Genomic DNA, 229,370 nt, shown 5'->3' on the forward strand with positions numbered 1-229,370 from the left:
GGCCGTGACGGGCTCGGCCAGTGCCGCCGTATCCGCGGCTCACCTGGTCGCCACGCCCGCCGAGGGGTCGCCCGCCTCAGGACGCGCACGAGGTCGGGCTTCCGGCGGGGCCGAATTGAGCCCGCCCGGTCCATGCAGGGCACCGGGCGGGCTCGTCTTCCTCATGCGTGGTGCGGTACGTGTCAGTCCACGATCAGCTCAGCATCCGCCGCCGGGGCCCGCCCGACGAGCACACCGCCGAAGTTCCCCTCGACCTCCGCCTTCTCCGCCGCGTCCGGGTACGGGTTCGTGCATGCGGTGCCGGCGCTGGACCCGGACATCAGGCTCGAGCACGGTCCGGGCTTGCGGTCGGGCAGGCCCAGGATGTGCCCGAGTTCGTGGGCGGAGATGCGGATCGTGTCGTAGCCCTGGTCGACGGCCTGGCGCCCGATGTAGACGGTTCCGTTGCCCAGGCCGGTGGGCAGGGCGCGCGGCCAGCCGTTGTCCGCGAGGACCCGGATGTTCGCGCGCTGCCCGGCGCCGGCCGGCCGCAGCTCGACGGCGTCGACACTCTCGTTCCAGATCGCCGCGCCCCGGTCGACGGCGCTCCTGAACTCCGCGGAGCCGCCGGCGTCGTAGGTGAGGACACGGGCGGCCAGGGAGGTGCCCGCCTCGTCGAGCGGACCGGCCACCGCCTGGCCGCCCATCAGGGACAGCGACACCACACAGGCGGCGGCCAGGCCGCCGGTCAGCCTACGTACGTGCATGATCGACCTCCTTGTGGGGGAAGGTAGTCGTGCTCATGACAGTGAATGAGTCGTGCTCATGACATTCACTCCCTCACTGCCCGGCGGGAGTGGACGTGAATCCGTCAATCCGTGGTCCGGTCCGGCCCGTGGCGCCGATCGACACGTACGCCCGGACCGCCTGGCTCGACGGCGCTCGTACTGCCGACAAGTCAGGGAATTCCGGCCGCGCGGGTGCCGCGGCGGGGGCCGGAGCCGATGGTGTCGCTGAGGAAGACGTGAACCGCGGGCCTCGCCGTACTGCAGGTCACCGCCGTATCGTGCGGCCGGTCATGCGATGAGTCTCGCCGCGGTTGCCGGTCTGTACTTCCAGCAGGCGATCAACCGCACTCGAGGAGGGCACCATGACCGCTACCTACACCTTCGATGTCTTTTCCAGCCTCGACGGCTACGGCGCCGCCGGCGGCGACTGGACCGGCTACTGGGGCAAGCAAGGCCCCGAGCTCCTCGACCACCGCCTCGCCCTGTACGGCGACGAGCATCGGATGGTCTTCGGGGCCAACACGTATCGGTTGTTCGCGCAGATGCTGGCGTCGAGCACCGAGGAGTCCGAGGTGCGTGACCCCTGGGTCACACGAATGCGGAACATGCCGGCAACGGTCGTGTCGACCACTCTGGAAGAACCCCTCGACTGGCCGGATGCGACCGTCGCGAGCGGCGACGCCGTCGACATCGTCGCCCGGCTCAAGGAGGAGTCGGACGTACCGTTGCGCTCGCACGGCAGCCTGTCGATGAACCGGGCTCTCATGGCCGCCGGCCTGGTCGACCGCGTCCAGGTGACGCTCTTCCCTGTGATCACCGGCCGGACCGGGCTGGATCCGATCTTCCACGGTGCAGCCGACTTCGACCTCGAGCTGATAGAGAACCGGACGCTCGACGGCCACATCCAGGAGCTCATCTACCGCCCCACCCTGCATGCCTGAGCCCCGGTTCAGGGTGGGGCAGGCTCGTTCAGCCAAGGGTGAGCAGTTCCTCGTGGAAGCCGCCGAACTTCCGCTCCCGGTCCACGAGATGGATCTCCAGGATCCAATGGCAGCTGCGGCCGGCCTCGTCCGTCCGTCGCAGCGGGGTGTCGTTGGCCGGGGCGATGTACGACTCCACGTCCGCGCCGTCGATCCACTCGTGCGGGAACTCCCCGACCATGTGCCCGGCATGCCGGCCGCCCAGCTCCCACCCGGCCTCGGCGGCCAGTCGCTCCACCTCGGCGTACAGCTGTGTCCCGGAGATGTCGGCGCGTTCGGCGAAGGACCGCTTCCCGGCCGCGAAGATCTTCGGCAGGTCATCGCGCAGCCGGTGCTTCACCGGGTCGTCGCCGAGCACGAAGGTCCGCCCGAAGTCGGCCTCGTACTCCTCGAAGATGGGACCTAAGTCGGCGAACACGATGTCATCGCCGCCGATCACACGGTCCGGCGGATTCTCCCGGTACGGCATCAGCGTGTTCGGCCCCGACCTCACGATCCGCTTGTGCCAGTGCCGAGTCGTACCGAACAACTCGTTCGCCAGATCCCGCACCCGGTCACTGACCGCCCGCTCCCCCTCGCCGGGTGCCACCAGACCGCGCTCCTCGATCTCCGCGAAGAGCCGCTCGGCCTTCGCCTGGGCATCCAGCAGTCGTGCGGCACGCGTGAGTTCGTCATCCGCCATGAAACCGAAGCCAACCAGCTAGATCGTCTCCGGCAACGGGATTCCCTGCGTCTGCACGTCCGAAGGGCGATGCCGGGAGGGTGTGGAGTGCGTCGCTCTCCCGTTGATCAGCGCTTGATCACCGCCGATCGCAGGGCCTCCGCGAGCCTCCACGGGCTTGCTACACCCGCGTCTCCTCGCGTCGATCACCGTAGGGCGGATGCGATCACGGCGTCCCGCCGCCGCCCTCAGGCCGGACTTCTTCCGCAAGCGTCAGCACAGCGCATGCCGTCTATCGGCCCCCTGCCGGGTAGACCTCGGCTTCCACGCGACATGTGTCACACCTCGGGCAGAGTCCCTGTCATATGGGTTAAAGCGGGCAAAAAGCCCGCCAGTCACCCAAGGAGTGCAGCAATGACTGAGCCGATTCTTGAGCCTGAAGCGCAGGAGCTCGCGGATGCGACGGCCAACCCGCCGTACCTGTACGAACTCGGCCCGGAGGGCGCCAGGAAGGTCCTGGACGACCTCCAGGCGGCGCCCGTCGAGAAGCCGGACGTGGAGGAGAAGTGGATCACGGTGCAGGCCGAGGTCGGCGACGTGCGGGTACGTATCGTCAAGCCGGTCGGCAGCCGGGGCACGCTGCCGGTCGTTCTCTACATGCACGGCGGCGGCTGGGTCCTCGGCAATGCCGGCACCCACGACCGTCTGGTGCGCGAGCTGGCCGTCGGTGCGGACGCCGCCGTCGCTTTCGTCGAGTACGACCGTTCACCGGAGGCCAAGTACCCGACCGCCATCGAGCAGGCGTACGCGACCGCTCAGTGGATCACCGCGAAAGGTGCCGAGGCGGGCTTGGACGGCTCCCGGCTGGTCGTGGCCGGTGACTCCGTCGGCGGCAACATGACGGCCGCACTGGCCCTCATGGCCAAGCGTCGCGGCGACGTGACCTTCCTGCACCAGTCGCTGTACTACCCCGTCACGGACGCGGCCCAGGACACCGACAGCTACCGGGAGTTCGCGGACGGGCCCTTCCTCACGGCGAAGGGCATGGCCTGGTTCTGGGACTGCTACACCACCGATCCCGCCCAGCGGGCGGAGATCACCGCCTCGCCGCTGCGGGCGGACCTGGAGGAGCTGCGCGGACTGCCGCCGGCGCTCGTCATGGTCGACGAGAACGACGTGCTGCGGGACGAGGGCGAGGCGTACGCCCGCAAGCTGTCCCAGGCCGGCGTTCCCACCACGAGCATCCGCTACAACGGCACCCTGCACGACTTCATGATGCTCAACCCTCTCCGGCCCACTCAGGCCACAACTGCTGCGGTGGAGCAGGCCATTCGCACCCTGCGCGCCGCCCTCCGCAACGCCTGAAGCACTGCGCCGCTCAGCCGCAGCAGATACACCGAGCCGAGACTCGGCCCATACGTCCGGACATAGTTGAAATCTCTGCCTCGAAAGGGCTCCTCATGTACCGCCATTCGCATCTTCGCCGTGCCCACATGCCTCTCACCCTCATGGCCACCGCTGCGGTCGCCACCGCCCTCGTTGCTACGTCGGTCGGTCCGGCGAGCGCCGCCAGCCCTTCAAAGGGCGCCAAGCCGACCGTCGTGCTCGTGCACGGCGCATTCGCCGACTCCTCCAGCTGGAACGGCGTCATCAAACAGCTGAAGGAGGACGGCTACCCGGTGATCGCCGCGGCCAACCCGTTGCGCAGTCTCAGCGGCGACGCCGCCTCCGTCAAGAACCTGCTGGCCGGCATCGACGGGCCGGTGGTGCTTGTCGGGCACTCCTACGGCGGAGCGGTGATCAGCAACGCTGCTTACGGCTCCGACAACGTCAAGGCGCTGGTGTACGCCGACGCCTTCCTCCCCGACAAGGGCGAGAGCGCCAACGAGCTGGTGAGCAAGTTCGAGGGCAGCGTCATCGGCGACGTTCTGCGTCCCGTCCCGATCACCAACCCCGACGGCTCCAAGGACTTCGACTTCTCCATCGACCAGTCCAGGTTCCGCCAGGCGTTCGGTGCCGATGTCCCCGCGGATACCGCTGCCCTCATGGCGGCCACCCAGCGTCCCGGGACCGGCACTGCCCTCAACGAACCGTCCGGCGAGCCGGCCTGGAAGACCATCCCTTCCTGGGCTCTGGTGGGCTCCAATGACCGGATCATCCCGCGGGATGCCCAGGTCTTCATGGCCGAGCGCGCCAATGCCCAGATCAAGGAAATCGAGTCCTCCCACGCTGTGAGCGTGTCCCACCCCGACGCCGTCACCCACGTCATCGAGAAGGCGGCGCGGACGGTCCGCTGACCGGCACACTCAGCAGGGCGGGGCGGCGAAGAGGCCGCCCCGCCCGTTTGTTCTTCCCCAGCGCCACGCCGACGGTCGCGCTCCTCGCCGGCCTTGCCGCCTGCGCAGTCGGATACCCGTGCCGACCACGACGGCGCGCTCCATCCCGCGTTAGAGTGCCGTGGCGCCACGCCCAGTTGCAGGCAATAGGAAGGCAGCGCGTTCCGTGAACCACACCCACGAGTCCACCGGCTCCATCGGCGAGCGCCGCCTGCAGCACCTTCTCGGCACGGCCGACCAGGCCGCCACCTTCTACGACCGCCAGGTGCAGGCCCGTCTGACACCACAGATGGCGGACTTCATAGGGCGCCAGACCATGGCGTTCCTGTCCACCTCGGACGCCGACGGAGCCTGCGACGTCACCTTCCGTGCCGGTCCCCCGGGTTTCGTCACCGTGCTCGACGACGGCACTCTCACCTACCCCGAGTACCGTGGGAACGGGGTCCTCGCCAGTGCGGGAAACATCACCGAGAACCCGCATATCGGCCTGCTCTTCGTCGACTTCGCACACGACCACATCGGCCTGCACGTCAATGGCGGAGCTCGGCTCCACCAGGACGACGAGCAGCGGCGGGCCTACCCCCACCTTCCTGTGGACACCGCTCCCGGACGCAGGCCCGAATTCTGGGTGCACATCACGGTGGAGGAGGCCTATGTGCACTGCTCCAAGCACATCCCCCATCTTGTGCCGGCGCCCCGTCCACGCCCGGGGGCCCAGCGGCCGAAGGATGCCGACTACTTCGTCCTCGGCGCCGAGCACCAGGCCCCGCCGCATGAGGGCGAGCAGACTGCGGGATCTCGCACCGGATCTCTGCCGGGCAGGGGCTGACCGGTGGCGGAGCCGATGCGCGCGTAGGGCGGGTCGGGGCCACCGGGTCCGCTGAGGGGTTCGGCGTTGAACTGGGCAAGGGGTCGCTGTCAGGTGGGTGTCACATTTCCGGGACAGCGACACCGGTCTGCGACTTGTCGGCCTCCGGCTCCTGCGGCGGGTCGGTGAGCTGCTCCCGCAGGTAGTTCCAGATCACCGCGATCAGTGCAGTGACCGGCACGGCAAGAAGGCTGCCCACGATGCCGGCCAGGCTGCCACCCAACGTCACCGCGAGCAGAATCACCGCGCCGTGCAGGCCGAGCCCACGGCTCTGGATCATGGGCTGGAACACATTGCCCTCAAGTTGCTGCACCACGAGGATGATCGCCAGCACGATCAGGGCGTCCGTCGGACCGTTCGACACCAGCGCGATGAGACATGCGACGAAACCGGCGAACACCGCGCCGACGATGGGCACGAACGCCGAGACGAAGGTCAGCACCGTCAGCGGGAGCACCAGCGGTACGTCCAGGATCCACAGGCCGAGGCCGATGAAGACGGCGTCGAGCAGGCCGACGAGTGCCTGAGACCGCATGAACGCGCCCAAGGTGTCCCAGGCCCGCTCGGCCAGGACCGGAACGTCCTTGGCGAGCCGTCCGGGCAACTGGCGGGCGAGCCACGGCAGGAATCGCGGGCCGTCCTTGAGGAAGAAGAACATCAGGAAGACCGCCAGGATGGCCGTGACCAAGCCGCTGAGCGTGGTGGCCACGCCCGTTGCGACGGTGTTGACCAAGCTGCCGACGCTGCCTTGGACCCGGGCGGCCGCGGTGTCCAGGGCAGTCGTGATCTGGTCGTCGCCGATGTTCAGCGGTGGCCCCGCGGCCCAGTCGCGCATCCTCTTGATGCCCTCGACCACACCGTCGCTCAACTCGCCCGACTGGGACGCCACCGGAACCGCGATCAGCGCCACGATGCCGAGGATGGCCAGGAGGAACAGCAGAGTCACCAGCAACGCGGCCAGCGCCGAGGGCCACCCGCGCCGCCGCAGCGCCCGAGTCATCGGCCAGGTCAGTGTGGTGAGGAACAGGGCAATGATCACCGGCCACACGACCGACCACATGCGGGCGAGACCCCACAGGGCCACCGCAACCGTCGCGAACACCAACAGCAACTCGACCGATACGCGCGCGGAAGTGGCAAGCGCTGCGCGGGTTCTCCCGGAACTCAACATGTCAGGCATGCGGTCACACTATTGGCACTCCGGTCACTGGCATCGCCCCTGTCCCGTGGGCTACGTTGTGCGGCGATGACTACCGGGACGGCATTGCGCCACACACGGATCGGTGACCCGGCGCTCCCCTGAGCGCCGTAAGGGCCGGTGCCGGCCCGCTGTTGGACCGGGGATCCGGCACTGCCGCGCGGGCTCCGCCTCCTGTCGTGTTGATCACCACTCGACACGTCGACCACGACAGGAGAACTCATGCTCACCAAGATGTTGCACATCCCCACCGCGGACGGCCGGGCCGACGCTTTCGCCGCCTGCCCCGACCGTGGCGAGCGGCACCCAGGGGTGCTGATGTACGCGGACGGCTTCGGCATCCGGCCCGTGCTGCGGGAAATGGCCTGCGAACTGGCCGGGCACGGGTACTACGTGCTGGTCCCCAACTTCTTCTACCGGCACGGGCCGGCGCCGGTGATCGAGCTTCCCGAGTTCATCGGAGAAGAGGCCCGGCCTGCGGTCTTCGCCCAGCTGATGCCTCTGATCGAGGCGCACACCGCCGAACGTGTCCTGAGCGACGCGGATGCCTTTCTCAGGTTCCTCACCGCCCAGCCCGAGGTGGCCGCCGGACCGGTCGCGGTGACCGGCTACTGCATAGGCGGCCTCCTGGCGATGCGCACCGCCGCTGCCCACCCTGATCAGGTGGCCGCCGTCGCCGGATTCCACGGCCCCGTGGGCGTCGACGGGCCCGACAGCCTGCGTCGCCTCCTCTCGACGCTCACCGCCCGGGTCCACCTCGGCCACGCCGAGACCGACTTGACTCCCGGGGCGCTCGGCGAGCTCAACCGGGCCCTGGACGCCGCGGGCGTCGGCTACACCTCCGAGATCTACCCCGGCACTGTCCACGGCTTCACCATGTCCGACACCGACGCCTTCAACCCCGGTGCTCTGCAGCGCCATTGGGACCGCCTGCTACCCCTCCTCGATCGCACCCTCACCGCCCGGGGAGCCACTGCCTTGGACTGACGGGCAAGGCACTCAGGGCGTGAGATACGCCTGCACCGCCGGCGCGTACCGGTCGACCAAGGCGTCGACTGTGCTCGCGCGCACCTCCGTGCCGCGGGCGATGCCGTACATCACGCCCAGGCCCAGCAGGGTGGCAACGGCCAGTTCGGCGCGCAGGCCCGCGTCGGGGCCGGTGAGGCGGGCGGTGATGCGGTCGGTGACCTGGGTGCGGAAGTTGGCGCGCAGGATGTCGCCCTGCTCACCGTGCAGGGGCGCGAACACGATCCGCAGCAGCGGGTCGGCGCCCTGCTCGGACTGGCTGACCAGCACGTGCCGGACCATGTGCGGGCCGAGTTCCGGCAGTGGTGCGGCCAGCAGAGCGTCGGCGTCGGCCTCGAAGGACATGACCTGGGCGAACAGCGTGTCCTTGTTGCCGAAGTACTTCAGGATCAGCGGCGGGCTCACCCCGGCGCGGTCGGCGACAGCCTTGAGGGTGATGTCGGCGTGTGCGTGCCGGGCCAGCAGATAGCGGGCCGCCCGGAGGATGGCCGCCCTGGTCGACTCGGCGTCCCTGCGGGCCGGTCCGGGCGTGACGGGTGGAGTGCTCACGGCACTCATGCTCCCTCCATCGCCTCGTCGCGCGCGCCCCGGGGGCTGTCGCCGGTTCGCTCCGGCCCTTCCGTGACCGCCTGTGCGGGGTCGCCGGGGATGCACAGCGCCGCCGCCGCGGCTCCGAGGGCGACCACGCCCGCTATCGCGAACGCCAGCTGGTACCCGTGCAGGGTGGGCACCGGCGCTCCACCGACCACGCCGGTGTGGTGCACGAGGACGGCGGCCACGGCCGCGCTGGAGCCGGCCTGGCCGATCGTCCGCATCAGGACGTTGACGCCGTTGGCGGATGCGGTGTGCTCGGCAGGCACGGCTCGCAGGATGAGCGTGGGCAGCGCCGAGTAGGCGAGGGTGGTCCCGGTGGCAACGATCGCGGCTCCCGTGATGATCATCCACAGGTCGCGGCTGTCGGCGATACGGACCGCGTAGCCGGCGGCGATCACTGCGGCCCCGAGCGCGAGCGTGACACGCGGCCCGCGTGCGGCGGAGATCCGGGCGGATACGGGCGACAGCAGGAGCATGACGACACCGCTGGGCAGCAAGCACAGGCCGGTGGCGACGATGGACAGCCCCAGTCCGTACCCGGTGGCCTTGGGGGCCTGCACCAGCTGGGCTGTGACCAGGGTGTTGGCGTAGAACGCGAAGCCGGCGAGCAGGGCGGCCCCATGAGACAGGCCGACCCTGGGCTCGGCCACCAGCCGCAGGTCCACCAGCGGCTCCTTCGTTCGCAGCTGCTGCCTGCACCACAGGGCGAGCACGACGACGGCTCCGGCGAACAGGCCTACGACCCGTGCGCTGCCCCAGCCCCACTGCCCGCCCTGGGACACCCCCAGGAGCAGGCACACCAGCCCGACGGCCAGACCCAGCGTGCCGGAAATGTCGAACCGGCCCGGCTGACGCACCGGCGATTCCCGTACCGCCCACCAGACCAGCGTCACGCCCGCCACGCCGAGGGCGCTGGTCACCCAGAACATGGTGTGCCAGTTCGCGTACTGCACGATCACGGCTGCCAGCGGCAGGCCCAGCGCGGCGCCGGTGCCGACGGTGGCACTCATCAGCGCCACGGCCGAACCCCGGCGCTCCGGCGGCAGCTCGTCGCGCAGGATGCTGATGGACAGCGGGACGACCGCGGCGGCCGCTCCGGACAGCGTCCGGGCGGCGATCAACACGCCGATGTCGGAGGTCAGGGCACACACGACCGAGCCCAGGGTCATCAGCCCGAGAGCCGACATCAGGACCCGCCGCTTGCCGTACATGTCGCCGGCCCGACCCAGCACCGGGGTGAGGACCGCGCCGGACAGCAGCGTGGCCGTGACCATCCACGCGACCGTGCCCGCCGAGGCGCCGGTCAGCCGGGGCAGGTCGGGCAGCAGGGGCACGACCACGGTCTGCATGACGGCCATGAGGATGCCGCCGAACGCGAGCACCGGCACGGTGAGCCGGTCTCGGAGGGTGCTCACGCAGGGCGGCTTGTGTATCGCGGCGGTCCGGTCCATCGGCACTCCAGGGGCAGCGCCTGGCGAGGCAGCGAGTGAATGGCTATTCACCATAGCCGGTGAATAGCCATTCACCCAAGCCGGTAATTTCTGACCGGCTCCCCGCTTCGCCGTCCCGGAGGGTGCTCAGTCGAGACAGAACTCGTTGCCCTCGACGTCCTGCATCACGATGCAGGACTCGTTTTCGTCGTCGGCGGGCAGTAGCTGCACGCGTACCGCGCCGAGCGGGATCAGGCGTGCGCACTCTGCCTCGAGCGCGGCGAGGCGCCCTGCACCCACGAGTCCGGTGCCGACCCGCACGTCGAGATGAACCCGATTCTTCACGACCTTGCCTTCGGGAACGCGCTGAAAGAACAGTCGAGGGCCGACACCTGAGGGATCAATGCAGGCAGCCCATGCACCCTGATCCTCCGGAGGCAGGGAGCGGTTGTAATCGTCCCAAGTGGCGTACCCCTCCGGCGGCTTCGGTAGGACGTACCCCAGAACCTCGCACCAAAAGTGAGCGACACGCGAAGGTTCTGCGCAGTCAAAAGTGACCTGGAACTGCTTGATCGATGACATCGGCGCACCCTAACAGGGAGATTCTTGGCTCAGATCGAGAACCGCTCCTTGCGCAGCAAGGGCGCACCCGGCCGGTGAAGCCGCCCGTGCGGAAGGGGGCTTGGAGCAGGCCGGGCCGCAGGTGCTGGGCCGGGAAGCGGACCGTCGGGGCCATCTGGACCTCACGGGACGGACGTACCTGGTCCGAACTGGCCGCCGACAATGATTTGGCCTCCTCCACCGCGACGATCGAGCTGCGCCATGTACTGCGGCACGACGACACCGTGATCGCGGTCGGCAAGGAGGAGGCATACGGGGACACCGAGCCGTACCACGAGGAGTACACCAGGATTTGGATCCCCAAGCCCTAGCCTGAGCGCCGCCCGCCGTTCGGTCGGGCGGCGCGCCGGCCCAGGATCGGGCTCTCTTCTTCGGGGTACGGCGGCGGCGGTGCGACGGCTTCAGCCAGTCACGCTGCGCTGCCTTCGTGGCGTCCCGTCTTCGCCCGAGTACGGGCGGGCCTGATCCGGTAGGTGACCTTGGCCGGATCGGTGACCGGATCGCCCAGTTCGATGCGTCCGCCGGAGCGCAGCTCTTCGCACACATCGGTGGGCAGAGCGACGTAGCAGCCGCCTCTGCCTGTGGCGGAGTCGACCGGGCGCCAGTAGCCGTAGCGGGTTCGTCCGCCCTCGTGGACGGTCACGAAGGCGGGTGTGCGGGAGTCGGCCACGATGCGCAGCACCTCGGACGCGAGGGCGTCGAGCGCCACCGCGGCTCTGGGCGGGGGCAGCTGGAACGGTGCGCTCAGGCGGGCCAGGTCCGTTCGGGCCGCCCGCACGGCACCGTCGCGTTCGCCGCGGCGCGCAGGGTGAACCGTGTCGGCCGCGGAGTCGGCGTCCGCGACGGCATAAGAGGCGCGGGAGGTCGCGAGGGGCATCTGTACGGCCTTTCCAGGGTGGAGGACGGACAGCGCGCGCCTCGTTTTTCGGACCCAATGTTGATCTTGCTGGACGCATTGTTGCGCCTGCCACTGACAATGCGCCCCCATGGCTTGCGCGGCCCTCGTGCGGACCACTCGACGCGCCGAAGGCGCCGACACGACCCGCGCCCTTCAGCGAACAGCCGTCGGAGCTGCGCCCGGTCGCCGACAGAAGCACACCGGGCGCTTCAGTGGCGCCGCCCCCGCAGCTTGCCGAGCAGCCGCTGGGCCTGGGCCCGGCGCCGCGGGTCGCGAGAGGCCCGGCGTACCTCCTCCACGGCGCGTCGCCCCTGCGGGCTCCTGCTGAACTGCTTGATCTTGTCCAACATGCCTGGCACGGCTGTCCTCCTGAGACATCGACTACAACGCCCTTGCGATAAGGCCTTCGTACGAACGCGGTTACCCCGGCCTCGTGGTCTCACCCCTGCCGTCGAGCGATGAGCCCGAATCCTCTCCATGGGCTGGGGCTTGGCCCAGCGGATGGTCCGGGTCAGGCCTGGCCGATGGGGCGTACGGCACGAGGAGCAGCGCCGCCTGCCGGGAGTCGGAGTGGGGCAGGAACGTCTGCGTCGGTCATCCGCTCACTTCTTGCGCAGTGCGGACGGCTTGTGCACCGCCGACCTGCCGGAGCGGGCGCTGCGCACCTCGTACTGCGGATCCTCGGGCGACGCGTCCACGGTGCGGCCGGCGGCCTCGGTGCGTCGGGTGACCCTCCGCTCGACCGTGCCTTCCGTGGTGCTGCCGTGGCTGTTCCAGGTGACCTCGTCGCCCTGGGTGAGCTGCTTGCCCTTGCCCCCGCAGCTCGTCCCCTTTGCGTTCTTCGCCTTCTTCGCCATTGTGTTCTCTCGCTTCTTCGGTGCCGGTCGCGGCGTCACGTACGGCGCCGGGACGCCGCCTGGTCGGCCAGGCCACCTGCGCCGAGCGGCCCGGTGTACTCGACGGGATGCGCGGCCTCCATGCGGGGCAGCCGGCGGCGCGACACACGCAGCACGACGGGTGGCAGCGCCGCTCGCACCGGCTGGATCAGACGCAGCCATGCGGGGGCGTACACGGCCGTACGGCGGCGTTCCAGGCCCCTCACCAGGCGGGCGGCGACCGTTTCCACGTCGTGCACCCGGCGAACCGGCGGGGGCATGTGGGCGCGCAGTTCACGCAGGGCGGCGTACTGGTCGGCGTCGCGGATCATGTCGGTGTCCGTCCAGTTGAGATACCCGATGCCCACGGCGACCCCTCGGTGCGCCACCTCCGCCCGCAGGGCGTGCGCGAAGGCCTCGGCCCCCGCCTTGGAAGCGCAGTAGGAACTCATCAGGGGGACGGCGCCCATCGACGCCAGCGAGGCGATCTGGAGGAAGTAACCCGCGGTGTCGAAGAGGTCCGGCAGGAACGCGCGGGCCGTGTGGGCACTACCGGTGAGGTTGACGTCGATGACGCGCCGCCAGGCTGCCGGATCCGAGGCGAGGAACGGGCCGCCCTCGGAGATACCCGCGTTCGCCACCACGACGGAGGGGCGCCCCAGTCCGGCCCGCACCGTGTGGGCCGCGGCAACCAGGGCGGCGCTGTCGGTGACGTCGACCTCGACGGCCAGCGCGGGGCCCGGCACGGACTCCGCCACCGCCTCCAGGGCGGCCTTCTCGTGGCCGAGCAGCGCCACCCGGGCGCCGCGCCGGGCGATCTCGTGGGACAGCGCCGCGCCCAGACCGCGGGCGGCGCCGGTGACGGCGACGGTACGGCCGGCGAGCGGGCTGCTGCTGCGCACGGGCTGCCCCTTTCTTCCGACTCGGGTGGAGGTCCTGTCAGCCCACTTCCTGGCGGGGGCGGTGTTCGGATGCGGTCAGTTCTGCTGTGTGTCGGCCGATGCGGGGGGCCGGACACCTGCGGTCCTGCCTCCTCTCCGCCGCGTTCGGCGCCTGGCTCCGGTGCGGTCGCGGCGGGGCACAGGAACTTGTTGGGCGCGGGCGAGCGCGGGTGGCCGGCGGCGATGCAGCACGGCCCGGGCGGGTTGTCCGTCGGCCAGGCCCCGAGTGCCCGCGCGTCACGGGTCCAACCAGTCCCGCTGATCCCCGATCGGGTCGACGACGGCCAAGCGGCGCCGCAGCGCGGGTGCACTCCGACGGGCGGCTTCGGCCCTGAGCTCCTGCAGAGGCCGCCAGCACCGCTTCTGTCCCGGGCCTTGACCCGCCGGGTGGGTAGGTGCGACCTCGTTAATGCGCATTACGTAATACGCATTAATTGGCGGCCACCGTGGAACCCAGGAAGCGCCCCGGACGTACCCCCGCTCCGGCCGGACGTACGTCACGACCCCGGCAGGCCGAGGTGGCTCGGCTCGCAGGGGTCTCGCAGGCGACCGTGTCCCTGGTGCTCTCCCCGAAGCCGGACAGGAAGGGACGCCTCATCTCCGAGGAGACCCGCCAACGGGTCCTGGAGGCGGCCCGCAGTCTCGGCTACGTGCCCGATCCGGCCGCCCGGCGGCTGGCCGCCGCCCGCAACAACCTCCTCGGTGTCTTCAGCTTCACCGCGACGTTCCCCACCGATGTGCAGCACTCGTACTACCCCTTCCTGGTCGGCGTGGAGCGCGAGGCGGCGGCGATCGGTTACGACCTGGTGCTGTTCACCGGGTCGAGCACGGGTGGCACGGGGGCCACGGGTCCCGAAGCCCTGAGCCGGGTCCGGCTCGCGGACGGCTGCCTGTTCATCGGTCGGCATACACCCCGGGCGGAGCTCAAGCGGCAGGTCGAGGACGGTTTCCCGGTCGTACACCTGGGCCGGCGCGAGGAGTTGAAGGGCGTGGCCTGGGTGGGCGCGGACTATGTCCGAGCGACCCGTGACGTCGTGGGCCATCTGGCCGAGTTGGGGCATCGACGGATCGTCCTCGTCCGCGAGGACGACGACGCGCCCGCTTCGACGGACCGTCAGCTCGGCTTCCTGGAAGGGCTGGAAGCGGCAGGCCTGCCCGCCGGCCCCACGGCCGTCTTCCGGTCCGCCGATCCGCAGCGGGAGCTCACGCCCGAACGGCTGCGTGCCTGGGCCGACGACGGGGTGACGGCCTTCATCGCGGACGAGACCGACACCAGGGCCGCCTGGCGAGGCCTGCTCTCCGCCGTGCGTGAGGCGGGCCTCCACTGCCCGGCCGAGGTGTCCCTCGCCCTGCTCGGCAGCCCGCCCTCCGATCTGGCGAGCGAGCCCGTACCGACCGGATTCGACATCCCCCGGCCGCAGTTGGGCGCCGCGGCCGTACGTCTGCTGGCCGCGCTCGTCGCGGGCGAGGAGGCGCGCGAGCCGCTCGTCGGCTGTGCCTTCCACCCCGGTCCGACGACCGGACCGCCGCCTGCCCGTCCCTGAGCACGGTCCGAACCAGCCCCACCCCTCTGTGACCTCGATCCGGCAGCAAGGAGAAGCGTGATACCCCACGCGATGAAGTACTCCAGTTGACGTCCTTCCATCGGATCTCCGTCGATCTCCGCACGCACAAGGGCCACCGCAGGCCCCGGCCGGCGAACGGCAGCCCCAGTCTGCATCGGCCGGCCGGTGCAGGACCGGTTCACCGATCGGACTTTGAACTGACTGATGACAAAGTATGGACGCGCTCAGCAAAAGTCCCCTACGGTATCGGCGCAACCGCACGAGTACCGCCTCTGCGCTCCCCCGCGCAGCGGGTATCTCGACCGGAGTGCAATCCGGCGGCCTCCGGTCCGTTCTGGAGGACCGATGCATCCACGGTTGTTCCGCCGCGCACGAAGACGGCTCACCCCGCTGCTTCTCGGAACGTTCTTCATCGGGGGCGTGTGGACAGCGCCCCCGTCCGCCGCTGCCCCTGATGACATCCCACCCCAGGAACCGGGAGTGACCTTGCGGGTGTTCGACACCCAGGTCCCGCTCAGCAAGCTGTGCACGCTCAAGCCGGGTCAGACCCCCAACCACGACAAGCTGATGCCGACCGTGGACTGGTCCGCGACCGAGGACTTCGGCGGCTTCGCCGACAACTTCTCGGCCGAGGTGTCCGGCTACCTCGTCGTCCCCGGCGACGGGTCCTACACATTCCGCCTGACCAGCGACGACGGCTCACGGCTGACCATCGACGACCGGACGGTCATCGACCACGACGGACTGCACGGGGCCGAGCCGAAGGACGAATCCGTCCAACTCACCGCCGGATCCCATCCGTTCCGCATCGACTACTTCGAACGGGGCGGCGAGCAGCGCCTCGCGCTGGCGTGGAAGCCACCGTCCGCGAACGACTTCACCACCGTGCCGAGCGAGGCACTGAGCACCGACGCCGGAGTGGTACGGGTCACCGCCCCGGGACGCAAGGAGTGCGAATCCGGAGCGGACAGCCCGGGCGACGGTCTGCCGCTGACCGACATACGCCCCGACCTCACCCTCACCGACCTGCGCCCGGACGGCTTCGAGCCCCAGGTAACCGGCATGGACTGGCTGCCCGACGGACGCCTGGCCATCACCACCTGGGGCGGCTCACAGACCACGACGGGCGAGGCGTACCTCATCGACAACGTCACCGGCAACACGAGTCGCGACAAGGTGACCGTGAAGAAGGTGGCGAGCGGGCTGCGCGAGCCCATGGGCGTCAAGTACGTCGACGGCTCGCTGTATGTGTCGCAGAAACACGAGCTGACTCAACTGGTCGACACCGACCGGGACTTCGTCGCCGACGAGTACCGCACCGTCGCAACCTGGCCCTACGGCGGCAACTTCCACGAGTTCGCCTTCGGGCTGCTCTACCGCGACGGCTACTTCTACGTGAACCTGTCCGTCGCCATCAACTACGGCGGCGCGACCACGACTCCGCAGCCGGCACCCGGCCGTGGGACCACGTACAAGATCAGTAGGAAGACCGGGAAGATCCAGCCGATCGCGGGCGGCCTGCGCACCCCCAACGGCATCGGCTGGGGCCCCGGCGGCGACATCTTCACCACCGACAACCAAGGTGGCTGGCTGCCCGCGTCCAAGCTCGTCCACATCAAGCAGGACCGCTTCTTCAACCACTACACCGAGCCCTCGGGCCCCTTCGACGACCGGTCGGCGACCGAACCGGTGCTGTGGCTGCCGCAGAACGAGATCGCCAACTCCCCCAGCACACCGCTGTACTTGACCAAGGGCCGGTTCGCCGGGCAGATGCTCCTCGGTGACGTGACCTACGGCGGGCTCCAGCGTGCCTATCTGGAGAAGGTGAAGGGCCAGTACCAGGGCGCCGTGTTCCGCTATACGCAAGGACTCGAAGCCGGCGTCAACCGCATCACCATGGGCCCCGACGGTGCCGTCTACGCGGGCGGGCTCGGCGCCGACGGCAACTGGGGCCAGGAGGGCAAACTGAAGTTCGGCCTCCAGAAGCTGACGCCAAACGGCGGCAACACCTTCGACATCAAGGAGATGCGCGCCGTCCCCGGTGGCTTCGACCTGGAGTACACGCAGCCGCTGTCCCAGGCCACGGCGGAGAAGCTGGCCTCCCGCTACCAGGCCGAACAGTGGCGCTACACCCCCACATCGGACTACGGCGGTCCGAAGATCGCCGAGGAGCGGCTGAACGTCCGCTCGGCGACCCTCGCCGACGAGGGGCGCACGGTCTCGCTACGCCTCGACGGGCTCAAGCCGGGCCGCGTCGTGCACGTCCGTTCACCACGCCCCTTCGCGTCCACGTCCGGTGAGACGCTGTGGAGCACCGAGGCCTGGTACACGCTCAACTCCCTGCCTGGCAAGCAGCCGCCACCCGCGACGCTGTACGAGGCCGAGGAGGCGCGGCTGACCGGGACGGCCGGGGTCAACACCGACCACACCGGCTACTCGGGCAGCGGCTTCGTCGACAGCTACGGCACCGAGGGCAAGGCCGCCACGACGTTCGACGTCACCGTCCCGAAGGCGGGTGACTACGACGTGAACCTTCGCTACTCCAACGGGCCCAACCCCTTTCAGGGCACCAAGTCCCTCTCCCTGTACGCCAACGGGCAGAAGCTGAGACAGACCGAGCTCGCCTCGACGGGCAACTGGGACACCTGGTCGACCCAGACCGAACGGGTCACGCTGCGCGCGGGGCAGAACACCATCGCGTACCGCTTCGACTCCGGCGACACAGGCCACGTCAACCTGGACCTGATCACCGTCCGCCCGCACGGCGCCCGGGTCACCCTCTTCGACGGGTCCGCCGCGTCACAGGGGCAGTGGCAGCACACGGACGGACGTTCGGTGGAATGGCCGCTGACCGACGAGCAGTCGATGGAGGTATGCTGCGGCGACCTGCGCACCAAGGACGCCTACCAGGACTTCAAGCTGCATGTGGAGTTCCGCGTCCCGCTCCTGCCGGACGACGTGACCGGTCAGGACCGCGGCAACAGCGGCGTCTACTTCCAGAACCGATACGAGCTTCAGATCCTCGACTCCTTCGGTGACACGACGCTCGACACGAACGAAGCCGGAGCGATCTATCTGAAGAAGGCTCCGGACGTCAACGCGGCCACAGCGCCGGAGACCTGGCAGACCTACGACGTCACCTTCCGAGCGGCCCGCTTCGACGCCGACGGCACCAAGACGGCCGACGCGCGGGTCACCGTCGTCTGGAACGGCAAGAAGATCCACGACGACATCGCGATCGACGGCCCGACCGGCGGCGGCGCTCCGGAGGGACCGTCAACCGGCGCCATCCGCCTCCAGGACCACGGCAACAAGGTGCGCTACCGCAACATCTGGGTGGACCCGCTGAACTGAAGCAACCAGAACCGCGAGGTACTGGGGCGCGCCTACGGAGCTCGTGGGCGCGCCTTCACATCGAGGGCTTCGCGGTGCCTGGCTTGCGGGACCTCAAGCGGGCCCTTCTTCACGTAGCTGGTCTATACCAAGCGGCACTGTCTCAGTATCCTCATACGTAGCCAGCCAGTAGCACACCGCTCCTCTCTCCCCACCCCCCCACCAGGTTGCGTGCTGGCGCGAGCGGTACCCCACGACCAGCGCCAGCAGCCGCGCGACCTGCCGATTCACCGCCTCCAGGAGGATCTCGGTGAGAGCTCGCATCAGAAGCACGGCGATCATCGGCACCATCTGTCTCGTCGCTTCCCTCGCCCTGACCGCGGCGTCGGCCGACGAGCCCGCCGCCCCACGGCAGGCGGCGAAGGTCATCCTCAAGAACGTGGCCACGGCGCAGAATCCGACGGCCGGCGCCGCCGGTCCCGGCGGGAAGCTCTGGATCGCCGAACGCCCGGGCACCGTAAGGGTCCTGGACAGCAAGGGGCTCAGCCAGCCCGTCCTCGACATATCCGCGGAGACCACCACCGACGGCGAACGCGGGCTGCTGGGCATCGCGTTCGACAAGACGTTCGCGCACTTCTACATCTCGTTCACGAACCTCGAAGGCACCAGCACCGTGGACGAGTTCGCCGTACGGAACGGCAAGATCCAGCCGCAGACCCGGCGTACGGTCATCACCCAGACCCAGCCCTACGCCAACCACAACGGCGGCGACATCAAGATCGGCCCCGACGGCCACCTCTACATCGCACTCGGCGACGGCGGCTCGGGCGGCGACCCGCACGGCAACGGACAGAACCTCGGCACCCTGCTCGGCAAGCTCCTGCGGATCGACCCGAGGGGCGGCAGGCCGTACGCGATCCCGCCGGACAACCCGTTCGTGAACGACCCGAACGCGAAGGACGAGATCTGGGCGTACGGGCTGCGCAACCCGTGGCGGTTCTCCTTCGACTCGGGCACGGGCGACCTCTTCATCGGTGACGTCGGCCAGAACGACTGGGAGGAGATCGACTGGGCCCAGGCGAGCAGCAAGGGCGGCGAGAACTACGGCTGGTCCCAGATGGAGGGCACCCATCCCTTCCGTGGCGGCACGGAACCCGCGAACCATGTGCCGCCGGTCCATGAGTACGACCGCACCAACTTCGGCTGCTCGGTCACCGGCGGCTACGTCTACCGGGGCAAGGCGATCCCGGCACTCAAGGGTCAGTACGTGTACAGCGACTACTGCGACGGCACCGTCCGCTCCCTGCAGTTGAAGAACGGCAAAGTGACAGCCGTGAACGACCTCGGAGTCAACGGCGGCGAAGTCATCTCCTTCGCGCAGGGCGCCAAGGGCGAACTGTACGTACTCGCCATTGGCGGCAGCGTCTTCCGTATCGACCCGGCGTAACGACCACCAGAAACCGGTGCCAAGGTTCGGGGGCGCCGGCGCAGGTTCCCCCGCGGTTTGCGGCGTCCGTCGACTACGCCTGCCGCTCAAGCCTGCGCCTCGCGCCTGTGCCTCACACCAGTGACTTTCACCGACGCCTCCGTCGACTCGGGGCCGCCCGCTCCGCTGTCGACGGTGGCGGAACCGGAGGCTGGTCCCGAGTTCAGGGCGTCACGGACAGCGGTCAGGATGTCCTCGGTGTCGGCTCCGAGCGCTCGGGCGGCGGAGGTGAAATCCCGTGCCAGAGTGCCGAGTTGAGCGGCGTCGTGGGCGTGCGGGCCGGACGGGAGCGCCGCCACCCGGGTGCCCGCGCCGCGGCGGGTGCGGATCAGCTCCGCGGCCTCCAGCTCGCGATAGGCGCGGGCCACGGTGCCCGGCGCCAGACCGAGGTCGGCAGCGAGCTGGCGCACGGTCGGCAGGCGCTCCCCCTCGGTCAGCCGACCGGTGCGAATGAGCGCGGCCAACTGGGCGCGGATCTGCTCGTACGGCGGTACCTGGCTGGTCGTGTCGACGCGGACGGTGCGGTCGCTCATCGCGGAAATTCCCATCGTGCTGCCTCGTCGTCAACCGCCCGCGGCGCCACCACGGTCACCAGGGACCAGCCGAACGTGAACAGACTCAGCAGACCCAGGGGACAGATCACCACAACGGTGGCGGCACCGAGCGGGCCTGCGCAGGCCGTTTCCGTGAGCGCGATGAGCAGCATCAGAACGACGAGCAGGACCTGGCTCGACACCAGCAGCCCCCAGGCTCCCGTGATCGCCCACGCCCGGTCGCGGCGCTGCTGGTAGTCGCCCGGCCCGTGGGCGATACGGCGCAGGGCCCAGACGCAGGCGGGGGTTCCGACCGCGAGGGCGGCGAACATCGGGCCGCTGTAGTAGAGCCCGGGCCAGGGTCCGAGGGATGCGGTCAGCCCTTCACAGGCGACGACCATGACACGCCCCGCTCCGCCTATCCGGTCGGGGCCGGCGGAAGCGGTGACGGCGCCCATGACCAGCAGACCGAGGAGGGAGACCGCCTGCAGAAGAAGCAGGGGCGCCATACGGGGCGGCACGTGGTTTCTGACCAGACGCGGGGTGAGACTCGCGGTGCGTACCGCTTCCTGAGGACCGAGCGTCAGGGCGTCGCCGAGTAGGACACCGCCCACCGCGCACAGGCCGAAAGCCGTGATGGCGAACACCAGGGGGATCGTGATGTCGCCGCTCTCCATCGTGACCAAGTGCTGCGCGGCCACGACACCGATGGCCAGGCCGGACCAGCGGGCGTAGTGGTCGGCGTGGTCGAGGAGCCGGGACTGGAGCGGGACGGTGTCGAGCACGTGGAGATCCCCCAGGACACTTGTACCAAACGGTGGGTACAAGATGCCCTGGTCGGAATCTTGTGTCAAATGCTCGATACAAGCAGACTCCGACGGCCGACCCGGGACTGCCTCCCGTCCGTGTCAGTCGGCTGATCTCTCGTTGATCAGCGAGCCTTGTCTCAGCCACCGTACGAATGCGAAGACCCAGGTCGCGGAGAGGAGGAGCAACAAGATGAGGGCCAGGAGCCAGGGGACGGGGCGGGACCAGCCGACGAGGAGGGCGACCACCGCTGCCGTGACGAGGACGGCTTGCACCGACTTGTAGACGGAGGGGTAGCGGTCGTAGACCGCCAGGGTGGGCAGAAGCACCACGGTGGTGATCAGCATGACGGCTACGGACCCGCCCATCAGCCAGCTCAGGGCGACCGGCGTCCGATGATCCGTGGCGTGCTCCACGAGCCCGACCATGCCCGCGCCGGCTGCCGCCACAGCCATGGCCATCGGCAGGTGGGTGAAGATCCACGTCGCCAGGGAGTGGCCGGACTCGCGAGGCAGCCGTCGGGACACCAAGTCGGCGTAGTTCCACCAGAAGCCGAAGCCGATGGCGAGCCCGAGCAGGCCCGTCGTCGTGACGAGTGTGCTGCGTTCGGTCTCCGTCAGGCCGTTCACGACACCGATGACGACTTCGCCGAGCACGATGATGATGAACAGCCCGAAGCGTTCGACCATGGGTTCGGTCACGACGGTGTAACTCGGCGTTCTGCGCCACAAGATGAGGATGACGCACTCCACGCTGCACCACGCGACGGCGAACACCGCCCAAACGACGAGACGGGCGTCGGCAGACAGAGGCACCGAAGCCGCGATCGCGATGATGCCCGCGACCATGACGATCAGATAGCGGCGTGGCGTCCTGCGCAGCTCCGGTTCGTCCTGTCGGTACACGGAGTACCACTGGTAGGTCAGCAGGGCCAGCAGCAATGCGTACAGGGCCGCCAGGGTGCGGCCGTCGTCGCCGTCGGCGTGGCCGACGTAGACCGCCATGAGGGACAGCAGCAGCATCTGCACGAAGATCAGCGAGCGGGTGTGACCGTCTTCGCGGCCGTGCAGTTCGTAGAAGAGGGTGCCATTCAGCCAGGCGATCCAGATCAGCCCGAAGACCACTGCGAATGTTGCCGTGCCTCGCCAGGAGAAGTCCTCGGCCAGGGTGTGGGCCGCCTGCCCGACCAGGACGACGTAGACGAGGTCGTAGAAGAGCTCCAGGAAGCTGACGCTGCGCCCGGTGTCGACCTCGCCGTGGCGCCGCGGCGGGCGGAAGAGCCACCGGCGGGTACCGGCGCCCAGGGGAACTGCCTCTGCGTTGACAGGACGGGGCTCGGGGGCACTGTCGGACATGTGAGGCTCCTGTCGGGCGCGGCCGAAGGTGTAGCGCAGCGATGGCGACGGCTGGGGCCGACAAGCCGGTACGGTCCCGCCCCGCCATGCGCTCAGGATATGAACTGATATGAATGCATCGCGTGCAGGAACGGCCCGCGTGTATCACGGACGGTGTCCGTCCCCCGCAGCCACGGTCTACCGTCCCTGCGGCCCGAGCAGCGCCCGGAGAGGTTCATGAGACGTCTGGATCCCACCGATCCGCCGGCCATCGGCGGTTACCCCCTGTTGGCGAGACTCGGCGCCGGCGGCATGGGGCAGGTGTTCCTCTCCCGCACGGCGTCGGGTCGTCCGTTGGCCCTCAAGACCGTACGCACCGAGTTCGGCCTTGACCCCGGGTTCGAGCAGCGGTTCGCCCGCGAGATCGCCAGCAGCGACCAGGCGCGCTCCCCGTGGACCGTGTCGGTCGTGGATTACAGCGCCGCGGGTCACCGGCCGCAATGGCTGGCCACGGAGTACGTGGCAGCGCCTTCCCTCGCGGCCTGGGTGGCGTGCGACGGCCCGCTGCCCGAGTCCGCCGTCCGGGCTCTGGCGGCGGAACTCGCCGAGGGGCTGCGGGCCGTGCACCGGGCGGGGCTCGCGCACCGCGACGTGAAGCCGTCCAACGTGCTGCTCGCCCGCCGCCATCCGCTGCTCATCGACTTCGGAATCGCCCGAGCCGCGGACGACACCCGGCACACCCGTACCGGCGGTGTCATCGGGTCCCCTGGTTACATGGCACCCGAGCAGGTCACCGGGGGAATATCGGCCGGGCCCGGCGACATCTTCTCGCTGGGCGCGGTCCTGGTGTATGCCGCCACCGGGAACGGGCCCTTCCTGCACCCGGGCGAGGATCCGTCCGCCGCCCAACTGCTCTACCGCGTCGCACACGAGGAGCCCGCGCTCGACGGCGTGCCGGAGCCGCTCGCACCCTTGCTGGCCGCCTGCCTGGCGAAGTCACCGCAGGCCCGTCCCACCGCGGACGAGTTGTCGGAGAGGCTCGAGGCGAGGCCCGGCGTCTGGGCCTCGGCACGGCCGCCGCGCCTCGAGGCGGACATCGCCGCGCGGGAAACCGAGCTGGCGGCGCTGCTGGAACACTCGGAGCCCGTCGCCCCGGAGTCACAGCCGGCGCCCAACCCGGCACCGCAGACCGGGTTCGGGCCGCCGACCGCGTACGGCCCTCCCCCCGCTCTCCCGTCGGGTCCCGCTCCGGGCCCCGCTCCCCTCGCCCCGTCCGGTGCCGGTTCCACGCCGGGCCGGCCGTCGGCGCGGGCATGGGCGGCCGCCGTGGCAGCGGGCACGGTGGTGACGGCGGCTGTCGTCACGGCGCTGGCCTGGCCCGACGGCAGTGATGAAGCGGCGGGTGGGAACGGTCGTACGACCCCGCCCGCCTCCGTCTCTCCGTCCCCCACCGCTACCGGGACTGCCCTGCCCGCGTCCTGGGTGGGCACTTGGAAGGGCACAGGCCCCGGCAGCCCCGCCGGTGACGGCATCGTCAACGCTCGCACGACCCGGGTGGCCGTGACCGTCACCTTCCACGCTGCGGGCCGGGGCGAGATCGTGGGCAGACAGGTCAGCCACGTGACCGAGGGCAGCACCGGCCGGGACCTCGGGTGCACCGAGACGCTAAGTCTGCGGGAGACGCATGGAACGTCCATGGTCTTCGAGGCGGTCACGAGCGCACCCACGGATCCGTCGGCCGGCGTGCTGTGCACGCGGGGCAACGTCTACACCCTGGAGAAGACCGGCGCCGACACCTTGACCCTGGGGAACGAGGGCAGTCAGACGACGGGGTCACCCTCCCGGCTGACCCGCTCCTCCTGACACCTGACCGGTCGCACACCCAATCAGCTGCAGGTGAGGGCGGAAAGGGACCTCTCCCGTCACCGGTCGGCGTGCACGTCGCCCTGCGCCGTGAGAACGACGGCTTCCTGCTGGGGGAAGACACCGGGCGGGATGCCCGGAATGGATTCCGTCCGGGTAGCTTGATCGTGACCGGCCGACGGCCCCCCGACGTCAGACGGGTGACGATGCGGTCGCGGTCGCCGCGGTAGATGGAGTGGACGTACTCGACGGCCCGGCCGTTGGTGTCGGTGGTGAGGCGCTCGAAGAGGAGCGCCGGTGACAGGTGCGGCACGTCGAGGATCTTGGCCTCGGCCTGGCTGACGACGGTGGGCTCGATCGTCTGTACGCTCCAACATCACCGGCACCTTCGGCACACTGGCCAACCCCACTGCCACGGCCGACCGTTACCTCGGCATCGGCTTCACCGCAAGGGCGGGCACTCTCGCTCCCGGCGCCGACACCGGGGACATGCAGCTGCGCTTCCACCGGGCCGACTGGCAGCCCCTCAACCAGAGCGACGACTACTCCTTCAGCGCCTCCCGGTCGTCGTACGCGGACTGGCCGAAGGTCACCGCCCAGGTGGCCGGCAGCACGGTGTGGGGCACTGCCCCCGAGGGCAACGAGCCGACCGATCCCCCCACTGAGCCGCCCACCGACCCTCCGGCAGGCGGACAGAGCCTGTTCGACGACTTCAACTGCACCGGCTCCGGCGACCCGAGGATCTCGGCGAACGGCTGGAGCGTTCGCTCGAACTCCGGCGGGCCCGGAGTACCCGGTGCCACGTGGTCCCCGGAGAATGTCACCTTCGCCGGTTCCGGCGGCAACTCGGTGATGAACCTACGGACCTCGACCGCGGGGACGGCCGAGAGCACCAAGCACACCGAAGTCCTCACCATGGCCATGAAGTTCAAGAACGGCACTTACGCAGCCCGGGTCAGGTTCTCCGACGCGCCCGTGTCCGGACCGGACGGTGACCGCCTCGTCCAGACCTTCCTACAACCCCGACCCCTGGCAGGCCGTCAACCAGCACACCGAGTCCCGGCAGAGCTGGGCGGGGTGGCACGACCTGGTGCTCACCATCGACAGCTGCACCATCAAGTACTACGTCGACGGGCAGCTCTTCGGCACCCACGACGCCGCGTACCTGCCCGAGCGCCCCATGTCCATCAACTTCAACCGGTGGCTGATCGACCTCGCGGGCCGGACCAGCACCACTCCGCGGTCCTACGACGAACAGGTCGACTACGTCCTCCACGTCAAGGACCAGGTCCTGAGCCCGGCTCAGGTCGCGGCCAGGATCAGCGCTCACCGCACAGCCGGCACCGCGTTCGAGGACACCGTCCCCAACGGCTAGGTCGTCTCTGGGCAGCGGGGCTCAGCCGGTTCGCACCCTGGGGGCGGAGCCCTGCTGCATTCAGCTGCTACAGCTGCGGAAGCACCTCGCCGGCGATGAGTTCCAGGTGGTCGAGGTCGGTGAAGTCGATCAGTCGGAGGTGGAAGCGGCCGGCGCCGATGGCGGAGAACTCGCCGAGCCGGTCGACGAGTTGGGCCGGGGATCCGATGACCGGGTCCTCCGGTGGCAGCGCGCTCTTGACGTGCAGAGGGGCGGCACGCCGTTGCGCCTCTGCGTCGGTGTGGCCGATCGCGACCACGACACCGGTCGAGAGCACAAGCGGTGGCCGACCGGAGTCTGCCCGGCCGGTTCGTTCGCACGCCTCGGCGATTCGTCGGTACGCCCGGGCAGTCTCCGCCACCGACTTGAAGGGCATGTTGAACTCGTCGGCATAGCGAGCGGCCAGCTGCGGGGTGCGCTTGGGCCCGCGGCCTCCGACGATGATCGGCGGCCCCGGCACCTGTACGGGCTTCGGCAGTGCGGGCGCGTCGAGCAGTTGGTAGTGGTGCCCGTGGTGGCTGAAGTGCTCGCCGGCCGGTGTTCGCCACAGGCCGGTGATCACGGCCAGCTGCTCCTCCAGCCGGTCGAAGCGCTCCGGGGCGGGCGGAAACGGGATGCCGTACGAGGTGTGCTCCCGTTCGTACCAACCGGCGCCGAGGCCCAGCTCGACCCGTCCCCCGCTCATCCGGTCCACCTGCGCCACCGTCACTGCCAGCGGGCCCGGTAGCCGGAAGGTGGCCGAGGTGACCAGGGTGCCCAGCCGGATCCGGGAGGTCTCCCGGGCGAGCGCGCCCAGCGTGAGCCAGGCGTCGGTGGGGCCGGGCAACCCAGGATCCGCGCCCATCGCCTGGTAGTGATCGGCCCGGAAGAACCCCTCGAACCCGCAGGCTTCGACGAGTTGCGCGAAGCGCAGCTGATCCTCGTAGTCGGCGCCGCGGTGCGGCTCGGTGAAGACGCAGACCCGGGCGGTCATCGCCCCTCCGTTTCGACGGACCTGGACATGTCCCGTTCCATCAGCAGGTCGTGCAGATCTGCGGTGCACCGGGCCACTTCGTCGAGGTGCGCAGTCCTGCCCAGCGTCCTCGGCCGGGGAATCGCGATGTCGATGGTCTTGCGGATCCGCCCCGGGCGCGGGCTGAGCACGACCACCCGGTCGGCAAGCAGCACGGCCTCGTCTATCGAGTGGGTGACGAAGACGACGGTGGACTCGTTCTCGGTGTGGATGCGTTGCAGCTCCACCGCGAGGTCCGCGCGGGTCAGCGCGTCGAGTGCGGAGAACGGCTCGTCCATGAGCAGCACCCGGGGCTCGCCCATCAGCGACCGGCACAGTGCGACACGCTGCTGCATACCCCCGGAGAGCTCGTGCGGCCGGTGCTTCTCGAAGCCGCTCAGTCCGGCCGTCGCCAGCAGCCGGTACGCCCGGTCGCGGTGCTCGGACCTGCGCCAACCGAAGATCTCCACGGGCAGCAGGACATTGTCGAGGACGGACCGCCAGGGCAGCAGGGCAGGCCGCTGGAACAGCATGGCGACATCCCGCCTGGCTCCGTGGACCGGTTCGCCGCCGATGGTGATCTCGCCCTCGGTGACCGGCAGCAGCCCGGCGATGAGCCGGAGCAGTGTGGACTTGCCGCACCCGGACCGGCCCACCACCGCCACGAACTCGCCCTCGGCGATGTGAAGGCCGATGTCCTGGAGTGCCACTGTCGAACCGGAGCGGCTGGTGAAGCTCCGGGACACACCGGTGAGTCTGATCATCCGGCCGTCTCCCCATCCACTGGCGTTCGCCATGCCGGCCGGTTCGTGACGCCCGGTCAGGCTACCCGGAGCGGGCCGCTCAGCGGTACCTGTCGTTCTGTCTCTGTATACCCACTGCCGCACACCTGGCCCACAACTGCCGTTCCCTCGTAGGCTGTTGCCTGTACTGAGTGTCATGCCCTCGGCACAGTCGGCGGTCGGAGAGGACAACACCGTGCGCATGAACAGGTTCGCCCGTACGGTCGCCGCGGCGGCCCTGGCCACGGCGCTGGCACTGGTCTCGGGGTGTGGCGGCTCGGATGCCGACGCAGGTGCCGGTGGTGACGACAACACACTCAGGAAGGTCACCTATCTGACCTCGTTCGGCAACTTCGGCCGGGACTCGTACGCCTGGGTCGCGAAGGACAAGGGGTACTTCGAAGAGGCCGGCTTCGACGTGGAGATCAAGCCGGGCCAGGGCACCGGCGGCATCATTCCGGCTGTGGCGAGCGGCCAGGCGCAGTTCGGCCCCATCGACCTGACGGGCGGTCTGCTGCACATGGGCAGCGGCCAGACGAAGGGCTTCGTCGCGGTGGCCGCCATCCAGCAGCACACCATGGCCGCGATCGCCACCACCGAGGGCAACGGCATCGCCGCGCCGAAGGACCTCGAGGGCAAGCGGCTCGCCGACACGCCCGGCTCCGTCGTACGCAACCTCTTCCCGACGTACGCCCGACTGGCCGGGGTGGACGCCGCCAAGGTGACCTGGGTCAATGGCGAGGCACAGACACTGATGGGCACGCTTGCCGGCGGTTCGGTGGACGGCATCGGCCAGTTCGTCGTGGGTAAGCCGACCGTCGAGGCGGTGACCAAGAAGAAGGCCGTCCTGCTGCCGTACAGCGACGTGATACCCGATCTCTACGGAAACGTGCTGATCACGTCGACGAAGATCGCCGAGCAGGATCCGGAGATGGTGAAGCGGTTCAGCACTGCGCTGCTCAAGGGATTGGAGTACAGCCTCGCCCACACGAAGGAGGCCTCCGAGATCCTGAAGCGGAACGTGGACGCCACGAACCCGGCCGCCGCGGCCGCCGAGTTGGAGTTGATGGCCGAGTACGTGAAGCCGGACGGTTCCGGCACGGCGATCGGGACGCTGGACTCCGCGCGGGTCGCGAGGAGCATCGCGATCCTGGAGGACGCGGGCGCGCTGCCGAAGGGCATGACCGCTGACCGGATCATCGACTTCGACCTCGTGCCGAAAGGCTGATCGCGCCGCGCTGGGAGAAGGATGGGATGACCGACCTCTCGAAGCCGCCGCAGGCCCCGGTGGCGCGAGTCGGACCGGGACCGCAACGCGGAACCGGCATCGGCGTCGTGCTGCTGCCGTCGGCCGGGCTGCTGGTCGCGCTCGGTGTGTGGTGGCTGCTCACGTCGGCGCTGGAGGTGATCCACCCGGCAGTGCTGCCTCCGCCGGGTGCCGTGCTCTCGGCGTTCACCGCGGCCCCGGGCCGGTTCCTGGAGCACACCGGGGACACCACGGTGGAGACCGTCGTCGGGTTCGTTCTCTCCAGCGCCTGCGGAGTCCTGATCGGACTGTCGCTGGCGGGCTCGCGGGTACTGGAGCGGATGTTCACGCCGCTGCTGGTGGCCGTCAACGCGGTTCCGAAGATCGCGCTCGGGCCGCTGCTGGTCGGGGCGCTCGGCTGGGGGCAGAAACCGGTCCTGACCATGGTCTTCCTGCTCTGCTTCTTCCCGATCGTGCTGTCCACCGCGACCGGCCTCACGTCGACCCCCGCGGACCTGGCCGAGTTGGCACGCTCGCTGGACGCCTCCCGCTGGCAGGCGTTCCGGAAGGTACGGTTGCCCGCCGCACTGCCGCAGATCTTCGTCGGGCTGAAGGTGGCGATGCCGCTCGCCGCGATCGGCGCGGTCATCGGCGAGTTCCAGGCCGGTGAGAGCGGGCTGGGCTTTCTGATCGTGCAGGCAGGCGGGGTCGGTGACACCGCCACCGCCTGGGCGGCGATCATCCTGATCGGGCTGATGAGCATCCTGCTCTACTTCGCTCTGGTGTTGTTGGAGCGGTTCGCGCTGCCCTGGGTGAGGGAAACCACCTCGCGCGGCTGATCCGGGGCCGAGTGCCCCCAGCGACGGCCGGGGCCGATAGCGCGACACCGTTCCCCCCTGACCCAGGACTGGCATGACCTCGACATTCGAGAGGTATTCGTCCCCGCATCCGTCCGCACCCAACGCCGTGGGCGTCGGTGCGGGCGCCGGGGCGCGGCGGGGTGTATCCAGAATGTATGGTTCCGAGACGCCTCAAAGATCATCGTTGGTCACAGGAGCCACGTCAGGCGCTGCTGGCGGTGCCGATCATGATGATCGTGATCGTCACGGTGGTCGACATCCTGGCTCCGCCCAGCGTCCACCTCGGGCCGTTCCTGGTGGCCGCGCCCGCCGTCACGGCGTCGTTCGCCGGTCCCCGGACGACCGCATGCGTCGGCGCCGTCGCCGTATCGGCCCAGGCCGTGGTGGCGGTGGTGCGCACCAGCATCGCCGATCTGAACCACTCCTCCCAGCTGATCATTCTGATCCTGATGTCAGCGTTCGCGACTTCTTTCGCCGCCCGGCGCGAGCGTCATGAAAGGGAGCTGAGTCAGCTGCGGTCGGTCGCGAAGGCCGCGCAAGAGGTGGTGCTCAAGCCGCTTCCCCAGCGTGTCGGCTCGCTGCGCATCGCGTCGGTGTACCTGGCCGCCGAATCCGAGGCGCAGCTGGGCGGCGACCTGTATGCCGCCGCTCGTACGGCACACGGGACCCGGATCGTCATCGGCGATGTCAGAGGCAATGGCCTGGAAGCCGTCGGTGATGCCGCCCTCCTGCTCGGCGCTTTCCGGGGCGCGGCCCACAGGCAGGCCGATCTACCAGCGCTCATGGCCTTCCTCGAGGGAACCGTCTCCTCGGACCTGGACGACCCCGCGGCTCTCGACACCGCGACCGAGGATCGCGGCGAGGCGTTCATCACCGCCGCAGCACTGGACATCCCGGACGACGAGCCGGTCCTTCACCTGATCAACTGCGGACACCCCTCGCCTCTGCTGCTGCGTCGCGGCCACGTCAGTCCCCTCGAGGTACGCGACCCGGCACCACCCCTGGGCCTCACCGAATTCGTGCAGGCCGAACTGTCCGAAGAAGAGTTCGCCTTCGAGTACGGCGACATCGTCCTGCTCTACACGGACGGTGTCATCGAGGCCCGCAACCGCGAGGGCGCCTTCTACCCGCTCGCGGAACGGGTGGCCGACAAAGCCGACAAGGATCCCGACGCCCTCCTGGCCCACCTGTGCAGGGACCTGATGCGGCACGTCGGCGGACATCTGGGAGACGATGCCGCCATGGTGGCGATCGAGCGCATGCCGCGGCGCTCCTGAGGACGCGGTTCGCCGACGGGTACTCGCCGTCTAGGCTCTGTCGGTTGGATGATCGGCTCGGCTGTGCGGATCGGTTCCTCTTGGCGGACCCGAGCGGGGTCTGGCGCGTGCAGTTGCAAGGCGGAGGAGGGAGTCGACGCGATGGGGGTACCCCCGCTCGAGCGATGTCGGGAGTGGGGGACGGCGACCGACGACAACGCGGCAGATGCGCGTGCCAGGGCCCGCGACGCCGAGATGATCCAAACGACAGGGCCTAGCTCCAGTCGATGTCGGACTGACGCTCCAGCGGCGTCCGGTCCTCCAGGGACTCCGGGACCACCAGTGTGTCCGCCGCGGTCAGCTCGTTGGGGAAGCGCAAGTGGGTCCGCGTCCGGATCTCGGACAGCTTGACCTGGAACACCCGGAACTCGTCCAGTTCGAGGGCTTCGGGCACATCAAGGTTCTGCGTCAGCAGGAACGCCTTGCACTTGAGCTTGCCGTCCTCGGAGAAGACGAGCACCTTCCAGAACTCCCGCGGGAGCTTGACGCCCCGGAAGACACGGTCGTCCTCGTGGAAGATCGGGCCGCCGAACACGCTGACCTTGAGCTCGTCGACACGGACGTCTTCGAAGACCGCGTCCTCGAGGTGGCCCCAGATGCCGTTGCGCCCGCTCTGGTTGAAGTCGTCCATCTGTGGAGTGATGTTGGTGTAGAAGAACGAGTCCCTGTTGGCCTTCTTCGCCTCGGGCAACGAACCCCACACGACGTCGGCGCGGCGCGCGATGTGGCCGCGGTCGAGCCGGTTGTTGCGGCCCTTGTACAGCTCGTTGCTGACCTGTGCGGCTGCCGGAAGGCGCGGATCCTTGACGAAGTCGATGCCCGTCCGGTCGAGCTTCTTGAGGGTGCCACCGTCGATGTTCCAGGCCACCCAGATGGCGAAGCGCCGCGACGAGCTGAGGGCCAGCGAGAAGTGCGTGTAGGGGACCACCTCCGACCCGTTGAGCCGGACGGCGTCCTCCTTGATCGACGGGTTGAGCTGCGGGGTGCCGATCGGTACCGCGAGGAAGCCCGGGTCGTACCCGGCCACGGCCTCCAGCGATTCGGGGTCCGGTGGTGCGAGGGTGATCTTCAGTTCGTCGAAGACCGACTGGGGGAAGCAGGCGAGCGCGCGCTCCTCGGGGGCCTCGTCCGACTCACCACCGAAGTGCAGACCGGCCATTACGTCCGTGGACTTGCCGGTGCGGGTCGTGAACATCCAGACCGATCCGGAGTCGCCGGGCAGGCTGATTTCGCCGTCGTCCGCCGGATGCCTGGGGTCGGGGCCTATCTCGAAGCATTCGATCTCGCGCACTCCGACCGGCGCGCCGTAGTTGATGCCGACGAGGGCGAAGGGCCTGCTCACCACGCCGTGCGTGACCCCGGTGGTGCGGCCGCTCTTGACGACCTTGTCGCCGATCTGCGGTTCGCCCAGCTTCGTCGGTGTGACATCAAGATCGAGGATGTCCGTGTCGAAATCACGGTCCGTCACTGTGGACACGGCGCAGTCGCCGCCCCTGCCGAGGTGGGCGCGTTGGAGCGTGCCGAGACGATTCAGCGCGATGCGACTGTCGTCGCCCTTTCCGGGCTGCACGACCACGTCGCCGAGCTCGCCCTTCCGACCGTTCAGCACGTGCCAGTTGCTCAGCAGGCAGGGCGAGCCGTCGTTCCTGTCGAAAACGATGCACCCGAAGGTGCCGGCGCTCACCTTGACGTTGCCGACGCTCACACCGGGACGAATCGGGTTGACGCGCTTCTGCCGCTCGGGCGTCTCGCCCTCGGCCACCACGAGGAAGTGCGGCTTGTAGGAGCGCTGGACAACATCGGTCGGCACCTTGACGCCGCCACCGATGTCGATGGCCGCGGGGATCTCGGCGGTCCTCAGCTCCTCCAGTCCCTCCGGCCGGACCTTCTTGTCGACCGTGAACTGAAGGGCCAGTTCCTTGCCCTGTTTCCCGCTCTGCTCCTTGTACCCGATACCGATCGAGGACACGTTCGGGTCGCTGAGGTAGCCCGGCCCCCGGGTACGGATGAACTGCTTGAGGTCGCCGATCAGCTTGTCCTGGCCATTTGTGGAGGGCCTGGGATTGGCGGACGCACGCTTCTTGGCAGCCATTGGAGGCTCCCTTCACGCTTGGAGTTCAGGCGTGAGAAGCCGTACCGAAATCATGGGGATTCAGCGGTGTTTGAACCCGAAGCAAACGGCCTGGGCTTCCCGCTCCTCGTGCACTTCCAGAATACGGCCGGGGTAACGCACCAGCGCGCCGGGGAGCAGGCGAATATTCAACGAAATTGGTTGCATCGCCTACAACTCTGAATAAGTTTAGCCTGGTTCAGAAGGAGGCTGACTACATGAGATGGGAGTAGTTGCCATGGGCAGGCAGATCAATTACGCCTTTGAAACTCACAGGGCAGTCGCTGACATCGGCCGCGCCGCGGAGCTCGCCGCGACCACGTCTCCCTTCCAGATCGAGGTGCGGTTCCTCGGCGGGCTGACAAGCAGCCAGAAGAGCGTCTTCGCCGAAGCCGCGGACCGTTGGGCGCGCGTCATAGTGGGAGATCTGGAGACCGCGATCATCAACGACCTCACCGGAAGGGTCGTGATCGACGATCTCCTGATCGACGCCGAGGGGGTGCCGATCGACGGTGTCAACAACATCCCCAATATCCTCGGGCAGGCCGGCCCGACGCGGTTCCGGAGCGACAGCGCGGCCAGCGGAGCGGGACTTCCTGTGAAGGGGCGCATGAGGTTCGACAGCGCCGATCTTGCCCAGATGGAAGAGGAGGGCTCACTCCTCGACGTCATAACGCACGAGATGGGGCACGTACTGGGCATCGGAACCGTCTGGAAGGACTTCGGCTTCCTCAAGAACTTCCCCGGCCTCGACCCGACCTTTGTCGGACCCGGGGCCATGAAGGAGTTCGGCAGGCTCACCGGAGAAGGGCCCGAACCGGTGCCGGTCGCCAATGTCGGCGGTCCCGGGAGCGCCGGCGGACACTGGCGTGAGAGCGTCTTCGACAACGAGCTGATGTCGCCGAACATCGATGGCAGCAACAACCCCCTGAGCCGGCTGACGGTCGCAAGCCTGGGGGACCTCGGATACACGGTCGATCTCGACGCCGCACAGGACTACGAGCTTCCGGATCTTCTCGAGATCGCACGCTCCGGCCGTGTCCCGACCTCGGTGCCGGAGCATGTGGTGCTCCCGACCATCCCGACCCGTGTACCGGCCGAGAGGCCCTGACGGACCTGGTGCTGTGGCAGGGACCGCCGCGTCGCTGTCACGTGATCGAGGAAGCGGATGCTGTCGGCGGGTCAGGAGGAGCCAGGTGCCCGGTCCTCGGCACCGGTGAGGCCATGCCGGCGGCGAGTGTCGTGCCGTCGGCAGGGTCGATCAGGAGGAAGGAACCGGTGCTACGGGAGTCGGCATAGGCGTCCAGGGCCAGTGGTTCGGCGGCTCGCAGCCGGATCCGCCCGATGTCGTTGGCGACCAGTTGTCCGGGTTCCGGCCGCTGGGAAAGGTCGTCCGGACCGAGCCGCGAGGGGATCTCCTCGACCCGGGCCCGCACGGTTCGCGTGGTGTGCTTGATCAGGACACGTCGGCCGACGGTGAGCGGGGTGTCGGCCACATGGCAGACCGTCGCCTCGACATCCCTACTGGTGGTCGGCAGGTCAGCGGAGGGAACGATCAGGTCGCCGCGCGCGATGTCGATGTCGTCGGCGAAGAGGAGGGTGACCGACTGCGGGGCCCGCGCCGCGTCGACCGGCCTGCCGAGCAGATCGATGCCGGTGATGGTCGAGGTGCGGCCGGAGGGGAGGACCGTCACCGATTCGCCGACCCGGAAGGCGCCGGCCGCGATCTGCCCCGCGTAGCCGCGGTAGTCGGGGTGTTCGGCGCTGCCGGGGCGGATCACGTACTGCACCGGGAAGCGTCCCTCGGCGTCGGCCGGATCGTGCCCGGCCTCGACGGTCTCCAGATGCTGGAGGACGGTGGGGCCGTCGTACCAGTGCATGGAGGCCGAGGACTCCACGACGTTGTCGCCCGCGAGGGCGGAGATCGGGACGGCGGTGACCTGCGGCACGCCCAACGCGCTTGCGTAGGCGGTGAATTCGTCGGCGAGCGGGGCGAACGCCGACTCCGCGTAGCCGACCAGGTCCATCTTGTTCACGGCCAGCACCACCTGCGGGACGCGCAGCAGAGCGGCGATCGCGGCGTGTCTGCGCGTCTGCTCGACCACTCCCTTGCGGGCGTCGACCAGGATGACGACGAGGTCCGCGGTGGAGGTGCCGGTCACCATGTTGCGGGTGTACTGCACATGGCCGGGGGTGTCGGCGAGGATGAACCGGCGGCGCGGCGTGGCGAAGTAGCGGTACGCCACGTCGATGGTGATGCCCTGTTCCCGCTCCGCCCGCAGCCCGTCGGTCAGCAGCGCCAGATCGGGCGTCCCGGTTCGCGATGCCCTGGTCACGTCCTCGAGTTGGTCGGTCAGGACGGACTTGGAGTCGTACAGCAGGCGGCCGACCAGAGTGGACTTGCCGTCGTCGACCGAGCCCGCGGTCGCGAAGCGCAGTGTGTCCGCGTTCATCAGAAGTACCCCTCGCGCTTGCGGTCCTCCATGGCGGCCTCGGACAGCTTGTCGTCGGCGCGGGTCGCGCCCCGCTCGGTGAGCCTGGACCGGGTGATCTCGGCGATGACGTCCTGCACCGTGCGGGCCTCCGACTCGACGGCGCCCGTGCACGACATGTCACCGACGGTTCGGTATCTGACCTGCCGGGTCGTCACCCGCTCGTCCCTGGTGGGACCGCCCCACGCGCCCGCGGTCAGCCACATTCCGTCCCGCTGGAACACCTCACGCCGGTGCGCGAAGTAGATCTGCGGCAGCTCGATCCGCTCCCGGGCGATGTACTGCCACACGTCCAGTTCGGTCCAGTTGGACAGCGGGAAGACACGGACGTGCTCGCCGGGGGCGTGCCGGCCGTTGTACAGGTTCCACAGCTCCGGACGCTGACGGCGCGGATCCCACTGGGAGAACTCGTCGCGCAGGCTGAACACCCGCTCCTTGGCGCGGGCCTTCTCCTCGTCGCGCCGGGCGCCGCCGAACACCGCGTCGAACCGCTCGGTCCGGATCGTCTCCGTCAGCGGAAGGGTCTGGAGCGGATTGCGGGTGCCGTCGGGGCGTTCACGCAGCATCCCGCGGTCGATGTAGTCCTGGACCGGGACCGCGTGCAGCCGGAGCCCGTGTGCCGCCACCACCCGGTCCCGGAAGTCGAGGACCTCGGGGAAGTTGTGCCCGGTGTCCACATGCAGCAGCGGGAAGGGGACGGGTGCCGGAGTGAAGGCCTTCAACGCGAGGTGCACCACCACCATGGAGTCCTTGCCGCCGGAGAACAGGATCACCGGCCGTTCGAACTCGCCGGCGACCTCGCGCAGGATGTGCACCGCCTCGGACTCCAGCCGGTCCAGGTGGGACAGCGCGAACGGGCGGGCCGTGACCCGGGGCGCGGCCGGGGCCGTCACGCCAGCCCCCGTTCGACGAGCAGCCGGTGGACCGCTGCGGCGGACTCGTGCACGGGCTGAGCATGTGTCCGCACGCGAAGGTCCGGTGACTCCGGCACCTCGTAGGGGTCGTCGACGCCGGTCAGTCCGCTGATCTCGCCCGCGGCCTGCCTGGCGTACAGCCCCTTCACATCGCGTGCCGCGCACACGTCCAGCGGCGCGGCGACATGGATCTCCAAGTAGGGCGTGCCGTTGGACAGATGACGTTTGCGGACGGCTTCGCGGCTGTCGGCGAACGGGGCGATGACCGGTACGAGCGCGAGGACTCCGTTGCGCGCTAGTACCTGGGCCATCGTGCCGATGCGTTGGACGTTGGTGTTCCGGTCCTCGCGGCTGAAGCCCAGGTCGGGCGAGAAGACCTGCCTGAGCCGGTCCCCGTCGAGCACCTCCACCCGCCGATCCCGCGAGCGCAACAACTCGGCCAGTTCCCGGGCGAGCGTGCTCTTGCCGGAGCTCGGCAGGCCCGTCAGCCATACCGTCGCGCCGGGCCGGCATGTGCACACCGGCTGTGTCATGCGGTCCCCCTGGTGACTTCTCTCAGCCGTCATGGCCGGCGTTCTTCTGGCTGTTGGTCTGTTCGGCCTGCTGCCCGGCCTTCCGGGTCAGTTCGTCGCGTACGGCCTCGGCGTCCGCCGTGATGCTGTGGTCGGACACCACCTGCCGACCGGCGAGCCACAGTTCGACGTCGACCGCGCGCGGCGTGGCGAGTGTGGCGAGGAGTACGGAGCGTGCCAGCGCCTGGGACAGATCGCTCGCGGACAGGTCCTGGGCGACGGCCTCCAGAGACAGGCCGTGGAACCGGCTGGGCACCTCGCGCGCGACGTTCAGCATGCCGCGGGTGTCGAGGAGACCGGCGGCCCGCAGCACGCTGCCGTCCGGGAGCAGTGGGATCAGTTCGGCGCAGAGCGCGGCGAGCAGGATCTCCTGCGAGTTGGGGGCACGGTCGATACCCAGCATCTGCTTCGCCTGATCCACGCCCCAGGGGCCCGACCGTGGGCGGGCGCCGGGTGTCCCGACCGTGGTGACATAGCTGCCCTCGGAGCCGTACTCCCAGGTCACGGTTGCTTCGATGGCGGTGCTCCGGGCAGCGCCCGCCGGCTCGGAATCCGCGCCGGGCGCAGGGGCGTCGAGGGCGGTCGTCCGGCCGTCGGCGCCGACGAGGACGACCGTGTCGAGCGGGGCCGCATCCAGGAACACCCGATGGTTCGGGCTGAAGGCGGTCACCAGCCGGTTGATCGAGCGTGCTGTGTCGGGGTCTGTCTCGCAGTCGACGTCGCAGCGCCAGGCGATGTTCTGAAGCGGCCGCCCGGCGACGGCCCGTCCCGTCGAGTCGAGCTCCAGGTCGGCCCGGACCGTGACGGACATCGCGCCGAGAGTGACGCCCCTGGCGGTGTAGCCGTTGACGGAGGTCACCATGACGCAGGCCCCGAGAGCGGCCAGTGCCGACTCGTACGGGGTGGGCTGGGCGCCGTCCGGTTCGTCAGCGGTCACGGTGAGGCGGTGGCCCAGCCGGAAGTCGCGGGCCATCCGTACGGTGCCGTTGCGTGCCGTGAGCGTACGGGAGATGACGCTTCCCGGGGTGGCGGCGCCGCCCGGTGTCTGAACCGCGAAGCGTGCGACCGCCTCCGCGGGGATCTGCCGTATCTCGTGCACCATCTCCGACACTCCGGCGATGTTCAGTCCGTTGCGCATACTGCTCAGTCCTTTCCCTCGCGGGTGGCGCGGGTCTCCGGCCGGGTCACAGGCCACCGAGGGCCTGGTCGAGATCGCCGATGAGGTCGTCGGCGTCCTCGATGCCCACCGAGAAGCGCACCAGGCCCGGGGCGATCCCCACCTCGGCCCGCTGGCGCCTGGTCAGGAAGCTGTGCGAGGTGTTGAACGGCAGGCTGACCAGGGACTCCACTCCGCCGAGGCTGGTGGCGACCACGGGCAGGCGCAGCCGGTCCAGGAGCTTGAGGGCCGCCTCGTCCCCGCCGTCCAGTTCGAAGGAGACCATGCCGCCGAAGCCGTTGGGCGCCATCTCGTGCAGCCAGGGGTAGGGGTAGTCGGGCCGGGAGGGGTGGTGGACCTTGCGGACCGCGGGATGGCCGGCGAGGAACGCGGCGACGGCGACGGATGTCTCGCTGTGGGCGCGCATCCTGAGGGCCAGTGTCTTGAGTCCACGCTCCAGCAGGAAGCACGTCATCGAGTCGAGCGAGCCGCCGAACTTGAGCATCTGGGCCCAGATCCGGTCGACGTACTTGCGTGGCCCGGCGGCGACGCCCGCCGTCACATCGCTGTGCCCGTTGAGGTATTTGGTGGCGCTGTGCAGCACAAGGTGCGCCCCGTGTTCCAGCGCGCGCAGGCAGACCGGCGGCAGGAAGGTGCCGTCGACGACCAGGAGCAGGTCCTTCTCCCGTGCGAGGCGCCCGAGTTCGACCAGGGGCGCGGCCTTCAGCAGCGGGTTGGTCAGGGTCTCGAAGAACAGCACCTGGGTGTTGTCGCGGACGGCGGCGCGGATGGCGTCCATGTCGACCGGATCGGTGAAGGTGACCTCGCGGCCCAGTTGGTGCATGTCCTCGCGCAGCAGGTTGAAGGTGCCGCCGTAGACGTCGCGGGAGGAGACGATGTGACCACCACGGTTGGTGAGGGCCAGCAGGGTCGTCGTGATGGCCGCCATGCCGGACGAGAACACCAGGGCGCTCTCGGCGTTCTCCAGTGCGGCGATCTTCTCCTGCACGGCCCACTGGTTGGGGCTGCCGTACCGCCCGTAGATCGGGACGTCCCTGATGTCGCCCTGTTCGAAGGCCTGGTAGGTGTCATCACTGAAGGTGAACGTGCTGGTCTGGAACACCGGGGTCCCCACCGCACCGGTCACCGGGTCCTGGTAGGTGCCGGCGTGGACGCTGCGGGTGCTCGGTCCGGTTCCGTCCACCACTCGCTGCTGGGGCAGCCGGGGGCCCGGCACGCGCCCGCGGCTGAGGGCGTTCATCCATGGGCGGTCCTGGCCGGCTCCGGAGGGTGTGCCCTGGGATCGGGTCATCGGTGTTCCTGCCTTTCGACGGAATGGCTGCGTACGTCCCGCAGGGCGAGGGGGGCAAGGCTGATGGCCAGTTGTGCCAGACCGGCGGCCAGCAGGGTGGTGCGCATGCCGGCCTGGGCGGCCAGCGGTCCGGCGAGCATCAGCCCGACCGGCTGGGCGGCGTAGGAGCCGAACCATTCGTAGGCGCTGACCCGGGACAGGGCCGAGGCGGGGACGCCTGCCTGGAGGGTCGTCTCCCACAGCGGGTTGAACAGCATCAGGCCGGCACCCCCGACGAACGCTGCCGCCGCCGCGGGCACCGTGGTGGAGGCCTGCGAGAGGACGAGGGGCGGGGCGGCGAAGAGGGCCGTCGCCAGGAGCCCGGTGCGCAGCGGGTGGCGGGTGCGCAACCACAGGGCCCCGGCGCCGCCGAGGACGGCGCCTGCCCCGAAGGCGGTGAGGATGGCGCCCCAGGCGCCGCGTCCGCCCAGCTCCCGTTCGCTCAGCACGGGGCCGAGGACGGTGAAGACCGCGTACAGCATGTTGCTCAGCGAGGCCATGGTGATGATCGACCAGACCCAGATGCGGGAGGCGAACTCCCGCCATCCCTCGCGGAGTTCGGTCAGCATGTGCCCACCCCTGCCGGCGGGCACGGTCGCGTCGCGGGGCAGTCCCAGCCGTGCCAGGCAGTAGGCGCTGACGGCGAAGGTCGCGGCGTCGGCGGCGATCGCCCAGCCGGTCCCGGCGGTGAGGACGAGGAGTGTGGCCAGCAACGGCCCCGCGATCATGGCGGCCGAGTGGGAGATGCTGCGCAGGGCGTTGGCGGACTGCCGTTGGGATGCCGGGACGCACTCCTGCACCAGTCCGGTCACGGCCGGCATGAACAGCGCGGTGGCCGTGCCGTGCACGGCCTGCAAGGCCATGAGCTGCCAGACGGTGGCGTCGCCGCTGAACACCAGTGCCGCGGTGATGCCTTGGGAGCAGAACCGGGCCAGGTCGCTCGCGAGCATCACCCGCTGGCGGGGCAGCCGGTCGGCGAGCACGCCCCCGACCAGCATGAACAGTGTGAGGGGGATGGTACGGGCGGCGAGGACCAGTCCGATGTCGGCGGCGGAGCCGGTGAGATCCAGGATGGCGAAGGCGAGTGCGGGCGCGACCAGGAAGTCGCCCAGCGACGAGCTGGACTGGGCGATGAAGAACAGCCGGAAGGAACGCACCCGCAGGACGCCCAGCGCGTTCCGGCGGCTGGGTGGGGCGGGTTTGCTCAACTCCCCTTTGTCCGGCCTTGGTTCGTCGGCCGTTCCGGAGGTGTGTCCTGGGTGTTGAGTACCTGCCATATGCCAATGCGCCGTTTCTCGTCGTGTTCGTACACCGTGACCGTCCGGACCTGCGGGGTGAGGGCGCAGATGTGCGGCGGGCTCAGCCTGGCTCCCGGTGGTGCCGTGCTGGCCAACCGCTGGTGGTCCAGGGTGGTCTGCCACGGGTAGGGATGCTGGTCGAGCACCCGGTCCGCCGCCTCCTGGTCCGTCGCGACCACTGTCACGGCCACGTCCTCGGGCGCGCAGGCGCCGATCGCGAGCATGCCCCCGTCCTGCAGGGCGTACGCTCCCGAGCAGATCTCGGTGACGCCGGGTTCGGCGAGGGCCCCGTCCGCGGTGGGCGTGCCTCCGACGGCGACACCCGGGCAGGGCAGGCCCGCCTCTCGCATCAGCGCGGCGATCCGCAGGCAGTGCGCGGCCGTTGACCGCCCGATGGCCGCCGCGTCCTTCGCGTCTTCGGCGCTGAGCAGTGCCTGGTAGGCGGTGACGCCGTCGAGCCGCAGCGACGGGCGGGCGGCTGCCGCGCGGGCCAGGGCGAGGAGGCGGCCGTCGGGTGTGGCGGTGGCGTCGAGGCCGGTGCCCAGTTGCACCCGGATGCCGACGGTGACGCCGAGTTCGGCCGCGGCGTCGGCCAGCCCTTGTACGGCGGCCTCGCTGTCGACGTGCGCCGACACCCGGCAGTGCCGGGCCAGTTCGGCCGTTTCGCGCCACCTCCAGGGTTCGGGCCACGGGTGCGCGATCACCACGTCGTCGATGCCGGCGGCCACGTACTGGCGGGCCTGGGCGAGTTGGGTGACCGCTATGCCGACGGCGCCCGCCGCCTGTTGCCGCAGCGCGAGTTCGGCGGTGCGGTGTCCCTTCACATGCGCCCGGACGCGGACGCCGCGGGCGGCCGCGCGGGCGTGCAGTCGGCGCAGGTTGCGGTCGACGCGGGCGAGGTCGATGAGGACCCGTACGGGGCTGTCCGCGGGTTGCTCGTCGGTCACGGGGATTCCCTCTCCGCCCGGGGCCGTGCGGGCGGCCGCGGACATGGACGGTGGGCCGGGGACGCGGCTCACCCCAGGCCGTCCCAGGCGTCGCGCGGATAGGAGAAGCCGGCAGTGCCGCCGTCGAGCATCGCCGCCTGCCGCTCGGCCTCCTCCCCGTCCGGCGCCCCGAAACCGCTGACGCCGAGCGGGATCTCCGTGTTCCAGTGCACGCCCAGGTCGCGCTCCACGGTCTCGTCCCGGAGCGCGGCGGTGAAGAACACGCCCAGTTCCAGTGCCGTACCCGCCAGGTAGGTCGTCTGGCTCACGTGTCCCAGCTCGGCGAAGATCGCGCGGTACGTCCTGCCCATGGGGTACTTCCAGGCCGAGCGCTCCAGGACCGCCGTGTAGAGGAAGAGCACGGGGGCGCGGGCCACGAAGCTCTGGTCGCCGCACCAGTGCAGGACCTCCTCGTCGCTCAGGGGTTCCTCACGCAGCGGTTCCAGGCCGTGCACGTCGGGTGCGTAGTGGTAGAGGCCCGGTCGCACGTTCTCGACCGACCGGATCACCGGATAGATCTCGATGGGGTGGCGCGACCCGCCGGAGGGGCTCGCCTTCAGCAGCGAGACGCCGAAGCCGGGCAGGTCCACGCGGTGTTGGACTCCCCCGGCCCAGTGCAGCATGGTGCTCAGCTGCCGCAGACCGACCGGCTGCCGCGCCGCGAAGCGCCGGGTCGTGCGACGGCGCCGCAGCGCCTGGGTGAGTTCCATGGGCAGCGGGTCCGGAGCCGGGAGCGTCACCGGCTCGGTGCCGTAGCGCTTGAACGGCTCGGGCTGGGGCTCCTGTTCGCCCTTCTCACGGAGCCGGGCGGTGTCCTCGGCCGCCGTGACGAATCGCTCGCTGTCGTGGGTGCGGGTGGCCAGGTGGAAGTAGGTGGCGGCGGTGCCCCAGGTACGCCAGGGTCCGAGCTCGTCCTCGCGCCGATGCTCGGGCGAGCCCTCCTCGATCAGCAGGCCCGACTCCAGGAGTTGCTTGACGACGTGGCTGTCGGCTTCCCGGGGCTGTGCCCACACCGTGTAGTGCGGCAGCAGGTCCCATACCGCGGGGCGCAGGGCGAACTGGCGGTGGTTGACCGGATCGTCGCACACCAGCTGTCCGTTCCTGCTGGTGAAGATCAGCAGCCGCGAGAGACGTACCCGCATCGGCTCAGCCCTCCTCGAAAGAGCGTGGTCCGCCGCCCGGTGCGGAACACCGGGCGGCGGAACCGGGGTCAGGCGCAGGTGGGGATCAGACAGTGCTGCGGAGCCTCGTACTCGTCCTCCACGAGGGTTTCGAACGCGAGGTCCTGCGTCTCATTGCTCTGCATATGCACTCCTCAGATAAGTACCCGAACCAGGGCACGGACCGAATTTCCCAGTCATCCAAACACGACGTTCGGCTGAATTTCAAGAAGAAATTCAAGACCAATATCGAATCCCATTTCCAGGCAGCACGAATTACACCCGCACCTCCAACACAATAGAGGCGTGCAGCAGACGTCACAGGCGCTGAACTGGGGATTTATGGTTACACGCGGCGCGTACGGTCACCTCCGACCGGAACTCTGGAAATTCGCCGTATCGCCTTATCGGCCCGCGCCGCAGGCTTGGCCCGGCGCACCGCGTCGACGAATTCATTCAGGGTCGGGTTGGCAAATATCGCTTCGATCTCCAGGTCGACCGAGAGCTGCTGGCCCACCTTGTCGATCATTCGCAGTGCCAGCAGCGAGTGGCCGCCGAGCAGGAAGAAATTGTCCTGCCAGGCCACCCCCTCGTACTCGAGGAGCTCGCCCCAGATCGACCGGACCGCTGCGACCACCGGGTCCCTCAGCAACTCGGCGCTCATCTCGCCCGGGGAACCGACGGGCCGGTAGTCGAGAGAGCCGTAGTCGATCTTCCCGTTGCTCAGGCGGGGCAGCTCCGTACGGCGCACGAAGACCGTGGGAATCATGTGCCGCGGCAGCCGATCGGCGAGCGTTCGTCTGATGTCCTCGTACTCGCCGGCCATGAGCTGCCGTGGTTCTCCCTCCCCCGCCATCACCAGATGGCCGACCAGTGACATGCCCTGCCGGGTGTGGTGCACCTTGGCCACCGCGTCCACCACCTCCGGGATCTCACGCAGGGCCTCCTCCACCTCGCCGGGCTCGATACGCAGTCCGCGCATCTTCAACTGCCGGTCGACCCGGCCCATGTACTCGAGGTCGCCGTCGGCCGTGAACCGTACGAGATCGCCCGTGCGGTAGAGCCGCGCACCCGGCTCGCCGAAGGGGTCGGGAATGAAGGCCTCTGCCGTGCGGCCCGGATTGCCCAGGTAGCCACGTCCCACGCCCATCCCGCCGACCCACAGGGCACCCACCATGCCCCTGGGCACCAGCCGCAGTTCCGGGTCCAGCACATGGACCGTCATGTTGGCCAGCGGTTTGCCGATCGGAACCGGCCGGGACTGGTCGGAGTCCTCGGTCACCCGGTGGATGCTGACGTCGTCGGCACACTCGGTGGGCCCGTACGCGTTGTACAGCTCGACCCCGGGACACTGCGCGAGCCACTCCCGCGCGGTGTCCCAACTCAGCGCCTCGCCACCGGAGATCATCGCCCGCAGGGCGTGCGGTTCGTGCTGGACACCGGCCTCGAGGAGGGCGGCCACCATGACGGGAACGACCTCCATGAGGGTCATCCCGCTCTCCACGACGGCATCCCGGAGCCTCGACGGGGACATCACACGCCCGTCGTCGACGATCCTCAGCCGACCGCCCACCATGAGCGGGGCGAGGAACTGCCAGAGCGAGATGTCGAAGGTGGCCGGCGCGGTCTGGCCGACACAGTCCTCCGGCCCCACTCCGAAGTGCTCGATCATCTGCCACTGATGGTTGGTCAGACCGCCCATCGTCACGACCGCGGCCTTCGGCACACCGGTGGAACCCGATGTGTGAATGATGTACGCGCTGCCGATCATCGGCGTGGGGCAGTGCGGGTTCCGCTCGACATGGCCGGCGCCCACCTCGTCGATGTCGAACATGTGGGGCCGCGCGATGTCGTCCCGCTCGCCCAGCGCCTGGTCGAACAGTTCCCGGCCCCTCCGGTCCGCGATCACCGCCCGCGCGCCGAGCGTGGCCGCCATCTCCGCGACCCGCCGAGGTGCCTCCGTGGTGCTGATCGGCACATAGCACGCGCCCGCCTTGTGGATGGCGAGCAGAGCCACCAGGAATCCGACGGTGCGCCCGGCGCACACCACGACATGGGTCTCGGGACCGACGCCGGCCGCCCGCAGGCGCTGCGCCACGTGGTTGGCGCGGCCGTTGAGTTCCGCGTACGTCAGCCGCTCGCTGCCGTCGTCGACGGCCTCGGCCGCGGGGGTGCGGGCCACCTGCCGCTCGAACGTGGCCAGGTAGTGCTCCTCGCGTGGGATACGCGGGCCGGTCCCGGTCTCCAGCAGGTCCCGTACGCCGTCGGCGTCCACGAGGGACAGCGCGGTCACGTCCGTGCGCGGGTCCAGCGCGACCGCGTCCAGCAGCGTCCGGTAGGCGTCCGCGATCCGCTCGGCCTGCTCCCGCGGCAGCAGCGCGGTGTCGTACTGCAGCCCGAACTGCAGCCGGTCCGGCAGCTCCACGACGTTCAGCGCGATGTCCGACTGCGTGGTGGGGTCCGCGACGGGGAAGCCGCGCAGGACGACCCCGCCCAGGTCCAGTTCGGCGGAGGGATCGCCGAGGACCGCACCGGCCACGGCACGGCCCCCGGGCAGTGCCGTGGAGTAGTGGCTGAACATGGCCTGGAAGACCGGCGGCGCGCCCGAGGTGCGGTCCGGGTTGAGCTGCTGGGTCAGGACCGGGAAGGGCAGCTCCTGGTGGTCGAGCGCGTCCAGCATCGTGCGGTGTGCCGTCGCGGCGAAATCCGTGAAGGCGGTGCCCCGGCCGAAGCGGGAGCGGATCGGCAGCACATTGACCAGGTACCCCACGTGCGCCGCGAGTTCCTGGCGCGTCCGACCGGCCACCGGGACGCCGGTCACCAGGTCGGGCTGGCCGCTCACGCGGTGCAGCAGCACCTGGAAAGCGGCCAGGAGGACGTTGTGCAGGGTGTGGCCGTTCCGCCGGGCGACGTGTCGCAGCGCCCGCAGCTGTGGTGCGGAACTCTCGAACGTGACCGTGCCGCCGGCGTGGCCCCGCTGTCGGCCGGCGGAGGGTAGCTCCAGGACGGGCAGCTCGCCGGCGAGCTGTTCCTTCCAGAACGCGGTGAGTTCGTCGCCCCGCTCGGTCAGCGTCGTGCGCTCCCACACGGCCGGTACCAGGGCGGGCGGCGGCTCCTGCCGGCCGTTGTCCTGCGCGGGGCCGCCCGAGACGTACGCCCGCTCCAGTTCGGCGACGACGAGGGCGAGCGACGTCAGGTCGCACACGAGGTGGTGCAGGGACAGCACGAGCAGCCGGCAGTCCGCGCGACGCAGAACCGCCGTCCGGAACAACCGGTCCCGCTCCAGGTCGAAAGGCCGGGTCGCCAGTTCCTGGATCCAGTCCCGCACCCGGTCGTCCGACCAGGACCGGGCGTCCACCGTCTCCGGCTGTACGTCGGCGACGGGCTCGATACGGGCACGCGGTTCACCGTCGTGCGTGTGGAGGGCCAACCGCAGGGTGGCGTGCCGGGCCACCACCGCGGTCAGTGCGCCGGTCAGCCGCTCCATGTCGACGTCACCGGTCAGGCTGAAGGCCCGGGTGACGTTGTAGGCGTAGCTCTCGGGCGAGGTCCGTTGCAGGAACCACAGGGCGCGCTGTGTCTCCGACAGTTCGTACTCCTGCGGCCCGTCGCCAGGGGCGGGTGCCGGTTCCGCGGCGGCCTCGGCGTCCGGGCCGCCCGCCGCCTCGGCATGGTCGAGCACGATCTCCGCCAGTTCCGCGAGGGAGCCGGCACGCAGTACGAGGCTCGGCCGGAGCCTCACATCGAGCAGGCTCTCCAACTCGTGCTGCAGTTGGAGTGATGTGAGTGAATCGAGTCCCAGCGACGTGGGCGAGGCCGCGCCGTCCAGCGGCTCGTCCTCGCCGAGAACCCGCTGGAGGTACCGGCACAGGGCGTCGGTGAGCAGGTTCCGGCGCTGCCGGCCGGTCGCCTCCCGCAGGCTTCGGGCGCTGACCAGGTCCGTCAGGCGCGCTGCCCCGGCCTGCCTGTCACGGACCGTCTGCGACCACAGCACGGGCAGCTCACCGGAGAGGAACCGGGCGCGGGTCGCCTGGCGTTGCACCTTCCCGCTGGACGTCTTGGGGATGGCTCCCGGGGGCAGCAGCACGATGGTCCGGGCGGCCACTCCGTACTTGCGGGACAGCGCGTCCTTCATCCCTCGGCCCACCGCCGGGTACTGGTCGTCGGTGAGGCCGGGACGCACCTCCTGACAGACGACGATCGCCTCCTCCCCGTCGGCGTCGACGCTGAAGACGGCACCGCAGCCCGGCCGCAGCGACGGGCTGCTCGCGGCCACGTCGATCTCCAGGTCCTCGGGGTGCAGGTTCCGGCCCCGGTGGATGACCAGGTCCTTCATGCGGCCGGTCACGTGCAACCGGCCGGCGTGGACGAATCCGAGGTCTCCGGTGCGCACATGGGAGGTCGGTGCCCCACCCGACGGTGTGGCGCCGAAGACGTCGCGGGTGTCGTCGCCACCGCCCCAGTAGCCGGCCCCGTTGCTCTCGCTGTGCACCCAGATCTCGCCGACCTGACCGTCGGGCAGCGGCCGCCGATCGGCCGGATCGACGATGCGCACGGCGGCGTGGTCGAGCAGCCGGTACGCGACCAGCTCCCGGCCCGCGTCCCCGGTGCCGGGCGCGTCGTCCGGGGCGGTGGTGCCGCGTTCCACCGCCCGGCCCTCCTCCAGGGAGGTGACGGAGAAGGTGCGGCTCTCGCACTCGGCGGCTGCGTCGGCGCTCGCCACCAGCAGCGTGACCTCGGCGAGGCCGTAGCACGGAGTGTGCGCCGAGGGGCGGAAGCCGGTTCCCGCGAAGGCCTCGCTGAAGGCCCTCAGGCTGCGCGGCGACACCGGCGCCGCACCGTTGAAGGCAAGGCGCCACGAGCTGAGGTCGAGGCGCGCCTTCTCCTCTTCGGTGACCTTGCGCACGCACAGGTCGTAGGCAAAGTTCGGCCCGCCACTGATCTGGGCTCGCTCCCGTGAGATCTCCTCCAGCCAGGAGGCGGGGCGCTGCAGGAAGGACAGCGGATCGAGAATCACGGCGCGGGCGCCCGTGAACAGCGGTTGCAGCAGGCCGCCGATCAGCCCCATGTCGTGGTGGAGAGGCAGCCAGCTGACGCTCGTCGAGCCGGACGTGACCTGGAAGGTCTTCTGGATGGCGACTTCGTTGTGCATCAGACTGCCGTGCGGGACGACTACACCGCGAGGCGCCTTCGTCGAACCCGAGGTGTACTGCAGGAAGGCCGTGTCGTCCGCGGCGATGGGCACCGGATGCCAGTCGGCGGCCTCCGCCTCCTCGACCAGGTCCACGTCGATCCAGTCGACCGAGGCGCCGAGCTGTTGTACGACCGGGGCGTCCCCCAGGAATTGGCGGACCAGGGACGTCGTCAGTACGGCGGCGGGGGCGCAGTCCTTCGCAACGTTCAGCACCCGCTGGGTGGCGGAGTCGTCGACCGGCACGGGCAGCGGTACGGCGACGACTCCGGCGGCGAGACAGCCGAGGAAGGCCGCGGCGAACTCGGGCACGGTCGGCATGACGATCAGTACCCGCTCGCCGGGACGCAGCCGGCGCAGCAGCGTACCCGCAACGGCACGGGTACGCAGGTCCACGTCCGCGTACGTCAGATCGGTCCGCGGCGTGCCAAGGGTTGTCGCGGCGAAGGTCAACGCCTGCAGCTCGCCCTGCTGTTCGGCGTGGCCGCGCACCAGGGCAGGAAGATCAGTGAACACGTACAACCCCGCTCCGTCCGTGGGTGAGGAATGCGATCGTCATGACATGAGCCGGGCAGCGAGCACCGGGCCGATCTCGGCTGCCGCGGCCGGGCCGGTCAGGGCCCCGTGGACGGCGTCCACCGGGTGTACCTCGATGCCCCCGCTCACGTACGGCTGCCACTGCGCGGCGTCGGGCGCACCCGGAAGACGGTCCGCCGTGGCGGCGAAGAAGAGCACGTCGCCGTCGAACACCCCTGGAGCGAAGTGCCGTTGCACGTTCACGTTGTCCGCGAAGACCTGGGCCATGGCGCGCAGGCCGGCCTCCCCGAACTCGGCGAGGAGACGGTCGTCGGCCGAGGCATGACCGAGTGACTCGGCGACGGCCGTCAGGAGCGCCGGGTCGTCGTGGTCGAGGATTCCGGTGTCGTCGGTGAAGGGGAAGCTGTCCAGCAGGGTGAGGGTGGCGACCTGCTGTCCCTCCCTCTGGAGCACGGTGGCGATGTCGTGGGCGACGAGACCGCCGAAGGACCAGCCGAGCAGGTGGTACGGCCCCTGCGGCTGGACCTTGCGGATCTCCGTGAGGTACTCGTTCGCCAGGTCGGCCGTGCTCATCGGCTTGCGGTCCGGATCTGTGAGCCCCCTGGACTGCAACCCGTAGACGGCCTGGTCCGGCGGCAGGTGCGGCAGCAGTCCGCGATAGCCCCAGCTGACGCCGGCCGCCGGGTGGACGCAGAAGAGCGGCGTCCTCGTCCCTGTTTCACGCAGCGGCAGCAGGACGGGAAAGCCCGCGTGCTCGCCGTCGGCCGACCGTTCCAGCAGCCCGGCGGCCGTCGGCGACTCGAACAGGTCGCGGATGGTGATCCGCAGTCCCAGTTCCTGCCGGGCCCGCCCGACCAGGCGCGCCGCCAGCAGGGAATGCCCGCCGAGGGCGAAGAAGTCGTCGTCGATGCCGGCCTCGGCGCGCCCCAGGACGTCCGCGTACAGGGCGCACAGCGCGCGCTCCGCCGGCGTGCCCGGACGGCGGCCGCGCGAGGTGAACGCCGGTGCGGGCAGAGCCTTCCGGTCGATCTTGCGGTTCGGTGTCAGGGGCAGCTGGGGCAGCGGCACCAGGCTCGTCGGCACCATGTAGTCCGGCAGTTCCCGCCGGGCGTGGGTCCACAGCCGGTCCACGTCGATCTCGGCGCCTGGGGCCCCGACCACGTATCCCACCAAGTGGTGCAGGCCGGGCTGGTCCTCGCGCAGGATCACCGCGGCCTCGGCGACGGTCTCGTGGCGGGCGAGGACCGCCTCGATCTCGCCCGGTTCGATCCGGAAACCGCGGAGTTTGATCTGCTGGTCGGCCCGGCCGGCGAAGCGCAGTTCGCCGGACCTGGTCCAGCCGGCCAGGTCGCCGGTGTCGTACATCCGTGAGCCGGCCGGCCCGAAGGGATCGGGCACGAACCGCTCAGCCGTGAGGGCGGGTTGTCCGAGATAGCCCAGAGCCACCCCGTCGCCCGCGATGTGGAGCCGCCCGGTGACGCCCACGGGCACCGGGCGCAGCGCCTCGTCGAGAACGTACATGCGGGTGTTGGCGATCGGCCGGCCGATGGAGGGGGTCCCCTCGATCGGCCGGCCGATGGAGGGGGTCCCCGCTTCGCCGGTCAGCGTCTTGAGGGACGACCACACAGTCGTCTCGGTGGGGCCGTAACAGTTGACGACACGCTCGGCGGTCTCCGCGAGGCGGGTGGCGAGGTCGGCTCCCAGCGCCTCACCGCCGACCAGCAGCGACAGCCCCCGAAGCGCGTCGGGGTCCGCCGACAGCATCGCCCGGTAGAGCGAAGGAGTGGCCTGCATCGTCGTGGCCGCACCGGTCGCGAGGAGTCCGCAGAGTGCTGCCGGGTCCCTGACGGCGTCGGGACCGGCGATGACGACGGTGGCGCCGGTCAGCAGCGGCAGATACATCTCCACGACCGCGATGTCGAAGGCGATGGTCGTCACCGCCAGCAGGACGTCCCGTGGACCGATCCGGGTCGTCTCGCCCATGGCGAGCAGCAGGTTCAGCAGTGCGCCGTGGGAGACCATCACGCCTTTGGGGCGGCCGGTCGACCCCGAGGTGAAGATGACGTACGCGGTGCGATGCGGATGCCGGGGGGCCGGGCGCTCCTCGTCCGTCAGGTCGTACGCCGGGAGCCGGGCAGCGTCTCGCTCCGCCTCGTCGATGCGCAGGACGGGTACGTCCGCCGGCAGCCGACCGGCGTACTCGGCCGTGGTCAGGACGAGTTCCGGCGCGGCGTCCGTCAGCATGCGGTTGATGCGTTCGGCGGGATAGGCGGCGTCCAGCGGGATGTAGGCGGCTCCCGCCTTCAGTACGGCCAGCAGGGCGACCGGCAGGGCGGCGTCGCGCGGCAGGAGCAGGGCGATCATCGGGTCGGGGCCGGTCGTCGCCGCCGACAGCCTGCGCGCGAGCCGATTGGCCCGGCCGTTCAGCTCTTCGTACGTGAGGGAGCCGTCGTCGCTGCGGATGGCCGTCGCCCCTGGGGTCCGCGCGGCCTGCTCCTCGAAGAGGTCGGTGAGCCACCGGGACGCCGGCCGCTCCGTCGCGGTGTCGTTCCAGCGCACCACCTGGGTGTGGCGCTCCTCGGGGTCGAGCAGTTCGACGGAGCCGATGGGCTGTGCGGGGTCGGTGGCCACCGCGTCCAGGAGGCGGATCAGCCGTGCCGCCAGCGCCTCGATGCTCTCCCGGTCGAAGAGGTCGGTCGCGAAATCGACCACGCCGGTGATGCCGCACGGCGCACCGGCGTCATCCCGGCGCTCGGACACCGAGAACGTCAGGTCGAACTTGGTGGTGCGGGTGCCGACCGGTTCGATGTCGGCCCGCAGTCCTGGCAGGACGAACTCCGGCTCCGCGGTGTTGTGCAGCATCAGGCTCACCTGGAACAGCGGGTGGCGGGCCAGCGACCGGGCCGGCCTGAGCAGTTCCACGAGCTGCTCGAAGGGGACGTCCTGATGCGCGTAGGCCTCCAGATCCGTCCGTCGTACGCGGGCCAGCAGGTCGGCGAAGCTCGGGTCGGCCGAGGTGTCGGTGCGCAGCACGAGGGTGTTGAGGAAGAAGCCGACCAGATCGTCCAGCGCCTCGTCGGTCCGTCCCGCGACCGGAGTACCGATGGGGATGTCCTCACCGGCCCCCAGCCGGGTCAGCAACGCCGCCACCGCCGCTTGCAGCACCATGAACAGCGTCACGTTGTTCGAACGGGCCAACTCCAGGAGCCGTCCATGGAGTTGGGCGTCGATGTCCAGGTCCACGAGCATGCCCTGGTAGCCGGTGGACGCGGGTCGGGGCCGGTCGGTCGGCAGGTCCAGCTCATCGGGCAGGTCGGCGAGCTGCCGGGTCCAGTAGGCCAGTTGTCGCACGGCCAGGGTGTCGTCGGCGTCGGATCCTTCGGCGGGTTCTTCCGCGGTAGCGACCGCAGGCTGCCCCGGCGATGTTCCTGACACGGTCTCCTCGGTGCCCACCAGATCGCGCTGCCACAGCGCGTAGTCGGCGTACTGCACGGGAAGCGGCGCCCAGTCCGGAGCCTCTCCGCCGAGGCGGGCCGCGTAGGCGGCGGACAGGTCGCGGGCCAGCGGTACGGCCGACCAGGCGTCCCCGGCGATGTGGTGGAGCACGAGGAACAGGACGTGCTCGTGCTCGCCCATGCGGTAGAGGTGCACGCGCAGCGGCAGGTCCACGGTGAGGTCGAAGCCCTCGGCGGCGGCCTCCTCCAGCAGAGTGGGAAGTTGCCCGGCCGTCGCCTCCCGTGTGCGCAGCACCGGTGCGCCCGTCCGCGCGTCCAGGATCCGCTGGTACGGCTCACCGTCGGCCTGGGGCAGCACCGTGCGCAGCACCTCGTGCCGGGCCACCAGGTCCGCGAGCGCGGCTCGCAGTGCGCGCAGGTCCAGTTCGCCCGACAGCCGCAGTGACATCGGCATGTTGTAGACCGCGCTGCCGGTGTCCAGCTGGTTGAGCACCCACAGACGCCGCTGCCCGTGGGAGAGCGGAACGCGTTCGGGGCGTGCCGTCCGGACCAGCGGGGCCCGGGCACCCGACGCGGCATCGATCCGGGCGATCAGGCCGGATGCCGTCGGGGCTTCGAACAGGCTGCTCACCGGCAGTTCGACGCCGAACACCGAACGGACCTTGCTGACGAGCCGCGTGGCCAGCAGCGAGTGTCCGCCCAACGCGAAGAAGTCGTCGTCCAGGCCCACTGCGGGCAGGTCGAGAAGGTCCGCGAACAGGTCGCAGAGCATGCGTTCGCGCTCGGTCCTGGGACCACGTGAGTGGGGGGCGCGGGCGAAGTCCGGGGCGGGCAGGGCCTTGTGGTCCAGCTTGTCGTTGACCGTCAGGGGAAGGGCGGCCAGTTCGACGAACGCGGCCGGGTGCATGTGGCGGGGGAGGATCCGTGCGACGTGGTCGTTCAGCGCCTCCTGGGACAGGTCCGCGCCCGGTCGCGGCACGACGTAGGCGACCAGCCGCTCACCGTTCGCGCCGGCCGCGGTGTACGTGGTCACCACGGACTGTGCGACGTCCGGGTGGTCGGTCAACGCACTCTCGATCTCGCCGAGTTCGATACGGAATCCACGCAGCTTCACCTGACCGTCGGTGCGTCCCAGGAACTCCAGGTGCCCGTCGGCGTTCCAGCGGGCCCGGTCCCCGGTGCGGTACATCCGTGCGCCGGGACCGCCCCAGGGGTCCGGCAGGAACCGGTCCGCGGTCAGGCCCGGCTGGTGAAGGTAGCCGCGTGCCACTCCGGCCCCGGCCAGGCACAGTTCGCCGGGTACCCCGATGGGCGCCGGGTTCAGGTGCTCGTCGAGCACATACGTGCGTACGTTGTCCACGGGAGCGCCGATCACCGGGTGCTCGGACTCCGAGAAGTCGCCGATGGTGGCGAGCACGGTCGCCTCGGTGGGCCCGTACACATTGCAGGCCCGCAGTCCCGGTGTCGTCCGCAGCCGCTGCCACATCCACTCGCTGATCTGCTCTCCGCCGAACGTCATCACCGAGGGCCGGTACCGCTCGTCGTCGAGCACGCCGCCGCCGATCAGCTGCTCGGCGAAGGACGGCGTACAGGTCATGGCGTCGATGCGCCGGTCGATCATCAGACGGGCCGTCACCGCGGGATCGCGCCTGGTCTCGTCGTCCAGCAGGTGCATCGCATGGCCGGCCAGCAGCCAGAGCAGGCCGTCCCACGATCCGTCGAAGGAGAGCGCGAGCACGTGCGCGAGCCGCAGCGGGCGGCCGAGCGCTGCCGCCGCCGGGTCGATGACCCGACGGCGCTGGCTGTCCAGCAGGTTCACCAGGTTGCGGTGTTCGACGACCACGCCCTTGGGCCTGCCGCTGGAGCCCGAGGTGTACAGGACGTAGGCGGGGTGTGCCGGGTCGAGCGGAGCGGTGCGGTCCGAGTCGGTGGGATCGGTACCGGGCCGCTCGGCCAGGTCCCGGAGCGTGTCCACACTGTCGAGCACGACGGTCGTGATGCCGCTGCCCGCGGGGAGGACGTGCTCGTCGGCGACGGTGGTGAGCACGAGCACCGGGTCGGTGTCGGCCAGCATGAAGCCGATCCGCTCGGCCGGGTAGTCCGGATCCACCGGCATGTAGGCGGCACCGGCCTTGAGCACGGCCAGGATGCTCACCATCTGGTGGTCACTGCGCCGCATGGCGAGCGCGACGCGCCGTTCGGGGCCCGCGCCGCGTGAGATGAGCAGGTGGGCCAGGCGGTTCGCCCTGGCGTTCAGCTCGGTGAAGGACATCTCCAGGTTGCCGAAGCGCAGCGCCGGATCGTCGCGGCGCTCGGTCACCGTGGCCTGGAACGCGTCGCAGACGGTACGTGCGGAGGTCGGGCGCGCCGTGGCGTTCCATCCCGCCACGACCTGCTCGCGTTCTGCGGGTGCCATGACGGCGAGCTCGCTGAGCGGGGTGTCCGGCCGCGCCACGGCGGACTGCAGGATGTGCCGGTAGTGGTCGAGGAGCCGCGTCATCCGGGGCCGGTCGAAGAGTTCGGTGGAGAACTCCATGCTCAGGTGCAGGCCACCGGACGGCGGCTCCGAGAAACCGAGCCCCACGTCGAAGCGGGACGTGCCCAGCTCGATGGGCAGTTCCTCTACGAGTACGTCGCCGAGCCGGGCTCCGCTTCGGTCCGTGTCCGCCTGGTAGAGGGCGAACTGGAAGAGCGGATTGCGGGTCGGGTCCCGCTGCACGTCGAGCTTCTCGACCAGCTGGTCGAAGGGCAGGTCCTGGTGCGAATGCGCGCCGAGCACCATGTCGTTGGCCCGTCCCAGCAGGGTTCGGAAGCCGGGGTCGCCGGAGGTGTCGGTGCGCAGGACCACGGTGTTGGCGAAGTAGCCGATCAGCGGTTCGATCTCGGGCCGGCTGCGTCCCGTGAACACCGAACCGAGCGCGATGTCGTGCTGCCCGGTGTAACGGGACAGCAGTGCGGCGAAGCCCGCCACCATGACCGGGAGCAGCCGCGTCCCGCTGCGGTCGGCGAGTTCGGCGAGACCGCGTTGCAGCTCGGCCGGATAGGTCGCGGTCAGGTTCTCGCCGAGCCAGGTGCGCTCGGCCGGGCGTGGCCGGTCGGTGGGGAACTCCAGCACGGGCAGATCGGCCAGTGTCGTCCGCCAGTAGTCCAGGTCGGCTGCCGGCCCCTCGCCCGCGAGTCGTTCGCGCTGCCACAGGGCATAGTCGGCGCACTGCACCGGCAGCGGCGCCAACGCCGGCGCACGTCCGGCGCGTATCGCCTCGTAGCACTCGGCGAGCTCGCGCATCAGCAACGGAACCGACCACGAGTCGAGCACGATGTGATGCATCGAGAGGACGAAGACGTGGTCGTCGTCGGTGAACCTGGCCAGCAGCCCCCACACCAGCGGGCCGCGGGCGAGGTCGAAGGGGCGGGCGCTGGCGTCGGCGGCCACCCGCAGGGCACGCGCGTGCCGCTCGCTCTCGGCAACGGGGCCCAGCTCGAGAGACTCCAGTGCCAACGGCCCCACCGCGTCGATCACTTGGCGCGGGCCGTCGTCGGTGCCCACGTACCGGGTGCGCAGTACCTCGTGCCGGGCCGCCACCATGTCGAGGGCGCCCGCCAGGGCCCGGCGGTCGAGCGGGCCGCGCAGGCGCATCGCCAGCGGCGTGTTGTAGAGCGGCAGTCCCGGCGCCAGCTGGTCGAGGAACCACATGCGGGACTGGGCGAACGACAGCGGCAGCGCACGGTTCCGGCCCGCCGGGCGAATCGTGTCCTCGGCACGGCGTTGCAGCCGCTCGGTGCGCATGGCCTCGAGCAGGCGTTCCCGCTGTGCGGGACTGAGCCGGGCAAGCCTGTGCCGAAGGTCCTCGCGCATACAGCTCCCTCCCACCGTGGCCGACAGTGCGCCGTTATCAGGGTGCTGATGAGCCACGGAGACCCGGCAGTCGGGCAAATGACGGACAGCCCGCGCTCCGTCACAAGGGGCAGGATGGCCCGGACACCTGGGAGGGACCTTGTCTCGGTTCAAGCGCCTGCCGCCCGCCCGGCTCGGCACGCTGCTGCTGATGCTCGGGCTCGTCGTGTTCGCGGCATTGGCCCTCATCCCGCTGCGAGGTCCGAGCCCGGCCGGTTCCGGGGCGCCGGTGGGACAGTTCTCCGCGGGACGCGCCGAGCCGTACATCGAGCGGATCGCCGCCGAGCCGCGGCCGATGGGTTCGGTCGCCAACGCCGAGGTCCGGGAGTATCTCGTCGAGCGGTTCCGCGCGCTGGGTCTGCGGGCCGAGGTCGAGCGGACGACCGCCGCCGACAGCTATCCGGACCACGCCTCGGTCGCCGGGCGGGCCGCCAACATACGCGCCACTCTCCCCGGTACCGAGGGAAAGGGCCGCGTGCTGATCGTCGCCCACTACGACTCGGTCTTCACCGGGCCCGGCGCGACCGACGACGGGATGGGTGTGGCGACCGTCCTGGAGACGGCCCGGGCGCTGAAGTCCGGTCCGGCGCCCCGCAACACGGTGGAGTTCCTGCTCACCGACGGCGAGGAGCCCGGGTCCATCGGCGCCAAGGCCTTCACGGACTCCCCCTCGGCGGGCGATCCGAAGCACACGGTGATCCTCAACCTCGAGGCTCGCGGCACCACGGGGCCGGTGGTGATGTTCGAGACCGGCAAGGACAACTCGGCGTTCCTCTCGGCGCTGTCCGACCGCACACCGTTCGTCACGTCGATGTCCGACGAGATCTACCGGCTGCTGCCGAACGACACCGACCTGTCGGTGTTCAAGAAGGCCGGCTTCACCGGGATGAACTTCGCGGTGGTCGGCGGTTCCGCCCGCTACGACACCGAACTGGACAACCTGTCCGCCCAACGGCAGGGGACCCTGCAGGACATGGGCTCCACGGTACTGGCCGCGACCAGGCACCTGGCCGGGCGGGACATCGCTCCGCCCGGGGCCGGCTCCAGCACGTACTTCACGGTGTTCGGGCTGCTGGTGAGCTATCCGCAGTGGCTCGGTCCGGTCCTCGCGGCACTGGCCGCCGTCGCGATCGCGGTGGTCCTCTGGCTGGCCCGTCGGCGCGGAGTCCTACGGCTGCGCGGCCTCGCCCTGGTCGCCGGGACCCTGCCGTTGCCGCTGATCGGTTCGGCGGCCCTCGGCTATCTGGGCTGGACGGTGCTGGTGATGATCCGGCCGCACTACGCCGCGTTCGCCTTCGGCGATCCGTACCGCCCCGGCCCCGCGGTCGCCGGTCTGGTGGTGCTGACGCTGGCGGCGTGTCTGTGCTGGCTGCTGTGGATGCGGCGGCGCACCGACGCCTTCGCCGTGAGCGCTGGCGCGCTGTGCTGGTTCGCCGTACTGGCGCTGGTCACGGCCGTCGTGATGCCCGGCGCCTCGTACCTGTTCGTCTGGCCCGCCCTGTTCGGCGCGGCGGGACTCGCCGTGGGCCCGCGCCTGGCGGAGAAGTCTCCCTGGCTCGCGCCGGCACTCTGCGCCGCCGCGCTGCCGGCGATCGTGCTCTTCGTGCCGCTCCTCGCGATCCTGTTTCCCACCATCGGGCTCGCGTTCGTGTCGGCGGCCCTCGTGATCGTCGCGCTGCTGCTCCTGCCCATGCTGCCCGCCCTGTTGCCGCTCCCCCGGCGCCGGGCGGTGCCCGTGACGGTTGCGGTCGTCGCACTGTTGGGGACGGCCCTGGTGGGCGTCGGCGGAGCCCGGGACGGCGTGGACGGACGCCACCCCGCGCAGGTCGCCCTGTTCTACGTCCAGGACGCGGACACCGGGACCGCCTCCTGGTACAGCGGCGCCGACTCCGCCCAGCCCTGGGTGTCCCGCTACACGCATGGCGCCAAGTCCCCCGCCGAGAAGGACGTTCCCGCGCTGATCGGCCCCGGTGGCTACCGCAAGGGGCCGGCCCGAGGCGGCAGCACGTCCCTGCCGGAGGCCAAGGTGACCGGCAAGCGCAGCCTCGGCGGCGATGTCCGCGAGGTGCGGCTGCGGCTCAGCTCGGACGCGACGGCGACCGCGCTGTCGTTCTACGCCGACACCCGCGGGACGAAGCTGGTCGACGTCACCGTGGAAGGCAGGCGCATGCCGGGCGGGCAGAACCGGCCGTCCTCGACCCCGTGGAAGTGGGGCTGCCACCTGGTGGCGCCGGCAGACGGCTACGACGTCGTGCTGCGGCTGCGCGGTGACGCGCCGCTGCCACTGCGGCTGCTGGCGTACAGGGCCGACGTACCGGCCGCGGCGCTCTCCTCGCCCCGCCCCGACACGATCGTCTGGACCGCCTCCGGGTTCGGCCAGAGCATCGGTATCCGCACCATCGACATATGAGGGAACCGCCCGTGAACGACCGTCAGGACAACCCCCGCGTCATCGCTCTGTGGAGCGCCCCGAGGGCCAGGTCGACCGCGTTCTTCCGGTCCATCGTGGAACGCGGCGACCTGGCCGCACTGCACGAGCCGTTCTGCAACATCGTGGACTTCGGTGAGACCACGGTCGACGGACAGGCCGTGCGCACCGAGGTCGAACTCATCGCGGCGATGCGTGCGCTGTCGGCGCGGCGGCGGGTGTTCCTCAAGGACACCACCGACTACCGCTATCCCGCGGTGCTCGCGGACGACGTCTTTCTGCGCGAGGTCCGGCACACGTTCCTGATCCGGCACCCCGACGAGATCGCCGCGTCGTACTACGCCCTGCGGCCTGAGATGTCGGCCAAGGACATCGGGCTGGAGCAGATGCACGAGTTGTACGAGGCGGTGTCCGCCACCGGGCAGCGTCCGGTGGTCCTCGACTCGGAGGACCTGGTGTCCAGGCCGGAGCGGACCATGGCCGCGTTCTGCGCCGCGGTGGGCCTGCCGCCACGGCCCGAGGCACTGCAGTGGAGTCCCGGCACCCGTGAGGAGTGGCAGCGCTCCGACCGTTGGCACACCGACGTCAGCAACAGTTCGGGCTTCACGGCCAAGTCGACCGAGTACGCCGTCACGGTCCACAACAACGAGATGCTGGCCGAGTTCAGCGCCCGGCACGAGCCTTTCTACCGGGCGCTCTTCGACCAGCGGCTGATCGTCGCGTGATGGGAGCTCAGCCCCGGTCGGCGGCGAGGTCGCGCAGTGCGGCGCGGTCGACCTTTCCGTTCGCCGTCAGCGGCACGGCGTCCACGGTGACGATCCGGGCGGGAATCATGTAGGAGGGCAGCAGCGGGCGCAGGTGCGCGCGGACGTCCGCGATCGACGGTGCGCCGGCTGCGTCGGGCGACGGCGCCAGGAAGGCGACGAGTGTGCGGTCCGCGCCGTCACCGGTAAGGTCGACCACTGCGGCGCCGACGCGCGGGTGGCTCTCCAGCGCGGCCTCGATCTCGCCCGGCTCGACCCGGTGGCCGTTCACCTTGAGCTGGGTGTCGATCCGGTCGAGGAACTCGATGTTGCCGTCCTCCCGCCGGCGCACGAGGTCGCCCGTGCGGTAGAGCCGGGCCCCGGGCGGGCCGTACGGGTCGGGCACGAACTTCTCCGCCGTCAGCGCCGGACGCCCGTGATAGCCGCGGGCCACCCCGACCCCGCCCATGAGAAGCTCGCCCGCCACGCCCACGGGGACCTGCCGGCCCGCTTCGTCCACCACGTGGGCCTGGAGGTTGGCGATGGGGCGGCCGATCGGTGGCCTGCTCTCGCGCAGCCCGGGCGGGCACAGATAGTCCGTCGACGTGACGGTGACCTCGGTGGGCCCGTAGGTGTTGTGCACCTGCCGGTGCGGTGCCTGAAAACGGTCGGCCAGCTCGCCCGGGAGCGCCTCGCCCCCGATGTTGGCCATCCGCAGATCGGGGAGTCCGGCGGGGTCGAGGAGACGGGCCACAGCGGGCGGTATGTCCATCACGGTGACCCGTTCGTCGCGGATCAACGCGGTGAGCGCCCGTGGGTCGAGGAGGGTCAGACGCGCCCCCTGGACCAGGGTGATCCCGTTGCAGAGCGCGGCGAAGATGTCGAAGACGCTCACGTCGAAGCAGGGGTTCGCGAACTGCAGGATGCGGTCCGGCGATTCGAGCCGATAGGCCCGCCGGCAGTACTCGGTCATGTTGACCACCGAGCGGTGCTGGACGAGCGTGCCCTTGGGAGCTCCGGTCGATCCGGACGTGTAGAGCAAGTAGGCCAGGTTGTCGGGGAGGGCCGGGTAGTGCGGGTCGTCGCCGGGCAGTGCGGCCAACGACGCCGCGATGGCGGGCTCGTCCAGGCAGACCGGCAGGACGTCCTCGGGCAGCCTGGCGGCCGGCCCGCTCGTGGTGACCACGATCTCGCATCCGGCGTCCCGGACCATGTACGCCAGACGGCTCGCGGGCTGCTGTACGTCGAGCGGCAGATAGGCGGCGCCCGACTTGAGGATGCCGAGGAGCGTCACCGGCAGGTCGAGGCCGCGGTCGAGCAGGACGCCCACCACCGTCTCGGGGCCGATGCCGAGGCGGTGCAGATGCCGGGCCAGCCGGTTGGCACGTCGGTCCAGTTCGAGGTAGCTGAGCTCCTCGCCCTCGAACCGGCAGGCGGCCGTCCCGGGCCGTAGGGCCACCCATCGCTCGAAGGCATGGTGCACACAGAGTCCGGCCGTGTCCGCGTGGTCCTGCGTGGCACCGTACCGGTCGGCTTGGATGACGTGATCCACCGTCTTCGTCCCCCTGGGTTTTCGACACTGCCGGTGGGTCGACCCTGTCAGAACGTGGCGCTGCCACGTCGTAGGGATTCCTCCTGACTGTGTCCGTCCTTGCGGATCGCACATTCTCGGTACGGATGTCGTTGCCCGAGATGAAGCATGACCCGCGGCCAGGGAGGACCAACGTGGGCGGGACCCGTACACAGAACTTCGAGGCCGCACTGAGCCCGCAGGACGGCATGCCCTGCCTCCGGCTGACGTCGGCGGAGGCCGACACGCTGCGCGCGCTCGCCGAGGCCTTCGTCGAGGAGTTCGGCGCGGCCAGGCCCGCCGACCTCGAGCACCAGCTGGCCGAGATCGCCGTCCACGCACATCGCGTGCCGGAGCGGATGCGCTCCGTGCTGAACGGGTTCCGGCTGACGGGCCGCCCGAACGGCGGGCTGGTGCTTTCCGGCCTGCCGCTGGACGAGCAGGCCGTCGGTGCGACACCGCGCGACTACACCACTGCGCCGGACACCGCCGAGGTGACCACGGCGACGGCTCTCCTGCTGATGATCGGCTCCCTGCTCGGCGACCCCTTCTCCTACCTGTCGCAGCAGCGGGGCAAGCTGGTCCTGGACGTGTTTCCCATCGAGGGGCACGAGGGGGAGCAACTCGGCTCGAGCTCCACGACGTTGCTGGAGTGGCACAACGAGGACGCCTTCCATCCCCACCGGGCCGACTGGATCATGCTGCTCTGCCTGCGCAATCCGGACGCGGTGCCGACCATGTTCGCGTCGGCCCACGATCTGGAACTCGACGAGGAGCACCGCAAGGTCCTCTTCGAGGACCGGTTCGTGATCCTGCCCGACGAGTCGCACACGGCCCAGTTCAATGCGGCGACCACCGGGATCGACGACGGTGACGGCCAGGCGGCCGCTTTCGAACGCATACGACGGATGAACCACGAGCCGGAGCGGATCGCCATTCTGGGCGGCGACCCGGACATGCCCTACGTCCGGATCGACCCGGCGTTCATGCAGCGTGACCTGGGCGACGCCCTTGCCGAGCGGGCGCTGCAAGGCATTCTCGACGCCTTCGAGGCGCGCATGCGGGACGTGGCGTTGGCCCCCGGCGAGCTGCTGATCATCGACAACAAGCGGGCCGTGCACGGGCGCCGGCCCTTCAAGGCCCGCTACGACGGCACGGACCGCTGGCTGCGACGCATCAACGTCACCGCGGACCTGCGCAGTTCGGCAGGACGTCGCTTCGGCGCCCACGGGCGTGCCCTGGTCTGACCGCCAACTGCCACCTTCGGGAGACGTCATGACGCAGACCGCGCCCGCGCCGGGCGGCCTCCTGAAGCAACGGGACTTCCGTCTGTTCTGGACCGGCGACCTCGTCTCGCAACTCGGCTCGGAGATGACGCTGTTCGCCCTCCCGCTGGTGATGGTGAGCACATTGGACGCCTCCGGCACCCAGATCGGGCTGCTGGAGGCGTTCTACACGCTGCCGTTCTTCCTGCTGCCGCTGTTCGTCGGCGTGTGGCAGGAGCGCCGGGCCCGCCGGCCCGTGATGATCGCCACGGACCTCGCCCGATTCGTACTGGTCGCCACCATCCCGGTCGGCGCCGTGCTCGATGTGCTGTCCCTCGTGCACGTCTATGTGGTCGCCGTGCTCGTCGGGGCTCTCAGCGTGGTGTACGACATCGCCGCCCGGTCGTACCTGCCGCGCCTCGTCGCGCCGGAGCACCTCGGCTCGGCCAACAGCAAGATCACCGCTGACCAGGCCGTGAGCGCGACGATGGGTCCCGGTGGTGGTGGCTGGCTGGCCGGCGCGTTCGGGGCGGCCAGTGTGCTGTTCCTGGACGCGCTGAGCTATCTCGTCTCCGCGGTGGCGATGATCGCGGTCCGCACCCGGGAGGAGCCCGAGCCGCCGCCCGCCGAGCGAGATCTGCGCCGGGAGCTCGCCGAGGGCCTGCGTGCGGTGTTCGGCAATCCGCCGGTGCGTGCCATCGCCCTCCACGCGGCCATCTACAACGCCGGCGGATCGCTGGTCAACGTGGCCTTTCTGGTCTTCTTCGTGCGTCAGCTCGACATGGGCACGTTCGCCTACGGTCTGGTCACCGTGATCGGTGGGATCGGGGCGATCGGCGGGGCCGTCTGCGTGCCCCTCCTGTTCGAGCGGATCGGCTACGGCCCCAGTCTGCTGGTCGCTCTGGCTTTCTCCACCAACGCCTACTTCCTGCTGCCGCTGTGCACCGGCCCGGACACCGCGGTCTTCTGGGCGTCCGCGGCCGGCCTCTTCCTCGGTTACGCGGGCTCCGCCGCGGGCAGCGTGATCGCCGTGACGGTGCGGCAGAAGGTCACGCCACCCGAGCTGCACGCGCGTATGAACGCCACCTACCGGCTGATGAACTTCGGCACCATCCCGATCGGTGCGGCGCTCGCCGGTGTGCTGGTCGACGGCATCGGAGCGCGTACGACGCTGTGGGTGGCGCCCTTCGTCCTGCTGGCGTCGGTGATCCCGGTCGCCAACCGCACCATCTGGCGGCTGCGGCAGCTGTGAGACCGGGCCGGCGGCTCAGACCGCGGCCGCCAGCTCCCGGATGGTGTGCTCCCCCAGCACCTTCTCCACCGGCAGCTCGACGCCGAGTTCCCGTGCGCGCATCACCACGCGGACGGCCCGCAGGGAGTTGCCGCCGGCGGCGTAGAACTCGTCGTCGACGCCGACCGTTTCGACGTCGAGCACCTCGGCCCACAGCCGGCTGAGCAGCACCTCGGTCCGCGTGGTCGGCCGGCCGCCGAGCGCCTGGCGGTGCAGCGGCTCCCGTTGCGCCGCCTCCTCCGCCTCCGGGGCCGCCGTGACGGCCGGACTGCGGTCGGCCAGCGGGCAGGGCAGCTGCGACACCGCCGCTCCGGGGTTCGCCGACGCACCTCGCAGCACGGTGACGACGGACCGGGCCAACAGGTCCGCGGTCTCCTGGGTGAACAGGTCCGACTGGAGCACCACTGAGCCACTGAGTGCGTCGTCGGCTCCATCGAGATCGACGGTCACCTCGAAGTGGGCGCGCTCCTGGAGCAGTGGCACCGGTTCGATCCTCAGTCCGGCGGCCTCCAACGCCTGCGGCAGCCATGTGTTGTTCACGGCCAGCATGGTCTGCGCCAACGGGGTGCGGCCCGGGCGCCGCTGCGGCTTCAGGGTGTCGACCAGCACCTCGAAGGGCACGTCGGGGCGCTGGTAGGCGCCCAGGCAGCGTTCCCGTACCTGCCGGAGCAGGCTGAGGAAGTCGGGATCACCCGACAGGTCGAGGCGTACGGGAAGGGTGTTCACGAAGAAGCCGACGAGCGACTCCAGTTCGGTCTGGGTGCGGCCGGCGAAGGGCAGTCCGACGACGACGTCGCGCTGCCCGGTCCAGCGGGCGAGCACCGTGGCGTAGGCCGCGAGCACCACCATGAAGGGGGTGACGTCCCCGTCCGACGCCACCGCCCGGAGCTGACGGATCATGAGAGCGGGCGGCGCCAGCGGCGCGTGCACCGTCCCGTAGTCCGGTGTCCCGCCCGGAAGCCTGTCCACGGGCAGCCGGAGCGGTTCACACTCGGTCAACTGCTCTTTCCAGTAGGCCAGTTGGTCATCGAGCTCACCCTCGTCCCAGCGCTGCTTCTGCCAGGCCGCGAAGTCCGCGTACTGCACCTGCAACTCGGGCAGTACATCCAGCCGTTCGCCCCGGACCGCGGGCGGGTAGAGCGCCGTGAGCTCGCTCAGCAGCACGCCCAGCGACCAGCCGTCGGCCACCGCGTGGTGCACCACCACGGCGAACAGGTGCTCCTCGGGAGCCACCCGCATCAGCCGACAGCGGATGAGCGGTCCCCGCCCCAGATCGAAGGGGATCTCGGCGAGGCGGCGCGCCTCCGCGAGCGCCGCCTCGTGGCCGCCGTCCACGTCCTCGACCGTGAGCCGCACCGGCTCCGGCGCGCGCACCACCTGCACGACCTCGGCGCCCTCCAGCTCCAGCACCGTCCGCAGCACCTCGTGCCGCTCCACCACTTCGGTCATCGCCGCGGCCAGGGCGTCCGGGTCGAGGCTGCCGCGCAGCCGCAGTCCCACCGCCTCGTTGTACAGCGGGGTGTCCGGCTGGATCTGTTCCAGCAGCCACAGCCGTTGCTGGCCGAACGAGGCGGGCAGCACGAAAAGGTCTTCGGTCATCTTGGCTCCCGCGGAGTGAAGGAATACCTCGGTGGCCGGCTACGGCTACCGGTAGTCGCGCAGCAGCGCGGTCATGCACTGGGTGCCGAACTCCAGCGCCTCGACGGGGATCCGCTCGTCGGCGCGGTGCAGCAGCGTGCGGTACGGGCTGCCCGCCGGCACCTTCATCGGCAGCCAGCCGTAGCAGCGGATGCCCAACTGGGCGAAGAAACCGGCGTCGGTGGAGGCCGGCGACATCATCGGCAGCGGCGCGGCGTCAGCGTCGGCCTTGCGGGTGATGTCGGCAAGCGTCTCGTAGAAGCCGCCGAACTCGGGCTCCGGGATCCGGCTCTGGTCCACGGCGAAGCCTTCGACCAGCAGCTCCAGGGGCGGTTCGGGGCCGATGAGGGCCCGCAGTTCGGAGACGAACTCATCCCTGGTGTGGTCGCCGGGCAGGATACGGCCGTCCAGGTCGACGGTGATCTCGCCCGGCACCACGTTGATCTTGTCGCCGGCCCGGACGACGGTGGGGTTCACCGTGTTGCGCAGCAACGAGTCGATCTGCAGGGCCTGGTCCTCCGGCAGTCCGACCGGGGGCGCGTCACTGTCGTCGTCCCGGAGCGAGCGCAGCCGGCCGGCGAGGGGGTCGGGCAGGTGCCCGGCCAGCTCGGTCAGCATGCGGTGGGCGGCCGGACCGAGGTGGCGCGGCAGCCGCACGCCGCTCAGGGCGGTCAGCAGGTGTCCGAGCTGCCGCATGGGGGTCTGCGGCGGTGCCAGGCGCGAGGCGTGGCCGCCGGGGCCCCGCAGCGTCACCCGGAACCAGCAGGCGCGCTTCTCCGCGACAACGATCGGATGGAAGCGCTGCCCGCCGAGTTCGATGCCCGCTCCGCCCTCCTCGCCCACCGCGTACCGGATCCCGGAGAACAGCTCGGGGTGCTCGCGGGTCAGCCACCGGGCTCCGGCGATGCTGCCGTGCTCCTCGTCGGCGACCACCGCGAGGACGACATCTCCGGCCGGCCGCTGCCCCGCCTCGTGCAGACGGGCCAGCGACGACACCATCATCGCCAGGCCGCCCTTCATGTCGACGGAACCGCGGCCCCACACCTCACCGTCGACCAGCCTTGCCTCGAAGGGCGGGTGCCGCCAGTCCTGTCCGGTGACCGGCACGACGTCGGAGTGCCCGTGCAGGAGCAGCGGCGGGGCCACGCCACGGCCGGGGAAACGTACGATCAGATTCGCCCGGTCCCGGCTCGGGCCCAGGACTTTGATGTCCAGGTCGTCGCGGTGGGCGAACCGGTCGATCAGGTACTCGACGCAGGCGATCTCGTCGCCGGGCGGGTTGGTGGTGTCGATGCGGATCAGGTCCTGGAGCAGCGGCACCGGGTTCGTGAGCGAGTTCATGGGTCACTCCGAGGTCGGTTCGTACGCCGCGGCCAGCAACCGGGCTGCTTCCAGGCGTAGTTGGGTCGGACTGCCGAGCCGCACGCAGTCCACGGCGGCGCACCGGTAGAACACCGAGACGTCGTACTCCTCGGTGAGTCCGGCGGCGCCGTGCAGGTGTACGGCCTCCGCCGTGGCCTCGCGGGCCAGGTCGGCGGCGAGGAAGAGGGCCTGCGCGCCGGTCAGCCGTATGTCCGCGCCGCTGTCGGCGTCGTGGGCCACCGCGTGCACCAGGCTGCTCACGGCGGTGGCCTCGGCGGCCAGCGCCGCGAGCCGGAAGGCGGGGGCCTGCTGCTTGGCCAGCGGGCGGTCGAAGGCCGAGCGCTGTTGCAGCCTGTCGACCGTGAGTTCCAGCGCAGCGCGTGTCAGGCCGGTGAGATAGGCGGCCTGTTGGAGCCTGCCACGGGCCAGGGCGGCAGAGTAGTGCGGTCCCGCGGTGATCAGACCGTCGGTGACCGCCGCCACCCCGTCGAGGGCGACCCGGTAGAGGTCCCCGCGCCCGATGTCGTCCTGGCGGTGCAGGCGCACGCCGGGTCCGTCGGCCGGGATCAGCGCGTGGCCGTCCTCGCCGATCACCAGCAGGAAGTCGGCCTCGGCGGCGAAGGCGACGAAGCGCCGGGTGCCGCTGACCAGGCCACGTGCCGGGTCCAGCGCGAGGGGCGCGGGCATGCCCGGTTCGTCCGCGGCGTGTTCCCGGACGGCGAGGGCGCAGGTTCGTTCCCCCGACGCCATCGAGGTGAGGAGCTTGTCGTGACGGCCGTCGGCTGCCAGCAGGTCGGCCGCGATCATGGTGTCCAGGTAGGGGCTCTGATAGAGCGCGGGTCCCATCAGCTCGGCCGCCCGCACCCGGCCCGCCATGGCGTCGGCCGGTCCCCCCAGCCGGGGCGGCAGCGCCGGGCGCAGGCCGTCCAGTTCGGCGAGGGTGGACCACACGCCCCGGCGGACCTCGGTCTCCTCCTCGTCCGGCGGTACGGGCCCGGCGCCCTTGGCTCGGGCGCCGAGGCGACGCAGGACCGGATTGAGTTCCTCGTGGAAGAGTTCGGCGACGTTCACAGCAGACCCAGTCCATTGGTCGCGATGAGATAGAGCATGATCTCGGAGGTGCCCGATGCCAGGCGGTGGGCGGGCCCGAGGCGGTAGTTCGCTTCCAGCAGTCCCTGGGCGGGCGCTTCCCCGTCCCAGGCGGAGAGGACACCGCCGGCGCCCTCGAGGTCCATGCCGGCGCGCAGGACGGGCCGGAACTGCTCACTCGCGTACCACTTCGACATCGCCGAGGCGACCGGGTCGGCTCGGCCGGTGGCGAGGTTGTGGACCATCTCCCAGGCCAGGGAACGGGCGGCCCGCAACTTTGCGTCCAGTTCGACCAGTTGCAGGGCGTAGGCCGGATCGGCGAGCCGGCCGGTCTCGGCGGCCCGCCGGATGATCAGGTCGAGCAGTCGTCGCGCCTTGCCGTGGAAGTCGATGCCCGTGCGCTCGAGTTGGAGCAGTTCGTTGAGCTGCCACCAGCCCTCGTCGACGGTGCCGACGACGTCCGCCGCGGTGAGCCGTACTCCGTCGATCACCACCAGGTTGAAGCGGTCGTTCTGGATGCTCGGCACCGGTTCGATGTGCACGCCGGGTGACCGGACCGGCAGCAGGAACAGGGTGATCCCGTGCATGCCGACCGCGCCGTCGGTGGTGCGGGCAGCGCACAGCGAGAAGTCGGCGAACTGGGTCTTCATGTTGAAGACCTTGGTGCCGTACAGCCGCCAGCCCTCTCCGTCGCGCTCCGCCCGGGTGCGCAGCGCGGACAGGTCGGAGCCTGCCTCGGGTTCGGTGAACAGGACACTGGCGGTCTGCTCACCCCGGGCGAGTGCGGGCAGGTACCGGCTCTTCTGCGCCTCGGTGCCCGACTTGAGCAGGAACATGCCGACGATGTCGATGCTCAGGACGTGGACGTCGTCGGGCACTCCGGCGAGCGTCATCTCCTCGGTGACGACCGCCGCCTCCGGGGCGCCGAGGCCGAGGCCGCCGTAGGCGACCGGCCAGTTCGGGGCGAGCCATCCGCGTTCGCCGAGCAGCCGGTAGAGGTCGAGACGGGCGGCCTCCTCGTCGGGGCGGTGCCCGGCGACGGCCGCGAGGGTGCGCTGTGCCTCGGGGCCGCGGAGGAACCGTCGCACCTCCTGCCGGAAGGCGTCGTGGCTGAGGGCGACCGGAGGTGCGGAGCTGGTCACTGTGTCTCCTCCAAATGCGCGAGGATCGCCGACAGTTCGTCGTCGGACGCCTCGTCCAGCTCGCTCGTCTCCACCAGTTCGGCGAGTTCGGCGATGGTGGAGCGGACGAACAGCTGACGCAGCTCCACCTCCACACCGAACGCGGTGCGGATCCGGGAGGCCAGCTGGGTCACCTTGAGCGAGTTGCCGCCGACGGCGAAGAAGCTGTCGTGGACGTCGATCTCGAGCGTCCCGTCGAGCAGTTCACGCCAGATCTCGGCGAGCATCAGCTCGGTCCGGGTGCTGGGCGGTACGGCCCTGCGGACGGCGCCCGCGCCGGGTTCCGGCAGCCGCTTGCGGTCCAGCTTCCCGCTGCCGGCCCGGGGCAGCTCGGGCAGTTCCACGAAGGTCGCGGGGACCAGGTGGGCGGGCAGCAGTCCGGTCAGATGCCTGCGCAGTTCCTCGGGAGTGACCTGCATGCCGGCGGTGACGGTCATGTAGCACACCAGCCGGGCGTCGGCGCCGGAACCCGACACGATCACCACGGCCTCGTCGACGGCGTCATGGCCTTGCACCGCCTGCTCGATCTCGCCGGGTTCGACGCGCAGTCCGCGGATCTTGATCTGGTTGTCCACCCGGCCCAGGAACGCGAGGTTGCCGTCGCTCCGCCGGACCACGAGGTCCCCGGTGCGGTACAGCCTGGCTCCGGGGGCGCCGAAGGGGTCGGGCACGAAGCGCTCAGCGGTGAGCCCGGGCTGGTGGGCGTACCCGCGGGCCACGCCGATGCCACCGATGAGGAGTTCGCCGGGGACGCCGTCCGGCACCGGGTTGCCGTACCGGTCCACGACGTGGGCCTGGTAGTTCGCCATCGGGGTGCCGATCGGCGGCATGCTGGTGTACGTGCCGTCCGGGCAGAGGTAGTCGATGCAGGCGACGGTGGCCTCGGTCGGGCCGTACCCGTTGTGGAACTCTCGCCCCGGGATGTTCCATCGGTTCACGAGCTCGCCCGGGAACGCCTCGAGTCCCACGAACAGGGCGCGCAGTTCGGGGAAGGTGCTCTCGTCGAGCAGTCCGAGGACGGCCGGCGGCAGATCGGTGACCGTGACCCGCTCCGTGCGCATCAGGTCGGCCAGCCGCTCGGGGTCGAGCAGGGTCGCCTTGGGCGCCTGCACGAGTTGGGCTCCGGAGCACAGGCAGCTGAAGAAGTCGAACAGGCTGACGTCGTAGGCCGGGTTGGCGAACTGAAGCACTCGGTCGCCCACTTGGAGGGCGAACATGTCGATGCTCGCCCGGGTGAAGTTGACGATGCTCCGATGCTCGACCTGGACGCCCTTGGGTTTCCCGGTGGAACCGGACGTGAAGATCACGTAGGCGAGGTTGTCCGGTCGCACGCCGAGGCGCGGCCGTTCGGTGGGCTGCTCGTCGAGGGCGGGGTCGTCCACGCAGACGGCTGTGACACCGGCCGGGAGCAGGGCGGCCTTGTCGCGGGTGGTCACCACCGTGGTGCAACGTGCCTCGGTCAGGACGCTCTCCCAGCGGACGGCCGGGTGGTCGGGGTCGAGAGGCAGATAGGCGCCGCCCGCCTTCTGGATGCCGAGGAAGGCGGCGGGCAGCTCGGGCCCCCGGTCCAGCAGGACGGCGACCACGCTCTCCGGGCCCGTGCCGGCCTGGCGCAGGGACCATGCCATCCGGTTGGCGTCCTGCTCCAGTTCCCGGTAGGTGCGACGGCGGCCGGCGAAGGATGTGGCCACGGCGTCGGGTGCCCGGTCCACCACCGACTCGAACAGTTCGTGCAGGCATCCGTCCGGTACGGGCGCGGGGTTGCAGCTCGTCTCGGTCAGCCGCTCGTACTCCGGCTCGGTGAGCATGGGCAGCCGGCTGAGGGGGAGGTCCGGGTCGGCGGCCACCGCCGACAGGATCCGTTCGTAGTGCCCGAAGAGCCGCTCCACCCGGTCCGCGTCGTAGAGATCGGTGGAGTACTCCGCCCACAGCCGCAGGCCCTCCGGCACTTCGGTGAGCTGTACCGCGAGATCGAAACGAGCGGTGTCGCCGTCCGCGGGATACGCGGCGACCTCGACGTCCCCGATCCGGGCCGACTCCACGCCCGCGTGCTGGAGCGTGAAGGACGTCTGGAACAGCGGGTTGCGGCTCGGATCGCGCTCGGGGCGCAGCTCGTCGACCAGTCGGCCGAACGGCAGCTCCTGATGGAAGTGAGCGCCGAGGACGGTCTCGTTGGCGCGGGCGAGGAGTTCGCGGAACGTCGGGTCGCCGGCCGTGGAGCAGCGCAGCACGACCGTGTTGGCGAAGAAGCCGACCAGCGACTCGATCTCGGGGCGCTCGCGGCCCGAGAACACCGAGCCGAGGACGATGTCGTCCTGGCCGGTGTAGCGGTCGCACAGGGCCATGAAGGCGGACAGCACCACGGTGAGCAGCGTGACCCGTTCGGACCGGGCGAGCTGGTTCAGGGCGGTGCCCAGCTCCGGCGGCAGCAGCCGGTCCGTGGTGGCACCGGCGCCGGAGGGGACGGGTGGGCGGGGCCGGTCCGTAGGCAGGTCGAGGGTCGGCAGGTCGGTGAGCCGGCCCTTCCAGTACGTCAGGTGTTCGTCCAGGACGGCTCCGGTGACCCGGCCGCGCTGCCAGACGGCGTAGTCGGCGTACTGCACGGCCAGTTCGGGCAACTGCGCCGGCGTCCCGGTGTGCTCCGCCTCGTAGAGATGGAACAACTCGCCGACCAGGATGGGCAGGGACCATCCATCGCTGGCGATGTGGTGCAGGGCCAGGACGAGTACGTACTCACGCGCCGCGGTGCGCACCAGGTGAGCGCGCAGGACCGGGCCCTTCTCGAGGTCGAACGGCTCCTGGACCAGGCCGAGCAGGAAAGCCCTGACCTCTTCGTCGCCGGCGCCCTTCAGGTCAGTCACGGGAAACGGCACGGCACCTCGCGGCTCCGCGATGTCCTGGTAGGGCACGCCGTCGCGCAGGGGGTAGCGGGTGCGCAGGATCTCGTGCCGGTCGACCAGGGCGTTCAGCGCCCTGCTCAGCGCCTGCTCGTCGAGGTCGGCACGGAGCGACAGGACGATCGGGGCGTTGTAGACGGCCTTGCCGGGATCCAGCTGGTCGAGGAACCACAGCCGTTGCTGGGTGAACGACAGCGGCAGCTCCCGGTCGCGGGCGACCGGGACCACCCGCTCGCCGGTGCCCCGCACGCCTGCGCGCTGGCGTGCGCGCAAGGCCAGCAGGCTCCTGCGGGTGTCCGCGAGGCTCTTCCCGCCGTTGTTCGCTGGATTGGACATGTCACAGACTCCCGAGCGTTGCGGTGAACCTGACCCTGGTGCCGGCGCCGTCGAGCGCGGCGCTCACCGGGTCGGGGACGCGGCCGTCGGCAATCACCACCGTGCCCACCCCGGCGTCCAGCGCCGCGCGGGCGGCTTGCAGCTTCGCGGTCATGCCGCCGTGCACCGCCGCCTCGGTCACCGGGTCGTCCGAGAGCTCGATCTCCGGTACCAGGGAACTCTCGTCGGCGGGATCGCGCAGTACCCCCGGCGCGGTGGTCAGCAGCACGAGCCGTACGGGACGTGTGTCGGCCAGCGCACCGGCGATCGCCGCCGCCAGCCGGTCCGCGTCCACGTTGACCGCCCCCTCGGCGCCGAGCGCAGGCGGGGAGACGACGGGCAGACAGCCCGCCTCCAGCAGGGTGACCAGCACGGTGGGGTCGACGTCCCGGATGCGGCCGCTGTGGTCGTCACGGACGACGACGGTGCGCCCGTCCAGGACGGCCCGGTGGGCGGCGGTGCGCTTGGCGGTCACCAACCGCGCGTCCATCCCGGTCAGTCCGACCGGCCGGGCCCCGTGCCGGGCCAGCGCAGCCACCAGCGCGGGCTTGATCTTGCCCACCAGCGCCATCAGCAGCACCTCGAGGGTGGCGGGGTCCGTGTACCGGCTGGACGAGCCGCTCGGCGTGGTCAGTCGGCGCTGCGGCACGCCTAGCCGGTCGGCGAGCCGGTCGAGTTCGACGGCCCCGCCGTGCACCAGGACGGTGCGGCCGACCGGGAGGCGCGCCAGGTCGCGGCAGATGTCGTCCTGTGCGTGGGAGAGCCCGCCGCCGCACTTGACCACCGTGATCTCGTCAGTCATCGAACCACCTCAAGCCGGGTGCAGGCCGGGGAAGTCGAGCCCGAGCGACTCGTTCCAGCCCATCCGGATGTTCAGGCACTGAACGGCGTTCCCGGCCCCGCCCTTGACCAGGTTGTCGAGTGCGCCGACCAGGAGCAGTTGGCCGTCGGCGGGGTCGAGCGCGAAGCCGACGTCGCAGTGGTTGGAGCCGATCAGGATCTTCGGCTCCGGCAGCCGGTAGTTGCCGCGCCGGTAGGTGACGACACGGACGAACGGCTCCGCCGCGTAGGCAGCCCGATAGGCGGCCCGTATGTCCGCCTCGGTGAGGTCACGGCTCGCGGTGGCCCGGCAGAGCACCTGGACGCCGCGCACGGCGTCCACGCCGGTGGCCGTCATCCGCACTTCCAGGCCCGTCGCCTGCGCGATCTCGGCCTGGTGGCGATGGTTCAGCGGGGCGAACACCCGCAGCACGCCGCTGCGTTCGGCGTGCAGATTCATCTCACCGGCCGAGGCGCCCGATCCGCTGGAGCCGACCCTGCCGTCCACCGTGACGTGTGGCGCCAGCAGTCCGGCGACGGCCAGCGGCCGCAGGGCCAGGATGGCGGCGGTGGCCATGCAGCCGGGCACACTGACGGAGTCGGCGGTGCGCAGCGCCGCACGGTCGGCTTCCGGCAGCCCTCGGGTCGCCGTGCCGAGGAGTTCCGGGGCGGGATGCTCGCCGTAGAACTCCCGGTACCGGTCGTGGTCGGTGAGGCGCAGGTCGGGGCTGAGGTCGTAGACGTGCTTGGCCCGGGCCACCAGCGCGTGGCGCTGGTCCGTGTCGGTGCCCATCGAGCCGGTGAGGAACAGCACGTCGCACTCGGGCAGTCGCTCCGGAGCTACATACGCGAGATCGACGCGGCCCCGCAGGTTCGGGTGACTTCCGTCCACCCTTCGGCCGACCAGCCGGGCCGAGGTGACCGCGGTGATGTCCACCTCCGGGTGGCCGGAGAGGATACGGAGCAGTTCTCCTCCGATATAGCCGGCGCCGCCGACGACCCCGACGCTGATCACTCGCCCCAGTCCTCCTCGACCTCCGGCGCCACGGCGACCAGCAGCGGGTCGAGGGAAATGACTTCGAGTTCACCCGCACAATCACCGCATTCGATGATTTCGTTGAGCTCGGGCTTTTCCTTGACTTCCACGTCCGAGACACATTCAGGGCAGGCCACGATCATTTATTTCCTCCACCCATGGGAACGCATTCAACACCTAGAGGCTGTCGAAATCGCGGGCTCGGGGACAGTAGGGGAAACCCCTGACAGGTAGTCCGCCATGGCTTCCAGTGCGTGTTCGTGAGCGGCGACGAGCCGGATCGAGCGGCGCCGCAGGCCGGCCACGGCGCCGGCCCGGTCGGAGCGTGCGGTGGCGACCGCGATCCGCAGCGCCGACCAGTGGTGCGCGACCGCGTCGACGAGCCGGGAGAGCTCCAGCAGACGACTGTCGCCGAAGCGCCGTCCGGACAGCTCCAGGAAGGAGGCGTGCAGGCCGGTCACCGCGAGGACGGGTCCGGCCACGATGAACACCTCGTCCACCACCTCCCCGGTGTCCGGCAGCCGCTCCCAGGCGCCGGTGAGGAAGTCGCCCAGACCGGCCAGCCCCGAGGTCCGCGGATCGTCCGGTGCGGTGAGGCCGCGCAGGTTCCCGGTGATCACCCGGCGGACGAAGGCGGGGTCGAACTCCGGGGGCGAGGGCGGGAAGTCCACCTGCAGCCAGCGGTTGCCGATCGGATTGGCGGTGAAGAACATGTCGCGGTCGTGTCGCGCCGGATTCCCGGAGTCGCGGGCGGCGGTGAGGGCGTCCAGCGGGATCGTCCCCTGGAAGGCCGGCGGCACCGGGTCGGCCACCAGGACCTCGGCCCGTTCGTCGTCGAAGCCGTGGACCACCAGCAGGTGGTTGGTGTGTACGTCCCGGTACGCGGGCCGGAACGGCAGGTGGTAGTTGTCCGCGGCCACGGCGACGGCGCGGCCCGCGATCAGCTCGGCGCGTACCTCCTGCCAGCCCTGCGCGGCGTCCGCCGGAGTGTGCCAGCGCGAGCGGATCCCGTGGTAGGGCGCCAGACCGCTGAACAGCGAGTCGGCGAACCCGGGCAGGTAGTACTCCTCCCGCCGCAGATCGCCCGGGTAGTGGAACCCCCAGGCGGCACCGAGGACGAGCACGGGGTCCATTCCGCGCTGGGCGATCAGCACCCCGGCGGCGGTGTGCAGGCAGTGGCCGAGTTCGTGCCGCCAGTGGCGGACCTGGTCCAGTTCAACCCGCACGGCGCACCTCCGTGTCCGTCACCGCGGTGAGGGCGAACACATGCATGGCGGGGTTGTCCGGCAGGCGCAGTGCGACCAGTTCCCCCGGCACGGTCACCGGGACGCGCTGCTGCCAGATGACGGGCCTGTGCCCGTGCTGGGTGTGCCGGGGGTAGCGCAGGCCCTTCGCGCGGAATGCCTCCGGTTCGCCGAACCAGGCCTCCGTCTCGGGCCAGAAGTCCGACATCCGCAGCCATGCGGTGCGGGTCGCACCGTCGGCGTAGTGCAGCTCCACCTCGTCCTCGGTGCGCCGTTCGGCGGCGCCGAGGAGGTAGAACCAGTCGTAGTGGCCCGGCGGCAGGCTGATCAGCTGCCCACGGCAGCGGATGTTGTCGCCTTTGCCGGTCGCTCGCGGCGGGAACTCGAATTCCACTCCGGCGACCGTCACCGAGGATCCCGGAGAGGGAAGGTCCTCGGCAGGGAACGTGTTGCGCCAGATATTGAAGCCGTAATCGTCGCCGGCGCCGGACTTTCCGATACCGAGATTGTCACAGACAGCCGACACATCTATGACGGTGCTTATCATTTGGGGATGCACGTGAACCTCATAAGTTCCGTTCCGGGAAAACTGGCCGAATCGGTGTCCCGGGTCATCAGGGCCGCCTATTCCGCGGGCGATCTCGTGCCCGGTCTGCCGACCGCCGACGGGGCCCGGGTCCCCACCGGCGAACTCCTGGACGACGTCGCCGCCGGACAACTGCTCTGGGTGGCCGAGCTCTCGGGGCGGGTGGTGGGCACCGTGCGGGCCGTACGCAGCTCCCCCCAGGTCTGGGAGGTGCGGCGGCTGGCCGTCTCCCCGTCCTGCCGCGGTACCGGGGCGGCACGCAGGCTGCTGCGGCAGCTGGAGGCGGAGGCGCTGGCGCGCGGTGTGTCCCGGGTGGCACTCGACGCCGTCGTGGAGCGGGGCAACCCGGCGTTCTACGCCCGCGTCGGCTACCGCACCGTGCGGCACTTCCCCGCCGGCGACAAACCCCTGTCCGAGGTACGGATGGAGCGCGATCCGCGTGCGGTGCCGACGCCGGTAGCGCACGACGCCGCTCCGGCCGGCCCCGGCCTGCTGCTCGACTGGCGGACGGCGCCCGGCGGGACCGTCTGCCGTCCCCGGCTGCTGTCCGGCGACGAAGTACCGGCCGCCGGGACGGTCAGTTCGCTCGGAGCCGACTTCTGGCCGTCCGCCGATGCCGCCCAACTTCCCCTCGTACACGACACCCTGGTACGGGAGGGCAGGCCGACAGGGAACGGCGAGGTGTTCTTCGACCGGCCGGCCTCTCAGGTCGCCGCCTTCCGCACACCGCGGCAGGCACACCCCGAACTGCTGGCCTGGTGGCGCAGTCCTATCGCGCGCCACCAGGCCGCGGTCGGGCGATGACCGGGTCACCCCCGTCGCCCGACGATGTCGCAGGCTGCCTCCGCGATCCGCTCCGGGCTCACTCCCACGTGCTCCAGCAGGCTCCGCTCGCCGGCGACGAAGTCGAGGTAGGCGTCCGGCACTCCGATGCGACGCACGGGGCACGGATGGTCCTCCGCGACGGCCTCGCACACCGCGGCCCCCAGCCCGCCGATCCGCACGTGGTCCTCCACGGTGACCAGTCCCCCGGTCTCCCGGGCCGCGCGCCCCAGCGCCGCCACATCGAGCGGCTTGATCGTGTGCATGTTCAACACCCGGGCACTGCGCCCTTGTCGGGCCAGCAGGTCAGCGGCTTCCAGGGCCATCACCACGGGGTACGGACCGGTGGCGACCAGGGTGACGTCCTCGCCCTCCCGCAGTAGCCGTGCCTCGCCCAGCCTGAACTCGTACGGCTCCGTGTTGACCATGGGGGTGCGGGCCCGGCCGAGCCGGAGGAACAGCGGGCCCGGCAGATCGGCCGTGGCCCGTACTGCGGCCTCGGTCTCGGCCGCGTCGCACGGAACGACGAGGGTCATGTGGGGCAGTGGCCGTATCAGCGCGATGTCCTCAAGGGCGTGATGCGTGGGGCCGTAGTGTCCGGCGGACACCCCGGCATGCGTCACGACGATGCGGACCGGCAGGTTGTTGCCGGCCACGTCGATCTTCACCTGCTCGGCCGCCCTGCTCGCGGCGAAGCTGGAGATGGTGTTGGCGTACGGCAGCAGCCCGGAGTGGGCCAGTCCCGCGGACACACCCATGAGGTTCGCCTCGGCGATGCCCACATTGACGTACTGGTCGGGCAGTTCCTGCCCGAAGCCGTCCTCCAGACCTCCCATGTCGGAGTCGACGCAGAAGATCCGCGGATCGAGGCGTGCCATGTCGAGCAGGGTGCGGCGGTAGGCCTCGCGGGTGGGCACGGCATGGTGCCGGGCCCACTCCGACGGAGCCTCCGTGGGGACGTCGGTGATCACTTCGCTCATGACTGCCTGCCTGCCCTCAGACCCGCCTTCGCCCGCTGGTACAGCCTCGGTGTGAGCTGGACGGAGTGGCTCTTCTTCTTTCCTTCGAACAGAGCGACACCGCGCCCCTTGACGGTGCGGGCGACGACCACGGTCGGACGGTCCGTCACCGCGGGCAGGTCCCGGAACACCGCGCGCAACGCGGCGTGGTCGTGTCCGTCCACCTCGACGGCGTGCCAGCCGAAGCTGCGCCAGCGCTCGGCCAGCGGCTCCAGCGCGACGCAGTCCTCGGTGTCCCCGGTGATCTGCAGACCGTTGCGGTCCACCACCGCGACCAGATTGTCGAGCCGGTACTGGGCGGCCAGCATCGCCGCCTCCCACACGGAACCTTCCTGCAGTTCACCGTCGCCCAGCAGCACGAAGGAGCGGCTGTCGCGCCCGAGCCGGCGCATCGCGAGCGCGACACCGGCACCGAGCGACAGCCCGTGCCCGAGCGACCCGGTGGGGAACTCCACCCCCGGCAGCCTGCCCAGGGGATGACCCGCCAGGCGGCTGCCCTGCCGGGTGTACGTCTCCAGCTCCTCGGGCTCGATGACGCCGATCTCGGCGAGCACGGCGTACAGGGCGGGCGCGGCGTGTCCCTTGCTGAGCACGAACCGGTCCCGGCCGGGCCAGTCGGGCTCGTCCGGCCGCAGCCGCAGCACCTCCGTGTACAGGTGCACGAGTACGTCGGTACAGGAGAGGCTGCCGCCGATGTGGGCACCGTGCTCTGATGCGCCCATGCGGAGCACGTGCTCCCGCACCCGGTAGGCCCGGTCGGCCAGCGCCCGGTCGGCGACGACGGCGGTCCCCGGCGTTTCGGCGCTCACCGCTCCGCTCCGCTCATCACCCGGTGCCACGGCGGCCGGTGGTCCATCGCGGCCGCCGCGGGTGCCAGTTGGTCCAGTCGGTCCCACACTTTCTCGAATGCGCGCACGACGAGATCGAGCACCGGCTCGCAGCGCGGGTTCAGATGCCAGCGCTGCAGGGTGACCGAGTCGTCGATCACGGCCAGGCTGACCTCGTAGGCGGTGATCGGCACCCCCAGGTCACGGAAGGCGGGCTGCCCCGGCAGTGGCACCACCTGATAGGGCTGCACCGGCACCCCCTCGGCACGCAGCGCCCGCTGCACCGTGGCCCGGAACGCGCCGGGCGGCAGTTCGGGGTAGCCCGCGGCGACCGGGTCGAAGCGCAGCCGCAGGATGTGCCAGGCGTGCGTGCGGTCCTCCGGGCAGGTCGGCACCGTCACTCCCGGCAGCTCGCCCAGTCTGCCGAGAAAACGCCGCACCACCCGGTCCCGGGCGGCCGAGTCGGCGTCCAGGCGGGTCAGTTGGCACCGGGTGAAGGCGGCCTGCACCGCGCTCAGCTTCTCGTTGCCGGCCGGCAGGCGCGAGATGTAGTCGCGATCCTTGCCGGGCCGCAGGTCCTCGCCGAACTGCCGGTACAGCACCACCCGTTCGTGCAGTTCCTCGTCGTCGGTGGTCACCAGGCCGCCCTCGCCGCAGGTCGGCAGGTTCTTCACCACGTTCAGGCTCACGGCGTTGATGTCGCCGATCGAGCCGGTCCGCCGCCCGCGGTAGACGGCTCCCTGGGACTGGGCCGCGTCCTCGACCAGATGCAGGCCGTGCCGCTCGGCCAGCGCGCGCAGCGCGGCCATGTCACACGGCAGTCCGTGCAGGTGCACGGCGATGACGGCCCTGGTCCGGCCGGTCACCGCCTTCTCCGCCGCGATCGGGTCCATGGTGTACGTGACCGGGTCGATGTCGACGAACACCGGTACGAGGCGACGCTGCAGGACCGGCACCGCGCTGCCGATGAACGTCAGGGCGGGCACCAGGACTTCCGAACCCGGCTCGATGTCCAGTGCCGCCAGGGCGAGTTCGAGTGCTGCGGTGCCGTTGGCGACCGCGGCACAGTGCGTGGTGCCGACGTATCGCGCCCACTCCTCCTGGAGTGCGCTGACCTCACCGCGCCCGGCGTCGTTGGAGGTGAACAGGCCCCGGTCCAGGACGCCGCGCAGCGCCTCGTGTTCCCGGTCCGTCACCACGGGCCAGCCGACCAGTTCCTTGGTCACGTCCTGCTTGCCGACCACGCGGCTGCCGCCGAACATGGCCAGCTTGACTGCATCGGTCATGCCCTGGCCTCCCCCTTCTCGGTGCTGTGCCGCGAGACGACCGCGGCCATCGTGCGGACGGTGAGGGCCGGTTCGACCGGGAGCCGTACGGCCCGAAGTGCCTGCCTGCGGGGTACCGGCAGCCAGACCCGGGCGGGCCCGGCCTGCGGCAGCACGAAGTGCTCGGGGTCGACGCCGCGGTCGTAGTGCAGCCATGCCGTTCCGTCGGTGACGGCCTGCGTCAGCGGGCTCATGTCGATGCGCAGCCAGTCGTAGCGTGCCTCGGGCACCTCGACGAGTTGCCCGGCGCAGGGCAACGGCCCCTGGAGGGGGACCGGAACGAGCCGGTTCACCGAGAGCCCCACAGCTTCAGCTGGCCCATGACGTAGTCGACGTAGGCGCCCACCAGGTCGACGTCGAGGACCTCGATGGCCCCGTGGAACTCCGGCGTGTGGTTGACCTCGTTGACGAAGAGGCGGCCGTCGCGGTCCTCGATCACATCCACGCCCAGGACGCCCTCGCCGATCGCGTTGGCCGTGTCCTGCAGCACCTTGACCAGGTCGTCGGTGAGGGGACAGACCTCGGCCCGGCCGCCGCGCGCGGTGTTGGTGCGCCAGTGGTCGTGGCGCACCTTGTAGATCGCACCGACGACGTCGCCGCCGAACACGTAGGCCTTGATGTCCCGGTCGGGCTTGTCGACGTACTGCTGGACGAAGGTGATCTGGTGCTGCGGCCCGGACAGCGCGGCCCGGTGCTCCAGGAGCGCCTCGGCCTGTTCGTGGTCGTGCATCCGTGCGGCCAGCCTCCCCCAGGACCCGGTGAGCGGCTTGACCACCGCCGGGTATCCGAAGTCGTCCAGCTCGTCGAGCACGGATTCCGGTGTCAGTCCCGCCAGGGCTCGGATCGTGGGCAGCCCACCTTCGCGCAGCGCCAGCGTGGTGAGCAGCTTGTCACCGCACAGACCTATGATCTGCGAGCTGTTGACGACCGGGACTCCGGCGTGCTCCAGGAGCCGGCAGGCGTAGAGGTTCCTGGTGTGGGAGATCTCCCTGCTCAGCGCTCCTCCGTACGGCAGGCGCAGCGGCTCCCCGTTGTCCAGCCGCACGAAGAACTTCCGTGCGTCGATCTGGTCGAAGTCGATGTCCCGCTTGCGCAGCTCAGCGAGAAGCAGCCGCTCCTCCAGTCGCACTCTCGAGGTGAGGACGGCCAGCTTCTTGGGTTCTGCGGTCACTGTCTGACGCTCCCTTTCCCGTCTGCGCGGCGTCATGGTGACCCGGAGCAGAGCGCAGCGAATCGACGAGCCGTGGCAACGCATCGGTCAGCACATCGATGGCAGCCAGGTACTCGGGTATCTCGATGTGTTCGTCGTCGCTGTGACAGAGCCGGGAGTTGCCGGGCCCGTAGGCGGCCGTCGGCACCGGCCAGTACTGCGCGACCACGTTCCAGTCCGAGGTGCCGAGCTTGAGCTTGGGCACAGGGCGTGCGCCCCTGCTCGACAGTGCCGCGCCCAGGGCCCGCACCACGGGATTCGTGCGGGAGGCCCGCACGGCCGGCACCTCCTCGATCACGGTGACCCGGCTGCCGGGCACCGCCCCGAGCCAGGACGTCAGGGCGGAAGCATCGAAGCCGAGCGGGGTACGGCAGGAGATTTCGAGCCGGGCCCGTTCCAGGTCCGCGGTCATCCCCACGATGGTGGGCAGGGCACGGTCGAACAGCGGCGCGTCCTGGTGCTCCGGGGCGAGTTCCGTACGCAGGGTCTGCCAGAAGGCGAACGCCGCCTCGGCCGCGGTCGGTTGGTCGGAGCTGGTGTGGGCCGGCGGCTGGGTGAACTCCATCCGGAACCGGAAGACGCCCTTGTAGCCGATCCCGATGGAGTGCACCCCGCTGGGTTCGCCGATGATGAGGGCGTCGGGGGCACTGCGGTGCAGGAGGTGCCGGGCGCCGTGCGAGGTGGCCTCCTCCCCGACCGCGCCGATCACGACCAGGCGTCCCTGGATTCGGTCCGCCAGCCGGGCCGCGGCACAGATCATGGTGGCCAGCGAGCCCTTGGCGTCGACCGAGCCGCGGCCGCTGAGCACGTCCCCGTCCAGTCGCACCGGCAGCGTGCCCGGGACCGTGTCGATGTGGCCGAGCATCAGGACCTCGGGGCCGCTCGGATCGCCGACCTCACCGTGCACGTTGCCGACCGCGTCGACGTGTGTGTCGAAGCCGACCGCAGCCATCCGCTCGGTGAGCAGACCGGCCAACTCGCACTCCTGGCCCGAGAACGACGGGACGGCCACCATCGAGCGCAGCAGCTCGATCTCGTCCGCGCCGGCCGGCCGTGTCATGCGTCGCTGCCGAGGGGGTTGATGTCGACGAGCAGCATGTCCCGGATTCCCGTCTCGCCCACCGCAACGGTCGGCGAGACCTCATGGGTGACGAGCCGGTCGTCGACGAAGATCGAGTCCATGGGCTCGGTCAGGGTGAGCCGTACCGCCTCACCGCTGTCCGGGTACACCGTCGACTCGCCGCCCACACAACCCTCGCGGCGGACCAAGTGCATGCCGATGTAGCAGTGTCCGTCCCGGTGCCGTCCCTCGGGTGTCGGCAGGCCCTGTTCCCCGGCGTGGGCCACCATACGGATCAGGTGGATTCCCACTTCCCAGCTGCGACGCCCCGTGATGCTGCGCGCCAGGTCGGTGTCGAAGCCCACCAGGGCTGTCATCGCCGGGTGCAGCAGCGCCTCTTCCCCGGCGGGTGCGAACTCCCGGTCCGTGCCCTTCCAGAGCGGGATCCCGTCCTGCCGGAAGGTCTTGTGCGGCAGGACCTCGAACTCGGCTCCGTCGTCACCGATCTCGACACGCAGCCGGCCGTATCGGCGGTGGCGGTACCGTCCGCCGTCGTGCAGGGTCGTGTCGAGCGGAAGGTCGGACCAGAACCGGGCGAACGCGGTGAACTCGCTCTCCGGCAGCAGCGGGCGCAACTGGGCGCCCTGCAGTATCACGAAGCCTTCCTGGACCGTTTCCTCCGCGAGCCCCTTCATCCGCTCCTCCATGAAGTCGCTCGCGGCCGTGCCGAAGGCCCCCATACGTCCCTCCGTGGTTCGAAACCTGTTGTGATGCCGAGCCCGTTGCGGGTCGTGACGGCCACCAGAGTCTTCGACCACCCTGGCATCACCGGGGCTGCGGGACCTGTCGGTCATTACCCTGACTGTCACCCGGGGCAGGAGGAGGAGTCGTGGGCGGATACCGCAAAATCCCTGGGTACGGGCATGACCGTGGCGGATGCCGACGCAGGGTGCCGGCATCCGCCACGGGGTCTTTCAGCGGGCGGCAGCCGTCCGTCGAGGGCGCGCGATCACCGAGGAACGGCCGACCATGCTCGCGATCTCGGCGCGCGACGAGACGTTGAGCTTGGTGAAGATCCTGCCCAGGTGCGTCTCCACGGTCTTGTGACTGACGTCGAGCTGACGGGCGATCTGCCGGTTCGTCCGGCCCTGGCTGACCAGCCGTGCGATCTCGAACTCCCGCTGGCTGAGCATGTACTGCTCCGCCGGGGGCTCCGCCGTCGCCACGGCGGCGGCGTGCAACTCGGCGCGCAGTTCCCGCACCCGGGGCGCGAGGTCGAGCGCTGCGCAGCCGGCGACCGCTGCCTCCGCGGCGTCGAGATGCTTCTCGGCCCCGGCGGGGGCACCGAGGGCCAGCAGAGCCTGGGACGCCAGCAAGTGCCCCGTGCCGGCTTCCAGTACCTGCTCATGCGCCGTTCCCGCGTCGATGGCCTCCAAGGCGTGGGCCAGGACCTCGGCCGGGTCGTCGGCCACCCGGGCCCGCGCCATCGCGACCGGACCTGCCCCTCCAGGAAGGCCCAGCTTCTCAGCCGCTGCCTGGTGACGGTCCACCCAGGTGCGCGCTTCGGCCCTGCGGCCCAGAGCGAGTTCCGAGCGGCCCATCAGGTCGTGGGCGCGCGGGTGGTCCCACATCGGGAGTTCGGGCAGCGTCGGGCCGCCCCCGGCGTCCAGGACGGCTGCGAGGCAACCCGCCGGGTCGTCGTTCGCGAGCCGGGCGGCAGCCTGCGCCAGCCGGGCTTGACGCCATGTGGGGCTGTCCGGGGTCACCGCTTCGCAGGCGGCCCGGCTGTCGGCGAGGGAGTTCAGAACGGCCCCCTCCGCAAGTGCCGTCCGGGCCCGCAGGGTCAGTGCCATGGCGAGCAGGTCCTCGCAGCCGGGGCTCTGCGCCAGCCGGATCGCCTGCTCGGCAAGGCTCCGGGCACTCTCGAGGTGCCGTTGCCGCAGGTGGACGGAGCCCAGTCCGACGAGCAGCGGGATCGTCGACTGCCACTGGCCGTAGGCCTTGCTGAGGGCGAGGCCACGGCTGAAGCGCCGGGCGGCCTGTGCGCGGCGTTCGAGATGCAGTTCGACGAAGCCGAGGTGCCACACCGCGTCGAGTCCGTGCGCCAACTGGTCGTCGGTCTGCTGCTCGATCAGCTGCGCCGCCTCGCTGGCACTGCGCCGCGAGACCGCGGAAGCACCCTTGGCGAGGGCAGCCGCGGCGTGGATGGCGAGTGCGAGCGACTGCAACATCTGGTCGCCGCTGCCGACCGCTCCGAGCAGAGCGTCTTCGGACCAGTCCCATCCCGTGTCCCAGACGGTGGTGGCCGCCAGGGCCAGCCGCAGCCGCGTGGAGCCGATCGTGGCGTCGCTGCGGTTCAGTGCCCGGTGCAGCATGGCGCGCGCCTCGGTGTACCGGCCGGCGTACCGGGCGAGGACGGCGCGGCACTCGATCGCCATGGCTGCGTCGGGGCCGGCGTCCGCCTTGCCCTCGACCAGCGCGTCGCGCCGGCTCAGCGCCTCCCAGCCGTCGCTGAGGCGTCCGGTCAGCACGGCGCCGCGGGCCAGCGCGGTGAGCAGTTCGCGTCGTCGCTCACGGTGCTCGGATCCATCGCCGGTCAGCCGCAACGCCGTGCGGTACCAGGCAGCGGCGGTGTCCGGGTCACTCAGCTCGATGGCACGGGCCGCGGCGATCAGTGCCGCACCGCGCTCCGGCCCTTCGCCGCCCACCCGTTCGACATGCTCGGCGATGCGGACGGCCGGCTGGTTGCGGCTGTGCAGCGCGTCGATGGCCCGAGCGTGCGCACCGAGCCGCCAGCCGTCCGGCGCGGTGCGGTAGACGACGCCGCGGACGACGGAGTGCCGGAAGCCGAATCGGCCGGGCACCGACGCCGCCTGGATCAGGTCCCTTGCCAGTAGTTCGTCGAGGGCGACCAGTACGGTCGGGTGGTCCAGTTCCGCGACCGCGGAGGCCACTTCGAGTTCGAAGGCGTCGCCCACGACCGCCGCCGACTGCGCCACGAGGCGGGCCGTGGCGGAGAGCCGATCGACGTCCATCAGCATCGGGGCGGCGACCTCGACGGGGATCTGCGCGTCGGTCCTGAGCAAGGACTCGCCACGGCAGCCGGGTCCCTGGCAGAGCGACATCAGGAGTTGCAGATAGCGCGGATTGCCGCCGCTCTCCTGATGCAGCGTCATTTGATGGCGGCCGCACAGGCCTTCCGGGAAGAGCTCCCCGACCGCTTCGCTGCTGAGTCCGGTGAGACGGAGTTCCTCGATGTGCCATTGCGACTGCGCGGCGCCGAGCGCGGCGAGCAGCCGGTTGGCGATTCCCCGGGGCCGGTACGCCAGCACGACGAGGAGATCCGTGCGTGGCGGATGACGGAGCAGCTGCTCCAGGGCAACGTTGATCTGGTGCGTCGCATCGTGCAGGTCGTCGACCAACAGCACCAGCCCACCGGGCCCCGCGAGGTCGTGCAGCGGCGGGAGCGAGCCGAGTCCGTCGAATGGGCCGTGCTGGCGCTCGGCGGCGGTGCTGGCCGCCACGGTGACGTCCGGAATCTCCGCCGCGATGTCCAGGAACTCCGTCAGCAGCCGGGTCTTTCCCACGCCTGCTTCCCCCGGAATCTTGATGAGCCCGGGCCGGCCCCGCCGATTGTGGAGGGCTTTCGCAAGAGTGGTCAACTCTTCCTGCCGCCCGGTGAAACATGTGCCGTTCAATGTGCCGGACAAAACTGATCCCCCGTTACCAATGATTGGTTCGGTTTTCCCTCTTCTGGCCATGAGGTTGTTGAACCGCACACGAATAACCGGCCACGGGTTCGGGAAGCAGTGGGCGGCATCGGCCTCCCTCGGACGGGAGACGGCGGTCATCTTTGGAATCACGAAACACAGGGCTTGAGCCGCGGCCCGCTACGGGACCGCGGCTCCATCCCGAAGGGCCGTTCCCCTGGACGGAAACGGCGGCGCGAGATGCGTGCCGCTTCCTTACTCGGCCATCGCGATGCGCAAACTCAGCGGGCGCATGTCGGTCCACACCTCTTCGACGTGGGTCAGGCACTCCTGCTTCGTGCCCGTGACGCCGACCTCCCGCCAGCCGTCCGGCAGGTCACGGCCCACAGGCCAGATGGAGTACTGCTCCTCGTCGTTGACCACCACGGTGTACATGATCTCGTTGCCTGCCTCTGTCACGACATCTCCCCGTTTGGCAATTGATCGATCCGTGCAACGCGACAGTTCGGCAGCAGGCAAGTGGTTTCACCTGTGCGCACATCGCGTTCAGGTCAGCACATGGGGGCCACAGTAAGGACATCCCAAAGGATGTGCCATTACTTTCTCGGGAGAAATGCGTCGCTGTTCAGCCACGCATATTCGACGCGAAATAGGACCGAGCGGAACAGGAACCCAGGGGTACACCACCCAGTCACCTCGCGCGACGTTCCCCAAGAGCTGGTCAGGCCCCGCCGGTGACGCCGTCTTAGATCCTGAGATAGGGGAGCACTTGTTGTCAACATCAAGCGCGGAACAGCCAGTTCAGGCCATTTTCGCGGCATTGGCCTCTGCTGTGCCCAGGGTCACCATAACGAGGACTACGAGGACATTGGGGGCAGCGCGGCCCGTTCGGATTCAGCCAGGAGGATGCAGAACTCGTTGCCCTCCGGGTCGGCGAGTACGACCCATCCCCAGCCGTTGGGCTTCCGGTGGTCGGCGACCAGGGCGGCGCCCAGGGCCAGCAGCCGCTCCACCTCCGCGTCCCGCGAGGTCTCGGGACGCAGGCACAGATGGAGCCGGTTCTTGCCCGCCTTCGGCTCGGGTACCTCGTTGAAGTGCAGGGCCAGACCGCCCGGCAGCATGATCTCCGTCTCGTCGTCGCCCGGTTCGTCCTCGGGATCGAGTGGATGCCCGGTCACCTCGCTCCAGAACCGGGCCAGTTGGTATGCGTTTGCACAGTCCACCGTCATGTTCGTCACTGTTGCAACCATGCGGGTGATCCTCTCCGAGTGATGGGACGGACGCCACCGGGTGTGCCGAATCGACGTGATGTCGCAGGCGGTTGGCGGAGTTCGGGGGAAAACGGCGGTCAGGGTGCGAGGCCGAGGACCTCGTGCCCCGCCCCCCGCAGGGCCGCACATGCCTCGCGCCGGAGTGACCTCGGCACCAGCACCAGGTCCGCATGGTAGGTGGAGGCCACGAAGACCGGCACGGCCGCACCGGCGAGGGGACTCACGACTGCGGCAAGGAGCCCCGGTACGTCCAGGCCGTGACCGGCATCGGCGTCGTACAGGCCGATCCAGCGGTCGCCCTCCGGAGTGCTCGAGTCCGCCTCCTTGATCACAGTGAGTCCCTCCGGCGCCCGCACCATGGCATGCCATGTGCGGTCCCACGGCTCCCCGCGATCGGCGCGGAGTTCCAGCGCGAAGACCGGCTCGAGGATCCTCAGGCGGAGCGCGACGCCGCCACTCGATGTGCCGTCCGACGGTTGGATGCGGTGCTGCGGGCGCGTGGCGAGGTCGAGTTCGACGGCTGGTGTGTCCGGCGCCGACACGAATCCGAGCCGTTCATGGAGCATCGCGTTGCCGGCGCCGACAGCCGCGTCGGACCGGACCACACGGCGGCCCTGCGCCCGTACGGCAGCGAAGAACGTGTCGTACAGCACCGTCGCCACGCCCCGCCGCCGCACTCGGGGAGCCACAGCGACCTGGTGGACGTACGCCGTGCGCCGGTCGCTCTGCGAGAGACAGCCGATCAGGAACCCCGCGAGTTCACCGCCCGCGTTCTCGGCCGCAAAGCAGGTGGCCAGGAAGTCCTCGAAGAGAAGCCTCGACAGCGGCACCTCACACCGTGCGTCGTCCGGCCCGCGCCAGGCATCGAGCGCGGAGAGCACCTGCGTGTAGTCCTCGGCACGGGCGGGGCGGACGGTCAGGTCCTCGGGAAGTTCTCTGGTCACCAGCCGAACATGCCAGTACGCGATACCGCTCCGACAGTCGGGAACTTCCCCGGCGAAGTCCACCGGGTGGTGCGTGTGCCGGGCCCGCCGCGCCGGCCGGGCGGGCGACGCCGCCCATCCTTTCCCTTGGCCGTCGCACCCTTGCGCGGCCAACCCCGGTGCCGGGGCCCGCCGTACGGTCCGGAACGGCGGAGGTCTCCTTGCTAGGCTGCGCCGATGTCGTCGATCAAGCAGTTCCAGGTCACCTTCGACTGCGCAGAACCTGAGCGCGTCGCTCGCTTTTGGTGCGAGGTGCTGGGGTACGTCGTACCGCCACCGCCAAAGGAGTTCGCCACCTGGGACGATTTCAACCGCTCCCAGTCTCCGCAGGATCAGGGTTCATGGTTCGCCTGCAGTGATCCCTCAGGTGTCGGTCCGCGACTGTTCTTTCAGCGCGTTCCCGAAAGCAAGGTCGTCAAGAATCGGGTGCATCTTTGCGTGAGGGTCGGCACCGGGCTCGTGGGCGAAGAGCGCCTCGCCGCGCTCGAGGCCGAGTGCGCACGCCTGATCCCGCTCGGCGCGGTACGCGTGCGACTCCTGTATGACGGCAACGACTCGTGCATCGTCATGCAGGACGTCGAGGGCAACGAGTTCTGCCTCGACTGAACAGCCTCCGGGACGGCAAAGCGGAGCCGTCTTGCTCGGGGGCGAGCCTTGCGCTGCAGCGCGCGGTCCGGACGCCACCGGACCGCGGACCGGGGAGCGCGTGGTGATCCACGGTCCCTGGTGCTGCGGGCGCTGCGCGGCCGGACCGGCGGCGCGGGGTGGGGAATTGCTGATCCGCAAGCCGGGCGCGCTGCCGCCGGCCCTGCGGATCTCCCTGCCCTTCTGGGGCACACGGAGAGATCTGGAGCAGGGGCGTTGGCTTGCCGGGTGGGCACCGAGCAACGCTGAAGTCCGGTCGGCTCCAGGGGTGGAACGGGCACCGGGGGCGCTCCCGGAACCGGCCGGACCGGCGTCGGTGGGTCAGAACCAGCCGGTGCATTCGATGGCGCCGCCCGGGCCGTTGGTGCCGCAGGCTCGCATGACGAGGCCGGCGTCGTTCCACTGAGTGGTGTACGCGTCGTTGCCCGAGGTGATGGTGGTGAAGCCGAGCATCGAGTCCCAGGTCTCGCCCCCGTCGGCGCTGCGGTCGACCCAGATCTCGTCGCCGACCGTGCCGCCGATGATGCGACCCCAGGCGCACTGGGTGGTGCTGCTGTAGCGCAGCTCCACGGTGCGGCCGAAGACAGTGGTCGACTTGGCCGTCCAGGCACCCGCGGAGTTGGGCTCCGTACCGTCGCCGCAGGACGTGTTGTTCTCCGCGCCGGCCAGTGTGCCGCCGATCTCCGGGTAGTCACCGCAGGACGGCACATCCTTGAGCACGGCCGGACCCTGCACGAAGAGGTTGCTGATCCAGCTGTGGTAGTCCGGCAGGAACGACCAGACGTTGTTGACCATGCCGTCGACCGTGGCTCGCTCGCCCACCCGCTGGCACAGCACCCGCACCTTCACGGAGATGCCGTTGCCGTTGGTGAAGTTGATGCCGCTGCCCGTGTTCGAGTTCTGCCGCAGGTTGGGCCGGCCCCAGGTCTTGTGGAACCCGCCGCGGCCGTCCCAGGACCAGACCGCCGGCGCGACGTCGGCGTGCGGGCGGAAAGCGCCCTGGAAGCGATCCCAGCGGGCACTGATGTCGTTGACCTGGATGTTCGAGCCCGACTGAGGTGCCTCGACCATCTTGCCGTTGCCGAGGTAGAGCGCGACGTGTGTCGGGCCGAAGCCCTCACGCCCGAAGTACATGATGTCGCCGGGCCGCAGGACGGCCGAGCCTTGCGACTTCAGGAACTTGGTGTGCGCGTATCCCGGCGCCGCGAAGGTCGCCTGTGTCGTGCGCTCGGTGATGAGGTCCCGGCCGGTCGCCTTGTACCAGGCCCAGCGCACCAGGCCGATGCAGTCGAAGCTCCACAGCTCCGGGTCCGCGTACGATGCGGGGTCCGTGCGGTCGACCTGGCCCTGACTCGGGCCGGGCACTCCCTGTGCGTGACCGCCACCCCAGGCGTACTGCTGACCGACGTACCGGCACGCGACCTCGACGGCCGCCTGCGCCGCCGCGCTCGCACCGGACTGGAGCGGCGCGCACCCCGGGGCGGCCGCCGCCGGAGCGGCCGAGACGACCGGCAGGCCGAGACTCATCACCGTCACAAGCGCGGCCACCAGGAGCCGGACCCGGCGTCCCCACAACCGCTCCCCCCACCGTGCTCTTCCGGACCCCGCTCTGGCGGACTCCGTTCCTTGCGTTCTTCGGATGCTGCGAACTCTGTCGATCACGACAGTCCCCCTGGTCTCGGTGGTCTCCCGCGAACGTACGGACTCCGCCACCCCTCGGGTCCCTGTCATCTGTCAGGATGCGAGCCGCCTGCCCCCCTCCCTACGGTTTCCGGCAGCCGGACATACACCCACAGGAGAGGGAGAAACCCCTATGCGCAGCATGCTGAGGCGCGCCGCCGCGCTGGCCTTCGCGACCGTCACCACGGCCGTGATCGCAACGGGCACCGCTGAGGCCGGGCCGGCCTCCGACTGGGCCGGTTGCCCCTACGGCGCGGTTTGCGTCTACCCGCAGAACCAGAACCCGGCGGTGTCGCCGAGCCACATCTACTGGACCTATGGCGCGCACAACCTGAACAACCAGTACGGCAACCACTGGGTATTGAACAACCAGTACGACGGCGCGGTTGTCGAGCTGTGCCTCAGCTACAACGCGAACGACTGCACGTCGTCGATCGCGGCGGGACACGGCGAGTACCGGGACCTGTCGCCCATCAACTCGCTCCACCTGAGGCCGCATTACAACTAACGTCCGCCTTCAAGGACCCAGTTGGTCACGTTTGCCGATTCCGTCACTCTCGTCGCCCCCTGTCCGTAAGCTCAGCGTCCTACGCCCAGGCGGACCGCGGGCGGGGCCGGGGGGCGGGGGGCGTCGTGACGCACGCTGGTAGGGGACAGGAGACGTCCACCGAGAAGCAGCCAACTCGCTTCTCGTGGAAGGGATTCGTCGGTGCGGCGGTGTTCTCGTACCTCGTCTCCCGCGCAGTCATGGGTGGTTCGTGGTACCCGCCGGTCGTGTTCCTGGTCGTGCTCTTCGTCGTGTTCGCGGTGAGGCAGGGCCGACAGGGGCCGATGGCCGGCGTCAAGGAGGTCCGCCGCGAGGCCGTGCACCTGAAGCCGTTGACCGATCGGCTGGGGCGGGCGATGGAACTGGGCCAGGCCGGGGATCTCGCCGCCGCCGTCGAACTGATCGACTCCGTCGCCGCGCACCCGGCCACGGAGCGGCTGCCGCTGGTGGCCGCGAACGTGGCCATGCTGCGCAGCGACATCGCGGTGGCGCAGGGCGACCTGCCCACCGCCGAACGGGAGGCCGTCGCAGCGGTCCGCCACCACGAGCAGGGCATGAACCGCTCCACCTGGTCCGAGGCGCTGGAGAAACTCGGCAGGATCCAGCTGACGATGGGCCGGAACGACGACGCCCACCGCACCCTGACGCAGGCTTTGGAGGTCGGCGGGGGATTCATGTACCGGCTCAGCCGGGTCCGCGTGGAGCTCTACCTCACCAACATCGCCCTCGACGCCAACGACGTCCCCCGCGCCGTCGAACACGCCACGGCCGCACGGAAGTTGGCCGCCAAGTGGCGCTGCAGACCGCAGCACGCGAGCGCGTGCGACATGCTCGCCATCCTGGCCCTCGCGGAGAACCGCACCGAGGACGCCGCTCGGTTGACAGCCGAGGCCGCAAAAGTCCTGGGGCACGACGACTGCGCCCTGCCCCATCGCGTCCGCCACCTGATCGCCACCGCCCTTGTCGCGCACGCACACGGCAACGACCCGGAGGCCCTCGCCGCTTACCTGGCCATGATGCGCGGCGTCGCCGAACTACGCGCCGGCTGGGGCTGGCGCGACGCGCAAACGTTCTACGTCGACCTCTACAGCGAGCACGAGTTCGCTGCGTACGCCACCGCCCACACCCTGCACCTGAACGGTGACCAACAGGCCGTGGAAGCCTTTGCGTTGCTACTGGAACTCGGCAACCGGACCGCGTTGCGCCGCATGCTCCGCGGCGAACTGATCCTGCGGACACCCGACGACATCGAGCAGGAAGGCATGGCCGAGATCGTCGGGCTGCTGGCCACGCTGGCCGGCGCCGAGGGCACGACCCCACCAGAGGCGGCGCGGGCCGCCGAAGTGCATGCGCCGGTCTCGTCTCCGGGCCCCGGGCAGCAACAGGTGGCACGGGCCTACGAACGACTGGAGACGCTGGTTTCCCTACGGTTTCGGTGGGCGCTGAGCGCAAGCGACGAGGGACGGACTGGAGACCCGCGCGCCTACGCGAAGCGCTGGAGCAGCCATGTGCTGCAGGTTCGGCTCGTGGGCAACGGTCGGACGAACTGCATCGCCGGGCTGTGGACGGGCCCGGACGGCATACAGCATCCGTTCCTCCACCCGGTCGAGGGCGCCGCAGGGGTACTGCTCGGCGAGGTGACCGGTGTCGAAGACCTGCGCCCGGGTCCGACGCCTCCGACGCCGGCCCAGATCGTGCCGGACAGCGCAGACGGCGAAACGGAGGGTGTCCGCGCGGAGGCTCCCGACTGGCGGACGACACCACGCTTCCGCCATCTGACCGCCCGCGACAACACACCCTGGGCGACCCTCGCCCGGCTCCTGCTGCCGCCCGGCCTCATGGACCTGCTGCGGAACACCGTCCCCGCAGGCACGGTGCCGAAGTTGCTGGTCGTACCCGACTCACGCCTGTGGCGGGTGCCGTGGGCCGCGCTCAGCGTCGAACCGGACGATCCCGAGGGCTACGTACTGGACCGTGCGGTCCTGGCCATGCTGCCCAGCCTGTCACTCGCGGAGAGCGCGGCCCCGGGCGGCGACGAACGAGCAACCGGCGCCGTCGAGAACCGTGCATTCGCTTATCTCGCCGGCGTCGACGCCGAGGGCCTGGACCTCGAACGGAACGCTCTCGACGCCGCGTACGGCACCGAGGTCGTCCATGCCCGCACCGCCGCGGAGCTGCTGACGGTACTCGGCCCGGACAGCGCCGGTTTCTCGGTCGGCGCCGCCTCCGTACACGGCAACGACAGCCCCGGACTGGCCCATGCGCTGCGCCTGGACCGGCGCACTCAGCTGTCGGCGGCCCGCATGCTCACACTGCGTTTTCCGCGGACTCTGCTCATCAACGCCTGCCTGTCCGCCGAACTCGACGAGCGCCGCGGCACCGACCCGCTCGGCATTCCTACGGTCGCCCTGTGCCGCGGCGCCGAGACGGTCATCGGTGGGATCTTTCCGCTGCCGGACGGAAGGGCAAAGAACCCCCGGTACAGCCACCCCACCGCCCGCATCCTGGCCGTGCTCTACCGGCTCCTCGCGGAGGGCGTACCGCCCTCGACGGCCCTGCGCACCGCCCAGCGGCAGTACCGCGCGGAAGTCGGCCCGGTGCCGCCGCGACTGTGGGCGGGGCTCGTCAGCATCACTACGACGTTCGAAGACCCTCACCGGACTTGAAGCCGACCGACAGCGCATGTGAACAACGCACCTGCACAGGAAGGACGCACGCCCCATGGCGACCGAGCACCACAAACCCGCGTACGGACCCGGGCCTGACGGGGCCGGTGGTTCCGGCAGCGAGGACTGGGAGGACGAGTTCGGCCTGGACGACAGGCATTTCGTCGTGGAGGACCTGATCGACGAACCCGACCTGGACCTGCCGCCCGCCGTGACCAGCGCGCCGCCCGCGCAGCCTCCGGACCCCGGAGCACAGGGGCAGCCTCGTGCCCAGTAGTGTCGTCGCCGCGGTGATCCTCCTCGCCGCGATGACGCCGGGCTTCGCGTTCCACCAGGCACTGCGCCGCTACCGTCCACAGGACACACGGTCGTCGACCATCGAGGTCGTCCAGCTCTTCAGCGTCGGCGCGCTGGCGACATCCGCCGGACTGCTGCTGACACTGCTGGCCGGGGAGCTGGTCACCTTCCTCGTACCGGTCGACGCACTGCACAGGGCGCCGGCCGACTTCCGGGACCGCCCCTGGTCGTGGATCGGTGCCGCGCTGGTGGCCATGACGCTGAGCATGGTGCTCAGTACCCTGGCCGGGGTGTACGCGGGACGGACGTCGCCCAGGCGCACGGGCGCGGGGCTGCGGGACGGCACGGTGGCCGTGTACGCCCTCACCGACCGGGCCGGCCCGGACCGGACACGGAAGCCCTTCGTGGCCGTCGAACTGTCCGACGGGCGGCTGGTCGAAGGCTACGTGCGCTACGTATCGACCGACCCCGACCCGGCCCGACGCGACCTCGTGCTTCAGCAGCCGATCGCCTGGACCGGGCCGGATGACGTCCCCCGCACTCGCTCGAAGGCGGTGTGCGTCTTCGTGCCGGGTGCGCTCGTGCGTGTCGTGCACATCAGCTACCCACCGCAGCCCGCGGCCCAGCCGGCTCCCGGCACCACGAGCGTGCCCCCACCGGCCGGCGGGGCGACGTCCCCGCCGGGCAACAGCGCCACGCCCGCTGCGGGAGGCACGACGCACTGACCGGAGGGCAGTAGCAAGAGGCGGAAATTTACGCGCCGGCGTCCAGCGCCGGACTCCGGTCCTGCCGCATGCGGTCCGCAGGCGCCCGCATCAGCACCGTCATCCCCGTTCCACGCCGACGGCTCCCCGATCCTGCGCTTCGGAGCGTCTCAGCGCGAGGGCCGCGATGTCGTCGTCGAGCCTTCCGCCGCTGTGCCGGAGCAGATCCCGGTGCAGCTGGTCGAGCAGCTCGCGGGGCTGCTCCAGGCTCTGCCGCTGCATCCAGTCCGGCAGCGGGAAGAACTGGCCGGTGCGGTCCCGGGCCTCCGATACGCCGTCCGTATAGAGCAGCAACTGGTCACCGGGGCCGAAGGCGACGCTGTCGACCCAGTAGCGGTCACCGATGAGCGACGCGAGGTTGAGGGGCGGGGAGGGGGTTTTGGGCTCCAGGACCTGGACCTTCCCGCGATGCGCGATCAACGGCGGGGGATGTCCGCAGTTGAGTAGTCGTATGTGGCCGCCGTCGTGCGGGATCTCGGCGAGGAGAGCGGTGGCGAAGTGCTCGGGCTGGTCCTGGGTGGGAAACACCGCGCTGTGGCGCGTGACGGTGGTCTCCAGACGGTGGATGATGCCCTGCAGGTCGCGCTCGTCGTACGCGGCCTCTCTGAAGCAGCTGATCACCGCCGAGGCCACCCCCACCGCCGACAGGCCCTTGCCCCGTACGTCGCCTATGAGCAGCCGGACCCCGTGCGGCGTACCGATCGCTTCGTAGAAGTCGCCGCCGATCCGGGCCTGTTCCTGGGCCGCCAGATACAGCGACTCGATCTCGATGTCCTCGATGCGGCGCGGCATGGGGCGCAGCAGCACCTTTTGGGCCGCGTCGGCGACGAGCCGGACGTGGAAGAGTACTTCCTCCCGCTGGAGTCGGACATGACTCCCGTATGCGGCCGCCAGGGTGACCGCGACGATTGCGGCCGACGTGTACTGCGTCCCCAGATCGGTGTAGAAGAGGCTGAGGACTGTCATGAGCAGTAGGCAGAACGCCCCCAACAGGATCGTGGGGAGCACGGGCCACATCGCGGCGGCAAGGGCGGGTGCGGCGGGCAGAAGGCGGCTGATGGCGATCTCCCTGGGGGTGGAGAACGCCAGGCCGGCGATGAGGACGGTCAGGACCACGGGTGACAGCCGGACAACTTCCCATCGGCCGCTGTAGGCGGGGCGACGGCGCCTCCGCCGTGCAGACATGATCACAAAATGCATCATATCGACCTAAACGGACATCGGGCGCGGAGAAGACCTGCACCACGCACCGGCGGCAGCGGCGGACGGCGCTGCCCGGAGAAGTCGAGGCCGTGCGACGCATGACGCAGGCTCCCGATGCCGGCCGGGCAACGATCAGGCGGGCTCTGGCCGCTCGGGATCACCAGTGTTAAAAAGGTCGCATGGCGAACCGTTTCGCCCATTTTCAACACCTATCGGTCAAGCGCCTGATCGGCAAGAGCACGCGGAGCGTGGCCGGGCAGGTGTTGATCTTCCAGGTGGCTCTCGTGGTGCTGCTCGTGGCGTGCGGCGTTTTCGCCCTCATCCTGCAGTCGGAGCGGGACAGCAACGCCGAGGCCAGGCGCCGCTCCACGGCCGTGGCGCAGACCTTCGCGCACGCACCAGGTGTCCTGGCGGCATTGCAGACCCCGGATCCGAGCAAGATCCTTCAGCCGCTCACCGAGGCGGCGCGTCGGGCCGCCGGGGTTGACTTCATCGTGATCATGGACACCGAGGGCATCCGGTACACGCATCCCTTGCCGGACCGAATCGGAAAGCGGTTCGTCGGCGAGATCGGGCCGTCGCTGGCGGGGAAGGTCTATGTGGAGAGCGTCGACGGCCCGCTCGGTCGCGAAGTGCAGGCCACGGTCCCGGTCGAGAACGCCGACAACAGGGTGGTGGCCCTCGTCTCGGCAGGGATGAAGGTCAAGAACGTCGAAAGTCAGTTGACCCGGCAACTACCGATCATCCTGGGCGCCGGGGCCGGAGCGCTCGCGTTGTCCACCGGTGTGACGGCACTGGTGGGCAGGCGGCTGCGACGGCAGACACACAGCCTGGCCCCGGACGAAATGACCCTGATGTACGAGCACCACGACACGGTGCTCCACTCCGTCCGGGAAGGGGTCCTGATCGTGGCCGCCGACGGGCGGCTGATGCTGGCGAACGATGAGGCCAGACGACTGCTGGAGCTGCCTCCGGACGTGGAGGGACGGCTCGTCTCGGGACTGCCTGGCCTCGATCCCGAGACCAAGGCACTGCTTGCCTCCGGGCGTGAGGCCACCGACGAGGTGCACCTCGCGGGCGAGCGGCTGCTCGCGGTCAACCAGCGGCCCACGGATCGCAAGGGAGGCCCAAGGGGAACGGTGGTGACGCTGCGCGACTCCACCGAGTTGCAGGCAGTGACCGGCAGGGCAGAGGTGGCACGGGAGCGGCTCAGACTGCTGTACGACGCCGGACTCCACATCGGTACCACCCTGGACGTGCTGCGCACCGCCGACGAATTGGCGCGGGTCCCCGTTCCTCGCTTTGCGGACTTCGTCACCGTGGACCTCGCCGACACCGTCCTGCACGGCGACGAGCCGGCCCCCACGGGGACGGACATGCGACGCGCGGCCGTGTGCGGCATCCGGGACGACCATCCGCTCTCCGAACAGGGACGGCTCTTCGACTACCTTCCGTCCACTCCCCAGGCACGCGGCTACGGCAGCGGCCACTCCCAGTTGGTGAGCGATCTGCCGACCGCCACGGGCTGGCGTGTGCAGGACCCGGAGCGCGCCCAGGCGATCATCGACTACGGCATCCATTCCCTCATCACCGCCCCCATCCAGGCCCGTGGCGTCGTGCTGGGCATGGCCAGCTTCTGGCGCGGGCAGCAGCATGAGCCCTTCAACGAGGAGGACCTGTCGCTGGCGGAGGAGCTGGTGGCCCGCGCCGCGATAAGCATCGACAACGCCCGCCGGTACACCCGCGAGCACGCCTTGGCCGTCACCCTCCAGCGCAGCCTGCTGCCACAGGCGATGCCCGAGCAGAACGCCCTCGACATCGCCTACCGCTACCTCCCCGCCCAGTCGGGCGTGGGCGGAGACTGGTTCGACGTGATCCCCATGCCGGGGAGCCGGGTGGCACTGGCCGTCGGCGATGTGGTCGGCCACGGTCTGCACGCCGCCGCCACGATGGGCAGGCTGCGGACCGCGGTCCACAACTTCTCCGCGCTCGATCTGCCACCCGACGAGCTCCTGAGCCATCTGGACGACCTGGTCGGGAGCATCGACCAGAACGAGACGGCAGAGAGTGCGGCGGGCGTCGTGGGTGCCACCTGCCTGTACGGGATCTACGACCCCGTGACGCGTCGCTACGTCATGGCGCGTGCGGGGCATCTGGTGCCCGCGCTGGTCCACCCTGACGGAACAGCCGACTTCCCGGACGTGCCGGCCGGTCCGCCCCTGGGCCTCGGCGGCATGCCGTTCCAGACCGCGGAGCTGTGCCTCGCGGAGGGAACCCAGCTCGTCCTGTACACGGACGGCCTCATCGAGGACCGCAGGCGCGACCTGGACGTGGGAATGGAACTGCTGCGCGATGCGCTGACGGGCCACCCCGGCCGATCGCCCGAGGAGACCTGCCGGGACGTGCTGGACAACCTGCTCCCCGGGCGCCCCAAGGACGACGTCGCCCTGCTCGTCGCCCGCACGCGGGAACTGCCGCCCGATCGGATCGCCGACTGGGACGTACCACCGGACCCGGCCGCCGTCGCCGGTATGCGCGACGCTGTTTCCCAGAGGCTCGAAGCGTGGGGCCTGTCAGAGTTCGGCTTCACCATGGAACTCGTCTTGAGCGAGCTGATCACCAACGCCATCCGCTACGGCGCCGGACCGATCCATGTGCGGCTGATCCGCGACCGCACGCTGATCTGCGAGGTCGCCGACGGCAGCAGCACCTCCCCGCATCTGCGCTACGCCGCGACGACCGATGAGGGAGGCCGGGGCCTGTTCCTGGTCTCGCAGATGACCGAACGCTGGGGCACCCGGTACACCCCGCAGGGCAAGGTGATCTGGGCCGAACAAGCACTGCCCGAGGCCATGCGGCAGCCCGCCCCGAGTCCGGCCGACGCGGACACGCCCCTGGACGAAGAGGCGGCCGACCCGTGAAGCACGACGTGAACGCGGCGGCGATCAGCAGGATTCGGCCTGGTTGCAGATCAGGTCGTTGCGCGGGCCCCGGTGCACAGCGGGCCGAGACCCGTGGGCTGCACTCCGTCCGGCGCGCCTGACGCGTTCAGCGCCACGCTCCCGACAGGCGCCGGGTGACGACGGCAGTGAGTGTGCGCACGCCCCGTGTCGATCCAGGGTCGATGCCCGTCAGCTCACGGACCCGGCGCAGGCGGTAGTCCAGGGTGCGGGTGTGGACGTTGAGCGCGGTCGCCGTGGCACCGCGGTGCATGTCGTGGCGGTAGTACGCGTCGAGGGTGGTGAGGAGGTCGGGGCCGGCCTCCAGGCTGCGGGCCACGGTGCGAAGCCAGTCGTCGACGAAGGGCACGTCCGCGACGGCGAGTTCGACGAAGACATCTGCCAGGGTGTGCGGCCGCAGCCCGGCGGACGCCCGGCGCAGTGGGGCTGTCCGGCTGATCCGCCGGGCACGGACGAGGGCTTCGGCCAGTTCCGGCAACGGTGCGGTGGCCGTGCCCACGGCGCATGGGCAGCCGAGGGCACGGGCGAAGTCCCCTACGAGATCCGGCAGGTGGTCGGGGGTGAGGTCGGGTAAGAGGTCGGGAACGACGTACGGCGGTGCATTTTCCGCCGCAGCGGCGCCGACGAACAGGGGAACCAGGGCGATCAGCTCACCGCTCCCGTCGCCGCCCTCCGGTCCCCACATCACCGGCGCCCGGTGGCTTTTCACCAGCGCCCCGATCTCGTTTTCCAGGAAACGATCGATGGTGGGCCGGTCCGGAAGCCGGAACACCGTCACCGCGCATCGATCCGGGAGTTCCATGTCGACGGCCGCGGCGAGTTCCGCCGAAATCTGATCTCCGTTCAGCAATGATCGGGCCAGCAGGGCGACCTGCTCGGTATACGGAATTCGGCGGCGCAGCACGCGCACGAATCCCTGGCGGTACGCAGCGATGCCGCGTTCGCCCTGCGGGGCGAACCAGGTCATCATGCGCATGAGTTCGTCGACACCGCCGCCGCGCTGGGCATCGGTCGCCTCGTTGATCTCGCGGAGCATGAGAGCGGTGTGCACGCGCAGCACCCGCTGCCGCGCATCGAGCGACATCCCGGCACCTGCCCGCAGCTCCCCCATCGACGCGATGTAGCCGAGATCGTCCACGCCCAACTCGCCGTTGACCGGCGAAAGTTCAACAGTACGACGCCGGAACCACATCGAGTGTTCCAGCGTCTCGGCTCGCGCCCGGCGGTTCTTGTCCAGGAACCCGAACTCCGGGATCTCACGTGCGTATGTCTCGACCTCACGGCGGGCGTTGGTCGACGCCTGCCGGGCCAGCTCGGCGAAGAGGCTCCCCATGAACGCGAGCATGTCATTGAGAACAAGCGGGCCGACAGAGGAGATCCGGACGGCGTTCATCACTTCGCGCAAAACGGTGGCAAGTGTATCGACGGGGTCTTTGTCACAGTGCGCAAAGTTCCCGGATCGGGGCGTTTTCGTCAACCCTTCTGCTTGTGGAGGAACTGTGAAACGGCCTTAATGAGAACCGCCTGCCCGCCCGCCGGAAGAACGCCACCGGAATCACTCCGGCGCAACTCCGGCTTGACTGCGGTAATCAGTGCGGGCAGGAGCAGGGGAATTCACATCCAGACGCCTCGAATGGCGCCCACCCAAACGGGAGGAAGACTCCGATGAAAACAAGCACCAGAAAGAGATTCATGGCGGCGGTCGCGGTCATGGTCACGTCGACGGGCCTCATGCTCGGGACACCCGGCACCGGCTCGGCCGCCCCCGCCGCCGCACCCAGCCTGCGCGCCTTCGGGATCAGCGGCGACGGCACCCTGATGGCCACGTTCACGACCGACCGGCCGCAGGTCCTCGACTGGGTCAGGGTCGTCACCGGTCTCAGCGGCGACACTGGCCTGATCGGGATCGACTTCCGGGTGCAGGACGGCCTGATGTACGGCGTCGGCAACAAGGGCGGCATCTACACGATCAAGACCCCGCCGACCACCGCGGACGTCGTGGTCACCAAGGTGTCCCAGCTCCAGTACGCGCTGCACGGCGCGAACTTCGGCGTCGACTTCAACCCGACGGCCGACCGCCTGCGCGTGATCAGTGACAACGGCCAGAACCTGCGGCACAACCTCAACGACCACAGCACCATCCAGGACCTGAACCTCACCACCCCGCCGATCGAGGGCACGACCAAGGGCGTCTCGGCCGCCGCCTACACGAACAACGACCTCAACGCGGCCACCGCGACCACGCTCGTCGACATCAACACGACCACCGACCAGGTCGTCCTGCAGTCCCCGGCGAACAACGGCACGCTCGCGCCGACCGGCAGCCTCGGCATCGACGCCGGGATCAACGCCGGTATGGACATCTACAGCACCCTGTCCGGCGGAAAGACGGTCGACAACGCCGCCTTCGCCTCCCTCACCCCGTACGGCGCCGGCACCCCCTCGCTGTACAGCATCAACGTCTTCACCGGTCAGGCCACCTCCATCGGCCAGTTCCCGCTGAACATCACGGACCTGGCCATCTCCCTCACCGGATCCTGATCCCCGGCCCTCGGACCGCCCTCGCCGCGGCCCGGCCACGCTGGACCGCGGCGATCCGGGGCCACCGTCGACGGCTCTATCAACCCGAATCGCCCAACACAGACGCATCGTTCCGCCACCGACGAAACCTCCAGGGCGGTGCCCCCTCACTGACATAGGGGCAACACGCACACCCCGCCCCCGAACTATGTAGTCCCACCACATGTGCCCTTGACCTGCACGTTCCTACGGTGTGCGAACACACACCCGTCCCCACCGCACACGAGGAAGTGGCGCACATGGCCTCCACAGCAACCGCTCCCCCACCACCCGGGAATCTCAAGCGCATCGTCGCCGCCAGCCTCATCGGCACCACCATCGAGTGGTACGACTTCTTCCTCTACGGCTCCGCCGCCGCCCTCGTCTTCAACAAGCTGTTCTTCCCGGACTCCGATCCGCTCGTCGGCACCCTGCTGTCGTTCTTGACGTACGCCGTCGGATTCGCCGCGCGTCCGCTGGGTGCGCTGGTGTTCGGGCACTACGGTGACCGGCTCGGCCGCAAGAAGCTGCTGGTGTTGAGTCTGCTGCTGATGGGTGCGGCGACCTTCGCGATCGGGCTGCTGCCGACGCACGCGACCATCGGCACCGCGGCGCCCGTGCTGCTGACCGTGCTGCGCCTGGTGCAGGGCTTCGCGCTCGGTGGTGAGTGGGGCGGGGCCGTGCTGCTGGTGTCCGAGCACGGCGACGCACGGCGGCGTGGCTTCTGGGCCTCGTGGCCGCAGACCGGCGCGCCCGCGGGCCAGTTGCTGGCGACCGGCGTGCTGTCGCTGCTGACGGCCGTGCTGTCGGACAGCGCGTTCGTCAGCTGGGGCTGGCGGATCCCCTTCCTGCTCTCGGGTGTACTGGTGATCGTCGGTTTGTGGATGCGTCTGTCTGTCGATGAATCGCCTGTCTTCAAGCAGGCGTTGGCCCAGGCGGAAGCACGCAAGGTCGCGCATGCCTCCACGGCCGAGAAACTGCCGCTGGTCTCCGTACTGCGGCACCACTGGCGTGATGTGCTGGTGGCGATGGGCGCGCGTATGGCGGAGAACATCAGCTACTACGTCATCACCGCCTTCATCCTCGTCTACGCCACCACCTCGGCCGGCGTCTCCAAGCAGACCGCCCTCAATGCCGTACTGATCGCCTCCGCCGTGCACTTCGCCGTCATTCCGGCCTGGGGTGCGCTGTCGGACCGGATCGGCCGCCGTCCCGTCTACCTGCTGGGCGCGGTCGGCGTCGGGCTGTGGATGTTCCCGTTCTTCTCGCTCATCGACACCGGCGGCTTCGGCAACCTGATCCTCGCCGTGACCGTGGGACTGGTCCTGCACGGTGCCATGTACGCACCCCAGGCCGCCTTCTTCTCCGAGATGTTCGCGACCCGGATGCGCTACTCGGGTGCCTCGATCGGCGCGCAGTTCGCCTCGGTCGCGGCGGGCGCCCCCGCACCGCTGATCGCCACCGCCCTGCTGGCCGACTACGGCAACTCCACCCCGATCGCCCTGTACGTCATCGCCGCGGCCGTCCTCACGGTGATCGCGGTCGGCCTGGCCAAGGAGACCCGCCACCGCGACCTGGCCGACATCGAGCCCGCGGACGACGCGGAGCCTGTGACGGCCCGGCCGGCGGACGCGCACACCGTCTGAAGCACCACGCACCTCGGTCCGAGAACCGGCCCCCGTACGCCCAGCGCGTGCGGGGGTCAGCGCTGCGCCGGAGTGGACAACCGGTGCAGCCGCAGGGCCAGTTGTATCTCCAGGGCACGGGCGGGGCTCTGCCAGTCGTCGCCGAGAAGGCGGCCGACGCGTTCAAGGCGCTGAGCGACCGTGTTCACGTGGACGTGCAGTTCGTCCTTGGTGCGGGCCGGGCTCATCCCGCAGGCGAAGTACGCGTCGAGGGTGCGCAGCAGATCGGTGCCGCGCCGGTCGTCGTAGGAGACGACCTTGCCGATCGTGCGGTCCACGAAGCCCGCGATGTCACGGTCGCCGGCAAGCAGCAGTCCCACGAATCCGAAGTCCTCGGCGGCGGCCCCGTCCCCGGAGCGGCCGAGCAGCCGCAGGGCGTCGAGGCAGCGCCGGCCTTCCTCGTAGGCGGCGGCCACGGCCTCCGGGTGGGCGGCCAGGTTCTCGACCGGGGCGGAGGCACCGACCGTGACCGCCTCGTGAACCGCCGTGCCGAGATGGCGGGCGGCGCGGCGGGCCAGGTCGGTCGCCGTGTCCGACGCTTCGAGGGGGAGCAGCAGGACCGTGCCGCCGTCGCGGGCGGCGGCCAGACCGTGCCGGGTGGCGGCGAGGTGGGATGCGGCGGACCACAGGCGTCTGCGGGCTGCGGCCTCCTGGTCGGCGTCGGCCGAGGTGGCTTCGAGGCGGGCGGCGAGGACGACGTGGGTGGCGTCGAGGTCGGCGGCCAGCCGCGCCGCGCGCTCGCGCAGCAGACGAGGGTCGCGGTCGCGGGCGTCGAGCAGGTCGTCCAACAGCTCGCCCCGAACGCGTTGTTCGGCCTCGGCGGCGGAGCGCCGGGCGAGCAGCAGGAGCGAGGTGACCATCCCGGCCCGTTCCAGAGTGCGCTGGTCGACGGGGTCGAGGCCGGGGTGGCCTCGCAGGACCAGTGCGCCGAGCAGTTCGCCGCCCGCGGCCACGGCTGCGATCCAGTCGTCTTCGTGCCGTACCGCGTGGCCTTCCACGCGGGAGATCTCCAGGGCCCCGGCTGGAACGGCGGTGGCCTCCTTGAACTCGACCGTGCCGTCGAGGACTTCGGACACGGCGGCGGACACGTCGTGCACGCCGCCGCCGCGCAGCACGAGCTCGGCGAGCCGGTCGTGCACGTCCGAGGCACGTTCGATGACTCCGCTGCGATCACGGATGATCTCGTTGGCCCGCTCCAGGTCGGCGAGGGCCGACCGGGTCTCGGTGAGCAGGTTCGCGGTGTCGATGGCCGCCGCTGCGAGGGCGGCGAAGGAGCCGAGCAGCGCGATCTGCTCCCGTTCGAAGACCCGGGCGCGCCGGTCCGCCGCGAAGAGGACGCCGATCACATGGTGCCCCAGCATGAGCGGCACCCCGAGAATGGCGACCAGCCCCTCGTCCCGCACGCCGGAGTCGATGGCGAGGGTGTGCTGGAAGCGCTCGTCCTTGAAGTAGTCGTCGGTGACATAAGGGCGGGCGGTCTGCGCGACCAGGCCGCCGAGGCCCTCCCCCATGCCGAGCCGCAGTTGCTGGAAGCGGGCGGCGACCGAGCCCTCGGTCACCCGCATATAGGTGTCGCCCCTGGCCGGGTCGTTCAGGCTGAGGTAGGCGACGTCCGTGCCGAGCAGCGACCGGGCACGCTGCACGATCGCCTGCAGTACGGCGTCCAGGTCCCGGAGCCCGGCCAGGTCGTGGGCCGTCTCGAAGAGGGCCGACAGTTCCGCCTCGCGCCTGCGCCGCCCTTCCAGCTCGGAGCGCACACGCAGCGCGAGCAGCTTGGCCTGTTCGAGCGCGACGATCCGCTCGGCGGCTCCGCCCTCGGCGCGGGCGAGCAGCACCGGCTGCTCGTAGGCGTCGGCGGACGCGCCCCGGGCCAGCAGCTCGAGGAACGGCGCCTCGGCGCTGCTCGGGGCTGCCCCGGCGCTGCTCAGGGCCGCATCGGCGCTGCTCAAGCGCGCTCCGGCATCGGCGGCGGAACGCTCGGCGGGCTGCACGTGATCGCGAGACATGCCGACAGGATTACTCATCGCACCGCCACCTCGTCAGCCCTGTGGATAACTCGAAACTCCACCGGCACCGGCCGACCGGCACGACCGACCAGGACCGCCGACCGGTACGCCCGACCAGGACGGCCGATCAGCGCGTCCGGTCAGCCCGCCCGATCAGTGCGCTGTCCAGCCACCGTCCAGCACGAGTGAGGTCCCGGTCACGAAGGACGCCGACGGGCTGCACAGGTACGCCACGGCCTCGGCGACCTCCTCCGGTTCGATGAGCCGCTTGACCGCGCTGTCCTGCAGCAGCACCTCGGTCAGCACCCGCTCCTCCGGAACGCCGTGCGCCTGGGCCTGGTCGGCGAGCTGCTTCTCGACCAGTGGGGTGCGCACATAGGCGGGGTTCACACAGTTGGAGGTGACGCCGTGGGGCGCGCCCTCCAGGGCGGCGGTCTTGGAGAGCCCCTCCAGCCCATGCTTCGCCGCCACATAGGCCGACTTGAAGGCCGAGGCGCGCAGCCCATGGACGGAGGACACATTGACGATGCGGCCCCAGCCCTGTCCGTACATATGGGGCAGGGCGCCACGGATGAGCCGGAACGGTGCCTCCAGCATCACGGTGAGCACCGTGTGGAAGACGTCCGGCGGGAACTCCTCGATGGGGCGTACGAGTTGCAACCCTGCGTTGTTGACGAGGATGTCGGTGCCGGCGGCGGCGAGTTCGGCGGCGTCCAGGTCGGTGAGGTCCAGGACGTGCGGCTCGACGGCGCCCGCGAGCCCGCGGCTCCGCTCCGCGAGCTCCTCCAGCCCCGCGGCGTCCCGGTCGACCGCTCTCACCTTGGCTCCCGCACCCGCGAGCCGTAGCGCGCAGGCGCCGCCGATGCCGCCCGCGGCGCCGGTGACGAGGGCGGTGCGGCCGCCGAGGTCGAGCGGAGAAGGCGACGGCGAGCCTTGAGCAGGAAGAGTGCGGGGCGGGGTCATGGCTCGACCCTAGGCAGCGCCCTCGCCTGACCACATATGGCCACGGCCCATACTTCAGTGCGATGTCATAGGCTCGAACCACGTGGGTTCATCGCACTGCGCCTGCTTGATCCGGAACAGCTGACGTTCGTCCATCGCGGGCAACGCGTCCACCTCGAACCAGCCCACCTCCAGGGACTCGTCGTCGTTCACGCACGCCTCGCCACCGACGGCCCGGCACCGGAAGGTGACGTCCATGAACTGGCACATGTCACCGTTGGGATAGGTGACCTCACCCCCGGACCTGATGAGCACGACCCGCTCGGCGACGCATCGGACACCCGTCTCCTCGTACACCTCCCGCACGGCGGCAGCGGCGGGCTGCTCGCCCGGGTCCGGGATGCCGTTGATCACCGTCCACTTGCCGTTGTCGGCGCGCTGCCCCAGCAGGACCCGTCCCCGGTCGTCGAAGACGACGGCGCTGACGCCCGGAAGCCACAGCAGCTGATGGCCGGCGGAGGCGCGGATCGTACGAATGAAGTCAGGAGTAGCCATGGCCCCGACCCTAACGGGCCGAGGGCGGCGCCCCCGGGCGGGTTCCGGGGGCGTGCGAACGGTGTACCGCTAGACGTCACCAGCGCGTCGTGCGCGCATCCCGGCGCCGATCGCCCAGCCGACACCGCCCGCGGCGACCAGCAGCAACGCGATCTCCGGGAGGATGCCGAGCCGCGTGGCGGGCGTCTCGGTGGAGCGCAGCGGCACCTCCTGGACCAGCGAGTCGGGCACGAACATGCCCGTCCGCTGTGTGATCGTCCCGTCCGGCATGATGATCGCGCTGACACCGCTGGTCACCGGCACGGTGACGGTACGGCTGTGCTCGACCGCACGGACGCGGGACATGGCGAGCTGCTGGTAGGTCATCTCGCTGCGGTCGAAGGTCGCGTTGTTGCTCGGCACGGAGATCATCTGGGCGCCGTCGACGACCTCGGAGCGCACGGCCCAGTCGAAGGCGGCCTCGTAGCAGGTGACGAGGCCGACCTTGGCGCCGTCCATGGTGAACACACCCGGCTCGCTGCCCCGGCTGAAGTCCTTGCGGACCATGGAGGTCCAGTTCTCGTTGATCGCCCCGACGAGCGAGCGCAGCGGCAGGTACTCGCCGAACGGCTGGATCTGCCGCTTGTCGTACGTGTCGATGGGTCCCTTGACCGGGTCCCACAGGATCTGCTCGTTGAGCAGCTTGCCGTCCCGCTCCACGACACCGCCGACGGAGATGGGCGCGCCGATCGCCTTGGCGGCCGTGTCGATGACGGCGCGGGCGTCGGCGTTGGCGAACGGGTCGATGTCCGAGGAGTTCTCGGGCCACAGCACGAAGTCGGGCCGGGCGACCTTGCCCGCCTTGACCTCGGCGGCCAGGCGCTCGGTCTCACGCGCGTGGTAGTCCAGTACGGCCCGCCGCTGGGCGTTGAAGTCCAGGCCGGCGCGCGGCACATTGCCCTGGATGACCGCGACCGTCGCGGTGCCGTCCTCCGCCTTGTCGCTGACCAGGGGCCGGGCGGCCACCGCGCCCAGCACCGGTACGGCCACGCTCAGCAGGGCGACCGCGGCAGTGGACCGCTGTACGGCCCGTGTGCGCCGCGCCTCGACAGCCAGGCGTACGACCTCGTACAGGCCGAATCCGCACAGGACGACCGCGAAGCCGAGCACCGGTGTGCCGCCCACCGCGGCGAGCGGTAGGAAGACGCCCTCGGCCTGACCGAAAGCGATCTTGCCCCAGGGGAAGCCGTTGAAGGGCGCACGCGCGCGTGCCGCTTCTCCGGCGATCCACAGCGCCGCCGCCCACAGCGGCCAGCCCGGCAGCTTCGACACCGCGGCGACGCCCACGCCCACCAGCGCGACGAAGATCGCCTCGATCACGACCAGGGCGATCCAGGGGCCGGGGCCGACCTCCACGCCGGTCCACACCAGCAGCGGCAGCAGGAAGCCGAGGCCGAAGAGATAGCCGAGGCCGAAGGCTGCCTTCCAGCTTCGGCCGCGCAGCACCCAGCCGAAGACGGCGAAGGCCGGCAGGGCCAGCCACCACAGGGTGCGGGGCGGGAAGCTGACGTAGAGCAGCACTCCGGAGAGCGCCGCGGCGAGGGCGGGAACCAGGCGGCGCGCCAGCCGTGCCGCGCGCGAGGCGGTCGCGATCTGCGGCTCCAACTGGTCCGACTCGCCCACGGAAGTTGCGGTGACGGTCACTCCGGGAGTGTACGGCGGCCGACCTTGGCTCCGACAGCGCGGTCCGATGCCGGCGAGGGCTCGCGCACACGTGTGGGCGCAGGGTCCCCCGGCCCACGCACGCGGTCCGGTCCGTCCGCCCCGGAGCGACTTGCACGGTGCATCCCCCGATCCCCCGGTCTTTCGTGTGACGCATCGTTCCTGCACGACACGTCCACAAATCGGCCATCACCCGTTACGGTATGCCGGAGCCTCAGTCGTACCGGCCGGTCAGGTCCGGGCGGCCGGGGCCCGTCACAGGTCGGGGGACCGGGTTCGGGGGGCGGGGTGGATGTCACGGGGATGACGTCTGCGGCAGGTCCGGATGAGGACGACGACAGACGAAACGTTTCTGATGCGACGGGCGTAGTGGTCCTGGGGGCCTGCGCCGCCTGGTCGCTGATCTCGGCTGCCCTGCACGACGGCCGCCCCGAAGGTGTCCTGCTCGCGATCCTCGCGGTGTCCGCCGGTTATGCCGCGGGCCGGATCAGCGGAGCGCTCCTGCCCGTCGCCGCGCCCTGCGCCGGAGCACTGGCCGGAGTGAGCCTGACCCTGGCCGTTCCGCACCTCACCCCCGGGCCCCGGATCGACGTCCCGCTGGGCCACGCCGGGGCCACCGCAGCCGTACTGACTCTCTCCGCCGGCGCCGCGTGCTGCGCCGCCTGGAGCGCCTCGGCACCGGCCCTTCGACTCGGCCTGCGCGCGTTGGCCGTCGGAATCGCGGTGATCGCGGCGGTGCTGGGCTCGACCACCGGCTTCGTCGCCTGTTCCGCCGTGGTGCTGTGCTCGCTCGCCGCCGGCCACCTCCGCCATCGCGGCGTGGGCATCGCCGGGCTGGCCCTGGGCGCGACGACGGTCGCCGGCCTGACATGGACGGTCGCGAGCAAGGCGGCGCCGGGCGGACTCTCCGCCTGGCTGGAGGGTCAGCTCACCCGGCACCGGATCGAGCTGTGGCACGAAGCCGCGCACCTGGCGGGCCGAGAACCGGCCCTGGGTGCGGGCCCAGGGCGCTTCGGGGAGCTCAGTACGACAGCGAGCGAGACGCTGTCGTCCGACGGCAAACCGCACTCGGCGCTGTTGCAGCAGGCGGCGGAGCAGGGAGTCATCGGCGTGCTGCTGCTGGCAGCGGCGTTCTGCTGGATGCTGTTCGCGCTGTGGCGCACCGCGCGCCCCACCCCGGTCGCGCTCACCGCGGGCGCGGCCCTGACGGCACTGGCGGCGATCGCCGCGGTCGGCAATGCGCTCAGCTTCACCACCGTGTCGGTGGGCGCCGGCCTGCTGGCCGGACTGGCCACGGCACGTCCGATCACCGTCGTGTCGTCGCCGCGCGAGCTGGACGCACACGCGCGTGGCGAGCGGCCGACGTCATGACTCGGGGTGGGATACAGGGGTCCACCGACACACAGGGCCGCCAAAGGACCCGCTCACGGGGAGGTTCTCAGAGCGCCGTGTCGGCCGTCCGGGTCCGCAGCCGGTCCCTGATGACCCGCACGGCTGCCTCCGCGTCGTCCACGGTGACCGTGAACGTGTGCCCGTCCCACAACTGCAGCACCAGGCCCTCACCACGCCGTACGACGACCGCGGTGCCCTTCTCGGGCCGCCACCGGTAGCCCCAGCCGCCCCAGTGGCGCGGCGTGACGTGCGGGACGAAGTCGGCGCCCACCACCTCGGACAGGGGGATTCGGCGGCGCGGCACACCGATGTGGCCGCAGCGCACCTCGAGGCACTCCTGGTCGACCCTCAGGGCGACGTGCACGAACGCCAGAGTGCCGAAGAGGACCAGCAGTCCGGCCGCGATGCAGCCCACGACGGCCATGACGAGCGGGAGGATGCCGTCCGTCCACGGCGAGTCGATGGCCAGCTCGATCCCGAGCGCCATGCAAGCGCCGCCGACGAGCGCCAGCAGCCATTGGACCCGGTTGGTCGCCCGCCCGGTCCAGACATCGGGGTGCGGCTTCCTGCCGTGGGGGTGGTCCCTCATGCCTATGAGGTTACTCAGGTTTCGCTCTGCTGGTACCACGCTGCAGAGGGTGATTGCGCCGACCGGGCCAGGACGGACCGTGGGCGTCCGCTTGGTGACCGTCGGTTACCGGGCGGGGCTGATCGCCTGCAGGAGACGGCCTTCGTCGTAGGCGAGAGCGGGCTCGGGGAGCGTTCCCTCACGGCCGCTCAGCAGCACCGTCAGGGTGCCGTTCCCTTCAGCCGTGGGGGCGGGCTGTTCGCCCAGTCGGCGCAACGCCTGCGCGGCGACCGCTCCGGCGGAGCCGTGCAGGACGAGCGGCGGAAAGCCGGGGCGCTGGACGGCGGCGCGGATGCGGTCGGAGACGAGCTCGTAGTGCGTGCAGCCCAGGACGACGGTCGTCACGTCCTCGGGGGTCAGCGCGGCGGCCGCGGCGACGGCGGTGTCGATCGCCGTCTGGTCCGCGTGCTCGACCGCCTCGGCGAGCCCGAAGCACGGCACTTCGGTGACGGTGACGCCGTCGGCGAAGTCCTTGATGAGCCCGCGCTGGTAGGGGCTGCCGGTGGTGGCGGGTGTGGCCCAGATCGCGACGGGGCCGCCGCCGGCCGCGGCCGGCTTGATCGCCGGGACCGTACCGATGACCGGAATCGCTGGTTCGAGGCGGGCGCGCAGGGTGGGCAGCGCGTGCACGGACGCGGTGTTGCAGCCGATGATCAGCGCGTCGGGCCGGTGCGCGGCGGCGGCGTCGGCGACGGCCACGGCACGCTGGGTGAGATCGTCGGGAGTCCTGGGTCCCCAGGGCATGCCGTCCGGGTCGAGTGAGAGCACGAGATCTGCGTCGGGTCGCAGACGCCGTACTGCGGCGGTGGCCGCGAGCAAGCCGATTCCGGAGTCCATCAGCGCGATCTTCACCCGGCCACGATAGTCGATGGGCCCTTGCGAGCCCCCGGGGTGGGGCAGACTTCGCGCGTGAGCGCCATCGCGTGGACCGCCGTCGGATCACTCGCCGCCTGGCTGTGGCTGCTGCTCTGCCAGGGCTTCTTCTGGCGTACGGACGTCAGGCTTCCGCATCGGACGGAACCGGACCGGTGGCCGTCGGTCTGCGTCGTCGTCCCCGCGCGCGACGAGGCTGCGGTCCTTCCGGCCGCTCTGCCGTCGCTGCTCGCCCAGGACTATCCGGGGCGCGCGGAGATCTTCCTGATCGACGACGGCAGTTCGGACGGCACGGGGGAGCTGGCGCGCGAGCTCGCGCGGCGGCACGGCGGGCTGCCGCTGACCGTGGACTCCCCCGGCGAACCACCGGCCGGCTGGACCGGCAAGCTCTGGGCGGTGCGCCACGGCATCGGCCTGGCACGCGCGCGTGACCCCGAGTACCTGCTGCTGACGGACGCCGACATCGCGCACGCACCCGACAGCCTGCGGGAGCTGGTCGCGGCGGCGCGCACCGGGAGCTTCGACGCCGTGTCGCTGATGGCACGGCTACGGGTGGACAGTCTGTGGGAACGACTGGTCGTGCCGGCCTTCGTCTACTTCTTCGCGCAGCTGTATCCGTTCCGCCGGATCGGTAAGAAGGGGACACGTACGGCGGCCGCGGCGGGCGGCTGCGTCCTGCTGCGTGCCGAGACAGCCGAGCGGGCGCGGATTCCGGACGCCATCCGGCACGCCGTCATCGACGACGTGGCGCTCGCGCGGGCGGTCAAGGGCGGCGGCGGCCACATCTGGCTGGGGCTGGCGGAACGGGTGGACAGCGTGCGCCCGTATCCGCGGCTGCGCGACCTGTGGCGCATGGTCTCGCGCAGTGCGTACGCACAGTTGCGGCACAACCCGCTGCTGCTGGCCGGGACGGTCGCCGGGCTCGCGCTGGTCTATCTGGTGCCCCCCGTGGCCGTGGTCGCGGGGTCGGCCGGCGGGGACACGGTGACGGCGGTCGTCGGCGGCCTTGCGTGGCTGGTGATGACGGGGACGTATGTGCCGATGCTCCGCTACTACCGCCTGCCGCTGTGGCTCGCTCCCCTCCTGCCGTTCACGGCGTTCCTCTATCTCCTGATGACGGTCGACTCCGCGGTGCAGCACTACCGGGGGCGCGGCGCGGCCTGGAAGGGCCGCACCTACGCACGTCCGGACGCGGTGCCCGACGAGGGCTGACTACTTGCGGCCGACTACTTGCGACCTGGTGTCCAGTTCATGCCCCACGCGTACGCGTAGTCGACCGTGCGCTGCGGGCTCACCCCGCGCTCGGGCACCAGGTAGCGGGCCTCACGCTGCACGACCAGGTCGCTGCCGGTGTTGGTGATCAGCGCGAGCGCGCATACGGTCGAGGGGACCGTGCACTCGTCGAGCGAGAAGTCGATCGGGGCGCCGTGCTGCGGTGTGAGGGTGACCGTGGCGTGCAGGTCGGCGAAGGAACGCGCACCTTGGTAGATGGTCACGAAGATCAGGATGCGCCGGAAGACCCGCTGGTGGTCGAGGTTGACGGTGAGGTTCTCGCCGCTGGTCACGGCGCCGGTGCGGTCGTCGCCGTCGAGGTGGATGTACGGCGGCTGGTGCAGGGCGCCGTAGGCGTTGCCGAGGGACTGGATGACTCCCTTGCTGCCGTCGGTCAGCTCGTACAGGGCGCACAGGTCGAGGTCGAGGTCGTTGTGCATGGCGACCGGGCGGCCCAGCTTGCTCGCCCAGCCCGAGAACTGCTTGCGCACCTCCCAGTTGAGGTTGACACGCATGGCGCCCGATGTGCCGCCCTGCTTGGTCAGGGACACCGAGGGCGACGCCTTGGTCAGCGTCACCTTGCTCAGGCTGACCGGCGGCGCCTGGGGTGCGGGCGGGGGAACCGGCGGCATGGCGGGCGGCTGCATCGCCGGCGGCGGGGGTGCGGGCGTGGTCATCGGGGGCGCGACCGGCGGGGCTCCGGGCGCGGAAGCGGGTGCCGCGCTCTGGGGTTCGTCCACCGCGATGCCGTAGTCGGTGGCCAGGCCCTCGAGGCCGCTGCGGTAGCCCTGGCCGACGGCGCGGAACTTCCAGGCGCCCTGACGGCGGTAGAACTCACCGAGGACGAAAGCGGTTTCGACGGTGGCGCCCGTACTGTCGAAGCGGGCGACGGCGGTGCCCTGGGCGGCATCCTTGACCTCGATGTAGAGGTCCGGGACCTGACCGAACGATCCGCCGTCCGCGGAGGCGGCGAGGATGACGGTCTCGATCGAGGGCTCCACGCGCGCGAGGTCCACGAGCACGCTGTCGGTCACCCGGCCGCCGGCGTCCCGCTTGCCCTCGTGCCGGACGGCGCCGGAGGAGTGCTCGGGCTGGTTGTAGAAGACGAAGTCCCCGTCGGAGCGGACCTTTCCGCCGACCAGCAACAGCGCCGAGGCGTCCGCGTCGGGTACGCCCGGTCCGGAGCGCCAGCCCAATTCGACCCGCAGTGCCGTCGTCGGCACCGGAACATTCGATCCTTTCGGCATTGACATGTCCGCCCCCATCACGGGTCACCGTGCCAGGCATGTCCTGGCAGCTCATCGGCTTCTTACAGGGTCAACCTATTCCCCGCGACATCGAACTCCCATGAGGGGCAGCTGAACACCGCCGGTCAACCGCCGGTAACCCGCCCGGAACTCGGCATTTACTCGATCCGAACGCGGATTGGCGTCCCTTTTTGCCAAGTTCGCTCGCATTGGGGATCCAGCGTCACTGCGGACACATAAAACAACCCTCTTATCGGTCTCCCCAACCAGCACATCGTGGGCTTACCTTATGTGCCATGACCTCCCCCCGCTCCACCTATGGCGGCGGCTACTACTCCGCCTCCTTCCCGGACACCCCGATCTACGACTCGCTCGTGGCCGAGCGGGGCACCCCGCAGATCGCCCCGATCCGGGTCCCCGCCGCGTACGACGCCCCGGGCAGCCACCTGCCCGCGCTCCCGTCGGCACTGCCCGCCCTCCCGGCGGCCCCGTCCCAGCCCTCCTACGGCTATCCGCATGCGCAGCAGCCCGCCCCGCTGCAGCAGGCGCCTGCCGCCTACATCCCGCAGCAGGCCGCGCCACGCGGCTATCCGGGTCCGCAGGCGCAGCAGCCTCGCCCAGTGGCACCCGGCGGCATGGGCTACGAGGCGATGCGCCCCGCGGCTCCCCGGCCCGCCGCGGCTCCTTACCAGGACCCGTACAACAACCAGCAGTACCGCGGCTACTGACCCCTTCCCCTCCGGGTTGTCGTCGCCACCTGGCACGATGGCGCCATGGGGCAAGCGCAGCTGCAGTCGATCCACGTTCATCCGGTCAAGGCGTTCCGGGGCACCACGCCCCGGACAGCCGTCGTGGAGCCCTGGGGGCTGGCCGGAGATCGACGCTGGGCGCTGATCGACGCAGGGGGAAAGGTCGTGACGCAGCGCCAGCAACCGCACCTCGCCCTGGCCGCCGCCGAGCTGTTGCCCGGCGGCGGTGTCCGCCTGTCCGCGCCCGGCATGGACCCGGTGACCGTGCCCGTGCCGCACGCGTCCGGCACGGTGCCGATGGAGATCTTCCGCGACAAGGTCGAAGCGGCCCCCGCCGAGGACGAGGCCGCGCACGCCTGGTGCAGCGCGTATCTCGGCGTCGACGCGCATCTCGTGCACATGCCCGATCCCGGCACGTCCCGGCCCGTCGACCCGGAGTACGCCCTGCCGGGCGAGACGGTCAGCTTCGCCGACGGCTACCCGCTGCTGGTGACCACGACCGCCTCCCTCGACGCCCTCAACTCCCTCCTGGCCCGAGGTGATCACCCGGCCGAGGGCCCACTGCCCATGAACCGCTTCCGGCCGAACGTCGTCGTGTCGGGCACCGCCGCCTGGGCCGAGGACGACTGGTCGCGCATCGCCATCGGCGAGGTCACCTTCCGTGTCGCCAAGAAGTGCGGGCGCTGCGTGGTGACCACGACCGACCAGGCCACCGCCGAGCGCGGCAGGGAGCCCCTGCACACCCTGGGCAGGCACCGCCGTGTGGGCGGCAAGCTGGTGTTCGGCCAGAACCTGGTGCCGCTCTCCCGAGGCACGATCCGGGCCGGCGACCCGGTCACGGTCCTCGACTGAGAGAGTCGACTGAGAAAGATCTCCCGCGAGCGGCGACATGCGGGAACCGAGGCCCGGGGCCCACGCGTTGAGCATTTCGTGAGAAGTTCATGAGAAGCCCTGGCGGCAGGTGATTTCGCTCTCTCTTCGCCGGGCTCGCGGGTGAGCGGCTCCGGCAGGGGCTATCACGGAGCGGGAAGGGGGTGGCCGGACATGCGGGCGATCAGCGGACTCTGGCGCTGGCGGCACAATCCGCTGTGCCGTGCGACCGATCTGGCCGAAGCCTGGGTCGCCCTGGCCGCGCTGCTGCTGATCCTGGTCGTCACACCCGTGGTCGGCTCCCTGGTCGGCGGCCTCGCCCAGGACACCCTTCAGGAGTCCGTGCGCGACCAGCGCGCGTCCCGGCACCTGGTGACGGCGACCGTGGTCCGCAAGCTGGAGGGCTCCCCGCTGGACGCCGACCCCGAGGCCACCACCGGACGGGAGCGTCGCACCCGCGTCGTGGCCGACTGGACCGCGCCGGACGGCAGCGTGCACCAGGGGCAGGTCATGGCGAGCCTCGACACCCCACAGCCCGGCGACCAGTTCAAGATATGGGCGGACCAACACGGCCGCACAGTGGCCCGCCCCCTGGACTCCGCGACCGCGGCGACGCACGCCGTGCTCGCCGGAGTGGGTGCGGCCCTGCTGGCCATCGGCCTTGTCGAGGGCGGCAGACGGCTTGTCGTCTGGCGCATGGTCCGTCGTCGGTACGCGCGTTGGGACCAGGCCTGGGACAAGGCGGGCCCGGACTGGGGCCGGACCGGCACTGGCAGCTGACGGCCTTACCGCTCTGGTCAACCCACCACCCACGCGCACGCTACGGTGGAGCGGCCGAACTCTACGGGAGCAAAACCCGCGTACTACGAGGTGGGGGCACATCAACGCCATGGCACAGGGCACGGTCCAGGTGACGCACACCGGCACATCGCGGTGGCGGCGCCGCACGGGTGAGTACGCATCGCTCGCCGCAGCCCTGGAGGCCGCGACCGACGGTGACGTCCTCACCGTCGCGCCGGGCACCTACCGGGAGAACCTCGTCGTCCAGCGGGCGGTGACCCTGCGCGGCCCCGAGGGCTCCCCGGGCTCGGTGCGCATCGCGCCCCTGGACGGCGTGCCGTTGACCGTGCGCGCCTCGGCGGTGGTTCAGGACCTGCACGTCGAGGGCCAGGACGCTGCGGCACCCGCGCTGCTCGTCGAGGAGGGCACCCCGGAGCTGTCGGACGTCCGCATCGTCACGCGGTCCGCGGCCGGGATCGAGGTGCGGGGCGGCGCGCGGCCGACCGTGCGCCGCTGCACCGTCGACAACCCCGCGGGCATCGGCATCGCCGTACTCGACGGCGGGGGCGGCGTGTTCGAGGAGTGCGAGGTCGTCGCGGCCGGCCAGGCCGGCATCGCCGTACGCGGTGGCGCGCACCCCCGCCTGGACCGCTGCCGGGTGCACCACGCCTCCGGCTCGGGGCTGACGGCGACCGGTGAGAACTCCGCTCTGGAAGCGGTGGGTTGCGAGATCTACGAGGTCCGGGGCTCCGGCGTCCAGATCACCGGACGGGCCACCGCCCACCTCACCGACTGCGATGTGCACCGCACCACCGCCGACGGCGTCACGCTCGACACGGACGCTGTGCTGACCCTGGCCGACTGCCGTATCCACGACATCCCGGAGAACGCCGTCGACCTGCGCTCCCGCTCCGTGCTCACCCTGACCCGTACGACGGTGCGTCAGTTCGGTCGCAACGGCCTGTCGGTGTGGGACCCGGGCACACGCGTGGACGCCAACCAGTGCGAGATCTTCGACAGCACGGGCGACTACCCGGCGGTGTGGGTCAGCGACGGCGCAACCGCCGTGCTGGACTCCTGCCGGGTGCACGACGTGCCGGACGCGCTGTTCGTCCTCGACCGTGGCTCGCGCGCGGACGTCGTGGACAGCGACCTGACGCAGGTGCGCAACACGGCCGTGTCGGTCAGCGACGGCGCCACCGCACAGCTCGACGACTGCCGGATCCGGGACGCGGCGACGGGCGCCTGGTTCCGGGACCACGGCAGCGGCGGCACCCTCAACAACTGCACCCTGGACGGCACCCAGACCGGCGTGATCGTCACCAAGGGCGCCGACCCCACCATCGAGCGCTGCACGGTCGAGTCCCCGGCGGAGGCCGGGTTCTACGTGTCGGCGGGCGGCCGGGGCAGCTTCCTGAACTGCCGGGTGAGGGGCAGCGCCGGCTATGGCTTCCATGTGATCGACGGCTCCCGTACGACGCTGCGGAAGTGCCGTACGGAGCGGTGCGCGCGGGGCGGGTACGAGTTCGCCGAGGGCGGCCCGGACATGGCCGGGGCAGGCCCCGACGTGGAGGACTGCACCAGCGACGAGAGCGCGGGCCTCCGGCAGCCGCCCTCGGCGCCGGAACCCACCGTACAGACGGCGAATCAGTCCCCCGGGCTGCTCGGCGCGATCCCCGGGCAGCGCAGCACCGAGCAGGAGCCGCTCATCGCCGCCGCGGAGCCCGAGAAGCCGTCTCGGACGTCCAAGGCCGTCCTCGGTGAACTGGACGCTCTGGTGGGCCTGGAGAGCGTCAAGCGCGAGGTACGCGCCCTCACCGACATGATCGAGGTGGGCCGGCGCCGCCAGCAGGCGGGCCTCAAGGCGGCGTCCGTCAAGCGCCACCTGGTCTTCACCGGCTCCCCGGGCACCGGCAAGACGACGGTCGCCCGCCTCTACGGCGAGATCCTCGCCTCCCTCGGTGTCCTGGAGAAGGGGCATCTGGTCGAGGTGTCCCGCGTCGACCTGGTAGGCGAGCACATCGGCTCCACCGCGATCCGCACGCAGGAGTCCTTCGACAAGGCGCGCGGCGGTGTGCTGTTCATCGACGAGGCGTACGCGCTGTCGCCCGAGGACTCGGGCCGGGACTTCGGCAAGGAGGCCATCGACACCCTGGTGAAGCTGATGGAGGACCACCGGGACGCGGTCGTCGTCATCGTGGCGGGCTACACGGCCGAGATGGAGCGCTTCCTCTCGATCAACCCCGGGGTGGCGTCCCGCTTCTCACGGACCATCACCTTCAGCGACTACGGCCCCGAGGAACTGCTGCGGATCGTGGAGCAGCAGGCCGAGGAACACGAGTACCGGCTCGGCCCCGGCCTCGCCGAGGCCCTCCTGAAGTACTTCACGGCGATCCCCAAGGGCCCGGCGTTCGGCAACGGCCGTACGGCACGCCAGACCTTCGAGGCGATGGTGGAGCGGCACGCGAGCCGGGTCGCCCAGCTCGACGAGCCGAGCACGGACGACCTCACGCTGCTGTACGACGAGGACCTGCCCGAGCTGGGCTGACCTCGGCGCCTTCATCGACCCGGTCGGATCAGCCCTCGGCACCGACCTCCGGCCGCTGTGCCGGCACCTCCGGTTTCAGGCGCGCCAGCAGCCGCTCCCGCTCCTCGGCGAACGCCGGGTCCGCCTGGTAGTCGCCGTGGCCGAGGATCGGGGCGGGCAGGGGGTGTTCGGGGGTACGGCCGTACGCCAAGGGGTCCTTGAGAGCCGCGCGGTCCACTTCGGGGGTGCAGCTGCCGGGCAGGCGGACCGGGCCGCCGATTGGGTCGGTGACTCGGTACAGGTTGCGCCAGCAGTCCAGCTCGGCATGCAGGGAGGCGAGGGCGGCCGAGCCGAAGTGGGCCGGGAACCAACGGCCGTAGAGGCGTTCCAGCGGGGAGCCGTAGGTCAGCAGCGCGACCCTCTTGCGGTCGGCCGGCGTCAACTGCCAGACCGCCGCCGCCGCGAGCACACTGCCCTGGGAGTGCCCGGAGATGACGAGACGGCGGCCGTTCTCGGCGCGCGTCCAGGTCGCCATCCGCCAGGTCAGGTCGGGCACCGCGCGCTCGGCGTAGCAGGGCGGGGCGAAGGGGTGGGCGGCGCGGGGCCAGAAGGTGCCGACGTCCCACAGGATGCCGATGGTGCGCCGTGCGGAGGCGTCCTTGTAGGCACGCCGGCCCCAGGTGACGAAGAGTATGAAGCCGAGGCCGATGAGCCAGGAGCCCAGCGCCTGCGCGGTCTCGGCGGCGCCGTGCACGAAGGCGTACGTCCCGTCGGCGGCCTCGCTCGGGGTCTCGTCGGTCGTCATCGCGCCGACCAGGGCTCCGGCACCCAGGAGCAGGGTCGCGGTGGAGGTGACGGCGACGAGGAGAGGGGCGCGGTCGGTGAGCGTGGCCATCGCGCGCGTGCTGGCGATACGGCGGGTGCGTGCGGTGTCCCGGGGCTCCCCGGCGTAGTCCAGCTCCACCGTGCCCAGCTCGGTGCGGCGCAGCAGCCAGGCCCGCCATGCCAGCCCGCCGCAGAGCAGCAGCAGGAGGACCAGCAGCGGCGGGATCACGGACGCCTGCCAGGTCAGCAGGACCGGCGGGCCCGCGATGGACGCGCGCGTGCCGTCCAGCCAGTCGGCGACCCGCTGGGCGACGCCGCCCGACATCACCCCGCCGAGGGCGCAGGCCAGCATGACCACGGCCGGCCCGCTCAGGCCGCGCATCGCGGCGCGCGGGTCGGACCGGGTGCGGTGAAGGACGTGGGCGACGACGGCGAGCACGATCACGAGCAGGCCCTGGAGGAAGGCGATCGCGCCGAAGGTGGGGTCGCCCGGGAGGCGGCCCTGCGACTGCCAGCCCGGGCGTTCCCACCCGGCGTACACCAGGGCGAGCAGCAGCAGGGCGAGGGCGGCGAGCGGCAGGCGCCGTACGAGATGCTCGTCGAGTTCCTGGTCGAGACGGTTCTCGCTGCGGCCCCGGCGGCAGACCACCCACACCACGACGGCCGCGCCCGCGAGGATCGCCGCTTCCAGGAGCCATCCCAGGGTGTCGAGGAGCGCGGGGCCGCCGGCCCTGCGGTCGAAGCGGGCAGCTGCCGCGCCGACCGCCGCGGCGACCGTCAGCAGGCCGGCGGCGGTGTGCGCGGCGCGCAGCCGTGCGACCAGGCGACGGCCGTACCAGAAGCCGGGGCGGCCGAGTGAGGTGCCGCCGGACTCCTCGTCGGGCTCGGGCTCGCGGGGCATCGGCTGCTGGGACTCGTACGCGCTCCAGGTGCGGCGGGAGAGGTACCAGAGCAGGCCGGTCAGCGCGGCGGGCACCAGCGCCGCGAGGGCGAGCCTGCGGCCGGGCCGGCTCCACCAGCCGCCGTCCGAGGCGAGCGGCGACAGGAAGCCCAGCCAGCTGTGCCGGTCGGCGCAGGCGCGTGTGCCCGCGCACTGCCAGGCCGTGAGGTCGAGGGCGACCTCGCACGCGGCCGCGACGAGCAGCACCGTCAGCGTCAGCCCGGCGAGCCGTACGAGCAGGCCGTACAGCCGCACCGTCCGCGTGCGGTCCTGTGTGGTGGGGCGCATCCAGTGGGCGAGGTTGACCACCATGAACGGCAGTAACAGCAGCCACAGGGCGCGTGCGCTGTTTCCCGAGGTGAGGTTGCACCAGACGTAGGCCTCGGGCACCGGGCCGTCCCGGTCGTCGTCCGGCCGGTCCTCGGCGTCGACGTCGTCGGCGCGGCGGAATACGGCGGCCGTGTCGTCGCCGGTGATCCGCACCGTGCGCGGATCGTCGAGCATCTCCTGCGGTGTGGTGCCGCCGACCCCGTGGACCAGGAGTTCCAGGGCTGCGGCGCGGTCCTGCGCACGTTTCACTTTTCGCACTTCCCCCGTGACGAGCCTTCGGCTTCTGTCCGTGCGGGCACAAGGATCTCCCCGTGGAGGGTCCCGTACACCTCTCGTCACGGAATCTCCCCGATCCGCGTGAAGAACAGGGGAACGGCAGATGCGGAAGTGACATGCGCGCGTCGGTACGGCCAGTGGCGCGACCGGTACCGACCCGTGCGAGGATGGGACACTCCCGCGCACCGGGAGGGGCGAGAATATCCTTATCAGAGCACGTGCGCAGGGCGTGTCGGACGGCTTGAGGCGAAAGGACCGGAGCGTACGTGAGTGAGAATCAGAACCTCCTCGCGGAGCAGCGGCGCGCCCTGATCCTGGACGAGGTACGGCGCCGAGGCGGGGTGCGGGTCAACGAGCTGACCCGCAAGCTCGGCGTGTCGGACATGACGGTGCGCCGCGATCTCGACGCTCTCGCCCGGCAGGGCGTGCTGGAGAAGGTGCACGGCGGCGCGGTCCCGGTGGTCGAGGCGAGCACCCATGAGCCGGGCTTCGAGGCCAAGTCGGGTCTGGAGCTGACGGCCAAGGAGGACATCGCGCGGTCGGCGGCCGAGCTGGTCGCGCCGGGCACCGCCATCGCACTGTCGGGCGGTACGACCACGTACGCGCTGGCTCACCAGCTGGTGGACGTGCCCGACCTGACGGTGGTCACGAACTCGGTGCGGGTGGCCGACGTCTTCCACGCCGCGCAGCGCACGTCGGGTCCCCGGCAGGGCGCGGCCACGGTCGTGCTGACCGGCGGGATTCGCACTCCCTCCGATTCGCTGGTGGGCCCGGTGGCCGACCAGGCGATCGCGGCGCTCCACTTCGACATGCTCTTCCTCGGAGTGCACGGCATATCGGTCGAGGCCGGTCTGTCCACGCCGAATCTCGCGGAGGCCGAGACCAACCGGCGTCTGGTGCAGTCGGCGCGCCGGGTAGTGGTGGTCGCCGACCACACCAAGTGGGGGGTGGTCGGGCTGAGTTCGTTCGCGGCGCTGGAGCAGATCGACACGCTGGTGACGGACTCCGGTCTCGAGAGCGAGGCCCGCTCGGAGATCGCGGAGCATCTGCGGCTGGTGGTGGCCGGCGAGCCCGACATGGATGCGGACCTCTGAGACCGGTGACGCTCGCGGTGCAGACAGCTGACGGAGCGCCAGCTAGGGTGGCGTGCCCGGTCCAGCGTCGGCACAGGGGGTTTCGTCCATGGCTCATCTGCTGCGTGAGGTGGGCCTCGACTTCGTCGGGACCGCCCCCGTACGGCACGTCTTCGCGCGGGAGATCACCGCTCCCCCGGAGATGGTCCACCGCGCGCTGGCCGAGGACGTGTCCGGCTGGACGGAGTGGTTCTCCGCGGTGACGCTGGCCCGCCCGCTCGACGACGGCGCCCGGCGCGAGATCCGGCTCAAGGGCGGTACCCGCTTCGAGGAGACGATCCTCGCGGCGAAGAGCCCCGAGCTGTACGCCTACCGCGTCGACATCACCAACGCGCCGGGGGCCCGTGCCATGGTCGAGGAGTGGCGGCTCGCCCCGGCGGGGACGGGCACGCGGGTGCAGTGGACGTTCGCGGTGGACGGCACGGCACCGTTCCGCTTCACCTTCGGCCTCGCGCGGCCCGGCCTCGGCCGGGCGTTCCGGGACGCGGTGACCGCACTGGACCGACGGCTGGTGCCCTAGGCCGTGGCTACTTTCGCAACAGGCCCCAGGCAGTTCTCAGCGCCCCGGGGACCGTACGGCGCCCCGTGCTTCACCCGTCACTCCGGCCAGACGCCCGTCTCCAGCAGTTGCCCGATGGCCGCGGAGTACGGCGCGATGTCCAGGCCCTGCTCGGCGAGCCAGGTGTCCGAGTAGTACTTGTCGAGGTACCGGTCGCCCGGGTCGCACAGCAGCGTCACCACGCTCCCCTGCCGGCCCTCGGCCACCATCTCGGCGACGATCTTCAACGCGCTCCACAGCCCGGTGCCGGTGGAGCCTCCCGCCTTGCGGCCGATGCCCTGCTCCAGGGCGCGTACGGCGGCGACGCTCGCCGCGTCCGGCACCTTCATCATCCGGTCGATCGCTCCGGGCACGAAGCTCGGCTCCATGCGCGGCCGGCCGATGCCCTCGATGCGGGAGCCGCAGTCGCAGGTGACGTCCGGATCGCCGGTGGTCCAGCCCTCGAAGAAACACGAGTTCTCAGGGTCGGCCACACAGATGCGGGTGTCGTGCTGCATGTAGTGGACGTACCGGGCGATGGTCGCCGACGTGCCGCCGGTGCCGGCCGTGGCGACGATCCAGGCGGGCGCGGGGAACCGCTCCAACTCCAGCTGGCGGAAGATGGATTCGGCGATGTTGTTGTTGCCGCGCCAGTCCGTGGCCCGTTCGGCGTAGGTGAACTGGTCCATGTAGTGGCCGCCGGTGTCCACCGCGAGGCGGGCGGACTCCTCGTACATCTTCCGCGAGTCGTCCACGAAGTGGCACTGCCCGCCGTGGAACTCGATCAGACGGCACTTCTCGGCGCTCGTCGTGCGCGGCATGACCGCGATGAAGGGCACCCCGATCAGCTTCGCGAAGTATGCCTCGGAGACGGCCGTCGAGCCGCTGGAAGCCTCGATCACCGGGCGGCCCGGCCGGATCCAGCCATTGCACAGGCCGTACAGGAACAGCGAGCGGGCGAGCCGGTGCTTGAGGCTTCCGGTCGGGTGGGTCGACTCGTCCTTGAGGTACAGGTCGATGCCCCAGTGCTCCGGCAACGGAAAGCGCAGCAAGTGGGTGTCGGCCGAACGGTTGGCGTCGGCCTGGACCTTGCGCACGGCTTCTTTCAGCCAGACGCGGTAGCCGGCGTCGCTCCGGTCGACGTCGAGGGTCACGCCGGACGGGGTCTGCTGAACGGTGCTCACGGCGGTGCTCCTCATGCTCGGCCACAACGGCGACTCGCGCGGCCGTCACCTCGAGCATAGACACCTTCCGCACGCTTCTCACCTGCATAAACACACCTTTGAGAGCCTCAAAGGCACCCCTGGGCCGTGCTTTCACCAAGGCCCCGGGGGCGCATTCGCGCGAGTGCTCCGAGCACTGCGAACAGGGGTGACATGCGTACTGGTGCTCGGCGCGGGACGCGGGCACACTGCTCCGGACGGGACGGCGATCCCGAACGGGGTGCACACTGGATCAGGACCAGGGCCGGCATCCGCGCGGGACCGGCCGGCACACCGACGCGCAAGGGGGCGGGCATGGCGGAGCCTGAGTTCAGGGCCACGGGCGTGCGGATCGGGAAGCGGCTGCGCTCGCTGACCCGGGCCGGGCAGGTGCGGATCAGCGACGGCAGGGTGCAGTTGCTCACCAGCTACGGCAGTGAGATCGACAGCGCGCCGGTGCAGGCCGTACGGGCGTCCAAGCCCTGGTTCTCGCCGGACGACAAGGCACTGGCCGACATCAACGGCAAGCGCTACTCGCTGACCCTGGGCGATCACGACCCCGCTCCCGGGGAGGCGGGTCCTCCTGCGGCACGCCGGTTCATAGAGGCCGTGCGGAAGGCTGCCGGACGTAAGGGCTGAGTCACTGCGAGTTGCGGTACCGCATCCCCTGCGTCACGCTTGTCTCACGTCACTCTGGGTTTACCGGCGATAACGCTGCGAACCAGCCCGCCGGCCACGACAGCAGGCGGCCGTCTTCCTTCAAGCCCCCTGCTGGATCCGTACTCCGTGTTCTTCCGGACCTCTTCAGTCGGGGAGTCGCAGCCGTGATCAGTTACCCAAGCAGGCACTGCACGGTGGAGCTCCAAGCCCTGCCGTCGCGGATCGGTCAGGTCCGCAGAATCGTATCGGCGCAGTTGCGCTACTGGCATCTGGACGCGTTGATAGACCGCGCCGCGCTCGGTGTGACCGAGCTGTTGACCAACGTCCACCAGCATGCCCGGCCGGACAAGATGTGCACCGTGGAGATCGAGGTGCTGCTCGACCGGCTCATGGTCTCGGTGCGCGACCACGACCCGCGGCTGCCCGTCGTGGCGGACGCCAGGACTGCCGACACGCTCGCCACGTGCGGTCGCGGGCTCGCGATGGTGGCCGCCGTCAGCGAGAGCTGGGGTGTGCGGCCGGACGGGGAGGCCGGGAAGGTCGTGTGGTTCACGCTCCCGACGTCCGTGGCGCCGCGGGCAACGGCCGCGCGCCCGCCGCAGCGCACGGGAGTGGACAAGCCTGTGCGTCGGTTCGCGGAGGTCGGGGCGCCGGTCGACCTGCGTCGGCCCGAGCATGCTCCCGCCCGGTCGGCCGTTGTCGGCTGACCGGGCGGTGAGGGGACCTTCGAAGGTGTCGTCACCTGTGTCATTCGGTGGCGATCGCCCGTAGTACGTCCAGGCGGGCCGCTCGGCGTGCCGGGCGCAGGCCTGCCAGGGCTCCGGCTGCGAGGCCGACCAGGGCCACCAGGGCGAGTTGGAGCGGCGGGATCGCGAAGGCGAAGGCGCTGTCGCTCGCCCCGTCGGAGGCCTTGACCAGGACCCAGCCCAGGAAGGCGCCGAGGGCGAGGCCGCCGACCGTGCCGAAGGCGGCCACCAGGACCGATTCCCAGCGGACCATGGCGCGCAGTTGGGAGCGGGTCTGGCCCACGGCCCGCAGCAGGCCCAGTTCGCGGGTGCGCTCGTGGATCGCCAGGGTGAGGGTGTTGGCGATGCCGAGGAGTGCGATGAGCACGGCGAGGGCGAGCAGGGCGTAGACCAGGGTGAGCATCATGTCGATGCCGCCGGCCGAGGACTGCGCGTACTCGTCGCGGGTCTGTACGTCGGGGTTGCCGTACCGGTCCGCGACCCTCTCCACCGCCGTCTTGCCCTCGTCCGTGCTCACGCCGTCCTTGAAGGAGACGGCGACCAGGGTGTCGGCGTCCTGGGTGCGGTGCGGGGCCCAGGCTTCGCGGGTGACGACGTAGTCGCCGGCGAGTTCGGACCGGCCGTAGACCGCTCGGACCGTGAAGGTCTCCTGGCGGCCGTCGGTGAAGGTGAGCCGGGTCCTGTCGCCGGTCGTCAGGTTCTGCTTGCCGGCCTCCTTCTCGGTGATGGCGATGCCGTCGGTGCCGAGGTCGCGCAGGGAGCCGTTGACGGTGCCGAGGTCGAAGGTGCGCTCCAGGGCGACCGGGTCGGTGACCGTCAACGCCCGTCCCCTGCCGTCGACTTCGGCGACACCCCGGCCGAGTCCGACGGCCGTGTCCACCTCGGGCAGCCGCTGGACCGCGTCGGCGAGGCGCGGGCTCAGTCCGCTGCCGCCCGCGCCGAACGACGGGGTGCTGACGGCCACGTCGCCCGCGAACGACCGGGACACGGTCTGGTCCATGGTCGCCTTCAGCGAGGCGCCGAACACGGTGAACAGCGACACGACGGCCACGCCGATCATCAGGGCGCTCGCGGTGGCGGCCGTGCGCTTCGGGCTGCGCAGGGCGTTGCGCCGGGCGAGCCCGCCGGTGACGCCGCGCATCCGGTCGAGGGGGCCGCCGAGGATCCGTACGGCCGTCGAGGAGGCGACCGGGCCGAGGACCACGAAGGCGGCCAGGGCGAGGACGGCGCCGGCTGCGGCCAGCCACATGGACGGGGACACCAGGACGCCGGTGAGCGTCACGCCGAGCGCGAGGGCGATGAGACCGAGGCCGGTGACGGCGCGGGCGCGTGAGGCGCCGGACGTGTCGACGGCCGTCTCGCGCAGGGCGGCCAGCGGTGCGGTGCGGCCGGCTCGTACGGCGGGCAGCAGCGCGGAGCCGAGGCAGACCACGATGCCGACCGCGAGGGGCAGCGCCATGGAGATCGCGCTGATCACCAAGTCGCCCTCGGGGAACGGGAATCCGATCGCCGGGAACAGCGCCTGGAGGCCGGCCGCGACGCCGATGCCGCCCGCGAGGCCGGCCGCCGACGCGGTGACGGCCACGGCGGTCGCCTCGACGAGGGTCGAGGCGGTGACCTGGCGGCGCGAGGCACCGAGGGCGCGCAACAGGGCGTTCTCGCGGGTGCGTTGGGCCACGACGATGGCGAAGGTGTTGTGGATGGACAAGGTCGCGACGAGAAGGGCGACGCCGGAGAAGACCAGCAGGAAGGTGGTGAAGACGGTCAGGAACTGGCTGGAGATCATGTCCGTGTTCTCCTCGGCCGACTCCTGACCGGTGATGGCCTCGACGCCGCTCGGGAGCACGGACGTCAGTTCGTCGACCAGCTGCCGCTGGCTGACGTCCGGTCCGGCCCGCACCTGGATGGTCGCCGCCTCGCCGGGGCGGGCTGTGAGGTACTTCTCGGCGTCGGCCTGGGTCATGCCGGTGAAGGTCACCTGGGCCATGCCGTCCTCGCCGCCGAAGGTCGCGAGGCCGACGATGGTCACCTCGACCGGGTCGGGCGTGCGCAGGGTCGTGGTGTCGCCGATCCTCAGGTCGCCGCGGTCGGCGGTGCCCCGGTTGACGACGACCTCGCCGGACTTCTGCGGGGCACGGCCTTCGGACAGGCGGTACGGGTTGAGCTCGGGGTCGTCGATCCAGTTGCCGGCGAGGGTGGGCGGGCCCTGGCCGCCGATGGGGTCGCCGTTCCTGCCGATGAGCTGGCCGGCGCCCTGGATGCTGGGCACGGCGGCCGCGACGCCGGGGGCCTGCTCGATCGTCCGCACCAGGTCCGTGTCGACGGGCTCGCGCACGCCTTCGCTCTCGCCGGGCGTGGTGATGGCGTCGGCGCTGCGGACGACGGCGTCCGTGCCGCTGGTCGCGTTGCCGAACATCGTGTCGAAGCCGGCCCGCAGGGTGTCGCCCATGACGAGGGTGCCGGCGAGGAAGGCAACGCCGAGGAAGACCGCGAGGAACGTGCCGGCGAAGCGGCGCTTGTGGGAGCGCAGGGAGGACACACTGAGGCGGACGGAGGCGTTCATGACGGCACCTCGAAGGCTTTCATGCGGTCCAGGACCTTGTCGGCGGTCGGGGCTTCCATACGGTCGACCAGACGGCCGTCCGCGAGGAAGACGACCTCGTCGGCGTGGGCGGCGGCCGCGGGGTCGTGGGTGACCATGACGATCGTGCGGGCCGTCCGGCGCGCCGCGCGGCCGAGCAGTCCGAGCACCTCCTCGCCGGAGCGCGAGTCGAGGTTGCCGGTCGGCTCGTCGGCGAAGACGACGTCGGGCCGGCCGGCGAACGCCCTGGCCACCGCGACGCGTTGCTGCTGGCCGCCGGAGAGCTCGGAGGGCCGGTGGTGGAGCCGGCCGCGCAGGCCGACGACGTCGATCAGCGCGTCGATCCACTCCGGGTCGCCCTTGCCGCCCGCGAGGTCCAGCGGCAGTGTGATGTTCTCCGCCACGGTCAGCGTGGGCACCAGGTTGTAGGCCTGGAAGACGAAGCCGACGCGGTCGCGGCGCAGGAGGGTGAGGCGACGGTCGTCGAGGCTGCTCAGTTCGGTGTCGCCGATGTGGGCGGTGCCCGCGGTGAGCGTGTCGAGGCCGGCCGCGCAGTGCATCAGGGTGGACTTGCCGGAGCCCGAGGGCCCCATGATCGCGGTGAAGCGGCCGACCGGGAAGTCGACGCTCACTCCGTCCAGGGCCCTCACGCTGGTGTCGCCGGTGCCGTACACCTTCACGGCGTCCACGACGCGGGCGGCCGTCGGCGTGCCTGTCGTGGTGGTCGTGACGGTCATGCCGCGCCGCCCTTGCCCGAGCGGCCGAACTGCTCGTCCAGGACGGACAGCCGGCGCCAGTACTCGTCCTCGTCGATCTCGCCGGAGGCGAAGCGGTGGCCGAGCACGGTGATGGGCGAGTTGTCGTCGGGGGTGGGCCGCCCGGGGCCGCGGCGTCCGCGCCACACGGTGCGGCGCAGCAGCGTGATGCCACCGATCACGACGGCCGCCCAGATCAGCGGGAAGAGGAGGATCCACGGGCCGGGACCGCCGTCGGCGACGTGTGCCAGGGTCTGCATCTCGAGTCATCTCCCGGGTCGGTTCGGTCGGGTCTTTCGGTGATGTCTCGAGACTCGCGCCGCGAGGGGGTCCGGGTCGTCGTACGGCCAGCGGCAGTGTGCGTACCCCGCGGGGAGTAGGCAGTGCCGGTTTCGCTGCTCCGGACGGGCTCGACTTCTGTAACTACTAGTATGTACAGTGGCTGCATGAGCACCTCGGACCGACTGATCGAGTCCACTCGCGAACTGCTGTGGGAGCGCGGCTATGTGGGCACCAGCCCCAAGGCGATCCTGGAGCGTGCGGGGGCCGGGCAGGGCAGTATGTACCACCACTTCAAGGGGAAGCCCGATCTCGCGCTGGCCGCGATCCGTCGGACCGCCGAGGAGATGCGGGCTACCGCCGCGGGAGTACTCGACGGTCCGGGAACGGCGTACGAGCGCATCGAGGCGTATCTGCGGCGCGAGCGCGAGGTGCTGCGCGGCTGTCCGGTCGGGCGGCTCACGATGGACCCTGACGTGGTCGCCAGCGACGAACTGCGGGCGCCCGTCGACGAGACGCTCGACTGGCTGCGCGAACGGCTCGCCGCGATCGTCGAGGAGGGCCAGGAGAAGGGCCAGTTCGCGCCCGGGCTCGACGGCGAGGCGATCGCGGCGACGATCGTCGCGACAGTCCAGGGCGGCTATGTCCTCGCCCGCGCTTCCGGCTCGCCCGCCGCTTTCGACGTGGGCGTCCGGGGCCTGCTGTCCCTTCTCACACCGCACTAGGAACCGCACCGGACGCACCAGGAAGGCGGCACGATGAACGCGATGCAGTACCGGATCACCCTGCCCGCCGACTACGACATGGAGATCATCCGGCGCCGCGTGGCGAGCAAGGGGCACCTGCTCGACGACTGGCAGGGGCTGGGCCTCAAGGCGTACCTGATACGCGAGCGCGGCGTGCACGGGTCACCGGTCAACGAGTACGCGCCGTTCTATCTGTGGAACACCGTCGCGGGCATGAACGCCTTCCTCTGGGGCGGCCCGTTCCAAGGCATCGCCGACGACTTCGGACGGCCGTCGGTCCGGCAGTGGACCGTGCTGGCGCACGAAGACGCCGCTGATCCGTGTGTGGGGGTGGCCGTGCTGCGGCGTCAACAGGTGGCGGACGGTGTGCAGTTGAAGGGCCTGGCGGCGGACGTGGCGCGGGAGACCGAGAGGTTGGTGGGCGAGGGCGGTGCGGTGCTCGCGGCGGCAGCCGTGGACACGAGCCGTTGGGAGCTGATCCATCTCTCGCTCTGGGAGAACGACACTCCCAAGGCCGACGGCGAGGTGTACGAGGTGCTGCACATGTCCGTGCCGGGGCGGCTGCCGCTCGACGCACGTTCCTGAATCCGCTGACAAGGAGAACCGCCCCATGCCCTTCGTCCGCATCGACGCCCTGGCAGCCGACCCCGAGCGGCTCGACGCGCTCGGTCGTGCCGTGCACGACGCCCTGGTGGAGGCCATCGGGATTCCGCCCGATGACCGGTTCCAGGTGCTGGTCGGGCACGACGGCACCCGCAGCACCCTGCGGTACGACGACGGCTATCTCGGCATCCACCGGGACGACGGCCTCGTGTACGTGACGATCACCCTGCGCTCGGGGCGGACTCCGGCGCAGAAGCAGGCGCTGTACCGGCGGATCGCCGAACTCGCCCACGCCTACGCGGGGACCGAGCCGCGCAACGTGTTCGTCAACCTCATCGAGAACGAGCCCATCAACTGGTCGTTCGGCGAGGGAGTCGCGCAGTACGCCGATGCCCCCGCCCCCGTCGACTCCCCCACCTCGAAGAGCCTCACGGCTCCCTGAGGTCCAGGCGGCCGACGCGGGCCACGTTCTCGCGGTCCTCCGCGTCCTCGCTCGCCTCGCCGGCGAACCAGGCGTCGAGGATCTCCTTGAGCAGCGGCTCGGAGGTCAGTCGCAGGCTGAGCGCGAGGACGTTGGCGTCGTTCCAGCGGCGGGCGCCGTCCGCCGTGTAGCCGTCCGTGCACAGGGCGGCCCGTACACCCGGCACCTTGTTCGCGGCGATCGACGCGCCCGTGCCGGTCCAGCAGCAGACGACCGCCTGGTCCGCCGTCCCGTCGGCGACCTCGCGGGCGGCCGCTTCCGAGCACGCGGCCCACTGGGGGTCGGACTCGGGATTCAGGGCCCCGTGCGTGACCACCGCGTGGCCACGGGCGCGCAGCTCGGCAACGAGACTGCGGGCCACGGGTTCGTCCATGTCGGAGGAGACGGAGATCCGCATGTCACGAAGGGTACCCAGGTCCGCGGACGGGTGTGCGGCCATGGGCCGGGGGTGCGGTCGTCCCGGCTGCGGCAGAGCATGGAGGTGACCGCCAGGGGACCCGGGCAAGGAGGTCGGGATGGACGCCGTGGATGTCGTCCAGCACTTCAACGCCGCGATCAACGACCATGACCTCACCGAGCTGGCCTCGCTGATGACCGACGACCACACACTCGTCGACATCGAGGGCGGCACCGTAATCGGGAAACAGGCCTGCATCGAGGCGTGGCGCGGGTTCTTCGCGGCGTTCGCGGACTACCGGAACGTGTTCACCGACCTGGCCGTGAGGGACGAGGTCGTCTCGGTGTCCGGGTACTCCCTCAGCTCGCGGCCCGAGTTTGCCGGTCCGGCGCTGTGGAGCGCACGCGTCACCGGTGAGCTGGTCGGCGAGTGGCGGGTGTACACGGACTCGCCGGAGGCGCGCCGCGAGCTCGGGCTGCCGCCGGGCGGGCTCGTCTGAGGTCTGTTGTGACAGTGGCGTCGCCCATCGGGCGCCGCCTTCGCAACAGCCCCTAGGTCAGCGCCCCCAGCGGATCGTCCAGCACCGGCTGCCAGGCCAACTCGGCGGCGCCGACCAGGCTGTTGTGGTCGAGGGTGCACGCGAGGATCGGGACGCTGCCGCTCTGCCCCCAGAGGCTGCGGTCTGCGACGACGGCGCGCAGGCGGCCGGGGTCGGCGTCGAGGAGGGTGGCGTGGAGGCCGCCGAGGATGATGCGGTCGGGGTTGAGGATGTTGACCAGGCCGGCGAGTCCCAGGCCGAGGCGGTCGATGAGGGCCTCGGTGGCGACGCGGATCGCGGGGTCGTCGTACTGGGCGCGGATCAGGTCCTTGGCCTGCTGGAGCAGGGATACCTCGGGGCCGGGCTCGCGGCCGGCGGCCGTGAGGAACGCCAGCGGGTCGGCCTCGACGTCGAGGCAGCCGCGGCTGCCGCAGTGGCAGGGCCTGCCCTCGGGGTTCACGGTGAGGTGACCGACCTCCAGGGCCAGGCCCGAACTGCCGGTGTGCAGACGGCCGTCCAGCACGAGCGCACCGCCGACGCCCCGGTGCCCGGTGGCCACGCAGAGCAGGTCGCGGGCACCGCGCCCCGCTCCGTGCCGGTGCTCGGCGAGCGCGACGAGGTTGACGTCGTTGCCGGTGAACGCCGGTCCGGTGATCCCGGCAGCGCGCACGCACTCCGTGAAGATACGGCGGACAGGGGCTCCCACGGGCCACGCCAGGTGCAGGGGGTTCAGGGCGAGGCCGTCGGGTTCGGCGACGGCGGACGGTACGGCGAGCCCGGCGCCGACGCAGCGCCGTCCGGTCGTGCGCAGCAGATCGGCGCCCGCCTCGACGACCGACCCGAGCACCTTCGCCGGGTCGGCGTCCACGGTCTCGCAGCCGGGCGCGGTGGCGACGATACGGCCGCCCAGGCCGACCAGCGCCGCCCGGAACCCGTCGGCGTGCACCTGCGCGGCAAGGACGACCGGGCCGTCCTCGGCGACCGCCAGCCGGTGCGAGGGCCGCCCCTGCGATCCCGCCGCCGCGCCGGGCCGTGCGTCGACCCGGATCAGCCCGAGTGCCTCCAGCTCGGCGGCGACCGCGCCCGCCGTCGCCCGGGTCACGCCGAGCTCGGCGGTGAGGACCGCGCGTGTGGGCGCGCGTCCGGTGTGCACGAGCTCCAACGCGGGTCCGAGCGCGCCGCGCCCCCGGTCCAACCGCGCCCTGGAGGTGGTCCCTTCCCCCGCCGTCCGGGGGTCCGCCTTGCCACTCATGAGGGCGAGTCTCCCATGATCCGCAGGTCCGGCGGCCTACAGGCCGCTCACTCTGAGCGTGATGTTCAGCCGGCCGGTCAGCCCCAATTCCGGCGGTGCGGTGCCCGGCTGCACCTTCGGCACACCGTGGTGGGCGAGCCGCGAGGGGCCGCCGAACACGAACAGGTCGCCGCTGCGCAGCTCGACGTCCGTGTACGGCCGGCTCCGGGTCTCGGTGTTGCCGAAGCGGAAGACGCAGGTGTCGCCGAGGCTCAGGGACACCACCGGGGCATCCGACTTCTCGTCGCTGTCGCGGTGCATGCCCATGCGGGCGTCGGCTTCGTAGAAGTTGATCAGGGCGATGTCGTACGCGGCCTCCGGCCCGCCGAGCATGTCCGCACCCACCGTGTCCCGCACCGCGCGTCGGCCCAGGTCGCCCAGCCACCCGGGGAACGGTTTCACCGGGGCTCCGTCGCCGTCGACGACCGTGCGGGCGTAGGCGTACGGGTACCAGTGCCAGCCCAGGCAGACCTGGCGGGCGGTCATCGTGCCGCCGCCGGGGGTGCGTACCGTGCGCAGGCCGGCCGGTGGGCGCGCCCACGCGCGGCAGGCCTCCAGCAGCTCGCGCTGGGCCTGCGCGTCCAGCCAGCCGGGCACGTGCACCGCGCCCGGCGCGACCTCCGTACGCTCGCGGGGGAACAGCTCGGCGTCCATGTCTCCCATCCTCCCCCACCGGCCGTGAGCTGCGGCTCGGCAAGCGGCGCCGCCGGGGTCGCTTAGCCTTGACGCACGATGAACGACCGTATGACGACGCCCTGGGGCGAGCTCGCGCTGTCCCGTTTCCCCGAGGACCCGCGTGACAGGCTGCGCGCCTGGGACGCTTCCGACGAGTATCTCCTCAGGCATCTGGCCGAGCAGAACATCCCGCTGTCCGGCACGGTCGTGGTCGTGGGTGACCGCTGGGGCGCCCTGGTCACGGCGCTCGCGGCGCACCGGCCGGTGCAGATCACGGACTCCTACCTGGCCCAGGAGGCGACCCGGGCCAACCTCGCCCGCCATGGCGCCGAGCCCGGCGACGTCCGGCTGCTCACGACGCAGGACCCGCCACCGGAGCGCGTCGACGTGCTCCTGGTCAGGGTGCCCAAGAGTCTCGCGTTGCTGGAGGACCAGCTGCTGCGGCTCGCCCCCGCGGTGCACGAGGGGACGGTGGTGGTCGGCGCGGGCATGGTGAAGGAGATCCACACCTCGACGCTCCAGCTGTTCGAGCGGATCCTCGGCCCGACCCGCACCTCGCTCGCCGAGCGGAAGGCCCGGCTGATCTTCTGCACGCCTCAGCCTGCGGCAGAACGGCCCGCCAACCCGTGGCCGTACACGTACACGCTCCCCGACGGCATCGGTGCGGTCTCGGGACGCACGGTCGTCAATCACGCGGGCGTCTTCTGTGCCGACCGCCTCGACATCGGTACGCGCTTCTTCCTGGGCCACCTGCCCGAAAGCAAGGGCGGCCGGCGGGTGGTCGACCTCGGGTGCGGCAACGGTGTCGTCGGTACGGCGATGGCGCTGGCGAACCCTGAGGCCGAGGTGCTGTTCGTGGACGAGTCCTTCCAGGCGGTGGCCTCGGCGGAGGCGACGTACAAGGCGAACGGGGTGCCGGGGCACGCCGAGTTCCGGGTCGGGGACGGGCTGGCGGGGGTGCCGGCCGGGAGCGTCGACCTTGTGCTCAACAATCCGCCGTTCCACTCCCACCAGGCGACGACCGACTCGACGGCCTGGCGCATGTTCACGGGGGCACGGCGCGCGCTGCGGCCGGGTGGTGAGCTGTGGGTCATCGGCAATCGACACCTCGGCTACCACGTGAAGCTGCGGCGGCTGTTCGGCAACAGTCAACTCGTCGCCAGCGACGCGAAGTTCGTGGTGCTGCGGGCCGTCAGGAAGTGACGGCGCGATCGGCGTCCCCGACGCGGTAGCGGTTCAGACGGTACGCCTCGATGTCGCGGCGCCGGACCACCGTCATGGCCCGCAGCAGCAGCCGTACGGGGACGCTGAAGTAAGTGGATCAGGACCGCCTCGGCGACCGGGAAGTACGGCCCCGGGCTCGCGCGCACCGCCTCGGTGCAGGTCGGGTCGGTGACCGAGGTGGCGATGGTGTGCCTGGTTCGGTGTCCTGGAAGAACGGGCGGCGCAGGGCCAAGTCGCAGTCGAGGGATGCATACGGAGCGCTCGATCAGGCGGCGACCGGTCAGGGCGCCCTCAGCACCCCGATGATGTCCGCCACCGCCCGCACCATCGCCTCCCGTCCCACGCTCAGGTACTTGCGTGAGTCGACCGCCTCGGGATGGGCGGCGAGGAATTCGCGGATCGCTCCCGTCATGGCGATGTTGAGGGCGGTGCCGACGTTGACCTTGGCGATGCCGCCCGCGACCGCCGCGGTGAGTTCGTCGTCGGGGACGCCGGAGGAGCCGTGCAGGACGAGGGGGACGTCCAGGGTGGCGGCGAGGCGTTTGAGAAGGTCGTGGTCGAGGGTTGCGGTGCGGGTGGTCATGGCGTGGGAGCTGCCGACGGCGACCGCGAGGGCGTCGACGCCGGAGTCGGTGACGAAGGCGTGGGCCTCGGCGGGGTCGGTGCGGGCGCCGGGGGCGTGGGCGTCGAGGGGCGGCTCGCCGTTCTTGCCGCCAAGCCGCCCCAACTCGGCCTCGATCCAGAGGCCTTGAGCGTGCGCCCAGTCGGCGGCGGCCTTCGTCGCGGCGAGGTTGTCGGCGTACGGCAGGCGGGCGGCGTCGTACATCACGGAGCTGAACCCGGCGTCCGGTGCCTGGCGCAGCAGGTCGTCGCTCTGGATGTGGTCGAGGTGCAACGCGACGGGGACGGCGGCGCGTTCGGCTGCGGCCACGGCGGCGCGGGCGAGCGGGAGGAGCCGTCCGTAGCGGAACTTGACGGCGTTCTCACTGACTTGGAGCACGACGGGCGAACTCACCTTCCCGGCACCGGCGATGACCGCCTCGACGTGCTCCAGGGTGATGACGTTGAAGGCGGCGACGGCGGAGCGGGCTGCGGCGGCGCGGGTGACGAGCTCGCCGGTGGTCACGAGGGGCACGGCCTGTCCTTTCTCGGCGCGGGAGAGGGCGCGTCGGACACGTCAGGGGGCGTGTCGTGGTGTCACGTCAGGGGGCGTGTCGTGGTGTCACGTCAGGGGGCGAGGATCACCGAGCGGGTGAGGTGACGGGGCCGGTCCGGGTCGAGGCCGCGCGCTGCGGCGACGGCGACGGCGAGTCGCTGGGCGCGGACCAGTTCGGCGAGGGGGTCCAGGCGCCCCTCGATCCACAGCCCGCCGGTGGAGCGCACCTGTTCGGCCAGCCCCTCGGGCGCCTCGCCGAACATCCAGGTCGCGGTGCCGCCGGTGGTGATGCTGATCGGGCCGTGCCGGTACTCCATGGCCGGGTAGGCCTCCGTCCAGGACAGCGACGCCTCGCGCATCTTCAGCCCGGCCTCGTTGGCCAGGCCCACGGTCCAGCCACGGCCGAGGAAGGTGAACTGCCCGCACTCCACCAGCCCTTCGGGCAGTTCCTCGGCGAGCGCGGCGCGGGCGTCCGCCACAACCGCGTCGGCGTGCAGGCCGAGGTGGGCGCGGAGCAGGGTGAGGGCGGTGGTCGCGAACCTGGTCTGCACGACGGACCGTTCGTCCGCGTAGTCCAGCACCACGACCTCGTCGGCGACCGCCATGACCGGGGTGTCCGGGTCGGCGGTGATCGCGACGGCCGGCGTGCGCCCCTTCAACCGCCCCAGCAGGTCGAGTACTTCGGTGGTCGTGCCGGAGCGGGTGAGGGCGAGGACGCGGTCGTAGGAGCGCCCGTGCGCGAACTCCGACGCGGCGAAGGCGTCCGTCTCGCCGCGGCCCGACCCCTCACGCAGCGCTGCGAACGCCTGCGCCATGAAGTACGACGTCCCGCAGCCGACGACCGCGACCCGCTCCCCCGGCCCCGGCAGCACCCCGCCGAGGCCGGCCGCCTCGGTCGCGGCGCGGGTCCAGCACTCGGGCTGGCTGTTGAGCTCGTCCTCGACATGCGTCATGCCGCCATCCTCCGGGCCTCTGATGGAGCCTCGCGATTGGTCATCTGATTGTTCTTGCAAGATAGCTCCCACTTTCGAGCATAATCAAGCAAACAGGGGAAGAAGCGTGCGCTAAGGTCGCGGGAGATCGAGGAATGGAGGGTGGATGTCGCGCGACGCCCGCTGGAAGGCGCTGCTGGAGCTGCTCGTGGAGCGGGGCCGGCTGGACGTCGAGGAGGCGGCCGCCGAGCTGGAGGTCTCGGCCGCGACGATCCGCCGCGACTTCGACCAGCTCGCCGAGCAGCAGATGCTCGTCCGCACACGGGGCGGCGCGGTCGTACACGGAGTGTCGTACGAGCTGCCGCTGCGCTACAAGACGGCCCGGCACGCCTCCGAGAAGCAGCGCATCGCCAAGGCGGTGGCCGACCTCATCGCCCCCGGCGAGGCCGTCGGACTGACCGGCGGTACGACGACCACCGAGGTGGCGCGAGCCCTGGCCGTGCGCAGCGACCTCGCGTCCGGCTCGCCCGCGCTGACCGTCGTCACCAACGCGCTCAACATCGCCAATGAACTGGCCGTACGCCCCCAGTTCAAGATCGTGGTCACCGGCGGGGTGGCGCGCCCGCAGTCGTACGAGCTCATCGGGCCGCTCGCGGACGGGGTGCTGTCCCAGATCACGATCGACGTGGCGGTCCTCGGCGTCGTCGGCTTCGACGTCACGCACGGTGCCGCCGCGCACGACGAGGCGGAGGCGGCGATCAACCGGCTGCTGTGCGAGCGCGCCGAGCGCGTGGTCGTGGCCGCGGACTCCAGCAAGCTGGGCCAGCGGGCGTTCGCCCGGATCTGTGCGGCCGACGCGGTGAACACGCTGGTCACGGACACAGCGGCCGACCCGGCGACCCTGCGCCCCTTCGAGGAGGCGGGCCTGCAGGTCGTCGCGGTCTGAGACCCCGGACCCCGGAATCCCGCCACCCGACCCTCCTGCGGCCGACCTCACCTACGCTGGGAGCGAGGCGCATGGCGGGCCGAGGAGGCTGCGATGAGCACTACTCCGATCGAGACGGGCACACCGGGGGCGTCGCGGTACGTGCCGATCGCCGATCACGGCCTGATCGGCGATCTGCGCAGCGTGGCCCTCGTGGGCATCGACGGCACGATCGACTGGTACTGCTGCCCGGCCTTCGACGCGCCCAGCATCTTCGCGGCGATCCTGGATGCCGAGCGGGGCGGCTGCTTCGAGCTGGCGGCCTCCGTGCCGGCCCGGACCAAGCAGTTCTACTTCCCCGACACCAACGTCCTGATCACCAGGTTCTTCACCGAGGACGGCGTCGGCGAGGTGCAGGACTTCATGCCGGTCGACGGCGATGCGACCGAGGTCGAGCGGCACCGGCTGATCCGACGTGTGGTGTGCGTACGCGGCTCGATCCCGTTCCATACGCGCGTCGCGCCCCGCTTCGACTACGGCACCCGGACACACACCGTCCATATGCAGGACGACGTGGCGGTATTCGAGTCGGACGAGCTGTCGATCGGACTCACCTCCACCGTGCCGCTGGAGATCGACGGGCCGGACGTGCACGCCGACTTCAAGCTCTCCCAGGGTGAGTCGGCGGTGCTCGCGCTGGACCAGATCAGCGGGGCGCTCGCGCTGAAGCGGTGCGCGCGGACGGAGGCCGAGAGGCAGTTCAACAGCACGGTGGCGTACTGGCGGCACTGGCTGTCCGCCTCCAAGTACAAGGGCCGCTGGCGGGAGATGGTGCACCGCTCCGCGCTGACCCTGAAGCTGCTCACCTACGCGCCCACCGGCGCCATCGTCGCGGCGCCGACGACGAGCCTGCCCGAGCAGGTCGGCGGCGAACGCAACTGGGACTACCGGTACATGTGGGTGCGCGATGCCGCGTTCTGCGTGTACGCGATGCTGCGGCTGGGCTTCACCACCGAGGCCGAGGCCTTCATGAAGTTCCTGACCGAGCACGTCAGCCGCGGCGACGGCTCGCCCACCGGTCCGTTGCAGATCATGTACGGCATCGACGGCCGCACCGATCTGCCCGAGCGGGTGCTCGACCATCTGGAGGGCCATCTCGGCTCCGCTCCGGTGCGGGTCGGCAACGCCGCCTCCGACCAGCTCCAGCTCGACATCTACGGCGCGCTGGTCGACTCGATCTACCTGTACGACAAGTGGGCCCAGCCCATCTCCAGCGGCCAGTGGGACAACGTGTGCGCGCTGGTGGAGTGGGTGTGCGAGAACTGGGACCAGCCCGACGAGGGCATCTGGGAGACCCGCGGCGGCCGCAAGAACTTCCTGTACTCGCGGCTGATGTGCTGGGTGGCCATCGAGCGGGGCATCCGCATGGCCAACCGCCGCGGGCTGCCCGCCGATCTGCCGCGCTGGCAGGAGTACCGGGACAGGATCTACCGGCGGATCATGAGCCGGGGCTGGTCCGAGACCCGCAAGGCCTTCGTCCAGTGCGAGGACAGTGACGTACTGGACGCGGCCGTGCTGATGATGCCCATGGCCAAGTTCATCGCGCCGACCGACCCGAAGTGGCTGTCCACGCTCGACGCCCTCACCGAGGACCTGGTGTCCGACTCGCTGGTCTACCGCTACGACCCGGAGGCGAGCCCCGACGGACTGCGCGGCGACGAGGGCACGTTCTCGATCTGCTCGTTCTGGTACGTGGAGGCCATGGTCCGGGCCGGTCGGGTCGACGAGGCGCAACTGGCCTTCGAGAAGATGCTGACGTACGCCAACCATCTGGGCCTGTACGCCGAGGAGATCAGCCACACGGGCGAGCAACAGGGCAATTTCCCGCAGGCGTTCACCCATCTCGCCCTGATCAGTGCGGCGTTCAACCTGGATCGCGCCCTGGGCTGAGGCAAGAACCCCTCAGTGACCGTGCTCCGCGGTCCCGTCCTCGTGCCCGGGCGTCTCCGAGGCGGTCGCCGTCACACCTGCCCGCACGGTGAACTCCGCCGTGTGCACCTCCCCTTCGTGCTTGAAGTCGAGGAACAGCCGGTACGTCCCGCTGCTCGGCGCCGTCGCCGTGAACGAGATCTCCGGGCCGGGCTTGGTCCTGCCGTCGCCGGGCTCCCCGTTGGGGTGGACGTGGAGGTACGCGAGGTCGCCGGAGCGCAGGGCCACCAGGTGGCCGTAGGCGCCGAGGTAGGGCTGGAGGTCGGTGACGGGGCGGCCGCCCCGCGAGACCTCGAGCTTCAGCTCGCGCTCCTTGCCCGGACGCAGGACGCCGTCCAGCCGGACTTCGTAGCCGTGGACCTCGGCGGTCGTGTTCGGCGCCGGCAGTTGCTGCGGCTCGTAGGGGCCGGCGGCCGCCAGGTCCGCGCCGAGGGTGAGGTTCTCGGCGTCCTTCTTCGCCGGGGTGAAGTCGGCGAAGACGCGGTAGCCGCCCGCGCGAGGCAGTTCGACGGGGATGCTCCAGGTGCCGTCGGCGGCGCGGGTGGGGTGCAGATGACGGTAGGTGCCCAGGTCGCGTGAGGCCACGATGAGGTGGAGTTCCTTGTCGTGCTCGCGCCGGTAGGCGGTGACGGCACGTCCGTCGTCGTCGCGGATGACGAAGCTCAGGTCGGAGCGCTTTCCGGCCGTGACGCCCGGGGTCCGCAGGTCGAGGGTGTAGCCGCCCTCGGAGATCTGCAGCCCGCCGGCCGGCTTCGTCTCGTGCCCGCCGTGTCCGTCGCCGCCTTCCGGTGCCGCCGACGCCTCGCTGTGGCTCTCGTGGCGTGCGGGGGCGGGGTCGTCGACGACGGGGTCGACGCCTTTGCCCACGCCGTAGGCGGTGCCGAAGGTCGCGGCCAGCGCGGCGGCGAACGCGGTGATCCTCAGTCCGGCATGCATGGCGGTCTCCTGCGGGTTGGTCCTTCGATACGATCCTTCACTGCACTTCACAATACCCCTGGGGGGTATGAAGTCAACCTGCTCTCACGCTTGCCTTGACTACCCCCTAGGGGTATACATGGACACCGGCCAGGATACCCCTACCCCGTACCCCGGCCAACCGTGACAGAGCCCTTCGGGAGGAACCCATGACCACCACCACGTACGCCGTGTCCGGGATGAGCTGCGCTCACTGCAAGGCCACGCTCACCAAGGTCATCGGCGAGCTGGACGGCATCACCGAGGTCGGTGTCGATCTCGCGACCGGCCAGGTCACCGTCACCAGCGCCGGCGAGCCCGACGACGCCCTGATCACCGAGGTCGTCGACGAGGCCGGCTACGAGCTGACCGGCCGCGCCGCCTGACCCGCAACCCGAATCGCCGGGCCCGGCCGCACCGGGCTCCGCCCGCACCCCGCACGAGGAGCAGCGATGACCACCACCGCGTCCGACCCCACGACCGAGGTAGAGCTCGCCATCGGCGGCATGACCTGTGCCTCGTGCGCGGCGCGCATCGAGAAGAAGCTGAACCGCATGGACGGCGTCACCGCCACCGTCAACTACGCCACCGAGAAGGCGAAGGTGAGCTACGGCGGTGACGTGTCCGTCCAGGACCTCATCGCCACCGTGGAGAAGACGGGTTACACCGCGCAGGAGCCGGCGCCGCCCGTGCGGGACACCTCCGGGGGCACGGACGAGCCCGATGAACTGCGGCCACTGCGGGAACGGTTGATCACCGCCGTGACGCTCGCCGTGCCCGTCGTGGCCATGGCCATGATTCCGGCCCTGCAGTTCGAGTACTGGCAGTGGCTGTCGCTCACGCTGGCGGCGCCCGTCGTGACGTATGCCGGGTGGCCCTTCCACAAGGCGGCGTTCACCAATCTGCGGCACGGCGCGGCCACCATGGACACGCTGATCTCGGTCGGTACGTCGGCCGCGTTCGTGTGGTCGTTGTGGGCGCTGTACTTCGGTACGGCGGGCGAGCCGGGCATGACACACCCCTTCGAGCTGACCATCGTCCGCAGCGACGGCTCCGGGAACATCTATCTGGAGGCGGCCGCCGGCGTCATCGCCTTCATCCTGGCCGGGCGCTACTTCGAGGCCCGTTCCAAGCGCAAGGCGGGCGCGGCGCTGAAGGCGCTGCTGGAGCTGGGCGCCAAGGATGTGACGGTCCTGGGCGCGAGCGGCATCGAACGCACCATATCTGTCTCGGAGTTGAAGGCCGGCGACCGCTTCCTCGTGCGGCCCGGCGAGAAGATCGCCACCGACGGGACCGTCGTCGAGGGCTCGTCGGCGGTGGACGCCTCGATGCTCACCGGCGAGTCCGTGCCGGTCGAGGTGACCGTGGGCGACGCGGTCACCGGCGCCACGATCAACGCGGGCGGGCGGCTCGTCGTCGAGGCCACGCGGGTGGGCGCCGACACCCAACTCGCCCGGATGGCCAGGCTGGTGGAGGACGCGCAGAACGGCAAGGCCGCGGCGCAGCGGCTCGCGGACCGGATCTCCGCCGTCTTCGTGCCGATCGTGATCGCCCTCGCGCTGGGCACCCTCGGCTTCTGGCTGGGCAACGGGGTCGGGCCGGCCGCCGCCTTCACCGCCGCGGTCGCCGTACTGATCATCGCCTGCCCGTGCGCCCTGGGGCTGGCCACGCCGACCGCGCTGATGGTGGGCACCGGACGTGGCGCGCAGCTCGGGATCCTGATCAAGGGCCCGGAGGTGCTGGAGTCCACGCGCAAGGTCGACACGATCGTCCTCGACAAGACGGGCACCGTGACCACCGGCCGGATGACCCTGCTGGCCGTGCACACCGCGGACAACACCGATGAGGCCGAAGTCCTGCGTCTCGCGGGCGCGTTGGAGCACTCCTCGGAGCACCCGATCGCCCGTGCGGTGGCCGACGGGGCGGTGCAGAAGCTGGGTTCGCTGCCCACGCCGGAGGACTTCGGCAACGTACCCGGCCTAGGGGTGCAGGGCATCGTCGACGGGCATGCGGTCCTCGTGGGGCGCGAGCGCCTGCTGGGCGACTGGGCGATGGAACTGCCGGAGGAGCTGCGGCGGGCCAAGTCCGAGGCCGAGGCGGCCGGTCGTACCGCCATCGCGGTCGCCTGGGACGGTGAGGCGCGAGCGGTCCTCGAGGTCGCCGACGCGGTGAAGGAGACCAGCGCGGAGGCGATCCGGCGGCTGCGCGCCCTCGACCTCACCCCGATCCTGCTGACCGGCGACAACAAGGCCGTCGCACACGCCGTCGCCCGCGAGGTCGGGATCGACCCTGAGGACGTCATCGCCGAAGTGCTGCCACAGGACAAGGCCGATGTCGTCAAGCGGCTGCAGGGCGAGGGCCGTTCGGTGGCTATGGTCGGCGACGGCGTCAACGACGCGGCCGCGCTCGCCCGGGCCGACCTGGGCCTGGCGATGGGCACCGGCACGGACGCCGCGATCGAGGCGGGCGACCTCACCCTGGTGCGGGGCGACCTGCGTGCCGCCGCCGACGCCATCCGGCTGTCCCGCCGGACGCTCGGCACCATTCGGTCGAACCTGTTCTGGGCCTTCGCCTACAACGTCGGCGCCCTGCCGCTCGCCGCGGCCGGTCTGCTCAACCCGATGATCGCCGGAGCGGCCATGGCCTTCTCGTCGGTCTTCGTGGTCGGCAACTCGCTGCGCCTGCGCTCGTTCCGGGCCGCGAGCTGAATCGTCACGCAAAGGGGGCGCTGCTCAAGCGGCGCCCCCTTTTCTGTACGGTCGCTCAGCGGCTCATCAGCCGAACGCCTTCACAGCCTGGTAGTAGGTCCAGGCCGTGCTGTTGCAGGCGGTCTTCGACGCACCGCTGTAGCCGGCGCACACGCGCTTGAGGTCCTCGTAGAAGGCGCTGTCGATGCGCGACTTGTTGGCACTGAACGTGCCCAGCGCCTTGTAGTTGCGGTAGCCGAAGTCGTGCCGGGCGCAGGACGTGGAGAAGGGGAAGCCGAACGGGTTGTCCGGCGAGGAGGAACAGTAGTCCGTGGACCAGTCGAACCCGTACGCGGACCAGGCGGACTGGTTGGAGCGGGCGGCGACCCAGGAGTTGTAGCTCGACGCGCTGGTCTGGGTCCAGTTGGCGAGGACCTGGGGCTTGTCGGCGGGGGCGGCTTGTGCGGCCGTGGCGGTGGCGACGACGGCCATGAGGGAGAGGGCTGATGCGGCAAGACCGGTGGCGAGCGTGCGGTGCATTCCACACCTCCATGAGGCTGCGACCCGCCCATCGGGTCGCAGGTTCATGACAAGATGATTGACACCCCAACAGTCCTTTTACACCGCATGCGACCTAATGCGCCGTTAACTCTGGGACATGCGAGGAGATCAGGGGGTGAATTCGTGCTCCGCACGACGTGCCCCCGCCTGCCTGCGCCTACCCTCCCCCCGCAGGTCCACGGCCGTGACCGCCAGGGCCAGCGGCCCCGGGGCGAGGAACGCGAGCGGCACCAGCATCCAGGCGCACAGGGCCGCGGTCGCCACCGCGAGCAGCACCAGGCCACTGCCGCCCACGTCCTGTACGGAGTCCCGGGCGGCCCCGCGTACGGCCGCGCGCCAGTCGGTGAGCGACTCGCGGCGGGCGCAGGCCCTGAGGCCGACCACGACTGCGCACGCACCGATCGCGGCGGCCAGAACGGCGAACAGCGGCGCACCGGGCAGCCCCGCCCCGGCCAGCGCCAGGTCGCCGACCAGCAGCACGCCCGCCGACGCGAGGCCGGGTATGAGGGCGAGGTAACCGCTCGCCGGTGCGTCCCAGTTGGAGTCGGACATGGCCTCACCGCGCCCCAGCTGGGTGTTCTCCACGGAGCCGTCGAGCTGGGTGGTCTGCTCGGCGGGCGAGACGACGCCCTCGCGGCGGAGCTCGTCGGTGAAGGTCCACCAGCGGGTCAGGTCGTCGGCCGTGAGCCGAGCCCGCCGTCCTTGGTGTAGAGGGACTTGCCCTGGCCGCGCAGCCAGACCTCGAAGCAGTCCTCGCTCTGCCCGGGGTCGGTGGCGCCGGGCTTGCCGGTCTTCTGTGCCAGGGCCCGCATGGCGTCGGCCCACGCGCTCCAGGTCCAGCTCCCGCCCGGGAGCGGAACGCCGGACTCCTTCCACGCCTTGACGTCGTAGGCGACGGTCTCGGTGCCGCGGCCCTGCGGAATCGCGTACTGCGTCCCGTCCAGCCGCCCGGTCGCCAGCAGGCCCGCGCCGATCTCGCCGGTGCGCAGTACGGCCTTCTGCTTCGCAAGGTCGAGCAGGACGTCACCGGAGGCGTACTGGTCGATCTGCCGGTAGTCGAGCTGCACGACATCGGGGGCGTCCCCGCCCGCCGCCTGGGTGGCGAGCTTCTGCTTGTAGGCGTCGTAGGCCGAGAACGACGTCTGCACCTGGACGTTCGGGTGCTGTTTCTCGAACAGGGCGACGGCCTGCTCGGTGCGCTCCGCGCGGTCGGGGTTGCCCCACCACGTGTAGCGCAGCACGAGCTTGCCGCCGCCGACCGATTCTCCGGACCCCCCGCAGCCGGCCGGCATCGCGCAGAGCACGAGTGCGGCGGTCGACGCGCAGAACCCCTTTGTCCTGTGTCCGGGCATGCCGAGGTCACCTCTCCTTTCCTCGGGCTTTCTGTTGGCCCCCTCGGCCCCCCCCCCTTGGCCTGCTCGCCTTCGGCCTGAGACTCGCCGACTGAGACTCGTCGGCCGGTTACTCGCCGCCGTAGGGCAGCGTCGTCCCGGGCAGGTTGTACTCGTCTCGGCGCCCGCACATGCCGAAGCCGCCGCGTCTGGTGGGCGCGGCCTCGTATACGGTCGCGTCGGCGAGATACGCCGGCTCGCCCGCCTCCAGCGCTTCGAGCTGGGCGCCCGTGCGCTCGGCCGTGGCCAGCGCGCCGGCCCGCCACAGCTCCCGCCAGTTCGGCACCTTGGCGCGCACGAGCCGCGCGGCGGCGCGCTGGAACTCGGCGTACGGGCCGTTGTCCCCGGCGACGAGTGCCTCGCGCAGCGCGAGGTACCCCTCGACGGCGAGGTCCCGGCGGCGGCGCGCGGCAGCCGCCGTCTCCGGTCCGGTACCGGGGGGAAGCGATGCCGCGGCGGCGTATTCCTCGGGGTCGGCGAGCACCTCGGCCGGGAAGGTGAACACCGCGTCCCCGGCCTCTGGCAGCCCGCTGTTCTGCATCAGCACCGTGATGCGCAGGTCACCGCCCTGGACCATACGGTGGACGGTCCCCGGCGTGAACCAGGCGACCGAGCCCGGCTCCAGGGGGACATCCCGGTAGCCGTCCGGGCTCAGCGTCTGAACGGCCCCTCGGCCGCCGGTGACGACGTACGCCTCCGTGCACACCAGGTGCAGATGAGGGCTGCCGCCGCACACACCGTCGGCGGCCTCCCACTCATAGGCGCTGAGGTGCGACAGGCCGACGGCGCCGGGCAGCGGATGCGGAAGGTTCGACTTCACCACTGCAATCCCTCCAGGTGAGCGCCCACCCGCTCCCGGTCCCAGGCCCCGTCGGCGACGACCATCCGGTAGCGGTAGGCGAAGGAGTCGCCCGGCGGCAGCTCGAACTCCTCGAAGAACGCCCAGGAGAACGCCACCGTGGGGATCGGCTCGGAGCGCACGAACCAGTGGGACTCGTGGATCGCGGCCTGCTCGTCGAGGTTCTCGGGCGCGTGCGCGAAGACGAGGGTGGAGTGCCCGTCGGTGTCGTCGTGCTCGGTGGTGAAGGCGAGCCACGGGCCCTGTGTGCCCATCAGCTTGCCGGCGTCCGAGCCCGCTCCCCCGTCGAGGTCGGGGCCGAAGGCGGTGCCTCCGGTGAAGTCCCGGGGGCCGCGCCACTGGAGTCCGGTGTAGCCGGCCATCTCACGGCCGGCGGTGGTGGGCGAGCCGAAGGCCAGGGGCTCGGCACGGACGTTGGTGAGCCGGATCGACCAGTCCAGGGTCCAGGCGCCGGTCTCCTCGTCCACCGAGTGGACGGTCAGCCCGCGCGCCTCGCGCGCCCACTCCTCGCCGCCGTTCTCGACCCAGGTGAGCTCCTCGCGGAAGGCGAGCCGGTCGTCCTCGACCGTGAACTCGGTGAAGCCGTCGTGCCGCATGGAGCCGACCCGCTCGGGCAGGGGGAGATAACCCTCGCCGTGGACGTAGCAGTTACCGCCCCAGAAGTTCTGTCCCGACAGATGGCTCGCCGTCATCTGCAGGCCCTTGTGCCAGCGGTGGTCGTTGGGCCGGTAGCCGGTCACGGTGTGCCCGGCTAGGGTGCGCACGGGGTGGGCGTAGGGCTTGCGGGACTCGAACGCCTCCGGGTCGGGGCGGTAGACGTAGCGCAGGATCTCGGTGCCGTTCGCGGCCGTGACGGCGATGTGGTCGCCGTGCGCGTGGGTGACGCGGATGCTCATGCGCGCTCCTTGGGGGCCCAGTGGGGGTGGTCGCCGTGCATGGCCGGGTAGAACGGGTCGCCGGGCCGGATCTCGCCCGCGTGTACCGGGCTCCCCGTGAACGCCGCCTTGTAGAGGGCGGCGGCGAAGTCGAGGGTGGCCCGGGCGTCGGGGCCGCTGCCGGGCGGCCGGACACCGCTGTCGTAGGCGTCGAGGAGGGCGCCGAGCTGTGCCGTGTGGGAGCTGGGCAGGTCCGCAGCGGGGGTGCGCCAGGCGGTGGCGCGCTCGGCGGGGACGTGCGGGGCCGGGGTGTAGACCCAGTCGTCGTTGCGGTGGCCGTACAGGTGGGTGAGCTCGACGGTGCCGTCGGCGCAGTCGACGCGGATGCGGCTCACCTCCTGCGGGGACAGCACGCTGTTGACGACGGTGGCGAGGGCGCCGTTCGCGAAGCGTACGAGGGCCGTCGAGACGTCCTCGCTCTCGGTGTCGTGCACCAGGCGCGCGGCCATGGCCCGTATCTCCGCCCACGGACCGAGCAGGTGCAGCAGCAGGTCGAACTGGTGGATGCCGTGCCCCATCGTCGGTCCGCCGCCCTCGGTGGCCCAGCGCCCGCGCCACGGCACCGCGTAGTAGGCGGCGTCGCGGTGCCAGGTCGTCTGACAGTGCGCGACCAGCGGGGCGCCCAGCTCGCCGCTCGTGATCAGCTCACGGGCGTGCACGGCGCCGGAGCCGTAGCGGTGCTGGAAGACCACGGACGCATACGCCCCCGACGCCTCCTCGGCCGCCGCGATGTCGTCGTACTCGGCGAGCGACAGACACAGCGGCTTCTCGCACAGCACCCAGGCGCCCGCCTTGAGCGCGGCGACCGTCTGCTCCCGGTGCAGCGACGGCGGCGTGCCGATCAGGACCAGGTCGGGGCGTACGGCGTCCAGCATCTCGCCGGTCGAGGTGTACCCGGCGACGTCCTCGCCCGCGAGCGCCCGGAAGGCGTCCAGCCGGGCCTGGTCCACGTCGACGGCGGCGACCAGCTCCACCCGGTCGGGGTGGGATCTCAGCGCGGGGAGGTGACTGCCGCTGACGATGGCGCCGGTGCCGATCACCGCGACGCGGCGGCGGGCGGGGCTTGGGGGCATGCAGTTCTCCTCGGACGGCGGACAGCCCGCTCAGAAAGCGCTTGCACTTCGAGGGCGACCCTAGGCAGGGACGGAATGTAAGGACAACCCCTATGCGGCGAGATGAGCAAAGCCCGACCCGTTCGGCTCGGCCCACCTCCCGCACGCTCCCCTTTTCGACCGCCGCTCAGACGAACGAAGATCACATGCCTGTCAGGGCTTTGGCACGCTTCAACTCCCCTTCACAGACGGCCCGTTGACAGTGCTGGACATCCGCGTCACGGTGATGGCCCGTCGTGCTCGGGAGGTCACCGAATGACAGCAGCCGGCACCGATACCGATTTGGTCAACCGCGTCCGGGCACTGCGCCCACTGGTCCGCGAACACGCGCTGCGCGCCGAGCAGGAGCGGCGGGTCACCCCCGAGGTCGCGGCGGCGCTGACGGACGCCGGCATCCACCGGATGAACGTCCCCCGGCGATACGGCGGCCACCAGAGCCGGCTGCGCACCCAGGTCGACGCGGTGGCCGAGATCGCCTCGGCATGCGGCTCGACGGCGTTCAAGACGGTGATCCAGGCCGGCTGCTCCTACATCGCGGCGCTCTTCCCCGACGAGGCGCAGGACGAGATCTTCACCAACCCGGACGCGAAGGTCGGCGGCACCCTCGTCCCGGACGCGACGGCGGTCCGCGCGGACGGCGGCTACGTGGTCAACGGCACCTCGGGCTTCGCCACCGGCTGCCACGACGCCGACTGGCACCTGCTGACGGTCCGGGTCGAGTCCGAGTCGGGTGAGGGGCCGCCGGAGCTGCTGTGGACGGCCGTACCGATGGCCGAGCTGGAGATTCTGGACGACTGGTACGTGTCGGGGCTGGCCGGGACCGGCAGCGACAGCGTCGTGGCGCGGGACGTCTTCGTGCCGGCCCATCGGGTCCTGCCGGTCGGGCCGCTGCTGGCGGGCGAGGTCGGGTCGAAGACCAACGCCGACGACCCGTTCTACCGGATGCCGGTCCTGCTGCTGTTCTGCGTGTGGACGGCGCCCAACGCGCTCGGCCTGGCCCGTTCCGCACTGGCGGAGTTCACCGAGCGCAGCCGGCGGCGGGGCATCACGTACACCCCGCACCAGCGCCAGAGCGAGGCCACGGTCACCCATCTCCAGGCGGCCGAGGCGGCCATGAAGATCTCCTGCGCCGAGCTGCTGACCGCCGAGTTCGTCGCCCTGATCGAGTCGCGGGCCGAGTCGGGCGAGCCGTACACGCCCGAGGAGCGGGCCAGGATCCGGGCGCAGAGCGGCTATGTGGCGCGGCTGTGCAAGGAGGCCGTCGATCTGCTCGGCTCCGCGGCCGGGGCGTCGTCGCTGCACCGGGACGTGCCGATCCAGCGGGCGGTGCGCGATCTGCACGCACTGAGTCTTCACGCGTTCGTGAATCCCGCGACCAACCTGGAGATCTACGGCCGGGTCCTGTCCGGAGTCGACCCGGGCACGCCCTTTCTGTGAGCCCCTGGGGCGGGGTCCTTTCTGGGAGCCCCTGGGGTGGGGTCACCCCTTGTTCAGGAAGCGCCGCAGCCGGGTCAGCGGCCAGGTGTTGATCACGTCGTCCTTGGTGAGCCAGCCGCGCTGGGCCGTGCCCACGCCGTAGCGCAGGTTGGCCAGATGGGTGACGGCGTGGGCGTCGCTGTCGACGGCGAACTTCACGCCGTGCCGCCTGGCCCGCAGGATGTCCTCGTCCCGCAGGTCGAGCCGGTCGGGATGGGAGTTGATCTCCAGGGCCGTGCCGGTGCTCGCGCACGCGGCGAACACGGCGTCGAGGTCCACGTCGATGCCGGGGCGCTTGCCGATGAGTCGGGTGGTGGGGTGGCCGATGATGTGCACGTGCGGGTTCTCGCAGGCCCGGACGATCCGCCGGGTCAGCGCCTCGCGCCCCTGGTTGAAGTGCGAGTGCACCGAGGCCACGCACAGGTCGAAGCCGACGAGGAACTCCGCGGGCCAGTCCACGTCGCCGTCGGGGCCGATGTTCAGCTCGGCACCGTGCAGCACCCGCATGCCGGCCCGTTTGCCCCGCTTGCCGTACTCCCCGTCGAGCTCTCGGACGCGTTCACGCTGGGCCAGGATCCGTTCGTCGGTCATCCGCTGCATGGCCATGTCCGGGCCGTGGTCGGTGACCGCGTAGTAGGCGTAGCCGCGCTCGGCGGCCGCGGCGACCATCTCCTCCAGTGGCGCGAGCCCGTCGGTGAGGTCGGTGTGGGTGTGCAGATCGCCCCGGATGTCGTTCTCCTGGATCAGGTCGGGCAGCTCGCCGCGCAGTCCGGCCTCGATCTCGCCCCGGTCCTCACGCAGGGTGGGCGGGATCCAGGGCAGGCCGAGCCGGGCGTACACGTCCTCCTCCGTCTCGGAGACGATCTTCTTGCCGGACTCGGTGTCGAAGAGCCCGTACTCGGAGAGTTTGAGCTTCTTGTGGACGGCCATCTCCCGGGTGCGGATGTTGTGCGCCTTCGAGCCGGTGAAGTACTGCATCGCCGCGCCCCAGGAGTCGGGCGGGACGACGCGCAGGTCGACCTGGAGGCCCTTGGTGGTACGGATCGACGTCTTCTTCGCGCCGTGCGCGATGACCTCCGAGACGTACGGCAGCTCGGTGAAGGCCCGCATGATCGGCTCCGCCTTCCCCGCCGCGACGAGGATGTCGATGTCGCCGATCGTCTCTCGGACGCGGCGCAGCGAGCCGGCGTAGGAGCAGCGCTTGCAGCCGGTCACCTGGGACATCTCGGCGACGATGTCCTCGGCGAGGCTCATGGCGGCGTCGATCAGGACGCGGTCGCCGGCGGACTGGAGCAGGGCGATGCCGTGCAGGATGTTCTCCTCGGTCTTCGGCCCGAAGCCCTTCAGGTCGCGCAGTCGCTCCTCGTGGATGGCGTCGGCGAGCTCCTCGGTCGTGGAGATGCCCAGCTCCTGGTAGATGAGCAGTGCCTTCTTCGGGCCGAGCGTGGGGATGGCGGTCAGCTGCCGGACGCCGGCGGGGATCTTCGCCCGCAGTTCCTCGACGGCGGAGACGCTGCCACTGGAGAAGTACTCGACGACCTTCTCGGCGATCGACTTGCCGACGTTCGGGATCTCCTTGAGGGCCTTGACGTCGAGCCTGGACACGTCGGCGTGGTGGCCGCCGATCGCCCGGGCGGCCTTCTCGTAGACACGTGCCCTGAACGCGTCTCCTCCGGTGATGGAGATCAGATCCGCGTACTCCTGGAACAGTGCGGCGACCTCGTCGTTGGACCGAGCCACACCTCAAGGGTAGGCAAGGTGGGTCCGGGCGGCGCGGTGCCGGACGAGCCGCCCGTTTCCCCCTGCCCCGGTACCGGCCTCCCTACTGGCCCAGAGGTGTGGGGGGAGTCGTCGTGGAGGCGTCGGGTTCGGGTGTCCGGGTCGGGATCGGAGGGTGCGCCGGAGTCGCCAGTTCCGTCGTCAGGGCGTCGATGATCCTGCGCGCCAGGAGGGGGTCGGCCGGCAGGGTGTGGGCGGCGAACCAGCGGGCGGCCGAGGGGTCGGGGGACGGTTCGACGAACTCGGCGCCCGCGTAGTCGTCCAGCGGCGGGTCGTAGACATAGCCCGCGACCACGCCGTGGTCGACCAGGCGTGCCAAGAGGGCGTTGCGGCCGTGGACCAGAAGCGGCACCCGGAACAGTCCCGGAGAGCCGTCGTGTGCCGTACGGTCACGCAGGGCCGGGGTGGCCCAGGTGGTGCCGGCGAGCAGCGAGACACCGGCCCGGCGCCGGGCGAGGTCACCGTCGAGCAGCGCCATCCGCAACTCCAACTGCCCCCGGACCAGGGCCCCGTGGCGGGAGCGGAAGCCGTGCAGGTCGACCCGGACCCAGGGCTCATAAGCGGCCAGGCTCGGCGCGTGGCGTGCGCTGCCGGCGAGGCGGGGTGCGTGCAAGGCCATGCGGAAGTCGTCGCGTTCGAGCAGCCCCAGGCGCTGCATCGTGCGCCAGACCGGGCGCACCAGGTGCAGCGAGCGGACGGCGGACCGTGCCAGTGGGCGCAGTGTGGTGGTCAGGTCGTGGCGGAGGCGGCGCGGGGTCAGCAGGTCGTCGCGCAGCAGCTCCAGTTCCCGTCGGGTGCGTACGTCGTCGACGGCGAGGAAACCGCCGGCCATCCCCGCCACATGCTTGGACAGGCTGAACGCCGCCGCCTGCCCGAAGGTGCCGATCGGCTGTCCGTCCACATGCGTGCCGATGGCGTGCGCCGCGTCCTCGATCAGGGGGATCCCCAACTCGTCGCAGCGGCGGCGCAGTTCGACGACCCGGTCCGGCATGCCGTACAGGTTGGTGGTCAGGACGGCGTCCACGTTGCGCCACGTGGTGTCCGGTACGGCGGCCGGGTCGATGTTGCCGTCCCACTGGGACACGGGGGCTTGTACGGGGCGCAGTCCGGCGGCGAGGACGACGAAGAGGATCACGTCGTCGTTCACCGGGGACATCAGCACCCGCCCGCCCGGCCGGCACCAGCGCCGCAGCGCCAGGTACAGGGCCAGTCGGGCCGAGGGCGTGTAGACGCATTCGCGTCCGATGCGCCGTGTCATCATCGCGGCGAGCCGCGATCCGTACGGCATGGTCACCTCTTCCGTGGAAGGGTCCGACGAGGGTCCGCCCGAGGCGGGCGGTGTGCGCTCGCGGGCATCGTGAGGGGCCCCGTGCAGGGGTTCCGAGGCAGCGAGGGCGGGGGCTACGACGCCGAGGCGGCGAAGGACGAGGGACGGGCCCCGCTCAGCGGGCGCGGGCTCCCGCTCCCGGTGAGTGGGTCAGGACCGAGGTGCGCAGCGAGCCGACGGTCTTCAGCAGCCGGTCGGCGGGCTCGCGCAGCCCGGGGTGGGCCAGGACCGTGTTTCTGAGGCCGCGCACCGGTCTGCGCCACATCCGGTGTGCCGCCGCCACCGGGTGCGGGCGCACCGCGAACCCCTCGGCCACCCGCAGTTCACGGGACTTCAGCCAGTCCTTGTACTCCTTCTCGCCGCGCCCCATGTCCATGACCGTCACACCGTCCCGGCCCGCGGCGTCGGCCATCCGCAGATGCATCATCAGTCCGGGCGAGTAGTAGCCGAACTCGGGGTCGTAGGCGGTGAACCAGGCCGCGAACACCGTGCGCGACCTCGGCCCGAAGTGCGCGGCGACCGGCCGGTCACCGGCGTACACCACGGACAGGATGCCCGTGAAGTGCTCCTCGCGGACCTGGAAGAGGTGGTCCACCAGATCGACGATCCACGGCTTGGAGAAGCGGTCCATCCGCCCCGTTCTGCGGTACTGGGCGGACTTCCACCGCATGAGGGTGCGCAGCACGCGCGGGTCGCGCTCGTCGTACACGAAACGCACCTCGCCCACGTTCCGCCCCAGGCGTCGCTCCTTCTTCAGCGTCGTCTTGGCGAGCCCCGGGTACGCGCCGCGCAGCCAGTCGGCGTAACTGCCCTCGCCGGGCTTGAGGTCGAGCACGGGTGAGGCGAACGTCCCCGTGACGTAGGGGCCGAAGGGCTTCTGCTCCTCGACGAGGTGGTCGAACTCGAAGACGGACAGATTGCAGGCCCGCAGCAGTTCCCGGGTGTCCCAGGTGACGCCCGGCCGGTGCACCAAGGCCTGGCAGTCGGAGAGCCCCAGGCCGATGGCCTTGCCGACGCCGTACGCGTTGCGCTCGTAGGGCAGGAAGCCGACGGCCTCCCCGTCCTCGTGCAGGACCGCCACCCGCGCTCCACCGCGGGACCTGCCGACCCCGATCGCGAACTCCGGCGCCAGGAACGGGTTGGCGTAGTCGGGCGACTCGTCCATCGCCCGGTGCCACGCCCGGCGCAGCGACTTGTTCAGTTCCTCGGGTCTGTGAATCGTGATGGCGCTAGTGGACCGCATGGCGACCGCTCCCCCCAGAATCCCCCAAAGAAGCGCCTGATGGCGCCTCGCCGCATTTCCCCCAAGTCGAACCTTGCGGCGAGGCTCAAACGTCGCGAAACAGCACGCACGCTGTCAAGATGCCTGATGAATCCTTTAGCTGTGCTTGGTATCCAAGGCGCGACGGCGGCTCGGGTCAGCGGATCGCGACGATGACGTGACTGTCGCCGTACTGCCAGACGACACCGGTATGGCCGAACCCCGCCTGCCGCAGCAGCCGTTCGTGCGCGGCCACGGACAGGTGCGCCGCGCTGTCGGTCCCGGCGGCCGGCTGCCGTCGGCATCGGCGTCGGCGTTCGGCGAGGAGGTCGGCCAGCTCGGGATCGGCCGCGACGGACGCCCACCAGGCGTCCCAGTCCTCGTGCGCGAGAGCGTGCCCCCGCTCGGCATGGCGGCGTCCGACACACCCCGCCAGTCCGGCGAGCGCGGTGTCGTCGTGCGGGAAGTGGTCGCCGTTGACGAGGACGCCGCCGGGCCGCAGCAGCGCGGCGAGTTGCCGGTAGGTGCGGTGCAGGGCGTCCTGGCTGAGGTAGTGCAGTGCCGTCGTCGACACGGCCGCGTCGATCGGGCGGTCGAGGCACAGGGCGTGGGTCCAGCCCTCCTCGCCGATCACCGCGTCGACGTAGCGGGCCGCGTCGGCGTGATGGGTGCGGGCCAGCTCCAGCAGCAGCGGGTCCATGTCCACGCCCACGATGTCCGCGTACGGCAGCCGCCGGGCCAGCCGGGCCGCCAGGGAGCCGGGACCGCAGCCGAGGTCGACGACCAGCGGTCGGTCCGAGCGGCCGGTCAAGGCCTGTTCCACGACATCGGCGATCACCGTGAAACGCTCCTCGCGGTCGACGGCGTACCGCTGCTGCTGACGCTCCCAGCGCTCCACCCACCGCTCCGCCGTCGCCAGGCTCAGCCCCATCCCGTCGTGCACCTCGCCGTTCCGCACCCGTCCGCACCGTCTGCGCAGACCCTACAGGTGGAAACGGTTCCCATTCCCTCTGATGGCGGTACGTCACCCGAGCGTGGCAAGGACGGTCAACAAACGGTCCACCTCCTCGGCGGTGTTGTAGACGTGCAGACTCACCCGCACCGAGCCGGTCCGCTCCCCCGCGCTGCCCTGGCAGTGCTGGTCGGAGCGGATCATGAAGCCGTGGCTGAAGAGGATGAAGCCGAGGTCCGAGGAGTCGATGGCGTGGTGGCGGAAGGTGACGATGCCCTGGCGCCGCTGCACGGACGAGTCGGCGGCCAGGCTGCTCTGGCAGCCGAGGATCTCGTAGGCGTCGAGGTGGCGCAGACCGTCGGTGAGGCGGGCCGCCAGGGCGACCGTCCACTGCTCGATCCGTTCGGTGCCGGCCTCGTCCAGCCAGTCCAGGGCGCTGGTGAGGGACGCGATGCCGACCGTGTTGGGGGTGCCCGACCAGCCGCCCGGCGTGAATTGCGGCCCGCGTGCCTGGCGGGCCCAGACGGCCCCCGTGCCGGGCAGGGCCATGGCCTTGTGCCCGGAGAAGACGACGAAGTCGACGTCCAGCTCGGCCACGGACACCGGCAGATGGCCGACGCTCTGGGCGGCGTCCAGGCAGATGACCGCGTCCGGGCCGACCGCCTGCCGGATGCGGTGGATGTTCATGTTGCCGCCGTACACATGGTGGACGTGGCTCGCGGCGACGAACCGGGTGCGCGGGCCCGCCAGTCGGGTGAGCGCTGTGTGGTCGTAGTCCCCGGATGCCCGCTGGTACGGCATCGGCCGCACGCCGATGTGCACGCCCTGCCGGGCCAGTTCCCGCTGGACCTCCAGCCAGGGCGCGATGTTGGCCTCGTGGTCGGCCACGGGGACCACGACCTCGTCCCCGTCGGTCAGGAATCGGGGCAGCCAGTCACGGGCGATGGTGCGCAGGCCCTCGGTGGTGCCGCTCGTGAAGTGCACGGCCGAGCGTTCCGGCACGGGGTCGTCGAAAAACAGTTTCACCCGGTCGCGGGCCTGCTCGACCAGGGCCGTGGTCTGGTTGGCCCAGGGGTAGGTGCCGCGTCCGGCGTTGGCGTTCGTCGTGGTGAGGTAGGTGTGGACGGTGTCGAGCACGTCCTGGGGTTTCTGGGCGGTGGCCGCGCTGTCGAGGTAGGCCAGTTCCGGGTGCGCGGTGACGATCGGGAACCGGGAGCGCAGCGCACGCTGCCACGCCCCCAACTCCTCGACGGCTGCGGTCCCTTGTGCGTCGGTCCTGGGCAGGGTCATGGGCGTCAGTCCCGTACGAGAGGTGCGCCCGCGTCGCGCCAGGCGATGATGCCGCCGGTCAGGCTGCGGACGTCCGGATGCCCCATCCGGGTCAGCAGGGCGGCGTGGCGGGCGGACTTCTCGCCGACCGGGCAGGCCAGCAGAACGGGGCGGCTGCGGCTGAACGGCAGTCCGCCGTGGAGGAGTTCCTCGAACAGTTCATCGACGATGTTGACCGAGCCGTCGATGTGCAGGGCGGCGTACGCGTAGGGACTGCGCAGGTCGACGACGAGCGGTTCGCCGGCGGCGATCCACTTCTGGGCGTCGGCGACGCCGATGGCGGGCGCCGTGCGCACCTCGGCGTCCGAGAGGTCGGCCGGGGAGTTCCTGCGGCGCGGGCGGCCGAAGAGGTCGGGGCGCCGCTGCCGCACGTAGCCAAGGTAGCTCTCGACGCGGTCGCAGACGATGAAGACCGCCGACTGCCGAGCCGGGGATTCCTCGTCGTGCCGCCCCTCCAACTCGTCGTCGATGGAGCGCAGTTGGCGTACGGCCCCGAAGTAGGCGGCGCCTCCGGTGGGTCCGGCGAGGATGCCGCAGCGGCGGTTGAGAGTCAGCATCCCCTCGATCGCCTCGTCGGCGCCGACCGCCTCGATCGTGTCGTAGGTGCCAGGGTCGAACAGGCCCACCTCGTGCGCCTCGTCGATGGTGCGGATGCCGGGGATGAAGTCGGACTTGGCCGCGACCAGGCCGGCGACCCGGACGGCGGGGTCGTGCTCGCGCAGGGCGCGGGCGACGCCGGTGGAGGAACCGGCGGTGCCCACGCAGGCGATGAACCAGTCCGGGGCCCGGCCGTCCAGGTCCTTCACGATCTCCGGGCCGGTGCCGGTGAAGTGGGCTTCTGTGTTGCGCGGGTTGAAGTACTGGTCGGTGTGCAGATACGTGCTGTCCGGCTCGGAGAGGGTGCGGTGGAACAGGGTGAGCGGGTCATCGGTCGCGGTCGGATCCAGGCACTCGCTCTGGCCGGGCAGTTCCTCGATCTCCGCGCCCAACAGCAGGAGCAGGTCCTTGATCTCGGGGATGCGCATCCTGTTGGTGACGCTCTTGAAGGTCAGGCCGTGCATGCCCGCGAGTACGGCCAGGGCCTTGGCGGTGTTGCCGCTCGACAGCTCGACGACCTGGCCCTCCCCGGCCGCGGCGGCCAGGTGCGGACGCGCCATGTTCCAAGCGGCCCGGTCCTTCACCGATCCGAAGGGGTTGAGCAACTCCAGCTTGGCGTACAGGTCGATGTGCCTCAGGCCGTGCACGGTCGGGTCGATGCGCACCAGCGGTGTGTTGCCGATGGCCTCGGTGATGCTGTCGTACCTCACTGCGCTCCCCCCACGGGTGTGGTCGGCCAGTACTGGTCGTCCAGGCACCAGCGCCACGCGTCGCCCTCCTGCCAGGCGGCGGCCTTGCGCGCGACGGGCTGGTGCTGGGCACGGGTGGCGTGGAAGTCCATGCAGTAGCCGGCCGTGTTGGCGAAGGCCAGCAGGTCGCCCGCTTCGGGGCGGCGGGGCAGGAAGACCGTGCGGCGGGTGATCAGGTCGGACTCCAGACACAGGTTGCCGAAGAGGTGAACGGCGACGGGTTCGGTACGGGTCTCGGTGCCGACACCGGCGGCGCCACGCGTCGTGGTTCGTGGCAGGACGACGGGGTCCATGAGCACCCCGTGCTCCTCCAGGGCCACGTCGTCGGCCTTCGCCGCCAGCCGTACGGCAAGGGGGCCGCCGGCCTCCTGGGCGCGTACCTCCAGCACCTTCGTCAGGGTCAGTCCGCACTGGTCGAGCAGTGCTCGGCCGGGTTCGGTGTGCAGGTCGTAGAGGTGCTCGAGGAGTTGGGCGGCCAGCGGGCGGCCGCCGAAGGACGCGGCCGGGTGCGTGAGCAGTTCGTCGAGGTAGTGGGCGCCGGCGACCGGGCGGTGAGCGGGGTACAGGCCGAGCGTGCCGCGCAGGGTGCCCGCATCGTTGCGGAGGCCGTAGCCGTGGCCGCCGTACGTCAGCGGTGGGCGGGTGCCCAGGACGGCTTCGGTGAGTTCGGTGGTGTACCGGTCCCATTGGCCGCCGTCGGCAAGGTAGTTGGTGCCGAAGCCGCCGCCGAGGTCCACGGCCCGGGGCCTGAGCCCGCGGCTGCGGCACTCCTCCAGCACCCGCAGACAGCCCTCCAGTGCCGTGGCCTTCTCGGTGAGGCTCGTCGTGTCCAGGTGGTACGCCACGCCGACCAGGTCGACGACGTCGCCGTGCCGCTCGACGGCCTCCAGCAGCGGCTCCAACTCGCCCACGTCCGTACCGAATCGGCTGCGGCGGCTCAGCACTCGTACGCCGGACGCCTCGAAGCCCGACAGCCGGAGCAGGATGCGGGTCCTGGGCAGCGCGTGTTTGCGCACCAGCGTGGCGAGTTGTTCCAGCTCGCCTCGTGTGTCGAGGTTGACGGTGACCGACGTACGGGCCGCCAGCCACAGGAATTCCGGGTTCTTCGGCCCCGTCGCGGTGATCCGGTCGGGGGTGAAGCCGGCGCCGAGGGCGTGCTGCAGTTCCCCGAGGGAAGCGACGTCCACGCCGGCGTCCGTGGCGGCGAGCCGACGCAGCAGGGCGCTGGACCGGTTGGCCTTGTGGGCGAAGTACACCTGGCCGGAGAGATGGTGGCTGCCGTACACCGAGCGGAACTGCTGGAGATTGTCGGCGAGTTGGTCGGGCACGACGACGTTCAACGGCGACCCGAGGCCATCCGTGAGCGTGTGCAACAGGCCCGGTTCGTTCAGCAACGAGTGCAGCCGCGACTCCAGCCGCGGTTCGAGAAACAAGGGCTGCCCGCCCATGCCTGGCCCCTCCTCAGCGCTGCGGGCCCGACACTCCGGGCGCTGACGGACACTCCCCGCGGTTTGCCGTATAGCTCCTTTCCCTGGCCGCGCGTGGTCTACGCCCCGTACCTGCCCTGCTGGGCGGTACGTCAACAGGTGGGCTGAAAATCACCGTGCCCCTGACTGACCAGGGGCTGGTCCCGGAGCCGCCCATTCCGTGATAGGGACACTTCAGTTGACGCGACAGACGGGTGGGGGCGCTGTGTTCGGTGGACGTGCGGCAGTCGTCCTGGTCGTGGCGGGTGTACTGGGGCTGTTCGGGTGCGCCGACTCGCCCGCACCGCCGACCTCGGCTTCACCCCCGCCGTCGCAGGCGAGGACCTCCCCCGCTGTCACGCCCTCGCCTTCCGCGTCCCGGAGTCCCTCGACGTCCCGGAGTCCCTCGCCGGTCCCGGTCACCGGGCCGGATCAGGTGCTCGTGACCATGGTGGTCACCGGCGGCTACGCGGGCGTGCACAAGGAGGTGACCCTGCGGGGCGACGGCACCGTACACACCGACGACAAGGGGGAACGCGCCGTCCGCCGCACCGGCGCTGCGGAGTTCACCGAGCTGCGGACGCTGCTCGGCGATCCGGCGCTGGACGAAGTCTCCGACTTCACGCGGGACATGGAGGGGGCGGACATGTTCCAGTACAAGCTCCGCTTCGACGGCCGGACCGTCATGACGGACCGCTCCGTCGACGAACCGGCCCTCGACCGGCTCGTCGACGCGCTGAGCGAGTGGCTGCCGAAACGGTGACCCCGGCCGGCCACGCCGCGCCGAAGCTGACCCGGCAGTTCGCGATCAGCCGGCCTGACCGGCGATGTTGACCATCCACGTGATGCCGAAGCGGTCCGTACACATGCCGAAGACGTCGCCCCACATCTGCTTGTCCAGCGGCACGGTCACCGTGGCGCCGTCGGACAGCTTCTCCCAGTAGCCGCGCAGTTCGGCGTCGTCGTCGCCGCTGAGACTGACGGAGATGTTGTTGCCGGGCCGGTGGTCGTCCGTCGGGGTGTCGGCGCCCATCAGGGTGAAGCCGTTGGGGGCCTCCAGCATGCCGTGCATGATCTTGTCGGCCATCGGGGTGTCCTGCTGACCGAACTCGCCGTAGGTGTTGAGCACAAGGGTGCCGCCGAAGACGTCCTTGTAGAACTCCATCGCCTGCCGGGCGTCGCCGGCGAAGGTGATGTAGGGGTTGAGACGCGAGGCCATGAATCCTCCAGGAATGGGGCCGGAAGCCGACTGCAAGGAAGGTAGCGCGGGCCACTGACAACGGCCCGCGCACACGACCACATGGCCTACGGCGCACCGCCTACAGGGTGCGCTCCAGCCGGTCCGCCACCAGCTTCACGAACCGCGCGGGGTCCTTCGGCTGACCGCCCTCGGCGAGCACCGCCAGCGTGTGGAGCAGGTCGGCGGACTCGGCGAGCTCGGTGCGGTCCTCCCGCTCCTTGTACGCCTGGTTCAGGCCCTTCACCAGCGGGTGGCCGGGGTTGAGCTCCAGGATCCGCTTGGTGCGCGGCACCTCCTGGCCCATCGCCCGGTACATGTTCTCCAGGGCCGGCGTCAGGTCGTGCGCGTCCGAGACGACACAGGCCGCGGAGACGGTGAGCCGCGCGGACAGGCGCACCTCCTTGATGTCGTCGTCCAGCTGCTCCCGCATCCAGCCGAGCAGAGCGGCGTAGTCCTCGGCCTGCTTCTCGCGCTCCTCGCCGGCCTTCTCGTCGCCCTCGGCCGCCAGGTCGATCTCACCCTTGGTGACGGAGCGCAGCTGCTTGCCCTCGTACTCGCCCACGGCGTCGACCCACACCTCGTCGACGGGGTCGGTGAGCAGCAGGACCTCGATGCCCTTGTCGCGGAACGCCTCCATGTGCGGGGAGTTCTCGATGCTCTGCCGGGACTCGCCGGTGATGTAGTAGATGTCGTCCTGGCCGTCCTTCATCCGCTCGACGTACTGGGCCAGTGTGGTCGGCTCGTCGTCGGCGTGGGTGGTGGCGAAGGACGACACGGCGAGGATGGCGTCGCGGTTCTCGGTGTCGGTGAGCAGGCCCTCCTTGACGACGGTGCCGAACTCCCGCCAGAAGGTGGCGTAGCGGTCGGTGTCCTTGGTCATGAACTCCTTGACCGTGGACAGGACCTTCTTCGTCAGCCGGCGCTGCATCATCCGGATGTGCCGGTCCTGCTGGAGGATCTCGCGGGAGACGTTCAGCGAGAGGTCGGCCGCGTCGACGACGCCCTTGACGAAGCGGAGGTACGGCGGCAGCAGCGCCTCGCAGTCGTCCATGATGAAGACGCGCTTCACATAGAGCTGCACGCCACGCTTGAAGTCACGCGTGAACAGGTCGTGCGGGGCGTGGGAGGGGACGAACAGCAGGGCCTGGTACTCGAAGGTGCCCTCCGCCTGCAGCCGGATCGTCTCCAGCGGCTCGCGCCAGTCGTGGCTGATGTGCTTGTACAGCTCGTGGTACTCGTCGTCGGAGACCTCGTCGCGCGAACGCGCCCACAGGGCCTTCATGGAGTTCAGCGTCTCGGGCTCGCGCGCGGTGTCCCCGTCGCCGTCACCGTCGCCCGGGGCGGCAGCCTCCGGGACCATCCGGATCGGCCAGGTGATGAAGTCCGAGTACCGCTTGACGATCTCCCTGATCTTCCACGGCGAGGTGTAGTCGTGGAGCTGGTTCTCGGGGTCGGCGGGCTTGAGGTGGAGCGTGACCGACGTGCCCTGCGGCGCCTCGGTGACCGTCTCCAGCGTGTACGTGGCCTCGCCGCGCGACGTCCAGCGGGTGCCCTGGCTCTCGCCTGCCCGCCGGGTCACCAGCGTCACCTCGTCCGCCGCCATGAAACCGGAGTAGAAGCCGACGCCGAACTGGCCGATCAGCCCCTCCGCCCCGGCCGCGTCCTTGGCCTCCTTCAACTCCTGGAGGAAGGTGGCCGTGCCCGAGTTGGCGATGGTGCCGATGAGCTTGCCCACTTCGTCGTACGACATCCCGATGCCGTTGTCCCGCACCGTGAGGGTGCGGGCCTCCTTGTCGACGTCGATCTCGATGTGCAGATCTGACACGTCGGCGTCGAGGGCGTCGTCCCGCAGCTTCTCCAGGCGCAGCTTGTCGAGCGCGTCGGATGCGTTGGAGACGAGCTCCCGCAGGAAGACATCCTTGTTCGAGTAGACCGAGTGGATCATCAGCTGCAGCAGCTGACGGGCCTCTACCTGGAACTCAAACGTCTCGGTCGGCATGGTTAGCGAGTACCTCACAGGATCTGTCACCGGAACTGGTCGCAGTCACTGTAAGACACGAGGTCAGCGCGGAGTGGCGTGTTACCGAACGTAGTGGGTCAGACGAGGTGGGCGAAGACGACCAGGTTGGCGGTGTAGTCCTTGACCTGGCGGTCGTAGTCCCCGGCACACGTGATGAGCCGGACCTGGGCCCGGGCGGTGTCGCGGTAGACGCGCTCGCTGGGGAATGTGTCCTTGTCGAAGGTCTCCGCGCTGTCGACCACGAAGGACGCCTTGCGTCCGTCGGCCCGCAGCACCTGGAAGCGGTCCCCCTTCTCCAGCTCGCTCAGCCTCGCGAAGACCGCGGCGGAGGTGGCCGTGTCCACGTGGCCGGCGATGATCGACGTGCCCGTCTCACCTGGGGACGCCCCCTTGGCGTACCAGCCGACGAGATTGGTGTCGTGGGCCGGCGGGGGGTTGAGCCGGCCGGCACTGCCGATGGCGAGGTCGGTGAAGGGCGCGTCGACCGAGATCTTGGGGATGAGCAGCCGCACCGGCCGGGACCGCGCCAGATGCTTGCCCACGGGGCGCCGGGCCTGCGAGTCCGACCTGGCCCCCGGTGGGGCATGGGATTCGGCCTCCCCCGGAGCCTGCGAACCGACCGCCGGCAAGGCCTGCTGTGCACGGCCGCCGTCGGACGCCCCGTCCTGGGCTCCGGGCAGGGTCACCACCAGAACCAAGGCGGCGACCACGCTCCAGAACGTCACCGCGGCCGCGCGCCTTATCCGCCGCGAGGTCGCGGAACCGGTGTCGGAACGGGCCGGGTCGTTCTCGGGGGACGAGGGACAGCCGGCGGCCATGGGGCACCACCTCACTCGGGCACAGCAGCGGACACAGCAGGACGGAGAAATACGGGGAGGACAGGGGGGACGACCCGCGGGACCGCCGCGACGCACGGCGCACGTGCGGCGGCCACAGCGGCTATGTCATCGGGCATCGGTCACGCGACGGATCCGCCGGCCTTCTTGCGACGGAGCGCGTACATGCCGGCGCCGGCGGCACCGAGCACGGCCAGACCACCCGCGGTGACACCCGGCGAGGCGAGACCGCCACCGCCCGTGTGCATACCGCCGCGCGGCCCGTCGTCGTCGCCACCACCCCACGACTCCTTGTCGTGGTCACCGCCGTACGAGTCCTTCTCGTGGTCGCCCTTCCACGAGTCGTCGCCGTGGTCCTCTTCCTTCCACGAGCCCTTGTCGTGGTCGCCGTGTCCCTCGTCCTTGCTGCGGTAGCTGTCCGGGTCGTGCTTCGGGTCCTTGTCGCCGCCCCAGTCGTCACCGTTGGTCACGGCCGCAAGCGCTCCGCCACCGGTGTGCACCCCACCGTGCGGCTTCTCGTGCTTGCTCTCCTCGTCGTACTTGCCCTCCTCGTCGTGCTTGCTCCCCTCGTCGTGCTTGCTCCCCTCGTCGTGCTTGCTCCCCTCGTCGTGCTTCCCCTCCTTGTCGTGCTTCCCCTCCTCCTCGTCCTTGTCCTTGTCCTTGTAGCCGTCCGAGTCCTTCTCCTTGTCCCCGCTCCAGTCGTCGCCCTTGAACAGGGCCGCAAGCGCTCCGCCACCCGTGTGGACCCCGCCACGCGGCTCGTCGTGCTTGCTCTCCTTGTCGTGATCCTTGCTGTAGGAGTTGTCCTCGTGCTTCTTGCCGGAGGACTCCTCCTCGTGGTCCTTGCTGTGGGAGTCGCTGTCGTGATCCTTGCTGTGGGAGGTTTCTTCCTGGTCCCAGTCCCCCGTCGTGATGGCGTAGGCGGTGGGCGCAATCGCCAGAGCGGCCGTGGCCGTCGCGGTGGCGAGCAGCATGCGGACAGAGCGCATAGTGAGTCCTTCCGTCACGGCCTGGGCGGCTGACGCTTCATCACCACTGGAGCCAGGCCTGACGTGATCCACCGTCAGCCAATCCTTCGGGTCGCACCATTCGGAGCGATCACACGGGTTACGACCACACCCCTACGGCCCTATGACGCCGCCCTCCCGGCGCCCCGGGAGCCGTGGCAGCCTGCGGAGGTTTGCCAGGGCCGTAAGTGGTGAGACGCGTGGGATGCCGAATCACACCGTCACGGCTCCCGCGCCTGCCACGGCCCTGTCACCTGCGCCTTCGAAACAGCGGGACGCCTTCTTCGACAACGCCAAGTACGCGGCGATCGTCCTGGTGGCGGTCGGCCATGCGTGGGAACCACTGCGGGACGGCAGCCGGACGGTCAGCGCGCTGTACATGCTGGTGTACGCCTTCCACATGCCGGCGTTCATCGTGATCTCCGGATACTTCTCCCGCAGCTTCGACGGCCGCCCGCAGCAGCTCAGACGCCTGGTCACCGGTCTCGTCGTCCCGTACGTCGTCTTCGAGACGGCGTACACCCTGTTCACCAGGTGGACGGACCAGGAACCGGACCGTCCGATCAGCCTGCTGGACCCGCTGTATCTGACGTGGTTCCTCGCGTCCCTGTTCCTGTGGCGGCTGAGCGCACCGTTGTGGCGGCGGGTGCGCATGCCGCTGCCGCTGGCGCTCGCCGTGGCGATGCTGGCCACCCTCTCGCCGTCCATCGGCAACGACCTCGATCTCCAGCGCACCCTGCAGTTCCTGCCGTACTTCGTGCTGGGTCTGCTCCTGCGCCCGGAGCACTTCCGGATGGTGCGCCGCCGCGCGGTGCGGATCGCGGCCGTGCCCGTATTCGTGGCCGCTCTCGCGGTGGCGTACTGGGCGGTGCCGCGGATGGCCGGAGCCTGGTTCTACCACCGCGACAGCGCCGAGGAACTGGGCGCGCCCCAGTGGTACGGGGCCGTGATGACGCCGGTCCTGTTCGCCTGCTCGCTGGTCCTGGTGGCCTGCTTCCTCGCCTGGGTGCCCGGACGGCGGATGTGGTGCACGGTGCTGGGCGTGGGCACGCTGTACGGCTATCTGCTGCACGGGTTCGTTGCCCAGAGCGCGAACTACTTCGGCTGGTACGACCCCGCCTGGATGCAGCAGCCGCTCGGCCCGGTCGTCGTCGGCGTCGTCGCCGCGGTGGTCGTGACCGTGCTGTGCACACCCCCGGTGCGGCGGGCGCTACGGTTCGTGGTGGAGCCGGAGATGCGGTGGCTCTTCCGGCGGGACGCGACTCAGGAGGCCCGCGATCGGTCAGCCGTATCCGGGTGAACGCCCCCGTCAGGTCTCGCACACCAGCCCGGCGATGTGCGCGGTGACCGTGTCGAGGATGCCGGTCCAGGCCTCGTCGTCGCCGAGGACGAGGTAGTTGAGCGTGAGGCCGTCGGTCATGGCTGCCAGGTAGCGGGCCAGTACGGGGACGGGCACGCGGAGCCGGACGCCCATGGTCTGCCGCAGCTGCTCGATGAGCTCGGCGTAGGTCTCGGCGTACAGCTCGTACTGGCGGCGTGCCAGGTGCTCGAAGCCGGGCTGGCGCAGGGCGTACTGCGCCAGCTCGTAGGTGAGCATGTGTTCGTCCGGGTGGGCGCGGACGTGGTCCCAGTACGCCTCGAAGCCGGCCCGGACGGTCTCCTCGAGGGTGGCCCGGGGCCGTAGGGCCTGCTTCACCACCGTCACGTAGTGCCCGGTGATGGTGGTGATGACGGACTCGATCAGCTCCTGCTTGGAGTCGAAGCAGTAGTGGAAGACGCTCAGCGAGACGCCCGCCTCGGCGGCGATGGACCGGGTGGTCGTCCTGGGGACGCCGTCCCGGGCCATCGCCCTGATCGCCGCTTCGGTGAGCTGTCGCCGCCGCTCGGCGGACGGCAACCGTGCCATGGAGCCCCTCTCGTGGGTGTCAGCCGCTGTGGACGCCGACCTCGTAGAGGGAGTAGCCCCAGTCGGTGCCTCGGTCCAGCCCCTGGACGCGTACGTATCTGGCCGGTGTGCCGCCGAACCGGGCCGTGTCCAGGCCGCCGTCACCGGCTGTCGTGGACCAGGCGGTCTGCCAGTTCACTCCGTCGGTGGACAGCTCGATGCGGTACGACTTCGCGTAGGCGCGTTCCCAGTCGAGCGTGACCCGCTTGACCACGCGGATGGAGCCGAGGTCGACCTTGTACCACTGGTCGTCGCTCCAGTCGCTCGCCCAGCGGGTGCCGCCGTCGCCGTCGACGGCCCGCCCCGGCTTGTAGCTCGTGAACAGGCTCCACTCCGAGGAACTGGCCGACGTGCTCGCGCCCCGTGCGAGATTGACGCCGGCCTCGTGGTTCTCGGAGGCCGCCCAGGTGTCGAGGTAGGACTCGGCGCCCCGGAAGAGGTCGTCGACCACGTCCTGGCCGCCGACGCGGCGGATGTCCTCGATCCAGTCGGGGACGAGGCCGTAGTGGGCGGCGCCGTCGGTGTTCAGGTCCCAGGTGCGCTGACCGGTGGTCTGCCGATCGATGACGGAGCCGCCGTCGACACTCTTGAAGGGGTACGTCACCTTGTTCGGGGCGTCCGCTCCGCGCGGGCCCGGCCAGCCGCCGACGCCGTTCATGTCGGTGCCGTAGCCGTAGCCGACGCCGTACTTGTCGCGCAGGGCCTCCGTGCGCTTGGCCTCCGAGATGAAACCGTCCGAGCCGTGCATGTACTGGGCGATGAAGCCGCCGAGACCGTAGACCCGCTCGGTCCAGTCCATGTCCATCCAACTGTGGGAGGACAGAACGCCGGGGTAGGACGCGGACTCGAAGATGTCGAGCACCCGGCCGGTGGCCTTGACGCTCATGTGGTCGATCTCCAGCATCATGCCGCGGTTCATCATGCCCCGTACGGCGTACTCGCCGAGATGTGTGAGCCCTCTGACGTTGCACTGGGCGTCGGCGCTGTACGAGGGGACCTCCTCGCCCGCCGGGAGCCTCGCCTCGGCTGCGGCCGCCGTAGCGTTGCCGATGGGGTTGTCGTGCTGCGGACCCTTGCACGTCTCGGTCTTCCAGAAGGTGCCGGTCGACAGGAACTGGCCGACGTTGATGGCCGTTCCGAGTGAGCCGGAGTCGAAGCGGACCCCGCACAGGGCGTTGTCGAACTTGTGGCACAGGAACATGCTGCGCACGCCCAGCGCGTGCAGCTCGTCCAGGCCCTTGTCGATGTCCTCCTTGCTGCACTGCGCGATGTCGAGGATCTGCTTGCAGCCGAAGGGCTCGGAGGTCTCGACGCCGAGGATGACCGCCAGCTTGCCCTGTTCGATGACCTCACGGGCCTGTGCGCTGTCGGTGACGACGCGGAACCAGCCCTTGCCGGTGCCGCCGTACATCTTGTCGACGAAGGCCTGCATGTCGTACGTCAGCTTGGCCTGCAGCCGGATGGACGTCATCTCGTCGCAGCTGCGGTCCTTGAAGAAGTAGACCGAGCAGATCACGCCGTTGGTGACGAGGTCGTTGACCAGCACGCGCTGGCCGCCGCGCCAGGCCCGCTCGACCCAGGCGTAGTAGTTCTGCTGGTGGGTCAGCGAGTCGTGCGCGGGCCAGTCCTTGAAGGTGGGCCAGCCGTTCGGGTCGTGCTTGCCGTCACCGCCGTTGGTGATGAAGTCGAAGATCGCGAGCGAGCCGTCGGGGTAGTGCTCGGGGCAGTCCTTGAGGGCGTCGGCGACGCCGGCGTCGGAGAACGGCTTTCCGCAGATCAGGCGTCCGCCGAAGGCCTCGTTGGAGAAGATGTGGTCGTGCGCGTCCACGAAGCCGCGCACCTCGCCCTGGGCGTTGGTCCCCTTGAAGGGCTCCCCCGTGACATTGACCTGGGAGTCCGGCGCCGGCCGTGCGGTCGGGTTCCACCAGTCGGTTCCGGCCGCCGAACTCGGCGTGGGGCCCAGCGCGATGGACAGCACGAAGAGGAGGAGCGACACCACGGTCACGTTCTTGCGTCTGCGGTACGGGCGTCCGGAACTGGTCACAGCCCACGTCCCTCGGTCGGCGGGATCGCGCGGTCGACTGATTGTCATGACCTCGCAAGATGTGCGACGAGGATCGCCACTCCTGCTTTACGAGTCAAGGGTCCGGGACAGTTGACCTGATGACGGGGAGTCGGTTCACGCGGGATGCGTGACCCGGATCTTGGACTGGCCGTGCGGGAGTTCCTCCCAGTCCGCCATGAAGCGGGCCCGCAGGCCGTGTTTCTCGGCCAGCGCCAGGAGGGTCTCGGTGCGGTAGTAGAAGTCCTCCCGCAGGACGTGGTGTTCCTGTCCCTCGGTGCGGTCGAAGGTGAAGTCGAACCAGCCGCCGGGCGCGAGCACCCGGCCGACGTTGGCCAGGCACTCCTCGACGACCGGGAGCGGTGAGTGCGAGAAGACGCTGTGGGCGTGCACCACGTCGAAGTGGGCGTCGGGCAGGAAGCGCAGCTTCAGGTCGCGCACCGGGGTCAGCGTGGGCAGCCGCTGCTGCAGACCCGTCGCCACGAGGGTGTCCTGCGCGGCGAAGAGGATGTCGGGCGAGATGTCGATGCCGTAGTAGTGGCCGGGCTCCAGATGGCGGATGAACCGCCAGCCTCCGCGCAGGTTGCCGCAGCCGATCTCCAGCATCCGATGCTCGGGGCGCAGGCCGTGGCCGAGGAGGTAGTCGAACTGCATCTCCCCGAGCGCCAGCCAGCGCTCCCGGTTGTGGCTGCCGACCGCCGCGTCCGGGTCGGCCCTGGTGTCGGAGCGCATCACGGCCCGGTAGTAGGAGATGTGGTCCGGGTGGCGGCGGCGCAGCCACATGTCCCGGGCGGTGCGGACGAGATGGCGGGGCACGCGGTCGGGGTGGCGCAGGGCGTAGGTGAGCCGGTGGCCGAGGGCGGAGCGGTTGGCGGTGAGGTTCTTGGCCGGCATGGGGTGTGCCTCCCTGGGACGCGGTACCACCGAGGATGCTCAACGGGGCCGCACGGCGCCACAGGTGCGGGCAGTGGGTGGAGGAGGGCCCATCGGGTGAAGGAGGCGCGGGAGACCGCGTTCGTCGACGAGGTGGCCGTGCACGAACCGCGCCGGGGCCGGAACCCAGCGACCTCGCGCGTGAGGCTGCCGCGAAAGACTGGACCAAATGTCACCCCATCCACCATGATGACGCCGCCATGACAACACTGCCCTCGGGAGGGTGACCGTGCGCGGATCCTTGGTGAGGGCGACTCTCGCCGCCGTACTCCTCCTCGCCCCGCTCGCCTCCCTGCCCGAGGCCGCGGCCGAGCAGCAGCCGGCCACCGCCGAGACAGTCGTCCCGCCCGCCGCCACGGCCAGCGCGCAGGACTGGACGCCGCCGCTGAGCACCCGGGGCCGCTGGATCGTCGACGCGGACGGGGACCGCTTCAAGTTGCGCTCCGGCAACTGGCACGGCGCCAGCGGCACTTGGAACGGGTCCGGCGACCAGGCCGACGACGCGAGCCACCACGCCGGCGAGAACTCCGGCCGGATGCCGCTCGGTCTGGACCGCGCCCCGGTGGCCGAGATCATCGCCGGGTTCCGCGAGATCGGGATCAACAGCGTCCGGCTCCCCTTCTCCAACGAGATGATCCACGACAGCCGTCCCGTCACGGACGACTCCGTCGCCGCCAATCCATCGCTGCGCGGCAGGACCCCGCTGGAGGTGTACGACGCGGTCGTGCACGACCTCACGGCGGCCGGCCTCGCGGTGATCCTCAACAACCACACCAACACCACGCGTTGGTGCTGCGGAGTGGACGGCAACGAACGCTGGAACGCCGGCCAGTCCACCGGGACCTGGGAGAACGACTGGCTGTTGATGGCCCGCCGCTACCGGGACAACCCGCGCGTCGTCGGCGCCGACCTCTACAACGAGGTCCGCCGCAACGTGTGGGACGACCCCAACTGGGGCCTCGGCGACAACCACGACTGGTTCGCCGCCTCCCAGCGTGTCGGCGACCGCATTCTGGCGGAGGCCAACCCGAACCTGCTGATCGTCGTCGAGGGCATCAACTGGACCGGCATCCCCGTCGACGGCCTCCCGCACGAGCGCCCCACCCTGGAGCCCGCCCGCCGGCTGTCCCACACCCTCATCGACTCCGGCAAGCTGGTGTACTCCGCCCACTTCTACGACTACACCGGCCCCAACCACAGCGGCGCCACGGGAACGGGCGAGACCAGCGATCCCCGCTACCGCGACCTGAGCCCGACCGAACTGATCGCGGTGCTCAACCGCCAGGCCTTCTTCGTGGCCGCCGAGCAGGACCAGCACTTCACCGCCCCCGTCTGGATCAGCGAGTTCGGCGTCGGGGGCCGCGACGAGACCGGGCAGAAACCGCGGGCCTGGTTCGAGAACTTCGTGGACCAACTGATCCGCACCGACGCCGACTTCGCCTACTGGCCGCTCGTCGGCTGGCACCAGGACCGCAAGGGCAACGGCTGGGCGCTGCTGCACTGGGATGCCGAAGGCCGCCGTATGGGCGTGTACGACGGCGACGACTGGCGGGCCGCCGCCTGGCGGAAGCTCGTCGAGGCCGACGGCCGCACCGGGCCGGTGGCACCGGTCGCCGACTGGTCCATGCTCAGCCCCGACCACGGCGACTTCGTCCAGTCGCGGCGGATGCGCGCCCTGCCCGACTGGGACTCCGGCGCCCGCAAGGCCGCCTGCCCCGACGGACAGCGACTGCTCGGCCTCGGCCACACCGGCAACCGGGGACTGTGCTCGGACGTGACGGCCGGCGCCCTGTGGGACCCGGCCGGCGGACACGAGGTGGTCGTGGACGAGCGGCACGTGGCCCTGGGACGGGACTGGGCGTCCGGATACACCAAACTCCAGTGCGCAGAGGGGAAGTTCCTGATCGGCTACAGCGTCCGCGGCTCGGCCGTCTCCGCCGCCCTGTGTGCCACCGCCCCGGCCGGGAGGCTCGGCGCGAGTGGCCGTACGGTCTGGTTCGACCGGGGCGACAACCGGGGGCCGGCCGCCAAGGGCGGCGACTTCGCGCAGGGCCACTACAAGGGCCAGTGCGCGGACGACGAGTACGCGGCCGGCATCGCCTACACCGGCCGGGTGGGCTCGGCCCGGACGCCCGACGCGCTGTACTGCCGCAAACTGGGCTGATCGCCGCAGCCGGGGGATGCTGGAACCCGGATGCGGATCACCTGTGCTCTAGCCGTGCTCACCGCCGCGAACCTGCTGAACAACTGGCTCGCGCGGAGCCCAGCCATGTACGTGGTCATCTGCGTGATCGCGACGGCCGTGCTGCTGATGATCGCCCGCTGGGACGGCCTCACCCCCGCCGACCTGGGGCTCGACGCGGCGGGGGTGCGCCGGGGGCTGCGGTGGGCTCCCGTCCTGGTCGCGATCGTCCTGCTGGTGCTGCTGGTCCTGCTCGCCGTTCCGGCCGGGCGCGAGGCCTTCCGGGACGGCAGGGCGGCGGACCTGTCCCTCGGGCGGATGCTGTCGGGGGCGCTGGTGCGGGTGCCCTTCGGGACCGTCCTGCTGGAGGAGACCGCCTTCCGGGGCGTGCTGTGGGCCATGATCCGGCGTCGGCACGGCACGGCGTGGGCCACGAGCGTGTCGTCCCTGCTGTTCGGGGTGTGGCACCTGATGCCGTCCCGTGGCATCAACCGCTCCAACGCCGCCGTCGGGTCCGTCTTCGGGGAAGGTCAGGCCGGCGTGGCGCCGACGGTGGCCGCGGCGATCGTCGCCACGGCCGTCGCCGGGGTCGTCCTGTGCGAGCTGCGCCGTCGCTCCGGCAGTCTGCTGGCGCCGATGACCCTGCACTGGGCGGTCAACGGCTTCGGTTACGCGTTTGCCTGGGGGGCGGCCCGCTGGTGGCTCGACGGCTGAACGGTCAGAAGTTGATCATGTGTCCGGCAAGGCCGTGCACGGCCTCCTTGACCGCCTCGCCGAGGGTCGGGTGCGCGTGCACGTTGCGGGCGACCTCGTGGACCGTGAGGTCCCACTGCTGGGCCAGGGTCAGCTCGGGCAGCAGTTCGGTGACGTCCGGGCCGATGAGGTGGCCGCCGAGCAGCTCGCCGTACTGGGCGTCGCTGATCAGCTTCACGAAGCCGGTCGCGTCGCCGAGGCCGTGCGACTTGCCGTTTGCGGTGAAGGGGAACTTCGCCACCTTGACGTCGTGGCCGAGCTCGCGGGCCTGTGCCTCGGTGTAGCCGAAGCTGGCGATCTGCGGCTGGCAGTAGGTGGCCCGCGGGATCATCACATAGTCCAGCTCCATCGTCTCGGCGTCCGCGATGGTCTCGGCGGCGATGATGCCCATGGCCTCGGCGGCGTGCGCGAGCATCAGCTTCGCCGTCACGTCGCCGATGGCGAAGATGTGCGGGACGGACGTACGGCAGCGCCCGTCGACATCGATCGCGCCGCGCTCGGTGACGGTCACGCCGGTCTTGTCCAGGCCGTAGCCCTCGACATTCGGTTGGAAGCCGATCGCCTGCAGCACCTTGTCGGCCTCCAGGACCTGCTGGCTGCCGTCCTTGCCGGTGACCGTGACGCGCACCTGCTCGCCGGACTCGTCGACGGCGTCGACGCGGGTGGAGGTGAGTACGTCGATGCCCAACTTGCGGTACTGCTTGGCGAGTTCGGCGGAGACCTCGGCGTCCTCCAGCGGGGCCATCCGGTCCAGGAATTCGACGATCGTGACCTTGACGCCGTAGTTGTGGAGCACGTAGGCGAACTCGACGCCGATCGCGCCGGCGCCCGCGATGACGATCGACTGCGGCAGTTCCTCGGCCAGGATCTGCTCCTCGAACGTCACCACGCGCGCGCTGCGCCGGGTGCCGGGAAGCAACTTGGGTGTGGCGCCGGTGGCGATGATGCACTGGTCGAAGCCGATGGTGCGGGTCTCGCCGTCGTAGCCGGCGACCTGGAGGGTGTGCGGGTCGAGGAAGGTGCCGCGGCCGTCGATCTCGGTGATCTTGTTCTTCTTCATCAGGTAGTGGACGCCCTTGACCCGGCCGTCGGCGACCTTGCGGCTGCGACGGAACGCCTCACCGAAGTCGAAGGAGACCGTCCCGTCCACCTTGATGCCGAAGGTCTTCGCCTCGCGCGTGAAGATGTGCGCCAGTTCGGCGTTGCGAAGCAGCGCCTTGCTGGGGATGCAGCCCACGTTCAGACAGACGCCGCCCCAGTACTTCTCCTCCACGACCGCCACCCGCTTGCCCAGCTGGGCGGCGCGGATCGCGGCGACGTAGCCGCCGGGGCCCGCTCCGAGGACCACGACATCGAAGCGCTCGTCCTGCTCGACCATGGAGAGTTCCTTCCTGAGTACGACGTCCTGCTCTGCTGGTGCCGGCCCTCGCCGGGCGATGGCGTACGGCTTCTTCCAGCATGACCGCATCCACGGGGTTGTGTGGTGATGCGGGAGGGTGACGACGATCTCAGGTGAGGTGCGCTAGGGCGGTCGGGTCACTTCCCCGGCATGGTCAGCCGACGCACAGGAGGTTGAGCACGCAGAGCTGCGCCGGCGAGGTCGCTTCCGGTGCCGGGCTCGTCGGTGACGTGGAGGTTCCGGAGTCGGAGCCGTCGGTCGGCGGCGGGGTCGGCGCCTGCTGCTCGGCCTCGGAGCCGCCATTGCCGCCGCTGCCGCCGGAGTTCCCTCCGCCGGGATTCGCGGGGGCGGCCTGCGACTGCGGGGCCGACGTCGCCGTGGGACTCGGGGTGGTGGCCGCGTCCGGTCGGGTGAAGTCCCGCGTGGTGCGCGGGGCGGTGACGGACTCCCGGGCGGCGTTGGTCGGGGACGGCTTCGACGTGGACGTGTCGGTGCGCGGGGCGTCGGGGGTGTCCGGCGGAGTGGACGCCGGGCGGGTGAGCTCCGTGTGCTGCTGCTCCGGGAGGCCCGCGTTCGGGCGTTCCGGCGCGGTTGCCGCCTGGGCCTTGTCGCCGGCCCCGCGGTCCAGCGCCGAGACGGTCAGGCCACCGCCGACCAGCGCGACGGCGGTCGCGACCACGGCCCGGCGCTGGTTCTTCTTCCAGCGGGCCCGCTGCCGGCGCCGCGCCGCCCGGCCCTCGGGGGCGGCCGGTACGCCGTCCACACCACCGGACGGGGCTGCGGGCGCCGTCCGGTGCGCGTCGGCCGGTGCCTCGTCACGGAAGTAGCCGTCGTACCAGGTGTCGACCGCAGGGTTCTCCCGCGTCACCGCGCCCGGCGCCGCCGACACGGTGCGTCCCCCTGTCGTCGAGGGAGCGATGTCCGGGGCGTAGGCGCCGCATCCGGGGCACACGAGAGCCCCGTTGAGATGCCGGCGGCACGAGGAGCAGTAGTCCATCTGCGGTCTTCCTGGGTTGACTGCGCCATCGGCTCTGCTCGGCCGCGGCCTGGTCACGTCTGCACGTGGGGTCGAACGGCCAGAACGCTAACGATCCTTTCAAAAGGCTGTGTGCATCCCGAGTGATACTCCTGCGCAGATCTTTCACGAAGTGTGTGTGTACCGTGACCTGCTCAGAGGTCACAGCACCCCTCGCGACGCATACGACGGCTCACCTCCAGCCAGTCGTCCGCCACCTGGCGCCCAGTGGCGGTGTCGAAGGCGGCCAGCAGGTCCGCCTGCTCGAAGAGGACGCCGCCGCGCAGGGCCGCCACCGTGCGGATCAGCGTGGCGAAGTCGGTGAACGGATCGCCGTCCACGACGGTGAGATCGGCGAGCTTGCCCTCCTCCACGGTGCCCAGGTCGGCTTCGGCGCCGAAGACCCGCGCGGGCAGCAGGGTCGCCGTGCGCAGTGCCTCCGCCGGTGACACGCCGGCGCTGTGCAGGGCGCGCAGGGCGAGGTGCAGATGCAGGCCCACCCGGACGATGGGTTGGTCGGTGCCGAGCGCGACCAGGCCGCCGCCCGCGAGGACGCGCCGGTGGACGTCCATCTCCCGTCCCAGCGTGGCCAGTTGGACCTCGCTGGGCGGCTGCCCGGCCTGCTGCCGGACGAGCGCGGTGTCCCAGGGCGGCATGAGGGCGGTGACGCGCGGGTCGTCCGCCAGCGCGGAGTCGGCGCCCAGCAGGGCCAGTGCCGTGAACGGTGGAGAGCGTGGATCCGGTGACGGCTGCGGTGGCGGTTGCGGTGGCCTGGAGGAAGCTGCGGCGGGAGAGCGGGCCGAGGCGGAGGCCGGCTGCGGTGTCTTCGGGGTCCAAGAGAGCTCCCAGGACGCGGAGTTGGAGTACCGGACAGGAGAGACAACTGGTGGCACCGTACGGGGCGGTTCCCGGTGCGCGCCCGCCCGGCGTTTCCCGGCCGTTTTCGGCCACTGGGGCGGGGAGCCCGTTTCGGCTAGACCACAAAGAGCAGTTGGACGGCGACGAGTACGTCGATGACACCGCACCACTCGGCGAACGTGCGCGAGACGACCTTGTCGAGCCGCAGGTGCACGAAGTCCCAGACGCCGTGGCAGAACCAGCCGGCCGCCACCAGATACCGGCCCAGGTCCGGATCCACCGCCAGCCCCGCCAGGGCGAGCCCGCAGAAGGCGAAGGCGCCCGCGGCCTGCACCCCGAACGTGGCCGACCCGTGCGGAGTCCCGCGGATGGCGCCCCACACCAGGACGGCCGCCGCGAGGGCGACCAGGACCGTCGACGCGGCGACCACATCCTGGGCGGCGAGGACGAATACGGCCACCAGTCCGGCACCGAGCACCGGCCAGGTGGCCTGCGGCCGGCCGATCTGGTGGACGACCAGATAGATCAGGGGCAGCAACGGCAGGGTCTCGGCGAACCCTCCGACGGCGTCGGCCACGTCCTGCGAGCCGGATGCGATCACGTTGAGGGCGACGACCGCGGCGGCCAGCGCGGTCGGCCAGCGCCGCCTGAGCGCTGCGGTCGGACGCGGCCGTACGGCCGTCGCGTGCGTGGGGCGTGCCTGCATGACGGGCTCTCCTTCGGTACGGGGTCGGGGTATCGGCTGCGTCAGCCGCATCTGTTGCCGACGCCTTCAGCCTCCGCCGCGACGAGGCCCGCCAGTAGTGCCGAACCCCCCTGCCCACGCATGGCGTTGTCACGTCCTCGCATGACATTTGTCATGCGGCCCGCCTGGGCGACAATGACCGGGTGGGGGACGGGGAGATCGAGCGCGAGGCGGCGGGGCTGACGGGCCTGCGTCGCTACACGTGGTGGACCGTTCCGGGCATGGCCGCGTGCGTCCTGGCCTTCTTCGTCGGCGAGTGGGTCCTCGACGGCGACGTCCCGCTGTGGGCGCGCGCGCCGGCCGCCGCCGCGCTCGTGGTCGAGGTGTGGGCGAGCGTCGCCCTGCTGAGCCGACGGCTTGTGCTCCTGCCGGTCACCGACGCACGGCCCGGCGGACCGCCCGTGGGCCTGCTGACCACCGCGGTCGGGGCGGGAGTCGTGCTCGCGGCGCTCCCCTTGGCCCTGCGCAACTACGGGCTGTGGGCGGTGACGCCCGCGCTGGTGGTCGCGATCGTCGCGACGTACCTCCAGCCACGCCGCAGGCGACTGCTGATTGGCGTCGCCGTGGTCCTCGCCCTGCTCCCCGGCGGCGTCGTCAGCCTGGCAGAGGGCGACGGGGAGTCGGCGTACGCGGCCCTGTTCCCGGCGGGGCTGGTCGCCTTCACGGCCTGGGTGACGCTCGGCCCGCTGTGGGCCTGGGACACGGCACGGCGGCTGGACGAGGCACGTCGGCTGGAGGCGGAGCTGGCGGTCAGGGAGGAACGGCTGCGGTTCGCGGCCGACCTGCACGACATCCAGGGCCACCATCTCCAAGTGATCGCCCTGAAGAGCGAGTTGGCGCAACGGCTCGTCGAGCGGGATCCGGCGCGGGCCGCCGCGGAGATGAAGGAGATACGGCAGCTGTCGGCGGACGCCCTCAGCGACACCCGGGCGGTGGTGCGGGGTTACCGTCGTACGACCCTGGATGACGAGATCGGCAACGCGACCCGGGTGCTGGCCGCCGCTGGCATCGACGCGAGGATGACGCTCGACCCGGATGCCGTGGCCGCCGACCTCGCGGACTCCGCCCGGCACCTCCTCGGTCTGGTGATGCGGGAGGCCACCACCAACGTGCTGCGGCACAGCCGGGCCGGACGCGCCGAGGTCGACTACCGCATCGCCGACGGCCACGCCCGCCTGCGCGTGCGCAACGACGGTGCCGAGGAGCATCCGGCCGCCTTGGACGGCACGGGACTGCGCGGCCTCGCCGAGCGGCTGGAGGCGGCCGGTGGCGAGCTGAACTGGCGGCACGACGGCGATCGCTTCGTGGTCGAGGCCGAGCTGCCGACGTGTGCGTCGGGGGCGCCGAGGTCACCGGGATCGCCGGAGGCATCGGGGGCGCCGGAGCCCTCGGCGTCGCACGACTCGCCGGAGGCAGCGCACTCGCCGAACCCCGTGGACGGAGCCCCGCGATGATCCGCCTTCTGATCGCCGACGACGAGGACATGCTCAGAAGCGCCCTGGCCGCCCTGCTCGCGCTGGAGCAGGACCTCACCGTGGTCGCGGAGGCGTCCACCTCCACCGAGGCGGTTCGGCTGGCCCGCGAGCAGCGCCCCGACATCGCCGTACTCGACCTGGAGATGCCGCCCACCGACGGGCTCCGCGCCGCCGAGGAGATCCGGGCCGAACTGCCCACGCAGATCGTCCTGGTGACGCGGCACGCCCGGCCGGCCGTGCTGCGCCGGGCCCTGGCCGCCGGTGTCCGCGGCTTCGTCCCCAAGACGACCCCGGCGGCCCGGCTTGCCGAGATCATCCGGGACATCGCCGCCGGCCGCCGCTATGTGGACCCGGACATCGCCGCCTCCGCGCTGACCGAGGACGACTGCCCCCTGACCGGCCGCGAACTGGAGGTCCTGCGTGCGACCCGCACCGGCGCTTCGATCGCCGAGATCGCCGACGCCGTCCACCTGGCCCCCGGCACGGTCCGCAACTACCTCTCCGCGGCCATGTCCAAGCTGGGCACTCCGACCCGTCATGCGGCCGCGCACCGCGCCTGGGAACAGGGCTGGATCTGACCCTCCGACCTGGCGGGGCTTCACGGCGCTCCTGGCGCCCGCTTTCTCGGTACCGCGACAGTGCCGGATGCGGCGGCCGCGAGGAGGCGGCGGAAGCTGGGGCATTCCATGTGGCTCGGCGCGGGGCAGGACGCCGCGTGCCGCAGGGAGTCCCGCAGGACACCCAGTTCACGGATCCTCGAGTCCAGCTCGTCCGCCTTCGCCGAGAGCACATGCCGGTCGATACGCGGCCGCCCGTCCGGCGCGAACATGCGTGCGATCTCGTCGAGCGAGAACCCGGCGGTGCGCCCCAGCGCGATCAGCGCCAGGCGTTCCAGTACGCCAGAATCGTACTGTCGGCGCAGGCCCCGCCTGCCGGTCGAGGCGATCAGCCCCTTTTCCTCGTAGAACCGCAGCGTCGAGGCTGGAACCCCGGCGCGCTGCGCCACCTCGGCGATGTCCAGGTCCGTCATCCGCTTGACCTCAAGTCGACTTGAAGTAGCACGCTGTCACCCCGGCCCGATGAACGCAAGCGCAGGAGGCGATATGGACGGCAGGCGCAGGACCGATGACGACCAGGCGGCCCGTTGGAACGGGCCCAGCGGCAACGCCTGGGTCGACACGCAGGAGTTGCTGGACGACATGCTCCGGCCGTTCGAGGAACTGCTCATCGAGGCGATACCCGCCGGACAGGCGGGGCAGGTGCTCGACGTCGGCTGCGGTACGGGCGGCACGACGGTGGCCGTGGCGCGGCGGCTCGGTCCGGCGGGTCACTGCGTCGGCCTCGACATTTCCGAACCGATGATCACCGCCGCCCGGGCGCGCGCCGAGCGGGAGGACACGCCGGTGTCCTTCATCCACGCCGACGCGCAGGAGCATGTCTTCGAACCCGCCACCTTCGACGCCGTCGTCTCCCGCTTCGGCGTCATGTTCTTCAACGACCCCGTCCGGGCCTTCGCAAACCTGCGGGGCGCCGCCAGGGACGGGGCCGCGCTCCGGTTCATCGTCTGGCGCGGCCCCGCCGAGAACCCGTTCATGACGACGGCCGAGCGCGCTGCGGCGCCGTTCCTGCCGAACCTCCCCGTCCGCCGGCCGGACGAGCCGGGGCAGTACGCTTTCGCCGACTCGGACAGGGTCCGTCGCATCCTGACGGAGAGCGGATGGTCCGGCATCGACATCCGGCCGGTCGAAGTGCCCTGCACGCTGCCCGAGCGGGAGCTGGTCCGGTACTTCACCCGTCTCGGTCCGGTCGGGCAGGTGCTGCCCGAGGCGGACGAACAGACCCGCGCAAGGGTCATCGAGGCCGTCCGCGCCGCCTTCGACAGGTTTGTGCAGGGCCCGGAGGTCCGTTTCACGTCGGCGTGTTGGATGGTCGGCGCCCGAGCGACGTCCGCGTCATCCCCGTCGGCCTCGCCCACCTCGCCCACGTCGCCGTAGCGAAACTTTCGCAGAATCCGGCGACTCTTTCCGAGGGGCAGGAGTCCCGCGCATAGTGATGACGCTGTTCTCCGGCCTCACGAAGGGACGAGATGACGCGGAAGAAGGCCCTGGTGGTCCGAGGCGGCTGGGAGGGGCACGACCCGGTCCGGGCCACGGAGTTGTTCCTGCCGTTCCTGCGGAGCAACGGCTATGCCGTCCGGATCGAGGAGTCGACCGAGGTCTACGCCGACGCCGTCGAGATGGCCGGCACCGATCTCGTCGTGCAGTGCGTCACGATGTCGCAGATCGGTGCCGAGCAACTGACGGGACTGAGCGCGGCGGTCGTGGCCGGCACCGGCTTCACCGGCTGGCACGGCGGCATCGCCGACTCGTTCCGCGCCTCCGCCGACTATCTCCATCTGGTGGGCGGGCAGTTCGCGACCCATCCGGGCAAGGAGCCGTGTGAACGCCGGCGAGTTCAGGAGGACAACTACCTGCCGCACGTCGTCAACATCACGGAGCTGGGCCGCGAGCACCCCGTCACGGCCGGCATCGAGGACTTCGAACTGCACACCGAGCAGTACTGGGTGCTCCACGACGACCTGATCGACGTACTGGCCACCACCACCCATCCCGCGCGGCCGTGGCAGCCGTGGCACCGCCCCGTCACCTCGCCGGCGATCTGGACCCGGCAGTGGGGCGCCGGCCGCGTCCTGGTGACGACGCCGGGCCACAGCCTCGACGTGCTGGAGAACCCGAACGTCCGCACCGTCATCGAGAGGGGTATGCTGTGGGCGACGCGCACCGCGTCGGCGTCGTAGGTCTCGGCGTCATCTCCCGCGCCTACCTGGACACGCTCGTCGGCCATCCGGCCGTGCGCGTCACCGCGGTCGCCGACCTCGACGCCGCCCGGTCCACGGCGGTCGCCGCCGAGGTCCCCGGCGTCGAGGCGCTGACCGTCGAGGAGTTGCTGAGCAGCCCCGACGTGGACACCGTGCTGAACCTCACCGTGCCCGCGGCGCACGCCGAGATCGCCCTCGGCGCCATCGGCCGAGGAAAGCACGTCTACGGGGAGAAGCCGCTGGCCGCCGACCTCACCGACGCGCACACCGTGATGGCGGCCGCCGTGAAGGCGGGGGTCGGTGTGGGGTGCGCGCCGGACACCGTCCTGGGCACCGGCATCCAGACGGCGCGCGCGGCCGTGGCGGCGGGCCGCATCGGCCGCCCCCAGTTCGCCACCGCCGTCATGGTCACGCCGGGGCACGAACGCTGGCATCCGCACCCCGACTTCTACTACACGGCCGGGGGCGGTCCCCTGCTGGACATGGGGCCGTACTACCTCACGTCCCTGGTGCATCTGCTGGGTCCCGTCCGCGCCGTGATCGGGGCGGCCGGCCGGCTGCGTGCCGAGCGCGTCATCGGTTCGGGCCCGCGCGCGGGCGAGCGGATACCGGTGGAGGTGGCCAGTCATGTCTCCGGTGTGCTGGAGCACGTCGGCGGGGCCCTGACGACGATCACGACGAGCTTCGACGGCGTGGCCGCGACCGCGGCTCCGATCGAGGTCCACGGCGAGACGGGGACCCTCGCGGTTCCGGACCCGAACCGCTTCGACGGTGAGGTGCGGCTCTTCGAGCTCGGCGACACGCGGTGGCGCGCCCTCCCGCCCTCGGCGGGCTACGCCGACGGCGCCCGGGGCGTCGGCCTGCTCGACTTCGTCGCCGGAGTCGGGCAGCGGGCGCCCCGTGCGAACGGTGACCTCGCCCTGCACGTACTGGAGACGATGACCGCCCTGCTCCGTTCGTCGGCCGAGGGGCGCCGGATCGAGCTGACGACCTCGGCGGAGCCGCCGGTTCCCGTTCCGCTGACGGGCGCGGAGGAGTGGAGAGGCGCGGGGAGGGACGCCGGCTGACCCGACTCCCGTTGCTCGGGACGGGGTCAGTCCACGGGCCAGGTGTGCGCGGCGGCGTTGAGGTGCATGTAGTCCATGTACGCCGTGGTCATCTGCCGCAGGGCCTCCCACCGGTCGGAGACGCCGGCCTTCTCCAGCTGGTGGACCGTCTCCGCCTGCCACAGCGCGCCGTTGCGTGCGGTGATGCAGCGCTGCTCGATGATGCCCAGCAGGGGTTCGCGCCAGGCCGCGTCCAGGCCGGCCAGCTCGAGGCCACGGTGGGCCAGGGGCAGCAGGCGCCGCAACACCAGTTCCGCGACCGGCACTTCGCCCATGCCGGGCCAGTACAGGCGGGCGTCGATGCCGTCGCGGGCCGCGGTGTGCAGGTTCTCCTCGGCGACCGAGAACGACATCCGCGTCCAGATCGGCCGGTCCTCGTCGACGAGGGCGCGGGTCAGGCCGTAGTAGAAGGCGCCGTTGGCGATGATGTCGGCCACCGTGGGCCCGGCCGGCAGGACGCGGTTCTCGATGCGCAGATGCGGACCGCTTTCGGTGACGGCGTAGATCGGGCGGTTCCAGCGGTAGATCGTGCCGTTGTGCAGGGTGAGTTCGCCCAGTTCCGGAGCACCGCCGTCGTCGAGGGCGGTCTGCGGGTCCTCGTCGTCGCACAGCGGCAGGAGCGCCGGGAAGTAGCGCACGTTCTCCTCGAACAGGTCGAAGACGCTGGTGATCCAGCGTTCCCCGAACCACACCCTGGGTCGTACGCCTTGGGCCTTGATCTCCTGGGGGCGGGTGTCGGTGGCCTGTTCGAACAGGGGGATACGGGTCTCGCGCCACAGCTCCCGGCCGAAGAGGTAGGGGGAGTTCGCCGCCAGGGCGATCTGCACGCCGGCGACGGCCTGGGCCGCGTTCCAGTAGGCCGCGAACTCCTTCGGTGCGACCTGAAGGTGGAACTGCGTGCTGGTGCAGGCGGCTTCGGGGGTGATGGTGTCGGCGTAGGTCGCCAGGCGCTCCACACCGTCCACCGTGATCCGCAGGTCCTCGCCGCGAGCCGCGAAGATCTGCTCGTTGAGCAGCTGGTACCGCGGATCACCGGACAGGGCCCGCTCGCCCACGTCCGCCTCCCCCAGGGTCGGCAGAATGCCGACCATGATCAGGTGGGCGCCGACGGTCGAGGCGCGGTCCTCGGCGTGGTTGAGCGCGTCACGGATCGCCTGCTCCCACGCGCCGGGGCCACCGGTGGTCAGCTCCCTGGGCGGAATGTTGATCTCCAGATTGAAGCGGCCCAGCTCGCTCGACCAGGCGGGGTCGGCGATCGCCTGGAGCACGTCGGTGTTGCGCATCGCCGGCAGCCCGCGGTCGTCCACCAGGTTGAGCTCGATCTCCAGCCCGACCTGGGGCCGCTCGCTCTCGAAGGTCGACTCGCGCAGCATCTGCGCCAGCACATCGAGACAGGTGTGCATCTTCTCCCGGTACCGACGGCGATCCTCCCGCGTGAACACCAGGGCCGGCACGTCACGTCCCATGCGCCCTCCCGAGTTCCCTCGGCGGATAGGTCTGGTCTCAGCGTCGCACTTCGGGCGGCAGCGGGACAGTCAGGCGCCGCCCCGGTCCGCCCCCTCCCGCTCTCTCCTCCCGGTCCCCCCTCCCGGTCTCCCCTTGTCGTCGCCCCCGGCCCCGCCTAGCCTGAGTTTGTGCCGCAAATAAACAAAGCCCGATCGCACAACGCCGTGCCGGGCACCCCGAACGACCTCTCCCGCCTCCGTATCGCCCTGACCACCTTCTTCGCCCTGGATGGCTTCCTCTTCGCCGGCTGGGTCGTCCGCATTCCGGCCATCAAGGAGCAGACCGGCGCGTCGGCCGGCGACCTCGGCCTGGCCCTCCTCGGCGTCTCCGCCGGTGCGGTGCTCACCATGACGCTCACCGGCCGGCTCTGCCGCCGTTTCGGCACCCACGAGGTCACCGTGGTCTGCGCCGTGCTGCTCTCCCTCAGCGTGGCGCTGCCTCCGCTCACGCACTCGACGCTCGCGCTCGGCGCCGTCCTGTTGGTCTTCGGGGCCGCGTACGGCGGTATCAACGTCGCCTTCAACAGCGCCGCCGTGGACCTGGTCACCGCCCTGCGCCGACCCATCATGCCCAGCTTTCACGCGGCCTTCAGCCTGGGCGGCATGGTCGGCGCCGGCCTCGGCGGGCTGGTCGCGGGAGCCCTCTCCCCCACCCGGCATCTGCTGAGCCTCGCCGTCATCGGGCTGCTGGTGACGGCAGCGGCGGGACGTACGCTGCTGCGCCATGAGCCGCCGACTCCCACGCGCCCCGGACGCCCCGCGAAGGACCCCCCGCGCCGTATGGATCCCCGAACGCGCGGACTGGTGATCGTCTTCGGCCTGATCGCCCTGTGCACGGCCTACGGCGAGGGCGCCATGGCCGACTGGGGCGCCCTGCATCTCGAACAGGACCTGGACGCCTCACCCGGCGTCGCAGCCATCGGCTACTCCTGCTTCGCCCTGGCCATGGCCGTCGGCCGACTCTCCGGTACGGCCCTCCTCGAACGGCTCGGTCACGGCCGTACCGTCGTCGCGGGCGGCGCCACAGCCGCGGCCGGGATGGTCCTCGGCTCGCTCGCGCCCTCCCTGTGGGCGGCGTTGCTCGGATTCGCGGTGACCGGGCTCGGTCTCGCCAACCTCTTCCCCGTCGCCGTCGAACGCGCGGGCACCCTCGCAGGGCCGAGCGGAGTCGCGATCGCCTCCACCCTCGGCTACGGCGGCATGCTCCTCGGACCACCCGCCATCGGCTTCATGGCGGACTGGTTCTCCCTGCCCGTCGCCCTCACCAGCGTGGCCGTACTGGCGGCGATCGCCACGCTCATCGGCGTCGCGACCCGGCGCGCGGCACCCAACTGACCGAGGTCGTACGCCCTCCGCGACCCAGGCCGTTGTCCGGCCCACTCCCCGGCCCCGTCATGACCGGATGGCACGCCTCCACGACCTCGTCATCGACTGTGCCCACCCGGCCGCCACGGCCCGCTTCTGGGCCGCCGCCCTCGACGACCACGCCATTGCCCCGTACGACGACGCCGAGCTGGCGCGGCTGCACGCGCAAGGCATCTCGGGCCCGGAGGACGACCCGACCGTGCTCGTCGAGCCCCGTGGCGGCGGCCCACGGCTGTGGTGTCAGCTCGTGCCGGAGCCCAAGCGCGTGAAGAACCGCCTGCACCTGGACCTGGTCTCCACCGACCTGGAGCCCGAGCTCGGTCGGCTCACCGCCCTCGGCGCGACCGTTCTGGACCGCCACGAGGATCACTGGGTCCTGGCCGACCCTGAGGGCAACGAGTTCTGCCTGTTTCCCAGCCGGTCCTGAACGCCCCGCACCACGTCTGGACGCCCTGTCAGCACCCGGCGCCCTGACACCGCTCAGACCCGCGCGAGTTCCGCCGCTCCGAACGACACGTCGAAACGGTCGCACCAGATGCTGACGCTGCTGTAGCGGGACAGGTCGACGTCCTGCGGCACCACGTAGTTCTGGCTGCCCTTGTTGCCTTTGAGCTTGCCGAGGCTGACGTGCGCGCCGTCGTCGAAGACGCGCCAGCCGGCCGTGCCCTCCTTCACGGGCGCATCCGTCAGCAGCACGCGCAGGTCCGGCCCGTTGCTGGTCTCCAGCTTCTCCAGGCGTACGACATGGGAGCCGTCGGCCAGCCGCACGAGCTTCACCGTGCCCGACGTCGCGTGCTCGTGGCTGATCAGCTCACCGCCGGCCAGCGTCTTGGGGCCGGGCGCCGAAGAGGCCGCCCCCTCCGGGGAGGACGCACCCGTCGAGGAGGTCACCCCTGCCGGGGTCTGTGCCACCGCGGGCAGGGCCTCCTCCACGGTCCGGTCCTGCCACAGCTTCCACGGCTGGAACCAGTACAGCCCGAAGCCGCCCACGGCCACCGTCAGCACCAGGACCCCGATGGCCCACGGCCCGAACAGCTTCCTGTGCACCCGTCCCATAACCGCCCCGCTTCCCGAGAGTCGTCCGTCGACCGTCCGTCGACGTCCATTCAACGGAACTCGAGGCCCGCCGTGCATACCGAGGGTGATGACGAAACCCTTACGTCCGCCGTACGGCCGCCAGGACCGCGGGTGTTCCGTCCGGCACACTCACCCCCATGGAGACCGCCGTCTTCGTCCGAACCCTGGACCGCGAGCGTCAGCTGATGGCAGCGGCAGCCGAGGCGGCCGGGCCTGGGGCCAAGGCGCCGACCTGTCCGGACTGGCAGGTGCGGGATCTGCTGCGGCACACGGGCGTGGGGCACCGCTGGGCGGCGGCGTTGGTGGCCGAGGGCCACACCTCCGCCCACCCCGACGGCGGCCTGCCCGACCTCGACGGCGCCGAGCTGCTCGCCTGGTTCCGGGAAGGGCACCGTCACCTCGTCGACACGCTGGCCGGCGCCCCGGCCGACGTGCGCTGCCGGCAGTTCCTGCCCGCTCCCTCGCCCCTCGCGTTCTGGGCCCGCAGGCAGGCGCACGAGACGGCCGTGCACCGATTCGACGCGGAGACGGCACGCGGCGGTGCCCCGAGCGGGATCGACCCCGCCTTCGCGGCGGATGGCATCGACGAGTTGCTGTGCGCCTTCCACGCCTGGCGCAGGAGCCGGGTCCGCAGCGCCGAACCCCGGGTGCTGCGGGTGCGGGCGACGGACACGAGCGGCGCGGTGTGGACCGTACGGCTGTCGCAGGAACCGCCGGGCCGGGCGTGGCGATGCCGCCCGGGCCGACTGCGAGATCTCCGGGCCGGTCGCAGGGCTGTATCTGGCGCTGTGGAACCGGCTGCCCTTCCCGGACGTGACCGGCGACGCCGCCGTCGCCACGCTGTGGCGGGAGAACTCCGCCGTCACCTGGAACCGAACGCAGCCACCGCGCGGCCCAACGCGGGCCGTACGCCCGTCAGTTCGCCAGCATCCTCGTCAGCACCGCGCGCTGCACCGGCAGCACCTCGCCGTGCAGCGTGCGCCCTTTCGCCGTGAGCGCCACCTGCACACCCCGCCGGTCCTCCGCGCACATGCCGCGTTCGACGAGTCCGTCCTTCTCCAGCCGGGCGATCAGCCGCGAGAGGGCACTCTGGCTCAGATGGACGCGCTCAGAGATCTCCTGGACCCGGTACGAACAGGCGCCGTCCGCCAGCACGTCCAGGACCTCGAAGTCGCTGGCGCACAGGCCGTGCTGGTGCAGCGCCCGGTCGAGTTCGCACTGGGTACGCGCATGCAGCGCCAGGATGTCCCGCCACTGGTCCACGAGCGCCCGCTCGGCCTTCGTCGCCGCCATGGCCGCACCGTAGCAGAAATCGCGTTTTGTTGCATTGGAATTAAATGCGCTTGCATTCGATGCATGCGCATGTAATGTCTCGGGTCATGACCTCTCCGCTCATCACCCCCGCGTCCGACGGACGTTGGACCCCCCGGCTGTGGGGCACCTTGCTGGTGCTGTGCGCCGCGATGTTCCTGGACGCACTCGACGTGTCGATGGTCGGCGTCGCCCTGCCGTCCATCGGCGCCGACCTGGGCCTGTCCACCTCGACCCTGCAGTGGATCGTCAGCGGCTACATCCTCGGCTACGGCGGCCTGCTCCTCCTCGGCGGACGGGCCGCCGACCTGCTGGGCCGACGCCAGGTCTTCCTGGTGGCCCTCGCCGTCTTCGCGCTCGCCTCACTGCTCGGCGGCCTCGTCGACTCCGGCCCGCTGCTGATCGCAAGCCGCTTCATCAAGGGCCTGGCCGCCGCCTTCACCGCGCCCGCCGGTCTGTCCATCATCACCACGACGTTCGCCGAGGGCCCCGTTCGCAACCGGGCACTGGCGATCTACACCACCTGCGGTGCCACCGGCTACTCGATGGGGCTGGTCTTCTCCGGCCTGCTCACCGAGGCCAGTTGGCGCCTGACCATGCTGCTCCCGGCGCCCGTCGCGCTGCTCGCCCTGGCCGTCGGCCTGAAGCTGCTGCCGCGCACCGAGCGCGAGAAGAACACCGGCGGCTACGACATCCCGGGCGCCGTCCTCGGTACCGCCTCGATGCTGCTGCTCGTCTTCACCGTCGTCGAAGCGCCGGAAGCGGGCTGGGGCTCCGCGCGCACGGTCCTGTCCTTCGTCGCCGTCGTCGTCCTGCTGACGGCCTTCGTCCGCGTCGAGCGGCGCAGCCCGAGCCCGCTGATCCGGCTCGGCGTGTTGCGCTCCGGGCCTCAAGTGCGGGCGCAACTGGGCGCGTTGACGTTCGTCGGCAGCTACATCGGCTTCCAGTTCCTGGTCACGCTGTACATGCAGGAACTGCTCGGCTGGTCGGCACTGCACACGGCTCTGGCGTTCCTGCCTGCGGGCGCGCTCGTAGCGCTGTCGGCGACGAAGGTCGGTGCGATCATCGACCGGTTCGGCACGGCACGGCTGATCGCGATCGGCTTCGCCCTGATGGTCGCCGGCTACGTCCTGTTCCTGCGGATCGACCTCGACCCGGTCTACGCGGCGGTGATCCTGCCCACCATGCTGCTGGTCGGCTCGGCGTTCGCGCTGACCTTCCCCTCGCTGAACGTCCAGGCCACGAACGGCGTCGACGAACACGAGCAGGGCATGGTCTCGGGCCTGCTCAACACCTCGGTCCAGGTGGGCGGCGCGCTCTTCCTTGCCGTGGTGACGGCGGTGCTGACCGCGAACACGCCCGAGGAGTCCGCGTCCCCGCAGGCTCACCTCGACAGCTACATGCCGGCTCTGGTCGTGATCACGGGCATCGCGGTCGTGGGTCTGCTGATCGCCCTCACCGGACTGCGCACGCGTCGCGAGCAGCAGACCGTCGTGGTCGCCAAGTCCACATCGCGGGAGGCGGAACGCGTCACCGTACGCGACTAGGGACCGCGACCGGTGTCGGACTCCACACGCCGAACCACTGCTCGGCGCCGTACTCCTCGAACCGCTCCACCTCGGTGAACCCCAGCTTTTGCGCGAGGCGCATCGCGCGGTCGTTGGCGGTCCGGGTGCAGAGCACCACCGGCTCGCTGGGCAGCGCGTCGGCGAACCAGTCGAGTGCCGCTGCGCACGCCTCGGCGGCGTACCCGCATCCCCAGGCCTCCGGCAGGAACAGGTAGCCGAGTTCGCTTTCTCCGGCATCGGGATGGACATGACCCGGCCGCTCCGCGTCGCGTCGATCGAGCGTGATCATGCCGATCATCGCTCCGTCGAGATCGATCACGAACAGGCCGGGACGGCGCCCGGGCACCTCGGGCACCGCACGCTCGAGCTCGTCACGCGGTCGACGCCCACCGATGTACGTGCCCACCTGCGGCGAGGCGAACAGCTCGATGAACGCCGCACGGTCCCGGGCCTCGGACTCGCGGAGCACGAGCCGCTCGGTCCTGATCGGGGCAGGTGGCCAGGCAACGGATCCAAGCTCAGTCATGGCGGGCAACGTAGCGCACGTCCGTGAGAGTGATCCGAAAGAGAGGCCCGGGGAAGATTCCTCAATGTGCGCCCGGCGGAGCCTGCTTGCTCCGCCGGGCGCACGCCTGTGAAACTCCCTGTATGACCACGTATGGGGGACGGCGCAGTCAGGCCGAGCGGGACGCCATCACCGTCGAGATCGGATACGCCCTGTGCAGTGCGGCGTTCGCGGCGGCCGTGCTGTTCGGGGCCGTGGCGGGACCGGCGTTCGCCTTCGATGTGCCGGCCGGGACGCGCACCACACTTGTCGCGGCGGGGACGACCGCGGCGGCCGTGCTGTTCGTCGCCCGCGTCGTCAGCGTGCTGGTCCGCTTCGGGCAACGGAAGGCCGCCGCAGGCGAGGCCGGTCAGCCCAGCCAGCCCGGCCGTACCAGCCCGGACTCGTAGGCCAGCACCACGAGTTGGGCCCGGTCCCGGGCGCCGAGCTTCACCATCGTGCGGCTGACGTGGGTCTTCGCGGTGAGCGGGCTGACGACCAGGCGCCGGGCGATCTCCTCGTTGGACAGTCCGATGCCGACCAGCGCCATCACCTCCCGCTCGCGCTCGGTGAGTTCGGCGAGGGCGTCGGCGGCCGCGGGCTCCTTGGAGCGGGCGGCGAACTCGGCGATGAGACGGCGGGTCACACCCGGCGACAGCAGCGCGTCGCCCTCGACCACCGCCCTTACGGCGCGCAGGAGTTCGTCGGGCTCGGTGTCCTTGACCAGGAAGCCGGAGGCGCCCGAGCGGATGGCCTCGAAGACGTACTCGTCGAGCTCGAAGGTGGTGAGCATGACCACCTTGACGCCCGTGAGGTCGCCGTCGTCGGTGATCCGGCGGGTCGCGGCGAGACCGTCCAGGAGCGGCATGCGGATGTCCATCAGGACTACGTCGGGCCGCAGTTCGCGCACCTTGCGCACCGCCTCCTCGCCGTCGGATGCCTCTCCCGCCACCTCGATGTCGGGCTGCGCGTCGAGCAGTGCGCGGAAGCCGGCCCGCACCAGTGACTGGTCGTCGGCGAGCAGTACGCGGATCACCGGTCCTCCTTGACATGGTTGCTCGGTTCGCCGGCGGGAGCCTTCAACGGCAGTACGGCGAGCACCCGGAACCCGCCGTCGGCACGCCGGCCCGCCTCGATCGTGCCACCGAGCGCGGCCGCCCGCTCCCGCATTCCGGCGAGTCCGTTGCCGCTGCCGCCCGCGTCGGTGCCGGTCGCCGGACCGTCGTCGTCGATGCGCAGCCGTAGCGTCGTCCTGTCGGAATGGTCGAGGTGCACGCGTGCGTGCCGTGATTCCGAGTGGCGTACGACGTTGGTGAGGGCTTCCTGGATGATCCGGAAGGCGGCGAGGTCGGTGCCGGGTGCCAGTCGGGGCGGCTCGCCCTCGACCTCGACGGTGAGGCCCGCGCTCGCAGCCTGCTCCACGAGTTCGGGCAGCCGGTCGAGGCCGGGGGCCGGGGCGCGGGGCGCGTCGCCGGGAGTGCGCAGGGTGTCGAGGACCTGGCGGACCTCGCCGAGCGCTTCCTTGCTCTTGTCCTTGATGGTGGTGAGCGCCGTGCGGGCCTGCTCGGGGTCGGTGTCGAGGAGGGCGAGTCCGACGCCCGCCTGCACATTGATCACGGAGATGCTGTGCGCGAGGACGTCGTGCAGTTCGCGGGCGATCCGCAGCCGTTCCTCGTCGGCGCGCCGCCGCGCCGCCTGCGCCCGCTCGGCGCGTTCCCTCACCCACTGCTCGCGCCGCGTTCTGGCCAGTTCCGACACCGCCACGATCGCGGCCACCCAGGCGGCGATCACGCCTTCCTGTCCCCACGGGGCGGCCGAGTCGCCGGACGGCGGCAGCCACTGGTACAGCCAGTGGGCCACCAGGGCGTGCCCGATCCAGAACACCCCCACCGCAGCCCAAGTGGCCCTGCGGTGTCCGGTGACGATGGCGTTGAAGCAGGCCACGGCGACGGCCAGGAAGACCGGGCCGTACGGGTATCCGGCGCCGAGGTAGAGCGTTGCGGCGACCGCGGTCCCGAAGACGACGGCCACCGGGTACCGCTTGCGCCACAGCAGCAGGGCCGACGCCACGAACAGCAGGGCACGTGCGAAGGGGTCGAGCGGGGCCCGGTAGTCCAGTTGCCCCTCGGCGGCGAAGTTCGAGCCGGCCATCACGAAGACCGTGATCAGCAGCGTGGAGCGCCAGGGTCGGCGAGAGGTGTGCTCCTCGTCCTCCCAGCGGTTCCACCACGGCGGCCCCTGCCGCCACCACATCGGCGGACCGCCGCCCCGGCGTACCTGCTGCTCATCCATGTCCGCCACGCTAGACGCGATGACCGCCGGGCGGCGTCACCCGGGCGTGGTGATCACGGATACTCCCCGCGAAGTACGCCCCGCCCCCGCCCCCTCCTCGGCGGCTCACGCCAGTCCCACCTCCTGGGCGAGCCGGCCCACCGCATGCCGGAAGAAGGTCTCCCGGTCCTCCACGACCCGGTGGAACTGCCCGAACAGCTCGAACCCGACGAGCCCGAAGAGCTGGGCCCAGGCGGCGATCAGGGCCGCGACCGTCGCCGGGGGGAGGTCGGGGGCCAGGTCGGCGGCCATGCGCTCGGCCTCGGGGCGCAGTTCGGCGGACAGGGGCGGTTCGGTGAGGCCGGAGTGCTGGTGGGCGTCGCGGAGGATGCCGATGAAGAGCAGGCCGACGCGGGAGGCGGGCGGGACCGTGGTGTCGGGCGCGGTGTAACCGGGCACGGGCGAGCCGTAGATCAGCGCGTACTCGTGCGGATGCCGCAGCGCCCAGTCGCGTACGGCCTCCGCGACCGCCGTCCAGCGCCCCACGGGCCCGGCGTCGGCGGCCTTGCCGTGCGCGGCCTCCGCACACTCGCCGAGGGAGTCGTAGGCGTCGATGATGAGAGCGGTCAGCAGGTCGTCCCGGCTGGGGAAGTACCGGTAGAGCGCGGAGGAGACCATGCCGAGTTCGCGGGCCACAGCGCGCAGCGAGAGCTTCGCGGCGCCCTCGGCCGCGAGCTGTCTGCGCGCCTCGTCCTTGATGGCCGCCGTGACTTCCAGCCTGGCCCGGGCACGTGCGCCCTGTGTGGTGCTGCTCATGTGAGCCAGTCTCCCACGGATCGCGGAGCAGTGCACATATTCGAGAGCACTGCTCTTGCCCTGGATCAGCAATCTCGTGCACACTGCTCTTAAGCGAGAGCACCGCTCTCTCAGTCTCGAGATCAAACTCCGGGAGTCACCGATGTCGTCGCCGTACTACCTCAAGGGCAGCCCGCTGACCGTCCGTTTCAACAGCGTCGTCGGCTGGCTGGCCCGGCGCGGGTTCAGCATCGCGGGCACGGCGGAGATGTCCGTGCGCGGGCGCAAGAGCGGCAACCTGCAGCGCATCCCGGTCAATCCGCATACGTACGACGGCACGCAGTACCTCGTCTCGGCCCGCGGCCACTCCCAGTGGGTGCGCAACATGCGCGCCGCCGGCGGTGGGGAACTGCGTGTCGGGCGCAAGGTGCGTCAGTTCTCCGCGGTGGAGATTCCCGACGAGATCAAGCTCCCGATCCTGCGGACCTACCTGGAGAAGTGGGGCTGGGAGGTCAACCAGTACTTCAACGGGGTCACCGCGAAGTCCTCCGACGAGGAGATCATCGCGGCCGCCCCGGACCACCCCGTCTTCCGGATCACCGTCGAGAAGTGACCCGGGCGTCGTACGGAAGTGCCCGGGGTCGTCGTCACGCGGTGGCCTGGATCATCGTCAGGAAGTGGCCTCGTCGGCCGCCGGCGCCGGAGCCGGGTTCGCCGGCTGTCGGTTGTCCAGCGCGGTCAGGGCGCGCTGGGCCATGGGGTGCGTACGGACCATCTCGCCCAGTGACGTGGCGCCACGGGTGATGTCCATGAACGCCTTCCAGGCCGGCCGGAAACCGGTCAGAGCCATGTGGAAGAGCCCGGGACGACGCTCGAACGCCGTCAGCAGCCGCTTGCCGACGCTCATCTCGACGCCGAGTCCCGCCTTGATCGCGAAGGCGTAGTTCAGAGCCTGGCGCCGGGTGTCCACGGCGTCGTGCGCCTCGGCGATCCGCACCGCCCACTCCCCCGCGAGCCGCCCCGACCGCAGCGCGAACGAGATTCCCTCGCGTGTCCACGGCTCCAGCAGGCCCGCCGCGTCACCGCACACCAGCACCCGCCCGCGCGACAGCGGCGAGTCGTCGGCGCGGCAACGCGTCAAGTGGCCGGAGGAGATGCTCGGTTCGAACCCGGCGAGCCCGAGCCGCCCGATGAACTCCTCCAAGTACCGCTTGGTCGCGGCGCCTTCACCGCGCGCCGAGATCACCCCGACCGTGAGCGTGTCGCCCTTGGGGAACACCCAGCCGTAACTGCCGGGAATCGGTCCCCAGTCGATGAGCACCCGCCCCTGCCAGTCCTCGGCGACCGTCTCCGGCACCGGGATCTCCGCCTCCAGACCGAGGTCCACCTGGTCGAGCTTCACCCCGACGTGGGCTCCTATCCGGCTGGCGCTGCCGTCAGCGCCGACGACGGCCCGCGCGAGCAGCGTCTCGCCGCCCTGCAGGACCACGGCGACGCTGCGCCGGTCCGGCACCGCCGAGCCGTGCTGCTCGACGCGCTGCACGGTCACGCCCGTACGCAGCTCGGCGCCCGCCTTCTGGGCGTGCTCGACCAGTTGCTGGTCGAACTCGGGCCGGTTGATCAGCCCGAACAGCATGTGCTTGGAGCGGCGGGTGCGGGTGAAGCGGCCGTTGTTGGAGAACGTGACCGCGTGCACCCGGTCGCGGAAGGGCAGCTCGAAGCCGGGTGGGAGCGAGTCGCGCGAGGGGCCGATGATGCCGCCGCCGCATGTCTTGTAGCGCGGCAGCTCCGCTTTCTCCAGCACCAGCACGCTCCGCCCGGCGACCGCCGCCGCATACGCGGCCGAGGCCCCCGCGGGTCCCGCGCCCACCACGACGACGTCCCACACCTGCTGCACGTCGTCCGCCGAAGAGTTCTCGCTGCTCACGATGGTCTACTGCTCCCGATCAAGCCGCCTACGCCTGCTGTCCCCAGCATCCTACGGCGGGCATCGTCGCAGGCTGCTGTGGGAGGATCACAGCACTCACTGGTACAACGTCGCACCCACAAGGAGCGTGCCCATGTCGTCGAATCCGGTCGCCGAGACCGTCGCCTCGCTGATGCCAAGGGCGAAGGCGGAGCTCACCGAACTGGTGGCGTTCAAGTCGGTGGCGGACTTCGACCAGTTCCCGAGGAGCGAGAGCGAGGGCGCCGCCCGCTGGGTCGCCGACGCCTTGCGCGCTGAGGGCTTCGAGGACGTGGCCCTGCTGGACACCCCCGACGGCACGCAGTCGGTGTACGGCTGCCTGCCCGGCCCCGCGGGCGCGAAGACGGTGCTGCTGTACGCCCACTACGACGTGCAGCCCCCGCTGAACGAGGCCGCCTGGCACACTCCGCCCTTCGAGCTGACCGAGCGCGACGGCCGCTGGTACGGGCGCGGCGCCGCCGACTGCAAGGGCGGCCTGATCATGCACCTGCTGGCGCTGCGCGCGCTCAAGGCCAACGGTGGCGTGCCGGTGCACGTGAAGGTGATCGCCGAGGGCTCGGAGGAGATGGGCACGGGCGGTCTGGAGCGGTACGCCGAGGCACACCCGGACCTGCTGGCGGCCGACACCATCGTGATCGGCGACGCGGGCAACTTCCGCGTCGGCCTGCCGACGGTCACCTCGACCTTGCGCGGCATGACCCTCATGCGCGTGCAGATCGACACACTCGAAGGCAACCTGCACTCCGGCCAGTTCGGCGGGGCCGCTCCGGACGCGCTCGGCGCGCTGATCCGCGTCCTGGACTCGCTGCGCGCCGAGGACGGTTCGACGACGGTGGACGGGCTGACCGACGAATCGGCGTGGCAGGGGCTGCAGTACGACGAGGCGCAGTTCCGCAAGGACGCCAAGGTCCTCGACGGTGTCGAGCTGATCGGCTCCGGCACGGTCGCCGACCGTATCTGGTCACGCCCCGCCGTCACCGTCCTGGGCATCGACTGCCCGCCGGTCGTCGGCGCCACCCCGTCCGTGCAGGCGAGCGCCCGGGCGCTGATCAGCCTGCGGGTGCCGCCGGGCGTCGACGCCGCCGAGGCGACCAAGCTGCTCCAGGCCCACCTGGAGACGCACACGCCGTGGGGTGCCCGGGTGCGCATCGAGCAGACGGGCCAGGGTCAGGCGTTCCGCGCCGACACGAGCAGCCCGGCGTACGAGGCCATGGCGGACGCGATGGCGGTGGCGTTCCCGGGCCAGGAGATGCAGTACGCCGGCCAGGGCGGCTCGATCCCGCTGTGCAACACCCTCGCCTCCCTCTACCCGCACGCGGAGATCCTCCTCATCGGCCTGAGCGAGCCGGAGGCCCAGATCCACGCCGTGAACGAGAGCGTGTCCCCGCAGGAGCTGGAGCGCCTGTCGGTCGCCGAGGCCCTGTTCCTGCGCAACTACGCGGCAAGCTGAGGCACTTGCGCTGAGGATGGGGCCATGACCCGCTCCGCGCCTCACCGCTCACACCGGCATCGCGACATCCCTGGCGCTTCTCTCCGACCACGAGCTCTCGGACCTCGTGGCGGAGGGGACTCCGCTCGGCACGGGGATCGGCGGACGGTCGACGCTGATCGAGGTCGACGGCAGACGCGTCTTCGTGAAACTAGGCCCGGTCACCGACACCGAGGTGCGGCCGCAGAACGCCCGCTCCACGGCCAACGTCCTCGGCCTGCAACCAGTTTCCACTACGGCTTCGGCAGTCCGGGCTTCGGCGCCTGGCGCGAACCCGCCGTGCACACGATGACCACCAACCGGGTGCTGGCCGGCCGGTTCCCGGGATTCCCGCTGACACATCATTGGCGGATCCTGCCGCAGCCGCCACAGCCCCTTCCCGATGAACTGGCCGACGCGGAGCGGGCCGTCGCGTACTGGGGCGGCGGCCCGCAGGTGCGCGAGCGCATCGAGGGACTACGGACGGCGACCGCGAGCCTGGCGCTGTTCCTGGAGTACGTTCCGCACACCCTGCACGACTGGCTGGACGCCCGGCTCCGCACGGACGAGGCCGATGCCGCATGCGCCTTCGTGGGAAAGGAGCTCACGGCCGTGACGTTCACGAGGCCCGGCTGCTGCACTTCGACGCCCTCTTCCAGAACATCCTCACCGACGGGCGCCGGCTGTACCTCGCCGACTACGGCCTCGCTCTCTCCGCCCGCTGCCGCCTCACCCCGCAGGAGCGCGATTTCTTCGAGCGGCACCGGCGCTACGACCGCGTCTACACGGCCTTCCACTTCGTGAACTGGCTCGCGACCGCCCTGTACGGCCATGACCGGGACGACCGCGAGACCTTCGTGCGTGCCTGCTCCGAGGGCCTCAGGCCCCACGGGATCCCGCGGTCGCCGCCGGCGCCATCGAGCGGTACGCGCCGCTCGCCGTGGTGATGGGTGACTTCGCCCAGCGGCTCCAGAACGAGAGCAGGCTGACGCCGTACCCGTACGAAGCGCTGGAGCTCGCTCAGGAAGGCGTCGGTATCCCCGCCTCCAGATAGAGCGCCGCCCCGCGTTCCCGCGCCCGCAGCGCCCAGCGCAACCGCTCGTACCGCACCGGCGGCAGCAGCTCGGCCGCCTCCGCCTCGGTGACGAAGCGCCAGTCGCGCAGTTCGGGCCCGGGCAGCAGGAGCTGTTCGGCCTCCGCCGAGTCGAGCCGCCCGCCGTCGAAGAGAAGGCGCAGACCTCCGTATCCGGGGGGCGAGGGCCGCTCCCAGTCGACGACGAGGAGGCGCGGTACGTCGTCCAGCCGTATCCCCGTCTCCTCGGCTACCTCGCGTATGCCCGCGCGCGCGGGCGCCTCGCCGGGCTCCACGACGCCGCCGGGGAACTCCCAGCCGGCCTTGTAGGTGGGGTCGACGAGCAGCACGCGGTCCTCCTCGTCGAAGAGCAGGACGCCCGAGGCGAGGGTCTCGGCGGTGGGCTCGGGCGTCTGCACGATGTCGCAGACGGGGACCGAACCGCTGCCGACGGCCTCGGCGATACGGACGGCGGTCTCGTACGGGGTCAGGCCGCCGTTGTCGACGAGATAGGCGTCGGCGGTCAGCCAGGAAGCGAGCGCGGCGCGATACGGCTCTATGCGGTCGTACGACCACTGCCGGACCCGTATCTCGCCGTCGGGCGGGTCGGACGGAACCTCCTGCCCGGCTATTCGCTCCCGCAGGATCGTTTCCGCCGGGGTGAGGAGCACATGCTGGACGGTGATGCGGCGGGCGGCGAGGCCGCCGAAGATCTCGTCGCGGTACTCCTGGCGCAGCAGCGTCATCGGAACAACGAGGGTCCCGCCGAGCTCGGCGAGCAGCGCGGCCGCCGTGTCGATCACGAGACGTCGCCAGATCGGCAGGTCCTGGAAGTCACCGACCTCGGTGAGGTGTTTGGGCGGAAGCAGGTGAGTGAGTGCTCCGCCGATGACCTCGGGGTCGAAGAGCGTGCTGTTCGGGATCAGCTCGATCAGTTCCCGTGCGGTGGTGGTCTTCCCCGCACCGAACGCACCGTTGATCCAAACGATCACGTTTCCCCCTCTTCTGTTGGCCCCCTGTGGCTTGCCCGCTCCACCCTGCCACGGAAACCAGCTCCCGTAGAGAGCGCATGACAACGGCGCCGGAGTCCCCTCGGATTCGGGGGCTCCGGCGCCGTGCGGTGGTGCCGGTGGGCTCGTCAGCCCTTCTTGCCGTTCTTGCCGTTCTTGGTCTTCCCGTGCGGGGCGTCGTTCACGGCCCGGTCCGTCTCCCGGTTGATGGCCCGGCCGACCGTGTCCAGGGCGTCGTCCACGTTCACGCCGGCGACCCTCGTCTGAGCGCCGCTGACAGGGATCCCGGCGGCAGGCAGCCCGGTGGCGGGGGAACCACCGGTGGCGGGGGTTTCGGCGCCATGGGACGGAGTGACCGCCGCGACGACGAATCCGGTGGCCAGGGAGGCGATGGCGAGCATGCTGCGCTTCTTCATGGTGGGTTCAACTGTGGAACGGGCCGGGAGTCACGCTCCCCTTCGGACGATCAGGTCAGCGACGGAACTCCGGCCCCGGTCCGGCCCCCGTGGAGCCCGCGCTGCCGTGCGCGCCGTACGAGGTCGTCGGCCGCTTCCGGCCAGCGGGCGTACTCGAAGGCGAACCCCTCGTCGAGCAGCCGGCCAGGGACGACACGGCGGCTCTTGAGCAGCAGCTCGGTGTCCGAGCGCAGGGCGAACGCGCCGATCTCCGCCATCCACCTCGTCGCGGGCAGGCCCACGGGGACGCGCGACGCGGAGCGAAGGTCCCGCATGAACGCGCGTTGTGGCAGGGGTTCGGGGGCGGCGATGTTCACCGGCCCGACGACGTCGTCCCGCTCGATCAGGAACTCGACCGCGCGGACGAAGTCGCGGTCGTGGATCCAGGAGATGTACTGGGCGCCACCCGCGACGGGGCCGCCGAGGCCCAGCCGCGCGAGTCGCAGCAGCATGTCGAGGACGCCGCCGCGATCAGGGCTCATCACCATGGCGGAGCGCAGGGCGACCTTCCGGGTGTGCGGCGTGTCGGCCTCTTCCTGCGCCCGCTCCCAGGACCTGGCGATGTCGATGCTGTAGGACCAGTAGTCCGGCACATCGGGCTCGCTGCCGCCGATGATGCCCGTCGCCTCGTCGTTGGGCGCGTCGAAGCGGTGGGCGTAGATGGTGGCCGTGCTCATCTGCAGCCAGACCCGCGGCGGCCGGGCCGCGCTCGCGATCGCCTCGCCGACGACCTGGGTGGAGTGCACCCGCGAATCCATCATGGCCTGCAAATTGGGCGCGGTGTAGCGGCAGCTGACGCTGCGCCCCGCCAGGTTGATCACGACGTCGCTGCCGTCGATCGCCGTGGCCCACGGCCCCAGGGTCTCGCCGTCCCAGTGGACCTCGCCGTCGCGCGTGGGCCGCCTCGTCAGGACGACGACCTCGTGGCCCGCGCTGCTCAGCGCACGGTTCAGGACCGCGCCCACCTGCCCGGTTCCCCCGGGAATCACTATCTTCATGGCTCCCCCTCTCGTGTGGGAACGACCTTACCCCAGAACGTTGAACATGTTCAAAAACTCCTCTCGGCTCATCATTCCGCCCCCCGACGACTTCCAACACACTCCGACAGGTTCTACCGTTAACGCACTATGACGCGTACATGCCGTCACCCGTCTTCGCAGGTACGGAGGAACGTAACGGTGCGTAGCCTTCACACCCGCACAACCCGCACAAGAGTGGTCGGAGCACTCGCCGCAGGCCTGCTCTGCGCGGCAGGACTCGCCGCCCCCGCCGCCGCGGCCCCCACGGCTCCAGCCCCGGCGGAGGGCCTCGCCCTCACCCCGCCCATGGGCTTCAACAACTGGAACTCCACGCACTGCCGTGCCGAGTTCAACGAGTCCATGGTCAAGGGGATCGCGGACATCTTCGTCGAGAAGGGCCTCAAGGACGCCGGATACGAGTACGTCAACCTCGACGACTGCTGGGCCCTGCCGTCCAGGGACGCGAACGGCAAGCTCGTACCCGATCCCGTCCGCTTCCCGAACGGGATCAAGGCGGTCGCGGACTACGTCCACTCCAAGGGCCTGAAATTCGGCATCTACACCAGCGCGGGCACGAAGACCTGCAACATCGCCGGCTTCCCGGGCTCGCTCGGCCATGAGTACAGCGACGCCCAGCAGTTCGCGGACTGGGGCGTGGACTACCTCAAGTACGACAACTGCAACAACCAGGGCGTGGACGCCAAGCTGCGCTACACGACCATGCGCGACGCCCTGCGGGCCACGGGCCGTCCCATCGTCCACAGCATCTGCGAGTGGGGCGAGAACAAGCCCTGGGAGTGGGCCGCCGACGTCGGTCAGCTGTGGCGCACGACCGGCGACATCAGCGACAACTGGGGCTCGATGCTGTCGATCCTCAAGCAGAACCTGCCGCTCGCTGCGCACGCCGGGCCCGGCCGCTGGAACGACCCCGACATGCTGGAGGTCGGCAACGGCGGCATGACCGACACCGAGTACCGCTCGCACTTCTCGATGTGGGCGATCATGGCCGCTCCGCTCCTCATCGGCTCCGACCTCCGCTCGGCCACCGCGGAGACCTTCGAGATCCTCGGCAACCGCGAGGTCATCGCGGTCGACCAGGACCCGCTGGGCAAGCAGGGCACGGTGATCTCCTCGCAGGGCGGGCGCTGGGTCGTCGCCAAGGAGATGCGGGACGGCAGCCGCGCGGTGGCCCTCTTCAACGAGTCCGGCGCCGCCCAGCGCATCACGACGACCGCCGACGCGGTCGGCCTGCCCGCCGCCGACGCCTACGCCCTGCGCGACCTGTGGCAGCACCGGACCTACAACACCGCAGGCACGATCTCCGCGACCGTCCCCGCGCACGGCACCGTCCTGCTGCGCGTCGCCGCCGATTCCAAGTCGGTCCAGCACCCGCCCGCCGTCGAACTCGGCCTGGACGGCAGTCCGCTGGTCGAGGCGGGAAAGAAGGCAGACCTCACGTCGACGGTCACCGACCTCGGGCGTACGACGGCCAAGCGCGTGTCCGTCTCGCTGACCGGCCCCGAGGGATGGTCCGTCAAGGCGACGTCACCCACCACCTCACCCGCGCTCTCCACGGGCCGCTCCCTGCGCACCAAGTGGGCGGTCACCGCACCGCAGGGGACGCCGCCGGGGTCGTACGGCCTCACTCTCAAGGCGAGTTACCGCTCTCCCTCCGGTGTCCGCGTCGGCAGCGCGCTGCCGCTGACCGCGACGGTCGTGGTGGCGCCGCCTTCGGGGACGTCCGGGCTCGGTGACCTTCCGTGGCTCTCAGCCACCAACGGATGGGGCCCCGTCGAGCGCAACACCAGCAACGGAGAGAGCGACGCCGGCGACGGGAATCCGATCACGATCGGCGGGGTGGTGTACGGCACGGGGCTCGGAGTCCACGCCGACAGCACCGTCGAGTACTACGGCGGCGGCGCGTGCGAGACGGTCACCGCGCAGGTCGGGGTGGACGACGAGGAGGGCGCCGACGGCACCGTCGCCTTCGAGATCTGGGCGGACGGCACTCGGGCCGCCTCGACCGGCGTCCTCACCAACGCGATGCCGGCCCAGGCGCTCACGGCCGATGTGACCGGCGCCCAGGTGGTCCGGCTCGTCGTCACCGACGGCGCCGACGGCGTCACCTCGGACCACGGGGACTGGGCGGAGGCGCGACTGACCTGCTGAGCGGTCCGCCCGCCCCCACCCGATGACTGAACGTTCCTGCCCGCCGGGGTGCTCAGACCCCCGCCGCCGCGCCCGCCTTCCCGGCGAGCGCGGCCGCCGCGGCCCCCACCAGCCCGGCGTCCGTGCCCATCTGGGCCGGCGTGATCGTCAGGCGCTGGACGAAGGACAGGGTGGCGTAGTCGTGGAGGGCCCTGCGGAGCGGGGTGAACAGGACGTCGCCCGCCTTGCCCACTCCGCCGCCGATCACCGCGATGTCGATCTCGACGAGGGTCGCGGTGGCCGCGATCCCGGCGGCGAGGGCCTGCGCGGCCCGTTCGAAGGAGGCCACGGCGACCGGGTCCCCGTCCTGCGCCGCGGCGGCCACCGCGGCGGCGGACGTGTCGCCGCCCGGACCCGGCTGCCAGCCGTTCTCGATCGCGCGCCGGGCGATGTTGGGACCGCTCGCGATGCGTTCCACGCAACCCCGCGAACCGCACGGGCACAGATCGCCGTCCAGATCGACACTGATGTGACCGATGTGGCCGGCGTTGCCGGTGGGGCCGGGGTGCAGTCGGCCGTTCAGGACCAGGCCGCCGCCGACGCCCGTCGAGACGACCATGCAGAGCGCGTTGTCGTGCCCCCGGGCGGCTCCCTGCCAGTGCTCGGCCGCCGTGATGGCCACGCCGTCGCCGATCAGCTCGACGGGCAGGCCGCCGGCCGCCTCGCGGACGCGCTGGACCAGCGGATAGTCGCGCCAGCCGGGCACGTTCACCGGACTCACGGTGCCCGCGGAGGCGTCCACCGGTCCCGCGCTGCCGATACCCAGGGCCGTGGCGCGTCCCCACAGGGGCGATGCGGTGAGTTCGCCGACGACCTCCTCGACGGCCCGCATCACCGTGTCGCCGTCCTCCCGGGCGGGCGTCGCGCGCTGAGCCCGGACCGCGATCTTGCCGTGGCCGTCCACCAGCGCTCCGGCGATCTTGGTGCCGCCGATGTCGAGCGCAGCCACGAGGTCGGTGTGCATCAGTGTCAGTTCTCCCCGTCAACCATTCGGATCTCCCCGTCAACCACGGGAATTGGGCGAGCCGGTCTCGCGGTGGGGGCGCAGGCCGGAGATTGCGGTGGACAGTGTCCCCTGGATCTGACAACGTTGTCCAGGCTCTATGCTCGACGCCACATCCTCATACAAACCCATGGACCGACGCATCCCCATGGACAGACGCATCCGCGCGGACCGAGTGAGCCTCATGGATCGACTCGTCCCGTGGACGACGACAGGACAGGACACCGCATCGTGGCCGAGACCATCCGCCGCTCCGACCGCCTTCCGGAGAACCGCTACGGCAACCGTCCGACCATGAAGGACGTCGCGGCGCGTGCCGGCGTGGGCCTGAAGACCGTCTCGCGTGTGGTCAACGGAGAGCCCGGCGTCACCCCGGAGACGGAGCGTCGCGTCCAGGAGGCCATCGACGCCCTGGGCTTCCGCCGCAATGACAGCGCGCGGGTGCTGCGCAAGGGCCGTACGGCGAGCATCGGCCTGGTCCTGGAGGATCTTGCGGACCCTTTCTACGGCCCGCTCAGCCGGGCGGTCGAGGAGGTCGCCCGAGCACACGGCGCCCTGCTCATCAACGGCTCCAGCGCCGAGGACCCGGATCGCGAGCAGGAGCTGGCGCTGGCGCTGTGCGCGCGGCGGGTGGACGGGCTGGTGATCATTCCGGCCGGTGACGACCACCGGTACATGGAGCCCGAGCTCAAGGCGGGCGTCGCCACCGTGTTCGTCGACCGCCCGGCCGGGCAGATCGACGTCGACTGCGTCCTGTCCGACAACCACGGCGGTGCCCGCGACGGCGTCGCCCACCTCATCGCCCACGGCCACCGCAGGATCGGCTTCATCGGCGACATGCCCCGCATCCACACGGCCGCCGAGCGGCTGCGGGGCTACCGGGCCGCCATGGAGGACGCGGGCATACCGGTGGAGGACGCCTGGATGTCCTTGGGCGTCACCGACCCGGAGCGGGTGCGCAGGGCGGCCGAGGAAATGCTCTCCGGCCCCTCCCCCGTCACCGCGATCTTCGCGGGCAACAACCGCGTGACGGTCACCGTGATCCGTGTCCTCGCCGAGCAGACCCGTCGTGTCGCCCTCGTCGGCTTCGACGACATCGAACTCGCCGACCTGCTGCAGCCCGGCGTCACCGTCGTCGCCCAGGACGCCGCGGCTCTCGGCCGTACCGCCGCCGAGCGGCTGTTCCGGCAGCTGGACGGCACCCTGGTCACCCCGGAACGCATCGAGCTGCCGACTCGGCTGATCACCCGCGGCTCGGGCGAGCTGCCGCCTGCGGACTGAGCAGCCCATGGACCACAGTATGAGCAGCTCGCGGCCCGTGCAGGACCGCACGCTGGAGGCGCTCGGCCTGGCGGAGGCGCCGCGCGATCATCCGCTGCTCTATCCGGGCGCCTGGCCGTCGGACTCCGGACTCCTCGACGGGGACCGGCTGCTGCCCCTGGACCGCCTGGTGTACGACGACCGCGTGCCGGTCCTCGCGGTCGGCTCCAACGCCTCCCCCGGCCAACTGCGGCGCAAGATGGCCGCTTTCGGAATCGTCACTCCCCTCCCGATGGTGAAGGTGCGGGTGACGGGCATCGAGGTCGGTGTCTCCGCGCACGTGAGCCGCATGGGGTACATGTCCGCGTCGCCCTTCGAAGCACCGGGCCACGTCCGGGAGCTGTTCATCACCTGGCTCGACTCCGAGCAGCTCGCGGTGATCGACACCAGCGAGGGCGTACCGACACCGGACGGAAACTTCGGCCGCGCCTGGCTGCCGGCACCCGACGTGCGGATCGAGACGACGGACGGCAGCGCGCTCCCGGGCACCTTCGTGTACGTGAACCGCCATGGCGTCCTGCACGACGGCTCCGGCGCGCCCCGCACCCATCCCGGCCAGCATGCGCTGATCGCGGAACTCCTGCTGGGCTCGGCCCGGTTGCGGGAGCTGTTCGGGGGCACTCCCGAGGAGTTCTGCGAGCGTGCCCGAGCCGACGCGGGGTTGTGTGAGCGGGGAACGCGGCTGCTCGCCCAGGAGCGGCTGGTGACGGCCTCCGGGCTGGAGAAGTACCTTCGGGTCGACCGGAACCGAGGCGACCGGAACCGAGGCGACCGGAACCGAGGCGACCGGAACTGAGGCGACCGGGACTGAGGCGACCGGAACTGAGTTGCCGGGCCGGAGCTCAGCAGACCGGGTTCAGCAGACCGGGAGTCCCGGCACCGGCTCGTCGTTGTTGCCGCCCTCGAGGTAGACGTCGCTGACGAAGACGTTCGTGTTGCCGCTGTCGTCGTCCGTCTTGGCCCACCACACGTTGGTCCACTGGCCGGACGTCTCCCGGCGGCCGAGGTTCTGCTGGCAGTAGAAGTAGTTGGTGCCCGCGTTGAGGATGCCGACCTCGGTGCCGGAGGCGGTGTAGGACCTGGCGGTCTTCCAGACCTGGCAGTTGTACTTGCCGCCGCCGATGGCGAAACAGGACGGGTCCGGCGTGGTCCCGCCGCCGCCCGTGGTCCCACCGCCACCTGTGGTTCCGCCACCGCCCGTGGTGCCGCCGTCGCCGGAACCGCCGCCCGTGGTCCCGCCGTCGGTGCCGCCTGCGCCCGAGGCCTTGGTCGGGGACGAGGTGGTGGGGCGATCGGTGGGCTCGCCCTCCGCCGTGCCGCTGGGGGACTTGGTCGCGTCGGGGGACTTCTTGTCGTCGTCCTTCTCGGTCAGGCCTCCGTCGCCCGAGCGATCCGCGTCGGGACTGCCGCTCGCCTCGGCGGACTTGCCCGTGGCGGCGACCGCCGACGTGCTCGGCTCCTCGGCCTTGGCGTCGCCCGAGTTGTTCAGGAGGGCGACCGTGACCCCACTGGCCGCGAGGACCACGGTGACGGCCACGGCGGCGAGCAGGGCGCGGCTCTTGCGCCGGGAGGGGCTCTGGGCGGACGTGACCATGGGGCCGGTGGCGGCCGAATCGTGCGGCGAGGGGCCGGGGCTGCCGAAGCCGTGCGGGGGTTGAGCGGAGTGCCCCGGCACACTGCCGTACGGCGATGCGGCCTGCCCCGGGGCGCCGGGTCCGTGTCCGGGTACGGGCGGGCCGGGATGGCCGGCGGGGCCGAAGCCCTGTGCCGGTGGCGTGCCTTGGCCGGGAGACGCGGGGCCGTTCGCGCCCTGCCCCGCAGTACCGAAGCGTGGCGCACCGGGCAGGTCCGACGCGGGTACGCCCTGCTGTGGCGTGTCGGCGCTCTGAGGTTCTGGCGCACTCCGCCCCTGGCCGCCGTACGCCTGTCCGGCGGACCCGGTCGGCGCGGGTGACCCGTGTCCCCGCCCGTCGGGGACAGCGGCCGTGGGCCCGAATCCGGGTGGCACCGAGGGGACGTTGCGCTCCGTCTCGGCCCGACCGGGCCCGGCGTCCGCCGAGCTCCGCAGGGCCGCCGTCGGCGCGTCCGTGCCGCCCGACTCGGCCACCGCCAGGAGGAGTTCGCGTGCCTCGTCGGCCTCCGGGCGGGACTCGGACCGCTTGTCCATCAGCCGCGCCAGGACGGGGCCGAGCGGCCCGGCGTTGACGGGCTCCGGCAGGGGCTCGGAGACGATCGCGGTGAGTGTGGAGAACGTCGACGTACGGCGGAAGGGCGCGGCGCCCTCCACCGCGGCGTACAGCGTGGCGCCCAGGGCCCAGACGTCCGAGGACGGACCCGGATCGGCGCCCTGGGCGCGCTCGGGGGCCAAGTAGTCCAGGGAGCCGACGAGATGGCCGGTGCGGGTGAGCTGGGTGGCCGCGCCGTCGCCCGGGTCGTCCATGGCGGCGATGCCGAAGTCGGTCAGGACGACCCGGCCGGAGCGGTCGAGCAGGATGTTGCCGGGCTTGACGTCGCGGTGCAGGACGCCGGCGCGGTGGGCGGCGGCCAGCGCGTCCATGACCTTGGCGCCGATCCCGGCCGCCTCACGCGGGTCGAGGGTGCCGCGCTCGCGCAGCACCGCCTCCAGGGAGGGACCGTCGACCAGCTCCATGACGATCAGCGGGCGTCCGTCGACCTCGGCGACGTCGTGCACGGCGACGACGCCCGAGTGCTTGACCCGGGCCGCCGCGCGGGCCTCGCGCTGCATCCGCAGCCGCAAATCGGCCAGTTCGGGACCGTCGGCGTCCGAGTAGGTGCGCAGCTCCTTGACGGCGACCTCGCGACCCAGCACCTCGTCGAGGGCACGCCAGACCACGCCCATGCCGCCGCGCCCGAGTTGCGCCACCACGCGATAGCGCCCGGCCAGCAGCCGACCGGTCTCGTCCGCCTGTCCGTTCTCCCCCGATGACACCGCTGCCCCGTTCCTGTGACACCACTGACATGCCTTGCGTGGCGTACAGACTACGGGGCAGGAGTGACAACGCCAGCCGGTGGTTGCGAATGTGACAGGGCCGCTACTTCGCGGAAGCCGTCAGATCGCCCCTCCTGGGCACCGAGAAGCCCTCCAGGTCGACACGGGTCAGGCCGGTCAGCCGGGCGACCTCGCCGATGTCGAGGGCACCGCAGTCCAGGCCGCGCAGCAGGTAGCCGCTGAGCGCCTTGGCGGTGGCGGGCTCGTCCATGACGTCGCCGCCGGTCCGGTTGGCGTACCGGGCGAGGCGGGCCGCCGCCTGCTCGAAGCCCTCGCGGTAGAAGGCGAAGACGGCCGCGTAGCGGGTCGGGATGTGGCCGGGATGCATGTCCCAGCCCTGGTAGTAGGCGCGGGCCAGGGCACGTCGGGTGAGGCCGTAGTGCAGTCGCCAGGCGTCGTGGACCTTCGCGGTCGGGCCGACCGGCAGGACATTCGTCGAGCCGTCGCAGACGCGTACGCCGGTGCCCGCCGCCGCGACCTGCATGATCGCCTTGGCATGGTCGGCGGCCGGGTGGTCGCTGGCCTGGTACGCGGCGGAGACGCCGAGGCAGGCGCTGTAGTCGAAGGTGCCGTAGTGCAGGCCCGTGGCTCGGCCCTCGGCGGCCTGGATCATCCGGGCGACGGTGGCGGTGCCGTCGGTGGCGAGGATGGACTGGCTGGTCTCGATCTGGATCTCGAAGCCGATCCGGCCGGGCTCGAGCCCGCGCGCCTTCTCGAACTCCTCCAGGAGCCGCACCATGGCGGTGACCTGCTCGGGGTACGTGACCTTGGGCAGGGTGAGCACCAGCCCGTCGGGCAGGCCACCGGCCTCCATCAGGCCGGTGAGGAAGATGTCGAGGGTGCGGATGCCCCGGTCGCGTACGGGTGCCTCCATGCACTTCATGCGGATGCCCATGTACGGGGCCGCCGTGCCGTTCTCGTACGCCTCGGCGATGAGCCGTGCGGCGCGTGCGGCCGCCTCGTCCTCCTCGGCGTCCGGGCGGGGGCCGTAGCCGTCCTCGAAGTCGACGCGCAGGTCCTCGATGGGCTCGCGCTCCAGCTTGGCGCGCACACGCGCGTGGACGGGCTCGGCGAGTTCGTCGGACAGGCCGAGCACGGCGGCGAAGGACGCGGCGTCCGGGGCGTGTTCGTCGAGGAGCGCGAGGGCCTGGTCGCCCCAGGAGCGGACGGTGTCGGCGGCGAAGACGTCACCGGGGACGTAGACGGTGTGGACGGGCTGGCGGGTGCCGGGGTCTCCGGGGTAGCGGCGCTCCAGCTCGGCGTCGACCGGCGCGAGGGAGGCGCTGATCTCCTCGCTGACGGCACCCGCGAGGCTGGTCGCCACCTTCTCCTGCTGGCCCTGACCCATCCCATATCCTCCTGACTTCCGCGATACGGAATCAACAATCCGTAGAATGAAGTTATCCGGCGACCTTCCGACTGGTCAACACCATGTCCACGGGGAGTCACTCACCCAACCCGCCATGTTCACGCCCATCTCAGGGCGCGGTATCACACTTCCATACGCACGCCCCGCACGACTCGTCCGGCAGTTCCCACCGAAGGAGCCTCAGTGCCGAACCACAGCCGAGTCACGCGCCGTCTGGGCCTGAAGGCCGCATTGGCCGCGGCGGTCACCGCACCCCTCTCCAGTACAGCACTGCCCACGACGTCCGCGTCGGCGGGCGAACGCCCGGCCGCCCGCCGGCACCTCCAGGTCATGTCCTTCAACCTGCGCTTCGCGAGCACCACCGAGCCCAACAGCTGGAGCGTGCGCAGACCGGTGATGCGCGAGTTGCTGCGCCGCGAGGCCCCGCACGTCCTCGGCACCCAGGAGGGCATCTTCTCCCAGCTACTCGACATCGACTCCGACCTCGGCCCGCGCTACGACTGGGTCGGCACCGGCCGGCTGCACGGCAGCCGCGACGAGTCCATGGCGATCTTCTACGACTCCCACCGGCTGCGTCCGACCGAGTACGACCACTTCTGGCTCTCCGACACCCCCGACGTGATCGGCTCCAACACCTGGGGCGCGGCCTTCGCCCGCATGGTCACCTGGGTCCGGTTCCGCGATCTGGCCGACGGCGGACGGGAGTTCTACGTCCTCAACACCCACTTCGACCACGTGAGCCAGTACGCGCGCGAGCGCAGCGCCGCTCTCATCGCCCAGCGGATCGCCGGCTTCGACCGCTCCCTGCCGGTCGTGGTGACCGGGGACTTCAACGTCGCCGCTCACAGGAACGCGGTTTACGACACGCTGCTCGGCGCCGGTCTCGTCGACACCTGGCACACCGCGTCCGAGCGCAGCGCGCTGTACGCGACCTTCCACGGCTACAAGCCGCTGACACCGAACGGCGACCGTATCGACTGGGTCCTGAGCACGCCCGGCGTCACGGCGCACCGGGCGACGATCAACACCTTCTCCGACGACGGCCAGTTCCCGAGCGACCATCTGCCCGTGCAGGCGTCCCTGACCCTGGGCTGAAAAAGGCCGAGGCCCCCGTGACCGCCGGACGGTCACGGGGGCCTCGGTGTGCCCGTGCGGGATCAGCCCTTGCGGGTCTTGATCTCCTCGGTCAGGGTCGGGACGACGTCGAAGAGGTCGCCGACGACGCCGTAGTCGACCAGGTCGAAGATCGGGGCCTCGGCGTCCTTGTTGATCGCCACGATCGTCTTCGAGGTCTGCATACCGGCGCGGTGCTGGATCGCGCCGGAGATGCCGGAGGCGATGTACAGCTGCGGCGAGACCGACTTGCCGGTCTGGCCGACCTGGTTGGTGTGCGGGTACCAGCCGGCGTCCACGGCGGCACGCGAGGCGCCGACGGCCGCGCCGAGCGAGTCGGCGAGGGCCTCGATGATCGCGAAGTTCTCGGCGCCGTTGACGCCACGGCCACCGGAGACCACGATCGCGGCCTCGGTCAGCTCCGGACGGCCGGTCGACTCACGCGGCGTGCGGCCGGTGACCTTGGTGCCGGTCGCCTGGGCGGAGAAGGACACCGACAGGGCCTCGACCGCACCGGCGGCCGGAGCGGCCTCCACGGCGGCCGAGTTCGGCTTGACCGTGATGACCGGGGTGCCCTTGGAGACACGGGACTTGGTGGTGAAGGACGCGGCGAACACCGACTGGGTGGCCACCGGGCCCTCGTCGCCGGCCTCGATGTCGACGGCGTCGGTGATGATGCCGGAGCCGATGCGCAGCGCCAGACGGGCGGCGATCTCCTTGCCCTCCGCGGAGGACGGGACCAGGACGGCGGCCGGGGAGACGGCCTCGACGGCGGCCTGAAGGGCGTCGACCTTCGGGACGACCAGGTAGTCGGCGTACTCGGCGGCCTCGTGGGTGAGGACCTTGACCGCGCCGTGCTCGGCGAGCGAGGCGGCGGTGTCGGCGGCGCCGTTGCCCAGCGCGACGGCGACCGGCTCGCCGACGCGGCGGGCCAGGGTCAGCAGCTCCAGGGTGGGCTTGCGGACGGCACCGTCCACGTGGTCGACGTAGACGAGAACTTCAGCCATGGGATTGCTCTCCTGCGGATTGCGAAGTCTGAGGGGCGGAAGGGGTGTTGAGCCTCAGCGGGCCGACGGACCCTTAGATGAACTTCTGGCTCGCGAGGAACTCGGCGAGCTGCTTGCCGCCCTCGCCCTCGTCCTTGACGATCGTGCCGGCGGTGCGTGCCGGACGCTCGGCCGCGCCGTCCACGACGGTGTACGCACCCTCCAGGCCGACCTCCTCGGCCTCGATGTCGAGGTCGGACAGGTCCCAGGACTCCACCGGCTTCTTCTTGGCCGCCATGATCCCCTTGAAGGAGGGGTAGCGGGCCTCGCCCGACTGGTCGGTGACCGACACGACGGCCGGCAGGGAGGCCTCGAGCTGCTCGGAGGCGGCGTCGCCGTCCCGGCGGCCCTTGACCGTGCCGTCCTCGACGGAGACCTCGGACAGCAGGGTGACCTGCGGGACGCCCAGGCGCTCGGCGAGCAGGGCCGGTACGACACCCATGGTGCCGTCGGTGGAGGCCATGCCGGAGATCACCAGGTCGTAGCCGGCCTTCTCGATCGCCTTGGCCAGCACCAGCGAGGTGCCCAGGGCGTCGGTGCCGTGCAGGTCGTCGTCCTCGACGTGGATCGCCTTGTCGGCGCCCATCGACAGCGCCTTGCGCAGCGCGTCCTTGGCGTCCTCCGGGCCCACCGTCAGAACGGTGATCTCCACGTCGTCGTCGGAGTTCTCGGAGATCTGCAGCGCCTGCTCGACCGCGTACTCGTCGAGCTCGGAGAGCAGACCGTCCACGTCGTCCCGGTCGACGGTCAGGTCATCGGCGAAGTGCCGGTCGCCAGTGGCGTCGGGCACGTACTTCACGGTGACAACGATCCTCAAGCTCACGCCGGCTCTCCTACTGCGTCGACATTTCTCTGCTGCCTACTTGCAGGCAGCATAGGCGCCCCAAGCGGCCGTTCCCGTTCGGGGCGACTCGCGCTCCGAGCGAAATATTACTCGTCAGTACACCCAGTTCATTCCCGCTAAGCAAGCGCTTTGAACTGTGACCTTTGCAACGCAGCGTAATCGGAAACCGACGGCTTCGCAGAACCGTGGGCAGCCGGTTCCGTCACATCGGTGCGGTGAGGTCAGTCACGCAGGCCGTTGAACCGGCCCTGGTGGTACAGAAGCGGACGCCCGGGCCCCGATGAATCACCCAGGACAACCTCCGCCAGCACGATGCGGTGATCGCCGGCCGGCACGCGTGCCACGACCCGGCACACCGTCCAGGCAAGGACGTCGTCGAGGACGGGGACGCCTTCCGGGCCCTCGCCCCAGGCCGTGGGCGGGCCGAAGCGGTCGGCGCCGCTGCGGGCGAAGGTGGCGGCGAGCTCCTGCTGGTGCTCGCCGAGTATGTGGACGCCGACGTACTCCGTCGCGGCTATCGCCGGCCAGCTGGACGCACCGGTGCCGATGCCGAAGGAGAGCATCGGGGGATCCGCGGAGACGGACGTGACAGAGGTGGCGGTGAAGCCGACCGGGCCCGTCTCACCGCGGGCGGTGATCACTGCCACTCCGGCGGCATGCCGCCGGAAGACGGAGCGGAGCAGGTCGGGAGAGGCGAGCTGAGGGGTACCGAGGCCGGACGTGGCCGTCATGGAGTTGTCCTTCTGCGAGGGGAGGCGTGGCGATCCGTGGGTGCTCAACAGCCCGGACAGCGCGCGCTCGCGGTGCGGGCCAGATCGACGTGGGCCCGTACGAAGAGAAGGAGTTCCTCAGGCATAAGGTCAGGCTGACGATAGGTGGTACACACAGTCAAGTGGGTTCCGGGATGTGGGAGATGACTCACCCTCGGCCTCACAGCCCCTCAGACCGCTTCGCCCAGCGCCGCGATCACATCCGCCTTGCGCGGCTGACCGGTGGCCCGCCGTACGACGTTTCCGGTGGCGTCGAGGACCAGCACGGTCGGCGTCTTGAGGATGTCGAGGCGGCGTACGAGGTCCAGGTGGTCCTCCGCGTCGATCTCGACGTGGGTCACGCCCGGGACCATGTCGGCGACCTCACCGAGCACGCGCCGAGTGGCCCGGCAGGGGGCGCAGAAGGCGCTGGAGAACTGCACGAGGGTGGCGCGCTCGCCCAGCGCCGCGCCCAACTCGGCCGCGCCGAGCCGCTTTCCGTCATCGCGCCCGCGCACCCGTACTCTCCCGCTCCGCCGCCGCTGCAGCACTCCGTAGGCACTCGCCACCGCGAGCACCACCACGCACACCACCAGTCCGGTCATCACCCTGCTCAAGCGTTCACGAGACTGCAAAGATTCCCGACTCCCCGGAAGCCTTTCCATTGCGGAATGCTTGATTCATGGACATTGATGTGAGGGGGCCGCGCTTCGGGGCGGCCGTGACGACCGTGGTGCTTGCCGTCGTCCTGGTCACCGGAAGCGCCTGGCTGCTGGCCTGGCAGACCCTGGCGTTCGCGCTGGGCGCGGCGGGCGGGGTGGGTCGCTCGCCGTACGGCTGGCTGTTCCGCACAGCCGTACGGCCCCGGATCGGCCCACCGACCGACTTCGAGGCGCCGGAGCCGCCGCGGTTCGCCCAGGCGGTCGGGCTGCTCTTCGCGGGCCTCGGGCTGGTCGGGTACACGCTCGGTCCGGATTGGTTGGGACTCGCCGCGACCGGAGCCGCGCTCGCGGCCGCGTTCCTGAATGCCGTCTTCGGGTACTGCCTGGGCTGCGAGACATACCTGTTGCTGCGCAGAGTGACGGTGCGCGCCGAGTAAAGGCGGCACAAAAGCCCGAGGTGGATCACGGGTCGACGTGACGAGGATCTCGCCATTCCCAGGCACTTGGGCTTGGCCCTCGGCCGTTCTTGGGGCACGATCTGCGACAAGCCGTAAACCTACGGCTGCGTAACTTTTCCACTGGGAGCCTCCTTACCCAGGCAGAGAAGGAAGGGTCCACCCCGTCCATGGCAGAGCTTGTCTACCGTCCCGTCGTCGGTTTCGCCCAGGCGTTGTTCAAGGTGTGGGACCTCAAGATCGACTGCAAGGGATCGGAGAACATTCCGCGCTCGGGCGGCGCCGTGCTGGTGAGCAACCACATCAGCTACCTGGACTTCGTCTTCAACGGCCTGGCGGCGCTCCCGCAGAAGCGCCTTGTGCGCTTCATGGCGAAGGAGTCGGTGTTCCGGCACAAGATCTCCGGCCCGCTGATGCGGGGGATGAAGCACATCCCCGTGGACCGCAAGCAGGGTGAGGCGGCGTACGCCCACGCGCTGGACTCGCTGCGGTCCGGAGAGATCGTCGGGGTCTTCCCCGAGGCCACCATCTCGCCGTCCTTCACGCTGAAGAGCTTCAAGTCGGGTGCCGCCCGGATGGCCCAGGAGGCCGGCGTGCCGCTGATCCCGATGGCCGTGTGGGGCACACAGCGCCTGTGGACCAAGGGCCACCCGCGCAACTTCAAGCGCAGCCACACCCCGATCAACATCCGGGTCGGCGAGGCGATCGAGGCTTCCAAGGACAAGTACGCGGGCGCGATCACCCGCCAACTGCGCGAGCGCGTCCAGGAACTCCTGGAAGCCGCCCAGCGCGCCTACCCCGTCCGCCCGAAGGACGCGGACGACACCTGGTGGATGCCGGCCCACCTCGGCGGCACGGCACCTACGCCGGAGCAGGTGCGCGAGGCCGACGCCCGCTGACGCCGGAGCGCCCCGCGTCCTCTCGAACCGAGTCCGCGTCCTCCGCCGCTCCCGCCGTCTGGACGCCCGGTCGGCCCACGGCTACGGTCGCCGTACCGGGCCGGAGTCCGGGAAAGGGGGCCCGAGCTGCGTGCTTGCCGAGGTCGCAGCGGGAGTGATCGTCGAAGCCGTCGTCAGCATCGCGCGCTGGCTGAGACGCGAGACCGCAGGCGCGGATGACGCCCAGCAGGCACTGCTCCGCTGGTTCGACACCTATCAGCTCTCACCGGCACGAGGGGCCGCTCCTGCGCTGCCGGACGGTGTTCCCTCCGGTCCGGTGCAGGACTTCCTGCGTGGCGACGACAGCCAGGCGCTGATGCACGAGTTGATGGCATCGCGCCTCACCGACGCGCCTGAAGCCGGGATCGCGAAGCTCCGTGCTGCGTACGCGTCCTGTGCCCGGGCAGCGCTGGCCCCTGACCTCGCGGAGGCCGGACTCGAAGACTCCGAGATGGTGGCGGGCAACCTCGCAGAAGCCTTCTTCAACCACTGCGACCTGGAAATCGCCGGGCTTGTGGGCCAGTTGGGCAACTCCGACACCGCCCTGCTCGACCGGATCCGTCAGGAGGCGTTCTCGGCTCGAATCGTCGCCGTCCTCGGGGCCATCGAACGGCACACACACGCCCTGTCCTTACGGGACTCGAGCTGCTTCGCAGCGGACCAGGCGTTCGTCGCGGCCTACCGACGGCAGGCTGCGTTCGCCCACGGGTCCCTGGAACCACCCGACTTCGAGCGGCGACGACGTGTGCCGATCGAGGACTTGTATGTGAGTCCCGGCATCACAAGGCTCCTGGAGAACCGGGCCGCACAGGACGACGCGCCCACCCTCACTCTGACGGATCTGCAGCGCGCTCTCGACCGGACGGTCCTGCTCGGTGACCCCGGCTGCGGCAAGTCCACCGCCTGCCAGGTCCTCCTGCAGCGGCAGGCGGCCGACCTCCGGGCGCCGGTGCCCTTTCTCGTCGTCCTGCGCGAATTCGCCCTCACCGATCCGGACAAGCGCTCCGTGGTCGATCACATCGAGTACCGCCTGGAAACGTACTACCAATGCCCCGCACCGCCGGGTGGCGTCGACCGCCTCCTCCTGAGCGGTGCGGCAGCCGTGGTCTTCGACGGTCTCGACGAACTGGTCGACACCACCCGGCGACGGGAAATGACCGAGATCGTCGAGCTCTTCTGCGCCAGATACCCGCTCGCGCCCGTTCTGGTGACCTCCCGGGCCGTCGGGTACAACGAGGCGCGCCTCGACGACCGTCTTTTCGAGTGCTACCAGCTCGGGCCATTCGGTGCGCAGCAGAGCCAGGAATACATCGAGAAGTGGTTCGCGCAGGAGGAAGGAACCGCAGAAGACGCTCGGCACAGCACCTCCTGCTTTCTCGCCGAGAGTTCCGGGCTGACTGACTTGTGTGCCAACCCGCTCATGCTGGCTCTCATGTGCATCCTCTACCGCGGTACGGGGTCCCTTCCGCGCAATCGTCCCGAGGTGTACGAACAGTGCGCGTCGCTGCTGTTCCGCAAGTGGGACGTTCGCCGCAGGATCCAAGTGGAACTCTCGATGGCGCGTCTGGTAGAGCCCGCCCTGCGGCATATCGCCTTCTGGCTTTTCACCCGAGAGGGCAACGCCGCAGCGGTGGCAGAGCGCGAACTTGTGGACCGTGTCGTGGAATTCCTGGAGCAACGCGGCTATGAGGACCATGCGGAAGCGAGGGTGGCGGCTGAGCAGTTCGTGGCATTCTGTCGAGGACGCGCCTGGGTGTTCAGTGACGTCGGCACCAACGCGCGGGGCGAGAGCCTCTACACGTTCACGCACCGCACGTTCCTGGAATACTTCGCGGCCTCCCATCTCGCGAGCACGAGTGACACACCGGAAGTGCTCGCGCGGCGCTTGGCGCCGAAAGTGGCCCGCCAGGAGTGGGACGTCATGGGCCAGCTGGCCGTGCAGATGAAGGAGCGCACGACCGAGGACGGGGCGGCGCGCGTGTTCACGGCGCTGATCAGCGACCGCCGCCGCAGGTCGACGACCGGCCGCGGAAATCTGCTCGCGTTCCTCTCACGTTGCCTGACCTGTGTGGATCCGCCACCGAGCATGGTGCGGCGGCTGACCCGGGCGACCATGGACCATCTCCTGCTCGGGGATCCCGAGACGGAGTTCAGCGACCCCTTGGCTGCGCTGCTGCGCAGCAGCTGGGACTCCCGCGAGGTGGTCACGGACGAACTGACCCAGGCCATCGCCGAGGCCGTGGCATCAGGCGACCCCACGCGCAACCGGGCGGCACTGCTCGTGGCCGGCTATGCCGGGGCCGCATTCCGCGGTGCCTACTCGTCCTCCACCCATGCACACTGGGAGGACTTCTCTCGGCAGATGATCGCCCAACATGCTGCGGCGTTACTGGCGGTCGCCCCCGATCACATAGGCCTGATGGACGTCTGCCTCGGCCATGGCCTGACCGACCTCGGTGACTGTTTCCGGCGCTGCGACCTTGACTTCGGCTCGCTCTGCCGGGGCTGGCGGATGGGAATCTTCAGTCCTGGGGCCTGGTATCCCTACGCGTCCCGCTGCGTGTTCATCCTCCTTCTCGGAACCCAGGGATGCCGTCCGCCGTTCGAGACAGCTGTGCGGGACTGTGCCGCCGTCGGCGCATGGTTGGTCCACCATCCCGAGCCGCCCTGGACGGACCACGCCGACGACGTGTCGGCCTTCCTGGTCACCATCGCCCGATCCCTCTCCGTGCGAGAGGGGCCGTGTATACCCGACCTCACCCCGGAAAGCCATCTCGGGGCCTCAGCGATGCTCCTCACCTCCCTGGAAGCCAGCCGCGAACCTCCCATCGAGCAACTCGTCCCGGAGCTCGGCCCGCTCGCGGACCTGGCCGCATACATCCGGGCACGCTACGGCGATGACAGAGCGCATCTGCCCGATCTCCCCGTTCCGGACAGGTTCCGCGACGTTCTGCGGGGCTGGGCCCGTCGTGAGGTGAACTTCGTGCGCCAGACATGACCGAATCCGGGCAGGCGGTCAGATCGCCGACTGCCCCTACCGGACCGTGATCTGCGCGCCCGGGCTGAACTTCTCCAGCAGGTCGGCGAGTTCGGCTGCTGCCCGCTCGACCTCGGCGACCGGCATCGGCGACAGACTCTCCAGGAGGAAGATCCCGGAGACGGACTCCTCGGTGAGCCGGGTGCGGGGGCCCTGGCGCCAGTTCCAGCGGCGGCAGGTCACGCCCGCGTCGTCGCGCCACACGACCTCGCCCGCGTCCGGGTGCTCGACGATCTCCTCGCCGCCGGCGACGGTCACGAAGTCCTCGTCGCCGGTGGCGCGCACCAGGCGCATGCCGCCCTCGATGTGGTCGATGTCCTCGCCGCCGACGGGGATGAGATGGGCGACGCTGATGGCGTTGTACAGGTCCACCAGCAGGTTGATCCGGGGCAGTCCCGCCTCCGACAGCGCCCTCTTGGCCAGCGCCTCCGCGGAGTTGCGGGTCCGGGACGGCTTCGACCCGAACGCCGTGTAGATCTCGCGCCAGGCCGCCATGTGCGGGTCCTCGTGCGGAGCACGCCCGTCCAAGCGTACGGCGAGCCGGCGGGCCGCCTCGTCCAGGAGCTCGGCACTCGCCTCGGTACTCGGTCCGTTGACCAGGCCGTGCGCCTCGACCGCCACGTGGGTGAAGCCGGGTGCCAGGGCGCGCACCTCGTCGGAGACGGTCAGGGTGAGAGTCATGGTCCGCCTTGTCTCGGGGTTCACAGTGCGGTGGGCAGGGTCTGCCACAGGTACGGCCTGTCGGGGGCGGCCTCGAGGGCATCGAGCACGGCCGGGTGCGGTGCAGCATACAGGACTGGATAGTCCATCTCATTGGACGCCGGATCGGGCGTGAAGGCCAACCGCTCACAGTCCAGCGAGAACTGGGCGTCCACGCCGGGCTTGTTTCCCCGCGGATCCTGCCGATGCCAGGCACCGTTGAAGCGCACGGCGACCAAGCCGTGCACCACCTCGAACTTCTGGTAGCACAGCGCCGTCGGGATGTCCTCGGCGCGCAGCAACGCGGCCAGCGCGTGGGCCTTGGCGTAGCAGATGCCGGTGCCCTGTTCCAGGACGTCGGAGGCGCGCCAGGTGACGCGGGGGTCGCCGGAGTCCTGCGAGTGCGGGATGGCGTCACGTACGAACTCGAACGCCGCGTGCGCATATTCATACGAGCCCGCGGCGCCACGGGCGAGCCTTGCAGCCGTCTCGCGAACGAGTGGATGGTGATGGTCGATCACCTCGTCAGCAGCCAAGTAGGCGGAGAGGGCGGCGGTTTGCTGGATCATCCGCATAAGAGCAGAGCATAGGCGGAGGCATTGACACCGGCAATCAACTTACTGCCTAATGCATAGTCATGCATAGCCCGGCTGGTCCGCTTCCGTCGCCGCCAGAACGGCCGAACATCGCCGCAACCAGACCAACGGGTACAACCCCTCCCCCGTGCCGCCGGTCTCGCTCACCGACCGGTCATCAACAAGGGGGAGTTCATGAAGCATCGACTGCTCGCAGCCGCGCTCGCCGGCGGGGCCCTGGCCGCGGTCGGGGTCGGGCCCGTGCACGCCGCCTCCGATCAGCTGTGGATCAGTGTGTCGTCCGAGACAGTGTTGCCGGGGCCCGACGCGGACGGCGCGGCGTCCGAGCGCATCCTCGATGTGCTGATCACCCACGACAACAGCGAGAACGGGGTGCCGGCCGGCCAACTCACCGTGGATGCGGGCGAGATCGCCTCCTTCGCGCGGGTGTCGTGGCCCGCCAACTGCGTGCCCGAATCGGCCCTCAAGGCGGTCTGCGACTTCCCCGAGATGCCGGTGGGGACCGACAGCGTGGCGGCAGCCCGGCTCGGACTCCGCGCGCTGCCGGACGCCGACCTCAGCGCGTCCGGAAACGTGCGCCACTCGGCCACCGCCGGGGAGCTGACGGCAGTTCCGGCGGAGACCCGGATCACCCTGGGCGACGGCCCGGACCTCGGGCTCAGCCAGGCCGAGCACCAGCGGGACCTCACGCCCGGCACGAACACCCAGGTGCGGGCGACGGTCGCCAACAACGGCAACCGCACCGTGGACCGCACGCTGCTGTCGATCTACTCGTCGTACGGCCTTCGGTTCAAGGAACGGCACTCCAACTGTGAGTACCGGGACCACGCCATCGGTACGTTCGCGCTGTGCGTGCTGGACGAGGCGGTGGCTCCGGGCGAGCGGTACGCACTGACGACCGCCCTCCATGTCGGGCGGAACGCGCTGTACGAGCGGTTCGACCACTCCGTACTGCCGTATTCGGACAAGGCACTCGAAGAGGCCCGGGGCGGCGAGACGTGGACCCCGGGCACGGGCCACGAGCTGAACCTGCGCTCCGTGGCGGCGCAGCGGGCGGCCGGCGAAGAGGACCTGGATCTGTCGGACAACTACCGGACCGTCATCCTCGACGCCAGGAACACCGCCGACCTGAAGCTCACCGGCAGCAAGGTGCGCGGGACCGTCGGGGACACCGTGACCGCGCGTGTCACCGTGCACAACCGCGGCCCGGCATGGGTGGCCTCGCTGGGCGTCGGCGCGGCCGTCGCCACCGTGCGGTTCCAGGCGCCGGAGGGGACGACGGTCGTAGGCCTGCCGGAGGACTGCGCGACCGCGGAGCCGCCCGAGGAAGGGGCTCCCGTGACGGCCTATCTCTGCCGGACGCCGATCCACCTGCACGACAAGGCGTCCCACACCTTTGCGGTGCAGTTCCGGATCGACCAGGTGGTGCGCGGGGCACGCACCACCGTCGAAACCCTCAACGACGATCCGGAGCTGTCCATCAGGAAGTTCGACCCGAACCTGCGCAACAACAGCGCCGCGATCGTCGTCAACGGCTGATCGGTGCCGAGGGAGGAGAAGGCCTAGCGGGCCATCTCCTCCTTCAGCGCCGCCACGAACGCGTCCACGTCGTCCTCGGCGGTGTCGAACGCGCACATCCAGCGCACGACGCCCGCCGCCTCGTCCCAGAAGTAGAAGCGGAACCTCTTCTGGAGGCGCTCGCTCACGTCGTGCGGGAGCTTGGCGAAGACGCCGTTGGCCTGCACGGGGTAGAGGATCTCGACGCCGTGCACGGCGCGGACGCCCTCGGCGAGGCGCTGGGCCATCTCGTTGGCGTGGCGGGCGTTGCGCAGCCAGAGGTCCTTGGCGAGGAGGGCCTCCAACTGCACCGACACGAAGCGCATCTTGGAGGCGAGCTGCATGGACAGCTTGCGCAGGTGCTTCATGTGGCTGACGGCGTCCTGGTTGAGGACGACGACCGCCTCGCCGAACAGGGCGCCGTTCTTGGTGCCGCCGAGCGAGAGGATGTCGACGCCGACCGCGTTGGTGAACGTCCGCATGGGCACGTTCAGGGAGGCCGCCGCGTTGGCTATCCGCGAGCCGTCCAAGTGCACCTTCATACCGTGCGCGTGGGCGTGGTCGCAGATCGCGCGGATCTCGTCCGGCGTGTAGAGGGTGCCGAGTTCGGTGCTCTGGGTGATCGAGACGACCTGGGGCATCGCCCGGTGCTCGTCCTCCCAGCCGTACGCCTGCTGGTCGATCAGCTCGGGGGTGAGCTTCCCGTCGGGCGTGGGGACGGTGAGCAGCTTGAGGCCGCCCATCCGCTCCGGCGCCCCGCCCTCGTCGACGTGGATGTGCGCGCTCTCGGCGCAGATCACCGCCCCCCAGCGGTCGGTGACCGCCTGGAGCGCGACGACGTTGGCGCCGGTGCCGTTGAAGACCGGGAACGCCTCGGCGGTGGCGCCGAAGTGACTGCGGACGATCCGCTGGAGGTTCTCGGTGTAGTCGTCCTCGCCGTACGCGACCTGGTGCCCACCGTTGGCCAGGGCCAGGGCGGCGAGCACCTCGGGGTGGGCACCGGCGTAGTTGTCACTGGCGAAACCGCGGACGTCCGGGTCGTGATGGCGACGGGCGTCGGTCTTCGGAGGGTTCACGGCTTCTCGGTCAGCCACAGGCGCTTTCCGTTCACTTCGGTGGCGGGCTTGTCCCAGACGCCGACGACGGCATCGGCCAGGTCCTTGACGTCCGTGAAGCCCGCGAACTTCGCGTTGGGGCGGTCGGCGCGCATCGCGTCGTGCACCAGCGCCTTCACCACCAGGATGGCAGCCGCGGACGTCGGCCCCTCGGGGCCCCCGGCCTTGCGGAAGGCGTCGGCCAGCGCGAGCGTCCAGGCCTCGGCGGCGGCCTTGGCGGCGGCGTACGAGGCGTTGCCCGCGGTCGGCTTCGAGGCACCGGCGGCGCTGATCAGCACGTACCGTCCGAGCTCGCTGCGCTGGAGACCCTCGAAGAAGGCCAGCGAGGTGTGCTGCACGGTGCGGATCAGCAGCAGTTCCAGGAAGTCCCAGTCGTCGAGACTCGTCTTGATGAAGGTCTCGCTTCCGCGCCAGCCGCCGACGAGGTGGACCAGGCCGTCGACGCGGCCGAAGTCCTTCTCGATGCGGTCCGCCCAGTCGCGGGTGGCGTCACGGTCGAGCAGGTCGACCGTGTCCCCGACGACGGTGGCGCCGCCGTGCGCGTAGCTCGCCGCGTCCACGGCCTCGGCGAGCCGCTCCGGGTCGTTGTCCGAGCCGATGACGGTCGCGCCCGCCTCGGCCAGTCGCAGCAGCGCCGCCTGCCCGGCAGGTCCACCCGCGCCGGCCACCGCGATCACCGCACCGCTGAGAGCTCCGTTCCCCGCCATCTTCTTCGCCTCCTGCTGAGCTGTGTTCTCGGTGCCGCGGTCGCTCACGCGGCGATCCGCTCGGCGCTGTCCGCCGTGATGCCCTTGGTTGAGGCGATCACGTTCTTGAGTTTCTTGGACAGGGCCTCATAGAACATGCTCAGCGGAAACTCGTCCGGAAGCACGTCATCGACGAGCTTGCGCGGCGGCAGGCTCAGGTCGAGGGCGTCGGGACCCTTGGCCCACTTGGAGCCCGGGTGCGGGGAAAGGTATCCGGAGACGAGCTCGTAGCCCGCGAACCAGTGGACGAGCTTCGGGCGGTCGATGCCGTCGCGGTACAGGGTCTCGATCTCGGCGCACAGCTGGTTGGTGACCTGCGGAGCACGGTCCCAGTCGATGTGCAGCTTGTTGTCGGTCCAGCGGATGACGTCGTGCTTGTGCAGGTACGCGAAGAGGAGCTGGCCGCCGAGGCCGTCGTAGTTGCGCACGCGCTCGCCGGTGACCGGGAAGCGGAACATGCGGTCGAACAGCACCGCGTACTGCACGTCACGGGCCTGCGGGACGCCGTCGGCCTGGAGCTTCACGGCCTCCTTGAAGGCGGTGAGGTCGCAGCGCAGCTCCTCCAGGCCGTACATCCAGAACGGCTGGCGCTGCTTGATCATGAACGGGTCGAAGGGCAGGTCGCCATGGCTGTGGGTGCGGTCGTGGACCATGTCCCACAGCACGAAGGCCTCCTCGCAGCGCTTCTGGTCGTGGACCATCGCGGCGATGTCCTCGGGCAGGTCCAGGCCGAGGATGTCGACGGCGGCGTCGGTGACGCGGCGGAAGCGGGCTGCCTCGCGGTCGCAGAAGATGCCGCCCCAGGTGAAGCGCTCCGGGGCCTCGCGCACGGCGATCGTCTCGGGGAAGAGCACGGCGGAGTTGGTGTCGTAGCCGGCCGTGAAGTCCTCGAACTTGATGCCGCAGAACAGCGGGTTGTCGTAGCGGGTGCGCTCCAGCTCGGCCAGCCACTGCGGCCAGACCATGCGCAGCACGACCGCTTCGAGGTTGCGGTCGGGGTTGCCGTTCTGCGTGTACATCGCGAAGACGACGAGGTGCTGGAGACCGTCCGCGCGGTTCGCGGCGGGCTGGAAGGCCAGCAGCGAGTCGAGGAAGTCGGGCACCTGGAAGCCGCCCTCGGACCAGCGGCGCAGGTCCTTCACCAGGGCCTCGTGGTAGGCGGCGTCGTGCGGCAGCAGCGGGGAGAGCTCCACCACCGCGTCCACGACACGCCGTACGGCGGCCTCGGCCTCCGTGCGCTCGGGCGCGCCCTCGGCTTCGAAGTCGATCGACCCGTCCTTGGACTGCCATGGCCGGATCCGCTCCACGGCATCCTTGAGCACGGGCCACGCCGGGTGCTCCACCACCCTGGTCACAGGAGGAACCTGCTCCTCCGTAGCCGTCTGCACAAGAATTTCCGTCATGTCTCATCCTCCACGGGAGAACCTCGCGTATGGAGACCGTATACACACGAGGTTCCTCCGAGCAAGTGAAGACCCGGGAAATTATCCTGCACACCCCCATGGTCACCGCAACTTTTGCTGTTGGCCATCCCGATGGCGCATACCCCGTCCATGCGCGGGCATGCGCACGGGTGAACAGGTGGCCCACAGCGGCAGGTCAATCCCTGCGGGACTCGCCCACGGCCGGGTGACCATCCGGAGGGGTGCGATCCAGGTACGACATGTCCACTGCCGCAAACCCTGCGTACACGTGGGGTTCATCACGCGCCGGGGCCACTAGGCTGCGGATCTGCCGCGCGAACAGTCCGCTCCGGTTTGCGCGCACGCCGAGCCGCCGTCGACGGAAGCGAGTTGAACCTTGAACTTCCTTACCATCGGTCACCGCGGAGTCATGGGTGTCGAACCCGAGAACACCCTCCGTTCGTTCGTCGCCGCCCAGCAGGCCGGCCTCGACGCCATCGAACTCGATCTCCACCTGAGCAAGGACGGCGCCCTCGTCGTCATGCACGACACCGATGTGGACCGCACGACCGACGGCACCGGCGCGATCGCCGACAAGACCCTCGCCGAGCTGCGCGCCCTGGACGCGGGCCGCGGCGAACGCGTCCCGGTCTTCGAAGAGGTCCTCGACGCCGTGAAGTCGCCGCTGCAGGCCGAGATCAAGGACGTCGCGGCGGCCCGGGCGCTCGCCGAGGTGATGACCAAGCGGGACCTGGTCTCCCGGGTCGAGGTGTCCTCGTTCCACGACGACGCCGTCGCCGAGATCGCCCGCCTCGTACCCGGCGTACGGACCGCGCTGATCGCCAGCCGCTACGGCACCGACGTCGTGGACCGTGCCGTCGAGGTCGGCGCGGCGACAGTCTGCCTCAACATCCGCCGGCTGACCCTGGAGGTCGTGGAGCACGCCCGCAAGGCGGACCTCAGGATCATCGGCTGGGTGGTCAACACCCAGGACCACCTGCGTCTCGTACGAGCCCTGGAACTGGACGGCGCGACCACCGACTACCCGGAGATCAAGCGCACCGGCCGTTTCACGGCCTGAACGTCCACCGCATGAACGTCACGCCAGCTCCTTGACCAGCAGCTCGAACTGCAGGTCGGCGCGCTGCGGGATGCCGAAGCGCTCATCGCCGTACGGGAACGGGGTCATCCGTCCCGTACGGCGGTAGCCGCGCCGCTCGTACCAGGCGATAAGGTCGTTCCGTACGGAGATCACGGTCATGTGCATCTCGGTGACGCCCCAGGTCGCGCGGGCCTGCTGCTCCGCCTCCGCGATGATCACCTTGCCGAGTCCGGCGCCCTGGAGTGCAGGGCTGACCGCGAACATCCCGAAGTAGGCGTGGGCGCCGCGGTGTTCGAGCTGGCAGCAGGCCACCAGTTGCCCGTGCTGCTCGACTGTGAGCAGTCGGCTGTCGGGCGACTTGATGACCGCCAGCACGCCCTCCGGGTCGGTCCGCTGGCCTTCGAGGATGTCGGCCTCGGTCGTCCACCCGACCCGGCTGGAGTCCCCGCGGTAAGCGGACTCGATCAGCGCGACCAGCGTGTCCACGTCGGCGTCGGTGGCGTCACGGAACGTGAGTCCGTCGGCGGTGGTCGCGGTGGTGTCCATGGGGTGCTTCTCCACTTCTCGGGCACGACTCGGGCACCGCTGAGCGTAACGCGCCGCTAGGATCCCGCTGCATGGTGCACGTACTGAGCGGACGGACCCTGCTTCACCCCACCGACCCCGAGCGCTCCCGTGTCTTCTACGGCGAACAGCTGGGCCTGGTCGTCCATCGCGAGTTCGGAACGGGGCCGGAGCGCGGCACCGTGTACTTCCTCGGCGGTGGCTTCCTGGAGGTCTCCGGCCGTTCCGAGACCCCGCCGTCGCCGGCCGTCCGGCTGTGGCTGCAGGTGGAGGACCTGGCGGCCGCCCACGACGAGCTGCGGGACAAGGGTGTCGAGATCGTCCGGCCGCCGGTGAAGGAGCCCTGGGGTCTCGTCGAGATGTGGATCGCCGATCCGGACGGGACGCAGATCGTGCTGGTGGAGGTGCCGGCGGATCACCCGCTGCGGTACCGGCCCGGAATCTAGGGCCGGTGTTGCCAGCCTCTGTCGGTGCGGGTCAGTTCCCGGAAGCCGGCCGAGGCCAGGCGGTCGGTCATCGTGCCGTCGGTGGCCCGTTCATGGGCGAGGAGGCGGTCCACACCGCACAGCCGCAGCCAGTCGGCGGCCTCACCGAGCAGCCGGTGCTCCAGGCCCTCGCCGTACGCCGACGGGTCGATGTGCAGGTTGCCGATGTCGGCGAGGCCCGTGCCGCGCGCGTGGCGTTCGGGGCGGGACAGGGTCGTGTCGACCTCGATGAAGCCGAGGGCGCACCCCTCGGCGTACGCCGTGAAGCGCGTGCCGCACTCCCCCAGCGTGCGGTCTACGGTCTCGCCCGGCCGCGGTTGGTGGGTCGGCAGGTCGGCCACGCGCGCGATCAGGATCACCTCGGTGTCTCCGATGTGCCGGAAGCCCGCGCGCTCGTAGCGGGCGCGGATGTGCGGCCAGGTGCGGGGCAGGCCGTAGACGGCCGGGGCGGGGAGCTCGCCGCTCGCGTACCGGGCGCGCACGTTCCAGCGGGCCAGCTGGGCCAGGCAGGCGTTCATCAGCAGGTCGGTGGCCTCGTCGGAGTCCGGCCAGAAGGAGGCCGGCGGACGGCACACGAACCAGTCGATCTCACCGATGTCCCGGTAGGTCCCGCCCACCTCGTCGTCCGCCCGGTAGCGCAGCAGATGGGCGGCGGCCACGACGTGGTGGCGCTGCTCGGCGACGAGGGTCACGCGCTCGCCGACCCAGGGGTCGGTGATGAACTCGTCCGGCTGTCGCTCAAGAGCACTGAGCACCGTGTTCACGGAGACGGAGACGGCGGGAACCACCGCGGCGACGTGCATGTTGATCAGTTCGGTGAGCTGGTCGCGGTCGGCACGGCGAAAGGGACGCACCTCGGGCGCAGGCATGCGGGACCTCCGGTCGGAGAACGGTGTCGGGAGGCCGCCACGCGGTGCGGTACGGGGTCGAGGGTACGACGGTGGCGGCGCCGGGCTCCAGTGGAATTCCGCCGGATGGCCGGGGCCGTGGGAGGGGCTTAGCGTGCTGGAGGGGGTTTCGTGCGGGAGGAGCGCCATGAAGCTCGACAAGCCGGTGACCGGCGGGCCCTGCTGGACCGAGCTCGGGACCAGCGACGTGGCCGCGGCCCAGGAGTTCTACGAGGGGTTGTTCGGCTGGCGCGCCGAGACCGATCCGCGTCAGGAGGCGGGCGGCTACACCGTCGCGCACCTCGGGGACGCGGCGGTGGCCGCGCTGACGCCGCTGTACCAGGAGGGGCAGCCGGTGGCGTGGAACGTGTCGTTCGCGGTGCGGGACGCGGACGCCGCCGCCGTGCAGGTGACGGAGGCCGGCGGCACTGTGCTGGTCGGCCCGATGGACGTGTTCGACGTGGGCCGCTTCGCGGTGGCCGCGGACCCGACGGGTGCGGTCTTCCAGCTCTGGCAGGCCCGGTCGTTCCCCGGCGCGGGGGTGCTCAGCGCACCCGGCGCGCTGGGCTGGGTGGAACTGCTGACCCGGGCGCCCGAACGGGCCGTGGAGTTCTACACGACGGTGTTCGGCTGGAGCGTCAACGCCTCGGAGCACTACACGCAGTGGGGCATCGACGGCGACGACTTCGGCGGCATGCTGACGATGGACGACAAGTTCCCGCACGAGGTGCCCGCGCACTGGCTGCCGTACTTCGCCGTGGTGGACGTGGACGGCATGGCTGCGGACGCGACTGAGGCGGGCGGCACCGTTCTCATGGAGCCCACCGCTGTCCCCGACGGACCGCGGATCGCCGTACTGCGGGACCCGCAGGGAGCGGTGTTCGGCGTGTACCGCGCGGCCGACGAGAAGTGACACGACCGACGGGGCGTCGAAACCGCCCGCGATCGGTCAGCCGCGCAGCGCCCCCAACTGGCCCTCCAGCCGGCCGAGCAACTCGCTCAGCAAGGACGCCAGTTCGTCCTGGCCCTGCGGGTCGACACCGGACAGTACGGCCGTCTCGTACGCGAGCTGTTCGGGCAGGATGCCGTCGACCAGGTCGCGGCCCGTGTCAGTGAGACGGACATGGGCGACGCGACGGTCGCGGGTGTCGCCGCGGCGCTCCACCAGGCCGCGCTCGGTCAGCTGCTTGAGGCGTTTGGTGACGGCGGCGCCCGAGGAGAATGTCTCCCGGGCGAGTTCGCTGGGGGTCAGTTCGTGGCCGGTGCGGCGCAGCGCGCCGAGCAGGTCGAACTCGGGGCGGCTGAGACCCGCCCGGCGCAGGGGGGCGTCCTCGGCCTGCTGGAGCAGGGCGGCACAGCGGTTGATGCGGCCGATGATCTCCATCGGGGCGGTGTCGAGGTCGGGGTGGACGGTCTGCCACTGCCGGACCACGGCGGCCACCGTGTCCCGTCTCGTCCCGGTCGGCCCGCCGTTCGTCGCCGTCATGGCCGTACACCCTCCGTCGTGTCGCCTGTGCGCTGGTCCGGGCGCGGTCCCTGGCTACGCCCCGTGGCCGCGAGCGTACGGGGTCCGCTCCGCTCGGCGCGCACGACCCGCTGCCACCGCCGGTCCGGTACGACCACCGCGGCGACGAGGCCGACCAGCGCGCCGACCAGGGTGTCCACGACCCGCTCGGTGATCAGCCGGCCGGGCTCCTGGAACCCTGCGAACTCGGTGATGAGCAGCGCCATCGGGGTCACGCAGACGCTGCCGAGCCAGTAGTTGCGGCTGATCAGCGCCTCGGCACCGAAGTTGAGGGCGAGGCAGCACACGACGAGGGCGATCTCGCCGGTGTGGGCGAGTGGGACAAGCGCGGCGAAGAGGAGGACGCCCAGCAGGTTGCCGATGACCCGCTGGACGCCACGGCCCCAGGTGAGGGTGAGGTTGGCCTGGTACAGACACGCCGCGGTGACCAGGGCCCAGTACGGGCGGCCGACCCCCAGGGCGAGCGAGGCGTATCCGGCGAGGGCGCAGCCGAGGGCGGTGCGTACGGCGAGCGGGGTCAGGGGGGCGAGGCGGTGCCGCAACGGGGTGGCGGGCGAGGTGAGTTCGCTCCCGATGTTCGCGAGGTCGTCGACCTCTGGCACGGGCCGGGTGCCCCGCACCTGCCGGGCCCAGGTGCGCAGGAGCGCGGGGTCGGCGTCGGCAGGGGCGGCGAGGGCGACCTCGGCGCGGACGACGAGGCGTTCGAGCGCGCGGCGCGTGCCACCGGCGCGGCCGGGGCGGCCGGGGCGGCCCGCGGAGTGCAGCGCCTGCCGGGCGGCGTGCACGGCTGCGGCAGCTGAGGCGTGGGCACCGGCGCGGTGGTCGCCCTGGCTGCGCTGGCCGCTCTGGCTGCTCTGCCTGCTCTGCCTGCTCTGCCTGCTCTGCCTGCTCTGCCTGCTCTGGCTGCTCGTCGCGCCTGTACCCCCGGTGCCGCCCGTCTCGACGTACCCGGCGGCCGCGTTCAGGGCACCCGCCGTGGCCCGGCGTTCCGGGCCGTGCGGTCGCAGCAGGCCCGGTGCCATGCCGACGAGCCAGGCCCACGCGGCGGCCGTGGCGGCAAGACCGACGTGGCCGGGGATCTGGACGAAGGTCTGCGGGGCGAACAGGGCGGCGGAGCTGATGAAGGTGAGCACCACGTTGCCCGGCGGACCGATACGGGTCGCGTCGCACAGCACCTTCTGCACGGCGGCCAGTACCGCGCCCACGGTGACCAGTACGACGGCGCTGCTGGTGAGCGAGGCCGCGACCAGCGCCGTGGCAAGGCCGCCGAGCATGCCGAGCGCGACCCATGCCAAGGCGCGCGCCCGGGCGGCGTAGGGGCGGTTGTGGGCGTAGAGCGCGCACAGGGATCCGGCCATCGTGTACATCGCCAGGTCCAGCCGGCCGAGGAGCAGCAGGGCGACGTTGGGCGGGGCGACCGAGACGACCACGCTCAGGGCGGGCTTGAACCAGATGTCCGACGGCCGGCCGAGACGCAGCGCGCCGACGAGCGGATGGCAGCTGCTCGTATCCGTCACCAGTTTCACATCCATCACCTTAGCAAGTGTTTTACTTGTAAATAATACAGATGGAGCGGGACGTGTGACGCGGTACGCCCTGCCGTGCTCCGCCGAATGCTCCCCGCGTACACCCTTGCGCTCGCATGCGCGCCGGACGTCCGGGGCATCGACGGACTGTCCGACACCGTCGAGCGGGAGGTGCGCGTGCACGGACCGGCTTCGTACGGCTGGCTGCTGGTCGCGCTGTGTGCGGCGACCGGGACCTACTGCCTGCTGCGGATGCGCAGCCATGTCGAGGAGCAGCGCCGGGCCGCGGGCGGCGAGGCGCTGATGGGCTTCGGGATGGCAGCGATGGCGGTGCCTGCCGCGGTGTTCACGCCGCCGACGTGGGCCTGGCCCCTCTACGCGGCCGTGTTCGGCGCCGCGGCCCTGCAGGCCCTGTGGTCGGCCCGGGCGGGCGCACACCATCTGCACCACCTGGTGGGCGCCTCGGCCATGGTCTACATGGCGGTCGCGATGGCAGCCTCACCCGGCCGTCACGGCGGGCACGGCGATTTCGGCATCCCGCTCCTCACGGGCGCTCTGCTCCTGTACTTCACGGGCTACGTGCTGCTGTCCGGCGTCCGGTTGGTGCCCGTGGCCGTCGCTGCCGGGGGCGGAGGCGTCGGATGGGGCGACCGGCCTGAGCTGGCGCGGGCCTGCCGGCTGTCGATGGGGATCGCCATGGTTGCGATGCTGCTGGCTCTCTGAAGTGCCGCTGATGCCCTGAAGAGCCGCCGGCTCTGTGCACCTGCGCCCGTGGTCTGTGTCACTTGCCGCT

The 229,370-nt window shown here is 70.7% G+C and carries 191 protein-coding genes and 7 pseudogenes; 77 read left to right on the plus strand and 121 right to left on the minus strand.

Annotated features, from left to right (window positions below; all coding sequences use genetic code 11):
* Window positions 1-182: 182 nt before the first annotated feature.
* Complete coding sequence (locus AB5J55_RS03725; protein WP_369269262.1) at window positions 183-746, minus strand: snapalysin family zinc-dependent metalloprotease; 564 nt, start codon at window positions 744-746, stop codon at window positions 183-185.
* Window positions 747-1,129: 383 nt separating this feature from the next.
* Between AB5J55_RS03725 and AB5J55_RS03730 the strand changes: the two genes are divergently transcribed.
* The gene (locus tag AB5J55_RS03730; RefSeq protein WP_369269263.1) at window positions 1,130-1,708 is read left to right on the plus strand and encodes a dihydrofolate reductase family protein; all 579 of its coding nucleotides are present in this window, start codon (window positions 1,130-1,132) and stop codon (window positions 1,706-1,708) included.
* Window positions 1,709-1,736: 28 nt separating this feature from the next.
* On the opposite strand, the gene AB5J55_RS03735 is transcribed toward AB5J55_RS03730, so the two are convergent.
* Entirely contained in the window at window positions 1,737-2,429 is a 693-nt protein-coding gene (locus AB5J55_RS03735; protein WP_369269264.1) for a M24 family metallopeptidase, read from the minus strand.
* 393 nt (window positions 2,430-2,822) lie between these two features.
* Between AB5J55_RS03735 and AB5J55_RS03740 the strand changes: the two genes are divergently transcribed.
* From AB5J55_RS03740 to AB5J55_RS03750, 3 genes are all read left to right on the plus strand, one after another.
* Entirely contained in the window at window positions 2,823-3,773 is a 951-nt protein-coding gene (locus tag AB5J55_RS03740) for an alpha/beta hydrolase (protein WP_369269265.1), read from the plus strand.
* A gap of 128 nt (window positions 3,774-3,901) precedes the next feature.
* Entirely contained in the window at window positions 3,902-4,705 is an 804-nt protein-coding gene (locus AB5J55_RS03745) for an alpha/beta fold hydrolase (protein ID WP_369269266.1), read from the plus strand.
* A 205-nt stretch (window positions 4,706-4,910) separates the two neighbouring features.
* Window positions 4,911-5,573 carry a pyridoxamine 5'-phosphate oxidase family protein gene (locus tag AB5J55_RS03750; RefSeq protein ID WP_369269267.1) on the plus strand — a complete coding sequence of 221 codons (663 nt, stop codon included), beginning with the start codon at window positions 4,911-4,913 and terminating at the stop codon, window positions 5,571-5,573.
* Between the two features lie 100 nt (window positions 5,574-5,673).
* On the opposite strand, the gene AB5J55_RS03755 is transcribed toward AB5J55_RS03750, so the two are convergent.
* Window positions 5,674-6,792, minus strand: coding sequence for an AI-2E family transporter (locus AB5J55_RS03755; protein WP_369269268.1), 1,119 nt, complete (start codon window positions 6,790-6,792; stop codon window positions 5,674-5,676).
* 240 nt (window positions 6,793-7,032) lie between these two features.
* Between AB5J55_RS03755 and AB5J55_RS03760 the strand changes: the two genes are divergently transcribed.
* A complete protein-coding gene (locus AB5J55_RS03760) occupies window positions 7,033-7,797 on the plus strand; it encodes a dienelactone hydrolase family protein (RefSeq protein ID WP_369269269.1) in 765 nt (254 codons plus the stop codon).
* Window positions 7,798-7,809: 12 nt separating this feature from the next.
* Here AB5J55_RS03760 and AB5J55_RS03765 read toward each other — a convergent pair whose 3' ends face one another.
* The 3 genes from AB5J55_RS03765 to AB5J55_RS03775 all read right to left on the minus strand — a co-directional run bounded on the left by AB5J55_RS03765 (window position 7,810) and on the right by AB5J55_RS03775 (window position 10,442).
* On the minus strand, window positions 7,810-8,394 hold the full coding sequence (locus tag AB5J55_RS03765; protein ID WP_369269270.1) for a TetR family transcriptional regulator: 585 nt from the start codon (window positions 8,392-8,394) through the stop codon (window positions 7,810-7,812).
* Entirely contained in the window at window positions 8,391-9,881 is a 1,491-nt protein-coding gene (locus AB5J55_RS03770; protein WP_369269271.1) for an MFS transporter, read from the minus strand. Before AB5J55_RS03770 ends, AB5J55_RS03765 begins: the two co-directional genes overlap by 4 nt.
* 126 nt (window positions 9,882-10,007) lie before the next feature.
* On the minus strand, window positions 10,008-10,442 hold the full coding sequence (locus AB5J55_RS03775) for a VOC family protein (RefSeq protein WP_369269272.1): 435 nt from the start codon (window positions 10,440-10,442) through the stop codon (window positions 10,008-10,010).
* 86 nt (window positions 10,443-10,528) lie between these two features.
* On the opposite strand from AB5J55_RS03775, the gene AB5J55_RS03780 reads away from it, so the two are divergent.
* Window positions 10,529-10,792, plus strand: coding sequence for a hypothetical protein (locus tag AB5J55_RS03780; protein WP_369276487.1), 264 nt, complete (start codon window positions 10,529-10,531; stop codon window positions 10,790-10,792).
* A 98-nt stretch (window positions 10,793-10,890) separates the two neighbouring features.
* Here AB5J55_RS03780 and AB5J55_RS03785 read toward each other — a convergent pair whose 3' ends face one another.
* The 4 genes from AB5J55_RS03785 to AB5J55_RS03800 form a co-directional block, all read right to left on the minus strand.
* Window positions 10,891-11,358: a hypothetical protein gene (locus tag AB5J55_RS03785; protein WP_369269273.1), complete on the minus strand. Its 468-nt coding sequence runs from the start codon at window positions 11,356-11,358 to the stop codon at window positions 10,891-10,893.
* 230 nt (window positions 11,359-11,588) lie between these two features.
* Window positions 11,589-11,738, minus strand: coding sequence for a hypothetical protein (locus tag AB5J55_RS03790; RefSeq protein ID WP_328883549.1), 150 nt, complete (start codon window positions 11,736-11,738; stop codon window positions 11,589-11,591).
* 243 nt (window positions 11,739-11,981) lie between these two features.
* Window positions 11,982-12,236 (minus strand): DUF2945 domain-containing protein, encoded by a 255-nt coding sequence (locus tag AB5J55_RS03795; RefSeq protein WP_369269274.1) that lies wholly within the window; start codon window positions 12,234-12,236, stop codon window positions 11,982-11,984.
* Between the two features lie 35 nt (window positions 12,237-12,271).
* Window positions 12,272-13,156, minus strand: coding sequence for an SDR family oxidoreductase (locus AB5J55_RS03800; protein ID WP_369269275.1), 885 nt, complete (start codon window positions 13,154-13,156; stop codon window positions 12,272-12,274).
* Between the two features lie 557 nt (window positions 13,157-13,713).
* On the opposite strand from AB5J55_RS03800, the gene AB5J55_RS03805 reads away from it, so the two are divergent.
* From AB5J55_RS03805 to AB5J55_RS03815, 3 genes are all read left to right on the plus strand, one after another.
* A complete protein-coding gene (locus AB5J55_RS03805; RefSeq protein WP_369269276.1) occupies window positions 13,714-14,739 on the plus strand; it encodes a LacI family DNA-binding transcriptional regulator in 1,026 nt (341 codons plus the stop codon).
* Between the two features lie 366 nt (window positions 14,740-15,105).
* On the plus strand, window positions 15,106-18,114 hold the full coding sequence (locus tag AB5J55_RS03810; protein ID WP_369269277.1) for a family 16 glycoside hydrolase: 3,009 nt from the start codon (window positions 15,106-15,108) through the stop codon (window positions 18,112-18,114).
* A gap of 289 nt (window positions 18,115-18,403) precedes the next feature.
* Window positions 18,404-19,540, plus strand: coding sequence for a sorbosone dehydrogenase family protein (locus AB5J55_RS03815; protein ID WP_369269278.1), 1,137 nt, complete (start codon window positions 18,404-18,406; stop codon window positions 19,538-19,540).
* Between the two features lie 203 nt (window positions 19,541-19,743).
* Here the strand turns inward: AB5J55_RS03815 and AB5J55_RS03820 are convergent.
* From AB5J55_RS03820 to AB5J55_RS03830, 3 genes and pseudogenes are all read right to left on the minus strand, one after another.
* Window positions 19,744-20,112 (minus strand): annotated as a pseudogene (locus tag AB5J55_RS03820) (GntR family transcriptional regulator); the annotation flags it as partial.
* A complete protein-coding gene (locus AB5J55_RS03825; RefSeq protein WP_369269279.1) occupies window positions 20,109-20,897 on the minus strand; it encodes a hypothetical protein in 789 nt (262 codons plus the stop codon). The gene AB5J55_RS03825 and the pseudogene AB5J55_RS03820, both read right to left, overlap by 4 nt.
* Before the next feature lie 123 nt (window positions 20,898-21,020).
* A complete protein-coding gene (locus tag AB5J55_RS03830) occupies window positions 21,021-22,274 on the minus strand; it encodes a low temperature requirement protein A (RefSeq protein WP_369269280.1) in 1,254 nt (417 codons plus the stop codon).
* 216 nt (window positions 22,275-22,490) lie between these two features.
* Here AB5J55_RS03830 and AB5J55_RS03835 point away from each other — a divergent pair, with 216 nt between their 5' ends.
* Window positions 22,491-24,116 (plus strand): protein kinase, encoded by a 1,626-nt coding sequence (locus tag AB5J55_RS03835; RefSeq protein ID WP_369269281.1) that lies wholly within the window; start codon window positions 22,491-22,493, stop codon window positions 24,114-24,116.
* A gap of 369 nt (window positions 24,117-24,485) precedes the next feature.
* Window positions 24,486-25,491, plus strand: a pseudogene (locus AB5J55_RS03840) (glycoside hydrolase family 16 protein); the annotation flags it as partial.
* A gap of 67 nt (window positions 25,492-25,558) precedes the next feature.
* Here AB5J55_RS03840 and AB5J55_RS03845 read toward each other — a convergent pair.
* Together AB5J55_RS03845 and AB5J55_RS03850 are read right to left on the minus strand one after the other, a co-directional pair.
* Window positions 25,559-26,503 carry an LLM class F420-dependent oxidoreductase gene (locus tag AB5J55_RS03845; protein WP_369269282.1) on the minus strand — a complete coding sequence of 315 codons (945 nt, stop codon included), beginning with the start codon at window positions 26,501-26,503 and terminating at the stop codon, window positions 25,559-25,561.
* Window positions 26,500-27,285, minus strand: a complete 786-nt coding sequence (locus tag AB5J55_RS03850) for an ABC transporter ATP-binding protein (protein ID WP_369269283.1) — start codon at window positions 27,283-27,285, stop codon at window positions 26,500-26,502. Before AB5J55_RS03850 ends, AB5J55_RS03845 begins: the two co-directional genes overlap by 4 nt.
* A gap of 175 nt (window positions 27,286-27,460) precedes the next feature.
* Here AB5J55_RS03850 and AB5J55_RS03855 point away from each other — a divergent pair, with 175 nt between their 5' ends.
* The 3 genes from AB5J55_RS03855 to AB5J55_RS03865 all read left to right on the plus strand — a co-directional run bounded on the left by AB5J55_RS03855 (window position 27,461) and on the right by AB5J55_RS03865 (window position 30,686).
* A complete protein-coding gene (locus AB5J55_RS03855) occupies window positions 27,461-28,531 on the plus strand; it encodes an ABC transporter substrate-binding protein (RefSeq protein WP_369269284.1) in 1,071 nt (356 codons plus the stop codon).
* Window positions 28,532-28,557: 26 nt separating this feature from the next.
* Window positions 28,558-29,388 carry an ABC transporter permease gene (locus AB5J55_RS03860; protein WP_369269285.1) on the plus strand — a complete coding sequence of 277 codons (831 nt, stop codon included), beginning with the start codon at window positions 28,558-28,560 and terminating at the stop codon, window positions 29,386-29,388.
* Between the two features lie 248 nt (window positions 29,389-29,636).
* On the plus strand, window positions 29,637-30,686 hold the full coding sequence (locus AB5J55_RS03865) for a PP2C family protein-serine/threonine phosphatase (protein WP_369269286.1): 1,050 nt from the start codon (window positions 29,637-29,639) through the stop codon (window positions 30,684-30,686).
* A 253-nt stretch (window positions 30,687-30,939) separates the two neighbouring features.
* On the opposite strand, the gene AB5J55_RS03870 is transcribed toward AB5J55_RS03865, so the two are convergent.
* Window positions 30,940-32,817 (minus strand): DNA/RNA non-specific endonuclease, encoded by a 1,878-nt coding sequence (locus tag AB5J55_RS03870; protein WP_369269287.1) that lies wholly within the window; start codon window positions 32,815-32,817, stop codon window positions 30,940-30,942.
* A 256-nt stretch (window positions 32,818-33,073) separates the two neighbouring features.
* Between AB5J55_RS03870 and AB5J55_RS03875 the strand changes: the two genes are divergently transcribed.
* Complete coding sequence (locus AB5J55_RS03875) at window positions 33,074-33,946, plus strand: leishmanolysin-related zinc metalloendopeptidase (RefSeq protein WP_369269288.1); 873 nt, start codon at window positions 33,074-33,076, stop codon at window positions 33,944-33,946.
* Window positions 33,947-33,983: 37 nt separating this feature from the next.
* On the opposite strand, the gene AB5J55_RS03880 is transcribed toward AB5J55_RS03875, so the two are convergent.
* The 10 genes from AB5J55_RS03880 to AB5J55_RS03925 form a co-directional block, all read right to left on the minus strand.
* The gene (locus AB5J55_RS03880; protein ID WP_369269289.1) at window positions 33,984-35,288 is read right to left on the minus strand and encodes a sulfate adenylyltransferase subunit 1; all 1,305 of its coding nucleotides are present in this window, start codon (window positions 35,286-35,288) and stop codon (window positions 33,984-33,986) included.
* Entirely contained in the window at window positions 35,288-36,220 is a 933-nt protein-coding gene (gene cysD, locus AB5J55_RS03885) for a sulfate adenylyltransferase subunit CysD (protein WP_369269290.1), read from the minus strand. Before cysD ends, AB5J55_RS03880 begins: the two co-directional genes overlap by 1 nt.
* On the minus strand, window positions 36,217-36,774 hold the full coding sequence (gene cysC / locus AB5J55_RS03890) for an adenylyl-sulfate kinase (RefSeq protein ID WP_369269291.1): 558 nt from the start codon (window positions 36,772-36,774) through the stop codon (window positions 36,217-36,219). Before cysC ends, cysD begins: the two co-directional genes overlap by 4 nt.
* 22 nt (window positions 36,775-36,796) lie before the next feature.
* Complete coding sequence (locus tag AB5J55_RS03895) at window positions 36,797-37,951, minus strand: OsmC family protein (protein ID WP_369269292.1); 1,155 nt, start codon at window positions 37,949-37,951, stop codon at window positions 36,797-36,799.
* A gap of 46 nt (window positions 37,952-37,997) precedes the next feature.
* Window positions 37,998-39,281, minus strand: a complete 1,284-nt coding sequence (locus tag AB5J55_RS03900; RefSeq protein WP_369269293.1) for a PLP-dependent aspartate aminotransferase family protein — start codon at window positions 39,279-39,281, stop codon at window positions 37,998-38,000.
* Window positions 39,278-40,528 (minus strand): MFS transporter, encoded by a 1,251-nt coding sequence (locus AB5J55_RS03905; RefSeq protein WP_369269294.1) that lies wholly within the window; start codon window positions 40,526-40,528, stop codon window positions 39,278-39,280. The genes AB5J55_RS03900 and AB5J55_RS03905 overlap by 4 nt, the downstream gene beginning before the upstream one ends.
* Complete coding sequence (locus AB5J55_RS03910) at window positions 40,525-41,565, minus strand: alanine racemase (protein WP_369269295.1); 1,041 nt, start codon at window positions 41,563-41,565, stop codon at window positions 40,525-40,527. Before AB5J55_RS03910 ends, AB5J55_RS03905 begins: the two co-directional genes overlap by 4 nt.
* 68 nt (window positions 41,566-41,633) lie before the next feature.
* Window positions 41,634-42,746, minus strand: coding sequence for a SagB/ThcOx family dehydrogenase (locus AB5J55_RS03915; protein WP_369269296.1), 1,113 nt, complete (start codon window positions 42,744-42,746; stop codon window positions 41,634-41,636).
* A 364-nt stretch (window positions 42,747-43,110) separates the two neighbouring features.
* Complete coding sequence (locus AB5J55_RS03920; RefSeq protein WP_369269297.1) at window positions 43,111-48,471, minus strand: amino acid adenylation domain-containing protein; 5,361 nt, start codon at window positions 48,469-48,471, stop codon at window positions 43,111-43,113.
* 39 nt (window positions 48,472-48,510) lie between these two features.
* The gene (locus AB5J55_RS03925; RefSeq protein ID WP_369269298.1) at window positions 48,511-55,803 is read right to left on the minus strand and encodes an amino acid adenylation domain-containing protein; all 7,293 of its coding nucleotides are present in this window, start codon (window positions 55,801-55,803) and stop codon (window positions 48,511-48,513) included.
* 139 nt (window positions 55,804-55,942) lie between these two features.
* Here AB5J55_RS03925 and AB5J55_RS03930 point away from each other — a divergent pair, with 139 nt between their 5' ends.
* Both AB5J55_RS03930 and AB5J55_RS03935 read left to right on the plus strand, forming a co-directional pair.
* Window positions 55,943-58,252, plus strand: coding sequence for a M20/M25/M40 family metallo-hydrolase (locus tag AB5J55_RS03930; RefSeq protein WP_369269299.1), 2,310 nt, complete (start codon window positions 55,943-55,945; stop codon window positions 58,250-58,252).
* Window positions 58,253-58,263: 11 nt separating this feature from the next.
* On the plus strand, window positions 58,264-58,995 hold the full coding sequence (locus AB5J55_RS03935; protein WP_369269300.1) for a sulfotransferase family protein: 732 nt from the start codon (window positions 58,264-58,266) through the stop codon (window positions 58,993-58,995).
* A gap of 7 nt (window positions 58,996-59,002) precedes the next feature.
* On the opposite strand, the gene AB5J55_RS03940 is transcribed toward AB5J55_RS03935, so the two are convergent.
* Complete coding sequence (locus AB5J55_RS03940; RefSeq protein WP_369269301.1) at window positions 59,003-60,565, minus strand: amino acid adenylation domain-containing protein; 1,563 nt, start codon at window positions 60,563-60,565, stop codon at window positions 59,003-59,005.
* A 173-nt stretch (window positions 60,566-60,738) separates the two neighbouring features.
* On the opposite strand from AB5J55_RS03940, the gene gntD reads away from it, so the two are divergent.
* Window positions 60,739-61,830 (plus strand): guanitoxin biosynthesis L-enduracididine beta-hydroxylase GntD, encoded by a 1,092-nt coding sequence (gene gntD, locus AB5J55_RS03945; protein WP_369269302.1) that lies wholly within the window; start codon window positions 60,739-60,741, stop codon window positions 61,828-61,830.
* A gap of 28 nt (window positions 61,831-61,858) precedes the next feature.
* Window positions 61,859-63,100: an MFS transporter gene (locus tag AB5J55_RS03950; protein ID WP_369269303.1), complete on the plus strand. Its 1,242-nt coding sequence runs from the start codon at window positions 61,859-61,861 to the stop codon at window positions 63,098-63,100.
* 15 nt (window positions 63,101-63,115) lie between these two features.
* On the opposite strand, the gene AB5J55_RS03955 is transcribed toward AB5J55_RS03950, so the two are convergent.
* From AB5J55_RS03955 to AB5J55_RS04000, 10 genes are read right to left on the minus strand one after another with little or no spacing between them, the layout of a single operon-like run.
* Entirely contained in the window at window positions 63,116-64,738 is a 1,623-nt protein-coding gene (locus tag AB5J55_RS03955) for a condensation domain-containing protein (RefSeq protein ID WP_369269304.1), read from the minus strand.
* Between the two features lie 45 nt (window positions 64,739-64,783).
* Complete coding sequence (locus AB5J55_RS03960; RefSeq protein ID WP_369269305.1) at window positions 64,784-66,118, minus strand: M20/M25/M40 family metallo-hydrolase; 1,335 nt, start codon at window positions 66,116-66,118, stop codon at window positions 64,784-64,786.
* Window positions 66,119-66,121: 3 nt separating this feature from the next.
* Window positions 66,122-67,210: an acyl-CoA dehydrogenase family protein gene (locus AB5J55_RS03965; RefSeq protein ID WP_369269306.1), complete on the minus strand. Its 1,089-nt coding sequence runs from the start codon at window positions 67,208-67,210 to the stop codon at window positions 66,122-66,124.
* A complete protein-coding gene (locus tag AB5J55_RS03970; RefSeq protein ID WP_369269307.1) occupies window positions 67,207-68,370 on the minus strand; it encodes an acyl-CoA dehydrogenase family protein in 1,164 nt (387 codons plus the stop codon). Before AB5J55_RS03970 ends, AB5J55_RS03965 begins: the two co-directional genes overlap by 4 nt.
* Window positions 68,367-71,642, minus strand: a complete 3,276-nt coding sequence (locus AB5J55_RS03975; RefSeq protein WP_369269308.1) for an amino acid adenylation domain-containing protein — start codon at window positions 71,640-71,642, stop codon at window positions 68,367-68,369. Before AB5J55_RS03975 ends, AB5J55_RS03970 begins: the two co-directional genes overlap by 4 nt.
* 1 nt (window position 71,643) lies before the next feature.
* Window positions 71,644-72,483: a [LysW]-aminoadipate kinase gene (locus tag AB5J55_RS03980; protein WP_369269309.1), complete on the minus strand. Its 840-nt coding sequence runs from the start codon at window positions 72,481-72,483 to the stop codon at window positions 71,644-71,646.
* 9 nt (window positions 72,484-72,492) lie between these two features.
* The gene (argC, locus tag AB5J55_RS03985) at window positions 72,493-73,515 is read right to left on the minus strand and encodes an N-acetyl-gamma-glutamyl-phosphate reductase (protein ID WP_369269310.1); all 1,023 of its coding nucleotides are present in this window, start codon (window positions 73,513-73,515) and stop codon (window positions 72,493-72,495) included.
* Window positions 73,512-73,679, minus strand: a complete 168-nt coding sequence (lysW, locus tag AB5J55_RS03990) for a lysine biosynthesis protein LysW (protein WP_369269311.1) — start codon at window positions 73,677-73,679, stop codon at window positions 73,512-73,514. The genes argC and lysW overlap by 4 nt, the downstream gene beginning before the upstream one ends.
* 27 nt (window positions 73,680-73,706) lie before the next feature.
* The gene (locus AB5J55_RS03995) at window positions 73,707-74,762 is read right to left on the minus strand and encodes a BtrH N-terminal domain-containing protein (RefSeq protein WP_369269312.1); all 1,056 of its coding nucleotides are present in this window, start codon (window positions 74,760-74,762) and stop codon (window positions 73,707-73,709) included.
* Complete coding sequence (locus tag AB5J55_RS04000; protein ID WP_369269313.1) at window positions 74,752-75,306, minus strand: hypothetical protein; 555 nt, start codon at window positions 75,304-75,306, stop codon at window positions 74,752-74,754. Before AB5J55_RS04000 ends, AB5J55_RS03995 begins: the two co-directional genes overlap by 11 nt.
* Window positions 75,307-75,333: 27 nt before the next feature.
* Between AB5J55_RS04000 and AB5J55_RS04005 the strand changes: the two genes are divergently transcribed.
* Window positions 75,334-76,170, plus strand: coding sequence for a GNAT family N-acetyltransferase (locus AB5J55_RS04005; protein ID WP_369269314.1), 837 nt, complete (start codon window positions 75,334-75,336; stop codon window positions 76,168-76,170).
* A 5-nt stretch (window positions 76,171-76,175) separates the two neighbouring features.
* Here the strand turns inward: AB5J55_RS04005 and AB5J55_RS04010 are convergent, their stop codons facing one another.
* From AB5J55_RS04010 to AB5J55_RS04060, 11 genes are all read right to left on the minus strand, one after another.
* Complete coding sequence (locus AB5J55_RS04010; RefSeq protein WP_369269315.1) at window positions 76,176-77,168, minus strand: transketolase family protein; 993 nt, start codon at window positions 77,166-77,168, stop codon at window positions 76,176-76,178.
* A complete protein-coding gene (locus AB5J55_RS04015) occupies window positions 77,165-78,016 on the minus strand; it encodes a transketolase (RefSeq protein ID WP_369269316.1) in 852 nt (283 codons plus the stop codon). The genes AB5J55_RS04010 and AB5J55_RS04015 overlap by 4 nt, the downstream gene beginning before the upstream one ends.
* Window positions 78,013-79,320 (minus strand): DegT/DnrJ/EryC1/StrS family aminotransferase, encoded by a 1,308-nt coding sequence (locus AB5J55_RS04020; protein ID WP_369269317.1) that lies wholly within the window; start codon window positions 79,318-79,320, stop codon window positions 78,013-78,015. Before AB5J55_RS04020 ends, AB5J55_RS04015 begins: the two co-directional genes overlap by 4 nt.
* Complete coding sequence (locus AB5J55_RS04025) at window positions 79,317-79,652, minus strand: hypothetical protein (RefSeq protein ID WP_369269318.1); 336 nt, start codon at window positions 79,650-79,652, stop codon at window positions 79,317-79,319. The genes AB5J55_RS04020 and AB5J55_RS04025 overlap by 4 nt, the downstream gene beginning before the upstream one ends.
* Complete coding sequence (locus AB5J55_RS04030) at window positions 79,649-80,530, minus strand: RimK family alpha-L-glutamate ligase (protein WP_369269319.1); 882 nt, start codon at window positions 80,528-80,530, stop codon at window positions 79,649-79,651. The genes AB5J55_RS04025 and AB5J55_RS04030 overlap by 4 nt, the downstream gene beginning before the upstream one ends.
* Window positions 80,457-81,629: a M20/M25/M40 family metallo-hydrolase gene (locus AB5J55_RS04035; protein WP_369269320.1), complete on the minus strand. Its 1,173-nt coding sequence runs from the start codon at window positions 81,627-81,629 to the stop codon at window positions 80,457-80,459. Before AB5J55_RS04035 ends, AB5J55_RS04030 begins: the two co-directional genes overlap by 74 nt.
* The gene (locus AB5J55_RS04040; RefSeq protein WP_369269321.1) at window positions 81,626-82,369 is read right to left on the minus strand and encodes a 2OG-Fe dioxygenase family protein; all 744 of its coding nucleotides are present in this window, start codon (window positions 82,367-82,369) and stop codon (window positions 81,626-81,628) included. Before AB5J55_RS04040 ends, AB5J55_RS04035 begins: the two co-directional genes overlap by 4 nt.
* A 234-nt stretch (window positions 82,370-82,603) precedes the next feature.
* Complete coding sequence (locus AB5J55_RS04045; protein WP_369269322.1) at window positions 82,604-85,480, minus strand: LuxR C-terminal-related transcriptional regulator; 2,877 nt, start codon at window positions 85,478-85,480, stop codon at window positions 82,604-82,606.
* A gap of 114 nt (window positions 85,481-85,594) precedes the next feature.
* Window positions 85,595-85,774 (minus strand): MbtH family protein, encoded by a 180-nt coding sequence (locus tag AB5J55_RS04050; RefSeq protein ID WP_369276082.1) that lies wholly within the window; start codon window positions 85,772-85,774, stop codon window positions 85,595-85,597.
* 422 nt (window positions 85,775-86,196) lie between these two features.
* Entirely contained in the window at window positions 86,197-86,589 is a 393-nt protein-coding gene (locus AB5J55_RS04055) for a VOC family protein (RefSeq protein WP_369269323.1), read from the minus strand.
* Window positions 86,590-86,687: 98 nt separating this feature from the next.
* A complete protein-coding gene (locus AB5J55_RS04060) occupies window positions 86,688-87,554 on the minus strand; it encodes a GNAT family N-acetyltransferase (protein ID WP_369269324.1) in 867 nt (288 codons plus the stop codon).
* A 216-nt stretch (window positions 87,555-87,770) separates the two neighbouring features.
* On the opposite strand from AB5J55_RS04060, the gene AB5J55_RS04065 reads away from it, so the two are divergent.
* Complete coding sequence (locus tag AB5J55_RS04065; protein ID WP_369269325.1) at window positions 87,771-88,199, plus strand: VOC family protein; 429 nt, start codon at window positions 87,771-87,773, stop codon at window positions 88,197-88,199.
* A gap of 360 nt (window positions 88,200-88,559) precedes the next feature.
* Here AB5J55_RS04065 and AB5J55_RS04070 read toward each other — a convergent pair whose 3' ends face one another.
* Window positions 88,560-89,765, minus strand: coding sequence for an NlpC/P60 family protein (locus AB5J55_RS04070; protein WP_369276083.1), 1,206 nt, complete (start codon window positions 89,763-89,765; stop codon window positions 88,560-88,562).
* A 286-nt stretch (window positions 89,766-90,051) separates the two neighbouring features.
* On the opposite strand from AB5J55_RS04070, the gene AB5J55_RS04075 reads away from it, so the two are divergent.
* The 4 genes from AB5J55_RS04075 to AB5J55_RS04090 all read left to right on the plus strand — a co-directional run bounded on the left by AB5J55_RS04075 (window position 90,052) and on the right by AB5J55_RS04090 (window position 94,153).
* The gene (locus AB5J55_RS04075) at window positions 90,052-90,426 is read left to right on the plus strand and encodes a hypothetical protein (RefSeq protein ID WP_369269326.1); all 375 of its coding nucleotides are present in this window, start codon (window positions 90,052-90,054) and stop codon (window positions 90,424-90,426) included.
* Window positions 90,427-90,551: 125 nt separating this feature from the next.
* Window positions 90,552-93,131, plus strand: a complete 2,580-nt coding sequence (locus tag AB5J55_RS04080; RefSeq protein WP_369269327.1) for a CHAT domain-containing protein — start codon at window positions 90,552-90,554, stop codon at window positions 93,129-93,131.
* 55 nt (window positions 93,132-93,186) lie between these two features.
* Window positions 93,187-93,408: a hypothetical protein gene (locus AB5J55_RS04085; RefSeq protein ID WP_369269328.1), complete on the plus strand. Its 222-nt coding sequence runs from the start codon at window positions 93,187-93,189 to the stop codon at window positions 93,406-93,408.
* Window positions 93,398-94,153 carry a DUF6338 family protein gene (locus AB5J55_RS04090; protein ID WP_369269329.1) on the plus strand — a complete coding sequence of 252 codons (756 nt, stop codon included), beginning with the start codon at window positions 93,398-93,400 and terminating at the stop codon, window positions 94,151-94,153. Before AB5J55_RS04085 ends, AB5J55_RS04090 begins: the two co-directional genes overlap by 11 nt.
* Before the next feature lie 99 nt (window positions 94,154-94,252).
* On the opposite strand, the gene AB5J55_RS04095 is transcribed toward AB5J55_RS04090, so the two are convergent.
* Complete coding sequence (locus tag AB5J55_RS04095; RefSeq protein WP_369269330.1) at window positions 94,253-95,308, minus strand: PP2C family protein-serine/threonine phosphatase; 1,056 nt, start codon at window positions 95,306-95,308, stop codon at window positions 94,253-94,255.
* Window positions 95,309-95,574: 266 nt separating this feature from the next.
* Between AB5J55_RS04095 and AB5J55_RS04100 the strand changes: the two genes are divergently transcribed.
* Window positions 95,575-98,316, plus strand: coding sequence for a SpoIIE family protein phosphatase (locus AB5J55_RS04100; protein ID WP_369269331.1), 2,742 nt, complete (start codon window positions 95,575-95,577; stop codon window positions 98,314-98,316).
* Between the two features lie 127 nt (window positions 98,317-98,443).
* Here the strand turns inward: AB5J55_RS04100 and AB5J55_RS04105 are convergent, their stop codons facing one another.
* Window positions 98,444-99,688 carry a PucR family transcriptional regulator gene (locus tag AB5J55_RS04105; RefSeq protein WP_369269332.1) on the minus strand — a complete coding sequence of 415 codons (1,245 nt, stop codon included), beginning with the start codon at window positions 99,686-99,688 and terminating at the stop codon, window positions 98,444-98,446.
* 359 nt (window positions 99,689-100,047) lie between these two features.
* Between AB5J55_RS04105 and AB5J55_RS04110 the strand changes: the two genes are divergently transcribed.
* Window positions 100,048-100,896: a DUF4394 domain-containing protein gene (locus AB5J55_RS04110; protein WP_369276084.1), complete on the plus strand. Its 849-nt coding sequence runs from the start codon at window positions 100,048-100,050 to the stop codon at window positions 100,894-100,896.
* A 278-nt stretch (window positions 100,897-101,174) separates the two neighbouring features.
* Window positions 101,175-102,560, plus strand: a complete 1,386-nt coding sequence (locus AB5J55_RS04115) for an MFS transporter (protein ID WP_369269333.1) — start codon at window positions 101,175-101,177, stop codon at window positions 102,558-102,560.
* Between the two features lie 56 nt (window positions 102,561-102,616).
* On the opposite strand, the gene AB5J55_RS04120 is transcribed toward AB5J55_RS04115, so the two are convergent.
* The 4 genes from AB5J55_RS04120 to lnt all read right to left on the minus strand — a co-directional run bounded on the left by AB5J55_RS04120 (window position 102,617) and on the right by lnt (window position 107,785).
* Complete coding sequence (locus AB5J55_RS04120; protein ID WP_369269334.1) at window positions 102,617-104,605, minus strand: helix-turn-helix domain-containing protein; 1,989 nt, start codon at window positions 104,603-104,605, stop codon at window positions 102,617-102,619.
* Window positions 104,606-104,758: 153 nt separating this feature from the next.
* Window positions 104,759-105,568, minus strand: a complete 810-nt coding sequence (locus AB5J55_RS04125) for a 3-hydroxybutyrate dehydrogenase (protein WP_369269335.1) — start codon at window positions 105,566-105,568, stop codon at window positions 104,759-104,761.
* Between the two features lie 54 nt (window positions 105,569-105,622).
* Window positions 105,623-106,102 (minus strand): NUDIX domain-containing protein, encoded by a 480-nt coding sequence (locus tag AB5J55_RS04130; RefSeq protein ID WP_369269336.1) that lies wholly within the window; start codon window positions 106,100-106,102, stop codon window positions 105,623-105,625.
* Window positions 106,103-106,171: 69 nt separating this feature from the next.
* The gene (gene lnt, locus AB5J55_RS04135) at window positions 106,172-107,785 is read right to left on the minus strand and encodes an apolipoprotein N-acyltransferase (RefSeq protein ID WP_369269337.1); all 1,614 of its coding nucleotides are present in this window, start codon (window positions 107,783-107,785) and stop codon (window positions 106,172-106,174) included.
* A gap of 321 nt (window positions 107,786-108,106) precedes the next feature.
* Between lnt and AB5J55_RS04140 the strand changes: the two genes are divergently transcribed.
* Window positions 108,107-109,174 (plus strand): O-antigen ligase family protein, encoded by a 1,068-nt coding sequence (locus AB5J55_RS04140; protein ID WP_369269338.1) that lies wholly within the window; start codon window positions 108,107-108,109, stop codon window positions 109,172-109,174.
* A gap of 67 nt (window positions 109,175-109,241) precedes the next feature.
* Here AB5J55_RS04140 and AB5J55_RS04145 read toward each other — a convergent pair whose 3' ends face one another.
* Both AB5J55_RS04145 and AB5J55_RS04150 read right to left on the minus strand, forming a co-directional pair.
* Window positions 109,242-109,784 (minus strand): hypothetical protein, encoded by a 543-nt coding sequence (locus AB5J55_RS04145; RefSeq protein WP_365061936.1) that lies wholly within the window; start codon window positions 109,782-109,784, stop codon window positions 109,242-109,244.
* A gap of 105 nt (window positions 109,785-109,889) precedes the next feature.
* The gene (locus tag AB5J55_RS04150; protein ID WP_369269339.1) at window positions 109,890-110,675 is read right to left on the minus strand and encodes a glutamate racemase; all 786 of its coding nucleotides are present in this window, start codon (window positions 110,673-110,675) and stop codon (window positions 109,890-109,892) included.
* 39 nt (window positions 110,676-110,714) lie between these two features.
* Here AB5J55_RS04150 and AB5J55_RS04155 point away from each other — a divergent pair, with 39 nt between their 5' ends.
* Entirely contained in the window at window positions 110,715-111,908 is a 1,194-nt protein-coding gene (locus AB5J55_RS04155; protein WP_369269340.1) for a glycosyltransferase, read from the plus strand.
* A gap of 14 nt (window positions 111,909-111,922) precedes the next feature.
* On the opposite strand, the gene AB5J55_RS04160 is transcribed toward AB5J55_RS04155, so the two are convergent.
* Complete coding sequence (locus AB5J55_RS04160) at window positions 111,923-113,215, minus strand: TerD family protein (protein WP_369269341.1); 1,293 nt, start codon at window positions 113,213-113,215, stop codon at window positions 111,923-111,925.
* Between the two features lie 296 nt (window positions 113,216-113,511).
* Between AB5J55_RS04160 and AB5J55_RS04165 the strand changes: the two genes are divergently transcribed.
* The 4 genes from AB5J55_RS04165 to AB5J55_RS04180 all read left to right on the plus strand — a co-directional run bounded on the left by AB5J55_RS04165 (window position 113,512) and on the right by AB5J55_RS04180 (window position 118,162).
* Window positions 113,512-113,943 (plus strand): DUF6643 family protein, encoded by a 432-nt coding sequence (locus AB5J55_RS04165; protein WP_328883507.1) that lies wholly within the window; start codon window positions 113,512-113,514, stop codon window positions 113,941-113,943.
* Window positions 113,944-113,988: 45 nt separating this feature from the next.
* Window positions 113,989-114,816 carry an MOSC domain-containing protein gene (locus AB5J55_RS04170; RefSeq protein WP_369269342.1) on the plus strand — a complete coding sequence of 276 codons (828 nt, stop codon included), beginning with the start codon at window positions 113,989-113,991 and terminating at the stop codon, window positions 114,814-114,816.
* 192 nt (window positions 114,817-115,008) lie between these two features.
* Window positions 115,009-115,614, plus strand: coding sequence for a hypothetical protein (locus AB5J55_RS04175; RefSeq protein WP_369269343.1), 606 nt, complete (start codon window positions 115,009-115,011; stop codon window positions 115,612-115,614).
* 109 nt (window positions 115,615-115,723) lie between these two features.
* On the plus strand, window positions 115,724-118,162 hold the full coding sequence (locus AB5J55_RS04180) for a right-handed parallel beta-helix repeat-containing protein (RefSeq protein WP_369269344.1): 2,439 nt from the start codon (window positions 115,724-115,726) through the stop codon (window positions 118,160-118,162).
* A gap of 28 nt (window positions 118,163-118,190) precedes the next feature.
* Here AB5J55_RS04180 and AB5J55_RS04185 read toward each other — a convergent pair whose 3' ends face one another.
* Window positions 118,191-120,485, minus strand: coding sequence for a hypothetical protein (locus AB5J55_RS04185; RefSeq protein ID WP_369269345.1), 2,295 nt, complete (start codon window positions 120,483-120,485; stop codon window positions 118,191-118,193).
* 293 nt (window positions 120,486-120,778) lie between these two features.
* On the opposite strand from AB5J55_RS04185, the gene AB5J55_RS04190 reads away from it, so the two are divergent.
* Together AB5J55_RS04190 and AB5J55_RS04195 are read left to right on the plus strand one after the other, a co-directional pair.
* Window positions 120,779-121,606: a DeoR/GlpR family DNA-binding transcription regulator gene (locus tag AB5J55_RS04190; RefSeq protein ID WP_369269346.1), complete on the plus strand. Its 828-nt coding sequence runs from the start codon at window positions 120,779-120,781 to the stop codon at window positions 121,604-121,606.
* An 88-nt stretch (window positions 121,607-121,694) separates the two neighbouring features.
* Complete coding sequence (locus AB5J55_RS04195; protein ID WP_369269347.1) at window positions 121,695-122,165, plus strand: SRPBCC family protein; 471 nt, start codon at window positions 121,695-121,697, stop codon at window positions 122,163-122,165.
* Between the two features lie 77 nt (window positions 122,166-122,242).
* Here the strand turns inward: AB5J55_RS04195 and AB5J55_RS04200 are convergent, their stop codons facing one another.
* Entirely contained in the window at window positions 122,243-123,367 is a 1,125-nt protein-coding gene (locus tag AB5J55_RS04200) for a PLP-dependent cysteine synthase family protein (protein ID WP_369269348.1), read from the minus strand.
* Window positions 123,368-123,700: 333 nt separating this feature from the next.
* Between AB5J55_RS04200 and AB5J55_RS04205 the strand changes: the two genes are divergently transcribed.
* Window positions 123,701-124,024 carry a hypothetical protein gene (locus tag AB5J55_RS04205; RefSeq protein WP_328429540.1) on the plus strand — a complete coding sequence of 108 codons (324 nt, stop codon included), beginning with the start codon at window positions 123,701-123,703 and terminating at the stop codon, window positions 124,022-124,024.
* Between the two features lie 185 nt (window positions 124,025-124,209).
* Window positions 124,210-124,752, plus strand: coding sequence for an ATP-binding protein (locus AB5J55_RS04210; protein ID WP_369269349.1), 543 nt, complete (start codon window positions 124,210-124,212; stop codon window positions 124,750-124,752).
* Window positions 124,753-124,792: 40 nt separating this feature from the next.
* Here AB5J55_RS04210 and AB5J55_RS04215 read toward each other — a convergent pair whose 3' ends face one another.
* From AB5J55_RS04215 to AB5J55_RS04225, 3 genes are read right to left on the minus strand one after another with little or no spacing between them, the layout of a single operon-like run.
* Window positions 124,793-127,354, minus strand: coding sequence for an ABC transporter permease (locus AB5J55_RS04215; protein WP_369269350.1), 2,562 nt, complete (start codon window positions 127,352-127,354; stop codon window positions 124,793-124,795).
* Entirely contained in the window at window positions 127,351-128,109 is a 759-nt protein-coding gene (locus tag AB5J55_RS04220) for an ABC transporter ATP-binding protein (protein WP_369269351.1), read from the minus strand. The genes AB5J55_RS04215 and AB5J55_RS04220 overlap by 4 nt, the downstream gene beginning before the upstream one ends.
* Window positions 128,106-128,387 carry an SHOCT domain-containing protein gene (locus AB5J55_RS04225; protein WP_369269352.1) on the minus strand — a complete coding sequence of 94 codons (282 nt, stop codon included), beginning with the start codon at window positions 128,385-128,387 and terminating at the stop codon, window positions 128,106-128,108. The genes AB5J55_RS04220 and AB5J55_RS04225 overlap by 4 nt, the downstream gene beginning before the upstream one ends.
* Before the next feature lie 186 nt (window positions 128,388-128,573).
* Between AB5J55_RS04225 and AB5J55_RS04230 the strand changes: the two genes are divergently transcribed.
* Genes AB5J55_RS04230 through AB5J55_RS04240 form a run of 3 tightly spaced genes read left to right on the plus strand, consistent with a single transcriptional unit; the run spans window position 128,574 to window position 130,197 of the window.
* Window positions 128,574-129,131, plus strand: a complete 558-nt coding sequence (locus AB5J55_RS04230; protein WP_369269353.1) for a TetR/AcrR family transcriptional regulator — start codon at window positions 128,574-128,576, stop codon at window positions 129,129-129,131.
* A gap of 33 nt (window positions 129,132-129,164) precedes the next feature.
* Window positions 129,165-129,737: a DUF4865 family protein gene (locus tag AB5J55_RS04235; RefSeq protein ID WP_369269354.1), complete on the plus strand. Its 573-nt coding sequence runs from the start codon at window positions 129,165-129,167 to the stop codon at window positions 129,735-129,737.
* Window positions 129,738-129,762: 25 nt separating this feature from the next.
* Window positions 129,763-130,197, plus strand: a complete 435-nt coding sequence (locus tag AB5J55_RS04240; protein ID WP_369269355.1) for a tautomerase family protein — start codon at window positions 129,763-129,765, stop codon at window positions 130,195-130,197.
* Here AB5J55_RS04240 and AB5J55_RS04245 read toward each other — a convergent pair.
* The gene (locus tag AB5J55_RS04245) at window positions 130,184-130,633 is read right to left on the minus strand and encodes an RpiB/LacA/LacB family sugar-phosphate isomerase (RefSeq protein ID WP_369269356.1); all 450 of its coding nucleotides are present in this window, start codon (window positions 130,631-130,633) and stop codon (window positions 130,184-130,186) included. The two genes, AB5J55_RS04240 and AB5J55_RS04245, sit on opposite strands and share 14 nt — an antisense overlap.
* Before the next feature lie 118 nt (window positions 130,634-130,751).
* Between AB5J55_RS04245 and AB5J55_RS04250 the strand changes: the two genes are divergently transcribed.
* On the plus strand, window positions 130,752-131,132 hold the full coding sequence (locus AB5J55_RS04250) for a nuclear transport factor 2 family protein (RefSeq protein WP_369269357.1): 381 nt from the start codon (window positions 130,752-130,754) through the stop codon (window positions 131,130-131,132).
* A 52-nt stretch (window positions 131,133-131,184) separates the two neighbouring features.
* Here AB5J55_RS04250 and AB5J55_RS04255 read toward each other — a convergent pair whose 3' ends face one another.
* Together AB5J55_RS04255 and AB5J55_RS04260 are read right to left on the minus strand one after the other, a co-directional pair.
* Window positions 131,185-132,423: an ROK family protein gene (locus AB5J55_RS04255; RefSeq protein WP_369269358.1), complete on the minus strand. Its 1,239-nt coding sequence runs from the start codon at window positions 132,421-132,423 to the stop codon at window positions 131,185-131,187.
* A 36-nt stretch (window positions 132,424-132,459) separates the two neighbouring features.
* Window positions 132,460-133,116, minus strand: a complete 657-nt coding sequence (locus tag AB5J55_RS04260) for an alpha-ketoglutarate-dependent dioxygenase AlkB (RefSeq protein WP_369269359.1) — start codon at window positions 133,114-133,116, stop codon at window positions 132,460-132,462.
* A gap of 90 nt (window positions 133,117-133,206) precedes the next feature.
* Here AB5J55_RS04260 and AB5J55_RS04265 point away from each other — a divergent pair, with 90 nt between their 5' ends.
* Window positions 133,207-134,340, plus strand: a complete 1,134-nt coding sequence (locus tag AB5J55_RS04265; RefSeq protein ID WP_369276085.1) for a methyltransferase — start codon at window positions 133,207-133,209, stop codon at window positions 134,338-134,340.
* A 301-nt stretch (window positions 134,341-134,641) separates the two neighbouring features.
* Here the strand turns inward: AB5J55_RS04265 and AB5J55_RS04270 are convergent, their stop codons facing one another.
* Together AB5J55_RS04270 and AB5J55_RS04275 are read right to left on the minus strand one after the other, a co-directional pair.
* Window positions 134,642-135,496: a ketose-bisphosphate aldolase gene (locus tag AB5J55_RS04270; RefSeq protein WP_369269360.1), complete on the minus strand. Its 855-nt coding sequence runs from the start codon at window positions 135,494-135,496 to the stop codon at window positions 134,642-134,644.
* Between the two features lie 92 nt (window positions 135,497-135,588).
* On the minus strand, window positions 135,589-136,470 hold the full coding sequence (locus AB5J55_RS04275; RefSeq protein ID WP_369269361.1) for an SIS domain-containing protein: 882 nt from the start codon (window positions 136,468-136,470) through the stop codon (window positions 135,589-135,591).
* A gap of 145 nt (window positions 136,471-136,615) precedes the next feature.
* On the opposite strand from AB5J55_RS04275, the gene AB5J55_RS04280 reads away from it, so the two are divergent.
* Together AB5J55_RS04280 and AB5J55_RS04285 are read left to right on the plus strand one after the other, a co-directional pair.
* A complete protein-coding gene (locus AB5J55_RS04280; RefSeq protein WP_369269362.1) occupies window positions 136,616-137,395 on the plus strand; it encodes a DeoR/GlpR family DNA-binding transcription regulator in 780 nt (259 codons plus the stop codon).
* 93 nt (window positions 137,396-137,488) lie between these two features.
* Window positions 137,489-139,324 carry a glycoside hydrolase family 15 protein gene (locus AB5J55_RS04285; RefSeq protein WP_369269363.1) on the plus strand — a complete coding sequence of 612 codons (1,836 nt, stop codon included), beginning with the start codon at window positions 137,489-137,491 and terminating at the stop codon, window positions 139,322-139,324.
* A 12-nt stretch (window positions 139,325-139,336) separates the two neighbouring features.
* On the opposite strand, the gene AB5J55_RS04290 is transcribed toward AB5J55_RS04285, so the two are convergent.
* Window positions 139,337-140,299, minus strand: a complete 963-nt coding sequence (locus AB5J55_RS04290) for a hypothetical protein (protein WP_369269364.1) — start codon at window positions 140,297-140,299, stop codon at window positions 139,337-139,339.
* A 188-nt stretch (window positions 140,300-140,487) separates the two neighbouring features.
* On the opposite strand from AB5J55_RS04290, the gene AB5J55_RS04295 reads away from it, so the two are divergent.
* Window positions 140,488-140,703: a heavy-metal-associated domain-containing protein gene (locus tag AB5J55_RS04295; RefSeq protein WP_369269365.1), complete on the plus strand. Its 216-nt coding sequence runs from the start codon at window positions 140,488-140,490 to the stop codon at window positions 140,701-140,703.
* A 66-nt stretch (window positions 140,704-140,769) separates the two neighbouring features.
* On the plus strand, window positions 140,770-143,025 hold the full coding sequence (locus tag AB5J55_RS04300; protein WP_369269366.1) for a heavy metal translocating P-type ATPase: 2,256 nt from the start codon (window positions 140,770-140,772) through the stop codon (window positions 143,023-143,025).
* Window positions 143,026-143,091: 66 nt separating this feature from the next.
* Here AB5J55_RS04300 and AB5J55_RS04305 read toward each other — a convergent pair whose 3' ends face one another.
* The 5 genes and pseudogenes from AB5J55_RS04305 to AB5J55_RS04325 form a co-directional block, all read right to left on the minus strand.
* Window positions 143,092-143,544, minus strand: a complete 453-nt coding sequence (locus AB5J55_RS04305; RefSeq protein ID WP_369269367.1) for a phospholipase — start codon at window positions 143,542-143,544, stop codon at window positions 143,092-143,094.
* Window positions 143,545-144,063: 519 nt separating this feature from the next.
* A pseudogene (locus AB5J55_RS04310) lies at window positions 144,064-144,917 on the minus strand (ABC transporter substrate-binding protein); the annotation flags it as partial.
* A 109-nt stretch (window positions 144,918-145,026) separates the two neighbouring features.
* Complete coding sequence (locus tag AB5J55_RS04315) at window positions 145,027-145,779, minus strand: cupin (protein WP_369269368.1); 753 nt, start codon at window positions 145,777-145,779, stop codon at window positions 145,027-145,029.
* Complete coding sequence (locus AB5J55_RS04320) at window positions 145,773-146,711, minus strand: PmoA family protein (RefSeq protein ID WP_369269369.1); 939 nt, start codon at window positions 146,709-146,711, stop codon at window positions 145,773-145,775. Before AB5J55_RS04320 ends, AB5J55_RS04315 begins: the two co-directional genes overlap by 7 nt.
* Window positions 146,708-147,823 carry a Gfo/Idh/MocA family protein gene (locus AB5J55_RS04325; protein WP_369269370.1) on the minus strand — a complete coding sequence of 372 codons (1,116 nt, stop codon included), beginning with the start codon at window positions 147,821-147,823 and terminating at the stop codon, window positions 146,708-146,710. Before AB5J55_RS04325 ends, AB5J55_RS04320 begins: the two co-directional genes overlap by 4 nt.
* A gap of 294 nt (window positions 147,824-148,117) precedes the next feature.
* On the opposite strand from AB5J55_RS04325, the gene AB5J55_RS04330 reads away from it, so the two are divergent.
* Window positions 148,118-149,299 (plus strand): flavin-dependent monooxygenase, encoded by a 1,182-nt coding sequence (locus AB5J55_RS04330; RefSeq protein ID WP_369269371.1) that lies wholly within the window; start codon window positions 148,118-148,120, stop codon window positions 149,297-149,299.
* Window positions 149,300-149,341: 42 nt separating this feature from the next.
* Here the strand turns inward: AB5J55_RS04330 and polX are convergent, their stop codons facing one another.
* The 7 genes from polX to AB5J55_RS04365 form a co-directional block, all read right to left on the minus strand.
* Window positions 149,342-151,078: a DNA polymerase/3'-5' exonuclease PolX gene (gene polX / locus AB5J55_RS04335; protein ID WP_369269372.1), complete on the minus strand. Its 1,737-nt coding sequence runs from the start codon at window positions 151,076-151,078 to the stop codon at window positions 149,342-149,344.
* A gap of 82 nt (window positions 151,079-151,160) precedes the next feature.
* Window positions 151,161-152,405 (minus strand): DegT/DnrJ/EryC1/StrS family aminotransferase, encoded by a 1,245-nt coding sequence (locus AB5J55_RS04340; RefSeq protein WP_369269373.1) that lies wholly within the window; start codon window positions 152,403-152,405, stop codon window positions 151,161-151,163.
* Window positions 152,406-152,559: 154 nt separating this feature from the next.
* A complete protein-coding gene (locus tag AB5J55_RS04345; protein WP_369269374.1) occupies window positions 152,560-153,687 on the minus strand; it encodes a GNAT family N-acetyltransferase in 1,128 nt (375 codons plus the stop codon).
* A gap of 175 nt (window positions 153,688-153,862) precedes the next feature.
* Window positions 153,863-154,636: a trans-aconitate 2-methyltransferase gene (locus tag AB5J55_RS04350; RefSeq protein ID WP_369276086.1), complete on the minus strand. Its 774-nt coding sequence runs from the start codon at window positions 154,634-154,636 to the stop codon at window positions 153,863-153,865.
* A gap of 93 nt (window positions 154,637-154,729) precedes the next feature.
* A complete protein-coding gene (locus AB5J55_RS04355) occupies window positions 154,730-155,947 on the minus strand; it encodes an aminotransferase class V-fold PLP-dependent enzyme (protein ID WP_369269375.1) in 1,218 nt (405 codons plus the stop codon).
* Between the two features lie 5 nt (window positions 155,948-155,952).
* A complete protein-coding gene (locus AB5J55_RS04360) occupies window positions 155,953-157,293 on the minus strand; it encodes a pyridoxal-phosphate dependent enzyme (RefSeq protein WP_369269376.1) in 1,341 nt (446 codons plus the stop codon).
* Window positions 157,290-158,780, minus strand: a complete 1,491-nt coding sequence (locus tag AB5J55_RS04365) for a Y4yA family PLP-dependent enzyme (protein WP_369269377.1) — start codon at window positions 158,778-158,780, stop codon at window positions 157,290-157,292. Before AB5J55_RS04365 ends, AB5J55_RS04360 begins: the two co-directional genes overlap by 4 nt.
* A gap of 460 nt (window positions 158,781-159,240) precedes the next feature.
* On the opposite strand from AB5J55_RS04365, the gene AB5J55_RS04370 reads away from it, so the two are divergent.
* A complete protein-coding gene (locus AB5J55_RS04370; protein ID WP_369269378.1) occupies window positions 159,241-159,561 on the plus strand; it encodes a hypothetical protein in 321 nt (106 codons plus the stop codon).
* A 45-nt stretch (window positions 159,562-159,606) separates the two neighbouring features.
* Here AB5J55_RS04370 and AB5J55_RS04375 read toward each other — a convergent pair whose 3' ends face one another.
* The 4 genes from AB5J55_RS04375 to AB5J55_RS04390 form a co-directional block, all read right to left on the minus strand.
* Complete coding sequence (locus AB5J55_RS04375; protein ID WP_328883449.1) at window positions 159,607-160,017, minus strand: VOC family protein; 411 nt, start codon at window positions 160,015-160,017, stop codon at window positions 159,607-159,609.
* Window positions 160,018-160,117: 100 nt separating this feature from the next.
* Window positions 160,118-162,037: a molecular chaperone HtpG gene (htpG, locus tag AB5J55_RS04380; RefSeq protein ID WP_369269379.1), complete on the minus strand. Its 1,920-nt coding sequence runs from the start codon at window positions 162,035-162,037 to the stop codon at window positions 160,118-160,120.
* 98 nt (window positions 162,038-162,135) lie between these two features.
* A complete protein-coding gene (locus AB5J55_RS04385; protein WP_369269380.1) occupies window positions 162,136-162,876 on the minus strand; it encodes a class F sortase in 741 nt (246 codons plus the stop codon).
* A gap of 140 nt (window positions 162,877-163,016) precedes the next feature.
* Window positions 163,017-163,883, minus strand: coding sequence for a hypothetical protein (locus AB5J55_RS04390; RefSeq protein ID WP_369269381.1), 867 nt, complete (start codon window positions 163,881-163,883; stop codon window positions 163,017-163,019).
* A gap of 223 nt (window positions 163,884-164,106) precedes the next feature.
* Here AB5J55_RS04390 and AB5J55_RS04395 point away from each other — a divergent pair, with 223 nt between their 5' ends.
* Window positions 164,107-165,201: an acyltransferase family protein gene (locus AB5J55_RS04395; RefSeq protein ID WP_369269382.1), complete on the plus strand. Its 1,095-nt coding sequence runs from the start codon at window positions 164,107-164,109 to the stop codon at window positions 165,199-165,201.
* A 9-nt stretch (window positions 165,202-165,210) separates the two neighbouring features.
* On the opposite strand, the gene AB5J55_RS04400 is transcribed toward AB5J55_RS04395, so the two are convergent.
* The 3 genes from AB5J55_RS04400 to AB5J55_RS04410 all read right to left on the minus strand — a co-directional run bounded on the left by AB5J55_RS04400 (window position 165,211) and on the right by AB5J55_RS04410 (window position 168,802).
* Entirely contained in the window at window positions 165,211-165,807 is a 597-nt protein-coding gene (locus AB5J55_RS04400) for a TetR/AcrR family transcriptional regulator (RefSeq protein ID WP_369269383.1), read from the minus strand.
* A 19-nt stretch (window positions 165,808-165,826) separates the two neighbouring features.
* Window positions 165,827-167,890: a discoidin domain-containing protein gene (locus AB5J55_RS04405; protein ID WP_369269384.1), complete on the minus strand. Its 2,064-nt coding sequence runs from the start codon at window positions 167,888-167,890 to the stop codon at window positions 165,827-165,829.
* Window positions 167,891-168,025: 135 nt separating this feature from the next.
* Complete coding sequence (locus AB5J55_RS04410) at window positions 168,026-168,802, minus strand: class I SAM-dependent methyltransferase (RefSeq protein ID WP_369269385.1); 777 nt, start codon at window positions 168,800-168,802, stop codon at window positions 168,026-168,028.
* 268 nt (window positions 168,803-169,070) lie between these two features.
* Between AB5J55_RS04410 and AB5J55_RS04415 the strand changes: the two genes are divergently transcribed.
* Both AB5J55_RS04415 and AB5J55_RS04420 read left to right on the plus strand, forming a co-directional pair.
* Window positions 169,071-171,005, plus strand: coding sequence for a glycoside hydrolase family 5 protein (locus AB5J55_RS04415; RefSeq protein ID WP_369269386.1), 1,935 nt, complete (start codon window positions 169,071-169,073; stop codon window positions 171,003-171,005).
* A gap of 54 nt (window positions 171,006-171,059) precedes the next feature.
* Window positions 171,060-171,737, plus strand: a complete 678-nt coding sequence (locus tag AB5J55_RS04420) for a lysostaphin resistance A-like protein (RefSeq protein WP_369269387.1) — start codon at window positions 171,060-171,062, stop codon at window positions 171,735-171,737.
* A gap of 4 nt (window positions 171,738-171,741) precedes the next feature.
* On the opposite strand, the gene lpdA is transcribed toward AB5J55_RS04420, so the two are convergent.
* The 5 genes and pseudogenes from lpdA to AB5J55_RS04445 all read right to left on the minus strand — a co-directional run bounded on the left by lpdA (window position 171,742) and on the right by AB5J55_RS04445 (window position 175,754).
* Complete coding sequence (gene lpdA, locus AB5J55_RS04425; RefSeq protein WP_369276087.1) at window positions 171,742-173,154, minus strand: dihydrolipoyl dehydrogenase; 1,413 nt, start codon at window positions 173,152-173,154, stop codon at window positions 171,742-171,744.
* Between the two features lie 175 nt (window positions 173,155-173,329).
* Complete coding sequence (locus AB5J55_RS04430; protein ID WP_369269388.1) at window positions 173,330-174,172, minus strand: hypothetical protein; 843 nt, start codon at window positions 174,170-174,172, stop codon at window positions 173,330-173,332.
* Between the two features lie 173 nt (window positions 174,173-174,345).
* Window positions 174,346-174,921 (minus strand): annotated as a pseudogene (locus AB5J55_RS04435) (amidohydrolase family protein); the annotation flags it as partial.
* Window positions 174,922-174,949: 28 nt separating this feature from the next.
* Window positions 174,950-175,210, minus strand: a pseudogene (locus AB5J55_RS04440) (hypothetical protein); the annotation flags it as partial.
* Window positions 175,164-175,754 (minus strand): hypothetical protein, encoded by a 591-nt coding sequence (locus AB5J55_RS04445; protein WP_369269389.1) that lies wholly within the window; start codon window positions 175,752-175,754, stop codon window positions 175,164-175,166. The gene AB5J55_RS04445 and the pseudogene AB5J55_RS04440, both read right to left, overlap by 47 nt.
* A gap of 182 nt (window positions 175,755-175,936) precedes the next feature.
* On the opposite strand from AB5J55_RS04445, the gene AB5J55_RS04450 reads away from it, so the two are divergent.
* Window positions 175,937-177,247, plus strand: coding sequence for a sensor histidine kinase (locus AB5J55_RS04450; protein WP_369269390.1), 1,311 nt, complete (start codon window positions 175,937-175,939; stop codon window positions 177,245-177,247).
* Window positions 177,244-177,846, plus strand: coding sequence for a DNA-binding response regulator (locus AB5J55_RS04455; protein WP_369269391.1), 603 nt, complete (start codon window positions 177,244-177,246; stop codon window positions 177,844-177,846). The genes AB5J55_RS04450 and AB5J55_RS04455 overlap by 4 nt, the downstream gene beginning before the upstream one ends.
* Window positions 177,847-177,866: 20 nt before the next feature.
* Here the strand turns inward: AB5J55_RS04455 and AB5J55_RS04460 are convergent, their stop codons facing one another.
* Window positions 177,867-178,298: a helix-turn-helix domain-containing protein gene (locus AB5J55_RS04460; protein ID WP_369269392.1), complete on the minus strand. Its 432-nt coding sequence runs from the start codon at window positions 178,296-178,298 to the stop codon at window positions 177,867-177,869.
* Window positions 178,299-178,371: 73 nt separating this feature from the next.
* Here AB5J55_RS04460 and AB5J55_RS04465 point away from each other — a divergent pair, with 73 nt between their 5' ends.
* The 3 genes from AB5J55_RS04465 to AB5J55_RS04475 all read left to right on the plus strand — a co-directional run bounded on the left by AB5J55_RS04465 (window position 178,372) and on the right by AB5J55_RS04475 (window position 181,153).
* A complete protein-coding gene (locus tag AB5J55_RS04465; RefSeq protein ID WP_369269393.1) occupies window positions 178,372-179,262 on the plus strand; it encodes a class I SAM-dependent methyltransferase in 891 nt (296 codons plus the stop codon).
* 92 nt (window positions 179,263-179,354) lie between these two features.
* Complete coding sequence (locus tag AB5J55_RS04470; protein WP_369269394.1) at window positions 179,355-180,065, plus strand: ThuA domain-containing protein; 711 nt, start codon at window positions 179,355-179,357, stop codon at window positions 180,063-180,065.
* A complete protein-coding gene (locus tag AB5J55_RS04475; RefSeq protein WP_369269395.1) occupies window positions 180,035-181,153 on the plus strand; it encodes a Gfo/Idh/MocA family protein in 1,119 nt (372 codons plus the stop codon). The genes AB5J55_RS04470 and AB5J55_RS04475 overlap by 31 nt, the downstream gene beginning before the upstream one ends.
* 26 nt (window positions 181,154-181,179) lie before the next feature.
* Here the strand turns inward: AB5J55_RS04475 and AB5J55_RS04480 are convergent, their stop codons facing one another.
* Complete coding sequence (locus AB5J55_RS04480; RefSeq protein WP_369269396.1) at window positions 181,180-182,658, minus strand: glutamate--cysteine ligase; 1,479 nt, start codon at window positions 182,656-182,658, stop codon at window positions 181,180-181,182.
* A gap of 204 nt (window positions 182,659-182,862) precedes the next feature.
* On the opposite strand from AB5J55_RS04480, the gene AB5J55_RS04485 reads away from it, so the two are divergent.
* Both AB5J55_RS04485 and AB5J55_RS04490 read left to right on the plus strand, forming a co-directional pair.
* Window positions 182,863-184,032, plus strand: coding sequence for an MFS transporter (locus AB5J55_RS04485; RefSeq protein ID WP_369276088.1), 1,170 nt, complete (start codon window positions 182,863-182,865; stop codon window positions 184,030-184,032).
* A 67-nt stretch (window positions 184,033-184,099) separates the two neighbouring features.
* Window positions 184,100-184,489 (plus strand): VOC family protein, encoded by a 390-nt coding sequence (locus AB5J55_RS04490; RefSeq protein WP_369269397.1) that lies wholly within the window; start codon window positions 184,100-184,102, stop codon window positions 184,487-184,489.
* Window positions 184,490-184,542: 53 nt separating this feature from the next.
* Here the strand turns inward: AB5J55_RS04490 and AB5J55_RS04495 are convergent, their stop codons facing one another.
* Window positions 184,543-185,118 carry a DM13 domain-containing protein gene (locus tag AB5J55_RS04495; RefSeq protein ID WP_369269398.1) on the minus strand — a complete coding sequence of 192 codons (576 nt, stop codon included), beginning with the start codon at window positions 185,116-185,118 and terminating at the stop codon, window positions 184,543-184,545.
* A 158-nt stretch (window positions 185,119-185,276) separates the two neighbouring features.
* Here AB5J55_RS04495 and AB5J55_RS04500 point away from each other — a divergent pair.
* Window positions 185,277-186,003, plus strand: a pseudogene (locus AB5J55_RS04500) (maleylpyruvate isomerase family mycothiol-dependent enzyme); the annotation flags it as partial.
* A gap of 51 nt (window positions 186,004-186,054) precedes the next feature.
* Here the strand turns inward: AB5J55_RS04500 and AB5J55_RS04505 are convergent.
* The gene (locus AB5J55_RS04505) at window positions 186,055-186,432 is read right to left on the minus strand and encodes a MarR family winged helix-turn-helix transcriptional regulator (protein ID WP_369276089.1); all 378 of its coding nucleotides are present in this window, start codon (window positions 186,430-186,432) and stop codon (window positions 186,055-186,057) included.
* Window positions 186,433-186,518: 86 nt separating this feature from the next.
* On the opposite strand from AB5J55_RS04505, the gene AB5J55_RS04510 reads away from it, so the two are divergent.
* A complete protein-coding gene (locus AB5J55_RS04510) occupies window positions 186,519-187,997 on the plus strand; it encodes an MFS transporter (RefSeq protein ID WP_369269399.1) in 1,479 nt (492 codons plus the stop codon).
* On the opposite strand, the gene AB5J55_RS04515 is transcribed toward AB5J55_RS04510, so the two are convergent.
* Complete coding sequence (locus AB5J55_RS04515) at window positions 187,981-188,544, minus strand: GNAT family N-acetyltransferase (protein ID WP_369269400.1); 564 nt, start codon at window positions 188,542-188,544, stop codon at window positions 187,981-187,983. The genes AB5J55_RS04510 and AB5J55_RS04515 overlap by 17 nt on opposite strands.
* 122 nt (window positions 188,545-188,666) lie before the next feature.
* Here AB5J55_RS04515 and AB5J55_RS04520 point away from each other — a divergent pair, with 122 nt between their 5' ends.
* Window positions 188,667-188,972 carry a DUF6332 family protein gene (locus AB5J55_RS04520; protein WP_369269401.1) on the plus strand — a complete coding sequence of 102 codons (306 nt, stop codon included), beginning with the start codon at window positions 188,667-188,669 and terminating at the stop codon, window positions 188,970-188,972.
* Here the strand turns inward: AB5J55_RS04520 and AB5J55_RS04525 are convergent.
* The 3 genes from AB5J55_RS04525 to AB5J55_RS04535 all read right to left on the minus strand — a co-directional run bounded on the left by AB5J55_RS04525 (window position 188,933) and on the right by AB5J55_RS04535 (window position 191,649).
* Window positions 188,933-189,598 carry a response regulator gene (locus AB5J55_RS04525; RefSeq protein ID WP_369269402.1) on the minus strand — a complete coding sequence of 222 codons (666 nt, stop codon included), beginning with the start codon at window positions 189,596-189,598 and terminating at the stop codon, window positions 188,933-188,935. The genes AB5J55_RS04520 and AB5J55_RS04525 overlap by 40 nt on opposite strands.
* A complete protein-coding gene (locus tag AB5J55_RS04530) occupies window positions 189,595-190,854 on the minus strand; it encodes a sensor histidine kinase (protein WP_369269403.1) in 1,260 nt (419 codons plus the stop codon). The genes AB5J55_RS04525 and AB5J55_RS04530 overlap by 4 nt, the downstream gene beginning before the upstream one ends.
* 105 nt (window positions 190,855-190,959) lie before the next feature.
* Window positions 190,960-191,649: a TetR/AcrR family transcriptional regulator gene (locus AB5J55_RS04535; RefSeq protein WP_369269404.1), complete on the minus strand. Its 690-nt coding sequence runs from the start codon at window positions 191,647-191,649 to the stop codon at window positions 190,960-190,962.
* Window positions 191,650-191,791: 142 nt separating this feature from the next.
* Between AB5J55_RS04535 and AB5J55_RS04540 the strand changes: the two genes are divergently transcribed.
* Window positions 191,792-192,241: a nitroreductase/quinone reductase family protein gene (locus AB5J55_RS04540; RefSeq protein ID WP_369269405.1), complete on the plus strand. Its 450-nt coding sequence runs from the start codon at window positions 191,792-191,794 to the stop codon at window positions 192,239-192,241.
* Between the two features lie 57 nt (window positions 192,242-192,298).
* Here the strand turns inward: AB5J55_RS04540 and AB5J55_RS04545 are convergent, their stop codons facing one another.
* Window positions 192,299-193,555: a geranylgeranyl reductase family protein gene (locus tag AB5J55_RS04545; RefSeq protein WP_369269406.1), complete on the minus strand. Its 1,257-nt coding sequence runs from the start codon at window positions 193,553-193,555 to the stop codon at window positions 192,299-192,301.
* 133 nt (window positions 193,556-193,688) lie between these two features.
* Between AB5J55_RS04545 and AB5J55_RS04550 the strand changes: the two genes are divergently transcribed.
* The gene (locus tag AB5J55_RS04550) at window positions 193,689-195,044 is read left to right on the plus strand and encodes a dipeptidase (RefSeq protein WP_369269407.1); all 1,356 of its coding nucleotides are present in this window, start codon (window positions 193,689-193,691) and stop codon (window positions 195,042-195,044) included.
* A gap of 58 nt (window positions 195,045-195,102) precedes the next feature.
* A pseudogene (locus tag AB5J55_RS04555) lies at window positions 195,103-196,116 on the plus strand (protein kinase family protein).
* Here AB5J55_RS04555 and AB5J55_RS04560 read toward each other — a convergent pair.
* From AB5J55_RS04560 to AB5J55_RS04570, 3 genes are all read right to left on the minus strand, one after another.
* Window positions 196,083-197,126, minus strand: coding sequence for an NUDIX domain-containing protein (locus tag AB5J55_RS04560; protein ID WP_369269408.1), 1,044 nt, complete (start codon window positions 197,124-197,126; stop codon window positions 196,083-196,085). The pseudogene AB5J55_RS04555 and the gene AB5J55_RS04560 sit on opposite strands and share 34 nt — an antisense overlap.
* Window positions 197,127-197,272: 146 nt before the next feature.
* Complete coding sequence (locus tag AB5J55_RS04565) at window positions 197,273-197,560, minus strand: hypothetical protein (RefSeq protein ID WP_369276488.1); 288 nt, start codon at window positions 197,558-197,560, stop codon at window positions 197,273-197,275.
* A gap of 50 nt (window positions 197,561-197,610) precedes the next feature.
* On the minus strand, window positions 197,611-198,597 hold the full coding sequence (locus AB5J55_RS04570) for a TIGR01777 family oxidoreductase (protein WP_369269409.1): 987 nt from the start codon (window positions 198,595-198,597) through the stop codon (window positions 197,611-197,613).
* 216 nt (window positions 198,598-198,813) lie between these two features.
* Here AB5J55_RS04570 and AB5J55_RS04575 point away from each other — a divergent pair, with 216 nt between their 5' ends.
* Complete coding sequence (locus AB5J55_RS04575; RefSeq protein ID WP_369276090.1) at window positions 198,814-200,787, plus strand: NPCBM/NEW2 domain-containing protein; 1,974 nt, start codon at window positions 198,814-198,816, stop codon at window positions 200,785-200,787.
* A 52-nt stretch (window positions 200,788-200,839) separates the two neighbouring features.
* Here the strand turns inward: AB5J55_RS04575 and AB5J55_RS04580 are convergent, their stop codons facing one another.
* Window positions 200,840-201,790: an ROK family protein gene (locus AB5J55_RS04580; protein ID WP_369269410.1), complete on the minus strand. Its 951-nt coding sequence runs from the start codon at window positions 201,788-201,790 to the stop codon at window positions 200,840-200,842.
* 270 nt (window positions 201,791-202,060) lie between these two features.
* On the opposite strand from AB5J55_RS04580, the gene AB5J55_RS04585 reads away from it, so the two are divergent.
* On the plus strand, window positions 202,061-203,110 hold the full coding sequence (locus AB5J55_RS04585) for a LacI family DNA-binding transcriptional regulator (protein ID WP_369269411.1): 1,050 nt from the start codon (window positions 202,061-202,063) through the stop codon (window positions 203,108-203,110).
* A gap of 19 nt (window positions 203,111-203,129) precedes the next feature.
* Window positions 203,130-203,945, plus strand: coding sequence for a hypothetical protein (locus AB5J55_RS04590; protein ID WP_369269412.1), 816 nt, complete (start codon window positions 203,130-203,132; stop codon window positions 203,943-203,945).
* 60 nt (window positions 203,946-204,005) lie between these two features.
* Here AB5J55_RS04590 and AB5J55_RS04595 read toward each other — a convergent pair whose 3' ends face one another.
* Both AB5J55_RS04595 and AB5J55_RS04600 read right to left on the minus strand, forming a co-directional pair.
* Window positions 204,006-206,099, minus strand: a complete 2,094-nt coding sequence (locus tag AB5J55_RS04595) for a protein kinase (protein ID WP_369269413.1) — start codon at window positions 206,097-206,099, stop codon at window positions 204,006-204,008.
* Window positions 206,100-206,202: 103 nt separating this feature from the next.
* Entirely contained in the window at window positions 206,203-207,507 is a 1,305-nt protein-coding gene (locus AB5J55_RS04600; protein WP_369269414.1) for an aldolase/citrate lyase family protein, read from the minus strand.
* Window positions 207,508-207,711: 204 nt separating this feature from the next.
* Here AB5J55_RS04600 and AB5J55_RS04605 point away from each other — a divergent pair, with 204 nt between their 5' ends.
* A complete protein-coding gene (locus tag AB5J55_RS04605) occupies window positions 207,712-208,623 on the plus strand; it encodes an endonuclease/exonuclease/phosphatase family protein (protein ID WP_369269415.1) in 912 nt (303 codons plus the stop codon).
* Between the two features lie 62 nt (window positions 208,624-208,685).
* On the opposite strand, the gene AB5J55_RS04610 is transcribed toward AB5J55_RS04605, so the two are convergent.
* The 4 genes from AB5J55_RS04610 to AB5J55_RS04625 form a co-directional block, all read right to left on the minus strand.
* Window positions 208,686-209,648 (minus strand): electron transfer flavoprotein subunit alpha/FixB family protein, encoded by a 963-nt coding sequence (locus AB5J55_RS04610; RefSeq protein ID WP_369269416.1) that lies wholly within the window; start codon window positions 209,646-209,648, stop codon window positions 208,686-208,688.
* 73 nt (window positions 209,649-209,721) lie between these two features.
* Entirely contained in the window at window positions 209,722-210,510 is a 789-nt protein-coding gene (locus tag AB5J55_RS04615) for an electron transfer flavoprotein subunit beta/FixA family protein (protein ID WP_328883406.1), read from the minus strand.
* A 242-nt stretch (window positions 210,511-210,752) separates the two neighbouring features.
* Window positions 210,753-211,262, minus strand: a complete 510-nt coding sequence (locus AB5J55_RS04620; protein WP_369269417.1) for a flavin reductase family protein — start codon at window positions 211,260-211,262, stop codon at window positions 210,753-210,755.
* 209 nt (window positions 211,263-211,471) lie between these two features.
* The gene (locus AB5J55_RS04625) at window positions 211,472-211,885 is read right to left on the minus strand and encodes a TlpA family protein disulfide reductase (protein WP_369276091.1); all 414 of its coding nucleotides are present in this window, start codon (window positions 211,883-211,885) and stop codon (window positions 211,472-211,474) included.
* A 77-nt stretch (window positions 211,886-211,962) separates the two neighbouring features.
* Between AB5J55_RS04625 and AB5J55_RS04630 the strand changes: the two genes are divergently transcribed.
* The 3 genes from AB5J55_RS04630 to AB5J55_RS04640 all read left to right on the plus strand — a co-directional run bounded on the left by AB5J55_RS04630 (window position 211,963) and on the right by AB5J55_RS04640 (window position 216,333).
* Window positions 211,963-212,379, plus strand: coding sequence for a DUF4395 domain-containing protein (locus AB5J55_RS04630; protein ID WP_369269418.1), 417 nt, complete (start codon window positions 211,963-211,965; stop codon window positions 212,377-212,379).
* Between the two features lie 188 nt (window positions 212,380-212,567).
* The gene (locus AB5J55_RS04635) at window positions 212,568-213,296 is read left to right on the plus strand and encodes a lysophospholipid acyltransferase family protein (protein WP_369269419.1); all 729 of its coding nucleotides are present in this window, start codon (window positions 212,568-212,570) and stop codon (window positions 213,294-213,296) included.
* 130 nt (window positions 213,297-213,426) lie between these two features.
* Window positions 213,427-216,333 carry an NACHT domain-containing NTPase gene (locus tag AB5J55_RS04640; RefSeq protein WP_369269420.1) on the plus strand — a complete coding sequence of 969 codons (2,907 nt, stop codon included), beginning with the start codon at window positions 213,427-213,429 and terminating at the stop codon, window positions 216,331-216,333.
* A 36-nt stretch (window positions 216,334-216,369) separates the two neighbouring features.
* Here the strand turns inward: AB5J55_RS04640 and AB5J55_RS04645 are convergent, their stop codons facing one another.
* Both AB5J55_RS04645 and AB5J55_RS04650 read right to left on the minus strand, forming a co-directional pair.
* Entirely contained in the window at window positions 216,370-217,053 is a 684-nt protein-coding gene (locus AB5J55_RS04645; protein WP_369269421.1) for a B3/4 domain-containing protein, read from the minus strand.
* 20 nt (window positions 217,054-217,073) lie between these two features.
* The gene (locus AB5J55_RS04650) at window positions 217,074-217,646 is read right to left on the minus strand and encodes a transglutaminase domain-containing protein (protein ID WP_369269422.1); all 573 of its coding nucleotides are present in this window, start codon (window positions 217,644-217,646) and stop codon (window positions 217,074-217,076) included.
* A gap of 195 nt (window positions 217,647-217,841) precedes the next feature.
* On the opposite strand from AB5J55_RS04650, the gene AB5J55_RS04655 reads away from it, so the two are divergent.
* A complete protein-coding gene (locus AB5J55_RS04655; RefSeq protein WP_369269423.1) occupies window positions 217,842-219,206 on the plus strand; it encodes a hypothetical protein in 1,365 nt (454 codons plus the stop codon).
* Window positions 219,207-219,229: 23 nt separating this feature from the next.
* Here AB5J55_RS04655 and AB5J55_RS04660 read toward each other — a convergent pair whose 3' ends face one another.
* The 3 genes from AB5J55_RS04660 to AB5J55_RS04670 are packed head-to-tail and all read right to left on the minus strand — an operon-like array spanning window position 219,230 to window position 222,488.
* The gene (locus tag AB5J55_RS04660) at window positions 219,230-220,300 is read right to left on the minus strand and encodes a low specificity L-threonine aldolase (RefSeq protein WP_369269424.1); all 1,071 of its coding nucleotides are present in this window, start codon (window positions 220,298-220,300) and stop codon (window positions 219,230-219,232) included.
* A complete protein-coding gene (locus tag AB5J55_RS04665) occupies window positions 220,297-221,046 on the minus strand; it encodes an SDR family NAD(P)-dependent oxidoreductase (protein ID WP_369276092.1) in 750 nt (249 codons plus the stop codon). Before AB5J55_RS04665 ends, AB5J55_RS04660 begins: the two co-directional genes overlap by 4 nt.
* A 44-nt stretch (window positions 221,047-221,090) precedes the next feature.
* On the minus strand, window positions 221,091-222,488 hold the full coding sequence (locus AB5J55_RS04670; RefSeq protein WP_369269425.1) for a DUF6421 family protein: 1,398 nt from the start codon (window positions 222,486-222,488) through the stop codon (window positions 221,091-221,093).
* 397 nt (window positions 222,489-222,885) lie between these two features.
* On the opposite strand from AB5J55_RS04670, the gene AB5J55_RS04675 reads away from it, so the two are divergent.
* Window positions 222,886-223,569 carry a glycerophosphodiester phosphodiesterase gene (locus AB5J55_RS04675; RefSeq protein ID WP_369269426.1) on the plus strand — a complete coding sequence of 228 codons (684 nt, stop codon included), beginning with the start codon at window positions 222,886-222,888 and terminating at the stop codon, window positions 223,567-223,569.
* Between the two features lie 18 nt (window positions 223,570-223,587).
* Here the strand turns inward: AB5J55_RS04675 and AB5J55_RS04680 are convergent, their stop codons facing one another.
* Entirely contained in the window at window positions 223,588-224,136 is a 549-nt protein-coding gene (locus AB5J55_RS04680) for a GNAT family N-acetyltransferase (RefSeq protein ID WP_369269427.1), read from the minus strand.
* Window positions 224,137-224,207: 71 nt separating this feature from the next.
* Here AB5J55_RS04680 and AB5J55_RS04685 point away from each other — a divergent pair, with 71 nt between their 5' ends.
* Window positions 224,208-224,600, plus strand: a complete 393-nt coding sequence (locus AB5J55_RS04685) for a VOC family protein (RefSeq protein ID WP_369269428.1) — start codon at window positions 224,208-224,210, stop codon at window positions 224,598-224,600.
* On the opposite strand, the gene AB5J55_RS04690 is transcribed toward AB5J55_RS04685, so the two are convergent.
* Complete coding sequence (locus AB5J55_RS04690) at window positions 224,597-225,508, minus strand: N-acetyltransferase (protein WP_369269429.1); 912 nt, start codon at window positions 225,506-225,508, stop codon at window positions 224,597-224,599. The two genes, AB5J55_RS04685 and AB5J55_RS04690, sit on opposite strands and share 4 nt — an antisense overlap.
* Before the next feature lie 166 nt (window positions 225,509-225,674).
* Between AB5J55_RS04690 and AB5J55_RS04695 the strand changes: the two genes are divergently transcribed.
* Complete coding sequence (locus tag AB5J55_RS04695; RefSeq protein WP_369269430.1) at window positions 225,675-226,439, plus strand: VOC family protein; 765 nt, start codon at window positions 225,675-225,677, stop codon at window positions 226,437-226,439.
* A gap of 36 nt (window positions 226,440-226,475) precedes the next feature.
* Here the strand turns inward: AB5J55_RS04695 and AB5J55_RS04700 are convergent, their stop codons facing one another.
* Both AB5J55_RS04700 and AB5J55_RS04705 read right to left on the minus strand, forming a co-directional pair.
* Window positions 226,476-227,012, minus strand: a complete 537-nt coding sequence (locus AB5J55_RS04700; protein WP_369269431.1) for a MarR family winged helix-turn-helix transcriptional regulator — start codon at window positions 227,010-227,012, stop codon at window positions 226,476-226,478.
* A complete protein-coding gene (locus AB5J55_RS04705) occupies window positions 227,009-228,577 on the minus strand; it encodes an FUSC family protein (protein WP_369269432.1) in 1,569 nt (522 codons plus the stop codon). Before AB5J55_RS04705 ends, AB5J55_RS04700 begins: the two co-directional genes overlap by 4 nt.
* A 177-nt stretch (window positions 228,578-228,754) precedes the next feature.
* On the opposite strand from AB5J55_RS04705, the gene AB5J55_RS04710 reads away from it, so the two are divergent.
* Window positions 228,755-229,300, plus strand: coding sequence for a DUF5134 domain-containing protein (locus AB5J55_RS04710; RefSeq protein ID WP_369276093.1), 546 nt, complete (start codon window positions 228,755-228,757; stop codon window positions 229,298-229,300).
* Window positions 229,301-229,370 lie beyond the last annotated feature (70 nt).

Origin of the sequence: Streptomyces sp. R11, from assembly GCF_041051905.1 — a bacterium.
Taxonomy (GTDB): Bacteria; Actinomycetota; Actinomycetes; order Streptomycetales; family Streptomycetaceae; genus Streptomyces.

Bases quoted from the DNA above. Each gene is read 5' to 3' on its own strand.
- AB5J55_RS04240 (WP_369269355.1), top strand. From the start codon at position 129,763: ATGCCCTTCGTCCGCATCGACGCCCTGGCAGCCGACCCCGAGCGGCTC.
- AB5J55_RS03835 (WP_369269281.1), top strand. From the start codon at position 22,491: ATGAGACGTCTGGATCCCACCGATCCGCCGGCCATCGGCGGTTACCCC.
- AB5J55_RS04215 (WP_369269350.1), bottom strand. From the start codon at position 127,354: ATGAACGCCTCCGTCCGCCTCAGTGTGTCCTCCCTGCGCTCCCACAAG.
- AB5J55_RS04600 (WP_369269414.1), bottom strand. From the start codon at position 207,507: ATGGGTCAGGGCCAGCAGGAGAAGGTGGCGACCAGCCTCGCGGGTGCC.
- AB5J55_RS04535 (WP_369269404.1), bottom strand. From the start codon at position 191,649: ATGAGCAGCACCACACAGGGCGCACGTGCCCGGGCCAGGCTGGAAGTC.
- AB5J55_RS04345 (WP_369269374.1), bottom strand. From the start codon at position 153,687: ATGCGGTCCACTAGCGCCATCACGATTCACAGACCCGAGGAACTGAAC.
- AB5J55_RS04395 (WP_369269382.1), top strand. From the start codon at position 164,107: ATGCCGAATCACACCGTCACGGCTCCCGCGCCTGCCACGGCCCTGTCA.
- AB5J55_RS04330 (WP_369269371.1), top strand. From the start codon at position 148,118: ATGACAGCAGCCGGCACCGATACCGATTTGGTCAACCGCGTCCGGGCA.
- AB5J55_RS04490 (WP_369269397.1), top strand. From the start codon at position 184,100: ATGGCACGCCTCCACGACCTCGTCATCGACTGTGCCCACCCGGCCGCC.
- AB5J55_RS04320 (WP_369269369.1), bottom strand. From the start codon at position 146,711: ATGAGCATCCGCGTCACCCACGCGCACGGCGACCACATCGCCGTCACG.
- AB5J55_RS03975 (WP_369269308.1), bottom strand. From the start codon at position 71,642: ATGTCCAATCCAGCGAACAACGGCGGGAAGAGCCTCGCGGACACCCGC.
- AB5J55_RS04385 (WP_369269380.1), bottom strand. From the start codon at position 162,876: ATGGCCGCCGGCTGTCCCTCGTCCCCCGAGAACGACCCGGCCCGTTCC.
- AB5J55_RS04070 (WP_369276083.1), bottom strand. From the start codon at position 89,765: ATGAGTCTCGGCCTGCCGGTCGTCTCGGCCGCTCCGGCGGCGGCCGCC.
- AB5J55_RS04085 (WP_369269328.1), top strand. From the start codon at position 93,187: ATGGCGACCGAGCACCACAAACCCGCGTACGGACCCGGGCCTGACGGG.
- AB5J55_RS03980 (WP_369269309.1), bottom strand. From the start codon at position 72,483: ATGACTGACGAGATCACGGTGGTCAAGTGCGGCGGCGGGCTCTCCCAC.
- AB5J55_RS03765 (WP_369269270.1), bottom strand. From the start codon at position 8,394: ATGAGTGCCGTGAGCACTCCACCCGTCACGCCCGGACCGGCCCGCAGG.
- AB5J55_RS04235 (WP_369269354.1), top strand. From the start codon at position 129,165: ATGAACGCGATGCAGTACCGGATCACCCTGCCCGCCGACTACGACATG.
- AB5J55_RS03915 (WP_369269296.1), bottom strand. From the start codon at position 42,746: ATGCGGGTACGTCTCTCGCGGCTGCTGATCTTCACCAGCAGGAACGGA.
- AB5J55_RS04685 (WP_369269428.1), top strand. From the start codon at position 224,208: ATGGTGCACGTACTGAGCGGACGGACCCTGCTTCACCCCACCGACCCC.
- AB5J55_RS03740 (WP_369269265.1), top strand. From the start codon at position 2,823: ATGACTGAGCCGATTCTTGAGCCTGAAGCGCAGGAGCTCGCGGATGCG.
- AB5J55_RS03735 (WP_369269264.1), bottom strand. From the start codon at position 2,429: ATGGCGGATGACGAACTCACGCGTGCCGCACGACTGCTGGATGCCCAG.
- AB5J55_RS04065 (WP_369269325.1), top strand. From the start codon at position 87,771: ATGTCGTCGATCAAGCAGTTCCAGGTCACCTTCGACTGCGCAGAACCT.
- AB5J55_RS04495 (WP_369269398.1), bottom strand. From the start codon at position 185,118: ATGGGACGGGTGCACAGGAAGCTGTTCGGGCCGTGGGCCATCGGGGTC.
- AB5J55_RS04045 (WP_369269322.1), bottom strand. From the start codon at position 85,480: ATGACCGCCGTCTCCCGTCCGAGGGAGGCCGATGCCGCCCACTGCTTC.
- AB5J55_RS04480 (WP_369269396.1), bottom strand. From the start codon at position 182,658: ATGGGACGTGACGTGCCGGCCCTGGTGTTCACGCGGGAGGATCGCCGT.
- AB5J55_RS03810 (WP_369269277.1), top strand. From the start codon at position 15,106: ATGCATCCACGGTTGTTCCGCCGCGCACGAAGACGGCTCACCCCGCTG.
- AB5J55_RS04520 (WP_369269401.1), top strand. From the start codon at position 188,667: ATGACCACGTATGGGGGACGGCGCAGTCAGGCCGAGCGGGACGCCATC.
- AB5J55_RS04285 (WP_369269363.1), top strand. From the start codon at position 137,489: ATGAGCACTACTCCGATCGAGACGGGCACACCGGGGGCGTCGCGGTAC.
- AB5J55_RS04665 (WP_369276092.1), bottom strand. From the start codon at position 221,046: ATGGCGGGGAACGGAGCTCTCAGCGGTGCGGTGATCGCGGTGGCCGGC.
- AB5J55_RS03775 (WP_369269272.1), bottom strand. From the start codon at position 10,442: ATGTCATCGATCAAGCAGTTCCAGGTCACTTTTGACTGCGCAGAACCT.
- AB5J55_RS04630 (WP_369269418.1), top strand. From the start codon at position 211,963: ATGGACATTGATGTGAGGGGGCCGCGCTTCGGGGCGGCCGTGACGACC.
- AB5J55_RS04175 (WP_369269343.1), top strand. From the start codon at position 115,009: ATGCGGGCGATCAGCGGACTCTGGCGCTGGCGGCACAATCCGCTGTGC.
- AB5J55_RS04205 (WP_328429540.1), top strand. From the start codon at position 123,701: ATGGCGGAGCCTGAGTTCAGGGCCACGGGCGTGCGGATCGGGAAGCGG.
- AB5J55_RS03880 (WP_369269289.1), bottom strand. From the start codon at position 35,288: ATGAACGCGGACACACTGCGCTTCGCGACCGCGGGCTCGGTCGACGAC.
- AB5J55_RS04125 (WP_369269335.1), bottom strand. From the start codon at position 105,568: ATGACCCCGCCCCGCACTCTTCCTGCTCAAGGCTCGCCGTCGCCTTCT.
- AB5J55_RS04165 (WP_328883507.1), top strand. From the start codon at position 113,512: ATGACCTCCCCCCGCTCCACCTATGGCGGCGGCTACTACTCCGCCTCC.
- AB5J55_RS04260 (WP_369269359.1), bottom strand. From the start codon at position 133,116: ATGGACGCCGAGCTGTTCCCCCGCGAGCGTACGGAGGTCGCGCCGGGC.
- AB5J55_RS04655 (WP_369269423.1), top strand. From the start codon at position 217,842: ATGAAGCATCGACTGCTCGCAGCCGCGCTCGCCGGCGGGGCCCTGGCC.
- AB5J55_RS04040 (WP_369269321.1), bottom strand. From the start codon at position 82,369: ATGGGGGCCTTCGGCACGGCCGCGAGCGACTTCATGGAGGAGCGGATG.
- AB5J55_RS04290 (WP_369269364.1), bottom strand. From the start codon at position 140,299: ATGCATGCCGGACTGAGGATCACCGCGTTCGCCGCCGCGCTGGCCGCG.
- AB5J55_RS04145 (WP_365061936.1), bottom strand. From the start codon at position 109,784: ATGAGGGACCACCCCCACGGCAGGAAGCCGCACCCCGATGTCTGGACC.
- AB5J55_RS04700 (WP_369269431.1), bottom strand. From the start codon at position 227,012: ATGACGGCGACGAACGGCGGGCCGACCGGGACGAGACGGGACACGGTG.
- AB5J55_RS04430 (WP_369269388.1), bottom strand. From the start codon at position 174,172: ATGGACTACTGCTCCTCGTGCCGCCGGCATCTCAACGGGGCTCTCGTG.
- AB5J55_RS04035 (WP_369269320.1), bottom strand. From the start codon at position 81,629: ATGACACGGCCGGCCGGCGCGGACGAGATCGAGCTGCTGCGCTCGATG.
- AB5J55_RS04645 (WP_369269421.1), bottom strand. From the start codon at position 217,053: ATGACTCTCACCCTGACCGTCTCCGACGAGGTGCGCGCCCTGGCACCC.
- AB5J55_RS03960 (WP_369269305.1), bottom strand. From the start codon at position 66,118: ATGAACTCGCTCACGAACCCGGTGCCGCTGCTCCAGGACCTGATCCGC.
- AB5J55_RS03955 (WP_369269304.1), bottom strand. From the start codon at position 64,738: ATGACCGAAGACCTTTTCGTGCTGCCCGCCTCGTTCGGCCAGCAACGG.
- AB5J55_RS04515 (WP_369269400.1), bottom strand. From the start codon at position 188,544: ATGACTGAGCTTGGATCCGTTGCCTGGCCACCTGCCCCGATCAGGACC.
- AB5J55_RS04550 (WP_369269407.1), top strand. From the start codon at position 193,689: ATGTCGTCGAATCCGGTCGCCGAGACCGTCGCCTCGCTGATGCCAAGG.
- AB5J55_RS04300 (WP_369269366.1), top strand. From the start codon at position 140,770: ATGACCACCACCGCGTCCGACCCCACGACCGAGGTAGAGCTCGCCATC.
- AB5J55_RS04365 (WP_369269377.1), bottom strand. From the start codon at position 158,780: ATGGGCGGGCAGCCCTTGTTTCTCGAACCGCGGCTGGAGTCGCGGCTG.
- AB5J55_RS04635 (WP_369269419.1), top strand. From the start codon at position 212,568: ATGGCAGAGCTTGTCTACCGTCCCGTCGTCGGTTTCGCCCAGGCGTTG.
- AB5J55_RS04680 (WP_369269427.1), bottom strand. From the start codon at position 224,136: ATGGACACCACCGCGACCACCGCCGACGGACTCACGTTCCGTGACGCC.
- AB5J55_RS04005 (WP_369269314.1), top strand. From the start codon at position 75,334: ATGCACGTGAACCTCATAAGTTCCGTTCCGGGAAAACTGGCCGAATCG.
- lysW (WP_369269311.1), bottom strand. From the start codon at position 73,679: ATGATCGTGGCCTGCCCTGAATGTGTCTCGGACGTGGAAGTCAAGGAA.
- AB5J55_RS03855 (WP_369269284.1), top strand. From the start codon at position 27,461: ATGCCCTCGGCACAGTCGGCGGTCGGAGAGGACAACACCGTGCGCATG.
- AB5J55_RS04570 (WP_369269409.1), bottom strand. From the start codon at position 198,597: ATGAAGATAGTGATTCCCGGGGGAACCGGGCAGGTGGGCGCGGTCCTG.
- AB5J55_RS04075 (WP_369269326.1), top strand. From the start codon at position 90,052: ATGCGCAGCATGCTGAGGCGCGCCGCCGCGCTGGCCTTCGCGACCGTC.
- AB5J55_RS04510 (WP_369269399.1), top strand. From the start codon at position 186,519: ATGACCTCTCCGCTCATCACCCCCGCGTCCGACGGACGTTGGACCCCC.
- AB5J55_RS04230 (WP_369269353.1), top strand. From the start codon at position 128,574: ATGAGCACCTCGGACCGACTGATCGAGTCCACTCGCGAACTGCTGTGG.
- AB5J55_RS04115 (WP_369269333.1), top strand. From the start codon at position 101,175: ATGGCCTCCACAGCAACCGCTCCCCCACCACCCGGGAATCTCAAGCGC.
- AB5J55_RS04540 (WP_369269405.1), top strand. From the start codon at position 191,792: ATGTCGTCGCCGTACTACCTCAAGGGCAGCCCGCTGACCGTCCGTTTC.
- lpdA (WP_369276087.1), bottom strand. From the start codon at position 173,154: ATGGTCGAGCAGGACGAGCGCTTCGATGTCGTGGTCCTCGGAGCGGGC.
- AB5J55_RS04275 (WP_369269361.1), bottom strand. From the start codon at position 136,470: ATGACGCATGTCGAGGACGAGCTCAACAGCCAGCCCGAGTGCTGGACC.
- AB5J55_RS04110 (WP_369276084.1), top strand. From the start codon at position 100,048: ATGGCGGCGGTCGCGGTCATGGTCACGTCGACGGGCCTCATGCTCGGG.
- AB5J55_RS04340 (WP_369269373.1), bottom strand. From the start codon at position 152,405: ATGCCGTACGGATCGCGGCTCGCCGCGATGATGACACGGCGCATCGGA.
- AB5J55_RS03755 (WP_369269268.1), bottom strand. From the start codon at position 6,792: ATGCCTGACATGTTGAGTTCCGGGAGAACCCGCGCAGCGCTTGCCACT.
- AB5J55_RS04390 (WP_369269381.1), bottom strand. From the start codon at position 163,883: ATGCGCTCTGTCCGCATGCTGCTCGCCACCGCGACGGCCACGGCCGCT.
- AB5J55_RS04580 (WP_369269410.1), bottom strand. From the start codon at position 201,790: ATGCACACCGACCTCGTGGCTGCGCTCGACATCGGCGGCACCAAGATC.
- AB5J55_RS04410 (WP_369269385.1), bottom strand. From the start codon at position 168,802: ATGCCGGCCAAGAACCTCACCGCCAACCGCTCCGCCCTCGGCCACCGG.
- AB5J55_RS04670 (WP_369269425.1), bottom strand. From the start codon at position 222,488: ATGACGGAAATTCTTGTGCAGACGGCTACGGAGGAGCAGGTTCCTCCT.
- AB5J55_RS04220 (WP_369269351.1), bottom strand. From the start codon at position 128,109: ATGACCGTCACGACCACCACGACAGGCACGCCGACGGCCGCCCGCGTC.
- AB5J55_RS03725 (WP_369269262.1), bottom strand. From the start codon at position 746: ATGCACGTACGTAGGCTGACCGGCGGCCTGGCCGCCGCCTGTGTGGTG.
- AB5J55_RS04195 (WP_369269347.1), top strand. From the start codon at position 121,695: ATGGCTCATCTGCTGCGTGAGGTGGGCCTCGACTTCGTCGGGACCGCC.
- AB5J55_RS03730 (WP_369269263.1), top strand. From the start codon at position 1,130: ATGACCGCTACCTACACCTTCGATGTCTTTTCCAGCCTCGACGGCTAC.
- AB5J55_RS04650 (WP_369269422.1), bottom strand. From the start codon at position 217,646: ATGCGGATGATCCAGCAAACCGCCGCCCTCTCCGCCTACTTGGCTGCT.
- AB5J55_RS04625 (WP_369276091.1), bottom strand. From the start codon at position 211,885: ATGACCGGACTGGTGGTGTGCGTGGTGGTGCTCGCGGTGGCGAGTGCC.
- AB5J55_RS04160 (WP_369269341.1), bottom strand. From the start codon at position 113,215: ATGCCGAAAGGATCGAATGTTCCGGTGCCGACGACGGCACTGCGGGTC.
- cysC (WP_369269291.1), bottom strand. From the start codon at position 36,774: ATGACACAGCCGGTGTGCACATGCCGGCCCGGCGCGACGGTATGGCTG.
- AB5J55_RS04400 (WP_369269383.1), bottom strand. From the start codon at position 165,807: ATGGCACGGTTGCCGTCCGCCGAGCGGCGGCGACAGCTCACCGAAGCG.
- AB5J55_RS04105 (WP_369269332.1), bottom strand. From the start codon at position 99,688: ATGGGGAGCCTCTTCGCCGAGCTGGCCCGGCAGGCGTCGACCAACGCC.
- AB5J55_RS04355 (WP_369269375.1), bottom strand. From the start codon at position 155,947: ATGACCCTGCCCAGGACCGACGCACAAGGGACCGCAGCCGTCGAGGAG.
- AB5J55_RS03860 (WP_369269285.1), top strand. From the start codon at position 28,558: ATGACCGACCTCTCGAAGCCGCCGCAGGCCCCGGTGGCGCGAGTCGGA.
- AB5J55_RS04050 (WP_369276082.1), bottom strand. From the start codon at position 85,774: ATGTACACCGTGGTGGTCAACGACGAGGAGCAGTACTCCATCTGGCCT.
- AB5J55_RS04055 (WP_369269323.1), bottom strand. From the start codon at position 86,589: ATGGTTGCAACAGTGACGAACATGACGGTGGACTGTGCAAACGCATAC.
- AB5J55_RS04465 (WP_369269393.1), top strand. From the start codon at position 178,372: ATGGACGGCAGGCGCAGGACCGATGACGACCAGGCGGCCCGTTGGAAC.
- AB5J55_RS04455 (WP_369269391.1), top strand. From the start codon at position 177,244: ATGATCCGCCTTCTGATCGCCGACGACGAGGACATGCTCAGAAGCGCC.
- AB5J55_RS04225 (WP_369269352.1), bottom strand. From the start codon at position 128,387: ATGCAGACCCTGGCACACGTCGCCGACGGCGGTCCCGGCCCGTGGATC.
- AB5J55_RS04445 (WP_369269389.1), bottom strand. From the start codon at position 175,754: ATGCAGGCACGCCCCACGCACGCGACGGCCGTACGGCCGCGTCCGACC.
- AB5J55_RS04325 (WP_369269370.1), bottom strand. From the start codon at position 147,823: ATGCCCCCAAGCCCCGCCCGCCGCCGCGTCGCGGTGATCGGCACCGGC.
- AB5J55_RS04375 (WP_328883449.1), bottom strand. From the start codon at position 160,017: ATGGCCTCGCGTCTCAACCCCTACATCACCTTCGCCGGCGACGCCCGG.
- htpG (WP_369269379.1), bottom strand. From the start codon at position 162,037: ATGCCGACCGAGACGTTTGAGTTCCAGGTAGAGGCCCGTCAGCTGCTG.
- AB5J55_RS04350 (WP_369276086.1), bottom strand. From the start codon at position 154,636: ATGGGGCTGAGCCTGGCGACGGCGGAGCGGTGGGTGGAGCGCTGGGAG.
- AB5J55_RS04295 (WP_369269365.1), top strand. From the start codon at position 140,488: ATGACCACCACCACGTACGCCGTGTCCGGGATGAGCTGCGCTCACTGC.
- AB5J55_RS04470 (WP_369269394.1), top strand. From the start codon at position 179,355: ATGACGCGGAAGAAGGCCCTGGTGGTCCGAGGCGGCTGGGAGGGGCAC.
- AB5J55_RS04620 (WP_369269417.1), bottom strand. From the start codon at position 211,262: ATGACGGCCACGTCCGGCCTCGGTACCCCTCAGCTCGCCTCTCCCGAC.
- AB5J55_RS04280 (WP_369269362.1), top strand. From the start codon at position 136,616: ATGTCGCGCGACGCCCGCTGGAAGGCGCTGCTGGAGCTGCTCGTGGAG.
- AB5J55_RS03745 (WP_369269266.1), top strand. From the start codon at position 3,902: ATGCCTCTCACCCTCATGGCCACCGCTGCGGTCGCCACCGCCCTCGTT.
- AB5J55_RS03795 (WP_369269274.1), bottom strand. From the start codon at position 12,236: ATGGCGAAGAAGGCGAAGAACGCAAAGGGGACGAGCTGCGGGGGCAAG.
- AB5J55_RS04305 (WP_369269367.1), bottom strand. From the start codon at position 143,544: ATGCACCGCACGCTCGCCACCGGTCTTGCCGCATCAGCCCTCTCCCTC.
- AB5J55_RS03770 (WP_369269271.1), bottom strand. From the start codon at position 9,881: ATGGACCGGACCGCCGCGATACACAAGCCGCCCTGCGTGAGCACCCTC.
- AB5J55_RS04695 (WP_369269430.1), top strand. From the start codon at position 225,675: ATGAAGCTCGACAAGCCGGTGACCGGCGGGCCCTGCTGGACCGAGCTC.
- AB5J55_RS04130 (WP_369269336.1), bottom strand. From the start codon at position 106,102: ATGGCTACTCCTGACTTCATTCGTACGATCCGCGCCTCCGCCGGCCAT.
- AB5J55_RS03830 (WP_369269280.1), bottom strand. From the start codon at position 22,274: ATGTCCGACAGTGCCCCCGAGCCCCGTCCTGTCAACGCAGAGGCAGTT.
- AB5J55_RS04100 (WP_369269331.1), top strand. From the start codon at position 95,575: ATGGCGAACCGTTTCGCCCATTTTCAACACCTATCGGTCAAGCGCCTG.
- AB5J55_RS03760 (WP_369269269.1), top strand. From the start codon at position 7,033: ATGCTCACCAAGATGTTGCACATCCCCACCGCGGACGGCCGGGCCGAC.
- AB5J55_RS03865 (WP_369269286.1), top strand. From the start codon at position 29,637: ATGATGATCGTGATCGTCACGGTGGTCGACATCCTGGCTCCGCCCAGC.
- AB5J55_RS04010 (WP_369269315.1), bottom strand. From the start codon at position 77,168: ATGAGCGAAGTGATCACCGACGTCCCCACGGAGGCTCCGTCGGAGTGG.
- AB5J55_RS04180 (WP_369269344.1), top strand. From the start codon at position 115,724: ATGGCACAGGGCACGGTCCAGGTGACGCACACCGGCACATCGCGGTGG.
- AB5J55_RS04170 (WP_369269342.1), top strand. From the start codon at position 113,989: ATGGGGCAAGCGCAGCTGCAGTCGATCCACGTTCATCCGGTCAAGGCG.
- AB5J55_RS03875 (WP_369269288.1), top strand. From the start codon at position 33,074: ATGGGCAGGCAGATCAATTACGCCTTTGAAACTCACAGGGCAGTCGCT.
- AB5J55_RS04565 (WP_369276488.1), bottom strand. From the start codon at position 197,560: ATGAAGAAGCGCAGCATGCTCGCCATCGCCTCCCTGGCCACCGGATTC.
- AB5J55_RS04255 (WP_369269358.1), bottom strand. From the start codon at position 132,423: ATGAGTGGCAAGGCGGACCCCCGGACGGCGGGGGAAGGGACCACCTCC.
- AB5J55_RS04610 (WP_369269416.1), bottom strand. From the start codon at position 209,648: ATGGCTGAAGTTCTCGTCTACGTCGACCACGTGGACGGTGCCGTCCGC.
- AB5J55_RS03900 (WP_369269293.1), bottom strand. From the start codon at position 39,281: ATGACCCGATCCCAGGGCACACCCTCCGGAGCCGGCCAGGACCGCCCA.
- AB5J55_RS03950 (WP_369269303.1), top strand. From the start codon at position 61,859: ATGACGCAGACCGCGCCCGCGCCGGGCGGCCTCCTGAAGCAACGGGAC.
- AB5J55_RS03895 (WP_369269292.1), bottom strand. From the start codon at position 37,951: ATGCGCAACGGACTGAACATCGCCGGAGTGTCGGAGATGGTGCACGAG.
- AB5J55_RS04120 (WP_369269334.1), bottom strand. From the start codon at position 104,605: ATGTCTCGCGATCACGTGCAGCCCGCCGAGCGTTCCGCCGCCGATGCC.
- AB5J55_RS04250 (WP_369269357.1), top strand. From the start codon at position 130,752: ATGGACGCCGTGGATGTCGTCCAGCACTTCAACGCCGCGATCAACGAC.
- AB5J55_RS03850 (WP_369269283.1), bottom strand. From the start codon at position 27,285: ATGATCAGACTCACCGGTGTGTCCCGGAGCTTCACCAGCCGCTCCGGT.
- AB5J55_RS03845 (WP_369269282.1), bottom strand. From the start codon at position 26,503: ATGACCGCCCGGGTCTGCGTCTTCACCGAGCCGCACCGCGGCGCCGAC.
- AB5J55_RS04140 (WP_369269338.1), top strand. From the start codon at position 108,107: ATGACGTCTGCGGCAGGTCCGGATGAGGACGACGACAGACGAAACGTT.
- AB5J55_RS04460 (WP_369269392.1), bottom strand. From the start codon at position 178,298: ATGACGGACCTGGACATCGCCGAGGTGGCGCAGCGCGCCGGGGTTCCA.
- AB5J55_RS04530 (WP_369269403.1), bottom strand. From the start codon at position 190,854: ATGGATGAGCAGCAGGTACGCCGGGGCGGCGGTCCGCCGATGTGGTGG.
- AB5J55_RS04505 (WP_369276089.1), bottom strand. From the start codon at position 186,432: ATGGCGGCGACGAAGGCCGAGCGGGCGCTCGTGGACCAGTGGCGGGAC.
- AB5J55_RS03925 (WP_369269298.1), bottom strand. From the start codon at position 55,803: ATGCGCGAGGACCTTCGGCACAGGCTTGCCCGGCTCAGTCCCGCACAG.
- AB5J55_RS03870 (WP_369269287.1), bottom strand. From the start codon at position 32,817: ATGGCTGCCAAGAAGCGTGCGTCCGCCAATCCCAGGCCCTCCACAAAT.
- AB5J55_RS04590 (WP_369269412.1), top strand. From the start codon at position 203,130: ATGAGCAGCTCGCGGCCCGTGCAGGACCGCACGCTGGAGGCGCTCGGC.
- AB5J55_RS04265 (WP_369276085.1), top strand. From the start codon at position 133,207: ATGACGACGCCCTGGGGCGAGCTCGCGCTGTCCCGTTTCCCCGAGGAC.
- AB5J55_RS04245 (WP_369269356.1), bottom strand. From the start codon at position 130,633: ATGCGGATCTCCGTCTCCTCCGACATGGACGAACCCGTGGCCCGCAGT.
- AB5J55_RS04020 (WP_369269317.1), bottom strand. From the start codon at position 79,320: ATGACCGATGCAGTCAAGCTGGCCATGTTCGGCGGCAGCCGCGTGGTC.
- AB5J55_RS03785 (WP_369269273.1), bottom strand. From the start codon at position 11,358: ATGCCCCTCGCGACCTCCCGCGCCTCTTATGCCGTCGCGGACGCCGAC.
- AB5J55_RS04690 (WP_369269429.1), bottom strand. From the start codon at position 225,508: ATGCCTGCGCCCGAGGTGCGTCCCTTTCGCCGTGCCGACCGCGACCAG.